Origin of the sequence: Komagataeibacter medellinensis NBRC 3288 (assembly GCF_000182745.2) — a bacterium.
Taxonomy (GTDB): Bacteria; Pseudomonadota; Alphaproteobacteria; order Acetobacterales; family Acetobacteraceae; genus Komagataeibacter; species Komagataeibacter medellinensis.
Genome location: NC_016027.1, coordinates 2,455,001 through 2,685,686, shown reverse-complemented (window position 1 = coordinate 2,685,686; position 230,686 = coordinate 2,455,001). Strand labels below are relative to the sequence as shown.

At 58.8% G+C, this 230,686-nt stretch carries 206 protein-coding genes, 1 tRNA gene, 2 rRNA genes and 6 pseudogenes (2 of these 215 cut by a window edge); 66 read left to right on the top strand and 149 right to left on the bottom strand.

What is annotated here, in order from left to right:
• From rodA to GLX_RS12575, 5 genes are all read right to left on the bottom strand, one after another.
• Positions 1–518, bottom strand: the start of a protein-coding gene (gene rodA / locus GLX_RS12595) for a rod shape-determining protein RodA (protein ID WP_041247869.1). Its footprint begins 640 nt before the window's first position; only the first 518 of its 1,158 coding nucleotides appear in the window; it begins with the start codon at positions 516–518; its stop codon lies off the left edge, out of view.
• A 50-nt stretch (positions 519–568) separates the two neighbouring features.
• Positions 569–2,488, bottom strand: a complete 1,920-nt coding sequence (gene mrdA, locus GLX_RS12590) for a penicillin-binding protein 2 (RefSeq protein WP_014106340.1) — start codon at positions 2,486–2,488, stop codon at positions 569–571.
• Positions 2,489–2,524: 36 nt separating this feature from the next.
• Positions 2,525–3,091, bottom strand: a complete 567-nt coding sequence (locus GLX_RS12585) for a rod shape-determining protein MreD (RefSeq protein WP_014106339.1) — start codon at positions 3,089–3,091, stop codon at positions 2,525–2,527.
• Positions 3,088–4,005: a rod shape-determining protein MreC gene (gene mreC, locus GLX_RS12580; protein ID WP_014106338.1), complete on the bottom strand. Its 918-nt coding sequence runs from the start codon at positions 4,003–4,005 to the stop codon at positions 3,088–3,090. The genes GLX_RS12585 and mreC overlap by 4 nt, the downstream gene beginning before the upstream one ends.
• A 143-nt stretch (positions 4,006–4,148) precedes the next feature.
• Positions 4,149–5,195, bottom strand: coding sequence for a rod shape-determining protein (locus GLX_RS12575; RefSeq protein ID WP_041247415.1), 1,047 nt, complete (start codon positions 5,193–5,195; stop codon positions 4,149–4,151).
• Positions 5,196–5,499: 304 nt separating this feature from the next.
• Between GLX_RS12575 and GLX_RS12570 the strand changes: the two genes are divergently transcribed.
• Positions 5,500–6,033, top strand: coding sequence for a hypothetical protein (locus GLX_RS12570; RefSeq protein WP_041247414.1), 534 nt, complete (start codon positions 5,500–5,502; stop codon positions 6,031–6,033).
• 223 nt (positions 6,034–6,256) lie between these two features.
• Here the strand turns inward: GLX_RS12570 and GLX_RS12565 are convergent, their stop codons facing one another.
• Positions 6,257–7,831, bottom strand: coding sequence for a 2-isopropylmalate synthase (locus GLX_RS12565; protein ID WP_014106335.1), 1,575 nt, complete (start codon positions 7,829–7,831; stop codon positions 6,257–6,259).
• A 312-nt stretch (positions 7,832–8,143) separates the two neighbouring features.
• A complete protein-coding gene (locus GLX_RS12560; RefSeq protein ID WP_041247868.1) occupies positions 8,144–9,067 on the bottom strand; it encodes an N-acetylmuramoyl-L-alanine amidase family protein in 924 nt (307 codons plus the stop codon).
• Positions 9,068–9,180: 113 nt separating this feature from the next.
• Here GLX_RS12560 and GLX_RS18495 point away from each other — a divergent pair, with 113 nt between their 5' ends.
• Both GLX_RS18495 and GLX_RS12550 read left to right on the top strand, forming a co-directional pair.
• Positions 9,181–9,363 (top strand): hypothetical protein, encoded by a 183-nt coding sequence (locus GLX_RS18495; RefSeq protein WP_041247413.1) that lies wholly within the window; start codon positions 9,181–9,183, stop codon positions 9,361–9,363.
• A 363-nt stretch (positions 9,364–9,726) separates the two neighbouring features.
• Complete coding sequence (locus GLX_RS12550; RefSeq protein WP_014106333.1) at positions 9,727–12,663, top strand: Rne/Rng family ribonuclease; 2,937 nt, start codon at positions 9,727–9,729, stop codon at positions 12,661–12,663.
• A gap of 229 nt (positions 12,664–12,892) precedes the next feature.
• Here the strand turns inward: GLX_RS12550 and GLX_RS18215 are convergent, their stop codons facing one another.
• The 5 genes from GLX_RS18215 to GLX_RS12530 form a co-directional block, all read right to left on the bottom strand.
• A complete protein-coding gene (locus GLX_RS18215) occupies positions 12,893–13,135 on the bottom strand; it encodes a hypothetical protein (protein ID WP_158309239.1) in 243 nt (80 codons plus the stop codon).
• A gap of 251 nt (positions 13,136–13,386) precedes the next feature.
• On the bottom strand, positions 13,387–14,904 hold the full coding sequence (locus tag GLX_RS12545) for a helicase HerA domain-containing protein (protein WP_014106331.1): 1,518 nt from the start codon (positions 14,902–14,904) through the stop codon (positions 13,387–13,389).
• Entirely contained in the window at positions 14,901–16,157 is a 1,257-nt protein-coding gene (locus GLX_RS12540) for a TIGR03862 family flavoprotein (RefSeq protein ID WP_014106330.1), read from the bottom strand. Before GLX_RS12540 ends, GLX_RS12545 begins: the two co-directional genes overlap by 4 nt.
• Positions 16,158–16,161: 4 nt before the next feature.
• Positions 16,162–17,025, bottom strand: coding sequence for a serine O-acetyltransferase (gene cysE / locus GLX_RS12535; RefSeq protein ID WP_014106329.1), 864 nt, complete (start codon positions 17,023–17,025; stop codon positions 16,162–16,164).
• A gap of 59 nt (positions 17,026–17,084) precedes the next feature.
• Positions 17,085–18,317 carry a UbiH/UbiF/VisC/COQ6 family ubiquinone biosynthesis hydroxylase gene (locus GLX_RS12530; RefSeq protein ID WP_014106328.1) on the bottom strand — a complete coding sequence of 411 codons (1,233 nt, stop codon included), beginning with the start codon at positions 18,315–18,317 and terminating at the stop codon, positions 17,085–17,087.
• 204 nt (positions 18,318–18,521) lie between these two features.
• Between GLX_RS12530 and GLX_RS12525 the strand changes: the two genes are divergently transcribed.
• Positions 18,522–18,860: a P-II family nitrogen regulator gene (locus tag GLX_RS12525; RefSeq protein WP_041247412.1), complete on the top strand. Its 339-nt coding sequence runs from the start codon at positions 18,522–18,524 to the stop codon at positions 18,858–18,860.
• 41 nt (positions 18,861–18,901) lie between these two features.
• The gene (locus GLX_RS12520; protein WP_014106326.1) at positions 18,902–19,387 is read left to right on the top strand and encodes a hypothetical protein; all 486 of its coding nucleotides are present in this window, start codon (positions 18,902–18,904) and stop codon (positions 19,385–19,387) included.
• A gap of 42 nt (positions 19,388–19,429) precedes the next feature.
• Here the strand turns inward: GLX_RS12520 and GLX_RS12515 are convergent, their stop codons facing one another.
• From GLX_RS12515 to GLX_RS12505, 3 genes are read right to left on the bottom strand one after another with little or no spacing between them, the layout of a single operon-like run.
• Positions 19,430–20,383 (bottom strand): retroviral-like aspartic protease family protein, encoded by a 954-nt coding sequence (locus GLX_RS12515; protein WP_014106325.1) that lies wholly within the window; start codon positions 20,381–20,383, stop codon positions 19,430–19,432.
• Positions 20,383–21,336, bottom strand: coding sequence for a prolyl aminopeptidase (gene pip / locus GLX_RS12510; protein ID WP_014106324.1), 954 nt, complete (start codon positions 21,334–21,336; stop codon positions 20,383–20,385). The genes GLX_RS12515 and pip overlap by 1 nt, the downstream gene beginning before the upstream one ends.
• 12 nt (positions 21,337–21,348) lie before the next feature.
• Positions 21,349–22,338, bottom strand: a complete 990-nt coding sequence (locus GLX_RS12505; RefSeq protein ID WP_041247867.1) for a tyrosine recombinase XerC — start codon at positions 22,336–22,338, stop codon at positions 21,349–21,351.
• Positions 22,339–22,463: 125 nt separating this feature from the next.
• On the opposite strand from GLX_RS12505, the gene GLX_RS12500 reads away from it, so the two are divergent.
• On the top strand, positions 22,464–24,716 hold the full coding sequence (locus GLX_RS12500; RefSeq protein WP_041247411.1) for a primosomal protein N': 2,253 nt from the start codon (positions 22,464–22,466) through the stop codon (positions 24,714–24,716).
• 106 nt (positions 24,717–24,822) lie between these two features.
• Here GLX_RS12500 and GLX_RS12495 read toward each other — a convergent pair whose 3' ends face one another.
• Positions 24,823–26,508 (bottom strand): NAD(P)/FAD-dependent oxidoreductase, encoded by a 1,686-nt coding sequence (locus GLX_RS12495; RefSeq protein ID WP_041247410.1) that lies wholly within the window; start codon positions 26,506–26,508, stop codon positions 24,823–24,825.
• A gap of 152 nt (positions 26,509–26,660) precedes the next feature.
• Between GLX_RS12495 and GLX_RS12490 the strand changes: the two genes are divergently transcribed.
• From GLX_RS12490 to GLX_RS12480, 3 genes are all read left to right on the top strand, one after another.
• On the top strand, positions 26,661–27,749 hold the full coding sequence (locus GLX_RS12490; RefSeq protein ID WP_014106320.1) for a cation diffusion facilitator family transporter: 1,089 nt from the start codon (positions 26,661–26,663) through the stop codon (positions 27,747–27,749).
• A gap of 22 nt (positions 27,750–27,771) precedes the next feature.
• Complete coding sequence (locus tag GLX_RS12485) at positions 27,772–28,674, top strand: cation diffusion facilitator family transporter (RefSeq protein WP_014106319.1); 903 nt, start codon at positions 27,772–27,774, stop codon at positions 28,672–28,674.
• 199 nt (positions 28,675–28,873) lie between these two features.
• Positions 28,874–30,208, top strand: coding sequence for a chloride channel protein (locus GLX_RS12480; RefSeq protein WP_041247409.1), 1,335 nt, complete (start codon positions 28,874–28,876; stop codon positions 30,206–30,208).
• On the opposite strand, the gene GLX_RS12475 is transcribed toward GLX_RS12480, so the two are convergent.
• The 9 genes from GLX_RS12475 to GLX_RS12435 all read right to left on the bottom strand — a co-directional run bounded on the left by GLX_RS12475 (position 30,191) and on the right by GLX_RS12435 (position 39,253).
• Complete coding sequence (locus GLX_RS12475; protein WP_014106317.1) at positions 30,191–31,228, bottom strand: glycosyltransferase; 1,038 nt, start codon at positions 31,226–31,228, stop codon at positions 30,191–30,193. The genes GLX_RS12480 and GLX_RS12475 overlap by 18 nt on opposite strands.
• A 187-nt stretch (positions 31,229–31,415) precedes the next feature.
• On the bottom strand, positions 31,416–32,495 hold the full coding sequence (locus GLX_RS12470) for a WD40 repeat domain-containing protein (protein WP_014106316.1): 1,080 nt from the start codon (positions 32,493–32,495) through the stop codon (positions 31,416–31,418).
• Entirely contained in the window at positions 32,492–33,493 is a 1,002-nt protein-coding gene (locus tag GLX_RS12465; RefSeq protein WP_014106315.1) for a CobW family GTP-binding protein, read from the bottom strand. Before GLX_RS12465 ends, GLX_RS12470 begins: the two co-directional genes overlap by 4 nt.
• Positions 33,494–33,607: 114 nt before the next feature.
• On the bottom strand, positions 33,608–34,705 hold the full coding sequence (locus GLX_RS12460; protein WP_014106314.1) for a glycosyltransferase family 4 protein: 1,098 nt from the start codon (positions 34,703–34,705) through the stop codon (positions 33,608–33,610).
• A gap of 14 nt (positions 34,706–34,719) precedes the next feature.
• Positions 34,720–35,391, bottom strand: a complete 672-nt coding sequence (locus tag GLX_RS12455; protein WP_014106313.1) for a glutathione S-transferase family protein — start codon at positions 35,389–35,391, stop codon at positions 34,720–34,722.
• Positions 35,384–36,481: a tRNA 2-thiouridine(34) synthase MnmA gene (gene mnmA / locus GLX_RS12450; protein WP_014106312.1), complete on the bottom strand. Its 1,098-nt coding sequence runs from the start codon at positions 36,479–36,481 to the stop codon at positions 35,384–35,386. Before mnmA ends, GLX_RS12455 begins: the two co-directional genes overlap by 8 nt.
• A gap of 115 nt (positions 36,482–36,596) precedes the next feature.
• A complete protein-coding gene (locus GLX_RS12445) occupies positions 36,597–36,911 on the bottom strand; it encodes a ferredoxin family 2Fe-2S iron-sulfur cluster binding protein (protein WP_014106311.1) in 315 nt (104 codons plus the stop codon).
• A 30-nt stretch (positions 36,912–36,941) separates the two neighbouring features.
• Positions 36,942–38,120 carry a cysteine desulfurase family protein gene (locus tag GLX_RS12440; RefSeq protein ID WP_014106310.1) on the bottom strand — a complete coding sequence of 393 codons (1,179 nt, stop codon included), beginning with the start codon at positions 38,118–38,120 and terminating at the stop codon, positions 36,942–36,944.
• Positions 38,117–39,253, bottom strand: a complete 1,137-nt coding sequence (locus GLX_RS12435; RefSeq protein WP_014106309.1) for a cysteine desulfurase family protein — start codon at positions 39,251–39,253, stop codon at positions 38,117–38,119. The genes GLX_RS12440 and GLX_RS12435 overlap by 4 nt, the downstream gene beginning before the upstream one ends.
• 583 nt (positions 39,254–39,836) lie before the next feature.
• Between GLX_RS12435 and GLX_RS12430 the strand changes: the two genes are divergently transcribed.
• The 3 genes from GLX_RS12430 (at position 39,837) to GLX_RS12420 (ending at position 42,398) form a co-directional block, all read left to right on the top strand.
• Complete coding sequence (locus GLX_RS12430; RefSeq protein ID WP_014106308.1) at positions 39,837–40,502, top strand: alpha/beta hydrolase; 666 nt, start codon at positions 39,837–39,839, stop codon at positions 40,500–40,502.
• Positions 40,503–40,616: 114 nt separating this feature from the next.
• Positions 40,617–41,864, top strand: a complete 1,248-nt coding sequence (tyrS, locus tag GLX_RS12425; protein ID WP_014106307.1) for a tyrosine--tRNA ligase — start codon at positions 40,617–40,619, stop codon at positions 41,862–41,864.
• 12 nt (positions 41,865–41,876) lie between these two features.
• Entirely contained in the window at positions 41,877–42,398 is a 522-nt protein-coding gene (locus GLX_RS12420) for a DUF4186 domain-containing protein (RefSeq protein WP_014106306.1), read from the top strand.
• Here GLX_RS12420 and GLX_RS12415 read toward each other — a convergent pair.
• Entirely contained in the window at positions 42,367–42,699 is a 333-nt protein-coding gene (locus GLX_RS12415) for a Rieske (2Fe-2S) protein (protein WP_041247408.1), read from the bottom strand. The genes GLX_RS12420 and GLX_RS12415 overlap by 32 nt on opposite strands.
• 121 nt (positions 42,700–42,820) lie before the next feature.
• On the opposite strand from GLX_RS12415, the gene GLX_RS12410 reads away from it, so the two are divergent.
• Positions 42,821–44,068, top strand: a complete 1,248-nt coding sequence (locus tag GLX_RS12410) for an aminopeptidase (protein ID WP_014106304.1) — start codon at positions 42,821–42,823, stop codon at positions 44,066–44,068.
• Positions 44,065–44,631: a hypothetical protein gene (locus tag GLX_RS12405; protein ID WP_014106303.1), complete on the top strand. Its 567-nt coding sequence runs from the start codon at positions 44,065–44,067 to the stop codon at positions 44,629–44,631. Before GLX_RS12410 ends, GLX_RS12405 begins: the two co-directional genes overlap by 4 nt.
• A gap of 115 nt (positions 44,632–44,746) precedes the next feature.
• Here the strand turns inward: GLX_RS12405 and GLX_RS12400 are convergent, their stop codons facing one another.
• The 4 genes from GLX_RS12400 to GLX_RS12385 all read right to left on the bottom strand — a co-directional run bounded on the left by GLX_RS12400 (position 44,747) and on the right by GLX_RS12385 (position 49,668).
• Positions 44,747–45,859 carry a glycosyltransferase family 4 protein gene (locus GLX_RS12400; protein WP_014106302.1) on the bottom strand — a complete coding sequence of 371 codons (1,113 nt, stop codon included), beginning with the start codon at positions 45,857–45,859 and terminating at the stop codon, positions 44,747–44,749.
• The gene (locus GLX_RS12395; RefSeq protein ID WP_014106301.1) at positions 45,856–47,547 is read right to left on the bottom strand and encodes a heparinase II/III family protein; all 1,692 of its coding nucleotides are present in this window, start codon (positions 47,545–47,547) and stop codon (positions 45,856–45,858) included. Before GLX_RS12395 ends, GLX_RS12400 begins: the two co-directional genes overlap by 4 nt.
• A gap of 37 nt (positions 47,548–47,584) precedes the next feature.
• A complete protein-coding gene (rpe, locus tag GLX_RS12390) occupies positions 47,585–48,262 on the bottom strand; it encodes a ribulose-phosphate 3-epimerase (protein ID WP_014106300.1) in 678 nt (225 codons plus the stop codon).
• 62 nt (positions 48,263–48,324) lie between these two features.
• Positions 48,325–49,668 (bottom strand): RsmB/NOP family class I SAM-dependent RNA methyltransferase, encoded by a 1,344-nt coding sequence (locus tag GLX_RS12385; protein WP_014106299.1) that lies wholly within the window; start codon positions 49,666–49,668, stop codon positions 48,325–48,327.
• 80 nt (positions 49,669–49,748) lie between these two features.
• Between GLX_RS12385 and GLX_RS12380 the strand changes: the two genes are divergently transcribed.
• The 6 genes from GLX_RS12380 to GLX_RS12355 all read left to right on the top strand — a co-directional run bounded on the left by GLX_RS12380 (position 49,749) and on the right by GLX_RS12355 (position 56,483).
• Complete coding sequence (locus GLX_RS12380; protein ID WP_014106298.1) at positions 49,749–50,456, top strand: YggS family pyridoxal phosphate-dependent enzyme; 708 nt, start codon at positions 49,749–49,751, stop codon at positions 50,454–50,456.
• A 105-nt stretch (positions 50,457–50,561) separates the two neighbouring features.
• A complete protein-coding gene (locus tag GLX_RS12375) occupies positions 50,562–52,553 on the top strand; it encodes a potassium transporter Kup (RefSeq protein ID WP_014106297.1) in 1,992 nt (663 codons plus the stop codon).
• A gap of 23 nt (positions 52,554–52,576) precedes the next feature.
• Positions 52,577–53,749, top strand: coding sequence for a radical SAM family heme chaperone HemW (gene hemW, locus GLX_RS12370; protein WP_041247866.1), 1,173 nt, complete (start codon positions 52,577–52,579; stop codon positions 53,747–53,749).
• A 16-nt stretch (positions 53,750–53,765) separates the two neighbouring features.
• Positions 53,766–54,932, top strand: a complete 1,167-nt coding sequence (locus GLX_RS12365) for a nucleoside hydrolase (protein ID WP_014106295.1) — start codon at positions 53,766–53,768, stop codon at positions 54,930–54,932.
• Positions 54,933–54,948: 16 nt separating this feature from the next.
• A complete protein-coding gene (locus GLX_RS12360) occupies positions 54,949–55,392 on the top strand; it encodes a DUF1489 family protein (RefSeq protein ID WP_014106294.1) in 444 nt (147 codons plus the stop codon).
• Between the two features lie 56 nt (positions 55,393–55,448).
• Positions 55,449–56,483 carry a lytic transglycosylase domain-containing protein gene (locus tag GLX_RS12355; protein ID WP_014106293.1) on the top strand — a complete coding sequence of 345 codons (1,035 nt, stop codon included), beginning with the start codon at positions 55,449–55,451 and terminating at the stop codon, positions 56,481–56,483.
• Positions 56,484–56,575: 92 nt separating this feature from the next.
• On the opposite strand, the gene GLX_RS12350 is transcribed toward GLX_RS12355, so the two are convergent.
• Entirely contained in the window at positions 56,576–58,642 is a 2,067-nt protein-coding gene (locus GLX_RS12350; protein WP_231850341.1) for a glycoside hydrolase family 3 C-terminal domain-containing protein, read from the bottom strand.
• 222 nt (positions 58,643–58,864) lie between these two features.
• On the opposite strand from GLX_RS12350, the gene GLX_RS12345 reads away from it, so the two are divergent.
• The 4 genes from GLX_RS12345 to holA all read left to right on the top strand — a co-directional run bounded on the left by GLX_RS12345 (position 58,865) and on the right by holA (position 63,994).
• A complete protein-coding gene (locus tag GLX_RS12345) occupies positions 58,865–59,395 on the top strand; it encodes a DUF3576 domain-containing protein (protein ID WP_041247407.1) in 531 nt (176 codons plus the stop codon).
• 94 nt (positions 59,396–59,489) lie between these two features.
• Positions 59,490–62,123, top strand: coding sequence for a leucine--tRNA ligase (gene leuS / locus GLX_RS12340; protein WP_014106290.1), 2,634 nt, complete (start codon positions 59,490–59,492; stop codon positions 62,121–62,123).
• A gap of 3 nt (positions 62,124–62,126) precedes the next feature.
• Positions 62,127–62,975, top strand: coding sequence for an LPS assembly lipoprotein LptE (locus GLX_RS12335; RefSeq protein ID WP_014106289.1), 849 nt, complete (start codon positions 62,127–62,129; stop codon positions 62,973–62,975).
• On the top strand, positions 62,972–63,994 hold the full coding sequence (gene holA / locus GLX_RS12330; protein WP_014106288.1) for a DNA polymerase III subunit delta: 1,023 nt from the start codon (positions 62,972–62,974) through the stop codon (positions 63,992–63,994). The genes GLX_RS12335 and holA overlap by 4 nt, the downstream gene beginning before the upstream one ends.
• Positions 63,995–64,713: 719 nt before the next feature.
• Here holA and GLX_RS12325 read toward each other — a convergent pair.
• Complete coding sequence (locus GLX_RS12325) at positions 64,714–64,908, bottom strand: hypothetical protein (protein ID WP_041247406.1); 195 nt, start codon at positions 64,906–64,908, stop codon at positions 64,714–64,716.
• A gap of 609 nt (positions 64,909–65,517) precedes the next feature.
• Between GLX_RS12325 and GLX_RS12320 the strand changes: the two genes are divergently transcribed.
• Positions 65,518–66,750, top strand: coding sequence for an NAD(P)-binding domain-containing protein (locus GLX_RS12320; RefSeq protein ID WP_014106286.1), 1,233 nt, complete (start codon positions 65,518–65,520; stop codon positions 66,748–66,750).
• A 28-nt stretch (positions 66,751–66,778) separates the two neighbouring features.
• Positions 66,779–68,107 carry an ATP-grasp domain-containing protein gene (locus tag GLX_RS12315; protein WP_014106285.1) on the top strand — a complete coding sequence of 443 codons (1,329 nt, stop codon included), beginning with the start codon at positions 66,779–66,781 and terminating at the stop codon, positions 68,105–68,107.
• A 204-nt stretch (positions 68,108–68,311) separates the two neighbouring features.
• On the opposite strand, the gene pstS is transcribed toward GLX_RS12315, so the two are convergent.
• Positions 68,312–69,304, bottom strand: a complete 993-nt coding sequence (gene pstS / locus GLX_RS12310) for a phosphate ABC transporter substrate-binding protein PstS (RefSeq protein ID WP_041247405.1) — start codon at positions 69,302–69,304, stop codon at positions 68,312–68,314.
• A gap of 559 nt (positions 69,305–69,863) precedes the next feature.
• On the opposite strand from pstS, the gene GLX_RS12305 reads away from it, so the two are divergent.
• Positions 69,864–70,124: an SDR family NAD(P)-dependent oxidoreductase gene (locus tag GLX_RS12305; RefSeq protein ID WP_041247404.1), complete on the top strand. Its 261-nt coding sequence runs from the start codon at positions 69,864–69,866 to the stop codon at positions 70,122–70,124.
• Here GLX_RS12305 and GLX_RS12300 read toward each other — a convergent pair.
• Positions 70,109–71,572: a mannose-1-phosphate guanylyltransferase/mannose-6-phosphate isomerase gene (locus tag GLX_RS12300; RefSeq protein WP_014106283.1), complete on the bottom strand. Its 1,464-nt coding sequence runs from the start codon at positions 71,570–71,572 to the stop codon at positions 70,109–70,111. The genes GLX_RS12305 and GLX_RS12300 overlap by 16 nt on opposite strands.
• A 69-nt stretch (positions 71,573–71,641) precedes the next feature.
• Positions 71,642–72,235 (bottom strand): hypothetical protein, encoded by a 594-nt coding sequence (locus tag GLX_RS12295; protein ID WP_228391319.1) that lies wholly within the window; start codon positions 72,233–72,235, stop codon positions 71,642–71,644.
• A 665-nt stretch (positions 72,236–72,900) separates the two neighbouring features.
• Between GLX_RS12295 and GLX_RS12290 the strand changes: the two genes are divergently transcribed.
• The 3 genes from GLX_RS12290 to GLX_RS12280 all read left to right on the top strand — a co-directional run bounded on the left by GLX_RS12290 (position 72,901) and on the right by GLX_RS12280 (position 76,548).
• Complete coding sequence (locus tag GLX_RS12290) at positions 72,901–74,469, top strand: CgeB family protein (RefSeq protein ID WP_014106281.1); 1,569 nt, start codon at positions 72,901–72,903, stop codon at positions 74,467–74,469.
• Positions 74,466–75,269 (top strand): glycosyltransferase family 2 protein, encoded by an 804-nt coding sequence (locus GLX_RS12285; RefSeq protein ID WP_014106280.1) that lies wholly within the window; start codon positions 74,466–74,468, stop codon positions 75,267–75,269. The genes GLX_RS12290 and GLX_RS12285 overlap by 4 nt, the downstream gene beginning before the upstream one ends.
• 364 nt (positions 75,270–75,633) lie before the next feature.
• On the top strand, positions 75,634–76,548 hold the full coding sequence (locus GLX_RS12280) for a glycosyltransferase family protein (RefSeq protein ID WP_014106279.1): 915 nt from the start codon (positions 75,634–75,636) through the stop codon (positions 76,546–76,548).
• Here GLX_RS12280 and GLX_RS12275 read toward each other — a convergent pair.
• The 3 genes from GLX_RS12275 to GLX_RS12265 are packed head-to-tail and all read right to left on the bottom strand — an operon-like array spanning position 76,519 to position 77,286.
• A complete protein-coding gene (locus GLX_RS12275; protein ID WP_014106278.1) occupies positions 76,519–76,797 on the bottom strand; it encodes a hypothetical protein in 279 nt (92 codons plus the stop codon). The two genes, GLX_RS12280 and GLX_RS12275, sit on opposite strands and share 30 nt — an antisense overlap.
• Positions 76,794–76,979: a hypothetical protein gene (locus GLX_RS12270; protein ID WP_014106277.1), complete on the bottom strand. Its 186-nt coding sequence runs from the start codon at positions 76,977–76,979 to the stop codon at positions 76,794–76,796. Before GLX_RS12270 ends, GLX_RS12275 begins: the two co-directional genes overlap by 4 nt.
• Positions 76,980–77,001: 22 nt before the next feature.
• Positions 77,002–77,286 carry a hypothetical protein gene (locus tag GLX_RS12265; RefSeq protein ID WP_014106276.1) on the bottom strand — a complete coding sequence of 95 codons (285 nt, stop codon included), beginning with the start codon at positions 77,284–77,286 and terminating at the stop codon, positions 77,002–77,004.
• A 133-nt stretch (positions 77,287–77,419) separates the two neighbouring features.
• Between GLX_RS12265 and arfB the strand changes: the two genes are divergently transcribed.
• A complete protein-coding gene (gene arfB, locus GLX_RS12260; protein WP_014106275.1) occupies positions 77,420–77,827 on the top strand; it encodes an alternative ribosome rescue aminoacyl-tRNA hydrolase ArfB in 408 nt (135 codons plus the stop codon).
• Between the two features lie 130 nt (positions 77,828–77,957).
• Here the strand turns inward: arfB and GLX_RS12255 are convergent, their stop codons facing one another.
• From GLX_RS12255 to GLX_RS12245, 3 genes are read right to left on the bottom strand one after another with little or no spacing between them, the layout of a single operon-like run.
• Positions 77,958–79,457 (bottom strand): efflux transporter outer membrane subunit, encoded by a 1,500-nt coding sequence (locus tag GLX_RS12255; protein WP_014106274.1) that lies wholly within the window; start codon positions 79,455–79,457, stop codon positions 77,958–77,960.
• A gap of 5 nt (positions 79,458–79,462) precedes the next feature.
• A complete protein-coding gene (locus GLX_RS12250; RefSeq protein ID WP_014106273.1) occupies positions 79,463–82,588 on the bottom strand; it encodes an efflux RND transporter permease subunit in 3,126 nt (1,041 codons plus the stop codon).
• Positions 82,589–82,594: 6 nt separating this feature from the next.
• Complete coding sequence (locus tag GLX_RS12245) at positions 82,595–83,752, bottom strand: efflux RND transporter periplasmic adaptor subunit (RefSeq protein ID WP_014106272.1); 1,158 nt, start codon at positions 83,750–83,752, stop codon at positions 82,595–82,597.
• Positions 83,753–83,944: 192 nt separating this feature from the next.
• Between GLX_RS12245 and GLX_RS12240 the strand changes: the two genes are divergently transcribed.
• Complete coding sequence (locus tag GLX_RS12240) at positions 83,945–84,640, top strand: TetR/AcrR family transcriptional regulator (RefSeq protein ID WP_041247403.1); 696 nt, start codon at positions 83,945–83,947, stop codon at positions 84,638–84,640.
• Between the two features lie 24 nt (positions 84,641–84,664).
• Here GLX_RS12240 and GLX_RS12235 read toward each other — a convergent pair whose 3' ends face one another.
• Positions 84,665–85,018, bottom strand: coding sequence for a 5-methylcytosine restriction system specificity protein McrC (locus GLX_RS12235; RefSeq protein WP_041247402.1), 354 nt, complete (start codon positions 85,016–85,018; stop codon positions 84,665–84,667).
• Between the two features lie 317 nt (positions 85,019–85,335).
• On the opposite strand from GLX_RS12235, the gene GLX_RS12230 reads away from it, so the two are divergent.
• Positions 85,336–85,896 carry a sugar O-acetyltransferase gene (locus GLX_RS12230; protein ID WP_014106269.1) on the top strand — a complete coding sequence of 187 codons (561 nt, stop codon included), beginning with the start codon at positions 85,336–85,338 and terminating at the stop codon, positions 85,894–85,896.
• A gap of 13 nt (positions 85,897–85,909) precedes the next feature.
• Positions 85,910–86,752 carry a PhzF family phenazine biosynthesis protein gene (locus tag GLX_RS12225; RefSeq protein WP_014106268.1) on the top strand — a complete coding sequence of 281 codons (843 nt, stop codon included), beginning with the start codon at positions 85,910–85,912 and terminating at the stop codon, positions 86,750–86,752.
• A gap of 583 nt (positions 86,753–87,335) precedes the next feature.
• On the opposite strand, the gene GLX_RS19025 is transcribed toward GLX_RS12225, so the two are convergent.
• The 4 genes from GLX_RS19025 to GLX_RS12210 form a co-directional block, all read right to left on the bottom strand.
• The gene (locus GLX_RS19025; RefSeq protein WP_014106266.1) at positions 87,336–87,542 is read right to left on the bottom strand and encodes an FAD-dependent monooxygenase; all 207 of its coding nucleotides are present in this window, start codon (positions 87,540–87,542) and stop codon (positions 87,336–87,338) included.
• Between the two features lie 89 nt (positions 87,543–87,631).
• Positions 87,632–87,952: an FAD-dependent monooxygenase gene (locus GLX_RS19020; protein WP_014106265.1), complete on the bottom strand. Its 321-nt coding sequence runs from the start codon at positions 87,950–87,952 to the stop codon at positions 87,632–87,634.
• Between the two features lie 148 nt (positions 87,953–88,100).
• The gene (locus GLX_RS12215; protein ID WP_014106264.1) at positions 88,101–89,471 is read right to left on the bottom strand and encodes a hypothetical protein; all 1,371 of its coding nucleotides are present in this window, start codon (positions 89,469–89,471) and stop codon (positions 88,101–88,103) included.
• Positions 89,472–89,856: 385 nt separating this feature from the next.
• Positions 89,857–91,056: an FAD-dependent monooxygenase gene (locus tag GLX_RS12210; protein ID WP_158309238.1), complete on the bottom strand. Its 1,200-nt coding sequence runs from the start codon at positions 91,054–91,056 to the stop codon at positions 89,857–89,859.
• 187 nt (positions 91,057–91,243) lie between these two features.
• On the opposite strand from GLX_RS12210, the gene GLX_RS12205 reads away from it, so the two are divergent.
• A complete protein-coding gene (locus tag GLX_RS12205; RefSeq protein ID WP_014106262.1) occupies positions 91,244–92,068 on the top strand; it encodes an AraC family transcriptional regulator in 825 nt (274 codons plus the stop codon).
• A 126-nt stretch (positions 92,069–92,194) separates the two neighbouring features.
• On the opposite strand, the gene GLX_RS12200 is transcribed toward GLX_RS12205, so the two are convergent.
• On the bottom strand, positions 92,195–93,307 hold the full coding sequence (locus GLX_RS12200) for an FAD-dependent oxidoreductase (RefSeq protein WP_041247401.1): 1,113 nt from the start codon (positions 93,305–93,307) through the stop codon (positions 92,195–92,197).
• A gap of 56 nt (positions 93,308–93,363) precedes the next feature.
• Between GLX_RS12200 and GLX_RS12195 the strand changes: the two genes are divergently transcribed.
• On the top strand, positions 93,364–93,813 hold the full coding sequence (locus GLX_RS12195) for a MarR family winged helix-turn-helix transcriptional regulator (RefSeq protein ID WP_014106260.1): 450 nt from the start codon (positions 93,364–93,366) through the stop codon (positions 93,811–93,813).
• 8 nt (positions 93,814–93,821) lie between these two features.
• Here the strand turns inward: GLX_RS12195 and GLX_RS12190 are convergent, their stop codons facing one another.
• Together GLX_RS12190 and GLX_RS12185 are read right to left on the bottom strand one after the other, a co-directional pair.
• Positions 93,822–95,075, bottom strand: a complete 1,254-nt coding sequence (locus GLX_RS12190) for an arsenic transporter (protein ID WP_014106259.1) — start codon at positions 95,073–95,075, stop codon at positions 93,822–93,824.
• Complete coding sequence (locus GLX_RS12185; protein WP_014106258.1) at positions 95,072–96,331, bottom strand: MFS transporter; 1,260 nt, start codon at positions 96,329–96,331, stop codon at positions 95,072–95,074. The genes GLX_RS12190 and GLX_RS12185 overlap by 4 nt, the downstream gene beginning before the upstream one ends.
• 291 nt (positions 96,332–96,622) lie before the next feature.
• On the opposite strand from GLX_RS12185, the gene GLX_RS12180 reads away from it, so the two are divergent.
• A complete protein-coding gene (locus GLX_RS12180) occupies positions 96,623–97,279 on the top strand; it encodes a glutathione S-transferase family protein (RefSeq protein ID WP_014106257.1) in 657 nt (218 codons plus the stop codon).
• A gap of 18 nt (positions 97,280–97,297) precedes the next feature.
• Complete coding sequence (locus GLX_RS12175; protein WP_014104060.1) at positions 97,298–98,377, top strand: IS5 family transposase; 1,080 nt, start codon at positions 97,298–97,300, stop codon at positions 98,375–98,377.
• Positions 98,378–98,838: 461 nt separating this feature from the next.
• On the opposite strand, the gene GLX_RS12170 is transcribed toward GLX_RS12175, so the two are convergent.
• The gene (locus GLX_RS12170; protein ID WP_014106255.1) at positions 98,839–99,756 is read right to left on the bottom strand and encodes a LysR family transcriptional regulator; all 918 of its coding nucleotides are present in this window, start codon (positions 99,754–99,756) and stop codon (positions 98,839–98,841) included.
• A 103-nt stretch (positions 99,757–99,859) separates the two neighbouring features.
• On the opposite strand from GLX_RS12170, the gene GLX_RS12165 reads away from it, so the two are divergent.
• A complete protein-coding gene (locus GLX_RS12165) occupies positions 99,860–100,654 on the top strand; it encodes an NAD(P)H-dependent oxidoreductase (RefSeq protein WP_014106254.1) in 795 nt (264 codons plus the stop codon).
• An 87-nt stretch (positions 100,655–100,741) separates the two neighbouring features.
• Here GLX_RS12165 and GLX_RS12160 read toward each other — a convergent pair whose 3' ends face one another.
• Positions 100,742–101,326, bottom strand: a complete 585-nt coding sequence (locus GLX_RS12160) for a GNAT family N-acetyltransferase (protein WP_231850339.1) — start codon at positions 101,324–101,326, stop codon at positions 100,742–100,744.
• Positions 101,327–101,555: 229 nt separating this feature from the next.
• Here GLX_RS12160 and hchA point away from each other — a divergent pair, with 229 nt between their 5' ends.
• The 4 genes from hchA to GLX_RS12140 all read left to right on the top strand — a co-directional run bounded on the left by hchA (position 101,556) and on the right by GLX_RS12140 (position 104,517).
• Positions 101,556–102,425, top strand: coding sequence for a glyoxalase III HchA (gene hchA, locus GLX_RS12155; protein ID WP_014106252.1), 870 nt, complete (start codon positions 101,556–101,558; stop codon positions 102,423–102,425).
• 80 nt (positions 102,426–102,505) lie between these two features.
• Positions 102,506–103,546, top strand: a complete 1,041-nt coding sequence (locus tag GLX_RS12150; RefSeq protein WP_014106251.1) for an NADP-dependent oxidoreductase — start codon at positions 102,506–102,508, stop codon at positions 103,544–103,546.
• A gap of 31 nt (positions 103,547–103,577) precedes the next feature.
• Positions 103,578–103,766 (top strand): nuclear transport factor 2-like protein, encoded by a 189-nt coding sequence (locus tag GLX_RS12145; RefSeq protein ID WP_014106250.1) that lies wholly within the window; start codon positions 103,578–103,580, stop codon positions 103,764–103,766.
• Positions 103,767–103,797: 31 nt separating this feature from the next.
• Entirely contained in the window at positions 103,798–104,517 is a 720-nt protein-coding gene (locus GLX_RS12140; RefSeq protein ID WP_041247856.1) for a PA1136 family autoinducer-binding transcriptional regulator, read from the top strand.
• A gap of 330 nt (positions 104,518–104,847) precedes the next feature.
• On the opposite strand, the pseudogene GLX_RS12135 reads toward GLX_RS12140, so the two are convergent.
• From GLX_RS12135 to GLX_RS17490, 6 genes and pseudogenes are all read right to left on the bottom strand, one after another.
• Positions 104,848–105,633: pseudogene (locus tag GLX_RS12135) on the bottom strand (IS5/IS1182 family transposase); the annotation flags it as partial.
• Between the two features lie 59 nt (positions 105,634–105,692).
• On the bottom strand, positions 105,693–106,724 hold the full coding sequence (locus tag GLX_RS12130; RefSeq protein WP_014106246.1) for an Ldh family oxidoreductase: 1,032 nt from the start codon (positions 106,722–106,724) through the stop codon (positions 105,693–105,695).
• A 33-nt stretch (positions 106,725–106,757) separates the two neighbouring features.
• Entirely contained in the window at positions 106,758–107,996 is a 1,239-nt protein-coding gene (locus tag GLX_RS12125) for a cation:dicarboxylate symporter family transporter (RefSeq protein ID WP_014106245.1), read from the bottom strand.
• A 102-nt stretch (positions 107,997–108,098) separates the two neighbouring features.
• Complete coding sequence (locus GLX_RS12120) at positions 108,099–110,396, bottom strand: TonB-dependent receptor (protein WP_231850337.1); 2,298 nt, start codon at positions 110,394–110,396, stop codon at positions 108,099–108,101.
• 97 nt (positions 110,397–110,493) lie between these two features.
• Complete coding sequence (locus tag GLX_RS12115) at positions 110,494–111,429, bottom strand: LysR family transcriptional regulator (protein ID WP_014106243.1); 936 nt, start codon at positions 111,427–111,429, stop codon at positions 110,494–110,496.
• Positions 111,430–111,805: 376 nt separating this feature from the next.
• Positions 111,806–111,934: pseudogene (locus GLX_RS17490) on the bottom strand (IS3 family transposase); the annotation flags it as partial.
• Between the two features lie 2 nt (positions 111,935–111,936).
• On the opposite strand from GLX_RS17490, the pseudogene GLX_RS19015 reads away from it, so the two are divergent.
• Positions 111,937–112,176 (top strand): annotated as a pseudogene (locus GLX_RS19015) (recombinase family protein); the annotation flags it as partial.
• A gap of 60 nt (positions 112,177–112,236) precedes the next feature.
• Here the strand turns inward: GLX_RS19015 and vapC are convergent.
• The gene (gene vapC, locus GLX_RS12105; protein ID WP_014106242.1) at positions 112,237–112,647 is read right to left on the bottom strand and encodes a type II toxin-antitoxin system tRNA(fMet)-specific endonuclease VapC; all 411 of its coding nucleotides are present in this window, start codon (positions 112,645–112,647) and stop codon (positions 112,237–112,239) included.
• Positions 112,648–112,872: a type II toxin-antitoxin system VapB family antitoxin gene (gene vapB / locus GLX_RS12100; protein WP_010511771.1), complete on the bottom strand. Its 225-nt coding sequence runs from the start codon at positions 112,870–112,872 to the stop codon at positions 112,648–112,650.
• A 179-nt stretch (positions 112,873–113,051) separates the two neighbouring features.
• Between vapB and GLX_RS12095 the strand changes: the two genes are divergently transcribed.
• The gene (locus GLX_RS12095) at positions 113,052–113,471 is read left to right on the top strand and encodes a hypothetical protein (RefSeq protein WP_014106241.1); all 420 of its coding nucleotides are present in this window, start codon (positions 113,052–113,054) and stop codon (positions 113,469–113,471) included.
• Between the two features lie 225 nt (positions 113,472–113,696).
• Here the strand turns inward: GLX_RS12095 and GLX_RS12090 are convergent, their stop codons facing one another.
• The 3 genes from GLX_RS12090 to GLX_RS12085 form a co-directional block, all read right to left on the bottom strand.
• Positions 113,697–114,593, bottom strand: a complete 897-nt coding sequence (locus GLX_RS12090; RefSeq protein WP_014106240.1) for an NAD-dependent epimerase/dehydratase family protein — start codon at positions 114,591–114,593, stop codon at positions 113,697–113,699.
• A 49-nt stretch (positions 114,594–114,642) separates the two neighbouring features.
• Positions 114,643–115,299 (bottom strand): alpha-ketoglutarate-dependent dioxygenase AlkB family protein, encoded by a 657-nt coding sequence (locus tag GLX_RS17485; RefSeq protein WP_148268597.1) that lies wholly within the window; start codon positions 115,297–115,299, stop codon positions 114,643–114,645.
• A gap of 193 nt (positions 115,300–115,492) precedes the next feature.
• Complete coding sequence (locus GLX_RS12085) at positions 115,493–116,602, bottom strand: NADH:flavin oxidoreductase/NADH oxidase (protein WP_014106238.1); 1,110 nt, start codon at positions 116,600–116,602, stop codon at positions 115,493–115,495.
• A 195-nt stretch (positions 116,603–116,797) separates the two neighbouring features.
• Here GLX_RS12085 and GLX_RS17480 point away from each other — a divergent pair, with 195 nt between their 5' ends.
• Entirely contained in the window at positions 116,798–117,685 is an 888-nt protein-coding gene (locus GLX_RS17480) for a LysR family transcriptional regulator (protein ID WP_014106237.1), read from the top strand.
• Between the two features lie 332 nt (positions 117,686–118,017).
• On the opposite strand, the gene GLX_RS16660 is transcribed toward GLX_RS17480, so the two are convergent.
• From GLX_RS16660 to GLX_RS12060, 4 genes are all read right to left on the bottom strand, one after another.
• Positions 118,018–118,629, bottom strand: coding sequence for a TetR/AcrR family transcriptional regulator (locus GLX_RS16660; RefSeq protein ID WP_048851167.1), 612 nt, complete (start codon positions 118,627–118,629; stop codon positions 118,018–118,020).
• A gap of 272 nt (positions 118,630–118,901) precedes the next feature.
• Entirely contained in the window at positions 118,902–120,389 is a 1,488-nt protein-coding gene (locus GLX_RS12070; protein ID WP_014106235.1) for an efflux transporter outer membrane subunit, read from the bottom strand.
• Complete coding sequence (locus GLX_RS12065; protein WP_035352875.1) at positions 120,389–123,532, bottom strand: efflux RND transporter permease subunit; 3,144 nt, start codon at positions 123,530–123,532, stop codon at positions 120,389–120,391. The genes GLX_RS12070 and GLX_RS12065 overlap by 1 nt, the downstream gene beginning before the upstream one ends.
• A gap of 24 nt (positions 123,533–123,556) precedes the next feature.
• The gene (locus GLX_RS12060; protein ID WP_014106233.1) at positions 123,557–124,687 is read right to left on the bottom strand and encodes an efflux RND transporter periplasmic adaptor subunit; all 1,131 of its coding nucleotides are present in this window, start codon (positions 124,685–124,687) and stop codon (positions 123,557–123,559) included.
• A 303-nt stretch (positions 124,688–124,990) separates the two neighbouring features.
• Between GLX_RS12060 and GLX_RS12055 the strand changes: the two genes are divergently transcribed.
• Together GLX_RS12055 and wrbA are read left to right on the top strand one after the other, a co-directional pair.
• Entirely contained in the window at positions 124,991–125,608 is a 618-nt protein-coding gene (locus GLX_RS12055; protein WP_014106232.1) for a YceI family protein, read from the top strand.
• A gap of 374 nt (positions 125,609–125,982) precedes the next feature.
• Positions 125,983–126,579 (top strand): NAD(P)H:quinone oxidoreductase, encoded by a 597-nt coding sequence (gene wrbA / locus GLX_RS12050; protein ID WP_014106231.1) that lies wholly within the window; start codon positions 125,983–125,985, stop codon positions 126,577–126,579.
• Positions 126,580–126,633: 54 nt separating this feature from the next.
• On the opposite strand, the gene GLX_RS17475 is transcribed toward wrbA, so the two are convergent.
• Positions 126,634–127,554, bottom strand: a complete 921-nt coding sequence (locus tag GLX_RS17475) for a LysR family transcriptional regulator (RefSeq protein ID WP_014106230.1) — start codon at positions 127,552–127,554, stop codon at positions 126,634–126,636.
• 162 nt (positions 127,555–127,716) lie between these two features.
• On the opposite strand from GLX_RS17475, the gene GLX_RS12045 reads away from it, so the two are divergent.
• Entirely contained in the window at positions 127,717–128,418 is a 702-nt protein-coding gene (locus tag GLX_RS12045) for a pirin family protein (protein WP_014106229.1), read from the top strand.
• A gap of 229 nt (positions 128,419–128,647) precedes the next feature.
• Here the strand turns inward: GLX_RS12045 and GLX_RS12040 are convergent, their stop codons facing one another.
• From GLX_RS12040 to GLX_RS12030, 3 genes are read right to left on the bottom strand one after another with little or no spacing between them, the layout of a single operon-like run.
• Positions 128,648–130,099, bottom strand: a complete 1,452-nt coding sequence (locus tag GLX_RS12040) for an efflux transporter outer membrane subunit (RefSeq protein ID WP_041247853.1) — start codon at positions 130,097–130,099, stop codon at positions 128,648–128,650.
• Positions 130,086–131,159, bottom strand: a complete 1,074-nt coding sequence (locus GLX_RS12035) for an HlyD family secretion protein (RefSeq protein WP_014106227.1) — start codon at positions 131,157–131,159, stop codon at positions 130,086–130,088. The genes GLX_RS12040 and GLX_RS12035 overlap by 14 nt, the downstream gene beginning before the upstream one ends.
• 14 nt (positions 131,160–131,173) lie before the next feature.
• A complete protein-coding gene (locus GLX_RS12030; RefSeq protein ID WP_014106226.1) occupies positions 131,174–132,811 on the bottom strand; it encodes an MFS transporter in 1,638 nt (545 codons plus the stop codon).
• 210 nt (positions 132,812–133,021) lie between these two features.
• Between GLX_RS12030 and GLX_RS12025 the strand changes: the two genes are divergently transcribed.
• Positions 133,022–133,936: a LysR family transcriptional regulator gene (locus tag GLX_RS12025; protein WP_110096354.1), complete on the top strand. Its 915-nt coding sequence runs from the start codon at positions 133,022–133,024 to the stop codon at positions 133,934–133,936.
• 207 nt (positions 133,937–134,143) lie between these two features.
• The gene (locus GLX_RS17470; protein WP_014106224.1) at positions 134,144–135,349 is read left to right on the top strand and encodes an MFS transporter; all 1,206 of its coding nucleotides are present in this window, start codon (positions 134,144–134,146) and stop codon (positions 135,347–135,349) included.
• Positions 135,350–135,483: 134 nt separating this feature from the next.
• Here the strand turns inward: GLX_RS17470 and GLX_RS12020 are convergent, their stop codons facing one another.
• The gene (locus GLX_RS12020; protein ID WP_014106223.1) at positions 135,484–135,846 is read right to left on the bottom strand and encodes an ArsR/SmtB family transcription factor; all 363 of its coding nucleotides are present in this window, start codon (positions 135,844–135,846) and stop codon (positions 135,484–135,486) included.
• Between the two features lie 314 nt (positions 135,847–136,160).
• Here GLX_RS12020 and GLX_RS17465 point away from each other — a divergent pair, with 314 nt between their 5' ends.
• On the top strand, positions 136,161–136,748 hold the full coding sequence (locus GLX_RS17465) for a histidine phosphatase family protein (RefSeq protein ID WP_158309236.1): 588 nt from the start codon (positions 136,161–136,163) through the stop codon (positions 136,746–136,748).
• 293 nt (positions 136,749–137,041) lie between these two features.
• Here GLX_RS17465 and GLX_RS12010 read toward each other — a convergent pair.
• The 16 genes and pseudogenes from GLX_RS12010 to GLX_RS11960 form a co-directional block, all read right to left on the bottom strand.
• Positions 137,042–137,821: pseudogene (locus GLX_RS12010) on the bottom strand (transposase); the annotation flags it as partial.
• A complete protein-coding gene (locus tag GLX_RS12005; protein WP_041247852.1) occupies positions 137,817–138,812 on the bottom strand; it encodes an IS481 family transposase in 996 nt (331 codons plus the stop codon). The gene GLX_RS12005 and the pseudogene GLX_RS12010, both read right to left, overlap by 5 nt.
• Before the next feature lie 352 nt (positions 138,813–139,164).
• The gene (locus GLX_RS12000; RefSeq protein WP_025825740.1) at positions 139,165–140,193 is read right to left on the bottom strand and encodes an IS110 family RNA-guided transposase; all 1,029 of its coding nucleotides are present in this window, start codon (positions 140,191–140,193) and stop codon (positions 139,165–139,167) included.
• Between the two features lie 103 nt (positions 140,194–140,296).
• Positions 140,297–140,853 (bottom strand): annotated as a pseudogene (locus tag GLX_RS19010) (IS5 family transposase); the annotation flags it as partial.
• Between the two features lie 73 nt (positions 140,854–140,926).
• On the bottom strand, positions 140,927–142,609 hold the full coding sequence (locus tag GLX_RS11995; RefSeq protein ID WP_025825741.1) for an alpha-keto acid decarboxylase family protein: 1,683 nt from the start codon (positions 142,607–142,609) through the stop codon (positions 140,927–140,929).
• A gap of 146 nt (positions 142,610–142,755) precedes the next feature.
• On the bottom strand, positions 142,756–143,736 hold the full coding sequence (locus GLX_RS19385) for a prephenate dehydratase domain-containing protein (protein WP_014106216.1): 981 nt from the start codon (positions 143,734–143,736) through the stop codon (positions 142,756–142,758).
• A gap of 35 nt (positions 143,737–143,771) precedes the next feature.
• Entirely contained in the window at positions 143,772–144,908 is a 1,137-nt protein-coding gene (locus GLX_RS11990) for an acyl-CoA dehydrogenase family protein (protein WP_014106215.1), read from the bottom strand.
• A 17-nt stretch (positions 144,909–144,925) separates the two neighbouring features.
• Entirely contained in the window at positions 144,926–145,351 is a 426-nt protein-coding gene (locus GLX_RS11985; RefSeq protein WP_041247394.1) for an acyl-CoA thioesterase, read from the bottom strand.
• Positions 145,352–145,474: 123 nt separating this feature from the next.
• On the bottom strand, positions 145,475–145,963 hold the full coding sequence (locus GLX_RS17450; RefSeq protein WP_014106213.1) for a MaoC family dehydratase: 489 nt from the start codon (positions 145,961–145,963) through the stop codon (positions 145,475–145,477).
• 146 nt (positions 145,964–146,109) lie between these two features.
• Entirely contained in the window at positions 146,110–147,189 is a 1,080-nt protein-coding gene (locus tag GLX_RS17445) for a 2Fe-2S iron-sulfur cluster-binding protein (protein ID WP_158309235.1), read from the bottom strand.
• Positions 147,190–147,231: 42 nt separating this feature from the next.
• A complete protein-coding gene (gene paaD / locus GLX_RS19380) occupies positions 147,232–147,768 on the bottom strand; it encodes a 1,2-phenylacetyl-CoA epoxidase subunit PaaD (protein ID WP_081477903.1) in 537 nt (178 codons plus the stop codon).
• Positions 147,768–148,523 (bottom strand): 1,2-phenylacetyl-CoA epoxidase subunit PaaC, encoded by a 756-nt coding sequence (paaC, locus tag GLX_RS11980; protein ID WP_014106210.1) that lies wholly within the window; start codon positions 148,521–148,523, stop codon positions 147,768–147,770. Before paaC ends, paaD begins: the two co-directional genes overlap by 1 nt.
• 10 nt (positions 148,524–148,533) lie before the next feature.
• Complete coding sequence (gene paaB, locus GLX_RS11975; protein ID WP_014106209.1) at positions 148,534–148,809, bottom strand: 1,2-phenylacetyl-CoA epoxidase subunit PaaB; 276 nt, start codon at positions 148,807–148,809, stop codon at positions 148,534–148,536.
• On the bottom strand, positions 148,802–149,842 hold the full coding sequence (paaA, locus tag GLX_RS11970; RefSeq protein WP_014106208.1) for a 1,2-phenylacetyl-CoA epoxidase subunit PaaA: 1,041 nt from the start codon (positions 149,840–149,842) through the stop codon (positions 148,802–148,804). Before paaA ends, paaB begins: the two co-directional genes overlap by 8 nt.
• A gap of 51 nt (positions 149,843–149,893) precedes the next feature.
• Positions 149,894–151,222 (bottom strand): phenylacetate--CoA ligase family protein, encoded by a 1,329-nt coding sequence (locus GLX_RS11965; RefSeq protein WP_014106207.1) that lies wholly within the window; start codon positions 151,220–151,222, stop codon positions 149,894–149,896.
• A 16-nt stretch (positions 151,223–151,238) separates the two neighbouring features.
• Positions 151,239–152,021 (bottom strand): enoyl-CoA hydratase/isomerase family protein, encoded by a 783-nt coding sequence (locus GLX_RS11960; protein ID WP_014106206.1) that lies wholly within the window; start codon positions 152,019–152,021, stop codon positions 151,239–151,241.
• A 402-nt stretch (positions 152,022–152,423) separates the two neighbouring features.
• Here GLX_RS11960 and GLX_RS17435 point away from each other — a divergent pair, with 402 nt between their 5' ends.
• Positions 152,424–153,173, top strand: coding sequence for an MBL fold metallo-hydrolase (locus tag GLX_RS17435; protein ID WP_158309234.1), 750 nt, complete (start codon positions 152,424–152,426; stop codon positions 153,171–153,173).
• A 476-nt stretch (positions 153,174–153,649) separates the two neighbouring features.
• On the opposite strand, the gene GLX_RS17430 is transcribed toward GLX_RS17435, so the two are convergent.
• From GLX_RS17430 to GLX_RS11925, 6 genes are all read right to left on the bottom strand, one after another.
• Positions 153,650–154,255, bottom strand: a complete 606-nt coding sequence (locus GLX_RS17430) for a flavin reductase family protein (protein WP_035373518.1) — start codon at positions 154,253–154,255, stop codon at positions 153,650–153,652.
• Between the two features lie 210 nt (positions 154,256–154,465).
• Entirely contained in the window at positions 154,466–155,194 is a 729-nt protein-coding gene (locus tag GLX_RS11945) for a pirin family protein (RefSeq protein WP_014106203.1), read from the bottom strand.
• The gene (locus GLX_RS11940) at positions 155,191–156,783 is read right to left on the bottom strand and encodes an efflux transporter outer membrane subunit (RefSeq protein WP_014106202.1); all 1,593 of its coding nucleotides are present in this window, start codon (positions 156,781–156,783) and stop codon (positions 155,191–155,193) included. Before GLX_RS11940 ends, GLX_RS11945 begins: the two co-directional genes overlap by 4 nt.
• Positions 156,770–157,846 (bottom strand): HlyD family secretion protein, encoded by a 1,077-nt coding sequence (locus tag GLX_RS11935; protein ID WP_014106201.1) that lies wholly within the window; start codon positions 157,844–157,846, stop codon positions 156,770–156,772. The genes GLX_RS11940 and GLX_RS11935 overlap by 14 nt, the downstream gene beginning before the upstream one ends.
• 75 nt (positions 157,847–157,921) lie before the next feature.
• Entirely contained in the window at positions 157,922–158,950 is a 1,029-nt protein-coding gene (locus GLX_RS11930) for a ferritin-like domain-containing protein (RefSeq protein ID WP_231850446.1), read from the bottom strand.
• Positions 158,951–159,081: 131 nt separating this feature from the next.
• On the bottom strand, positions 159,082–160,731 hold the full coding sequence (locus GLX_RS11925) for an MFS transporter (protein ID WP_014106199.1): 1,650 nt from the start codon (positions 160,729–160,731) through the stop codon (positions 159,082–159,084).
• 247 nt (positions 160,732–160,978) lie between these two features.
• Here GLX_RS11925 and GLX_RS11920 point away from each other — a divergent pair, with 247 nt between their 5' ends.
• Both GLX_RS11920 and GLX_RS11915 read left to right on the top strand, forming a co-directional pair.
• Positions 160,979–161,935: a LysR family transcriptional regulator gene (locus tag GLX_RS11920; protein ID WP_025825766.1), complete on the top strand. Its 957-nt coding sequence runs from the start codon at positions 160,979–160,981 to the stop codon at positions 161,933–161,935.
• A 45-nt stretch (positions 161,936–161,980) separates the two neighbouring features.
• Positions 161,981–162,376, top strand: coding sequence for a hypothetical protein (locus GLX_RS11915; RefSeq protein ID WP_014106197.1), 396 nt, complete (start codon positions 161,981–161,983; stop codon positions 162,374–162,376).
• An 18-nt stretch (positions 162,377–162,394) separates the two neighbouring features.
• Here the strand turns inward: GLX_RS11915 and GLX_RS17425 are convergent, their stop codons facing one another.
• From GLX_RS17425 to GLX_RS11830, 18 genes and pseudogenes are all read right to left on the bottom strand, one after another.
• Positions 162,395–163,036: a FadR/GntR family transcriptional regulator gene (locus tag GLX_RS17425; RefSeq protein WP_231850336.1), complete on the bottom strand. Its 642-nt coding sequence runs from the start codon at positions 163,034–163,036 to the stop codon at positions 162,395–162,397.
• A 327-nt stretch (positions 163,037–163,363) separates the two neighbouring features.
• A complete protein-coding gene (locus GLX_RS17420; RefSeq protein ID WP_014106195.1) occupies positions 163,364–164,062 on the bottom strand; it encodes a LuxR C-terminal-related transcriptional regulator in 699 nt (232 codons plus the stop codon).
• A 269-nt stretch (positions 164,063–164,331) separates the two neighbouring features.
• Positions 164,332–166,563, bottom strand: coding sequence for a TonB-dependent siderophore receptor (locus GLX_RS17415; RefSeq protein ID WP_158309233.1), 2,232 nt, complete (start codon positions 166,561–166,563; stop codon positions 164,332–164,334).
• A 186-nt stretch (positions 166,564–166,749) separates the two neighbouring features.
• Positions 166,750–167,052 (bottom strand): annotated as a pseudogene (locus GLX_RS11895) (transposase); the annotation flags it as partial.
• A 392-nt stretch (positions 167,053–167,444) separates the two neighbouring features.
• Positions 167,445–169,187, bottom strand: a complete 1,743-nt coding sequence (locus GLX_RS11890) for a relaxase/mobilization nuclease domain-containing protein (protein ID WP_014106193.1) — start codon at positions 169,185–169,187, stop codon at positions 167,445–167,447.
• A gap of 247 nt (positions 169,188–169,434) precedes the next feature.
• Complete coding sequence (locus tag GLX_RS11880; protein WP_081477901.1) at positions 169,435–170,097, bottom strand: lytic transglycosylase domain-containing protein; 663 nt, start codon at positions 170,095–170,097, stop codon at positions 169,435–169,437.
• 476 nt (positions 170,098–170,573) lie between these two features.
• Positions 170,574–170,915 (bottom strand): DUF736 domain-containing protein, encoded by a 342-nt coding sequence (locus GLX_RS11870; RefSeq protein ID WP_014106191.1) that lies wholly within the window; start codon positions 170,913–170,915, stop codon positions 170,574–170,576.
• Between the two features lie 54 nt (positions 170,916–170,969).
• The gene (locus tag GLX_RS11865; RefSeq protein ID WP_014106190.1) at positions 170,970–171,599 is read right to left on the bottom strand and encodes a S26 family signal peptidase; all 630 of its coding nucleotides are present in this window, start codon (positions 171,597–171,599) and stop codon (positions 170,970–170,972) included.
• Positions 171,596–172,072, bottom strand: a complete 477-nt coding sequence (locus GLX_RS11860; protein WP_014106189.1) for a DUF2840 domain-containing protein — start codon at positions 172,070–172,072, stop codon at positions 171,596–171,598. The genes GLX_RS11865 and GLX_RS11860 overlap by 4 nt, the downstream gene beginning before the upstream one ends.
• Positions 172,069–172,548 carry a DNA methylase N-4/N-6 gene (locus GLX_RS11855; RefSeq protein ID WP_014106188.1) on the bottom strand — a complete coding sequence of 160 codons (480 nt, stop codon included), beginning with the start codon at positions 172,546–172,548 and terminating at the stop codon, positions 172,069–172,071. Before GLX_RS11855 ends, GLX_RS11860 begins: the two co-directional genes overlap by 4 nt.
• A 14-nt stretch (positions 172,549–172,562) precedes the next feature.
• A complete protein-coding gene (locus GLX_RS11850; RefSeq protein ID WP_048851148.1) occupies positions 172,563–173,378 on the bottom strand; it encodes a replication initiator protein A in 816 nt (271 codons plus the stop codon).
• Positions 173,379–173,386: 8 nt separating this feature from the next.
• Entirely contained in the window at positions 173,387–173,653 is a 267-nt protein-coding gene (locus tag GLX_RS17410) for a helix-turn-helix transcriptional regulator (RefSeq protein ID WP_081477936.1), read from the bottom strand.
• A 213-nt stretch (positions 173,654–173,866) separates the two neighbouring features.
• Positions 173,867–174,508 (bottom strand): DUF2285 domain-containing protein, encoded by a 642-nt coding sequence (locus GLX_RS11845; RefSeq protein ID WP_014106186.1) that lies wholly within the window; start codon positions 174,506–174,508, stop codon positions 173,867–173,869.
• On the bottom strand, positions 174,474–174,686 hold the full coding sequence (locus tag GLX_RS19375) for a transcriptional regulator domain-containing protein (RefSeq protein WP_219811425.1): 213 nt from the start codon (positions 174,684–174,686) through the stop codon (positions 174,474–174,476). Before GLX_RS19375 ends, GLX_RS11845 begins: the two co-directional genes overlap by 35 nt.
• 107 nt (positions 174,687–174,793) lie before the next feature.
• Positions 174,794–175,231: a hypothetical protein gene (locus GLX_RS11840; RefSeq protein ID WP_014106185.1), complete on the bottom strand. Its 438-nt coding sequence runs from the start codon at positions 175,229–175,231 to the stop codon at positions 174,794–174,796.
• A gap of 164 nt (positions 175,232–175,395) precedes the next feature.
• The gene (locus tag GLX_RS18640) at positions 175,396–175,542 is read right to left on the bottom strand and encodes a hypothetical protein (protein WP_014106184.1); all 147 of its coding nucleotides are present in this window, start codon (positions 175,540–175,542) and stop codon (positions 175,396–175,398) included.
• Between the two features lie 339 nt (positions 175,543–175,881).
• Entirely contained in the window at positions 175,882–176,205 is a 324-nt protein-coding gene (locus GLX_RS11835; RefSeq protein WP_014106183.1) for a DUF736 domain-containing protein, read from the bottom strand.
• Positions 176,206–176,223: 18 nt separating this feature from the next.
• A complete protein-coding gene (locus tag GLX_RS11830) occupies positions 176,224–176,439 on the bottom strand; it encodes a hypothetical protein (protein WP_041247388.1) in 216 nt (71 codons plus the stop codon).
• A gap of 736 nt (positions 176,440–177,175) precedes the next feature.
• On the opposite strand from GLX_RS11830, the gene GLX_RS11825 reads away from it, so the two are divergent.
• On the top strand, positions 177,176–178,024 hold the full coding sequence (locus tag GLX_RS11825; RefSeq protein WP_041247387.1) for a hypothetical protein: 849 nt from the start codon (positions 177,176–177,178) through the stop codon (positions 178,022–178,024).
• A 24-nt stretch (positions 178,025–178,048) separates the two neighbouring features.
• Here GLX_RS11825 and GLX_RS11820 read toward each other — a convergent pair whose 3' ends face one another.
• From GLX_RS11820 to GLX_RS11810, 3 genes are all read right to left on the bottom strand, one after another.
• The gene (locus tag GLX_RS11820) at positions 178,049–178,984 is read right to left on the bottom strand and encodes a DUF2493 domain-containing protein (protein WP_014106180.1); all 936 of its coding nucleotides are present in this window, start codon (positions 178,982–178,984) and stop codon (positions 178,049–178,051) included.
• Positions 178,985–179,299: 315 nt separating this feature from the next.
• A complete protein-coding gene (locus GLX_RS11815; protein WP_014106179.1) occupies positions 179,300–180,361 on the bottom strand; it encodes a DUF7146 domain-containing protein in 1,062 nt (353 codons plus the stop codon).
• Between the two features lie 75 nt (positions 180,362–180,436).
• The gene (locus GLX_RS11810) at positions 180,437–183,982 is read right to left on the bottom strand and encodes a strawberry notch-like NTP hydrolase domain-containing protein (protein WP_231850335.1); all 3,546 of its coding nucleotides are present in this window, start codon (positions 183,980–183,982) and stop codon (positions 180,437–180,439) included.
• Positions 183,983–184,007: 25 nt separating this feature from the next.
• Here GLX_RS11810 and GLX_RS11805 point away from each other — a divergent pair, with 25 nt between their 5' ends.
• From GLX_RS11805 to GLX_RS18195, 4 genes are all read left to right on the top strand, one after another.
• On the top strand, positions 184,008–184,289 hold the full coding sequence (locus GLX_RS11805) for an HU family DNA-binding protein (RefSeq protein ID WP_269448780.1): 282 nt from the start codon (positions 184,008–184,010) through the stop codon (positions 184,287–184,289).
• Positions 184,290–184,403: 114 nt separating this feature from the next.
• The gene (locus tag GLX_RS18485) at positions 184,404–184,835 is read left to right on the top strand and encodes a DUF6088 family protein (protein WP_025825773.1); all 432 of its coding nucleotides are present in this window, start codon (positions 184,404–184,406) and stop codon (positions 184,833–184,835) included.
• Positions 184,816–185,799 (top strand): nucleotidyl transferase AbiEii/AbiGii toxin family protein, encoded by a 984-nt coding sequence (locus tag GLX_RS16640; RefSeq protein WP_050856123.1) that lies wholly within the window; start codon positions 184,816–184,818, stop codon positions 185,797–185,799. Before GLX_RS18485 ends, GLX_RS16640 begins: the two co-directional genes overlap by 20 nt.
• Complete coding sequence (locus GLX_RS18195) at positions 185,768–186,556, top strand: hypothetical protein (protein WP_014106174.1); 789 nt, start codon at positions 185,768–185,770, stop codon at positions 186,554–186,556. The genes GLX_RS16640 and GLX_RS18195 overlap by 32 nt, the downstream gene beginning before the upstream one ends.
• 16 nt (positions 186,557–186,572) lie before the next feature.
• Here GLX_RS18195 and GLX_RS11790 read toward each other — a convergent pair whose 3' ends face one another.
• The 19 genes from GLX_RS11790 to trbB form a co-directional block, all read right to left on the bottom strand.
• Positions 186,573–187,217 (bottom strand): hypothetical protein, encoded by a 645-nt coding sequence (locus GLX_RS11790; RefSeq protein ID WP_014106173.1) that lies wholly within the window; start codon positions 187,215–187,217, stop codon positions 186,573–186,575.
• The gene (locus GLX_RS11785) at positions 187,210–187,620 is read right to left on the bottom strand and encodes a hypothetical protein (protein WP_014106172.1); all 411 of its coding nucleotides are present in this window, start codon (positions 187,618–187,620) and stop codon (positions 187,210–187,212) included. The genes GLX_RS11790 and GLX_RS11785 overlap by 8 nt, the downstream gene beginning before the upstream one ends.
• A gap of 81 nt (positions 187,621–187,701) precedes the next feature.
• Entirely contained in the window at positions 187,702–188,889 is a 1,188-nt protein-coding gene (locus GLX_RS11780) for a DUF932 domain-containing protein (RefSeq protein WP_014106171.1), read from the bottom strand.
• Between the two features lie 147 nt (positions 188,890–189,036).
• Entirely contained in the window at positions 189,037–189,399 is a 363-nt protein-coding gene (locus GLX_RS11775; RefSeq protein WP_014106170.1) for a DUF6915 family protein, read from the bottom strand.
• Positions 189,389–189,916, bottom strand: coding sequence for a DUF6878 family protein (locus GLX_RS11770; protein ID WP_014106169.1), 528 nt, complete (start codon positions 189,914–189,916; stop codon positions 189,389–189,391). The genes GLX_RS11775 and GLX_RS11770 overlap by 11 nt, the downstream gene beginning before the upstream one ends.
• Before the next feature lie 47 nt (positions 189,917–189,963).
• Positions 189,964–192,051: a ParB/RepB/Spo0J family partition protein gene (locus tag GLX_RS11765; protein WP_014106168.1), complete on the bottom strand. Its 2,088-nt coding sequence runs from the start codon at positions 192,049–192,051 to the stop codon at positions 189,964–189,966.
• 163 nt (positions 192,052–192,214) lie between these two features.
• Positions 192,215–192,814 carry a glutathione S-transferase family protein gene (locus GLX_RS11760; protein ID WP_014106167.1) on the bottom strand — a complete coding sequence of 200 codons (600 nt, stop codon included), beginning with the start codon at positions 192,812–192,814 and terminating at the stop codon, positions 192,215–192,217.
• 490 nt (positions 192,815–193,304) lie between these two features.
• Complete coding sequence (locus GLX_RS11755; protein ID WP_014106166.1) at positions 193,305–194,264, bottom strand: DMT family transporter; 960 nt, start codon at positions 194,262–194,264, stop codon at positions 193,305–193,307.
• Positions 194,261–195,154: a pyridoxamine 5'-phosphate oxidase family protein gene (locus GLX_RS11750; RefSeq protein ID WP_014106165.1), complete on the bottom strand. Its 894-nt coding sequence runs from the start codon at positions 195,152–195,154 to the stop codon at positions 194,261–194,263. The genes GLX_RS11755 and GLX_RS11750 overlap by 4 nt, the downstream gene beginning before the upstream one ends.
• A gap of 94 nt (positions 195,155–195,248) precedes the next feature.
• A complete protein-coding gene (locus tag GLX_RS11745) occupies positions 195,249–195,488 on the bottom strand; it encodes a DUF2274 domain-containing protein (protein ID WP_014106164.1) in 240 nt (79 codons plus the stop codon).
• Positions 195,481–196,704, bottom strand: a complete 1,224-nt coding sequence (locus GLX_RS11740; protein ID WP_014106163.1) for a TraB/TrbI/VirB10 family type IV secretion system protein — start codon at positions 196,702–196,704, stop codon at positions 195,481–195,483. The genes GLX_RS11745 and GLX_RS11740 overlap by 8 nt, the downstream gene beginning before the upstream one ends.
• A complete protein-coding gene (gene trbG / locus GLX_RS11735; protein WP_014106162.1) occupies positions 196,701–197,708 on the bottom strand; it encodes a P-type conjugative transfer protein TrbG in 1,008 nt (335 codons plus the stop codon). Before trbG ends, GLX_RS11740 begins: the two co-directional genes overlap by 4 nt.
• Complete coding sequence (trbF, locus tag GLX_RS11730; RefSeq protein WP_041247840.1) at positions 197,705–198,388, bottom strand: conjugal transfer protein TrbF; 684 nt, start codon at positions 198,386–198,388, stop codon at positions 197,705–197,707. The genes trbG and trbF overlap by 4 nt, the downstream gene beginning before the upstream one ends.
• Positions 198,388–199,800 (bottom strand): P-type conjugative transfer protein TrbL, encoded by a 1,413-nt coding sequence (gene trbL / locus GLX_RS11725; RefSeq protein WP_014106160.1) that lies wholly within the window; start codon positions 199,798–199,800, stop codon positions 198,388–198,390. Before trbL ends, trbF begins: the two co-directional genes overlap by 1 nt.
• A gap of 3 nt (positions 199,801–199,803) precedes the next feature.
• Positions 199,804–200,553, bottom strand: coding sequence for a P-type conjugative transfer protein TrbJ (trbJ, locus tag GLX_RS11720; protein ID WP_014106159.1), 750 nt, complete (start codon positions 200,551–200,553; stop codon positions 199,804–199,806).
• Positions 200,550–202,982 carry a conjugal transfer protein TrbE gene (trbE, locus tag GLX_RS11715; RefSeq protein ID WP_014106158.1) on the bottom strand — a complete coding sequence of 811 codons (2,433 nt, stop codon included), beginning with the start codon at positions 202,980–202,982 and terminating at the stop codon, positions 200,550–200,552. The genes trbJ and trbE overlap by 4 nt, the downstream gene beginning before the upstream one ends.
• 13 nt (positions 202,983–202,995) lie before the next feature.
• On the bottom strand, positions 202,996–203,271 hold the full coding sequence (locus GLX_RS11710) for a VirB3 family type IV secretion system protein (RefSeq protein ID WP_014106157.1): 276 nt from the start codon (positions 203,269–203,271) through the stop codon (positions 202,996–202,998).
• Entirely contained in the window at positions 203,271–203,624 is a 354-nt protein-coding gene (locus GLX_RS11705) for a TrbC/VirB2 family type IV secretion system protein (protein ID WP_014106156.1), read from the bottom strand. Before GLX_RS11705 ends, GLX_RS11710 begins: the two co-directional genes overlap by 1 nt.
• A complete protein-coding gene (gene trbB / locus GLX_RS11700) occupies positions 203,624–204,646 on the bottom strand; it encodes a P-type conjugative transfer ATPase TrbB (RefSeq protein WP_014106155.1) in 1,023 nt (340 codons plus the stop codon). The genes GLX_RS11705 and trbB overlap by 1 nt, the downstream gene beginning before the upstream one ends.
• Before the next feature lie 607 nt (positions 204,647–205,253).
• Here trbB and GLX_RS11695 point away from each other — a divergent pair.
• The gene (locus GLX_RS11695) at positions 205,254–205,931 is read left to right on the top strand and encodes a Ros/MucR family transcriptional regulator (protein WP_048851666.1); all 678 of its coding nucleotides are present in this window, start codon (positions 205,254–205,256) and stop codon (positions 205,929–205,931) included.
• Between the two features lie 28 nt (positions 205,932–205,959).
• Here GLX_RS11695 and GLX_RS11690 read toward each other — a convergent pair whose 3' ends face one another.
• The 4 genes from GLX_RS11690 to GLX_RS11675 all read right to left on the bottom strand — a co-directional run bounded on the left by GLX_RS11690 (position 205,960) and on the right by GLX_RS11675 (position 210,500).
• On the bottom strand, positions 205,960–206,412 hold the full coding sequence (locus GLX_RS11690; RefSeq protein ID WP_014106153.1) for a hypothetical protein: 453 nt from the start codon (positions 206,410–206,412) through the stop codon (positions 205,960–205,962).
• Entirely contained in the window at positions 206,409–208,430 is a 2,022-nt protein-coding gene (locus GLX_RS11685) for a conjugal transfer protein TraG (protein ID WP_014106152.1), read from the bottom strand. Before GLX_RS11685 ends, GLX_RS11690 begins: the two co-directional genes overlap by 4 nt.
• A gap of 174 nt (positions 208,431–208,604) precedes the next feature.
• Positions 208,605–209,222 carry a TetR/AcrR family transcriptional regulator gene (locus GLX_RS11680; protein ID WP_110096125.1) on the bottom strand — a complete coding sequence of 206 codons (618 nt, stop codon included), beginning with the start codon at positions 209,220–209,222 and terminating at the stop codon, positions 208,605–208,607.
• Positions 209,223–209,387: 165 nt separating this feature from the next.
• Positions 209,388–210,500 (bottom strand): iron-containing redox enzyme family protein, encoded by a 1,113-nt coding sequence (locus GLX_RS11675; RefSeq protein ID WP_014106150.1) that lies wholly within the window; start codon positions 210,498–210,500, stop codon positions 209,388–209,390.
• A 661-nt stretch (positions 210,501–211,161) separates the two neighbouring features.
• Here GLX_RS11675 and GLX_RS11665 point away from each other — a divergent pair.
• The gene (locus GLX_RS11665; protein WP_014106148.1) at positions 211,162–212,838 is read left to right on the top strand and encodes a recombinase family protein; all 1,677 of its coding nucleotides are present in this window, start codon (positions 211,162–211,164) and stop codon (positions 212,836–212,838) included.
• Between the two features lie 122 nt (positions 212,839–212,960).
• On the opposite strand, the gene GLX_RS11660 is transcribed toward GLX_RS11665, so the two are convergent.
• The 9 genes from GLX_RS11660 to GLX_RS11625 form a co-directional block, all read right to left on the bottom strand.
• Entirely contained in the window at positions 212,961–216,104 is a 3,144-nt protein-coding gene (locus GLX_RS11660) for a type I restriction endonuclease subunit R (protein ID WP_014106147.1), read from the bottom strand.
• Complete coding sequence (locus GLX_RS11655) at positions 216,101–216,787, bottom strand: abortive infection family protein (protein WP_014106146.1); 687 nt, start codon at positions 216,785–216,787, stop codon at positions 216,101–216,103. The genes GLX_RS11660 and GLX_RS11655 overlap by 4 nt, the downstream gene beginning before the upstream one ends.
• Before the next feature lies 1 nt (position 216,788).
• Positions 216,789–218,030, bottom strand: coding sequence for a restriction endonuclease subunit S (locus GLX_RS11650; protein WP_014106145.1), 1,242 nt, complete (start codon positions 218,028–218,030; stop codon positions 216,789–216,791).
• Positions 218,020–219,621, bottom strand: a complete 1,602-nt coding sequence (locus GLX_RS11645; protein ID WP_014106144.1) for a type I restriction-modification system subunit M — start codon at positions 219,619–219,621, stop codon at positions 218,020–218,022. Before GLX_RS11645 ends, GLX_RS11650 begins: the two co-directional genes overlap by 11 nt.
• Before the next feature lie 209 nt (positions 219,622–219,830).
• On the bottom strand, positions 219,831–220,247 hold the full coding sequence (locus GLX_RS11640) for a ribbon-helix-helix domain-containing protein (protein WP_014106143.1): 417 nt from the start codon (positions 220,245–220,247) through the stop codon (positions 219,831–219,833).
• Between the two features lie 162 nt (positions 220,248–220,409).
• Entirely contained in the window at positions 220,410–222,197 is a 1,788-nt protein-coding gene (locus GLX_RS11635; protein ID WP_231850334.1) for a relaxase/mobilization nuclease domain-containing protein, read from the bottom strand.
• 367 nt (positions 222,198–222,564) lie between these two features.
• Positions 222,565–222,810, bottom strand: a complete 246-nt coding sequence (locus tag GLX_RS17400) for a hypothetical protein (protein WP_081477899.1) — start codon at positions 222,808–222,810, stop codon at positions 222,565–222,567.
• Positions 222,811–223,285: 475 nt separating this feature from the next.
• Positions 223,286–223,762 carry a DUF2840 domain-containing protein gene (locus GLX_RS11630; RefSeq protein WP_014106141.1) on the bottom strand — a complete coding sequence of 159 codons (477 nt, stop codon included), beginning with the start codon at positions 223,760–223,762 and terminating at the stop codon, positions 223,286–223,288.
• A gap of 70 nt (positions 223,763–223,832) precedes the next feature.
• Positions 223,833–225,095 (bottom strand): cation:proton antiporter, encoded by a 1,263-nt coding sequence (locus GLX_RS11625; RefSeq protein WP_014106140.1) that lies wholly within the window; start codon positions 225,093–225,095, stop codon positions 223,833–223,835.
• A gap of 318 nt (positions 225,096–225,413) precedes the next feature.
• Between GLX_RS11625 and GLX_RS11620 the strand changes: the two genes are divergently transcribed.
• The 4 genes from GLX_RS11620 to GLX_RS16745 all read left to right on the top strand — a co-directional run bounded on the left by GLX_RS11620 (position 225,414) and on the right by GLX_RS16745 (position 228,145).
• Complete coding sequence (locus GLX_RS11620) at positions 225,414–225,659, top strand: hypothetical protein (protein WP_041247386.1); 246 nt, start codon at positions 225,414–225,416, stop codon at positions 225,657–225,659.
• Positions 225,660–225,731: 72 nt separating this feature from the next.
• On the top strand, positions 225,732–225,986 hold the full coding sequence (locus GLX_RS16635) for a type II toxin-antitoxin system prevent-host-death family antitoxin (protein WP_010667350.1): 255 nt from the start codon (positions 225,732–225,734) through the stop codon (positions 225,984–225,986).
• 9 nt (positions 225,987–225,995) lie between these two features.
• Entirely contained in the window at positions 225,996–226,421 is a 426-nt protein-coding gene (locus GLX_RS16630; protein WP_014106138.1) for a hypothetical protein, read from the top strand.
• A gap of 35 nt (positions 226,422–226,456) precedes the next feature.
• Positions 226,457–228,145, top strand: a complete 1,689-nt coding sequence (locus tag GLX_RS16745) for a recombinase family protein (protein ID WP_014106137.1) — start codon at positions 226,457–226,459, stop codon at positions 228,143–228,145.
• On the opposite strand, the gene GLX_RS11600 is transcribed toward GLX_RS16745, so the two are convergent.
• From GLX_RS11600 to GLX_RS11590, 3 genes are all read right to left on the bottom strand, one after another.
• A tRNA-Met gene (locus GLX_RS11600) sits at positions 228,105–228,178 on the bottom strand. The two genes, GLX_RS16745 and GLX_RS11600, sit on opposite strands and share 41 nt — an antisense overlap.
• A gap of 20 nt (positions 228,179–228,198) precedes the next feature.
• Positions 228,199–228,314, bottom strand: a 5S ribosomal RNA gene (rrf, locus tag GLX_RS11595).
• Between the two features lie 108 nt (positions 228,315–228,422).
• A 23S ribosomal RNA gene (locus GLX_RS11590) occupies positions 228,423–230,686 on the bottom strand; it runs 475 nt beyond the window's last position.

Genomic DNA, 230,686 nt, shown 5'->3' with positions numbered 1-230,686 from the left:
GCAGTGCCCAGATTGGGCTCCTTGAGCACAAGGGCCACGGGCGCCAGCACCATCAGGGCGGGCGGGACCAGCAGCAACGGGTTGCCCATGTTGCGGTAGCTGATCTTGTGGAACCACGCCGCCAGCATGAGCACCAGCGCAATCTTGGCCAGTTCGGATGGCTGGACCTGCATGCCGCCCAGCATGAGCCATCGCTCCGCCCCCTTGCCCACATGCCCCATGCGCAGCACCGCCACCAGCAGGATAAGCGAGAAGATATAGAGCGGCCACGCCATACGTACCAGGAAGGCCGGGCTCATCAACGCGATCCCCAGCATCATGACCACGCCAAAGCAGAAGCGCAGGGACTGCGGGCCGGCAAACAGGCGCGACGTGCCGCCACCTGCGGAATACAGCGCTATATACCCCACCACTGCCAGCGCGCAGATCAGGATCACATACAGCCAGTTGACCTGCCACAGCTTGGTCAGGATCTGGAAATTGGGTTCGGCGCGCAGCAGGCGCTTCTGGAATTTCATTCCATTCTCCACAACAGGCATGGACATGGCGCGACGCGCGGAGACCAGGATCAGTCCACGTCGGCCTGCGCCACTTCCTGCCCCGGCGGTTCACGGTGATTGACCGGATCCCGGCGCAGGGTATCGCTCATGATGTCGCGCGCAAGGGGGGCAGCCACATCGGCACCCGCATTGCCATGCTCGATCACCACAGCAGTGGCATAACGCGGCGCATCATAGGGCGCGTAACAGATGAACAGCGCATGGGGCCGGTATTCCCAAGGCAGGCTGGCGGAATTGAAGTGCCCGCTCTCACGCATAGCCCGCGAGACACGGCGCACCTGCGCCGAACCGGTCTTGCCCGCCATCTGCACGCCGGGAATATTCAGCCGGGCCTTGGGCGCGGTGCCGCCTTCCTCATTCACCACGGCATACATGCCTGCGCGGATATCATCGAAAAAGGACGCAGGCATGTCCATGCCCGGCGCGTGGCCCAGATCGGTCAGCCCCCCAAGCCGCCCCGCAACCGAACGGATCAGGTGCGGCTGCACATTGCGCCCTGTGGCAATGCGCGAGGCATAGGTAGCCAGTTGCAGCGGCGTGACCTGCACAAATCCCTGCCCGATGCCACTGACAATGGTGTCCCCCCCATTCCAGTGATGACCATGCGCGCGCCGCCATGTGGGGGTGGGAATAAGACCCTGGCGCACATGCGGCAGTTCAATCTCGGGCAACTTGGCCCCAAGCCCGAACAGTTCGGATGTTGCGGCAATCACGTCCATGCCGGTGCGGCGCGCCACTTCATAGAAGAACACATCGCACGAATATTTAAGACCCTGACGCAGGTTGATCGAACCGTGCCCGTAGCGCGACCAGCAGTGGAAGCGCGTGCCGCCCACGTCAATATAACCGGGGCAGCTGATCCGATCACTGGGCGAGAGCGTGCCCGCGCGCAGCGCCGCCATGGCTACGGCGGGCTTGAAAGTGGAACCGGGCGGGTACAGCCCCGATACCGCCTTGTTGATCAGCGGTGTCTGGCTGTTATTGGTCCATTCGACCCACTGCGCCTGGCTGACACCACTATCGAACAGCGCGGGATCGAAAGAGGGGTTGCTGACCATGGCCAGCACCTCGCCATTGCGGCAGTCCATCACCACGGCGCTGGCCGACTGGTCGGCAATGTGGCCGAGAACCTGCTGCTGCAGGCCGCTGTCAATGGTCAGTGTGATCTCGTCGCCCGTCAGCCCCTCATCACGGTCAAGCTCGGCCATGACGCGGCCCACGGCGTTGACCTCCATCTCGACCGACCCGACCTGTCCGCGCAGATTGTTATCCTGCGTCTGCTCAATGCCCGAGCGGCCCACGCGCATGCCCGGCAACGCCAGTTCGGCATTGTGCACCACGTCCTTTTCCGCAGGTGGGGCAACATAACCCACCACATGCGCCAGCAACGGGCCAAAAGGATAGACCCGCGTAGTGCCGACATCGATCAGCACACCCGGCAGGGAAGGCATGTTAAGCTCCAGCCGCGCCATGTCATCCCATGACAGGAAATCACGCAGCATGATCGGAATGAAGCGCCGCTTGTGGCGCAGTTCATGCTCGATGCGCGTGGTGTCGCGCGGCTCCAGCGGCACCAGCTGGGCAAAACGCTCCAGCGTGCCGGGAATGTCGCTGGTTTCCTCCGCCAGCAGCAACGCACGCCAGTTGACGCGGTTGGCCGCGACCGAAATACCGAACCGGTCGGTAATGCGTCCACGCGGGGGCGCAAAGAAGCGTTTGCTGAGGCGGTTGCTTTCCGCAAGCTTTGCATAATGGCTGCCGTTGAGAACCTGCAACCCGTACAGGCGTTCCCCCAATGCACCCAGTACTGCTCCCTGCGCCGCCATGAGCAGCAGGGCACGGCGGGTAAAGACGCCACGTGAAGGGTTCTTGCCTTCCTCGGGGCGGGACATGAGCCGGGTGCCGGATTTCTTCTTACGCAACTTCATGCACTCATCCGGCCCGGACTCACTGTTACATCCGTCTCAGGATCGATCCGTGTTATTGACGACAAAACGGTAAGTCCAGACAAACCCTGCATACAGGACAGGAAAACTGCCGAAGGACAGGACTGTCTCGAAAACAAAAGGCAGAAACTCCACAATATGCAAGGCCAGTGCGGAACATAGCGCCCATTGTAGCGCCGTAACCCCCACCATCACCACGCCAAACACAAGCCAGAGTACAAAAAAATTAACCCGTGACAGCATATAACGCCCGGACAGAGCCACACCATGCACGATCAGCATCATGAGCAGCATGACCCCGGCCGGCCCGAAGCTGAGTATATCCGCCCATAATCCCAGCACGAACACCGCAAGCGAAGGCATGGCCGCAGGCACGAATACCGACCACAGGAACACCGTGCCCATGACCAGCGCGGGCATGAGTTCCACCTGCCCCGGCAGGTTGAGCGGCGCGGACAGCACAAGGGTGGCGAAAAATACGAACAGACAGGGCACGGCACTGCGCACGCCATGGTCAATGCGGTAGCCAAGCCCAGTGCGCGGGTGGATGGTGGGACGGATGGGCGGCGGCGTGAAGTTCTTCATCCATGCAGCCCCTGGTTCACATGGGGCAGAAACTGCGTGGGCAGCGACAGCGTACCCCCAACTGGTGGGGGCAGCGGCACACGGCCCGGCGCATCGGGGGGGGCCACGCTGTCGGCATAGTCGAATATGCGCAGAATATCGACATGGTCCAATGCTGCCGCCGGCACCACCACGGGCTGGCCGGGGCGCACATAATGCACATGCCCCACCGGCAGGCCAGCGGGCAGGCTCTCGATCTCACCATTGGTCACGACACGCTCCCCCTCGATCGGCACATTATCCTGCGGATAGAAGATGATGCGCGGCAGGGGCGAGTTGTCGCCCGCCATGATGGCGGCAGCGTGGCTGGATTCAAGGGTTACCGGCAGGCGGCTGGACGAGTCGGTAATCAACAGCACACGCGCCGAGCGCCTGCCCACCTCGGTCACGCGCCCGACCAGTCCCGCGCCGTCCAGCGCAATGCCCCCCTTGCGCACCGCTGTATCGGGGTTGATCGCCAGCAGCACCGCGCGCGCGTACAGCCCACTCGTATCGCGCACCACGCGGCCACTGACGAAGGTGGGCGCGTTATCGGGAATCCAGTGCAGGTTGGCTTTCAGCGTGCCGTTTTCATCTGCCAGCGCCGCCGCCACATCATACCAGTGCCGCAGCGATTCGTTCTCGGCGCGCAGGCGGATGTTCTCGGCCTCAAGATTACGGATGTCCTGTAAGTTACCCGAAAGCCAGCGCAGCTTGGCCTGCGGCCACTCCACCAGCGCGTAGGCAGGGGCCAGCAGGTCGGCGGTCTGCATGCGCAGGCGTTCGACAAGCACGCGATCCGCCTTGCCCAGCAGGATTACGCCACAGGCTACAAGAATCAGCGCGGGCAGGACCAGCTTGCCCAGCGCCTGACGGAACTGGATGGAAACAGGCATCAGTCCGCCCCTTCAGGCGTAACGCTGTCGTCACGCCTGCCGGGTTGTCCCATACTGCCTGGTCGCCGGACCTGCATCGTCCTGCGTCTCCCCCTGGGCACGCTGCCTTCCACACGCAGCAGGCAGCGTACTTGTCCTGTCCGTCAGTACATACTTGTCAGTACATTGCGCAGACGCTTCATTTCCTCAAGCGCACGCCCCGTGCCCATCGCAACACAGGACAGCGCATCCTCACCCACCGTAACCGGCAGGCCGGTTGCTCGCCGCAGCACTTCATCCAGACGGTACAGCAGCGCGCCGCCGCCGGTCAGGACAATGCCCTTGTCCACAATATCAGCCGCCAGTTCGGGTGGCGTGTTTTCCAGCGCGGTCGTCACCGCATCCAGGATCTGGCTGACCGGTTCGGCCAGGCTTTCGGCGATCTGTGCCTGCGAGACCACGACCTCACGCGGGACACCGTTGATCAGATCACGCCCCTTGACATCACGCCACGGCCCCGGATCCTCCGGATCATCGGGGGGCATGGCGGAACCGAGGTGGATCTTGATCTGCTCAGCCGAACTTTCACCGATCAGCAGGTTATGATTGCGGCGGATGTAGGAGATGATCGCTTCATCCATCTTGTCGCCGCCCACACGCACGGAACGGGCATAGACAATCCCGCCCAGCGAGATGACCGCCACTTCCGTCGTGCCGCCGCCGATATCAACAATCATGCTACCCGAAGGCTCGGTTACCGGCAGGCCCGCACCGATGGCGGCGGCCATGGGTTCCTCGATCAGGAAAACCTTGCGCGCGCCTGCACTTTCCGCACTTTCCTGAATCGCGCGGCGCTCGACGGCGGTGGAGCCGGAGGGGACGCATACGATAATCAGCGGGCTTGCAAACATGCGCCGGTTATGCACCTTGCGGATGAAATGCTTGATCATTTCTTCCGCAACCTCGAAGTCGGCAATCACGCCATCGCGCAGCGGGCGAATGGCCGTGATGTTGCCCGGTGTGCGGCCTACCATCTGCTTGGCTTCTTCACCCACCGCGAGCACCTGCTTTTTGCCCCGCACCTCTGCCAGCGCGACAACTGAAGGTTCGTTCAGGACAATACCCCGCCCCTTCACGTAAACCAGCGTATTCGCCGTGCCAAGGTCGATCGCCATGTCAGCGGAAAGCAGACCCAGAACGCGAGCAAACATGCAGAACTCCCGACAATAACACCAGACTGGACCGTCCCACATCCCGACCGGCACCGCATGCCCTCATGACATACCTGCGTAATGTCGAAAACCGTCTGGGTAAGCCCGAGGGATTACCGGCGCAGGCAGGCAGGGGCAAGAGGCCAGATCGTTTTAATTCATTAAAATTACCAGAGCCACGAGAATTGTTACAAATTGCCCCTCTTTGGTCATGGTCAAACCATATCGCACGTATCATCTTAGCCGTATTCACCCGCCTGTGATGCCTGTCAGGCACCACAGTGCAGAAGCGGAAAAAACCTGTATGAAAACATTATTCCCCCGCGTGACCATCCGCCCGGCAGTCCTGCTGGCAGCCGGGCTTTGCCTTGGACTGAGCGCATGCGAGGACACCCGTGACCCCGGCCAGCGCGCCATTGGCGGCGGCCTGCTTGGCGCGGGCGGTGGCGCCCTTATTGGCGGACTGGCAGGCGGCGGACAGGGGGCTGCCATTGGCGCGCTGGCCGGTGCCGCAGGTGGGGCCGCGATAGGAGCCGCCACCACGCCAACACGGCGCCCACGCAGGGAGGCTCCCTCCACCATCTGCCCCGATGGCCGCGTGCTACCCCCGGGCTACACGCCACAGAGTTGCCCACAGGCGGCAGGCACCGCACGCCCGGCCTATCGCGCACAGCAGCGGGGCTATGCCCAGCCCAGCTACCCTCAACAGGGCGGCTATTATGGCCAGCAGGGCGGGTATGGACAGCAGCCCGCCGGTTATTACGGGCAGGGCGGTTACGGGCCGGCCGCCTATCCGCAGCAGGAAGGTGCCTATCCCGAAGATTACGACGGTTACTGAACACACGGCGCCCCACGGCGGGAGACCTGCCGTGGGGCGCCGGTTCATGCACTATAACAGGGTCGCACCACCTAATAGAGTTCCGATAAAGAACAACAGACGTTTCCGGGTGCTGCCTTTTTTCAGGAAGGCAGCCTTATCCAAAGCTTTTTGAAAAAAGCTTCATCAGAAACCTTCCCTCACCTGTCGCCCGTTTCGCGGACGGTCTTTTGAAAACAGCCCATCAGGTATCCAGAGCTGCGGGTTCTGCCCGATCGCGCTTGACCAGCAGCTTGTTCAGCGCATGCACATAAGCCCGCACGGCGGAAACCAGCGTGTCGGCATCCGCGCCCTGCCCGTCCACCAGCTTGCCATCTTCTTCCAGACGGACCGAAGTGCGGGCCTGCGCATCACTGCCTTCGGTCACAGCACCCACGGAATACAGTTGCAGGGTGGCATCATGGGCAACAATGGTGCGGATGGCGTTGAATGCCGCGTCAACCGGCCCCTGCCCTTCGGCATGACCTTCCTTGCGCGCACCATCGACTTCCAGCACCAAATCGGCGGTGGCGGGACGGCGGGACCCGGCCGTAACATCCAGTGACACGAAGCGGATGCGGGCATGGTCGCGCACTTCATCATCAACCAGAGCGACCAGGTCTTCGTCGTAGATGACTTTCTTGCGGTCGGCCAGGTCCTTGAAGCGGGTGAAGGCTTCGTTGAACTCGGTTTCCTCGATGTTGTCGTAGCCCATCGCCTTGAGCTTATCGCGGAAGGCCGCGCGGCCCGAATGCTTGCCCAGCACCAGCGATGTCCGGTTCCAGCCCACACTTTCCGGCGTCATGATCTCATAGGTCGCTGCATTCTTCAGGATGCCGTCCTGATGAATGCCGCTTTCATGCGCAAACGCGTTCCGGCCCACGATGGCCTTGTTGGGCTGCACGTCAAAGCCGGTAATGGTGGCCAGCATGCGTGAGGTACGCAGCAGGCGTTCGGTATGGATGCCAGTGGTGTAGGGCAGCACATCGTGGCGCGTGCGCAGCACCATGATGATTTCCTCCAGCGCCGCATTGCCCGCGCGTTCGCCAATGCCGTTGATGGTGCATTCCACCTGCCGCGCGCCCGCCTTCAGCGCCGCAACCGTATTGGCGACACCCAGCCCCAGGTCATTGTGATTGTGGGTGGAGAAGATAACACCATCCGCCCCCGGCACGCGGGTGCGCAGATCATTGAAAATGCGGGCCATATCCTCGGGGGTAGAATAGCCGACCGTGTCGGGGATGTTGATGGTCGTCGCACCCGCGCGGATGGCGGTTTCCACGCAGCGGCACAGAAAGTCGGGATCGGTCCGCGATCCGTCCTCGGCGGACCATTCCACGTCATCGGTGAACTGGCGCGCGGCGCGGTTGCCCGCCTCGATCACTTCCAGAACCGTTTCAGGCTCCATGCGCAGCTTGTACTTCATGTGCAGCGGCGAGGTAGAGATGAAGTTGTGGATGCGCCCACGCCTTGCCGGCTTGATCGCCTCGCCCGCACTGACGATGTCGTTCCTGCCGCCACTGCGCGCCAGAGCGCACACGACGGTCTCCTTCACCTTCTGCGCGATCTGGTGAACGCTGTCGAAATCCCCTTTCGATGCCACGGGAAAACCCGCTTCCATCACATCCACGCCCAGTTCTTCCAGCGCTTCGGCCATGCGCAGCTTTTCAGCCAGGTTCATGGAAAAACCGGGGGACTGTTCGCCATCACGCAGCGTGGTGTCGAAAATGATGACGCGGTTGGGATCGATACGGCCAAAGGAGGGATGGTCGATGCTCATGGTACTAACCTCGGGACCTGGGTCCTGCTGGGATGCGGGAGGCGTCACGCCTGGGTGCGCCTGTCATTTCGTGTTCGCGAACCGGCATAACCGATCCGATCAATCCCCTGGGCGCGCCGGCACGCAGCCGGCCCTGATCGCTCAGGGGCGGATAAGTCGAAGACGAAGAAGCCCGGCACCGGCACATGCGCGCGCGGCGGCGTGCGCATGTGCGCCCGATCCGATCCCCACGATGTGCGCTGTCGTTACCATGCCGGGCACAATACAGCCGCGAACCCCGATTGCAACCGCAAAAGTACGCCACCCCACCCTTCAGCCCGTGGCATGGGTGACCATACTGTCGGTTGCGAAATACCGGTCGATGGCCTGCACCATCGCACCCGCCACGACCATGCGGTGGGCCGCCTGGCGCAGGGCAGCCTCGTCCATACGGTTGGACATGAACCCCATCTCCACCAGCACGGAGGGGATATCGGCCGATTTGAGCACCACGAAGGAGGCATGGCGGGAGGGGTGCTGCAAAAGCCCGATACGCGGACGGAATGAGGAGACGATGCTGCTGGCCATATGGGCCGCGCCGTGGCGCGTTTCCTCGGTCACGAGACTGGCCAGGATTTCCTGCACTTCGGGCGAATCCGCATGCACGCGGGGGCCACCAAAGCGGTCGGCGCTGTTTTCCGTCTGAGCCAGCATGGCGGTCTGCCGATCCGACGCCTTCGCTGCCAGTGTGTACACGCTGGCGCCGCGCACGCCACGGTCCACCAGTGCATCGGCATGCATGGAGATGAACAGCGCGGCCTTGTGGCTGTGGGCAATGTCCACCCGCCCCTCAAGCGGGATGAAGCGGTCATCGGCGCGGGTCATGGCCACGCGGTAGCGGCCGCTGCCCTCAAGCTGGCGTTGCAGTTCGCTGGCCGCGGCCTCGGCCACATGCTTTTCATACGTGCCGGAAATGCCGATGGCGCCGGGGTCCTTGCCGCCATGGCCGGGGTCCAGCATGATCAGCGGCCTGGGTGGCGCCGCGCGCCCCACTATGGCCGGTGCGTGCAACACGGGGTGCGCCGCATGCGTGGCAGTGGCATGGTGGGCGGCCGCCGCGTGGGCAGGCGTGTGCACCAGCGTGCGGGCCACGCTCACACCCGGCACCCATAGGCCAAGCCCGCCTACGACCGTACGGCGGGCAAGGCTGCCCGCACGGGCGGCGGCATCATTTCCATCAGGCCGGGATGGGGGCATGGTCTTGCTTCCGGTCATAACAGTTGCGGCATACCTGCTTCCCTTACCACCATACGGGCGGCGCGTCAGCGGGATAAACACATGCACCCTTGCAGGAAGGGCCGCATTGCGTCATGCTTCCCAGCCGTGATGGACCATACCAGATCCACCTGCCACAAAAGGCAGGATTGGCCTGGCGGGATGCCCGCAGGGCATTATTTCTCCATCCGGCATGCATCATGCATGCGCGGCATACGCTTACCGGCCTGTTTTCCGGCCACGCCACGGCGTGGGAGCACATGCAGCGCATGACCTGAAGCTGCCGCGCCGGTGTTCCCCATCGACAGGAAACCGGATGGCATACAAGTCGATACGGAGGCCCCGCCCCGGCAATCGGGCCGGACGGCACCTCCCCAACCATGACCGAGGATGGATTGAACACCACGCGCTCCCCTCTGCGCACATGCGATGACACCATGCCTGACTGCGAGCGGCCACTGCGCGCCGCATCCGGTCGCCATGCATGGTCTGTCCGCCCGCGCGCCGCGCGGTGGTGTCCTTTCCGGGTCCGGTCGCGTTATTTTTAATATTTCTGTCCGTTCCACCTGCTCCCTCCTGCCGCCACATCGTGCACGCGCAGCCCGGATGCCGGAACGCGACATACCGGAGTACGCCTGTTTATGAGCAAACGCATGCTGATCGACACGACCCACGCGGAAGAAACCCGCGTGGTCGTGATGGATGGTCACCACCTTGAGGATTACGATGTCGAAGCCGCTTCCAAGAAGCAGCTCAAGGGCAACATCTACCTTGCCAAGGTCATCCGCGTGGAGCCCAGCCTCCAGGCCGCGTTCGTGGATTACGGCGGGAACCGCCACGGTTTCCTCGCCTTCAGCGAAATCCACCCCGATTACTACCAGATCCCCGTAGCCGACCGCGAAAAACTGCTGGCCCTTCAGGAAGAAGAACGCCGCGCGGAAGAAGAACGCCGCGCGCGTGACGACGAGGAAGAGGACGCGCCCGCCGCCGCCGAAGACACGGAAGAAGGCACCGAAAGTGACGAGCCCGAAACCGTGGGCGGCGAGAACGATACCGGCGACGAAGCACAGGCCCAGCGCCGTATCGCGCGCTTCCTGCGCAACTACAAGATCCAGGAAGTCATCCGCCGCCGCCAGATCCTGCTGGTGCAGGTGGTCAAGGAAGAACGTGGCAACAAGGGTGCTGCGCTGACCACATACGTCTCACTGGCGGGCCGCTACTGCGTACTGATGCCCAACTCGCTGCGTGGCGGGGGCGTTTCACGCAAGATCACGTCGGTGGCCGACCGCCGCCGCCTGCGTGACATCATTACCGAACTACAGATCCCGCGCGGCATGGCCATGATCGTGCGCACCGCCGGTGCCCAGCGCCCGCGCGCCGAAATCATGCGCGACTGCGAATACCTGCTGCGTCTGTGGGACGACATCCGCCAGCATACGCTGGAATCGGTCGCACCCGCGTTGATTTACGAGGAAGCCAGCCTGATCAAGCGCGCCATCCGCGATATCTACACGCGCGAAGTGGGCGAGATCCTGATCGATGGCGAGCCGGGCTGGAAGTCCGCGCGTGAGTTCATGCGCATGCTCATGCCGCAGAACGCGCAGAAAGTGCGGCTGTGGCAGGACCACGAGCAGACGCTGTTCTCGCACTACAAGGTGGAGGGGCTGCTGGATTCCATGCTCTCGCCTTCCGTACAGCTGAAATCGGGCGGCTATCTGGTCATCAACCAGACCGAGGCGCTGGTCGCGATCGACGTTAACTCGGGCCGCGCTACGCGTGAGCGCAATATCGAGGAAACGGCGCTGCGCACCAACCTGGAAGCAGCCGAGGAAGTCGCCCGTCAACTGCGCCTGCGTGACCTGGCCGGCCTGATCGTGATCGACTTCATCGACATGGAAAGCCGCAAGCACAACGGCATGGTCGAGCGTAAGCTCAAGGACGCGCTGCGCACCGACCGCGCGCGCATCCAGGTTGGCCAGATCTCCCATTTCGGCCTGCTGGAAATGTCACGCCAGCGCCTGCGCCCCTCCATTGCCGAGTCCGCCTTCATGCCCTGCCCGCATTGCATGGGCACCGGCATCGTGCGCGGAATCGAAAGCTCGGCACTGCATGTGCTGCGCGCGATCGAGGACGAGGGCATGCAGCGCAAGGCTGCTGAGCTTTCGGTCAAGGTTGCACCGGAAGTGGCGTTCTACATCCTCAACAACAAGCGCACCTGGCTGAGTGAAATCGAGACCCGGCACAAGATGCAGGTCGTCTTCGCACCTGACGCCGCCCTGCAGGCGCAGGACTGCACCATCGAGCGTGTCCGCCCGCAGACGGCCCGCTTCGAAGCCCCGGCGATTATCGAGCATGCCCCGGCTGAAAGCAGCCATGTGCGCGAGATCCAGATCCAGGCCGACCCCCCTGCTGCCGAAGCCACGCCTGAAGTCGCCGCCAGCACGGATGAGGACGAGGACATCGCATCGGGAACCGACCACCGCCGTCGCCGTCGCCGCCGTCGCCGCCGTGGTGGTTCCGCCACCCAGGCTGACCAGACCGCAGTGGAAGGGAACGAGGGCACAACGCAGGTCGCTCAGGCGACCGAAGCGGCCCCCGCAGTCCCCGCTCCCGAAGCCTATCGTGGCCCCACCCCGGCAGACCCGTATGGGGATGCGATCATCGACATCTTCGATGTGATCGAACAGACCACGGCCCCTGTCGAACAGGTAGCGGAAGCCGATCCTGTCGTGGTGGAAGTGGTGGAAACCCCCGATGCGCTCGTTGCGGAAGAAGCTGCAGCCAAGCCGCGCCGCTCACGCCGCCGCTCACGCCGTCGCACGCCGGCTGAAGAGAGCGTGACGGAAAGCGAAGCCGCACCTGAAGCCACCGTAGAGGCTCCCGCCCCTGCAGCAGTACCGGCAATCGACGCGGTAACGGAAACGGTAGCGGAGCCTGAAGCTGAAGCCGCCCCGGCCAAAACGGTGGAGGAAGCGCCCAAGCCGCGCCGCCGCCGTGCTACCCGCGCAACGACAACCGCACGCCGCACCAAGGCTGCGGCAGCGGAAGCTGCGCCTGTAGCCGAGACGGAAGCACCGGCAAAGGATGAGGAGGCCGCGAAGGCTGAAGCCAAGCCCACCCGCAGGCGCGCCAGCAGCAAGGCTGCGGGCACGACCACGGGCACGGCGGCTACCACGCGCCGCCGTGCCACCCGCAAGACGGCCAAGGCAGATGAACCCGCTGACGCTCCGGCGGAAACCCCTGCAGCACCTGCGGAAACCGCCGATGCCACGGCGACGGAAGAAGCCCCTAAGCGCCGCCGCGTGACGCGCCGCAAGAAGGTGGAAACCGAAGCTGCGGCAGCGGATGCGGCTGTGGAGGCAACGGAAACCGCTGGTGAAGCCGCTCCCAAGCCAGCACCCCGCAAGCGGGCTACAACCCGCAAGGCAGCCACCACGCCTGCAACCGCAACCCGTGCCCGCCGCCGCAAGAAAGCGGAAGACGCCACGGAAGCCAAGGACGGCACGACCGAAACTCCGGTAGCGGATACAGCGGAAGAAGCCGCGCCCCGCCGCCGCACCGGTTGGTGGAAACGCTGAACAGCGCAGCCATGCTAACAGGCTGAAAACAGAAAAACCTGCCTTCGCAAGAAGGCAGGTTTTTTGTTACGCGGTCCCGTCACGGCCATCAACATTCAGCCCATGAGCCAGCGCGGGCAGGCTGTCTGAAAAGACCAGACTGGTAATACCCTGAAATCATCAATATTTTTGGTGAATCTATTCCAAAAAAAGCTTTATCAGGCTGTCGGATCGGGATTTGGAATGGATATTATTCATAACTTATGAAAACATATTTCTGTTTCCTGTTTCCTGTTTCCTGTTTCCTGTTTCCTGTTTCCTGTTTCCTGTTTCCTGTTTCCTGTTTCCTGTTTCCTGTTTCCTGTTTCCTGTTTCCTGTTTCCTGTTTCCTGTTTCCTGTTTCCTGTTTCCTGTTTCCTGTTTCCTGTTTCCTGTTTCCTGTTTCCTGTTTCCTGTTTCCTGTTTCCTGTTTTAGAAATTCTATTATTTTCATAATTCAAGCAATATTATTGCGCAAAAAGTCCAAATCCGACAATCTGTTAGAAAACATCGCTTTTACGACAAAAGACAACGCCCAGAAACTGCGATCCTCCCGATTTTCATCAATGCGCCGTTTCAGGCCAACTCCTTGACACGAACAGCATGCATGACAGGACGGAGCGAGGCATCCATCCCGTATCGCTTGATTTCCACTCAAATCTTGTGCCCGCTGGCAGTGGCGAATAGATGCGTGCGGAGTAAAGGCTAGGGCAGGTTCTGGCCCGTCCGCCCATCGGGCATTGCGGGCGCGGTTTCCCAGCCGGGACCGATAATGGCAGCACTCCGGCGACCCAGCCCGTCATTACGGAGCACGATCATGTTCTGCTCCTCCAGATAGGTCAACTGGCGGCGGGCGCGGCCCAGGGAATGGGTGCCATAGGTGCGCGCGATCAGGCTGTCCGATGGGCAGGGCTGACCCTGCAGGGCGGCGCGCGCAATCAGCAGGAAGATACCCTGTATGTCCTCAGGCAGCACGACGGCCATCTGTTCGGCCTGCTGCCACTGATCCGTTTCTGCCGTCTCTACGTCCACACCAGCGCGGGCCACCGCCAGCAGGCGGCGGAAGCGCGGCATGTCCAGCGCATCGCGGCCCATGCCCTCTATGCGGCAGCGGACCAGAAAATCCTGGTACAGCACATGCACGGGGCGGAACCCCGCATCCTCGTCACGCAATATGTCGGTCAGGATCTCGAGAAAGCGCTGGCGCAGGGCCGCCGCATCCACAGGGGGGGCTTCCTCGGCTTCCATCCCGGTTTCCGCCACCGTCGCGGTATCGGCATGGGCGGCAAGCTGGGCCAGGATATCGGGCGGCGGGCTGAAGTTGCGCGGCGCGCGCGGCACCACCTCACGCTCGGGCACCGGGGTCAGGATCAGTTCACGTATTTCCTCACCCACCGCCATCGGCTCGAACGGCATCAGGGTGGGACCTGCGGAACGGCTTTCGGTCTCGACCGGGCCAATCTTCACGGCCAGCGGACGGCGCGATACGGCAGGGCCGAGGGCCACGAAATACCCACGCTCCAGATCACGGAAACTCTCAGCCTGCCTGCGCTCCATGCCCAGCAGGTCGGCTGCGCGCATCATGTCGATATCGAGGAAGGTGCGCCCCATGAGGAAGTTGGAGGCTTCGGCCGCGACATTCTTGGCCAGCTTGGCCAAGCGCTGGGTGGCGATTACGCCTGCAAGCCCGCGCTTGCGCCCACGGCACATAAGGTTGGTCATGGCGCCAAGCGAGGCCCGGCGTGCTTCATCCGAGACCTCGCCCGCTGCCGCAGGCGCAAAAAGCTGGGCTTCATCCACCACCACCAGCACGGGGTACCAGTAGTCACGCGGCACCTCGAACATGCCACCAAGGAAGGCGGCGGCGCGGCGCATCTGCACTTCCGCATCCACGCCCTCAAGGTTCAGCACGACAGAGGCGCGATGCACGCGCATCCGCTCGCCCGCAGCCTGCAGGGCGGCTTCGGTATGTTCGGCGGCATCGATCACCAGATGACCAAAACGCTCCGCCAGGCTTACAAAATCGCCTTCGGGGTCAATGATCGCCTGCTGTACCATGCGGGCCGACTGTTCAAGTAGTCGGCGCAGCAGGTGCGACTTGCCCGAACCGGAATTGCCCTGCACCAGCAGGCGGGTGGACAGCAGTTCGGCAAGGTCCATGGTTACCGGGGCATCACCCGCAACAGCCCCGCGCCGGTCCCCGATCGTGATTGTAACACTCATGGCGCTGACGGATACCGCCCGCGCTGCGAGTCCCGCAACCATTCCCATGCCCCTTCACCCGCCAGACGCCCCGTGGCCATACAGCCCTGCAGAAGGTAGCCGCCCGTCGGCGCTTCCCAGTCCAGCATCTCGCCTGCGGCAAAGACACCGGGCAGGGCACGCAGCATGAGCCGTTCGTCCAGCGCAGACCAGGCAATGCCGCCTGCAACCGATATGGCGCGGTCCAGTGCCGCTGGCGCGCGCAGCATGACCGGCACGGCCTTGACCCGCCGGGCCAGCGCCGCCGGGTCGCGTGGCAGCGGGCCATCACCGCCTTGGCGCAGCAGGGCAATGGCCTCGGGTGTAAGCCGTAGCGCCTTGCGCAGGGTATTGGACAGGCTTTCACGCGCCCGCACGCGGGCAATGCGGGTGGTAATATCCGCCACCCCCAGCGCGGGCCGCAGGTCGATATGGACAAAGGCATGGCCATCACGGGCAATCCGGTCACGAATCGTGGCCGACAGGGCATAGACCGCACCGCCTTCCAGGCCCGTTCCGGTCACGACAGCCTCTCCGCGCACGGTCTGCCCATTCGGGCCCGTCAGGGCAATGCCGCGCAGGGGCGTGCCGGCAAAACGATTTGTAAAATCCGCGCTCCAGTCAGTCATGAAGCCACAATTTGCGGGGGCAAAGGGCGCAACATCCACACCCAGTGCCAGCAGGCGCTCACGCCATGCGCCGTCCGCCCCAAGCCGCGCCCAGCTTGCGCCCCCCATGGCCAGCACGGTGGCGTTGACCCGCCAGCCTGCCTGCCCACCGGGGCCGCGCACACGTAGCCTGCCCTCCGTATCCCACCCTTCCCAGCGATGGCGGGTGAGCAGGCGCACGCCCCGCTCCGCCAGACGCGCCAGCCACGCGCGCAGCAGGGGAGAAGCCTTCATGGCGCGCGGGAATACACGCCCGCTGCTACCGGTAAAGCAGGGCTGACCCAGTCCTTCGGCCCACTGCACCATGTCGCACGGGGTAAAGGCCGCCAGCGCGCGCGCCATCATGGGCTGTGCCGTGCCATAGCGGGCGGCAAAGAGCGCGGGGGTCTCGGTATGGGTCAGATTCAGCCCACCGCGCCCGGCCATGAGCAGCTTGCGGCCCATGGTGGGCATCTGCTCCACCACGCTGACGGCACACCCCCGGTCGGACAGGATCTCGGCACAGGCCAGCCCGGCGGGGCCGCCACCAATGACCGCCACATGCGGTCTGAAAACGAATTCGGTCATACGCTCAGATAATATAGTCAATGGGTGGCAGCATCTGGTCCATGGTAAAGGCAGGAAGGCTGGAATGCCGCGTGCCCACCGGGCGCGCCGGATTACCCACCACCGTGGTGTAGGGCGAGACGGATTCAAGCACGATAGACCCCGCCCCCACCTTGGCTCCCTCGCCAATCTCGATATTGCCCAGAATCTTGGCCCCCGCCCCGATCAGCACGCCCCGGCGCACCTTGGGATGGCGGTCTCCCACGTTCTTGCCGGTACCGCCCAGCGTCACGCCCTGCAGCAGCGAGACATCATCCTCCAGCACCGAGGTCTCGCCAATCACGATTCCCGTGCCATGGTCCAGCAGGATGCGCCGACCCAGGCGGGCGGCAGGGTGAATATCCACCGCAAACAGCTCGGAGCAGCGGCTTTGCAGGTGCAGGGCAAGGTAGCCGCGCCCATTATGCCACAGCCAGTGCGCCACGCGGTAACTCTGCACCGCATGGTAGCCCTTGAAGAACAGGAACGGTGTCACGTATTCCGCCGTGGCGGGGTCTCGCTCACGAATGGCCACGAGGTCTGCCGCCGCCGCCGCCACGATATCGGGATCGGCATCGAACACTTCCGTCACCAGTTCGGCCAGCGCGTCATCCGCTACCGAACGATCACCCAGCTTGCGCCCGATCAGGGCCGCCAGTGCACCACGGAACGAGCCATGGTTGCGGATGCCGGTGGCCAGCAGGCCCTTGACCAGCGGGTCGTTGCAGCCACATGCGCCGCTGACGATTTCCTGCCACAGGTCGTGAGGGTCCACATGCCCCAGCGTGGGGGGCAGCACGGGCTGCCTGCGCGGCGGCATGGAAAGGGCAGCAGGCTGTTTTTCAGACATGACAGATCCGTTCCGGCCATCTGGCCCGGTTGGTTACGTGCGGGCAGGGCAAGTGCCGCCTACAGCCCCATGGCGTGGCGGGCAAAACTACGGCGCAGCGGTGTTATGCGGTTGACGGTGGCAAGCCCCACGTCGCGTGCCAGGCGCAGCACGGGGTTATCGTTGCCGAACAGACGCTCCAGCGCATCGGTTGCAGCCAGCATGAGCATGTTGGCAGGTCGGCAGCGCGCCTGGTAGGAGCGCAGCACATCGGGCGCGCCCACATCCCCCCCACACGCATGCACGCCCATCAGGATATCGGCCATGGCAATCACATCACGGAAGCCAAGGTTGAGCCCCTGCCCCGCTATGGGGTGGATACCATGCGCCGCATCGCCTACCAGCGCCAGCCGCGTATCGACATAACGCTGCGCGTACTGCGCGGAAAGCGGATAGACCCAGCGCTGCCCCACCGGGGTCACGGCACCCAGCCATTCATCGCCCATACGACGGCGGATTTCATGGGCAAAAGCCACCTGCGGCAGTTCCGCCAGGCGGTGGGCCACCTTCTCGCCCTCGGTCCAGACCAGGGCGGACAGGTTGGGATGCTCCGCCGTTCCCGCCATGGGCAGCTGGGCAAAGGGGCCTGCGGGCAGGAAGTGTTCCAACGCGCGCCCCTCATGCGGGCGTTCATGGGCTACGGCACAGACAATGCCACACTGGTTGTACGGCAGGCGGGTCACGGCGATGCGTGCCTGCTCGCGCAGCGGACTGCGCCGCCCTTCAGCCGCGACAACCAGGCGGGCATGGATGACCCGGCCGCTGGTGGTACGGATTTCCGCCCCTTCGGGCCTGCGGGTCACGCTGCCCTCATCAGGGGCGAAAACATGCACGCCCGGCGTTGCGTGCAGGGATGCATTCAGCGCCACGCGCAGGGCACGGGCTTCGATCATGGCGCCAAAGGGCTGGTCGGCATCATCGGGGCCGAATTCAAGGAACAGGCGCGAAGGCGGCCGCCCCGGCCTGCCATCGGTCACGCGGATCTCGCGGATCTCGCACGACTCCATGGGCAGGCGCTGCCACACGCCCGCCGCCTCCAGCAGGCGGCGCGAGCCTGCGGCAATGGCATAGGCCCGGCCATCGAAAGCCGGGTGTTCCATGGGCGGCAGGGCCGCGCGATCAATAATGGCAACCTGCATACCCGCAGCCCCAAGGCGGCAGGCCAGTGTTGCCCCCACAGGCCCGGCCCCCACAATGCAGACATCGACCCCAAGGGCCCCGGATGCTGTGGAAGATGGCGTGTTCGCGTTCATGTCGTTTCCTGTTCTGAACCCTGTCTGGGGCAAGCCCAACGGATTTACTCTCCCCGGGTAGCAACGCACAAGCGCACTTGCCGGTCAGGGAGCATGTGAAGGCGGATGACATGCCTTACCCGATCAGGGTATAGACGGAACGGTTACCCTATCCTTCACCCACGGTCAGCCGGACCGCGACAGCAAAAATGGAGACCCGGTGCGATGAAGCTTGTCACAGCCATCATCAAGCCTTTCAAGCTCGACGACGTGCGTGAGGCCCTGACCCCACTGGGGATACAGGGACTGACCGTATCCGAAGTCAAGGGCTTTGGCCGCCAGAAGGGGCAGACCGAGATCTATCGCGGTGCTGAATATCATGTCAGCTTCCTGCCCAAGATCAAGATTGAGGTTGCCGTGGCTGACGAGATGGTCGAACAGGCCGTGGAAACCATTCTGGAAGCCGCCCATACCGGCAAGATCGGTGATGGCAAGATCTTCATCTCCCCGTTGGACAGCGTCATCCGTATCCGCACGCGCGAGACGGGTGACAGCGCGCTTTAAGCCCCTTCCTTTTTCAGTCATTTCAGGATTGACCCCTTACCATGACTTCATCCTACCGTTTCAAGATCGCGGCCGTATCGGCCCTTGCCCTGACCCTGTGCGGCGGCGTGGCCCAGGCCCGCGAGACATCCAAGGCCTGCCACCAGAAATTCGCGGCCGCCCGCACCGCAGGCAGCCTGAATGGCCAGAGCTACAAGGATTTCAAGACTGCCCAGTGCGGTGATACGGCCACTGCCGCGGCCACCACCAAGCCCGCCGAAGCACCCGCGGCGGCAGTTCCGGCAGCGCCGACCGCCAAGCCCGCGGCACCGGCTGCCGCCCCCGCTACCACTGCGGCCGCCACCAACGCCACGATGCCCACCGCCATTGCCGAGAAATACAGCAAGGAATCGGCTGGCAAGGCGCGCTTGCACACCTGCCTTGACCAGTACAACGCCAACAAGGCCACCAACGCCAATGGCGGCCTGCGCTGGATCCAGGCGGGCGGCGGCTATTACAGCGTGTGCAACACGAAGCTCAAGGGCTGACCCACCACCCCGTCCGGCCCGCATGACCGTGGGCCGGACGGTTCAGCCACCCGGCCTGCGCGCGGGGCGGACAAAAGCCTGGTTCGTGGCATAGGATATCCACACCCGGTGGTGGGCGAACCAGTCCGATCCAAGCAGCATTTCAAGGTGCTCACGCAGCGGGGCCACGGTCAGCATGACATTGCGCTCCAGTTCGTGGCCGACCTGCAGGGTAGTGAAACGGTGCCAGTGATAGATATCCTGATGCCCGTCCACCCCCGCCGTAACCCCACCGGGATCGCGCGCCAGATCCGACTGGCTGATGCCAGCGCGGTGCGCAATTTCGGGTGAGATGATGCGCGAACGCGCCCCACTGTCGAGCAGGGCCGTGACCGGCCTGCCCGCAAGCTGAACTTCCAGCAAAAAGCGGTTGTCCTGCCGGCGCAGGGGCAATGTTTCATACGGCCCGTCCCACGCCGGTGGTGGCGCGCAGGCCACAGAGTCATGCCGGATATTCCACAGCGCCAGCGTGCCGCCCGCCACATCCATGTCCAGATCGAAGCGCGACAGAATATCACCCCCCAGCAGCCCCGCCACCGGGGGATGGATCATCGGCTGGCCGGGCAGTTCGCCCACCGGGACGGAACGCGCGCCGAAATCCACATCTCCCACCCGCAGGTCGGGTACGATGGCATTGGGGGTGGCCTGCGCCACGCCGCCGGTGCCGTGCACGATGGTCTCGTGGTCGGGGTCCAGGCGCAGGCGCAGGGAACCCACCATCTCGGGCGTAAGCAGGCCGCCATCGGAACCCGTATCGACCAGCGCGCTCAGACTGTGCCCCGCAATGCTGATCACGATGGAAAGGTAGCCCCCATCATCACGCAGCGGCACCTGGGCCACGCGCTCATGACTACACAGGCGTGACACCTCTTGCGCCATGGCAGGGGTTACGGACAGTACGCCCAGCGCCAGTGCGACCAGCAAGCCGCAGACCGGGCGGGCAAGCAGCCCCACCATCAGGCGAGGCGCCGGGCCATGGCGTCCGTCGCGGCCAGCAGGGCGGACTGGATGCCGGGCTCGGTCATGGCATGACCCGCCACGTCCACAAGCTGGAACTCCGCCTCCGGCCAGGCGCGGTGCAGGTCCCACGCCGTGCGCACCGGGGTTGCCACATCATAGCGCCCCTGCACGATAACGGCGGGAATATGCCGGATACGCCCTATATCACGGATCAACAGACCTTCCGCCAGCCAGCCTGCATTGACGAAATAATGGTTCTCGATACGCGAGAACGCCAGCGCGTAACGCGGGTCGGCATGGCGCATGACCGTGCCGTGGGCGGCACGCAGGGTAATGGTGCGCCCTTCCCACATGCTCCATGCAATGGCGGCCTGCATCTGCACATCGGCATCATCGCCGGTCAGACGGCGGCTGTAGGCGGCCATCAGGTCCATGCGTTCCCCCTCGGGGATGGGGGCCACGAACTGCTCCCACAGGTCAGGAAAGAGCCATGACGCGCCATCTTGATAGTACCACAGCAGTTCCGCCCGGCGCAGGGTGAAGATGCCGCGCATGACCAGCGCGCTCACGCGCTGCGGGTGCGCCTGCGCGTATGCCAGCGCCAGCGTGGACCCCCATGAGCCGCCGAATACCATCCACGACTCAGCCCCCGTCATCTCGCGCAGGCGTTCGATATCGGCCACGAGGTGCCATGTGGTGTTGTTCTCAAGCGAGGCATGCGGGGTGGAGCGCCCGCAGCCACGCTGGTCGAACAGAAGGATGCGGTAACGGGCGGGATCGAACATCTGGCGCTGGAAAGCCGAGCACCCGCCACCGGGGCCGCCGTGAAGGAACACGACGGGAATGCCCTCCGGGTTGCCGCACAGTTCCCAGTACACGCGATGCCCCTCGCCCGTATCAAGCCAGCCGTGATCGTAGGGGTCGATCGGAGGATAGGCGACCTGGGGCATGGGCGTTCCTGTTCAGTATGCTGTATCGGGCGGGGTATCGGTGGCATGGGGATGGGCGCGTGTCCAGACATCCATCAGCCGTGCCTCGTCGGCAAGGGTGTAGCGCTGGGTGGTGGACAGGCTGGCATGGCCCAGCAGGTCCTGTATCACGCGCAGGTCAGCCCCCCCTTCCATAAGGTGAGTGGCAAATGAATGCCGCAGGGCGTGCGGGGTTGCATGCTCGGGCAGTCCTGCCATGTGCCGCCATGTGCGCATGGCGCGCTGGGCAATGCCCGCCTGCAGTCGCCCGCCGCGCACGCCAACAAAAAGTGGCGCATCCGCCTGCGGCAGCGGATGCACGCCCCGCCAGCGCCTGAGTGCCACCATGACCTGTGGCAACACCGGCACCATGCGCTCACGCCCGCCCTTGCCCTGTATGCGCAGCACGCCATCGCCCTTTGTGCTGTCCCCCAGTGCCTGCGCGCGGTCAAGGTCACGCACGTCCAGTCCCAGCGCCTCGGAAATGCGCAGCCCGCAACCATACAGCAGCATAAACAGCGCGCCATCGCGTACCTGCGCCATGGGGGTATGGGCAATGTCGGCAACACCTTCGGGTACTTCGAGCGCCTGCGCTACCGGCAGGGGGCGCGGCAGAGGGCGGCGGGTGCGCGGAGTTGCCAGCAGGCCGGGGGCCGGATTATCCACCCCATGATAACGCGCAAGGTAGCGGTAGAAGGACCGCAGGGCCGAAACCCGGCGCGCACGGGTACGGGCCGCGCGGTCCTGTGTCGTGGCGCGCCTGCCCCCCAGGGCCTGTGCATGTTCATGGGCCAGCCATGCCCGCAGGTCGGCCAGCGACAGACCGGCCAGCGCGGCGAGGTTCGGCTCCGCACCCAGATGGCCGGTCACGAAAGCAAGGAAGCGATCCAGATCCCCCCTATAGGCGGTAAGCGTAAGGGGAGCAGCCCGGCGTTCGGTTTCCATCCAGTGCAGAAAGGCATCCCGCGCTCCGGTTGCCATCATGTGCTCGGCCATCGTGCGTCCTTCCCCCCTGTTTTCCTTACCCCATACCGGACTGTCAGGGCCATGTGCGCGCCATACATAACCAATGGACAAGACACGGACGATGCATGACGATAGAAAAACGCATGCCTGACCGCAATCCCACACAGTCCGACCTGCTGCCCACCCCCGCGGGGGACGGGCGCGTACGGGTCATGCTTACCCTGCCCTTTGCCGGGCCGCTGGATTACGTGCTGCCGCCACGGCTGGCGGGATCACGGCCGGGGGACATCGTAACCGTGCCGCTAGGCCGCCGCACGGAAACGGGGGTGATATGGGACGCCACATCCTGCCTGCCACCAGAGTTCACGCCGCCACCACAAAAGGACGTGCCCACCAGCCGCCTCAAACCCGTAGCAGCCCGCCTGGACCTGCCGCCGCTCCCCGCCCAGTTGCGCCAGTTCGTGGACTGGGTAGCCGCCTACACCCTCTCGCCACCGGGCATGGTGCTGGCCATGGCGCTGCGGGCCAATGCGCTGGCCCCCCTGCCCCGCCCCGCCACAGGGTGGATAACCGCCCCGACACCGCCTGCGGACCTGCGGCTGACGCCTGCGCGGCACAAAGTGCTTGATACCGCATCCGGGGGCACCCCGCTCACCACAACGGAACTGGCCCGGCGCGCGGGCGTGAGTGCCGCCGTCATTAAAGGGCTGGCGCAGGCGGGCGCGCTACAGGCAGTTGAAATCACCCCTCCGCCGCCCTTCGCCATGCCCGACCCCGCACATTGCCCGCCGGTACTGGAAGGCGCGCAGGCGACTGTCGCAACCGAACTGCGCGCACGCGTGGCCGAGGACGGTTTTTCCATCACCCTGCTGGAAGGGGTGACTGGATCGGGCAAGACCGAGATCTACATGGAAGCCATTGCCGCCTGTGTTGCCGCTGGCAGGCAGGCACTGGTACTGCTGCCCGAGATTGCCCTGTCCGCCCAGTGGACCGGTCGCTTTGACCGCCGCTTTGGCGCCCAGCCTGCCCTGTGGCATTCTGACCTGGGCGCGCGCGTGCGCAGGCTGACGTGGCGGGCGGTGGCCGATGGCACGGCGCGCGTAGTGGTGGGCGCGCGCTCTGCGCTGTTCCTGCCATTCGACCAGCTTGGCCTGATCATTGTAGATGAGGAGCACGAAACCGCCTTCAAGCAGGAAGACGGCGTAACCTACCACGCACGCGACATGGCGGTGGTGCGCGCGCGCATGAGCCGCGCGCCAGTAGTGCTGGTTTCCGCCACGCCCAGCCTTGAAAGCCTGGCCAATGTGGGGGCGGGCCGCTACCGGCACCTCAAACTGGGTGCGCGCCACGGCAATGCCAGCATGCCCGATGTGGAAACGCTGGACATGCGCGCCGACCCGCCCGGGCGCGGGCTGTTCCTCTCGCCCGTGCTGACGGACGCGATCAATGATGCGGTGGGCCGTGGCGAGCAGGCGATGCTGTTCCTCAACCGCCGCGGCTATGCGCCGCTTACGCTGTGCCGCACCTGTGGCCACCGCATGCAGTGCCCCAACTGCACCGCATGGCTGGTGGAACACCGCGCGCGCCATATCCTGACCTGCCACCATTGCGGGTATGACGAGCCCATTCCCCAGACCTGCCCCCAATGCGCCGATGCCGACAGCCTGACGCCCATCGGCCCCGGCGTGGAACGTATAACGGAGGAAGCCCGCGCCACCTTCCCCGATGCCCGCATTCTGGTCATGGCCAGTGATACACTGAGCGGCCCCGCCGCCACCGCCGCCGCAGTCGAGCGCATAGCCCGGCGCGAGATCGACCTTGTGATCGGCACGCAGATCGTGGCCAAGGGCTGGCATTTCCCGCACCTGACGCTGGTGGGAATTGTGGATGCCGACCTCGGCCTGGGGGGGGGCGACCTGCGGGCGTCGGAGCGCACGGTGCAGTTGCTCCATCAGGTTGCGGGCCGCGCGGGCCGGGCCGAGGCGCCGGGACGCGTGCTGTTACAGAGCTACGTGCCCGACCACCCGGTCATGCAGGCGCTGGTATCGGGAGACTTTGCCAGTTTCATGCAGCAGGAGGCCGAACAGCGCCGCCCCGGATTCTGGCCGCCCTATGGCAGGCTGGCTGCTGTGATCGTCAGCGCCGAGATGCCCGATGCCGCCGACATGACCGCCCGCGCCCTGGGCCAGAACGCCCCCCGGATGGACGGCGTGCAGGTGCTTGGGCCTGCGCCTGCGCCACTGGCCATCCTGCGCGGGCGGCACCGCTTCCGTCTGCTGCTGCGTGCGCGGCGCAATATTGCGGTGCAACCGATCATGCGCGAATGGCTCTCACGCGTGAAGCCAGAGCGCGGGGCGCGGATTGATGTGGATATTGACCCGGTGTCGTTCCTGTAAGGAACCGGCCGGTTCAAAAGTTTTTTGGTGAATCTTTTTCAAACAGCTGCAAAGAACGCCGCCTTTTTGAAGAAAGGCGACGCCCAAAAACTTTTATCCTTTCTGATTACTGCGCTTCCGTCGCATGTGTCATGCCACGCTGGAGCGCCTGCTCCACCTTACGCCCGGCAAGCGACAGGGCCACGGCCTCCGCAATGCGGATGCCATCAATTCCGGCGGACAGGATGCCACCGGCATAGCCCGCCCCCTCACCCGCCGGGAACAGGCCGCGCACGTTGATGCTCTGCCCATCCCCCCCGCGCGGAATGCGCAGCGGTGACGACGTGCGTGTCTCCACCCCGGTCATGACCGCATCACGCATGGAAAAACCGGCCAACCTGCGATCGAAATGGGGCAGGGCCTCGCGTATGGCATCAATGGCAAAAGCTGGCAGGCAACGCGCGAGATCGGTGGGCGTGACACCGGGGCGGTAGGACGGCACGACATCACCCAACGCGGTAGAGGGCCTGCCATCAAGGAAATCGCCCACAGTCTGGGCCGGGGCAAAATAGGCTCCCCCACCGGCCACGAACGCCTTGCGTTCCCACTCGCGCTGGAAGGCGATACCCGCCAGCGGGCCACCGGGATAGTCCTGTTCTGGCGTAACACCTACCACAATACCCGCATTGGCATTGCGCTCGGCACGGGAATACTGGCTCATGCCATTGGTTACCACCTGTCCTGGTTCCGATGTCGCGGCCACCACCGTACCGCCAGGGCACATACAGAAGGAATAGACCGCGCGGCCATTACTGGCATGATGCACCAGCTTGTAATCAGCCGCCCCCAGACCGGGCACGGGTTCGGGGCGGTGGTAGCGTGCGGTATTGATGACGGATTGCGGATGCTCGATCCGCACCCCGATCGAGAACGGCTTGGCCACCATGGCCACACCCGCCGCATGCAGTGCTTCAAACGTATCACGCGCGCTGTGGCCTATGGCCAGCACCACATGGTCGGTCACGATCTCCGCCCCATCGGCAAGGCGCAGGGCGGCAATGCGCTGGCTACCGGCGCCATCATCACGCATCACGAACTCGCGCACATGCGCGCCAAAACGGTATTCCCCACCAAGAGATTCGATCTCGGCGCGGATATGCTCCACCATCGAGACCAGCCGGAATGTGCCGATATGGGGACGGGAGAGATATTCGATCTCGGGGGGCGCGCCAGCGCGCACGAACTCCGCCAGCACCTTACGCCCGTAATGGCGCGGGTCACTGACCTGGCTGTACAGCTTGCCGTCGGAAAACGTGCCAGCCCCGCCTTCACCAAACTGCACGTTGCTCTCGGGTGTCAGAATGGATCTACGCCACAGGGCAAAGGTATCGACCGTGCGTTCGCGCACCACCTTGCCACGCTCCAGCACCAGCGGGCGCAGGCCCATCTGCGCCAGCACCAGGGCCACCATCAGCCCGCACGGTCCTGCGCCGATTACCACCGGGCGGGTAAAGCCGGGGCGGGCAGCGATCTGCGCGCCATCGTCCAAGACAGGATGGTAGGCGGTATCGGGGGCGGGCAGGATATCACGCGCGCCCGCATGGGTCGCCAGCACCGCCGCCTCGTCCGCCACCACGCAGTCCACCGTATAGACCAGCATGATACGGCTACGCCTGCGCGCGTCATGGCCACGGCGGAACACACTGATCTCCCCTACATCTGCTGCCGCAACACCCAGCCGTTCAACCACGGCATGGCGCAGGGCGTCCTTCGCATGGCCAAGGGGCAGGCGCAGTTCGGTCAGTCGGATCATCGGGTCATATTTCCTGTGGCAGTGGGAAGGCCATGCGGGTGGCTTATCACGGCGCATGCCCGCGCAAAACGTGCTAAGTGCTGGTGAGAGGCCATAACCTTCTGCTAGGCAGGCCGCGCTACCCTTACCTTCATGCGGATGGACACAACCCCATGGGCAAATGCCAACATGATCATTGCCTTGACAACCATGACCATACGGACGCGCATGATCCCGTACAGGCTGCCACCACGCCCACCGGGCATGATGACGGACACGACCATGCGGGACATGACCACGAAGACCACGCGGACCATGACTGCGGGCACGACCACGGCCATGGCGGGCTGTTCGGCCACCATCACGTGCACACGCCCGCATCATACGGGCGGGCATTCGCCATCGGGATCGCCCTCAACCTTGTCTACGTGATCGGGGAAGCGGCATGGGGCGTGCGCAGTCATGCGCTGTCACTGCTGGCGGATGCCGGGCACAACCTGTCCGATGTGCTGGCGCTGGGGGCTGCGTGGCTGGCCGAGGTGCTCTCGCGCCGCTCGCCCAGCACCAATTTCACCTACGGCCTGCGCCGCTCCTCCATCCTTGCCGCCCTTGGCAATGCCATCGCCCTGCTGGTCGTAACCGGCGGGATCATGTGGGAGGCTGTGCTGCGCCTCATCCACCCGCACCCGGTTGCCGGTGCGGCGGTCATGGTGGTAGCAGGCATCGGCATTGTGGTGAACGGCGCCACGGCCCTGCTGTTTGCAAGCGGGGGCAAGAAAGACCTCAACCTGCATGGCGCGTTCCTGCATATGGCGTCGGATGCGCTGATGTCGCTGGCTGTGGTGGCGGGCGGCGGTGTGATCCTGCTGACAGGTTGGCTGCGAATCGACCCCATCATCTGCCTTGTTGTCTCGCTTTCCATCATTGCGGCCACATGGTCGCTGTTGCGGGATTCACTGGACATGGCGCTGGACCGCGTGCCGCGTGGCATAGACCCCGCACAGGTTGCCGCCTTCCTGCGCACGCTGCCCGGCGTGTGCGACCTGCATGACCTGCATATCTGGCCCATCAGCACGACCGAGACGGCGCTGACCGTACATCTGGTGCGTAATGCGCGTGAAAGCGGCCAACCGGCCGAAGGGCTGCTGAACCAGGCCGCACGCGAGTTGAATGCACGTTTTGGCATCATGCACCCCACCTTCCAGATCGAAACCCTGAACGATGCCGACCACTGTGTTCTCGCCAGCGCGCATACGGTCTGAAAACAAGGATAACCTGCCCCGCATGCCTGCAAGAATCGATACCAAGATCCTGGCCGCATGGTGCAGCGTTGCGGTCAGTCTTGTTGCGCTGGGCATGAAATATGCCGCGTGGCGGGTGACCGACAGCATCGCACTGTATTCCGACGCGGTGGAGACGATCATCAACGTGGTGTCCGCCGTGGCGGGGCTGTGGGCGCTGCGGGTAGCCAGCCTGCCGCCCGACCACAACCATACCTACGGCCATTACAAGGCTGAATACCTCTCTGCCGTGGCGGAAGGGGTGCTGGTTGTCATTACCGCCATCACCATCGCGCATGAAGCCTGGGTCGGTTTCCAGCACATGCATGCACCCGAGGATTCGCTGCTGGGCATCAGCCTCAATGGCGGGGCGGGGCTGCTCAACCTCGGGTGGGGGCTGGTTCTGCTGCGACTGGGGCGGGCGCACCACTCGCCCGCGCTGGTGGCAAGCGGGCACCACGTGCTGTCCGATGTGTGGACATCGGCCGTGCTGATCGGGGGCTTTATCCTGATCCCGCTAACCGGCTGGCTGTGGCTTGACCCGCTGCTGGCCGCCATGATCTCGGTTAACGTGCTGCGTACGGGGTGGGACATGATGCGCACCTCGATTGCGGGCCTGATGGACGAGGCCCCCAATTCGGAAACGCTGACCGAAATCCGCTCCATTATCTCCCACACCGCCACCGGGGCGATGGAGGCACATGACATCCGCGCGCGCATTGTCGGCGCGATGACCTTTATCGAATTCCACCTTGTCGTGCCCGGCACCATGAGCGTAGAGGATGCCCACCATATCTGTGACCGTGTGGAGGAAGGTCTGCGCGCGGGCGTGGGGAACGCGCTGATCAACATCCATGTCGAGCCCGAACGCAAGGCCAAGCATACCGGCGTGCTGGTCCTTCCCTGACCAGCCTGCCCGCCCCCATCAAGGCCACCGTTACAGGCCGGAGCACGACGGCCATCATGAAAATGACAGGCTGGTCTGCGATAAAAACTACCCTTGTCGCGCAACCGGACTGCTACCCCCCGGTTTACCTGCCAGTGCTGTTGCTGAAAGTTCCCTGCCGGTCATGCGAACCGACTTAACCGAGATCCGCCGGCGGCACATGCGCCACCTGCGCCGCTCCGCCCGCATCACCACCGAGCAATGGAGGCGCAAGCTGGCATGCTGGGCGGCGGCCGTTATGGTGGGCGTGGTAGCCGTAGGCTTTGCCATGGCAGCCGATGGTGCCGCCATGTTACGCAACCATATCGTTGCCATCAGCCCGTGGATCATGCTGGGCCTTACCCCTGCGGGGCTGGCACTTTCCACGTGGCTGACGCGTACATGGTTCCGCGGTGCCCAGGGCAGCGGCATACCGCAGACCATCGCCACCCTGCACCTTGAAAACTTCGGCATCATCGACCGGCTGCTCTCGCTGCGGGTGGCAGCGGGCAAGATCGTGCTGACCACGCTGGGACTGGTGGCGGGCGGCTCTATCGGGCGCGAGGGGCCAAGCGTGCAGATCGGGGCTGCAATCATGCATGCCTGCGGGCGGTGGCTCAACCTGTCCACCGTCAGCATGCGGCGCGGACTGATCCTTGCGGGTGGCGCATCCGGCGTGTCGGCGGCGTTCAACACCCCACTGGCCGGGATCGTGTTTGCCATTGAGGAACTCAGCCATTCCTTTGAACAGCGCACCAGCGGCACCATGCTGACCGGCGTGATCCTGTCGGGTGTGACAGCCATCGCGCTGGTAGGAAACTATAGCTATTTCGGACATACGGACGTGGTGGTGCCCATTGGCATAAGCTGGATCGCGGTGCCGACCTGCGGCATTCTGGGCGGGATTGGCGGGGGGGTGTTTTCAGCCATCCTCATCCGGGCAACACGCGGCCTGCCCGGTGGGCTGGGGCGGTTTGCGCGCGGCAGGCCGGTGGCGTTCGCGGCCACCTGCGGGCTGCTGCTGGCCATAATCGGCATTGCATCGAACGGCATTACCTACGGCACGGGCTACGAACAGGCGCATGAAATCATTGAAGGCAAGACGCACTACCCTGCGTCCTTCTTCATCCTGAAGTTCATCGCCACCATCATTTCCTACTGTTCGGGCATTCCGGGCGGGCTGTTTGCGCCCTCACTGGCCATTGGCGCGGGTTTTGGCGGGTGGGTGGCACAGTTCCTGCCGCATACCACGCCGGGTGCCGTGGTGCTGCTGGGTACGGTGGCCTATTTCTCCGCCGTGGTGCAATCGCCGCTTACGGCTTCGGTCATCGTGATGGAAATGTGCGATAACCAGCAGGTCACGCTGGCGCTGCTGGCCACGTCGTTCCTGGCCTATGGCGTCTCGCGCATGATCTGTTCACAGCCGCTTTATGCCGCTCTGGCCGAAGCGTTCCTTGATGGCATGGCAACCGCCCCCAAACCGCCCGCAACGCCCCCGCTACCCGCCGCGCGCTGACAGCACCCGGTCGTACAGCGCCAGCCACTGGCGGGTTACGGCCTGCGGGGTAAACCCCGCATCATAATCCCGCCTGCCGCCAGCCACGATGCGGGCGGCAAGGGCCGGGTCATCAAGCACCCGCCGCAGGGCCGCCGCAAGTGCGTGAGCATCCTCAACGGGTACCAGCATGCCGTTCTCGCCATCACGCACATGGGCACGCGGGCCAGCCGCGGCACACGCCACCAGCGGCACATCCATCGACCATGCATCCAGAATAACGGTGCCAAACGGCTCGTAACGTGAAGGCAGCACGCAGATGTCGGCGGCGGCCAGTAGCGCCCCCCGGTCCGTGCGCCAGCCCAGGAAATGCACCCGCGCGCTCACACCCAGCCGTGCTGCCTGTGCTTCCAGCTCTGCCCTCAGCTCCCCTTCGCCTGCCAGCCAGACATGGCAGTCCGGCAGGACGGGCAATGCATCGAGGAGCGTTTCCAGCCCCTTGGCCGGATGCAGGCGCGAGAGCACCAGCAGCACGCGGGCATCGGGCGGTGTATCAAGCGATTGCCGACTGACTGGTGGCGCGGGGGTTACGGAGGAAAAGGTGGGGATATAGGCCACCCTGCCCGCCGGTGCGCCGCGCGCGCGCATGGACTGCGCCATATCCGGCGTGCAGCCAACAAACCAGTCACAATGCGCGAACGGACGCAGGTCCTTGTAATTGCCAAACCAGCCGATCACCGGCACGCCGGTATGCGCGGGCACCAGTTCGGCCGCGCGACGCAGCCAGCAGTGAATCAGATCGGGCTGCATGCGCGTAATCACCTGGCGCAGCCTGTGGCGGGCCAGCGCGCGAAGGGGAAAGCGTAGCGGCGTGGTCTCCACCGTCATGCCCTGCCCCCGCATTTCCGCCAGTCGGGGGGAGGCAGGATGCAGCACAGCGCATTGCGTAAGCCCCGCTGCCTGCAGGCCCAGCATGGCATCCGTTGCATAAAGCTCCGCCCCGCCATTACCGCGTGCCGCCATGACATGGAGTACCCGCATGGCACCGTTCTCCTTCTGCCCGTGGCAGAACGCCTTTAGAAACTGTGTGAAAACAGCGTATTGATAACAATAACAGGATTTTCTGGATGTCGCCTTCTTTCACAAAGGCGACATGCCCTGAAGTTTTCAGGGAAAAGTCTCACCAAAAACTTCCATGTGATTGCACGATATTTTCCACGCAGGCGTTTCAGGCCGTCTCCTGGCGTGCCGAGAGATCGACCACGGCGGCACGGCCATCTTCCGTGCCGAAAGCAAGGCCGCACCCGTCGGGACTGAAGGCCAGCGCCGTGACGGCACCGCCCCCCCCCATACAGACCGGCAGGATACGCTGTGCCGCCGTATCGGCCATGAGCACCGAGCCATCGGCAAAGCCTGCCGCCACGATGTCATGCACCGGGTGGCAGGCCACACGGGTACACATCACGCCGGGGATGCCACCGGCTTCTGCCGGGGGCTTGCCCATCGGGCCGCCACCAAAGAACGGCCACATGACAATCGTGTCCGCCCCACTGGTCACCAGCCACTTGCCGTTACGCGTGAACGCCATGGACTGCACCTTGGACGGGTAGCCACTCATGCGCATGTTATGTCCATCCGACAGCCGCCAACCATGCAGTTCCGATTCCTGCATGGACGTGACCAGCGCCTCGCCGGCAGGGTGGATGGCAATACCGATATGACTGCCCTTCCATTCCAGCGGGCGCACGGTATCCACCTTTGCCTGCACGAACCACATTGATGCGCCATTGTAATGCGAAGCCGCGATGCGTTTGCCCTTGGCATCAAACACGATGCCACTGACGGTGGAAGGATGCTCCAGCACCTTGAGTGTCGCGTGTCCACCCGCATCACGCAGTTCGACCTGCTTGCCTGATGCGAACGCGATCACGCCGCCCCTGCCCCTATCGTCGCACCAGGTGGTGACGTGCTCGATCCAGCGACGGCCCTGTACCAGGTCACTTACGCTACCATCGGCCATAATCCGGCGCAGGGCATTGTCATCACCGCCGGTCAGGAAGCCGGTGGTTGCTGCATCGGGTGCGATACTCAGGATCGCGCCATCATGCACGGTCGTGACATTCCACGCATCCGAGCGGTCCCAGTCAGGCCGGTCGGCCACCACAATGTCGCCTTCCGCCGTGACAAAGGCGACCTGCTGGCTATCGCGCGCAATGGCGCAGCCGGTTACGTGGCCGTCAAGCTGGCGGATGGCCCCACGGCGTTCAAGCAGGGTGGGGACCATGGTGTCGTTTACTGTATCGCTCATTTCGCACGGCAGCTTTCAAAACCACGACGCAACTGCGGGCGGTTGAGGTTGCGGCCAATGAACACAAGGCGCGAGACACGCGGCTCGCCTTCCTTCCATGGCCCGATGAAGCCGCCATCGGCCATCATGTGCACGGCCTGGAAAGCGAAGCGCTGGTCCTCGCCCGCATAATTGAGGATGCCCTTGGCACGCAGGATATCGGCCCCCTGCTCTTGCAGTACGGCACCGATCCATGCCTGGAACTTGGCGGCATCCAGCGGTTCTTCCACTTCATAGGACAGGGATGTCACATCGGCTTCATGCTTGTGGCTGGTGTCTTCAAGGAAATGTGGCGCGTGTTCAAGCGCGCGCTGCAGGTCGAAGCCGCCCTGGTCCAGCACATCGGACAGCGGCACGTCACCACGCTGCGCGCGGTGGATGCGGCCCACGGCATTGATGGAGCGGATACGCTTTTCAATCGCCTCAAGCCCGGCTTCATCGACAAGATCGGTCTTGTTGAGGATGATGACATCGGCAAAAGCAATCTGGTTGACCGCCTCGGGGCTTTCATCAAGCGTCTGGATGACGTTGTAGGCATCCACCACCGTAACCACGGCATCAAGCCGGGTCTTGCCGCGTACGTCCTCGTCCACAAAAAAGGTCTGGGCCACGGGGGCGGGGTCGGCCAGGCCGGTTGTCTCGACAATAATGCCATCGAACTTCGCGCGGCGCTTCATCAGGTTGCCAAGGATGCGGATCAGGTCGCCGCGCACGGTGCAGCAGATGCAGCCGTTGTTCATTTCGAACACTTCCTCGTCGGCATCCACCACAAGGTCGTTGTCCACACCAAGTTCACCGAACTCGTTCACCACCACCGCGTATTTACGGCCGTGCTGGACGGTCAGGATATGGTTAAGCAACGTAGTCTTGCCAGCACCCAGAAAGCCCGTCAGCACCGTAACCGGCACAAGGGCGTTCTGGGCGGCGGCATCGGGTGCTGCCTGGGCGATATCGGACATGTGGCTTCCTGTCTTTCACTAGCGTGTGGCACGGTACGGGCGGCGTAAGCCTTGTTCCAACCAGATATAGGGCCATGGCGCTGCCTGTCCCATACCCATCGGTGCAGAAAAATGTCAGCCCGGCGCGCGGTGCAGGCAGGCTGCACGCAGGGCACTGCGGCAGGCACGGGCATGGGCTACGCTGAAACGCGCGGCCTGGCCGCGCCCGCGCGCGGCAAGGCTGCCGCGGGCATCGGGGTCCGCCATCAGTCGCCCCACCACGCGCGCCAGGCCGGATGCGGGGTCTGGCGGGCACAGCAGACCGCCCTCCCCCACCACTTCGGGCAGGCCACCATGAGGAGATGCCACAAGGGCGGCGCCTGCCGCCATGGCTTCAAGCGCGGTCATGCCGAAGGGTTCGGGCCAGCGGCTGGGTACCACCACGATGGCCGCCCGCCCCATGGCGGCCAGCACATCCGCATGTGGCCTGTAGCCCGCCATGTCCACCCCGGCCGCACGGGCATGTGGCAGCAGGCCGGTCACGAAGGGTGTAGGCGGCGCATCAGAACGGAAACGGTCGGCCCCGATCATGCAAAAGCGCCAGCCCGGATGCACCGGGGCCAGTTGAGCGCAGGCTGCGACGAACAGGTCCGCCCCCTTATCTGCCACCACGCGGCCCGCAAACAGCACACAGGGGTCACGCTGCGCCATGGGCACGACATGTTCGGGCAGCACCACGCCATTGGGCGAGACGCCAACCCGTTCCCCGCATGCAGCGGGCAACCCTTCCAGGAACCGCGCGCGCAACCAGCCCGACACACAGGCCACATCCATTATGCCCAGCAAGTCGCGCCGCAGGGCGGGCGTATCGGCTCCGCGCATACCCCGCGGGTCGTTGTGCAGCACCAGCAGCACGCGCTGGCCGGGACGGTGGCGGGCAATGTACCGGGCGGTATCGGGGCGGTTATGCACCTCCACTACAGCAGGCGCGATATGGGCCACGGCACGCAGGCATGCCGCAGCATAGCGCACGCTGCGGCTGCCCGGTGGCCACAGGCCGGGCTGGATCGCGTGGTATTCATGACCGGGCAGCAGGGCGGGGCCTGCCAGCGGCGGTCCCACGATCACATCCTGCGTACCTGCAAGAGTTGCCACCTGCAGGCCAATCGCACCAACCGCGCCGTGACTGAACCCTTCACGCGCGGGCAGCACCACCGCCACGCGCCACGGCATGGATGCGGGCTGGCTCAGGCGATGTCCTCAAAACGCGACAGCCGCCAGTCCGCTGGCTCCTGCGCCGCCTGTTCATACCACTGCGCCACCAGCGGATGGGCCCGCACGGCGGCCATGTAGGCCTGAGACTGCGGCGAGGGCGGCGTAATACCATAGGACAGCAGACGCGAGACGATAGGCGCAAACATGGCATCCGCCATGCCAAACCGCGCGCCGAACAGGAAATCCCCCCCCTTGCCGAAATCCAGCCGCGCTTCAGTCCAGATGGCATCGATGCGGGTGATGTCGGCATCGATATCGGGTGTGGTGCCTCCTGCCAGCGCGCGGTTGTCGCGCCCGGTATTCATGGGCATGGCCTGGCGCAGGGCGCGGAAGCCCGCATGCATCTCGGACGCAATGCTGCGGGCATAGGCGCGGGCACGGGCATCAGCAGGCCACAGGCCAGGGACGTGCTCGGCGCAGTATTCGCACAGGGCAAGGCTTTCCCACACCGCAATGCCGTTATGCTCCAGATAGGGCACCTTGCCATTGGGCGAGAGGGTGGCGATGGCCGTCGTCTGCCCGTTATCGGCCAGCGGAATCATCTGTTCACGCACATCCAGGCCCGCCAGCCTGACCGCAAGCCAGCCCCGCAACGACCATGAGGAATATCGCCGCGTACCGATCACCAACATGCCATCACTCATCGGACACGCCCTTCCCCTCACTGTCGGGCCGGCGGATGAAACCACCGCCCAGCACCCTGCTGCCATCATACAGGACACAGGCCTGCCCCGGCGCGGGCACGGCCCCTTCATCCAGTTCCACCCGCGCGCCGCCTGACACCTGCCATACGGTGGCAGGCCGCACGGCTTCACGCGCGCGGATCTGGACCACGCAGCGCAGGCCATCCGGCCCCGGCGGGGAGATAAGCCAGTTCATGTCGCGCAGCATGAGGGTACGCGTGACCGCCTGCGCGCGCGGGCCGATCACAACCCGCCTGCTGGCGGGCTGGATACCCACCACCATCTGGCGTGCGCCATCACGCATGGCCGCATTGCCCAGCCGCTTGCTCTGGCCCACGGTGTAGCGCGTCACCCCTTCATGCTGGCCCAGCACATGACCGGCCTGGTCCACGATTTCACCCGCACCCGTCACATCGGGGCGCAGTTTTTCCACCAGCCCGGCATAAGAGCCATCGGTCACGAAGCACAGGTCCTGGCTATCGGGCTTGGTGGCCACGCTCAACCCAAAGCGTTCGGCTTCTGCCCGCACGGCAGCCTTGTCGGGCATGTCACCCAGCGGGAAGCGCAGGAAATCAAGCTGGTCGCGCGTGGTGGCAAACAGGAACCACGACTGGTCACGCCCGGCATCGACGGGGCGGTGCATCTCGGGGCCATCGGGACCTTCAACGCGGCGCACGTAATGCCCGGTGGCCATGGCATCGACTCCAAGGTCACGCGCCATGCCAAGCAGGTCGGTAAACTTCACGCCCTGGTTGCAGGCCACGCAGGGCACCGGTGTCTCGCCCGCCGCATAGGCATCGGCAAAGGTCGAGATCACGCTGTCCTTGAAACGGCTTTCGGCATCAATCACATAATGCGGGATGCCTAGCCGGTCGGCCACGCGGCGGGCATCGTGTATGTCACGCCCCGCGCAGCAGGCACCTTTTTTGGTGCTTTCGCGTGAATCATAGAGCTGGAGGGTGGCGCCGATCACCTCGTGCCCCTCGTCCACCAGACGGGCGGCAACGACGGAACTGTCCACCCCGCCGGACATGGCCACAAGAATGCGCATGGCTTGATTCCACTTCCCTACAGACAGGCGATGCCCGCAGGACTATCCGCCCCCGGGCATCGCGCGTCAAACATCATATTGCGCGCCATACCGCGCGCAGTTGCAGCATTACCGGTCAGGACGTACGCGGCAGGCGCACCACGAGGCCGTCCAGTGCGTCGGTCATCACGATCTGGCAGCCCAGGCGTGATGTCTTTTCCAGCCCGAAGGCAAGGTCGAGCATATCTTCCTCGTCCTCGGTGGGGGAGGACAGCTTCGGTGCCCATTCGGGGTCCACCACCACATGGCAGGTCGCGCAAGCCAGAGAACCCTCGCACGCGCCTTCAAGGTCGATCCCGTTCTTGTGAGCGATTTCCAGGACCGACAGGCCCAGCGGGGCCGCGACTTCGCGGCGGCTGCCGTCACGCTCAATAAATGTTATATGCGCCATCTTTCCATCCTGCCTGTGCTGTTGGCCCACTCAGGGCAAAACACTGCCTTGCGCGCGGCACCGTGCCACAGCCTGGCACAAGATCTCCGCCGCGCGATCCACATCGGCGGCTGAGGTATAGCGTCCGACGGCCAGACGCAAGCCTTCCGCCGCTGCAATCCCGTCCAGCCCCATGGCGGTCAGTACATAGGACGGCACCACTTCGGCCGAGGAACACGCCGACCCGGCGGACAGGCACAGCTGTGGCACCGCCGCCAGCAGGTCCACCGCCCGCACGCCTGCAAAGCGCAGGTTGAGGTTGCCCGCAAGCCGCCCTTCCATACGCCCGTGTACCTGCACGCCCGCGCAGCCCGCCTGTAATGCCACCAGCATCCGGTTACGCAGGGCCGCGATCCGTGTCCGCTCCGCCGCCCCTTCCGCCTGCGCCAGACGGCACGCAGCACCAAAGCCGATAATCAGAGGGGCTGGCAGCGTGCCTGAACGCAGGCCACGTTCCTGCCCGCCACCCGAAAACAGCGGGGCCAGCCGCACCCGTGGCCTGCGGCGCACGAACAGCGCACCCACGCCCTTTGGCCCATACAGCTTGTGAGCGGAAACGGATGCAAGATCCAGGTCCCATGCACGCACGTCCACATCCACCTTGCCCGCCGCCTGCGCCAGGTCACTGTGCAGCAGTGCGCCGGCACGGCGGACAATCGGTGCAAAGGCCGCAATATCGTGCAGCACGCCGGTTTCGTTATTGGCGCCCATGATGCTGACCAGCAGGGTGGGCACTTCCAGTGCGCGGGCCAGCACGTCCGGGTCCAGCGTACCATCGGGGCGGACGGGCAGGATGACCGGTTCGCAGCCTTCATGTGCAAGGTCGCGCACCGATTCCAGCACGCATTTATGTTCAGTTGCCAGCGTAATGACCCGCCTGCGCGCATCACCGCGCGCCAGCAGGTGGCGGACCGCGCCCTTGATGGCAAGGTTGTTGGCTTCCGTAGCCCCCGAAGTCAACACGATCTCTCGCGCTTCCGCCCCCAGCAGGGCGGCTACTTCGGCGCGGGCCTGTTCCACGGCTTCGTGCACTGCCCGCCCGGCTGCGTGGTCAAGGCTGTGGGGGTTGGCAAAACTTTGGGTAAACCACGGCAGCATGCCCTCCATCACACGCGGGTCACACGGCGTGGTGGCCTGGTAGTCGAGATAGATCAGGTCTTCTTCCTTCATGCCCCCACCCCGCTGGCAGCGGGCAGACGGGCCGCCATGGCCGTATAGGCGGCGATAAACCCCTCCACATCCGCCTCGGCCACCGACCATGGCAGGGAGACACGGATGGCGCAGCCCGCTTCTGCCCCCAGCCCCATGGCTTCAAGCACATGCGAACGCGTGACCTTGCCCGATGAACAGGCCGAACCGGCCGACACGCCATATCCGGCCATATCCAGTGCGATCAACTGTGTTTGGGCCTGCCTGCCGGGCAGCAGCAGGCAGGTTGTATTGGCGAGCCGGGAACTGGCCGCACCACACACCACAGCACCCACCGTTCGTGCCGCGCGCTCGATCCCGTCGCGCAGGGCGCCAAGACGGGTGGCCTGATGCGGAATTTCCGCTACTGCCACACGGGCGGCGGCAGCCATGCCTGCAATGGCGGGAAGGGCCGGGGTACCACCTCGCCGACCCTGCTCCTGTCCGCCGCCAGCCAGCATGGGCACCAGCGCGCGAAAGCGCTCCCCGGCCAGCAGCACGGCCCCCGCGCCTTTCGGGCCGCCGAATTTATGGCCTGAAACCGCAATGCTGTCGGCCCCCAGCGCCGCCATATCAAAACTGATCCGGCCCGCCGCCTGTACCGCATCGACATGCAGCAGCGCACCATGGGCGTGGCACAGGTCCGCGATTTCGCGCACGGGATTGATGACCCCGGTCTCGTTATTAGCCAGCATGATACAGACCAGTGCCGGGGCCGCACCCGGCACTGCCAGCAGGCGCTCCAGCATCATGCGGTCGATCACGCCATCAGACATGACGGAAACGATCTCCGCAGCAGCAGCACGGCGCACGGCATCGTGCTCGGTCGCGCCCACCAGAATACGCCTGCCCTGCGCCTGCCCGGTCATGGCCAGCACGTTGGCCTCCGTGCCGCCGGAAGTGAAAATGCAGTTATCGGGTTGCACGCCAAAAGTAGTGGCCATGTCCTCCCGCGCGGTTTCAAGCAATGCACGCGCCGCCCGTCCCGCACGGTGCACGGATGACGGATTGCCCACCACCTCCGCCGCTGCCGCCATGGCGGCAAGAGCCTGCGGGCGGAGCGGCTCGGTGGCATTGGCGTCAAGGTATGTAAAGCGGTCGCGTGCGGTACTCATGCTGTCCAGCCATATGGGTTGCGCCAAGTCATTTTGCGACGTGGATTACGATTTATCTGGCATTTTGGGAATCCATACAGTTATAAGTCAGCGCAACATAATATTTATTGCAACGTGTTATGGAGAATGGACGCACCGTTTTCATACCGCTGCCCCAGTATCGCCCATCCCGCCCGCAGAGGATGGCAAGGAGAGCGAACCAACACGACAGCCCCCTGCTGGCATGGCAACCGCCTGCCACCAACGCTCGGGCAGTATACCCATCCACACCATGCCTGCCCCCCGCGCAGGGCACGCCTGCTGAAGATGCACTGCTATCTTGTAGCCGTAATGCCCATTATCAGGCGGCTGGGTATGGGTTTACTTTCGGCCTGGGGCACCAGGCCGGATCAATTCTGTCTTTTGTGCAGCACTGACCGGATGAATACAGGACCGTTTCCTGCACCCGGCGCGCCGTGCACAAAAAACAGTGTTTCCTCCGCCTGCCGACCTGACGGGGCATCGCCGGTCAGGCAGGCTGTTACAGTAACCGTTCCCGATGCAATGCCTGGAATGCACGGGGAGATGCAAATGCGGGATACCTATGCCTGAGGTCATGTTTGCCGGCCCTGATGGCCGCCTGGAAGGTCGATACCACCACTCAAGCGCGCCCAACGCGCCGCTTGCCCTGGTGCTCCATCCCCACCCGCTGCATGGCGGAACCATGAACAACCGCATCACCTACGCGATGTACCGCGCATTCGAGAAGATGGGCTTTTCGGTCATGCGCTACAATTCGCGCGGGGTCGGCCGCTCGCAGGGGCGTTATGACGGGGGCATTGGCGAGATTTCCGATGCCGCCGCCGCCCTTGACTGGATGCAGATGATCAACCCCAACGCCAGCGGGCTGTGGATTGCCGGCTATTCCTTTGGTGCGTTCGTGGGCATGCAACTGCTCATGCGCCGGCCCGAGATCACGGGCTGGATCAGTGTTGCGCCGCCCGCCAATTACTACGATTTCGGCTTCCTTGCCCCGTGTCCGTGCGGCGGACTGATGATTGCGGGTGAGAATGATGAACTCGTGCCCGAACCCGCCATCCGCAAGCTGGTGGACAAGCTCAACACCCAGAAAGGCGTAAGCGTGGACTACCGCATCTTCAAAGGTGCCGACCATGTGTTTGCCGACCAGGCCGACCAGGTGGCCGAGGCGCTGGAAGACCATGTGAGCACGGTCATGAACCGCACCACGCTGGCGCTGGCGGCGGACTGATTTCCCGGCCTGCTGGCCGTGGGCTGTTCCCTGTGGCGCCGTGAACATGCTAGAGGCTGATCCGCGCCGGGGGGCGACCCGGCCAGCCAGGCCCATCACAGCGCGGAACAGATCATGCCCAAGAGTGAATTCCTCCGGGAGGCCGAAGCACGCGGCTTCATATTCCAGTGCACCGACATGGAAGCACTTGATGCCGCCATGCAGGCCGGACCGGTCGGGGGCTATATCGGGTTTGATCCAACGGCAGACAGCCTGCATGTGGGCAGCCTGATCCAGATCATGCTGCTGCGACTCATGCACCGCCATGGCCACCGCCCGGTTGCCCTGATGGGTGGCGGCACGGCAAAGATCGGTGACCCGTCCTTCCGCGAGGAAGCCCGCAGGCTGATGACAGCCGAGACCATCGCCACCAACCTGCGCGGGGTGGAAGGCTGCCTGCGACAGTTCCTGCCACTGGGTGATGGCCCGGTAGACCCACTGCTGGCCAACAATGCCGACTGGCTGGACAAACTCTCCTACATCGACCTGCTGCGCGATGTGGGCGTCCATTTTTCCGTCAACCGCATGCTCTCCTTCGACTCGGTGCGCTCGCGGCTTGAGCGTGAACAGGGACTGACGTTCCTGGAGTTCAATTACTCCATCCTCCAGTCTTACGATTTCCGTGAACTCAACCTCCGCCATGGCGTAACCCTTCAGATGGGGGGATCGGACCAGTGGGGCAACATCGTATCGGGCATCGACCTTGTGCGCCGGATGAACGGCGCGCAGGTTTTCGGCCTGACAACGCCGCTGCTCACCACCAGTTCCGGCGCCAAGATGGGCAAGACGGCACAGGGCGCGGTCTGGCTTTCGGCGGCAAGGCTGCCGGTATTCGATTACTGGCAGTTCTGGCGCAATGTGGAGGATGCGGATGTGGGCCGCTTCCTCAAGCTGTTTACCGACCTTCCCATTGCGGAATGCGAACGGCTGGCAGCCCTTGGTGGTGCCGAGATCAACGAGGCGAAAAAGGTTCTGGCGACCGAAGCCACGGCCCTATGCCACGGCCGCGCCGCCGCACAGGAAGCAGCGGACGCCGCGCGTCGCACATTTGAGGAAGGGGCCGTGACCGCCGCCGCCCTGCCCACGGTAACCGTGCCTGCTGCCCTGCTGGCCGAAGGTGTGCCTGCCTTCCGCCTGTTTGTCGAAGCCGGTTTTGCCGCCAGCAATGGTGAGGCCCGCCGCCTGATCCGGGGCGGGGGTGCCCGGGTAAATGATGTGGTGGTGGGTGATGAGGCGCAGGTAATCTCGGGCGCGGACCTGATTGATGGCGCGGTCAAGCTCTCCTCGGGCCGCAAGCGCCACATTCTGGTCCAGCCACGCTGAACGGGCGGGCGCATGTCTTCCCGGCGCGCAGGCACAAGGGCGGTACCTGCCGGGCAGGCGGATCTGTTCGCCGCCCCGCAGGCCCCTGCCGCGCCCACACCAAAGCCCGTCCCACCGGCAGCCCCGACCCTGCCACCCCTGCCTGCTGTTGCGCCCGAACTGTGGGAACGACTGGGGTATTCGCGCTTTCGTGCCCGCTTCCACCTTGGCATGAAGGAGCGCGCCTATCTGGACCAGCGCGGCCTGCCCGAAGTCATGGCGCATGCGGCGGATTTCGTGGCGACACGTCTGGCCCCGGCCCAGCCTGACAAGGATGGCCGACAGACGCCATGGCGCGGCCACCCGGTCTTTATCGCCCAGCATGCCACCGGTACCTGCTGCCGGGGCTGCGTTGCCCAATGGCATGCCATGCCTGCGGGCCAGAAGCTGGATGTGCACCAGCAGGCTTACATCCTTGCAGTGATACAGGAATGGCTCCGGCGCGAGGACAGACGGCCCGCACCTATACCCGCGCCCAGACCTGCCCCCCGCTGACCCAGCATTCATAGGCGCGCGGCGCAGGCCCCGCCGCTTCGGTCCGACCACCAGGGGCCTGCGCGCACCCATCGGGGCCAAATGTCCACATATGCAGTGGGCAGACAATCCGCCCATACAGCACATAACCGGCGGAAAGCCGGGCATTGCCATGCGGGCAGCGGTCATCGATCACGCCGGGACGATCCTCCTCCACCATCCACACCACCAGCGCGCGACCATCGCACAGCACACGCTGCGGGGCTTCGCGCGCGGCTTCCAGCGTGCACAGGGCGCGGGAACCCGAAGGCACCTGTTTCATTGACTGCATGCTCCCGCCGGTTTTCGGTTATCATCTTACCTAAAGGGAGCGTGTCGTCTATCCTGCACCCACCCCGCGGGCATGCGGCACATGACCCGCTTCTTACAGGATATGATGACGCATGGCTCTTTCCCCCCAGCATGAACATCTTCTGGACCGCCTGGCTGAAGTGGCCGTGCGTGTTGGCGTGAACATCGCCCATGGCCAGCAACTTCTCATTACGGCACCGCTTGATGCCGTGCCACTGGTACGCCGGATCACGGAACATGCCTACAGGGCCGGGGCATCGCTAGTTACGCCTTTCTATGCCGATGACATAACAACCCTGGCACGCTTCCACCACGCCGCCGACGACACACTCGATACCGCCGCCGACTGGCTGCACGACGGCATGGCCACCGCCTACCGCAAGGGCGCGGCCCGCATGGCAATTACCGGCGGCAACCCTGTGCTTTTGGCCAATGAAGACCCCGAGCGCGTCTCCCGCGTGGCACGCGCGGCATCACGCGCGGGGCGCCCGGCCATGGAACTGATCACGCGCTTTGCCATCAACTGGAACATCGTGGCCTTCGCCACCCCGGCCTGGGCGGCACAGGTCTTTCCCGACCTGCCCGAAAAGGAAGCGGTTTCGCGCCTGTGGGATGCGATCTTCCAGGCATCGCGCGTGATGGTGGATGACCCGGTGGCGGAATGGGAAGCCCACAACGCCCGCCTGCACAGACGGGCGACGTGGCTCAATGACCGCCGCTTTGCCGCCCTGCACTTTAGCGGCCCCGATACCGACCTGACCGTGGGCCTGGCCGATGGCCATGCCTGGGCAGGCGGTGCGGAACCTGCGGGCAACGGCATTGTATGCAACCCGAACATTCCCACCGAGGAAGTGTTCACCACCCCGCACGCCCGCAAGGTCAGCGGCACGGTGCGCGCGACCAAGCCGCTGTTCCACCAAGGCACGCTGATTGACGATATTGCCGTGCGCTTTGAGGACGGCCGTATTGTTGAAGCCCGCGCAAGCCAAGGGCAGGCGGTGCTCGAGCGCATCCTTGATACCGATGATGGCGCGCGCAGGTTGGGTGAGGTCGCGCTTGTACCCGCGTCCTCCCCCATTTCCGAAAGCGGGATCCTGTTCCGCAACACCCTGTTTGACGAGAACGCGGCCAGCCACATCGCGCTGGGTCAGTCCTATGCCAAGTGCATGCTTGATACCGACACCCTGACCGAGGCGCATCTGGCCCAGCAGGGTGCGAACAGCAGCTTCATCCATATTGACTGGATGATCGGGTCCAGCAAGATCGACGTGGACGCCATCAACCATGATGGCACCCGCGAACCCCTGATGCGACAGGGTGAATGGAGTAACCAGCCATGACCGCTTCCCCCTTCCGCAAGGCGCTTGTCGCCACCACCTGCGCGCTGGCGCTCACCTGCCTGCCCGCCTACCTGACCCCGGTGCAGGCACAGCAACCCGCTGCACAGCAGCAGGCCCCCAGCGCTGCCCAGCAGGCCGCCATACAACACGACATGCAGACAGTGGCGCAGTACAAGCTGCCAAAGGATTTCTTTTCGCGCATGACACCGGTGATCGAGCAGATCCGCGAGTCGCGGATTTCCCCGCCCGAAACGCCCAACATGTCGCTTGAAGATACCATCAAGCGCACGGAAGCCATGCCGCAACTCCAGCCGATCCTGCAGAAATATGGCATGACGGCACGGGAATTCGTGATGGGCATCACCACCTTTGGCATGACCACCGCCGTAATGCAGCACCCCGCGCAGGACAGCCGCTCCATGCCCACGCTCAACCCCGATAACGTCAAACTGATCAAGTCACATGAAGCCCAGACCCAGGCATTGATCAAGGCCATGGGGGGCGAAGGCAGCCAGCCCGAGGAACAGCCTGAAAATCAGCCGCAGGCCACGCCGCGCCGCTAGGGCACGCGCGTTAGAAATAGAAAAGAATGGACGTTTTTGGGTGCTGCCTTTTTAAAAAAGGCAGCATTCTTTTGAATGCTTTTGAACAAAGCTTCACCAAAAACTTCTTTCTATTTCATTTCGTTAGCAAAGATACCGTGCGGGCCATGACAGCAGCCTGCGTATAACATGCCAGCGCACGCGCACGCCCCGCCGTGCCCATGCGCTGACGCAGAGCATCATCCACCACCAGCGCCCTCAGTGCTGCCGCCAGTTGCGGCACGTCGGCCGGGGGGGCCAGCAGGCCGGTTTCCCCCGCCACCACCTGCTCACGCGGGCCAGAAATATCGGTGGAGACCACCGGCAGGCCGCACAGCATGGCCTCGATCACGCTCATTGGCAGGCCCTCGAAATGACTGGGCAGCACAAAAATATCCGCTGCCGTCATGATAGCCGCCACGTCCTCACGGTAGCCCAGAAAGACCAGCCTTGGCCCGAGTGCCGCACGGGCGGCAGCAAAACAGGGTTCCAGATCCTCCCCCCGGTCGCTGGGCAGGCGCTCGCCTACAATCCACAATACGGCATTGCCCGGCAACGCCCGCATGGCCGCCAGCAGTTCGGGATAGCCCTTGCTACGCACAAGACGGGAGACTGCCAGGATGACAACCTGCCCCGCCCCCACACCTAATTGCGCGCGCAGGCGGATTCGGGCGGCCGGGTCGGGATGAAAAATGGCAGGGTCACGCCCGTTACCAATACCGGTGGCACAGCGGTGGATACCCAGCCTGCGGGCATCACGCGATTCTTCCTCCGATACGGTCAGGTAAATATCCGTCACCTTGCCCGCCAGCCATTCCAACACAAGGGACGCCATGCGCCGCAGGCGCGATCCCGGCTGGTTAAACAGGAAACCATGGCAGGTATAGGCCACGCGCGGCACCCCGCACCGCCAGGCGGCAAACCGCCCCAGCAGGCCGCTGATGGGCATATGGGCATGCACAAGGTCGGGCTTTTCCTCCCGGATCAGGCGCACGAGCGCCCGCCACGCCCGCCACTGCGCCACGGGCGAAAGGGTGCGCGACATGGGAACGGCCACCACCCGCAGGCCATCGGCACACATGGCATCAAGCAGCGGGCCTTCGGCGCAGGCCCCTGTCACATCGTGCCCCCGTTCGCGCAGGGCCTGCATGAGCGGGAAGAGGAACTGCCGCATCGAGAAATCGACATTGGTGATTTCAAGGACCTTCATGCCAACAGTAGCAGCTTTTCACGCCTGAAGGCCCAGCGCACCACCTGCCGCACCCGCCCCGGCGACACCAGAGCAGTCCCTGATGCCCCAGAGGGCGGCCCCCCGGCTTCCTCCGATGGCGGGGCGTCGCCTGCTGCCCGCGCTGCCGGGTCCACCCGCACCACAAGCTGCAACGTGCGGCATGGACTTGGGCCACCATGGTACACGCTTTCCTCCAGGTCCACCACGCCGCCCATGGCACGAAAGCGCCAGTGCTGTTCACCCGCTTCCAGCAGGATCGACCCATCCTGCGCATCAACGGCGTTGACGGATGGATGCAAATGCAGCCGCAGGACAAAGGCCAGTTCGCGCTCGCCCTCCAGCACGTCTTCGCCGCGCAGGATCTCGCCATCGCCACCAAGGTAGAGCCTGCGGTAATAAGTCGCCCCCGCAGAGGCATGATACCCATCATGCGAGAGATTGAGCCAGTGCGCGCCCTCAGCCACCGCATGCTCCACGCCCACATGAGCGGGCCTGCGGCGCAGGGTCCCGTCCGCACCGAATTCGGAGGAGGACATCTCCTCCACCACCACAACGGAATGGGCCGCCGTCTGCCGCAGGGCCTCTTTCCACGCAGGCAGCACGCCCCCGCCACAGTTAACGATCAGGCGCTGACGCGCACATGAGAATTCAAACGACAGCGTACCCGCATGGGCATTGCGGTCATGGCCGTGAGGAGCCGGCACCCCCACATCCACAAGCAGCAGCGAGCGCCCGGCCTGCGCACGCACAAACCCGCCATCGGGCATGCTGCTGGCCACCACCCGCGTGCGCGTGGCCTGGGAGAGCACCATCTCCACCAGGGCCGCACTGCGTTCATGGCTGCCATTGAACAGTGCAAGCCCCCCGTCACCATGGCGCATGGCGCGCAGCACCGGGCTCATCTTGTCCAGCGCCAGGGCAACCGAATGGGGCAGCGCATGCTGGACCGCCTGCATCATGGCGCGCATTTCCGCCAGTTCACGTAAGGCGCGCAACTGCACCTCGGGACTACGCTCGACATGCCAGCCGTCTGGCAGGACCTGGTGTTCCACCACGGTATCGATATAGCGGCGGTACCGGGCCAGGAAGCCGGTATATTCCGGCATGGCTACCGCCACCGCAAGCAGGCCCTTCAGGGCGGCAAGAGCATGCCAGTCATGCCGTTCGGGCGGCATAAGCGCTGCAATCGTACGCCCTTCCACCAGAATGCGGGCCATCAGGCGCTGGCGGAAGGCATCGCTGGCGGAGGCAGCAAAGAAATCATAATGCCCCAGCCACGCGGCCACACGCGCGCCGATCACCCCACATTCCAGCGCCAGCGGGTTCTGGGAGGGGTGGTGCAGCCAGTCATCAACCAGCGCGCGCGCCTTGAGTCGCGCCGCATCGGTGCCCACCGCGCGCAGGTCGCGCAGCCAGCGGAAACCGAGCAGACCTTCACGGAAAACCGGTTCGAATTCCGGCGCATCCCACATGCCTGGGCCAACAGGGTGGGTATAACCCGCCCATGTCAGACTGCCACGGACAAGCCTGGCCCCGACCACCGGATCCCCCGGCCACAGGTCGCGCACATTATGGACAGGCGATGGCGGCAGCCGCCTGCCATGGCCAAACACGGGCAGCCGCGCAAGGGACAGACGCGCCCCACGTGTCAGGCGCTTCAGCGGCATGACACTTCACCCCTGCACTCTATCGGGGGGCGGTCTCTCACGCCGGGATATGCACCCCGGACCGTAAATCCCTTATGGCTGCACCGTAATCATCCTGCCCATAGACAGATGTGCCCGCAATCAGCACATCGGCACCCGCAGCCACTGCAAGCGGCGCGGTCTGGGCAGTGATGCCGCCATCGACCCCGATGCGGATGTCACGACCCGTAGCATCGGCCATACGGCGCAGGGTCTTGATCTTGGCAAGCTGGCTGGTCAGGAATTTCTGGCCGCCAAAGCCGGGGTTGACCGTCATGACAAGGATCATGTCCACCAGATCCAGCACTTCGCTCACCGCCTCAGGCGGGGTGGCGGGGCAAATGGCGATGCCGGGCTTTACCCCATGGTCGCGCACATGCTGCAACGAGCGGTGCGTATGCGGCCCGGCCTCCACATGCAGGTGGATATGGTCCGCGCCTGCCTTTGCAAAGGCTTCGATATACGGGTCCACCGGCGCGATCATGAGATGCACGTCAAACGCCAGCTTCGACCTGGGTCGCAGCGCCTTGATGAGTTGCGGCCCCATGGACAGGTTGGGCACGAAATGCCCGTCCATGACATCAAGGTGCAGCCAGTCGGCGCCGCCGCGTTCAACGGCGGCGACTTCATCCGCCGCACATGAGAAATCCGCAGCCAGCAGGCTCGGTGCGATGAGGGGGGGCTTGAGAGCAGCCATGCCTGTTTTTTAACAGCAATCCATGATGTGCGCCAATATTTCCTGCGTCTTTTCCTCCTCTTTCAGGCGCGGCGGAAACGGGCGGCGAAAAACCCGTCCATGCCCCCCTGTGCGGCCAGCATGCCGGGGTGGGTGCGTAGCCACCCCTCCGGCGTGCGGGCCTGCGGCAGGAAGGCCAGTTCCTCTGGCGTGAAAGGATCGGCAATTAGGCCCATCGCTTCTGCGGCGCGGGCGCGCTGCTCGCCTTCCTCGGGCTGGAGCGAGCACACGGCATAGACCAGCCGCCCGCCGGGGCGCAGCATATCACGCGCGGCGGCCAGCAGCCGGTCCTGTCCTTCCACCATGGTGGCGATGTCACGTGGGCGCTTGATCCACATGGCATCGGGGTGGCGACGGATGGTGCCGGTAGCCGAACACGGCGCATCGAGCAGGATCGCATCCAGCGGCGTTTCAGGCCGCCATCCGGCAGCATCGGCATGGATCACATGTACGCCATCCAGTCCCAGCCGGGTCAGATTGGCGCGCAGGCGCTCGATCCGCCTGCCCTCACGCTCGATGGCAAACACATCCGCCCCGGCACAGGCCAGTTGGGCGGTCTTGCCGCCCGGTGCCGCACATAAGTCGGCTACGCGTTCACCCGCTTTCACGTCCAGCAGGCGCGCGGGCAGGGTGGCCGCCATGTCCTGCACCCACCATGCGCCTTCGGCAAAGCCGGGCAGTTCGGCAACCTTTGCCGTGCCTGCCGCAAAACGCACACTGCCGCCGGGCATCAGTTCACCACCCGGGGGGGATTCGGCCCCGGGGCGAATGGTCAGGTCAAGGGGCGGCTCGTGGCCAAGGGCCATGGCAATGGGCCGCGCCAGCGCCCCCCAGGACTGCCACAGCCACGCCGGCACATCGAGCCGTGGCTGGTCCAGTCCTTCCAGCGCCTGCGTACCACCCGCCGCGACACGGCGCAGCACGGCATTGACCAGCCCGGCAAACGGCACCAGCCCCCGCCTGCGCGCAAGGGCGACGGAGGTAGCGACGGCCGCATGCGGCGGCGTGTCAAGAAACAGGAGTTGCGCCACGCCAATCAGTAGCACCACACGCACCGGTTCTGGCGGTTCGCGCTTGAGGAAGGGTGCCAGCACTTCGTTCGCCGTGCCCATGTGGCGCAGCACGGTGGCGGCCAGCCTGTGGGCGGCGGCACGGTCACGCGGTTCGGCCGTGCGGGCGGCGGCGGAATGTTCAAGCGATGTATCGAGCATGCGCCGGTGGGCGATCACCCCTTCCACGATATCAAAGGCGATATCGCGCGTGGGGTCCGGGGCGGCCTTCGACCCCTGCCGGTCCGGGCGGCCCGTTGCGGGGCGGCCAGTTCCGGGCCTGCGGCCCATGGGGGGGGATGATGGGGGAGACTTCATATAATCCTGACCTGAAAGCTGCGACACCCACGGGCACACGGGGGCTTGACCGGGGAGGTATTCATGCCAAGCCTAGAGCCATGTCAACATCATCCTCCATAGCACAGGCCCTGACGGGCATCCGCACCCGTATTTCAGCCAGCGCGCAGGCGGCGGGCAGGCAGGCCTCCAGCGTGGGACTGGTGGCCGTATCCAAGTTCCACCCGCAGGCCAGCGTCATCAAAGCACTGGAAGCGGGGCAACGCCTCTTCGGCGAGAACCGGGTGCAGGAGGCAGCCGCCAAATTCCCCGGCCTGCGCGCAAGCTGGCCCGACCTGCGGCTGCATATCATCGGCGGGTTGCAGACCAACAAGGCGCTGGAAGCCGTACGCATTGCCGACATGATCGAAAGCCTTGACCGCCCCGCCCTGTCCGATGCCCTTGCACGCGCTGCCGACAGGGCGGGCCGCATGCCGGGTCTGCTGGTGCAGGTCAATACCGGCGACGAGAGCCAGAAATCCGGCGTAAGGCTGGAAGATGCCGATGCTTTCATCACCGCAAGCCTGGAACGCTTTGGCCCCGGCATCGTGCGCGGCCTGATGTGCATCCCGCCCCACGATCAGGACCCGACGCCGCATTTCCACACGCTTGCCACCATGGCACGCAGGCATGGGCTGGATGTCGTATCGATGGGCATGTCAGCCGATTTCGAGCGCGCGATTGCCTGTGGCGCAACGCTGGTGCGCGTGGGCAGCGCCATTTTTGGCGCGCGCCCCGCCGCGACGCAAGGCGGGGCGAATGGCACCTGAGCGGATACGGGCCTTGCTGCGCATGGGGCTAGGCGGTAATGCGGAACTATCCGGCCGCGACGAGATGCCGGTTTTCAGTCTTCATTGCCGCGGAGCCGTCACGACATGACGCAACCCACGGGGCCTGATGCCCCCGGACTTTCGACGACCCCGAATGGCGGTGCCCATGCCGCACCGGCCACCGGCACACCGCCCAAGATTACCGAATACGGGGCGGACCAGCACGAACACGCGGCCAACCCCGTGGGCTTCGCCGCCCTGCTGGGCGTGCTGGGTGTGGTGTTTGGCGATATTGGCACAAGCCCGATCTACGCCCTGCGCTCGACCATCATGGTGGTCTCGCAGCACCACCGGATCGCACCGTGGGAAGTGCTGGGGGTGCTCAGCCTGATCATCTGGTCGCTACTGCTGATCGTGACGGTCAAATACGTCATCCTGATCATGCGCGCCGACCATAATGGCGAGGGTGGGATCATCTCGCTCATGTCGCTGGCCCAGCGCGTCGCCCCCAGCAACCGCATGCGCATTGCCCTGGGCATGGTGGGAATCGGGGGGGCATGCCTGTTCTTCGGCGATGGCATGATCACGCCCGCCATTTCCGTGCTGTCAGCCGTGGAGGGGCTGGAGGTCAGTTTCCCCGCCGCGCGCGACCTGGTCATTCCCATTGCCCTATTGGTACTGGTGGGCCTGTTCTCGGTGCAGAGCTACGGCACGGGCAAGGTAGGCACCATATTCGGGCCGATCATGCTGGTCTGGTTCAGCCTGCTGGGTATACTGGGGGGCCTGCAGATCCTGCACCATCCCGCCGTGCTGCTGGCCATATCGCCTACCTATGCGGTGCAGTTCATCATCTATCACGGCTGGCTTTCATTCATTGCGCTGGGTTCGGTCGTGCTGTCGGTCACGGGGGCGGAGGCGCTTTATGCCGATATGGGGCATTTCGGCCGCCAGCCCATCCGCTATGCGTGGCTGTTCTGCGTGCTGCCCTGCCTGGCCCTGAACTACCTGGGCCAGGGCGCGCTGATCATTTCAGACCCCAAGGCGCTGGAAAACCCGTTCTTCCTGCTCGGCCCGCACTGGCTGCAGGTACCGATGATCATCCTGTCCACCTTTGCCACGGTCATTGCCAGCCAGGCGGGCATCTCTGGCGGGTTCTCGCTGTGCCGCCAGATCATCCAGCTGGGCTACCTGCCGCGCATGCGCGTGACCCACACCAATGCAGAAGAAGAAGGTCAGATTTACCTGCCCGAGTTCAACCGCTTCCTGATGGTGGGGGCACTACTGCTGGTGCTGGCCTTCCGCAGTTCGGATGCGCTGGCCTCGGCCTACGGCATTGCGGTGACGGGCACGTTCATGTGCACCTGTGTGCTGGCCATGGTGGTGTTCCGCAGGCTGTACCACTGGTCGCGGCCGGCAGCCATTGTAACCTTTGGCGGGTTCTTCCTGCTGGATACGACGTTCTTTGCCTCCAACGCGCTCAAGATCCCGCAGGGCGGCTGGGTGCCGGTGCTGCTGGGTATCGTGCTTACCCTGATGATGACGACGTGGAAGAAGGGCCGCCAGCTGATCATGAACCGGCAGAAGCAGGACAGTATGCCGATGAACTCGTTCCTGGCCCGCCTGCCGCAGTCACGCATCATCCGCGTGCCGGGCACGGCGGTGTACATGACGGGCAACCCCGATTTCGTGCCCGCCTGCCTGCTGCACAACCTCAAGCACAACAAGGTCCTGCATGACCACGTGCTGTTCGTGACCGTGCAGACACTGGACCAGCCCGAAGCCGACCACGGCCACCGCGTGGCACTGCAGGAACTCGCACCTGACATCTACCGCATCATCCTGCGCTACGGCTTTATGGAAATGCCCAACCTGCCCCGCGCGCTGGAAGACCTGAAGGCCAACGGCCTCGATTTCGATGCATTGCAGGCCTCCTACTTCACCAGCCGGGAACTGCTGGTGCGCTCGTCCGTGCCCAAACTGTCGCGGTGGCGGATGTCGCTGTTCCTGTTCATGGCGCGCAATGCCACACCGGCAACCGAGTTCTTCCGTATCCCGCCCGACCGCGTTGTGGAACTGGGTGTACGGCTGGGGATCTGACCCGCATGAACCCCGATATGGGCATGGCGGAACCGCTGGCGCTGTACGTGCACTGGCCGTTCTGCCTGTCCAAATGCCCGTACTGCGATTTCAACAGCCATGTGCGCGACGTGGTCCCGCGCATGCGCTTTGGCGCGGCATTGCGGCGCGAACTGGCGTTCGAGGCCGGGCGCATGGGTGACGGCCCGATGGAGCGGCCGCGGATCGGCTCGATCTTCTTTGGTGGCGGCACCCCCTCCCTCATGGCGCCGGAAACCGTGGCGGGGTTGATAGAAGACGCCCGCACCCTGTTCGGCCTGACGGACAACGTGGAAATTACACTGGAGGCCAACCCCACCAGCGTGGAAACCGGCCTGCTGCGCGCCTTCCGCGATGCCGGGGTCAACCGCATTTCGGTCGGTGTGCAGAGCCTTGATGCCGAAGCCCTGCGCTTTCTGGGCCGCGAACACGACGCGCAACAGGCCATCACCGCGCTGGAGACGGCACGCGGGCTGTTCGACCGCATCTCGTTCGACCTGATCTATGCCCGGCCGGAGCAGGATGCGCGCGCCTGGCGGGCCGAGCTTGAGGCGGCCCTTGCGCTGGTATCCGATCACCTCTCGCTCTACCAGTTAACCATTGAACCCGGCACCCGCTTCGAAGGCCTGTACCGCCAGGGCCGTTTCCGCCTGCCCGATAGCGATGACGCCGCCCGGCTGTATGGACTGACCGCCGAAGTGGCAGATCGACACGGCCTGCTGGGCTACGAAATTTCAAACTACGCCCGCCCCGGTGCCGAAAGCCGCCATAACCTGACCTACTGGCGTTATGGCGACTATCTGGGCATTGGCCCCGGCGCCCATGGGCGACTGACCTGTAATGGGGTAACCGCCGCCACCCGCCGCCACCGGGCACCCGAGCCATGGGCCGAACGCGTGGAACGCACCGGCACCGGCGCCCACCCCGATGAACCGCTGGACAACCGCGACCGCGCGCGCGAGATGCTGCTGATGGGCCTGCGGCTGGCGGAAGGCATTTCGCTGCCCCGCTTTGCCCGGCGCACCGGCATGTCCATTACGGATGCAACCGACCCGGCCATGATGGAAGCGGCGGTGGAAGAGGGGTACGTGGTGCATGATACTGCCCGCCAGAACCTGCGCGCCACGGCGGAAGGCCGCCTGCGACTGGAAAGCCTGCTCGCCGCACTGGTGCTTTAGGAATTTAGGCAATACCATGGCGCAACAATATCCAGACCAAGGAGCATGCTGCGTGTTTTCATCCGTCCTTTCGCTGTCAAAGCGGCTTGCAGCCTGTGCGGCAGCCGTGACACTGGTGGCTACCACCGCCCACGCAGCCCCCGCTCCCACCTCCGACACGTCCGGGCCGGAACTGGTGATCGAGGACAACGATTTCCTTGGTCCGGGCGGCTCAGACCAGCTTTCCATCATCCCGCTGCTGTTCAACCCGCATGTGCGCGTACTGGGCTTTACGGTGGTCAGCGGCGATGGATGGGAGAATTCAGAATCGGCTCATCTGCGCCGCCTGCTTGAAATTATTGGCCGTACGGATGTGCCGGTGGCCGATGGCGCGGTCTACCCGCTGGTCAATACCCGCGCCGAGATGCGCCTGCATGAAATGCAGTTTGGCACCATACCGTGGAAGGGTGCGTGGGGTGGCATGGGCTCGATCGACAAGGCGACCGACACCCAGCCCGCCAGCATCGGCCCGATGAAGGAAGGCACCCCCCATACCGCGCCAATAGCCCAGAGTGCCGCACAGTTCCTGATCGAGCAGGTGCATGCCCACCCGCACCAGGTCACGATCCTGGCGGCCGGGCCGCTGACCAATCTGGCGCTTGCCATCCGTCAGGACCCGACCTTTGCCCAGACGGCGAAGCAGCTCATCTTCATGGGGGGCATGCTCGATACCAGCATGATGTCAGTTACCGGCAATGCCGACTTCGCCTCCGACTTCAACATGATCTTCGATCCCGAAGGCGCCCACATCACGCTGACCGCGCCATGGAAGGCGATCACGGTGGTGGGCAGCGTGTCGAACGACCTGATGCTGTCACGCGAATATCTGGCAAGGCTGACCAGCAAGAAAACCGCGCTGACCAGTTATATCGGCGCCTATTACGAGCCACTGCCCATGTGGGATGAAATGACGGCGGCAATTGCGGCCGACCCTACGCTGATCACATCGGCCGTGGACGCACATCTGGATATTGATACCAGTCGTGGCCCGCATTACGGCCACGCCTTTGTAGTACCCGATGCGCTGGTTCCCCATGGCAGCCCGATGCAGCGCATGCATATCGTGCGCAGTATTGACGCCCAGCGCTTCCGGGACACTTTTGCACAGGAAGCTCAAAGCGACCTTCCCGCCCACGGGCAGTAAGCGGACCCGCGCGCCCATGCTTCATATGGTCAAACTGGCGGTCGGCATCGGGTCCATCGAGGATCTGGTCCGCCGCCAGTCCCACCAGACCCCGCCGGTCGATGACCTGGATGGCACGGACACCGCTGGCCTGCCGTGGTTCCGCACGCGCATGTACCCCCGCCGGGCAGCGGAGATATGCGAGGGGGGGTCGATCTACCGCGTGATTGGCGGGCGCATCCTGTGCCGCCAGCGCATTACCGCCATACGCCCCGACACGCGTGAGGATGGAACCGCCTGCGCACTGGTGGTCATGGCGCCCGAAATCATTCCCGTAAGCCCCCGGGCCATGCGCCCGTTCCAGGGCTGGCGCTACCTCCGCCCCGAGGATGCCCCCCCTGACCTGCGGACCAGCAGCCATAGTGGCGATGTACTGCCCAAGGCCCTGCGCAACGAACTGGCGGAACTGTGCCTGATCTGAACAAACGACCAAGCCTGCCCACACGCGCGGATATCACGCGGTTTTTCATACTGGGAATGATGGGGCTGGGACTTGCCGCCTGCGCCAGTTCCGGCGGCATGAGCAATGGCGGGGCACACTACCAGCGCTATTACCAGGGCAAGGCCGCTTACCGCCCGCCGGGCCCCGCAAACGACCCGTGGCAGCCCTATATTGCCGATGCCTCCGCCCGCTTTGGCGTACCGCAGCCGTGGATCCGCGCGGTGATACAGAAGGAATCGGGCGGGAACGAATATATTGACGGCCACCTGACCCGTTCCGCCAGCGGGGCGATCGGGCTGATGCAGCTCATGCCGCCCACCTATGCCGAGATGCGGCAGCGCAACCACCTTGGCGCCGACCCGTATGACCCGCACAACAACATTCTGGCGGGCACCGCCTATATCCGTATCCTGTACGGGATGTATGGCGCGCCGGGATTCCTGGCCGCCTACAACGCAGGCACCGTGCGTGTGAACGATTACCTTGAAAACGGCCGCCCCCTGCCCAGCCAGACCGTGCGCTACCTGCGCATCATCACGCCCAACTTGGGCAATGAGGTCGCACTCAGTGGGCCGCTGGCGGTTTATGGCTCTTCCAGCCAGCGTGTCAGCGCCACCCCGCCGCCATTGGGCACGGGGGGCACCACAATCCAGCCGGGTCATACCTACGTCCAGTACGCAACCCTCAACCCGCCCGCCCCCTTACAGCGCCGCACCGCCTGCGTGCAGGATGAAAATGCCGCCTATGACCCCACCGGCACCACCTGCCGCACCGAGACACGCACCACCGCCCCCCCTGCTACCAGCGCCGGGGCAGGTTACGGGGCATGGATGGTGCAGGTGGGCGCCTTCTCAGCCGAGGGACAGGCCCGATTTGCCAATTCCATGGCGCGGCAGGGGGATTTCGCGGCCCTGCAGGGTGCGCGCAGCATGGTCATTCCGGTCAGCAGGCCCACGGGCGTGATCTATCGCGCGCGCCTTGCCGGCCTGTCGCAGGTTGCGGCAACCCGCGCATGCGCGACCCTTGCATCACAGGGGCTGCCCTGCACGGTCATACGGCCCGGCCAGTAAGGTGTCGGCACGGCGGCCAAGCCGCAACATGCCTGCCCCCTGCTTTGCAATAGTATTTGGGGTGAAAAGGAAAAAATTCCGGGAACAGGCCCTCAGTCCGCCGCAGTGCCGGGGGACGGGGCCGTGTCCAGAACGGCGGGCACATGCAGGGCAGGCAGGTGCACCCCCGCATGCCGCACCAGCATGACCGATGAGAACCCGAGTGAAAGCGTATAATCCCCCGTCGCCACCGCCCAGTTGCCGCCAGCCACATTCCATTGCGCCAGCAGGCGCAGGCTGACCGGCAGGCTCACCCGCACCGTATGCCCTGGTGCCACCATGATACTGCGCCACGCGGCAAGCCTGGGCGGGGCCACCTGAGCGGGGGACGGGTCGACATAAAGCTGCGGCACGGCACGCACCGGGGCCCCATCAGGATTGGTTATGGAAAAACTGGCATTGAGATGCATGCCTTCACGCACCACATGCAGGTCGCTCAATGTCAGGTGCCCGCGTGCCGACAGGCCGTAGCCAAAGGGAAACAGCGGCACCACATGTGCCCGTGCGAAGGCACGGTAATCTGCATCCACCATCCCCGGCGGGTAGAAGCCGCCAGTCAGCGTTACGGGCAGATGGCCGGAAAAATCCTGCTGCCCGGACAGCAGCGCCGCCAGCGGGCGGGCATGCCCGTCACGCCACGCCCAGGCCTGCACCACGCTATCCACCATATCAAGCCAGGGCATGGTCCGGTCGGGGTCATCATGGGTCAGCACCACGGCAACATGTCCCCCCAGATCCGCTAGGGTGGAGATCATCCGGTTATCCTCATCACTGTCGCTGAGCACCAGCGTGCGCGCGGCCTGCGCCGTGGCTGGCGGCAGGGTGCCCGGCGCGCCTGTGCCCTGTGCCGCCACCGTAACCGTTACGTCCAGCCCCGCGTGGCGCAGTTCATCGGCCAGCAAGGCCGCCGCATGGCGCATGGGCGCGCGCACCAGCAGCAGTACCGGACCAAGGGCGGGATTGAAGGGCAGGACCCGGTTTTCATTCTGGAGCAGGACGGTACCCTCCGCCTCCACATCCCCCACCAGCGTATCGGTTCCGGGCGGGATGACAGCCGTTGCCCTGGCTGAGGTATAAGACGGCGGATGGTCAAGGCTGCCAGCCATGTAGAAGGATGCCAGGATATGCGTGCCCATGGCCTGCAACTGGGCGGGCCTGACGCTGCCGTCTTTCAGCGCCTGCCGCAGGGGAGCGCCAAACATGTCATGACCGTCCTCGCGCGCCGAGACCTGCTCCATGTCCACGCCTGCGGCCAATGCCGCAGGAACGGCGCCGGCATCACCGTCCTGTGCCAGGCCAAGGCCACCAGGTACCGCCATGACCATACCGGGAAAATGCCAGGCATCATGCACCATCGCCTCCAGTCCCGTTACCGTCTGGCAGGCCGCCATGCCGCCACAGAGCACAGCGCCACCATGGGCAATCTCCAGCGCCATGGCCAGCCCCAGCAGGCTGCCATCGGCCAGATGGGCAGCGGGAACGGGGGCCGCGCGTTCGGGCAGGGCGCCATCGTCGCGGACCTGCTCCTCCTTCATGACCGAGCCGAACACGGGCAGCACATGCCCCGACAGCAGGCCCATGCCAATCATGCCGGCCATGGTGCCCGCCAGTACCTGGTCCTCACCCGCCTGCAGGCGGTTTGATGGCAGCAGGTCGATCCCCCCTACCCGGACAACGGCGCGCCCCTGCACCCATTCGGCATGGGCGCGTGCCACCCCCACCCGGCGGGCCAGGTCAGGGTCCCATGTCGCCGCCAGCGCCAGCCAGGGCAGCATGGGATGGGGACCATCATCGGCGGAGCGGGCCGCACCGGAAAAATCGGGCATGCGCAACGCGGGCAGGCCAAGCCGGGCCACGCCCGGCCACGCCAGCATGCCCCCCCCTGCCTGCACGCCAGCACTGCCTCCCCCTATGGGGCGGGCCTGCAGCACGGCCTGCTGCTCGGCTGGCTGCATGCGGGCCGCCATGTCGGCGGCATGGGCGGCGATGCCCACACTCCCCCCTGCCACCGCCCGGGCCGGTACAGGCGCAAGGGACCATGCCAGCACCCCCATGCACAGGACCGCCAGTAAACAGGAAACAGGCAGGCCGGGCCGGGGTTCCACGTATTTCATCATCATCCATTGCTGTGCGCGCGGCGTGTATTTTTGCGCCCTAATGCCCGGATTGTCACGCAAGGCACGGTAAAGTGCCCGTGCGACTTGGCGGGACAGGCATCGCACGATATGAAGATACGGAGAACGAGACAGGCTAGGACGCACCCTGCCCGGCACCACCGGCAGTTCAGGCGCATGGCCGGATTACCACCTGCGGGGGCCATCCCCGGCGTCCATAGAGGCATCATGACCCTTCGCCCGCCCAATCCAGCCCCCTCCGCCGTGCCCCAGCGCCGCCCCCTACCGCCGCGTGCAGCCCTTGCCCTTATGGCTGCCAGCCTGCTGGCCGGCTGCGGCAGCGCGCCGCAGCATGACAGGAGCGGGCTGGCCATTCCGCAGAATCGCCTGCTTAAGGAAGACCGGGGCGCTAATGGTGGCTCGACGCCGCTGGAAAGCAACGGGGTCAATGCCTTCCTGTGGCGCGGCGCGCTCGATACACTGTCCTTCATGCCCTTTGCTTCGGCCGACGCCGTGGCGGGCGTGATCCTGACGGACTGGTACACCCCCCCCGCCACCAAGGACGAGCGCTTCAAGATCACCTGCTTCATCCTTTCGCGCAGCCTGCGTTCGGATGCGTTGCGGGTCTCGGTCTTCCGCCAGGCCTATGAGGACAACCAGTGGGTGGACACCCCCGTGGCCGCCAATACGGTATCCGACATCACGGCCCGTATCCTGACGCGCGCACGACAGCTGCGCACCGATAGCGGCCAGCACTAAGGCCCCTGCCACCCTACCCTTTCCCGCCGGGTGGCGCCTGCCACCCCCGCCCGCAGGCACGCGCCGCCTGCCCCGCACACCGAACCAGAAGCAGATGACCGAAACCAGCACACCACCGGACAGCGCCCTCCCCGCCTATGACTTCAGCACGGCAGAACCGCTGTGGCAGGAACGCTGGGCCGCCTCGGGCATCTTCAATGTTCCCGATGTCCCTCCCGCCGACCGGCCGAAATACTATGTGCTGGAAATGTTCCCCTACCCGTCGGGGCAGTTGCACATGGGTCATGTGCGCAATTACACGCTGGGTGACGTGGTGGCGCGCTACAAGCGTGCGCGCGGCTTCAGCGTACTGCACCCGATGGGGTGGGATGCGTTTGGCCTACCGGCGGAAAACGCGGCGCGCGAACGCGGCGTGCATCCGGGCCAGTGGACGATGGACAACATCGCTGCCATGCGCGCTACACTCAAGCGGCTGGGCTTTTCATTTAACTGGGACCGCGAGATCGCAACCTGCCTGCCAGAATATTATGGCCAGCAGCAGAAGCTGTTCCTCGACATGCTCAGGGACGGGCTGGTCGAGCGGCGCGAAAGCTGGGTCAACTGGGACCCCGTGGACAACACCGTGCTGGCGAACGAGCAGGTGGTCGATGGGCGCGGCTGGCGGTCGGGTGCGCTGATCGAACAGAAAAAGCTGTCGCAGTGGTTCCTTAAAATCACGAAATTCGCCCCGCAACTGCTTGATGGCCTGTCCAACCTACCGCGCTGGCCTGAACGCGTGCGCACCATGCAGGAACGCTGGATCGGCCGCTCCGAAGGGGCGAAGGTGCGTTTCGGTCTGCATGAGCCGCCTGCCGGTTTCGATACCGATCTTGATTCGGTCGCGGTGTTCACCACCCGCCCCGACACATTGTTCGGCATGTCCTTCCTTGCCATTGCAGCCGATCACCCGCTGGCGGCCAAGGTTGCCGCCAAAAACGCGGCGGCAGGGGAATTCATTGCCGAATGCCAGCGCCTGGGCACATCGGAAGAAGCGATTGAAACGGCGGAAAAACGTGGGTTCGATACCGGCCTGCGGGTCAGCCATCCGTTCATGTCCGACAAGTCCTTCCCGGTCTGGATCGCGAATTTTGTGCTGATGGATTACGGCACAGGTGCCGTGTTCGGCTGTCCGTGCGGCGACCAGCGCGACCTTGATTTCGCACGCAAATACAACCTGCCCGTTACCCCCGTCATCCTGCCGCCGGGAGCGGATGCGGCAACTTTCACCATGACCGACAAGGCATGTGACGGGCATGGCACGCTATTCAATTCCGGCTTCCTTGACGGGCTTGATACCCAGGCCGCAAAGAAAGAAGCGATTACCCGGCTGGAAGGCATGGGCATTGGTCAAGGCGTGGTCAACTGGCGGCTGCGTGACTGGGGCATCTCGCGCCAGCGCTACTGGGGCTGCCCCATTCCCGTCATTCACTGCACTGATTGCGGCGCGCAGCCCGTGCCCGATGACCAGCTACCCGTAAAGCTGCCCGAGGACGTGACATTCGACCGCCCCGGCAACCCGCTGGCCCACCACCCAACATGGAAGCACGTGGCCTGCCCCAACTGTGGCAAACCTGCCGAGCGTGAAACCGATACCTGCGACACCTTCGTGGACAGTTCATGGTATTTCGCCCGCTTTACCGCGCCGCACGCGGCAACGCCCACAGTGCCGGCCGCAGCTGATGGCTGGCTGCCGGTGGACCAGTATATCGGCGGGATCGAGCATGCGATCCTGCACCTGCTCTATGCCCGCTTCTTTACCCGCGCGATGCACGAAACCGGGCACCTGCATGTGGATGAGCCGTTTGACGGCCTGTTCACCCAAGGCATGGTCAACCACGAAAGCTACCGCGACGCCGAAGGCAGCTGGCTGTACCCTGAGGAAGTCGAGCGCCGGGGTGACAGCGCCGTGCGCCGCGACAATGGCCAGCCCGTTACCATCGGGCGCGTGGAAAAGATGTCCAAGTCCAAGCGCAACACGGTGGCACCTGTCGCCATTATCGAGCGCTTCGGGGCGGATACGGCGCGGTGGTTCGTGCTGTCCGACAGCCCGCCGGAACGTGATATGGAATGGACGGAATCCGGCGTGGCGGCTGCCGCCCGCTTCCTGCAGCGCGTGTTCCGTATTGTCCGCACGGTGGCGGAACAGGTGCCAGCAGGCACGGCATGCCCCACAACACTATCACGCAGCGCGGATGCGCTGCGCCGCGCCACCCACCGCACCATTGTGGCGGTGACCGATGCGCTGGAAAGCTTCAGCGCCAACGTGGCGGTGGCCCGCCTGCACGAACTGACCTCCGCCATGGCCGATGCCGAAAAAGCGGCGGCGGAAGATGGCATGGCCTTTGCCCGACGCGAGGCTGCCACCATCATCGCGCTGCTGGTCGCCCCCATGGTTCCGCATCAGGCAGAAGCGATGATGGCGCTGCTGGAACCGGGCAGCCAGCCTGTGGTGGAGCGCGCATGGCCTACCGCTACTGACGAACTGCTCAAGGCCAGTGAACTGACCATTGCGGTGCAGATCATGGGCAAGCTGCGCGGCACCATCGCGGTCGCCCCCGATCTGCCGGCGGATCAGGTCATTGCCATGGCCGAAGCCGAACCAAACGTGGCCCGCCTGCTGGAAGGTGCCCGGATTGTAAAGCGCATCCATGTGCCCGGCCGGATTGTCAATTTCGTGGTGGCGAAATAGGCCATGGCGCATCCCGTCCGTCTGACCACCCTGTTGTGCGGCCTGCTTGCGCTGGCGGGGTGTGGCTTTTCGCCCATGTACAAGACGACGGGAACCCATATCGGCGCTGATGGCAAACCCACCGTATCGAACGTGCTGGCCGAACTGAAGCAGGTTTACGTCCCGATCATTCCCGAACGGTACGGACAACAGCTGCGGCAGTTCCTGCAGCAGGATCTGGGCGGGGCAGGGCCGGAAAATCCGACCCGTTACGCGCTCCAGATCAAGAGCTACATCATGAACGAGGCGGTGGACATCCACGCCGACAACACCTCCGGCCGCACGCGCACCACCGCCTTTGCCCACTGGCAACTCTTTACGCTGGGTGAGAGCCCGCAACTTCTGGCAGGCGGCGATGCTTCGGTTGTGGATGGGGTGAACAACACCTACGAGCAGTATTTTGCCCTGACACTGAACCTGGAGACGGTACGCAGCCGCGTGGCCAAAAACCTGGCCGAACAGGTTACACAACAGGTGGCGGTCTGGTTCCGCACCCATTCCAAGCCCGCGCTGAACGGGTCGGTCGCAGGCCAGGACCAGCCGCGCTATACCGACCCCAATGCCATGGTCAATCCCAACAACGAACTTCCCGCCCAGATGCCCGGCGCGGATGGGCTGCCCGCCATGGCCACGGGCCGGACGGATTCACAGCTTAACGAACAGAATAACGAGGGCGGGGATACGGCAACGCAGGGCAGCCCCATGGAGAACATCCCCGCCTCCTCATCGCGCTACGTCCAGCCGGATGCGCAGCGCAACAATACAACGGATGACATGTCCGGCATCAACATTGGCGGGCATGGCAGCCAGTGAAGGTCAGCCCGCGCAATATCGCCACCACGCTACAAGCGCCGGGCAGGCTGCGGGTCATCGTGCTGCATGGTGATGATGTCGGCCTGATCCGCGAACGGGCCACCACAGCCGCGAAAGCCATCTGCCCCGACCTGCATGACCCCTTTCGTGTGGCCATGCTGGGGCGTGCGGACCATGCCCGGCTGGAAGAAGAAATGACCGCCCTGTCGCTAAGTGGTGGGCGGCGCGTAATCTGGCTGCGCGAGGGAGCCGATGACAGCCTGCTCGAACCGTTGAAGCGCAGCCTGGCGCAACCATCCGATGCATTGGTGATCATGGAAGCACCGGGGCTAGAAGCTCGCTCCAAACTGCGTGGCTTTGTGGAAAAAGACGCACACTGCGCCCTGATCGGCTGCTACCCCGAAGAAGGCCGTGCGCTGGAAGGGGCGATCCGCCAGATGCTGGCCGCACAGGAAGTGGGCATAGACCCCGATGCGCTGGGCTGGATGGTCGAACGTGCCGGCCCTGATCGCGCTGCCACCCGCAGCGAAGTGGAAAAACTGGCCCTGTTTGCCGGCACTGGCGGCCGACTGGGGCTGGAAGATGTACGGGCCTGTGTGGGGGATGCCGCCGGTGTTTCGATGGAGGATGCAGCCTTCGCCGCCATGGCGGGCCAACGCAGGGAAGCCGATGCGGCGGCCGAGCGCGCGCTGACGGTTGATGGCAGCCGCCCCACCGACATGACCCGCGCCCTTCTGTCTCACATCCACCGCCTGCGCCGGGTTCGGCTGGCAATGGATGGGGGCATGAGCCGGGCCGATGCCATGCAGCAGTTGCGACCGCCGGTCTTCTTCAAGCGCACGGACAGCTTTGGCCAGGCGCTGACAGTGTGGTCCGCGCCCGCCCTGTTGCGCGCGGCACAGGAAACGCAGGCCCTGGAACTGGCCTGCAAACAGACCGGTAGCCCCGATATCGTGCTGACCCTGCGCCATGTTGCCCGCCTGTGCAGTCTGGCGCAGCAGGCACGTAGGCGCCGCTAGCTGTTCAAAATCGTTCCACGGACTGTAAACACCCTTGCCGCACGGCATACGCTCGGTTACAAGACCCAAGTGTGTCCGCGTAGCTCAGCCGGATAGAGCACAGGATTCCTGGTTTTAATTGGGCGTCATGACGGGAAACCACATGGCGGATCTGCTCAAATTCGGGGAACGCTCTGGCAGTTCGCTGCCGTGCCAATCCCGAGCCAAGACCGGCTTCTGCCGGTAAGGTGTAGAGACTGGATGGGCAGCACCTGTCGACCGCACACGGTCCATGGTGAAGGGACAGTCCAGACCACGAACGCCATGTGCAACATGGCGGCGGTGAAAGCCGAAGTGGTATGAATCCTGGGGCCGTGGGTTCGAATCCCGCCGCGGACACCAACATACACTCCAAAACAGTTCCAGTCGCTCTTTCTGGGCATGGCTTTCCACCGCCATCTGTCATGCCGCGTATCCCGGCAGCGCCACCCGATCCGGCCTGTCGGGGGATAGCAGTGGCATTGTGCGGTGCTCCCTGACCTTGCCCTTCCCTTGCCCCCCTGCCCGATGCCATAGCTGTGTCGGATGGGAAAAGGATTTTTTGGCAAATCTTTCCCCCAGAAAGGGTCAAGGAAACGCCGCGATCCATCAACCTGTTACCTTGAGATAATCTCTTATGAAACAGGGCTGGCGCGCCTGAAATACGGAATCGCATCCAGCAGAGCCGCCGTATAGGGAGACTAAGGATTTTGGAAAATCCTTTCATACTCTCCTTCTTCTACAATCGTCCCATGCAGGATATCACCAACCTGATCATAGATACACCATATCGGCAGCCCCATGGCGCGAACCGTGCGGATAAAATCCGAATTCATCACGCGCAGCAGGAAGCCGCGCATCATACGGATCAGGGGCGACAGCACGAACAGGGACATGGCTACGGCCCCATTCCGAGAAGATGTCAGTATGTGACACTAAAAGTAAAATAACAAAATTATTAATAAAGTTTATTATAATGATGTATTTATTTATGTAAAAATTACCTGAAACTTTGATAAAATATGATATTTATCTTTAAAAGACTTCGCTATATGTATTAATTATTAAATTATTAAAGTATTTTTTAAATCTATTCTATATCTTTTATCATGTGTTCATACATCTCTATGCCATATGCGGCAATAGAATCAACTTTGTGCACGTGTAATGCAAATAGGAAAAAGTTCCCTAAAAAATAAAATTTATAAATAAATCCCAAATTTCAACCAGGAATCAACGATAATTGGCAGAAAGTGTGGGATTTTTATCTACCCCCCCGTCTTTCTGCTTTACTGATTTTTTTCTGATTGTTGTTCATCAAAAGGTAAATGTATGGTTAACTTGTGGCGAAACAGAACAGCGCCACTCCTACCGTTCCCTTACCCACAAAAGGGTCTAAGGTAATTATGTGTATAGAAACACTCAATCATAAATAAAAAAATGTGTTATTTTTTTATTTATTAAAATATTTATGGTATTTGGGCATACAGGATGATGGATCTGTGATGTATATCGACATAGCCATTATCGGAGCAGGGCCTTACGGTCTTTCGCTGGCGGCACATCTGAACAAACAAGGGACAAATTTTCGCATTTTTGGTCATCCCATGGGGTTCTGGCGTGATCATGTGCCCAGGATGCTGCGCCTCAAGGCCGAAGGCTTTGCTCTTGACCTGTTTGACCCCGATCGCAGATCCACGTTGGAACGCTTCTGCAGGGAACGTGGCTACCCGTATGCTTCCATCGGCAAGCCCATTCCCAATAATATCTTCATTGAATATGGCGAAGCCTTCCAGAAAACCCATGTTCCCCAGCTTGAACCCTTTCTGGTCAAGCACCTTTCCCAAATGCGTGACGGGTTCATGCTAACCCTGGACACGGGCGAGAATGTCTTTGCCCGTAATGTCGTCATGGCCATTGGTATCCAGCATTTCCCCTGCATACCGCCTGCCGCCCGGAACCTTCCGCCCGAACGTTTCAGCCATACGTTCAACGAGACTGCCTTCGACCAGTTTGCAGGCAAGCGGGTCGCGGTGATCGGTGCCGGGGCCTCAGCGGTGGATACGGCAAGTTTCCTGCATGAGGCGGGAGCGGAAACCTTTATCTGCACACGTCGACCCAAAATATGGATCAATAACCCGCCTGAACCCATCAAGGGGCTGAAGCTACTGGCCCGGCGCGTGAAAAAACCGTTATCAGGGCTGGGAACGGGCTGGCGCTCGCGCATGGCATGCGACCTACCCGATATATTCCATATGCTTCCTGCCAAGCTGCGGCTGCGCATAACCCGCGGCCATCTCGGGCCCGCCGCCAGTTGGGTTACGGGGCAGGTCGTGCGGGAGAAGGTGCCGATCTGGCTTAACCTCGACCTTCAGAAAGCGCACATGCATGGCCAGCAGGTCCATCTTGAATTTCAGGATATCAAAGTAGACCGCCGATGCACGGTAGAGGTCGACCACGTATTTTTTGGCACTGGCGTGCAAGTAGCCCCCGAACGCATCCCCTTTATGGACCCTGCGCTGGCACACGCCATCCGCAAGGATGACAACATGCCCCGGCTATCCCACAACTTTGAATCGAGCGTTCCCGGGCTTTACTTCATCGGCCCGCTGGCTGCAGGCAGTTTCGGGCCCATGCTCCGCTTTGCCTGGGGCGCGCGCTTTGCCGCACGGCGGCTGTCGGCCCGGTTCAGGCGCCAATCCGTACAATTGCCCATATCACAAGCCGCTTCCGCGTAGCCAAAACCGAACTGAAAAGTCCAAAACCATGAAAAATGATTTTACAGTTCTTATCATCACCTCCGTGTGGTGGTCAGCCATTACCCGCGCGGCGCTGGAATTTCTGGAAAGTGCCGTTACAGTCCATGCCTTGTGTCCACCCGGCCATTCGCTTCGGTGCCTGAAGGGGATCAGGACCTTCCAGAACTATCCGTATCTCTCCACAACCGCCGTATTGTCGGATGCCATTGTGCGGATAAGGCCGGATCTGATCATTCCTGCCGATGACCGCGCGGTGGGGGCGCTGCATCAGGTATACAGGGAAGCTGACCCCAAGACCCCGGCTGGGAGGCTCTGCCGCGACATCATCACCCGCTCGCTGGGCCAGTCGGACTATTTTGCCTATACACAGACACGGCTCAGGCTGATCGATATGCTGCGGGCTCGCGATATTCCGACACCTGCCGCCATCAATCTGAATGACGTGAACGACCTGAAACGGTGGTGTGCGAGCACGCCGGGGCCATGGGTACTCAAGCGCGACCGGAGTTGGGGAGGATCGGGCGTCGTGATTGCCGATACCCTTCAGGAAGCGGAAAACGGTTTCCGCCGTCTGTCGCAACCGGTCCGGATGGCCTGTGCGCTCCGGGTACTCCTGGCTGATCGTGATATCTATTCCTTTATGGAAGCCACGACACGGCAGTCCATGCCCGTCATCGCCCAAGCCTATATACCGGGCAAGCCCGCCAATATCATGGTGGCATGCTGGGAGGGCAAGGTGATTGGCATGCTGGGGGTAGATGTCGTCTCCTATCAGGGCCGTACGGGTGCTGCCACCGTAATAGAGATTACCCAGTCCGCCGATATGGAGCGCGCCGCGCAGGTTACATGCGCGACATTGAACCTGTCGGGTTTTTTCGGGCTGGATTTTGTCCGGTGCGCAAAAACCGGTACGTATCATTTCATTGAAATGAACCCCCGCCTGACCCAGATCGGCCATCTGTACCATGGCGGCACGACATTGATCCACCGCCTGCTCAACCATATATGCGGCAGCCGGCAGCCAGCATGTACCCCTGCCATGGAAGCAGAGGGACGCCGTATGATTGCCCTGTTCCCGCAGATCTTGCGCGCCGATGCCAGCACCCTGCGCCATGGTGCCGCCTGGATTGATATTCCCTGGCGTCATCCTGAACTGGTGGAAGAACTACTGCGTCGCCCATGGCCGCGCCGTGGCTCCGTAGCACGGCTGGAGGAACGGCTCAGGCCCAACATGCCCTATGGCAAGTCAGTGGACCGGGGCGAAGCGCTAGGCAAGCTCTCTGCCTTGCTCCAAGGGGGCATGATTACGGATATGCCACCCATGGCCGCATTATGAACCCGGTCGTGCACGGGATGCCCAGCGTGAAGGGAATAAAAACTGGCGTTTATAAATGTTACTTTTTTCAAAGAGACAGCATTCCCTGAACCTGTTGAAACAGGCTTAACCAAACATCTTTATGATTTATGCGATGTTCAGAAAACAGAAAGGCTGCCCAGATATCTGGACAGCCCTGTAACATCGTTAGTGGCAGGGAATGACTTACTTCGCGCCATCCCACTGCTTCAGAATATCGGTTTTGACGCTTGCCGGCACCGGCACGTAATCAAGACGATAGGCTGCGGCATCACCGCTCTTGAGTGCGTAGCCGAAGAACTTGCGTACATCCGCGCCATGGGCGGTCTTGCCGGTGGGCACCGGAACCAGCACATAGGTGGGGGACATAATCGGCCATGCCCCTACGCCGGCGGTATCAAGCAGGTCAACTGCAAAGTGGGAAGCGTCTTTCCAGTCCGCTGCTGCCGCAGCACTGTTGAAGCTGTCCATGTCGGGCGATACAAAAACACCGCTATGATTCTTGAGTTTGACAGTCACCATGTGTGCATTGGCGGCAAAGGCATACTCAACATAGCCGATTGCGCCCTCGGTGTTCCGCACGGAAGCGGCCACGCCATCATTACCACGCGCGCCAATACCGCCGGGCCATGCAATGGAGGCACCCGTGCCCTGCCCTTCGCGCCATTCAGGCGATACGTGAGCCAGATAGCCGGTAAAAACAGCCGTCGTGCCCGAACCATCAGCGCGATGTACCGTTGCGATCGCGGTATCGGGCAGCTTCAGGCCGGGGTTCAGGGCAGCAATCCTGGGGTTGTTCCACTGGTCGATCTCGCCACGGTAAATGGCGGCCAGCGTGGGACCATCAAGCTGGAGTTTGTTGGCGGCAATACCAGGCAGGTTGATGACCGGCACGATCCCACCCATTACGGTCGGGAACTGGAACAGATGGGCGGCTTCCAGCTTCTGGCGCTCCATGGGCACATCAGATGCACCGAAATCAACCGTGCCAGCCAGGATCTGGTTCTGGCCCGCACTGGAGCCTACCGTCTGGTAATTGAGGTTAACGCCAGTCGCACTCCGCGCGTCTGCCCCCCAGGCTCCGTAAATGGGTGCAGCAAAGCTGGAACCGGCACCTGTAATATCCGCAGCATGCGCCATGACCGGCAGGGCGGTTGCCAACAGGGCACATGTAAGCATTCGGGCAGGAAAGTACATAATACTCATGTTCTCCGACATGAAGAAGACAGACGCGTCTGACCGTGAAGCCGACAGGACGGACAATAAAAAATTACTCATGCAAAATAAAATGATATATCCATGACAGTTTTATGAAGGAAATATGAATGCAGATATTCCCCGTTTTCCGGCTGTTTTACCACCTGTCCGTCGCCACATCATAAACATACGCCAGACTCACTACCCGGCAGTTATTAAATGGCAAATGGCAATCTGTTCTGCCTTCTCCATCACGAGTTCATACCATTGGGCAAGAATACGCCCAGTTTCCAGCTCTTCCTGTTTAAACCCGTTCCTCTGGGTGCTACGGGCCGTATGCCCCGACATATGGCAGGAATTGACACAGGATTACGTAATCCAAATCACTCCACGCACAAGTATACAATCCTGAATTGCGGCATCTCAGGAATTTTTATTACAAATTATATAAATAGTTACTTATGTACAATATTATCTACCATGGCATGCCGGAAATGGCAGAAATCATGTATACCGGATCATCCAGAACCGAGGCTGAGACATGCGATTACTCAATAAGGTGGCAATCGTTACCGGCGCCTCTTCCGGTATCGGCCCCGCAACCGCACTTCTGTTCGCACAGGAAGGTAGTGCGATTGTTGCGGTTAATGTTACGGAAGATGGCGCGCATGAGCGCGCCACAAGACGCGGCGCCTCATTCGTACTCCCATCACCAGACCCGACACACACGGATGCCATGGGAAAGTGGCATCCGGCAGCAGGGCTGGCAGCGGGAGCGCAGACTGATCAGGAACGGCTGTAAATATCTTCCAGCCTTACGATATCATCTTCACCCAGATAAGGACCGGACTGGACCTCGATCAACGTCAGGGGAATGCGACCGGGATTTTCAAGACGGTGGACGGTACCCAGTGGCAGATAGACACTCTCGTTCTCGCGCACCAGGATTATTTCCTCATCACGAGTGACATGTGCTGTGCCTTCCACCACAACCCAGTGCTCGGCGCGATGGAAATGCTTCTGTAGCGAAAGCTTTTCCCCCGGGTCCACCACGATGCGCTTGACCTGGAAGCGGCTGCCCTTGATCAGGGTCTCGTAAAAGCCCCACGGGCGGTAGCAGCGTGTATGGGCCGTTGCTTCCTTGCGCCCGGCTTTCTTGAGTTGGGCCACGATGGCTTTCACATCCTGCGCGTGCTGGCGATGCGTGACCAGCACCGCGTCATCCTTGACCACGACCAGCAGGTCTTCCACACCCGTCACGGCGGTCAGCACGCCGTCACTGCGCACGTAGCTGCCCGATGTGTTGTGCATGAACACATCCCCGATGCTGACATTGCCCGCATCATCCTTGGGACTGAGCTCCCACAACGCATCCCAACTGCCGACATCAGACCAGCCGAAATCACCTGGGATGACGGTCATGAGGCTGGTCCGTTCCGCCACGGCATAGTCGATCGAAATATCGGGGCATGCTGCAAAGGCGGTTGCATCCAGCCGCTCGAAATCAATGTCGGAGCGCCTCCTGTCCATGGCTTCGCGCACGGCGGCAACGATGGCGGGCTCGAATTTTTCCATCTCGGCCAACATGGTGCGGGCCGTAAAGACGAACATGCCCGAATTCCACAGAAAACGCCCGGATTCAAACATGGAGGCGGCCTTGTCCGCATCCGGTTTTTCAACAAATTTGGCAACGGAGAAAGCCCCGTCATACCCGTCCAGCGCCGCACCTTTTTCAATGTAACCGTAGCCGGTTTCCGCCCGGGTTGGCGTCATGCCAAAGGTCACGATACGGCCCGCACGCGCAATCTGTGCCGCCAGCGCCAGGGCAGGGCCGACATTCTGCGGCTTCTGCATCGCGGCATCGGCCGCCATGACCCACAGCACGGCATCGGGGTCGGTCTCAGCCGCCAGCACGGCGGCAGCCGTGATGGCGGGCGCCGAATTACGCCCCACCGGCTCCAGCAGGATATGCGCCCCCGTCACCCCCACTTCCTTGAGTTGTTCGGCCATGATGAAGCGGTGCTCGTTGTTACACACCACGATCGGCGCGCTGAACCCCGCGCCATGACTGCGCAGCGCGGTTTCCTGCACCATCGTATGCTTCGAGACCAGCGGCCAGAACTGCTTGGGGTAGGAACTGCGCGAGACGGGCCACAACCGGCTGCCACTACCGCCGGACAGGATAACCGGAACCACGAGAGAGGAGACCGGCTCCTGTTGCCGCGCCGCCTGCGTAATGGTCGTGCCCATCCATGACTCCTTAAAAAACGCCGTCAGCTTCGTGCCACGGCATGAATGAAACCTGTTTTACCGTCTGTACTAATGCATCTTCTGCGCCGCCTGCCGCAACATCTCGAGCGAGTCACGGAGTTGTATCGCCTTTTCGTAGTCTTCTATCTGCTGGTGATAGGCAGCGAACAGAATGGCATCGACACGGATGACCAGCTTGCGCAACCGCCAGAACTGTTCGGTATCGATGATCAGCGTGCGCGACATATCCTGCAACGCGCCAACCTGCACATACTTCCTGTTATGGATGGGGTCATCATGCAGTTCCTCAACAAAGATCGGGATGAAGCATAACGGGTCAGCGCAGGCCTCGGGCACGTAGGGGCGTATTTCATGCCCGTCATAGACCTTGACGCGGCTGACATCGAACTTGCGGTATTCCTGCACAAGCCATGCCATCTGTGAAGGCGGAGCAACACGTGTGAAATCCGCACGCGTGATATCCAGAAAGACGCGCCGGTTCCTGATGATCGTCTCGTCATATTCAGCAAGCTGGCGGGCATAGGCCGCTTCTTCCTGCGAATGCTTCATAAGCGTATTATGGCGGGCAAATCTGGCATCACTATGGTCGCTCCAGCGCAGGTAGCCCGCCATGGCCGCCAGCAGGGCCAACAGAAGCGGCATCGCAATACAGAACCAGCGGTGCCGCCTGACAAACCCCGGCACATCTGCGTGCCCGTAAATCTGTGCCGGATACATGCGCCGCCCCCTCTGTACGCGCCACTGCGCGCATCATCTCCATCCATGAACAGGAATGCCCCAGCGTAGCGGCAGTTCCCCACCCCGTACACACGACCGTTCCATCCCCCAGCCTAACAGAGGCACCATGGTTCCGCCATGCATGTCCCGTTCACGCGGTTTCGTGTGGGCCAGCAAGCCCTGCGGATGGTGCCTTCCAGCAGACCGTCTGTCAGGGAGGCGGGATATGATGTGCGGCCACCTGCCACATGGTGGGCTATGGCATGCTACCCGCTATCAATTCCATATACATTAGGATTGATAATATCTTATTCCTGAAGTGAAAAATCCACGCGCTGCGTGCACCGGCAGCATGGATCATGTCTTTCGGAAGACTACCCGAGCACGCAGGCCCATAATGCGGCACCAGCGAGGGCAATTATGACCATCCGGTACAGCATACGCCCTGCATGCCGCACGGAGCCGAGACTTTCCTCAGAAATAAATGGCAGAAATAATCAATTATTAATTGATCTGCCTTAGCCGGAAAGCAGTGCGGAGCATGAAGGCATGACTCCGCAACGCACCAAGCTCCAGCCAAGGTAACGATATTGTCCGCGGATCTGCTCCTGACCCTGACCCCAGCCGAACAACAGGACCTCAACCTCATCAGGGAATCCGGTCAGTTCGATGCGGAATTCTATCTTGCCACCAATCAGGACATTGCAGGGTCCGGCTATGAGCCGCTGGTCCATTACGTCAAATACGGCTTTCGCGAAGGTCGTCGCCCCAACCGTAATTTCCGCCCTGCCCTGTATGTGACGCAGCACCCCGATGCGGCGGCAGAGAACCGCAACCCCTTCATCCATTTCCTGCAGGCCCATGGCGGCTGCCATGTCGCCCATCACGGCCTGCTGACACGCTTCCGGCTGGAAGACCTGAGCCTTGGGGTCCGAACACTGGAACAACTGCCGTTCTTTGAACCCGCCGATTATCATGACCTGAACCGCGACGTAACCAGCAGTACGACCGACCTTGCGGAACATGCACTACTGTATGGCGTGCCGGAAGGACGGCGCATCTTCAAGGCGCTGCGCGTATCCGAAACGCTGGGCACCCTGTGTATCGGCACTGACCCCGATGAGGCGGCCCATACGGCCCCCGATGGCCCGGTGCCTGACAGTATCGGCATTTTCTACAATTCGGGCGGTAACGTCTTCATCCATGAAATTGCAGCCGACCTTCAGCGTACCCTGACTGACGCGGGGCTGAACTGCGCCCTTCTGGATGAAAACACCGACCCTGAACTGCGCCCTGAACTGTGCATATTCGTTGCCCCGCATGAGTTCTTCCATATCGGACGCGGGCAGGTCTGGGCTACGGGCAGCATCATTCAGGATGCCATCATGTTCAACACCGAACAGCCACAGACCCTGTGGTTCGAACGCGGCATCCCCTTCCTGCTCATGTCCGCTGGCGTGATCGATATCTGTCACCAGATGGCCAGGAGCTTCCGCCAGGCCGGCATGCCCGCCATCCATTTCACGCCCAATATCGACGGCACGCGCAGCTACCTGCAAAAGGCGGACATGGATCATCCCATGGTGCGTGTCCTGCCGCCAGCCTGCCGCAAGCAACCCGACCCGCTGACACCCTTTACCCGGCGGCAACTGGACGTAAGTTTCTTTGGCGGTAGTTCTCCCCACCGCGAAAAGTTCTTCGCCCGCAATGCCGGTTTCTTAGCGCAGTACCGCAATTACTTTTATTATCGGAAATTCACGACACCGATTGACAGCAGTCCGCGTGACCGACTGCTCTCTCGCTTGGCCACCCATGTTGCGGGGCATTCGCGCATTGCACTGAACATCCACCGCGATGAATACGGTTTTTTTGAATGGCACCGCATTGTAAAGGGCGCGATGGCCAATGGCAGCGTGGTCGTGTCCGAACCATGCCTGCCACACCCGGTTTTTCAGCCCAATGTTCATTTTCTGGAAGAAACCGGTCGCCACATCCCCAACCTGATCGAATGGCTGTTGCACACGCCCGATGGCAAAGCCAGGGCGGAGGAAATCCGTACCGCCGCGCTAAACCTGATTGGCACCCCCGCCCATAATCGCGCCCGTTGCGCGCAGATTCGCGGGTTCATCTCGTATGTATGGAGCACGCCAGAAGCATGAGCCTCAATGCCCCGTGGATGGCCACCGGCCAGACCGTCTGCACGTTCAAAAGCCGCCGCAGGCAGCCTGCGGACCTGATCAGTATCTGTCTGACCAATTACAATTATGGCCGCTACATCATCGCAGCGCTCGACTCCCTGGCCGCCCAGACCCATGCGGCCCTTGATTTAGTAGTCGTGGACGACCAGTCCACACAAGATGAATCCGTAGCCCTGATCGCCGCCTGGATGGAGGCCAACCATAAACGGTTCTGGCGCGCCACCCTGATCGTACATGCACGTAACCAGGGCCCCTCCGCCGCGCGGAACACTGCATTCCACCATGCTGTGGGGACGTTCGTATTCGTGATGGACGCAGACAATATAATCTACCCCCGCGCCCTTGGCCGCCTGCATGAAGCCGCGCGCGATGGCGGGTTTGACGCCACGTACAGCCAGATCGAGTTCTTCGGGCGCGAGCAGCACATCGGTTCGGCCGACATATGGGACCCAACCCAGATGGCGCGCGAGAATTATGTGGATGTCATGGCTCTCATCCGTCGGCAGGCATGGATGGATGTCGATGGCTACAGCCATATCGATGAAGGGTGGGAGGATTATGATTTCTGGCTGAAATTCATGGATCACGGACTGGAAGCAGGCTACGTGCCCGAGATCCTGTGCCGCTATCGTGTGCATGGCAATTCCCGCACCACGAACGATGCCTGGGCCGCCCATGAAAGCCTGCGCGCCATCATGGCCTTCCGACACCCCGAACTAACCGCCCGCGCCCGTGCTGCCACATCGGTCGTCAAGACCTAGCAGCCTGTCGGGTTGGGCATTTCCAGGGCCTGTTAGATCTTGAAATTCTTCCTATATTATAGGGATGGAAGAAGGAGACGGAACAGGCCCTAGCCCTTCCCAACCCGACAGGCTGCTAAAAGCATTTTCAGGAGCAAGCCAGTGAAATGGTCCGCAAACGCCTGAAAGTTTTTGGTGAAGCTTTTTTCAAAAAGCTTCAGAGACCATCACCCTTTTAAAAAGAGGTGGCACTTGGGAATTTTATTGTTTTCAACAATACGTTAATTTAAAATATTCTCTTAATCAGAGCATATTTCCGCAAGTCATGCCTGCCTCTATAATGGCAGGCATGACAGTACTCCCTTTCCCTACTACGCCAGAATGCATGGACCGCCGAATTATCGTGACCGGTTGCGACAGCGCGTATTTCGTACTGGTGGCGGAACTCATCGCCTCCGTCCGCGCGCACATGGCCACCCCCATCGCGGTGATCGACTGCGGCATGACGGCACAGCAGGTGGCCAGCCTGCACCAGCAGGGGATACGGGTCCTAGCCCCCTATATTCCCGATTATACGCCACAGCATATCCTGCGTCGCCGCCCCAGTCTGGGCATCAACATATGCAAGCTGTGGCTGGACCGGATGCTGCCGGACTGCGACCTGATCCTGTGGCTGGATGCCGATACATGGGTGCAGGATGGTATGGCGATCGAACGCCTGTTTGCGGCCGCGAACAGTGGCACGCTGGCCATCGTGCCCGAAATCGGGGCCAAACGCGCCGACTTGCTAGGCGTACGCTGGATCTGCCCTGGATGGATGCAGATCCGGTCATTCCTGTATAAAAATGCGACCCGCGCGCGCCTGTCCTTTGCCATACGCCGGCGCATTGGTGCAAAGCCGCTGCTCAATGCCGGCGTATTCTGCCTGCACCGCAAGGCCACGATCTGGCCGGTGCTACGGCGCTGGCAGGAAATGATCCTGCCCCGCCGTAACACCGCCTTCACACAGGACCAGCTATGCATGGCGCTGGCGGTTTATATCGACGGCCTGCCCGTAACATTCCTCGACAACAGCCACAATTACCTAGGCCCCTGGCTGCTGGATGAGACCACAGGTCAACTTGCCAACCTGTTTTTTCCCCATCCGCCAGTCGGCATTGTGCACATGGCCTCGCAAAAAGCGATGCGTGCGGCGCTGGAAAACACCATGCCCGTGCCTACGGTGCAAGGCGGGCAGGCGACGGTCAACCTGCGTTATGGCGCCATGCGCCTACGCCGGGCTGCCGCTACTGCCCCCTGATGGCGCCGTGACCTTCCCGGCACGGGCAGCCTGCACCTTTTCGGCCGCAGCGGTCAGTTGCTGGGCGAGATTAAGGGCAAGCTCGGGGGGCAGTACGGTTACAACCCGCCTGTCACCCTTGGGCATGTGCTCGGGCGCCGTCGCCATGAACAGGTCCATGACCACAATGGAATCCTGCACCGCTTCTGCCCCGCAGCTTACGGTAGGGTAAACCATGGCTCGGCCGGTTGCATCACGCTCCGCCGTCATGGCCGCGATATCCCGCCCAGTCCCCTGCCGCCACGTGGCGGGGGGCGTGGCGGTTCACGCCGCAGTTCTAGGTTCAGGTCCTGTATGGTCCTGCGCGCGATCGCCAGTTCGTCACGCAAGCGGGCAAGTTCTGTCTTGAGCGCCGCAATTTCAGCCCGCAACGCGGGAGGGTGATCAGCCATCTGCAACACATTCCTTACGTTATCAGGAGCTTTTGGCCGTAGCCGCGAAACGTGCGCGCACCTGCTCGAACAATGTGCGGGCCGCCATATCCTTGGGGTCGGTATGCTCCATGTGGTGGCGCATACGGGCTGCGATCTCATCAGCATGCAGCACCTTTGCCTCCACCAGCATCTGCATGAGGTCCATGACCACAAGCTGCTGGGCCGCGATCATCCTGACCACAGGCATGACCTTGGCCTGCGCCGCATCGCCTGCCGCCTGCGCAAGTGCCTGGCGCAACTGGTCGGTTATTGCCTGTTCGTTCATGATTGCGCTACTCCGCTCCTGTCGTCATGTAGCATACATGGTGATGGCAAACCGCCGACACAGCAATGCCGCCCGTGCAGGGCGGCCCATGAGCCTGCGCCATATCTCGCCCGTTCCAGGACCGTAAACCGCCATGCCGCCGCCCGTCATTCCCGATGATGAATTACATGTGACCTATATCCTGGCCTCCGGTCCCGGGGGGCAGAACGTCAACAAGGTGGCAACGGCGGCCCAACTGCGCTTTGACGTACGCAATTCTCCTTCTCTACCACCACGCACCAAGCACAGACTGACCGAGGTAGCGGGCAGCCGGATGACGGGCGATGGCGTGATCGTGCTGACCGCGCGCCGCTTCCGCAGCCAGACCCGTAACCGCGAGGATGCGGTTGCCCGCCTGCACGAGATGATCGGGGAGGCCAGCACGGTACAGGCCTATCGCGTACCCACCCGCCCCTCACGCAGCCAGCGCCGCAAGCGGCTGGACAACAAGCAGCACCGCAGCCGCATCAAGCAGGGGCGCAGCGGCCGCTTTACGGACTGAGGGCGCGTATGCCTGAGAAAAATAACAGACGTTTTTGGGTGCCGCCTTTTTTCACAAAGGCGACATTCCTTGAAGCGTTTTGGATAATCCCCAATAGACCCTGAAAAAGCTTCACCAAAAACTTCTTGCATTACCCCTTACGGACCGCAGCCTTCTGCCCCTTGGGCGCAGGGGGCGGCGGTGTGTGCTCGGTCCAGCCACCGCCCAGCGCGCGATAGAGCGTCACAAGGTTCTGGTAGCGCGAGACGGCAATCGTGATCTGCCACTGCTGCGCCTGAAGGTAATTACGCTGCGAGACCAGCGAGGTCAGGTACGAATCTGTCCCGGCCCTGTAGCGCATCATTGCCAGGCGATAGGCATCTCCGGTCGTTGAGACATATGTATTCATCTGTCCCGTCTCGTCACGGTAAGTGTCACGCGCGGCCAGCGCATCCGCCACTTCGCGGAAGGCAGACTGCACGGTCTTTTCATACGCTGCGGCCTTGGAGGCCCGCATGGCGCGCGAAGCCTTCAGGTTGCCGCTGTTCTGTCCCCAGTTGAGCAGGGGCACCTGCAACTGGGGCGACACGCCCCATGTCGTGGCGGCCGAGGTGAACAGTTTGTGCGGCTGCAGGCTGCTGATCCCGTCCGATGCCGTAAGGGTTATGCGCGGGTAGAAGGCCGCCTTGGCGGCCCCGATATCCGCATTGGCCGCCAGCAGGTCATGCTCGGCAGACATGATGTCGGGCCGGTGTTCCAGCACATCGGCTGGCAAACCCGGCGGCAGGTCCTGCATGATGGTCTGTTCCCCCAGCGGGCGGGCGGGGGGCAGGTTATCAGGTATCGGTTCACCGATCAGCAGCGTGATCAGGTTTTCATCCTGCGCCACATGCCGGCGCGATTCATCGCGAAAGGCGCCACTCTGCGCCACCTGTGTCTCGGTCTGGCGCACGGTCATCTCATCCGTCTCGCCATGGGTGAAACGGGCCTTGACCATATCCAGCGTGGCCTGCTGCGACGCCATGGTCTGATCGGACAGATGCAACTGCGCCTGATCCCCCAGCCACGAAATATAGGCCGTGGCCACCTGTGAGATGATGCTGATCAGCATGGCACGCGCATTCTCACGCTGCATCAGCGCATGCTCGGCTGCCTCACGCGACAGGCTGCGGATACGGCCGAACAGATCAATTTCGTAAGACGAAACGCCAATACCCATCTGGTAGTACTTAAACAGGGGCGGGCTACCGGTATCCAGACCTGGCGCAAAGCTCAGACCAGCCGCGCCGGAAGGTGCCTGGAACATCGCCTGTCCACCGCCACTGATGGCGGGAAACAGACCGGCATGCTGGATATCGAATTGCCCCTGCGCACGGCGTATATCAGCCGCTGCCTGCCGCAGGTCACGGTTTTCACGTATGGCAATGGCAATCAGCGCCTTGAGCCGTGGGTCGGTAAAGAACTCCGCCCAGCCCAGATCCGCCGCCAGCGGATTTTCCACCACGGGTTGCCCGGTATTGGCATAGGCGGGCCATGCCTTGGCCAGTGGCGGCGCGGGGCGCTTGTAATGCGGGATCATGGTACAACCCGCCAGCAGCAGGCCCGCCATGCCAGCAGTCCCTGCGCGCCTGAGTATGGAGAGAACAGTCATCTGGATTACTCTCCCTTTGTCCGTTCGGACAGGCGCTTTACCCGGAACAGGCGCAGGACAACGACAAAAAACAGTGGCACGAAATACACGGCCAGCAGGGTTGCCGTAACCATGCCCCCCACCACAGCGGTGCCAATGGCCACACGCGCGGCGGAACCGGCCCCCGTGGCGATGGCCAGCGGGAACACACCCACCACGAAAGCAATGGAGGTCATGAGGATGGGCCGCAGGCGCTCGCGCCCGGCTTCCAGCACCGATTCCTCCAGTGTGGCGCCATTCTCGAAAAACGCCTTGGCGAATTCCACGATCAGGATGGCATTCTTCACCGCCAGCCCCACCGTGGTCAGCAGGCCAACCTGAAAATAGACATCATTGGCAAGGCCCCGCCCCAAGGTTGCGACAATCGCCCCCAGCACGCCTAGCGGGATGACCAGCAGCACGGCAAACGGAATGGCCCAGCTTTCGTACAGTGCGGCCAGACAGAACAGGATGACAATGAGCGCCAGCGCATAAAGCGGGCCGGTGGAGGCGCCTGATGCCATCTGCTCATACGACAGGCCGGTCCACTCATACCCAACGCCCGGCGGCAGCTTGGCCAGCACATCCTTGATGGCGGCAATCGAGTCACCCGAACTGTAACCGGCGGCAGGCTGACCAAGAATTTCAAAGGCGTTCAGGCCGTTATAGTCCTCCACCTTCTGCGGTCCCATGATCCACTGCCCGGATACAAAGGCATTGAACGGAACCATCGCGCCGGTTGCGTTGCGGATGTACCATTTGTTCAGGTCATCAGGGATCATGCGCGCATCGGGTTCGCCCTGGATATAGACCTGCTTCACACGGTCATCCCGCAGGAACTGGTTGACATAGATCGACCCCAGCGCCCCTTCGATGGTGGTGTTGATATCGGCAATGGTGAGGCCCAGCGCATTGGCTTTCTCACGGTCGATATCCAGATGGTACTGCGCTGCGTCCTCCATGCCGTTAGGGCGCACGGCGGTCAGACGATGGTCCTTGGCCGCAAGACCCAGCACCATGTTGCGCGCTTCCAGCATCCTGGCATGACCAAGGTGGCCACGGTCTTCCAGTTCCACATCAAACCCGGTGGCGTTGCCCAGTTCCAGTACGGCAGGCGGGTTGATGGCAAATATCTGGGCGGCCGGATTCATCCAGAAATGCATCATGATGCGCATGGCAATCGCAGCCGATGTCTGTGATGCGGCGGGGCGGTCATCCCAGTCCTTGAGCCGGATGAAGAAAGCGCCAGCACTCTGCCCCTGGCCTGCAAAGTTGAATCCGTTCATGGAATAAACGGATTCAACATTCCTGCCTTCGGTCTTGAGGATATAGTCCGCAACCATGTGGTTGACCGCCGCCGTCTGCTCCAGGGTGGAACTGGGTGGCATGGTGATCTGGCCAAAGATCAGGCCCTGGTCCTCATCGGGCAGGAAGCCCGTGGGCAGGCGCATAAACAGGAAGCCCACCCCGACCGTAATCACAACGAACGCCAGCATGGACACGCCGGCATGGCCCAGCACGCGGTTCACACCATTCTGGTAGCCATTGGTCAACCGGCTGAAGTGGCGGTTGAACCAGCCCGCGGCACCCGTTGTCTTTTCATGCGTGCCAGGCTTGAGCATGGTGGCGCACAGGGCCGGTGTCATGACCATGGCCACCAGAACCGAAAGCCACATGGCCGCGACAATGGTGATGGAGAACTGCCGGTAAATCACCCCCGTGGACCCGCCAAACGCGGCCATGGGCAGGAACACTGCGGTAAGCACCAGAACGATGCCAACCAGCGCGCCCGAGATCTCATCCATGGACTGGCGGGCCGCTTCGGGGGGGGAGAGTTTCTTCTCCGTCATCACGCGCTCGACATTCTCGACCACCACGATGGCGTCATCCACCAGAAGGCCCACCGCCAGCACCATGGCCAGCATGGTCAGCGTATTGATGGAAAAGCCAAGGGCGGCAAGGATGCCAAACGTACCCAGCAGCACCACCGGCACCGCGATGGTGGGGATCAGGGTGGCGCGGAAGTTCTGCAGGAAGACCAGCATCACCAGGAACACCAGCACGATCGCTTCCGCCAGCGTGATGACCACTTCCTTGATCGACAGGACGATGAACGGCTCGGTATCCAGCGGATAGACGGTCTTGAGCCCGGGCGGGAAGAACTGTTCGAGTTCCTTTATCTGCTCGCGCACCGCAGTTTCGGTCTGGAGCTGGTTGGCCCCCGGTGCAAGCTTCAGGGCCATGCCCGAAGCCGGCATATTGTTGTAGAAGGAATGGGTATTGTAGGTCTGCGGTCCCAGTTCCACGCGCGCCACATCGCGTATGCGCACCTGCGAGCCATCCTGCTGCACCTTGAGCAGGATCTTGCCGAACTCCTCGGGCGAATGCAGGCGGGTCGGGCCGATGATGGTCGCATCCAGCCGCGCGCCCTTGGTGGCGGGCACACCACCCAGTTCACCCGATGAAACCTGGATGTTCTGCGTCTGGATCGCGGTCTGCACGTCGCCAACCGTCAGGGCGTATTTGTACAGCTTTGAAGGGTCGAGCCAGATCCGCATAGCGTATTCCGCGCCGAACAGCGTGTGGTCCCCCACGCCGGTCACACGGCTGAGCGGATCGGAAATGTTAGAAGCCACATAATCCGCGATATCAGCGCCCGTCATGCTGTTATCGGTCGAGATGAAGGCAATGACCATCATGAAGTTCTTGACGGCCTTGGTAATGCTCAGCCCCTGCGCCGTAACTTCCTGCGGCAGCTTGGGCTGGGCCAGTTGCAGCTTGTTCTGCACCTGCACCTGCGCGATGTCGGGGTTGGTCCCCTGCGCGAAGGTCAGGTCGATTTCCATCTGTCCCGAGGCATAGGACTGGGACGAAATATATTCCAGATGATCGAGGCCGAACATCTGCTGCAGGATCGGGCGCACGACCGTATCGTTCACCGTATCGGCGGACGCACCGGGATAGGTGACCGTTATGGCAATCTGTGGCGGCGCGATGGAGGGATACTGCGCAATGGGCAGCCTGAAGATGGAGACTCCGCCCACAAGCATGATGATCAGCCCGATCACCCACGCAAAGACAGGCCGGTCAATGAAGAAGCGCGACAATGACATGAGGCGTTATCCTGCCTTGGCCGGGACGGCCGCATCTGTGGCGGCAGCATCGGTGGGGGTCACCGTATCGCCGGCATGAATTTTCTGTATGCCCTGCACCACCACGCGCTCGCCGCTTTTCAGGCCAGCGGTCACAAGCCAGTTCGTGCCGATAGCCTGCCCCACCACGACCGGGCGCAGGCTAACCTTGTTGTCGGCATCCACCACCCACACCTGCGGATCCCCGTGAGAATTGCGCAGCACGCCTTCCTGCGGCACCAGCAGGGCGGCGGGGTCAATACCTTCCGCCAACTGGGCACGGACATACATGCCCGGCAGCAACAGGCGCTCGGGGTTGGGCATGACCGCACGCACCACCACGGTAGCGGTTGTTTCATCCACATTGACTTCGGAAAATTCCATGCGACCGGAATGCTCGTAGGTCGTACCATCCTCCAGCGCGATGGTAATGCTGGCCGCGTTGTCGCCCACGCGCGTCAGCCGCCCCTGCGCCAGTTCACGCTTGAAGCGCAGCAGTTCGGTCGCGGGCAGGTTCACGTCCACATAAATCGGATCGAGCCGGGTTACGATCGCCACGTTATTGGTCTGGCTGGCGGTAACCAGCGCGCCCACGGTCAGGATCGAACGACCGATCCGCCCGGTAATGGGCGCATTCATGTGCGTATAGCCCAGATCGACCATCGCCCGTTCAAGCTGGCCCTTGGCGGCCTGGATATCGCCCTGCGCCCCACGCTCGGCGGCAAGGGCGTCGTCATATTCCTGTTGACTTACGGCATGCGCCTTGAGCAGCGGCCCGTAGCGGTTCAGCTTGGCACGGGCTGTTACCTCATTGGCCTGGGCATGCAGAAGCTGACCCTGCGCCGTATCCACAGCAGCCTGATAGATGCCGGGATCAATCTGGTACAGCTGTTGGCCAGCCTGTACATCCGTGCCTTCCTGGAACAGGCGCTTCTGGATCACTCCACTGACCTGCGGTCGCACCTGTGCGATTTCAAACGCCTCGGTCCGGCCGGGCAGTTGGGTCGTAATCTGTACCGGCTGCGCCTGGAGGGTAACCACCCTGACCGGCTGGGGCGGCAGCTTGGGGGCGGCTGCATGCCGCTGGCAGGCCGCAAGAGACAGTATCAGTGCCGCCGGGGCTACGATACGGGAGTAATGCATCATGGTCACCAACCGGCCTGTTCGCCGCTATGTAGAATATGTTTCCGGGCAACGTCCATGTCGTGTGCCACACATGGCTGCCACAGGAACGCCAAATAACGAAACCATTTGGTTTTCAATGAATAGAAAACTATATCGTCTCCATAAGACGGTCAAGCTGGGCTTCCGTGTAAAATCGGTCGGAGCATGTTACGAATGAGTAAGAATGGACATGAAGTGCAACTGCCTTCCCCTGACGGATGCGACAGTCGCAGGCGTGGTCCAGGCCGACCGCCGGAAATGGAAGAATGCGAACGGCGCGAGCGGATACTCGACGCGGCCAGCACGGTGCTGCAGGAATGTGGCTACCATGCCGCATCCATGGACAAGGTGGCGCAGCATTCCGCCATGTCCAAGCGCACGCTGTACCAGATGTTCAATTCCAAGCAGGACCTGTTCCACACACTGGTCAGCAGCCGGCTGTTCAATGTTACGGCCCCGTTCTGCCATGACATAACAGACCCCGCGAACGAACTGACAAACCTGCTGCTGGCGCTGGGCGGGATCATCCTGCGCCCCGACCGGATAAGCCTGATCCGCGCGCTGATCACGGAATCGCAGGAATCGGCTGACATCCGCCAGATCCTGACCAGCCTGCGCTGTGGCGGCCGGGATAATGTCCTGACCAACTGGCTGTCGTGCTACATGCGGCGGGAAGGGTACAAGGTGGAAGATGTTGCGATGTATGGCAACATGCTTTTCGGCATGACGATTGGCGACCTGATGCTGCAGAACCTGGCCTGTGCATCGGAGCCATCATGGATCGACCGCATGATCCGCCCGCGCTTCGAGTGCGCGGTACGAATTTTCCTTGCGGGGCTGGAGAATGGATGCCGCGCACCGGCAGCGTGACCGGCGGCGCGTACCAGATTGCGGTTACCGATTATCGGCGCTGGCTTCCCGCCCGCAGGTCAGCACCCGGCACAGAGTGCGCGCAGCCGGTCCGGCAGGCCGGTGATGTTGGCCATGTCTACTGTTCACATCCAGTTGGTCGGGCCGTTGGGGGATATAATACACCGCCGCCTCCAGCCCCGCATGGTGCGGGTAGAGCAGCATGAGCCGCCGACAGTCATAGATCCGTGCATGAGCCATCATCTGGTAGACATCGCTCTGGCTGACATCCTGTTTGGGGTCATCCATCCGGCGGGTCAGGCGTTTCCATTTGGTATCGATAGCCTGCACGATCATACCGCCGCGCATGACCAGGATATCGGGAAGGGTCTGGAACACTCCCTTTTATCAGACGTGTACAGGCCAGGCCGCCTGCCCCCCGGTGTGGTGACACGCAGCCCCGTAGTGCAACCGCCAGCTTGCAGGCAATGTATTTTTTTAAACAGGCCGTTCATCCAGAACAGCAGGGCTTGCCGATCGTATCATCATCTGCGTGTCGGGGCCCGTCATGTGCATGTTCACGGTAACGGAGGTTATGATCTGCCACCATACACGGTAGGCCCGATGTGTTGCACGCCGGAGCGCAAAGGCATTACGGTGCGTTTTTCTGACTGGCGATTGACTCCGCCACTCAACAAGACGGTGCATGGCCTGACATGATACCCTACCGAAGCGAGAAACAGAAAATGCTGGCTGGCGATCTGTATTCCGCCAGCGACCCCGAACTGCAACACGATATGGCGCAATGTGCTCAATGGCTTGTCCGGTACAATAACCTGAATGGGTCCCTGCCTGAACGACTGGGCGCAGTTGGAGAGAACGCCTGTATCCGGCCACCTTTCCATTGTGATTATGGTTATAATATCTTTCTGGGGGACAATGTGTTCCTCAATTTCAACTGCATCGTGCTTGATGTTGTACCCATCAGAATCGGGGATGGCGCGCAGATTGGCCCCGGCGTCCAGATCCTGAGCGCTGATCACCCCCGAGACGCTGCATTACGCCAGAAAATGCTGGAATTCGGCCGCCCCATTACTATCGGTAGAAATGTCTGGATCGGCGGCGGTGCCATCATTCTGCCCGGTATCACGATCGGGGATAATGCCATTATCGGGGCTGGCAGCGTCGTCACGCATGATGTGGCTGCTGACGCAACCGTGGCAGGCAATCCGGCACGACCTTTGCACACTGGTTTACATTCTCGGCAGATTACTTAACGGGCAAGCAACCATGGCTGAATTGCAGTTTCAGCAGATTGACGTATTTTCTTCAGAACCGACCAAAGGCAATCCGGTTGCCGTGGTGATCGGTGCAGATACCCTGACCACCGAACAGATGTCCGCTTTTGCCAACTGGACAAACCTGAGTGAAACAACATTTCTACTCCGCCCAACCACGCTGGAGGCAGACTACAGGGTCCGTATTTTTACACCGCAGACCGAACTGCCATTTGCAGGCCACCCTACCCTGGGCAGTTGTCACGCCTGGCTGGCCGCAGGTGGCCAGCCACGTAGGCATATGATCATACAAGAATGTGGTCTGGGTCTTGTGCCGGTACGCTCCCATAACGGCTACCTTGCTTTTGCTGCTCCCCCGTTGCAGCGGTCTGGATTGGTGGAACCGGACCTGCTGCACCGTGTTGCAGCAGGGCTAAAGATTGCACCCTCGTCCATTCGGGCAGCGGCATGGACTGACAATGGACCGGGGTGGCTATCCATTATGCTTGGGTCGCGAAAAGAGGTCCTGGCGCTCGAACCGGATTACGCAGCCCTGTCCGATCTGAGTATTGGTGTCATAGGTCCATGGGATGCCATACAGGATGGAAAACAGGTCCAGTTCGAGGTGCGCGCCTTTGCCATGGGTTGCGGGGTGAACGAAGACCCCGTGACGGGAAGCCTGAACGCCGGGCTGGCACAGTGGCTCATAGGCCGTGGGCTGGCACCTGAGCATTACATTGCCAGTCAGGGCACCCGGCTCGGTCGGGCCGGACGCGTGCATGTCGATCTGGAAAACGGAAAAATCTGGATTGGAGGCATAACGACGACCCTGGTTACAGGCATGCTTCGGTTATGAGGCACCCCCTTCAGAAAATTAACCTTTTTACAAAAGCCATCTGTTTTGAAAGAGATGGTTTGAAAGTCACAGGTCAAAGCCGCATGACCAAGGGAAGTTCACATATGCCTTGAAGACGGTTGTTATCTGTCAGGTTCATGACCGAATATCATCAAAGTGTTATAATCCGTTTTAGCAAGATTCCGGATTGGGATCTGAAATGGATATTATTCATAACTTATGAAACCATATTTCTGTTCTTTATATCGGGAACTCTATTATTTTCATAATTCAAGAAATGTTGTTGCGTAAAAAAAATCCCGATCTGATAGTCTGTTAGGGCCATATCAATTATGGTCCAGTTTCCACTTTTTGCAGCAGCCGCGCCGTAGCCATCGGGACGCACCAGCCAGATCCCGTTTTTATCCGGGGAGAGCAGCACATTTCGGGCATCAGCAAGGATGCATGACCTGCGATCATGACCCGTGCTTCTGCCACGCGACACGACTGCGTTCGATACTGTAGCTGCCCAGCAGTCCTGGTCTGGCTTCCTACCGCTCGACAAGTGCCAGTTTCCGGGCGAGATTGAAGACATCCTGCATGTTCATGCTCTGACCGGATGCCAGAAAATCGCTGACTCATCTGGCGGGGCCGCAAGTTCCGCTATATGCACATCAACGAGGATAAACTCCGCGTGCAGTGCGTCTTCCTCGAATGTCAGACCCATTCTGGTGCAAGCAATGGAATGCGTACCATCGCAACCGATGAGCCACGCGGCTTCCAGCATCTCGATCCTGCCGCCCGTATGCATGAAACACCGTCATCCCTGTCAACACAATCAGTCAGTTTGAACCCGCGTTCGACCGTTATACCAAAAGCCTTGAGATGTTCTGCCAGCAGTCATTCGGTTTGCGATTGTAGAAGCATCAGCAGATAATTGAAGGAAAAGGCGATCGCTCCAAACGGGACCCGGGCAAGTGTCCTGTTGCCCGCGTAAAGACGGACAGCGCTTACCCGTAGCCCGGTGGCGATAAACGCATCCGCATAGCCCGATGCATCAAGCAGTTCCAACGTCCGGGACCAGATAGCCAAAACGCAGGACTGGGTGGTGCAGGTCGGCAACCTGTCGATCATTCTGACACAAGGACCATACCGGGCCAGTTCAGCGGCCATGATCAGCCTGACTGGCCCCACACCGGTAACGAGAACGGGCCTCGACATGGTTTTTATCCGAATACCCGGCCATATAGACAGGTATCACCACGTTAACGGTGAGGTGCCGTTTTTTGACACCACATTCTACAGATGATGTCCGCTTGCAGCGCCGCATAAGTTAATCCAGAGCGTTCAGAAGGTGGGTGCAAGCAGCCTATTTCCGGAGCGTGGTGATTCCAAGTTCGTGCCACATCCATCCGAAATCGTAAGTAGCGCCCGCATCGTCATTTTTCAGGGCACGGGCTGTCGTGTTTTCAATATCCTTCAGCCAGGTGGCTACCTTTTTACGTCCTGAAGCCGTCCGAACAGCCTCACGCGGCGTCATATTTCCCAGAGATGGAACCGGCTCATCAAGCGTCTGCCGGTAATGGCGCTCCAGCATCTGCCCGATGATCCGCGCTTCCTCTTCAGGCAGGATCTGCAGGTCTGGCGATGCAGCCCGTCCACCATGCTCCCGCTCCTCTATTGCCTGCACCGGTGTCATGATCTGCGTCAGGGGCGCGCCCACGAGCGTGCCCAGAACGGCCTGCAGCATGGCACGCCCACGTTCGGCACGGTTTTCCGAATTCACCTGCAACCGTAACTGCCGCCCCTTGAGTTCCAGGGTGCCCAATACGATCGCACCATCGTCCATCTCGGTGCGCAGGAACCGTCCGTTTTTATCCCGTTCGGACAATGGCACAGGATCACTCTCCCCCTCCTTCAGCCAGTTCCAGAACGACCGGCTCTCTGGGCGCAGGGCCACCACGCCCTCAAGCGCATCCGCCACCTTCTTCTGCGTCACGCCCTTCGCCAGCGGGAAACATACTTCATGGAAGACCAGATCCTCGCCATCGCCATTGAACAGCGCCGGACCCTCCATCTGCCGGGCCATGTCTTCCAGCGTCCGAAACAGCCAGGTTAGCGTGAACATCGGCGCAAGTTCCCGCAGGGTTTCCGTATCCACTTTCGGGAATTCCGCCTTGCCGCGTTTTTTCCGTAGCGCCTTGTAAAGGTTTGCGGCCAGATCCTCACAGGCGTCCCGTGAATAGGCGAGCAGTCCGCCTGCCAGAATGGTCTTTCCATCGGACGGCACAAGGCGCGCTGCAATCCGGTCCCACTGTCTGAGCGTCCGGGTGGCGGTGCCTTCATGCACGAGAACAGGCTCGCCCCTCCGCAGCAGGTCACGCGCCATGAAGCTCTGGCCGGGTCTGATGTCCGAGACTTCATACAGGCTCATGACCGAAGCCCTGAGCGCACGCATATAGGCGCTGTTGCGCGGCCCTTCCTTCCAGCCCCGGCGTTTCAGATAGACATCAACGATATTCCGGTCGTTATCCCAGTCCTGCCCCAGAAAATCCTCAAAGGCACAGCCCCACAGCGTCATGGCGACGTCGGGGCCGATCATCTCCGCCAGATCTCCGAACGTGATGTCACCCGCTTCCAGCGCCGGCCCGATGTGATCGCCGAGCACTTCCGCGAAATAGTCCTGCCAGTCATCCTGACCGAGATATCCGATCAGTCCCGTGAGTTCGTCTGCGGCCATGATGCTTTCCTGCTACTCCAGTTATGGACAGCAAAAGAGGAGACTGTCCTGACTCGACAAGCTAGGATCATACCCTGAAACAAGCAACGCGATGCCCCCGCCCGGCTTTCACGCATATAATATTCGACAAAAATGCGCCGGACTACCTTACTTCCTGCCAGCCTGGTGAAATGGATGGATCATAATAATTCGCGGCGCCTGCACTTGGCGCTCGCTGGACGTATGCCCGATGAGGCGTATCATGGGTCCACTCCGCCATCGCTGCCGGGGTTAACCCCGGCAGCGATGGCGGTCAGAAACAACAAGAAACTGGCGACAGAGCAACGACCGGACGATAACTTATTCAACCCGTAAATCTGTCCGAACGAATGGGAGCACCTCACCCTCACGCATAATTCGGAAATACAAAGTCTTCTGTGATTTTCTTCTCCCGTTTCTCTGCGCCCAGTCTGAGACGTTTCTGAACATGATGACTTGCAAGGATTTTCTGGACCATATGCGTCAGTGAAATCGCTATTCGGCTTCGAGGATGAATAAGACGCACGAGAACGGGATTCATCCGGTTCTGCGAGGCATGCACATAAGGACGAACAAGAGCTTCATACATGTTGAAAGCCTCTGCGTAATGTGCACCCCGCTTGATTTCACCAGCAAGCACATAAGCGCCGACCAGAGCCAGAGCCGTTCCTTCACCCGTGAAGGCAGTTGGACAGTAGGCCGCATCGCCCAACAGTACAAAGCGCCCATGCGACCAGCGGGATACTTTGACCTGACTCATCGGTCCGAAATAAAAGTCACGAACCGTCTCCAGTTCCATACTGATACGGTCCGCGATTGTTCCCCGCCCCTTCAGGGCATCACGCAGCATTTTTTTTGCATCATCCTGATTATCCCACGTGATATCGTGTTTTTTTCGGAGAAAAGTGACAAGAACAGTCGTCTCTCCTTCGTTGCCCGGCCGCAATGTTATGAATGTTCCATCGACACCATTAACACTATAAGCCCATTGATCGTCTTCCGGGCGTTTGCTAATTTTGAAAAACGACATGTAGGCACCAAGATAACGAAAACTGGTTTCGCTTGGCAGGATCATGTTTCTGGTCGCTGAACTGATCCCCTCGGCACAGATGACAAATTCAAACTCTTCGACACTATCATTGTTGAACGTCACCGACATGCTGCCGTTTTTCTCTTCAAGGTCTTTGACGAATGTTTCAAAACGATAGTCACATGTTTGGGCAGTGGCTTCGAACAGGATCTGCGCGAAATCGCCGCGCATAATTTCAAAATCGTTTGTCAAAGTGGCAAATGCCCCTTTGGGGAACGCAGCAACCAGTTTTCCTGCGGCATCAACGTATTTCTGCCCCTGTTCCAGGGTGTTTTTGGCTTCGATACGCTCGACAAGCCTCATCATCCTGATGACCTGTTGCCCCGCTCCTTTAATATCCACATTCTGGCCACCATCACGTAGGGTGCGCGCCCTCTCGGCAACAACAACCTCGTAGCCATATTGGTGCAGCCAGTAAGCACATACGGGACCAGCAATACCAGCGCCACAAATCAAGATTTTCTTTCGAGCCTTCACGGTGTCTCTTTCCATCATCATGCTGCAATAGGGCACAGGAACCGCATGGGAGACCCGGCCTTCCCCTGATGACGGTCTGTGATCGCTCCATAAAATTATCATTCTGTTTCGTCTGGCGTCATTACGAACTCCAGCCAGATTATTATTCGATCTTGCCAGATGGGTGCGTCACAGCAACAATAGCATCATGCCAATATTGTCCGACCGATCAACAGAACAGGACTGGATAGAACCAGATGAGGTTCCGCGCCGTATTGTGGCTTACGGGTATGCGTTCGAGCATCTGGATAAGATCGAGCTGGAATTTCACTGCCACGTTAAAAGCCAGATCATGATGGTTCAAAGCGGCGCATTAAGCTGCGAAGTAGAGGGAGGATTTTGGATCGTCCCGCCGCACAGTGCCATCTGGATCCCCGGTGGTGCGCGCCATACCGTTTATGCAAGTGGAGTGCTCAAAGGGTATAACGCCTTCATTGATCCGGCGGCCAGTCCGGCGGCCCTGCACTCGTGCAGGGCAATCGCGATAACACCACTGTTGCGCGAACTTCTTGCCCGGACCGCAGCCTTGCCACTTTTTTACGAAACAACCGACGCGATTACCCGTATGCAGGATGTACTGCTTGATGAACTTGCTGCAGCGGCCGTCGAGAATCTCCATCTTCCTATGCCTCGTGATATGCGAGTGCGGAAAATTGTTGATCGTATGATAGAAGTACCTTCTGAGCAGGCCCCCATGACTGTCTGGGCCAGTCAGGCTGGATTGAGTACACGCACCCTATCCCGCCTGATCCTCAGGGAGACCGGCATGAGTTTCAGTCGCTGGCGTCAGCAACTCTGCGTCATGCTGGCAATAAAATGGCTGGCGACCGGCATGACGATCCAACAGGTCGCCAATGCTCTGGGTTACGAAAGTGTTCCCAGTTTCGTAACCATGTTTCGCAATGTTCTCGGTGCACCACCTGGGCGATATATGGCTGAACGGTATTCCAAAACTGGCCCGATAGAGAATTAGAACATACTCAATCGGTAGTTTAATTCTTTCACACCCAAGTCGCGCACAGACCTTTACGTTACCTTATTACCCAATCCGATTGATGCTGCCAAAAGCGCGAGCTTATACGATAGTTTTCAGATCTTTTTACGCATGCACGCGAGCGCGATAGTGCTCCAGGACGTGTTCTACCCCTGCAGAGGAGAAAACGCTTCTCAAGTCCTGTGCTGCCCCCTCGGCTGCCACAGTCGCACGTGCACACATGGCGCATTCATACCGACTGACTGGGGACCAGTCATCGGCCGAAGTCAGAGCATCCGCCAGTTCCACGGCATCAGCCAGCGCAAGATTAACCCCTTCGCCCGAGAACGGAGACATGAGATGCGCGGCATCACCCAGCAGGGTCAGGCCGGCCTGACTTTTCCAGGAATGACCGATGGGCAGGGCATAAAGCGGTCTTACACCGATAAAATCTCCCGTTTCAATCACGTCCTGCAATTCCGGCGCCCATCCGGCAAAAACATCCCGCAATGCCAGCCGCACGTTTTTGCCGGACCAGCTTCCCCACTCTTTGGCCAAACTTTCTGTCAGCCTGATGCCCGCGTATCCGCGAATATGGCCATCACCGTTTCGCTGCGTAATCAGTGCACGGTTGTCACCGACCGCAAGCATTTTGCCGTTACCGGTCAGTTTACTGACGCGAGGATGACGGCTCACATCGAACCCCAACTCAACCAGCGTAACCCCTTCATAAAGCGGCACGGCATCGCTTAGCAGGGAGCGAACACCGGACCATGCGCCATCCGCACCTATGACAGTATCAAACCGTTCGGACCACCCGTCGCCACCCACCACGAAGCCGCTCTCTTCAGGAGCAATTCGGGTTATTCGCCGCCCCCAGCGCACAGTTCCGGGCATGAGGGAGTTCAGCAGGATCTGACGCAGCACGGATCGATCGATTTCTGGCCGGTTGTCCGCAGGCTCATTACGATCAAACAGAAGCACGCCTGCGGCATTGTAAAGGCGATCTCCCTGATCTTCCGGGCGGGCTACCGCCATAAATGCTTCTCGTAAACCCGCATGCTCCATCGCATACTGGCCGGTCTCATCATGCATATCGAGAGAGCCTCCCTGAGGGCGCTCCTCTGCATGCCGGTCCCGTTCCAGAACTACAGGGCATTTCCCCTGACGTTGCAGGAGACGGGCAAGCATCAAACCACCCGGACCACCCCCTATAATTGCAATCCGTTGCGTTGCCATGTCTTTGCATCCCATTTATATAGGAGCCTATATATAAAAACATAGGAACCTATTCAATGGAAAACTCTGACGACTGGGACCCTCTTCGTCATCCCGGTCATTATTTCAGTCGGATCGCCCGCGGCCTGACCCGGATAGGCGACGTACGGTTACGGCATCTGGGATTTGCAACCGCGCAACTGCCGGTTCTGACGGCCCTTAAGGATGGAACAGAGTTATCGCAGAAGGAACTGGCGAAATGGGCCAAGGTTGAGCAACCAACCATGGCCCAGATGCTGTCCCGTATGGAACGGGACGGGCTGGTACAACGTGTGCCAGACCCCGAGGACAAACGCTCAAGCCTGATTTCATTGACAGACGCGACACTGGAAAAACTTCCGGAAGGACGCGCAATCCTCCGTCAGGGAAATTCGGAAATGACAAGAGGTCTGACCGAAGATGAGATTGAGACGCTCATATCCCTGCTCAGACATGTGCTTGAAAATGTTGATTCCATGGAACCATAACCGAAATCTCATCCCATCAAAAATCGCGCGCCGAAGGCGCTCAACAGCGCCACAGGCATGGCAACGGCACCTATCTTGAGAAATTGCAAAAACCCGACATCCTGGCCGCCCCGACGGATCACCTGAAGCCACAGTATTGTGGCCAGTGATCCCGTGACCGACAGATTAGGGCCAAGATCCACGCCAATCAGAAGATTATCGACAACGAGACGTGGCGGATGCGCCTGTGCCACTGCTTCGCTCGCGATCAACCCGGCTGGCAGATTATTCATGAGGTTTGAGACAAAGGCCAGCAGGGAGCCGGAACCGAAAGCCGCTATCATAGGATCAGACTGGGCTGCACGCCGAAGCATCCGTGCGATATCTCCGATCAGTCCGGTACAGTTGATAGCTTCCACCAGAACGAACAACCCTGCCACGAGGGGCAGAACGCCCCACGAAATCTCCCGCACCAATGTTAGTGGTGAGCGTCGTGCCTGCGCGGATACTCCCAAAGCCGTTGCCACACCCGCCAGCGCGGTCGGCAGCCCGAGGGGAAGATCAAAAGCGGAAATCGTCACGAGCAGGACTGCCGTCAGCACGATTCCAGCGAGAGAAGCTCTTCCAGCCACACTCAGGCGCATCTGCTCAACCTGAGATGTACACTCCTGTCTGAGATGTTTACGCTCAACCAGACGGAGAACCAGATAGGTTGTCACGATGGCCATCATGGATGGCAGCGCGAAAGATGCCATCCATGATCCCAGAGCCGGGAGAGTGCCGTTGTAAAGAACCAGATTGGCCGGATTGGAAACCGGCAGGACGAAGCTGGCGGCATTGGCAATAAGCGCACAGGCAAACAGCAAGGGGAGTGGATCTGCTTTCGCTCTGGTAGCCACTGCAAGCACTGCAGGTGTCAGTACAACAGCCGTCGCATCATTGGACATGAATGTCGTCACGACGACACCAGCCAGATAGACCAGCGTGAACAGCCTGGTCGTTGAGCCTGCGGCATGATTGACTGCCCACGTCGCAATCCAGTCGAACAGACCGTTCACCCGTGCTGTCTCACTCAGCAGCATCATGCCGATCAGGAACAGGTAGACATCGCCCCCTTTCAGTATCCCTGATCCTGCCATGGAAACGGGGATCAGACCCGTCACGACAAGAAGCCCTGCTCCACTTACTGCCCACACCCACTCGGGAACCCGAAACGGCCGGATAATGACTCCGGCCGTTGTCAATGCTGCGATCGCCCAGATCGCCTCATGATGAAACATCATGCGGGTGCACGGTCCGCGGAACGCATGACTGACGCTGAAGAAACCCACAGTCCCAACGACAGAAGTGCAAAACAGCCGAGAGTGTAAAATGCGGTTGAATAACCGAGACCCTCGGCAAGCCAGCCTCCCAGCGCCGGTGAGAGACTTGCCCCGATACCTTGTGCCGTCATGACCACACCTTGTCCCATATTGACCCGTCCTGTGCCGTTCAGAAGCCACGCCACCAGACCGGGCACGGCAACGCTTTGAAGTCCCGCACCTATACCGTCCAGAAACTGCACAGGCCACACGCCCCAATACTCGATGAACGTGCCTGCAATCACGCCACGAAGCGGCAGAGCGGCAAACGAAATCAGCAGTACGATCCAATATCCACGGCGCGCTACAAAACGCATGGCCAGAAGGCTGACGCCGATCATCACAGCCTGGGCCACCACCACAGTCATCGCCGTAAACATTGCGGGGTTACCCTTTCCCGCACTGACGACAGCCATACCGTAAAGCGGCAGCATCGCAGCATTGCCGAGATGAAAGAAACAGAGACAGGCTGCGAGGATCAGAAGCGGTTTGTGCCGAAGAAACGCCCTTATCCCTTCCGCCTTACCAACAGCATGGCTGTCTCCGTATTCCAGCCCCCGCGCTGCTTGATGGTCGATGGATTTCTCAGGAATCAGGAGCACGGCAGCGATAGCCAGCAGACCAAATGTGACTTCAAGAAAGAAAATCGCGGACAGGCCAAACTGCCATCCAAGCCACCCGGACAAAGCGGCTCCTACCATATTGCCAGCATGGTTCCATGCCTGATTCCGGCCAATCTGCGCGTTGAAACCCTTCTGGTGAACGATACCAAGCGTCATTCCCGCCATCAGGGGGCCAATCCCCGCCCCGGCCAGCGCCGTGGCAAGCTGGCTGATAGTCACGACAAAGACTGATTGTGAACTCAGTAACAGAAGCGAGGCTGAAATGGTGCATAACGCCGCGACAATGACAAACAGGCGCTTTTTCGTCGTCTGATCAATAAGTGCGCCGGCAGGAATGGTAGCCAGCATGCCGACAATACCACCAGCCGTCATGACAGAACCGATCGGTCCGGTCTGCCATCCATGACGCTGGAGAAACACTCCCAGGAAAGGACCAATCCCCGCCTGGACGTCAGCCATGAAAAAATTCAGGGCACATAATGAAAACAATGCGCGGTTTGACGGAATGCCTTGCGGCCCCTCTATTTTCAAGCCAGCCATAAAAGTATGCATCATCGGGCTATTTTCTCCAGATCGGATAGCCTAACTACATAGGAAGCAACAAGTTATAAGAACCCATTAAAAATACACAGCCATGCGATCCATCAAGATGCGACAGCAATGGGACATTACGTGAGCACAAACCGCTGCTCAGACAGATCAGAAAACGCGAAGGTCATCGCCGCGCCAAGCTGTACATCGTTTTATCCCGCTTCCCCTTTCCAGCACGGCGACAAAGCGTGCGCTTACGGGCAGAATCCTTTATACAGCTCAGACGTAGTCATCACGCATGGCGAAGAAGCATTCATGAAACTCTACAATCTCGAACTCTCTGGCAATTGTTATAAGGTGCGCCTCCTGGCGGCCTTGGCTCGAATTCCTCTGGAAAACGTGCCTGTAGACTTCGCGGCAGGCGAGCAGCGCACCGCGGGGTTCACAGCCCTGAATCCATTCCAGGAAGTGCCTGTTCTGGTCGACGGGGAAACCGTTCTGCGCGATTCTCAGGCGATCCTCGTCTATCTGGGCGGCCAACTCGCGGACAGAACATGGTGGCCGCAAGAACCAGCAGCCCAGGCCGAAATCGTGCAATGGCTTTCCATCGCCGCGAATGAGGTGCGTGACGGTCCAAACACGGCCCGCCTGATCCGGAAATTCGGCTATGATCGTTCAATGGAAAGCGTGCTTCTCGTCACGCAGCGGCTTTTGCCCCTGTTGGACCAGCATCTGAGCGTCCATGACTGGTTCGCGCTTAACCGGCTGACCATCGCGGACTGCGCACTGTTTCCCTACCTTGCACTGTCCCATGAAGGCGGGATCGACCTCACCCCTTTTGGCGCGCTGACACGCTGGGTCGATCGTGTTCGGGCGCTACCGGGATTCGTGCCGATGCCCGGCATTGACAGATGGAGGGTTCGAAAAACCCCTGGTTCTGGCCCTCTGTGTGTGATTCCCTCTCTTCTGTGATGATTGAGGGAATGGCTCATGAAGCAGCCGGGCTTCTTTGATGTGGACGAGCGACTAGCCCGTTTGAGTGGCCTTGGCGATCAGCTCGAAGCGTTTTCTCGGACTGTGGATTTTGAGGTGTTCCGTCCTGATCTGGACAGGGCTCTGGCCTATGCGGACGGAAGTAAAGGTGGCCGTCCCCCGTTTGATCCGGTGCTGATGTTCAAGATCCTGGTGATCCAGACGCTGAACAATCTCTCCGACGAGCGAACGGAGTATCTGATCAACGACCGGCTGTCCTTCATGCGCTTCCTCGGCCTGGCGTTATCGGACCGGGTGCCTGACGCCAAAACGGTCTGGCTGTTCCGTGAACGGCTGACCGAGGCTGGCGCCATCCAGAAGCTGTTCGAGCGCTTTGACGCCACCCTGCGAAACGCCGGGTATCTGCCGATGTCCGGCCAGATCCTGGATGCCACGCTGGTGGCGGCGCCAAAGCAGCGCAATACCAACGCGGAGAAAGTTGATCTTCGGGAAGGCCGCATTCCGCAGGACTGGCAGGACAAGCCTGCCAAGTTGTCCCACAAGGATCGCCATGCGCGATGGACACTGAAGTTCACGAAGGCAAAGCGGCAGGAGGACGGGACGCTCCCGTCCACGGACCTCGCCATCCCGTTCTTTGGCTACAAATCGCATATTTCCATCGATCGAAAGTTTCGACTGATCCGGAAATGGAAAGCGACGGATGCCGCCGCCAGTGATGGTGCCAGGCTGCGCGAGGGCTTGCTCGATAAAACCAATACGGCCTCAAGCGTTTGGGCCGACACCGCGTATCGCTCGAAAGCCAATGAGGACTTCATGGACAAAGAGGGTTTCGTCTCGAAGGTTCACAGGAAAAAGCCGCATCTCAAGCCCATGCCTCGCCATATCCAGCGCTCTAACGCAGGGAAGTCCGTCATCCGATCCCGCGTCGAGCATGTCTTTGCCGATCAGAAATCGCAGACGGGATTGTTCGTCCGGACCGTGGGCATTACCCGGGCCACCATGAGGATTGGCTTGGCCAATATCGTCTACAACATGCGCCGCTTCCTCTTCCTCGAGAGGTTGAACGCGGCCGCGTAGCTATCCCATTGGCGACAGCGTCCGATCTGCTCAAGACGCAGATCAAAAGTCACCCCAAGAACCGTCAATCAGCACGACAAAAGCCTGAAATCAGGAACCACGCGCGCCAATCAACGGTTCTTCGATCCCTCCACGTGATGGGAACAACGCCCTCGCTTTCGGCCTGATCGGTGCATTCTGGGAAGCCGATTACGGATTGCTCCCGTGCCGCTCGACAGAAGATTTCCTGGCCTGCGTACGTCAGGACGTCTGCACACTTGTGCTGTCCTACACGCTTCAGCCACTAACACGCGGCACATACCGTCTCACGACCGAGACAAGTGTTTTCTGCCCTACGTCCGCGACGCGACGGCGTTTTGCGCCCTATTGGTACCTCATCCGCCCCGTCAGCGGACTGATCCGCAGGCGCATGTTAGCCTTCATCCGCAAACAGGCCGAAAGCTGCATCAAATCCGGGGCTATCACCGGCTGATACCAGCGATCCGGCTGAGTCCATCGGCGAGAAAATCCACGCAGAAGCGGACCCGGGTCAGGTTTGTCCGCTCTGGCGCGATCAGCATACTCAGCGGCACGGACGACAGCGTATAGTCCGGTAACACATGCTCAAGACGACCATCCCGCAAGCAGTCCTCCACCAGCCAGCGATGAGCCGGTCCGTAGCCTCGACCGGCAAGAAACGCATCGCGCGCCGCCAGACCATGATCCACAATCAATCGACCATGAAATGGCAAGACATGATTTCTGCCGCTCGTGCTCCGCAAAACCAGCCGGTCCGAGCCATGCACACGGGACATCCGTACGCCCTCAAGCTGACGCAGGTCCTCGGGGCGCCGCACCGGACCGTTGCGACGCAGCCATTCAGGCGATGCGACCAACATGCGCTGGCTCTCGCCAAGGGAGCGCAGTTTCATCGCGCAATCACTCAGGGGGCCAAGACGGATGGCGATATCGACACCGTCACGCACCAGATCAATACGCTCGTCCGTCAGACCGAATTCCACCCTGATGCCTGAGTTTTCGTCCTGAAAAGCATAAACGAGACGACTGACGTGCAGAACGCCTAATGCACCGGTAGAGGAAATACGCACCGTTCCGGCCGTTGCCTGCCGTGTGTCGCGCATTTCCTGGCTTGCCTGCTCAACGAGGGAAAGAATCTGCACACACTGCGTATAATATCGCGCCCCTTCGTCTGTTAACGCGGTACGGCGCGTGGTGCGTGTCAGTAACGAGACACCCAGAGCCTCTTCGAGTTCACGCAGATGCCGCGTTACTGTCGATTGTCCGACACCGGTTTCCCGTGCGACAGCGGCCAGATTGCCGCGCTCGGCAATGCGCACAAAGGTTCGCATCCGTTCCAACGAGACCAGAGACTGTTCCATTTTTCGGCACTGTGCCTTCCGCTATCGCCATATGGGAGAAGAATATCCTATCGCCTAGTCTTACCGGGAAACGACTCTTTTTTACCAAGACAAGGCTCCGCGCATGAATATCCTGATCGTATTCGCCCATCCCGAACGACACTCCCTCAATGGTACCCTTCTCGATACCGCAGTCACCGAACTGCAATCGCAGGGGCACGAGGTCAAAGTCTCTGATCTTTATAGCATGCACTGGAAAGCGGCCGTCGACCGCAGCGACTTCCCGGATCTGCCTGCCGGTGAGCGCCTGAAAGTGGCATCTGCATCTTCCCGAGAATTCGCAGTAAACGGCCTGACGGAGGACGTGAAGGCAGAGCAGGAGAAACTTCGCTGGGCCGATACCGTGATTCTCCAGTTTCCACTCTGGTGGTTCACCATGCCCGCGATCCTCAAAGGCTGGGTCGATCGCGTCTATGCCTGTGGCTTTGCGTATGGTGTCGGAGAACACAGCGATCGCCGCTGGGGTGATCGCTATGGCGAAGGCATGATGGCGGGCAAGCGCGCCATGCTGGTCGTTACCGCCGGAGGTTGGCCGGAGCATTACTCCGAGCGTGGGATCAACGGCCAGATTGATGATCTGCTGTTCCCCATCAATCACGGCATCCTGTTCTATCCCGGCTTCACAGTACTACCGCCTTTCGTCGCTTACAGGGTAGACCGATTGGATGATGCACGTTTCGGAATTGTGTCCGAGCAACTTCGCGAGCGTATGCGCACGCTCGCAACGACAACGCCGATCCCATACCGGAAGCAAAACGGCGGCGACTACCAGATCCCGTCGATGGAACTGAAGCCCGGTCTGGAAACACCCGGTGCCATTCGTTTCGCTCTCCATGTCGCGAAACCGGAGCCCTCATAACAAGAAAAGAGGGAACACGGGCACTTTGGCCGAAAGCATGAAAACGGAATGTCTGGCATTATCACAGCCACCATGACGTTTTGAATTTCAAACTCGTGCTTTCAGAGTGCCCCATTCGCGTCGCAGGATCGCATACTGCATGGTATTTTCGTAAACTGGCTGACCTTGCTGATCTTTCATGAAAGAGATGAACTCCATGAATGTTCCTTCCAGGCGCATGCCCAGTTTTTGACAAAGACGCTGCGACGGCTGATTGGTGTCTTCAACATAGGCATAAAGGCGACGTGCGTGTCGTTCGTCGAACAGGTAGGCAAACAGAGCGTGCGCGGCCTCGAACGCGTATCCCTGCCCGGCGAAACGGGGGTTGAAATTCCATCCAACCGAAATGGCGTCTTCTTCTGACATAGCAAAGAGATCGCCAATCAGTTCATCATTCTTCTTGAGACAGACAGCAACGTATTGGTCATCAGCGCTGCGTTTCTTTGCTTCAGTTAAAGCAGAATCTTCGTCAGACAGTCTGAGTGAAAAGAAACAACTGGATTGCGGATCATGCAGATAGGCATACAGAGCTGAGCTATCCTCCTCACGAAAACGCCGAAGAATAAGCCGGTCCGTTTTTATATTCAGCATTTCATTCGCTTTTTCTCGACTGCGCGCCTGTCGATCACGCATTCTGATAATACGCTCAGTCCGAAGAAGATACCATCAATCATAATCGTTGTTTTTCATGTTCCTGACAGGCTTTTCCTGATCATGGCATATTGAGGGATTTCCCTTATTTTTCCCTGCACATAATCCCCTATGATCCAATTTGCACCACGTCGCCCTGCCCGATTACGGACATCAATAGGCTTCACCGCCAATCGATATGGGCGGCTGGTTTATCAACAGGAGAAGATCCATGAGCGATGAACAACTGAGCCGCGCTCCGGTTCCCGACCGCGCGGAAGACGATGCCTTCTTTCCGTCGGCATATTCCCTGACCAAATATACGTCCTCGAAAACGGATTTCGACGGGACAACTTACCCGAAGCCCTATACGGGCGGGAAGTGGAAGATCCTGATGATCGGCTCGCAGGAGCGCTATCTGATGATGAAGGGTGGCGAATTTTTCTCGACCGGCAATCACCCGGTGGAAATGCTGCTGCCGATGTATCATCTTGACGCGGCCGGGTTTGAAATCGAAGTCGCGACCATTTCTGGCGATCCGGTGAAGCTCGAGTGGTGGGCCTTCCCACACGAGGACGAAGCCGTCAGGGCGACCTACAAGAAATACGAAAAGCAGCTCAAACAGCCCAAGAAGCTAGCGGATGTAATCGGTGAGGGTTTCACGGCCGAAACACCTTACCTTGGCGTCTTCATCCCCGGTGGCCACGGCGTGCTCAACGGCGTTCCGTTCAGCAAGGACGTCGGCGACATCCTTCACTGGGCACAAGCCAACGAGCGCTTCACGATCTCGCTCTGCCATGGACCAGCTAGCCTGCTGGCCACGGTGGTCGATGGCGGCAAGTTCGCTTATGAAGGCTATGAAATGTGCGTGTTCCCCGACAGTCTGGACACTGGAGCCAACATCGAGATCGGCTACATTCCCGGACCAATGGCGTGGCTGGTGGGTGAAAACCTGCGCAAGTACAACGTCAAGATCCTCAACACGGGGATTACCGGACAGGTCCACCGTGATCGTCTGCTTCTGACAGGTGACAGTCCGCTGGCGTCGAATAATCTTGGCAAGCTTGCGGCCGAAACACTTCTCAAAGCTGTCAATGCATAACATCAAGGGGAAAGGTTCAGGCGGTTATTTGCCGCCAGATCGCCCGCAATCGCCTGAGCCTCCGCTTCCCCGGATGCCCAATGGGCCATACTTCCCAAGTATATCCTGAGCAGAAAGCAAAACGCATGTCGCATGCCTGGACTCTCGTATCCCGCCCGAAAGGCGCTCCGACCATGAAGAGCTTTGCGCTGCGGGACATACCCGACCAGCCATTGAAAGATGGTGAGATCAGGGTCTCGAACAGCTTTTTCTCGGTCGATCCCTACATGCGCCCCCGCATGGACGAGGGAGACAGCTATATCGCGCCATTCAAACTGAACGAACCCATGACGGGGGCCGCCGTCGGACGCGTGGTTGAAACGCGGTCGGAGTGTTTCAAGGTTGGCGACCGGGTCAGTCATTTTCTGGGCTGGCGGGATAGCGCCACTCTCAAGGCTGAGGATGCGCTTCCGCTGCCGGACGGAGACCTGAAGGACGAATATTTCCTTGATACTCTCGGCACTATCGGCATGACAGCTTATTTTGGGCTGTTCGACATCGCTGAAGCCAGACCGGGTGATGTGGTATTCGTGTCGGCGGCTGCGGGTGCTGTCGGATCTCTGGTAGTCCAGATCGCCAAGCTGCGTGGCATGACGGTCATCGGATCAGCGGGGGGTATTGAGAAATGCGACTTCGTGCGCTCTCTAGGCGCCGATCATGTCATCGATTACAAATCTCCCGGTCCGTTCGAAGACAAGCTACGCGCGACGGCACCAGACGGTCTGGATGTCTATTTCGACAATGTCGGTGGCGAACAGCTCGATGCGGCGATGGGCGTGGCGAAACGCAATGCCCGATTTGCGATCTGCGGCATGATCGGCATGTACAATTCCGACGCACCGATCGGATTTGCCAACCTGTTTGCCATCATCTCCAAACGCCTTCAGATCCGGGGATTCATCAACAGTGATTTCATGTCCCGTCGCAGTGAGTGCATGGCGCAGATGGGATACTGGGTGTCCAAGGGACTGATCCAGAGCCGCTATACAATTTTTAACAGCCTCGATAACGGACCGGAAGCGTTCTTCTCACTCTTCAGTGGTGGTAACACCGGCAAGGCGCTGGTGCGTCTGGACGCGTAACGTCAGGACTTTGACAGGTAAGAAACCCGACATGTCTCTCTCGAAAACCGTAGAAACATTCTTCGAATCCTACCGTCGCAAGGATATCGACGCCATGCTCGGGTGTTTTTCGGATCATGGCATGATCAACTATATTCCTGCCGGGCTCGATGGGCCTGCACGCGACAAGGGCGTGGCCATCTGGTCAGGGCTGATGGCGGTTCGGGAGGAAATGGGATGACGACCAGAATATGCTGCTGTGGAATCCGAACATGACGGGTTCGATCGCCGAGGCGGCGTTTGCCGTCGCGACCATGATCCTGCGGACGAAGACGCAGGCTACCGTCGAGGACGCCATCCGGTCGTTCGGGCAGGAGCTCGGTTATGACCGTTTCGTGCTGTTCGCGGCGTCCTCGGCACGCGAGGAGGTTGTTGATCGTATCTACTGGGTCGAGGGGGACTGGTTTGGTGACGGCAAGCACGTCGATGCCACAAGCTATGTCCGGCGCTGCCCGGTGACGCATCATATGCTTGAGACCCATGAGCCGTTCTTCTGGACCAAGACAACCGGAGCATCCGGCGAATACTACCGAATAGTCGATACGCCGCAGGGAGCAGGTATCCACGGCATCCAGATCCCCATCTTCGGACCGCTGGGCCTTGAAGGTGCCATGAGCCTTGGGGGGACGCAGATCGACGCGTCCGTCACGGCGCGCCTTGCCCTATCTCTGGCCGCTGGCGCCGCCTTTGCAACGGTACGCAGGCTGCTTGACGGCCCGAGCGAGAAGATTGCCATTCGGCTCTCGGAGAGAGAACGCGAAGTGCTGTCCTGGACGGCGGCGGGACGGCGGCAGGTCGATATTGCCGCGATCCTTGGGCTTTCGGAGCGCACGGTCGAAAATCATCTGCGTCGTATCCGCAAGCGGCTTGGTGCATCGACGACCGCCCAGGCCATCCGCACCGCCATACAGAATGGCGACATCGAAAGCTGAAAAATATCAATCCAGAATTCATGAACTGGATAAAGAAGGATCACGACATAACACAATCAAAAATCTGTCTGGTCACGGGAGCATCGAAGGGCCTTGGCCTCGCAACAGTCAGGCAAGCGCTTTCAAGGACTTTCAGGTCGCTGCGATCTCACGAGACGCGCAGCGTCTTCAATCCAAGATGGAGGGATCGAAGAACCGTTGATTGATGTATCCGACCTATGATTTCAGGCTTTTTTCGTTCTGACTGACGGTCCCCGGGGTGACTTTCGATGTGTGCTTTGCGCAGACCGGGCGCTGTCGCCATTGGGAATGACTACGCTGTGGCATTCCCCTCTCGGGAAAGAGGAAACAGCGCATGGTGTAGACGATATTGGCCTGCCCGATCTTCATGGTGACCCAGGTCATACCCACGGTCCAGACGAACAGACCCATCTGCGATTTCTGAGCGGCAAAAACAGGCTCGATGCGGGATCGGATCACCGGCTTCTCCGCGCTGGACCGCTGGATATGCCGGGGCATGGGCCAGAGATGCGGCTTTTTTCCGTGGACCTTCGAGACGAAACCCTCTTTGTCCATGAAGTCTTCATTGGCTTTCGAGCGATACGCGATGTTGGCCCGGACACTTAAGGCCGTATTGGTTTTGTCCAACAGATCCTCGCGCAGCCTGGTGCCATCACTGGCGGCGGCATCCATCGCTTTCCATTTCCAGATCAGCCGACACTTTCGATTGATGGAAACATGCGATCTGTAGTCAAAGAACGAGATAGCGAAGCCCGTGGACGGTCCTCCTGCCGCGTTGCCTTCATGAACTCCAGCGTCCAGCGGACGTGCCTGTCCTTGTGGGCCAGCCTTGCCGACCTGTCTTCCCAGCCTTCGGGGATCCGGCCTTTCCGAAGAGCGGCTTTCTCCCCATGGGTATTGCGCTGCTTTGGCGCCGCCACCGGCATGCCATCCAGGATCTGGCCTGACATCGACAGATAACCGGCGTTCCGCAGGATAGCGTCAAAGCGCTCGAACAGCTTCCGGATCAGGACAGAACACCTCAAAATCCATAGTCCGGGAAAACGCTTTGAACTGATCGCCCTGCCCGCTTAACCGGGCAGGGTGCCCGTCAATATCAAAGAAACCCGCCTGCTATGCCGCGTAAACCGCCAAAATCTAGTTTAGGCAAAACCTTACAGTTTCAGGAAGTCACGCGTATCTGGATCAACGGGAATACCTGTACGTTTGCGCTCTTCCATCGTTGTCCATTCCCGGTCACCGGGTGCCATCACGCTCTCCCCGGCTATGGTGGAGGGGGTAGCACGCAGCATAGTCAGATAGTCCTTCAACGCCCTGTCAAACCCTTCACGTCCTACAAAGCGCGCGGGATCCAGTACGATGCAGAAATGGCCAACATTGCGCGGCGTGGCAAAATCGGACGTATCCGTCATCTGGATCATGCGGGGATCGATCATCGCGCCTGTCAACACCGCGGACAGAATGCTGACCATGCCAGCCAGCCCGGCACCCTTGAAGCCATAGCTTTCTCCCCCAAGCGGCAACAGCATTGATGCCTGCATGGCATCCTGCGTCATGTGACCTTCGGCATCTGCCGCAACATCGGCAGGCAGGGGGAGTCCGAGCGAACGGTATAGACGCACACGGTTGAATGGGATGGATGACGTTGCCATATCTAGCAGCCAAGGCATCTGGCCCTCAACCGGGGCCGCCATGGCAATGGGGTTTGTACCGTGGAATGCGTGAGTGCCTCTGAATAGTGTTACGTTGGCATCGGAATTACTGGTCATGATTCCTACCATGCCCGCTTCCGCTGCCTTGAGGGCATAGGCGCCCGCCGCTCCGCAATGCGATGAACGGCTCACCCCCACAGCACCTATACCGGTCTGCGTCGCCATTTCAATGGCCAGTTGCATGGCGTGGTAGCAGGCGTAATGACCCAGTCCATCATCCGCATCCAGCAGCGCTGTCGCAGGGGCGGTGCGATGCTCCTTCGGCGCAGGCGTCCCGTTCAGTCTTCCTGCGCGCAACATGGCTGCGTAATGCGTGACCAGACGTACGCCGTGACTGTCCACCCCAATGCGGGAGGCATAAAGCAGGGCCTGCGTCGTGGCTTCAGCGGTTTCTATCGAGGCACCAGCCTCAAGCAGAGCATTTCGGGTTCTGGCTTCCAGAATATCGGCGCTGGCATAAAAAATTTTGCTCATATCACTCTTTCCTGCAAAGGCTGTAATGATGGCTCAGTCCTGCGCCAGAACCCGTGCCATTTTTTTGCGGTCCAGCCGTCCTTCCCACGCGCCTATGACAATCGGCGCCACGCAGTTGCCAGCCAGATTACCCACCGCACGCGCAATGCCGATAAACCAGTCCACCGCCAGCAGCATGACCAGACTGGCTACGGGAATGGACGGAATGGCAGCAAGGGTGGCCGCAAGCACCACAATGGCAATGCCCGGCACACCATGCGCGCCTTTTGATGTGAAAAGGGCGGTGGTCAGCATGATGACCATCTGCCATGCCGAAAGATGTGTGCCGGTCGCCTGCGCCAGAAAGACGACGGCAAGGCCAAGATAGATGGACAGCGCATCAAGGTTGAAGGAATAACCCGCCGGCACTACCAGCCCTACAACCTGCGGATCGACCCCCATGCGCCTGAGTTTTTCCATTACGCTCGGCAGCACGGCATCTGATGTGGTGGTGGTGAAGACAATGGCCAGTTCCTCACGGAAATAGCGCAGGAAACGCCATGGATTCACACCAGAAAGTCGCAGGCATCCCCCTAGTGCGATGATGATGAACAGTGCGATGACCACGAAATACAGTCCCACGAACGCGGCAAGGTGCATGATGGCGTTCATGCCATAATGCGCGGTCGTGGTTGCCATGGCCCCGAAAACACCCAGAGGAGCCAGGGCGATGATCAGTCGCATCATACGCGCAAACAGCACCGCAAGCGCGTCAACCAGTCTGACCAATGGCGCACCTGCCTCCCCGATCAGGCTGAGGCAGCAGCCGAACAGGATGGCGAAGAACAGGATCTGCAGCACATTGGCCTGCGCGAATGCATCGGTAGGCGAATGGGGAATGAGCGAGAGAATGAAAGCGGTAATGCCGCCTTCATGCAGCAGGTGGGCATTCTGCGCGTAGGAAGCGACCATCTGCGCATCCTCGAGCGTTGGCGTAAACACGATCGCGCGCCCCGGTTGTACCAGCATGCCGATCCCGACCGCCATGACCAGCGCAAACGTGGTCATGACCTCGAAATACACCAATGCCTTGATCCCCATGCGCCCGACAGTGCGCAGCGAACCTGCCCCCACGATACCCATAACGACAATGCAGAACAGAAGCGGACCTACCGCCATAACGATCAGGCGCAGGAAGATGTCCGTCGTCCAGTGTGTCTGCATGGCAAGAGCAGGGTCGATCAGCCCCAGACCCAGTCCCAGCACACTGGCGATGACAACCTGCATGAACATACCCGGCAACCGATAGCGACGGGCGGCGGGGGAAGACGTATTCAGGTCGCTCAAGCCATTATCCTTGCAACATATGGATGCGTTTACAGTCCTGTCAGGCGTTTAATAGGTATAGTTCAGGCGTGCACCCACGAAGCGGGGCATGCCGGGAATGACACCATAAAAGGTAGCCTGCGTGCCACCTGACAACCAGTAGTGACGATCGGCCAGGTTCTGTGCATAAACGGTAGCCGACCAGTGCTGCTTGGGTGATGCGAAGGTCAGGAAGCTGTTGACCAGGAAGTAGGCGGGGGCACGGTAGATGCCGCTATCACCGATATGCTGAGGCTGGGTCTGCGCGCCACGATAGCTATAATCGACATCGAACGTCATCTGGTAGTCACGCAACACATGCCATGAATAGGTTGCCGCCCCGCTCAGAGTCAGGTTGGCCAACCCCATGGAGTAATTGTCGTAATTGGTATTAATGGCCGACCATACGCCTGTCTGTGTAAACTGGTTGGTGGTAGCCGTACGGTTAAGGGACTGGAACTGGCTGTAGACACCATGCTGGTAGCCGAAATTCTGCGTCAGCGACAGACCATGGATGGGATGGGCCTCAACATCGAATTCCGCGCCATAGATATAAGAACGCGGTGCGTTCACATAACCAGACAGCGCGCCGAACGGCGGCACGAGCACGGTGCTGACAATCTGCTGGTCACGATAGTCATAATAGAAACCGGCCCCGTTGAAGCGCAATTTGTTCTTGAAGAAGGTTGTCTTGAACCCACCTTCATAAGTGATGACCTGTTCGGGCTTGAACGGTTTGATCTGCGAGGCCAGTTCGGTAATGTTGGCGCTAAACCCGCCCGGCTTGAAGCCGCGGCTGAACATGGCATAGCCCATGATGTTGGGTCTGAACTGGTACTGCAGGCCCACATGGCCCGAGAACTCATTAGCCAGGGCCCCCGCATCACCAAAATTGGTGGGCGTGCCTTCAATCGCACCGGTATTGAGGTTGTAATTCGTGCTGGTAACGTTGCGGATATGCCGGTCATCGGATTCATGGGTAATCGAGCCGATCAGGCGCAGCTTGGGCAGTATGCGATAGGACAATTCCACGTACTGGTTAAAAGTCTGCATGCCTTCGGTATAGGATGTCTTGTTCAGCGGCGTGGTACCGGGACGATCTGATGAATCATACCAGAAGTTCTGCGCCTGTTCGGTGCGGCTGTAATACATGCCTGCCGTCCAGTGGAAACGTGCTGCGGGATTAATGGATTCAAGCTTTACTTCCTGCGAGAACACATTGCTCTGATTGTTGCGGAACATGTTGCCGTAGGATAAGACAGAATCCGTCTGATTGGACAGTTCATGTTCGTCAACGGATTCATAGGCGCTGAGCGTGGTCAGACGCCCCCATGTGAAATCCTTGGTAAAGCGAATGTTGGCCCCCCAGAACATGTTGTCTTCACGGGGCTTGGTGTTGCTGCCGTCGATGCCGATGATTTTTGCAAAACGTGGGTCAAGGCCCCAACTGGTCTGCATGAGATCGGAATTGATCGGCACGCCGTAGCTATTGTACAGGTTGTGGCCTGATGCGGCTTCCGACTGATCAGTTGTCCAGTGGCCCCCGATATCAAGATGCGTGTTATCATCAATGTTCCAGCGCAGTTTCGCGCGTAGGGCACCGAGATTGGCATTGCCAAACCTTTCGCCCGAAGCGCTGTGCTGGTAGCCGCCCCCCGTCATGGACTGCCCCGAGATACGGAATAGAACGGAGCGTGAAATAGGACCGGATATAAAGCCCGTTACGCGGTTCCGATCATAGCTGGCAATATCTTCCGTAATGCCGGCATGGAACTGCTCGGTCGGATCGGCGGTATGGAAATTGATCTCGCCGCCCGTTGTCATTTGTCCATGAGTATAGCCACCCGGCCCAGGGTTGACGGAGATGCTGTCCATGTCAAACAGCATGCCCGATGTCATGATGCTGATGGGATAAGCTACTCCATCCACATAGGGCATGACCGATGGCGTGTTGTTCTGTGTAAAGTCCATCAACCCGACACCGCGCAGGGCAAAGTTGAGCCCGGCACTGCCAAAGGAAGGCTGTATGGTCAGATTCGGGGCGACGCGTACGATATCGGTCATCTGGCGCACGTTACGGTTCACCAGTTCCTGGTGGTCGATATGCGTTGCTGAATCCGCTACGTGCTGCTGACGCATGAAATGCATTTTCTGCGAGGAAACCTTGATCGATTCCGGTGCCGCTGGCGACAGGCGGACCGGAGCATGAACAGCAGAATGTGCCGGAGTAGTCGCAAGCGGTACGCGATGCGCCACCTTGGTCGGTGTAGTAAGTGTCGCAGCCAGGGACATGACGGGAGAGACCAGCACGACAAAGGACGTATGCAAGAATAGCCGTCGACGCCAGGATGCGGAAAAGCTTGGTACCATCTTTATATCCTTGTTATTATTAAGTATTTACTTAATGAATGGAAGTATAAAAAATCTAAATTGCCGTTACTTTACGCGCCTCGGACCCGCAAGGGGATGTGCCAGCAATGATGCGGCTTCCCGGGGGAGCAAGTCCTTCGATGTTCTCGATAATCAGGTCGGCCAGGTCGCGGCTAGCGCCTTCAAGCTGCTCCGTCGCGCCAACCATAACAAAATCAACATCAGGCAGAGGAGGAAGATCCGCACTGGCGGGAACGGGCACGATTTCCTGACTGACCAGCAAACCCGATTGGGCGAACACGCCGTAACCGGACCGGACGGCTGCCACGAGCGCCCCGAGGTTCGAACTCATGAAAGAGGCACGCCATGCCCGGCCGACCTTATTCATGGCAGCAATAGCCGCTACACGAGTAATGCTGTTGCCCGAAAACAGGACCAGAGGCACGGCCCCTTCGACCAACGTGTCAAAATTGCCGCCCCCCAGCCATTGCAGCCGCTCACGCCATAACGGTATGCCACGTTCGTCGCCCTCCTTGCGCTTGGTGCAGATCAGGTCGAGCGCACCGGCATCAAGCAGGTTATAAAGTTCCCGGCTAAGGCCGACGGTCAGCCGCACCTCGACATGGGGGTACAGGCGGCGAAAGCGCTTGAGCATTTCAGGAAAACGGGAGACTACCATATCTTCTGCAATGCCCAAACGCAGTTCCACGCGCAGGGTACCACTGCGGAAGTAATCCATGGCCATTCCCTGCGCGTGGATGATGTTCTGGGCAAAACTCACCATCTGCATGCCTTGCGGTGTCAGTTCCACCTGCTTAGTGGTGCGATGCAGTAACGACGCGCCAACTGCCTGCTCCAGCCGGTTGATATGTTGGCTGATGGTCGATTGCGTAACACCCCGCATCTGCGCGGCGGACGTAAAATGCAACGTTTCGGAAACGGCGAGAAACGACCGTAGCAGAATAACATCAAGTTCCTGATTATCGCTCATAGAAATAAGATATACTCAGTAATTTCTATAGCAAATCATAAATTTATCGAAACGGATTGATGGGTTCCCTTGTTATATCAAAATCACAAATGATAATTATTTCTTTAAAATAACGTAATATCAATATGTTACATTATTAATTTCTTACCATGTGCTCAGGTCATGGCCATGAAAAAACGTGGGTACGTTTACAGAAAAGCAACATGACATGATCTCCGTTCACTTTTCATCACGAACATTTCTTATTGATTATGATATGTGATGATGAAGTGTGTTTCTCACACTGGACTTGTAACGGTTTTGTAGCGGTCAGGAAGTGATTAGCCCCCCTTGCTTTGAACGCGAGGAGGCTGATGCTGCGCAGGTATGAATGGCGTCAGCGTGGATTGTAGAACCCATTGATATACTGGAAGATGGCGGCCGTAGCCTCGCGACGGGTTGACCAGTTCTGTCTCCAGAGCCGTTCCGCCTTCAGACTTTTGAAAACTGTTTCGACAGCAGCATTGTAAATCGTTGATCGAGGCGATCATCCTGACGCCATCCGACAAGGGCCTCCAGATCGACGTCCGAAGCGACCTTACCTGCATCCTGACGGTCGCTTCGGGCAGCGGACAAACAAAAACCCCAGTCCGTTTCGGGACTGGGGTTCATGACGCGTTCGCATCGCAAGTTCAGATGGTTGCGGGGGCCTGCAACCAAAGAAAACTGCTACTTGTCAGCGGGTTCGTGGAGAGGCTCGCTGCATGACATAGTTGATTGATAAATAATCGTTTTTATCGATATTCTGTCTCGCCGCACCTTTCCCGGTCAGACCGTGTCAGTCAGCCAGTCCTCGGTTCGAAGACCCTCCACCCGCTGAAATTCCCGCAGATTGCCGGTCACAACAATCAGCCCTCTGCTCCGGGCATGCCCGGCAATCATGAGATCATACGGACCTATGATACGGCCATTCCGTTCAAGTTCGGCCCGAATGTCTGCCGTATGGGCGGCTGCTTCACTGTCGAATGGCAGGACCGCCAGCCTTGCCGCGAAGCGCTCGACTTCACGCCTTGTGCGCACGGGATCGGACGAGCGTTCTGCGCCATAAAGCAGCTCATACAGAACCACGTCCGAGATGCAGAGTTCCTCCGCACAGCTGTTGAACCTTGGACGCAGCCCTTGTGGTCGATCCCGCAATACCCGGATACAGAGGTTCGTATCCAGCAGATAACGCAGCATTCAGAGCGCCTCACGTTCCTGCATGGCCGGCTGGTTCCGCTCCCCCAGATCCACGCCGGGAGCCGCAAAGAAATCATCCCACGCTGCGTCAGCGGGGGCGATGATGCGTCGTGAACCTTCGGACACAATGACGACGTCACGCACCTGCTCCCCGAAGGCGACCATCTTCGGCAGGCGCACTGCCTGCGAGCGGTTGGATAGAAAGAGTGTCGTACGGGTCAGCATCGGCTATTTCTCCCCATGGATATATATTATGTATATCCCATTTGGACGTTGATGTCCCGTATTTTTAGGGCTCTACGCACCGAATGCATACAAGCGGGCCGGATGATACAGTAGATCTTCCGTCCGCCCCATGATGGGACCGCTCTCCTCTCTCCCTGAAAGACAAAAAGACAGCATTCATGACAGACAGGCCACGAACACGAAGTGACGCTTTCGCCCGCGCAGAAGAACGGGGTCGCCACCTGACAGCCACCATTCTGTCAGGGCCGGACATGCTGACGGGAGAGATTTTTGCCCATCGTCTTGGCCTGACTGTCTCAGACCTGCATGATCTGGAACAGGCCCATGCTGTCCTCGTTCTGCCAGAATCCTCACCACGAGAAGCGCGCTATCCGGCCTGGCAGATCGACGCGACGGGACAGCCCTTCCCTGTCCCGCCCGCACTTTTCGATACGCTGGGCGACAGCGGATGGACCATTTACCGCTTCCTGATGCAATCTCATCCTGAACTTGCGGGTCAGACAGCCCTGGAAGCGCTTCGCGATGGCAGGGTGCACTGGTCGTCAGGCTTGCCCACAGCATTGCGGAAGGAACCTTAGCCTGCCCCCCCTTGCCGGTCGGACCTCTTCACTTTCACCACTCCCACACCCTGGGGGCCCGCAACGTGAAGCATACTGGCGCTACTGCCCTCGTCACTCTTAATGCCTTGAGGCTGCTACGGATTCGCAACCATGACCTTGACGAGTAAGATAGCTCTGACGCCAGCTTCCTGACTCGTATATGACGGAGTGGTAAAGCCGAAATTCAGATGTACCCTCTTTCTCTTACGGATTTTCTGCTGAAATATTATTTAGAATCCATGTGTGAATATCTGCACTGTTCGGCTTCCATCCCCATGCCCGCGAGTAGAGGCTGCGCACCCGACTGTTAGACGCCAGGGAATACAGAGCCCTCTGACGCCCCCAGCGTTTTATGGCGGCCTCAACCGTCATGGAGGTTGCCTCACCAAGCCTCAATGCATTGGCAATAGACTGCGCCATATCCCGAAAGGATGCCTCTCCACTCTCAACAAATACAAATGTTGCCGGCGGAGCCTGTTCAAGCGCTAGGAAATACAGGTCCACGACATCTGCTATATGGACTGTCGACCAGCGGTTAAGACCTTTGCCAATATAGCGGGCGCAGCCATTCTCCCGCGCGTAGTCTACCAGAAGGGGAAGCTGGACACTATGAGCCGTCGGCCCCAGAGCCTTTCCATAGATCAGTGAATTACACAGAATGATTGACCGTATTCCAGGTGTTGTCAGGATCGCGTGATCGAGAGCAACTCGCGGAGCTTTTTCTGCCACAGGCAGCGGCATATGGCGCTCGTCGAAAATAGCCTCGCTCGCTTCACCTTCAGCATGATCAGCGACCAGACTGCTGCCACTCGTATGCAAGAAGGCTTTACCGGAACCTGAAAGCGCCGCGAGAAAGGTATCAACTGCATCCCGCTCATCACTGCTTGCCGCATTAACGACCACATCTGCTCTTTGGGCTTCTTCTATGAGAAGATCACGATCCGCCAACGTTCCTTGAACAGGCACCATGCCCAACGCTGCACAGGCCGCCGCTTTCTCGGCGGAGCGAACCAGCCCTCGTACGTCGTGTCCCCTGCGAACAGCTTCAGCAGCAAAGGAGCCGCCAATATAACCACTGGCCCCCGTAACAAACAGCCTCATCTTACCTCTTCCCATAAAAAATAGCAGTCAGCAACGTCACTCTTATTGATCACGGATCCGTCCCTGATTGTTCTTTGTGGGTGACCGACTTCAGAGAGCGGCCTGATACTGGATCAATCTGTCGGAACGTGAGGCTTATTCTGGCCCCTGTCACCGCACTTGTTCTGGGGACAGCATGTTGCCAGTACCTCTGCGTCATGCCACTCATGATAAGCAAGCTGCCATGCTCAAGAATAATGTCACACCTGCTGCGATGATCGTCCCACCGTCTCAACGAAAACTTTCTCTCTGCACCGAGGCTGATCAAAGCAATCGTTGGTTCAGTTCCCAGTCCCTCTTCGTTATCGCTATGCCAGCCTATGCTGTCTGCGCCGTTCCGATAGAGATTGGCCAGCATAGAGTTAAAGGGAGCTTTCGCCAGCTCTGAAACACGTTGCCGGAGCTGCTTGAGCACAGGGCTCCAAGGCTCTGGGTGAAGATTATGCGCCAGCGTGGTATATGTATGAACGATATCCCCATGCCAGCCACTCAAACGAGGCTGATCTATTACAGTATCATGAAGCCGGACTTTGTGCTGCTCCCAGACCAGCTCTGAACTCAGTCTCTTCATCAACAGATCGGGAGACAGTCCAAGAGATGGACGAGGATCATAGACGACCGTTCCTCCATTCAATTTGAGATGTCTTATTTCGCCGAATAGATCCACATAGCCTCCAGATCAGCCTTTTTGTAAGACTGCAATCGCTCTTCTACCCTCTCATAATCAGCCAACGGCCCACACGCTCCATACGGCAACTGCCTGTTCCTTTGAAAAAGAAACAGGCAGCACGACCCGATCTAAAATGCGTTTGGGCTCAACCTTGCGGGTAGCCAGACGGTATCAGATAACGTCTGGCACCTCAGAACTGGCCAAGACTATAGCGTTCAAGCCAACGGGCATAAGGAGCAGGCAAAACCCAGGCGGGTCGATCCGCGCGCAAGGCCTTTGCGGCTGCGTAGGGCCAGTGCGGATTAGCAAGAAGGGCGCGCCCAACTGAGACAAGATCCAACCTGTGTTCCGCAGCGGCCTGCTCTGCCACAGCAGGCACTTCAAACCCCCATGCTGACGTCACCGGAAGACCCACTTCTTCACGGACACGCCCAGCAATAGGCGCCATGAAGCCGGGGCCCCACGGAATATTCACTTCAGGAATGGTGAACCCAATACTCACGCTGAGCAGATCCAGTCCTTCGGTCTTGAAGCGCTTCACCAGTTCCATGGACTCAGCAAAAGTCTGTTCGTCACGACCATCGAACTCAATAACTCCGAAGCGGACCGTCAAAGGCAAATGTTCCGGCCACACTTTTCTGACTGCCGCGAGAGTTTCGACCAGAAAACGACTGCGGTTTTCCAAGCTTCCACCATAGGCGTCGGTTCGCTGATTGCTATGCTCAGAAAAGAAACTCTGCGCCAGATAACCATGAGCAAAATGGAGTTCAATCCACTCGAAGCCAGCCTCAAGAGCACGTCGCGCCGCATCAACAAAATTCTGCTGCACACGCTTTATATCTTCAAGAGTCATGGCTTTAGGCGTCCGGGGCAGATGCTTACCAAAAGCGATGGCAGAAGGCGCGATCGTCTGCCAGGCACGGGGGTCATTTTCAGGAATATGGTCATCTCCCTCCCATGGACGGTTGGCATTCGCCTTACGTCCGGCATGCGCAATCTGAATACCAGGAACGGCGCCAGCGTCCTTGATGGCCTTGACAACAGGAACAAAAGCCTGTGCCTGCTCATCATTCCACAGACCGGCACACTTTGGGGTAATGCGACCTTCCGGAGCGACGGCTGTCGCTTCGACAACGACCAGCCCAGCCCCACCCCGAGCCAAGGCACCATAGTGAATATGGTGCCAGTCATTCACGACCCCATCCGTGGCCATATACTGGCACATCGGGGGAATGGCGATACGATTACGCAGTGCAATGTCCTTGAGGGTAAACGGCTTGAACAGAGAGGGAGAGGCCATGATTAACTCCACTTTTTATAGCAAAACTGAATGCCCGGTATCCCATCGACAGATTGAAGTCGCTTTGAGGAATATATCTATCCGGCATCATTCATCTTGCTGGTTCAGAATAATACGTGTTTCTTCTACCCCTTGTCATGCTTGCGATAAATGGGACAATTATCCGAACATAACGGAACAAAGCGCAATCATACCATGACACATTTTGGAGCCCTGGAAGCCTTCGTGCAAGCGGCAGAAACAAGCAGTTTCAAGGAAGCCGGTCGACGGATTGGCCTCTCCTCATCAGCGATTGGCCGAACAATAGCCAAGCTCGAGCAGGAACTAGGTGCTCGTCTTTTTCACCGTTCCACACGCGCCATCAGTTTGACGGCTGAAGGAGAAAAATTTCTCTTTCATTGCTATCGCATTTTTGCAGAGTTTGATGCAGCCAGAGAAGAATTAAGCGCAGTCACCGCAGAACCCAAAGGACGATTACGCATCGGTTTCCCTAATCTGGGTACTGAATTGATGCCACATATTGTTGCTTTTCAGAAACGCTACCCAGAAATCGAACTGGATCTCGATTTCAGTGACCGGTTGGTCAATCTGGTAGAGGAAGGGTTTGATGCTGTCATGCGGATTGGTTCTGTTGATGATTCGCGTCTCATGATGCGCAGACTTAGCGGATTTCATCATAGACTTGTCGCAGCACCAGACTACGCTTCCCTCCGGGGCCTGCCAGTCAGCCCTGATGATCTCCAGACACATCTCTGCCTGAGATATCGTTATCCCAGCAGCGGAAAACTGGCCCCATGGCCATTTCTGACTAATGGTGAACTAATCAGTCCGGACCTGCCCACATCTTCGGTTTCCAACAATATAAACTCATTGCTAAGTATGGTAGAAAACGGACTTGGTATCGCCCTGCTTCCAGACTTCATGGTGCATGAAAAGATAAAGGCAAAGCAGCTCATCCCCGTTCTGGACGAATATATTCATGACAGAAGAGACGTCGGCATCCTGTGGCCGTCCAATAGACAGTCATTACCCAAAATCCGAGCTTTTGTTGACTTTATGGCGGGTCGCCTTGGGTCAGCATAATCCTATGCCTGAATGTGATGCTCAAGATACTCGACTAATTCAAGATGCTACGTTTTTCAACTTAATTCACTCTGCGAACCACAACAGACAATTTAAACAGGCCGAAAATACCCAGATCATGTCCCATGGATGCGCCCAATTTGCAGTCCGGAGCCCTCGTGTAGCGGCTACGAGCCATTATAGGCCCAAGGCACACTGAGTATTGCTCCTCCTCAAGAGACTGGTGCACCAGCAGAGAATATGCCGGTGCACATTCTTCTAATACGTCAAACGTGCAAATAGATCACGCCATAAAGACACATTCTGAAATTCCAGGAGCGAGCGTAACTTTACTAAACGACATATCCCCTCTGAAGAAGCGCGGATCGAATAAATTCAAGCTGGTATCTGACGCGTTGTTCATGCTCTTTCGCTGAAAGAGATCGGAATATTTCGGTATAAACAGCGCCGAAAAACATACAGTCGAGAATAGTTCTGGCATCATTTCGGACTTTATCCCCCGAAATATCGGGCTCGGCAGCTTGTTTTATGATATCAGAAACTGTTTTGAGGACAAATCCCTCAAATTTCTTTTCAAAATCCCAACCGTCAATCCCCTCACAAATTTTAATACATAGCCCATCATCTTTTGGAAGAGCGTGATCACGGTTATGCTTATAAATAAACAGAAATATCGTGGCTATTTTTTCAAAAAGATCTTTTTTTGTGTCAATCTCTTTTTTTATTTTTTTGGCGAAGGAAGAAAAAACCTGATCACCAACGGCATCTATAATTTCATTTTTTCCTTTGAAAAAATTATAAATGTGTGCGGGTGACATACCTGCCGCTTCCGCAATATCGGACATGGTTGTCTTTGACTGCCCGTAACGCTCAAACAATAAGCGTGCCTGCTCAACAATCTGCGTCCTAACAGCTTCATCACGCTCATTTTTGTTCTTCAACATCAAGGATGGTCCCATCGTTAGCTCAATCACCAGCCATTTAGATTATTAAAATCCATTTGCAAGCACAGATTACATCAATTTCAATATCCAATGGCAGAGTTGATGATCAGACATTCGTAATTTGATCCCAACGCGCCCTCAAGAAAAACAAGACTTGGACTCACAACATTTTATCCGCTCCAAGCCTCTTCGCATGATGAAGCCAAACATTCTGAACCCCATAGAAATGTCGGCACAGCAAGCCATCCTATAATGCTGTCTGTCAGACAAGCTTATAGAATATGCTCACCGATACGGAATGGGCGCTTTGGCGTCTCATTCTCCCAGCCACCCCCTAATACCTTATAGAGCGTAACAGCGTTTGAACGCTGACCGAGATGGATAGAAATCCCTTCCGTCACGGCGTTGAGATAAGTTCTCTGGGCAACAAGTGTTTGCAGATAACTGTCTGACCCCATTTCAAAACGCGCACGAGAAAGCCGGTATTGCCGCTGTGAAGCCGAAACAAAACAATCCTGCGCCGTCGTTTCCCGAACATAAGTCTCTCTGGCAGCAAGCGCGTCTGCTACTTCTCTAAAACCTGTCTGGATTGATTTTTCGTAGCGGGCAATCTCCATACGCTTGTTTGCTTTCGATTGTTTGAGTTGGGCCGTCAATCGACCTTCGTCAAAAATCGGAAGTGTGATCTGCGGGGCGACATCCCATGCCCCCATTCCGGATCGGAAAAGGCGTTTGATGCCACTACTTGCTGTACCATTTGACGCAGTAATCTGGATCTTCGGAAAGAACTCAGCCCGAGCCTCCCCAATATCGTCATTTGCGGCCAGAAGCGTATGCTCTGCGGCAAGAATATCCGGACGCCTACTGATGAGATCAGACGGGAGACCTTCTGGAACATCCGGAAAGTCCACTATGTCAGCAAGAGCTTTCTTTCCTTCCAGTGCATTTTTCTGAGCGTCCGTCAGAGGCCTTCCTACCAGAAGTTCCAGCTGATTGAGGGCCTGAGCCCGCTGACGGTCATAGATCTCCAGTTGCTTTTCAGCTTCACGCAGCGCCTCCTCTGCCTCCGCCACATCAAGGTCGCTCGACGAACCGCTTTTACGCGCTTCAAGGACGAGATCGTAACTTTTCTGCCAGCTTTTCAGAATATCTGATGTGAGTTGATATCCTTCATTGTTGGCCACCCAGTTAAGAACTGTCGTAGCGACGCTTGCTTTGAGCGTAATATTCACGCTCTCACGCGTATAGACGTCACTCATGTAATGATCAAATGCCGACCGGGAAGCACTCCTGATGCGCCCCCATAGATCAATCTCATAAGAGGAAACGCCGAAACCGACACCATACTGCCTTTGGTAAATAGACCCCTGAGAAGCTGGTGTATGGGGAAACCGCATGGTTCGAGCAGCATATTTCTGGATATTTCCTGATGCATTCCCCGTCAATGACGGAAACAGACTCGCATTTTCAATATCAAACTGCGCACCAGCTGTTTCGATCTGCTGAATGGCAACACGATAGTCACGGTTGTTCTCCAGCGCTTCTGCAATAAGAGATTGAAGAAGTGGATCACGATAAAAGTCGCGCCATGCAGCATCGGATTTCACGGCATCTGACGAGACGCCTTTGGTATTACGATAGGCAGACCCATTCGGCCAAGTCTTGCCAACCGGGCTGGCTGGCCGTTCGTAATGCGGAATCATGGTACATCCTCCAAGAAGCAGGAAGACCAGTGATGAAAAGGAAAGCTGCCTCGACATCAGTGCGCCCCCCCTTCTTCCGCTGTGCTGACGGGAGGCTTATCTGGAGCATTGCGCTGAACCCGGAACAGGGTCAGAACCGAAACAAAGAATTTAGGCACGAACAACACAGCCAGCACTGTCGCACCAGTCATACCACCGACAACCGCTGTGCCGATGGCAATATGCGCAGCCGAACCTGCCCCTGTGGCGAGTGCCAGCGGCAGAGTACCAACAATGAAGGCAAAAGATGTCATCAGGATGGGACGCAGACGTTCTTTTGCCGCGATCAAAGCTGCATCAGCCAATGTTGCACCCGCATCATAGTGCATCTTCGCGAACTCCACGATAAGAATTGCATTTTTGGTGGCCAGACCGACTGTTGTAAGCAGGCCGACTTGGAAATAGATATCGTTTGCCAGACCGCGCAGGAAAGTAGCGAGTGCAGCACCAAGAATTCCGAGTGGAATCACGAGCATGACAGCAACAGGAATTGACCAGCTCTCATAAAGTCCTGCCAGACAGAGGATAACGACAATCAATGAAACAGCATAAAGTTTCCCGGATTGCCCTGCACTCTGCTGCTGTTCATAGGAGATAGAAGACCACTCGTGCGATAGCCCTACCGGCAGCTTTGCCGCATAATCTTCCATGATCTTCATTGCCTCGCTACTGCTTATGCCTGCCGCTGGCGCACCCAGAATTTCGAAAGCGGGAACACCATTGTAGACATCCTGCTTCTGGGCCCCAATTTCCCACTTTGGATCGGTAAAAGCAGTGAGCGGCACCATCTGGCCCTGTGTATTGCGTACAAACCATTTCTCTAGGTCGCGGGGCTGCAACCTCGAATCCATCTCCCCCTGAAGAAAGACTTTTTTGGCACGGCCACTCATATTGAATTGGTTGATATAGGCAGAACCGAAGGCGCTCCCGATCGTATCATTGATATCGCTATTGGAAACCGAATAAGCATTGGCGCGCTCCCTCAGAACGTTCAAATGCCATTGTGGTGCGTCATCCAGTCCATTCAGACGGACAGCAACAAGCCTCGGATCTTTCCGCGCCATGGCAATGAGCTGGTCCTTGGCCTGAGAAAACTGCTCGTAGGGAATTCCCCCTGGATTGGTCAGCTCAAAATCAAAACCACTGGCATTGCCGAGTTCAATGACGGGTGGAGGAAGAAACGCAACAACCTGGGCTACCCCATACGTCGCAAAATGCCCGTTAATATCAGACGCTATGTCCTGCGCTGTACGAACGGCACCCGTACGCTCATCAATATGCTTGAGCTTGACTGCGATAAAACCTGCACTTTGACTGCGTCCGCCAAAATGGAAGCCAAACACCGTCAGGACATTTTCTACAGCACCTTTATCGTGTGCCTGGACATATTCACGAATATCTTTCTGCACACGTTCCGTGACATGCGCCGAACTGTTGAGCGGCGATTGAACCTGCACGAAGACGACTTCCTGATCTTCATCAGGCAAGAAACCTTCAGAAAGCTTAAAAAAGCATAGCACAGCGGCAACGCTCAGAAACAAATACCCCCCCCATGCAAGCGGTGTCGCATTCAGACGCACCACGATACGACCATAATACTCAAGCAACGCGTCGAATGACCGGTTAAACCAGCCGAATGGACCCTTCGTCGCCTGACCGTGGGATGGACGCAAAATAGTGGCACACAACGCCGGCGTGAACGTAATGGCGGTAATGACCGAAAGCGTCATGGCCGCAATGATGGTGATGGAGAACTGGCGGTAAATGATGCCTGCAGAGCCACCGAAGAACGCCATGGGCAGGAAAACCACTGACAGCACCATTGTGATGCCAAACAGCGCACCTGTAATTTCCTTCATTGATCGGCTTGTCGCGTCGGCGGGTGAAAGATTTTCTTCCGCCATCAGACGTTCGACGTTCTCAACCACAACGATTGCGTCGTCCACCAGCAGACCAATTGCCAGTACCAGCGCCAGCATTGTCAGGGTGTTGAGCATGAAGCCCGACGCCTGAATTACGGCGAAAGTTCCAAGCAACACGACGGGCACGGCAATGGTGGGAATCAGAGTGGCACGAAAATTCTGCAGGAACACATACATCACCACGACCACAAGACCGATCGCAATAACCAGTGTCTCTACAACCTCGTGCATGGACTCCATGACGAACGGCGCTGTGTCATAAGCATAAACAACGTGCACGCCTGCGGGAAAGGACGACGCAGCACGATCAAACAGCGCCTTTACGGTGGAGACTGTCTGAATCTGGTTGGCACCAGGCGCGAGATTGAGGGCAAGACCGGCAGCAGGGTGCCCATCTACGAGACCCTTTGGCTGGAAACTTTGTGCCCCTAGTTCCACACGCGCAACATCACGCAGACGAACCTGTGTGCCGTCCGGGTTGACCTTCAAAAGGATATTCTGGAAATCCTCCGGTGTGGTCAGACGCTGCGGCCCCAAAATGACGGCGTCAAGCACCTGTTCATCCGGGCTTGGCAGCGCGCCAATCTCACCGGATGAAACCTGAAAGTTCTGATTTGTAACCGCGTTGCGAACATCCGTTACAGTCATCCCGTAGCTGGTCAGTTTCTCCGGTTTGACCCATATGCGCATTGCATATTCTGAACCGAAGAAGGTGTAGTCACCAATACCCGTGACCCGCGTAACCGGTTCCTGAAGATGGTTAGCGACAAAATCCCCCAGAGCATAGGAATCGAGCCGGTTATCCTCACTTACCAACATGGCGATCAGAGTAAAACTCTTGGTTGCCTTGGTAATTTTCACGCCCTGGGCAACCACATCTGGCGGCAGGAGTGCCTGCGCCACTGTCATGCGGTTTTGCACCTGCACCTGGGCGATATTTGGATCCGTGCCCTGAATAAAGGTCAGCACCACCTGCGCTGTGCCATCCTGCTGCGCAGACGATGAGATATATTCCAGCCCATCAAGACCATACATCTGCTCTTCAATGGGCTGCACAACAGTTTTCAACACTGTTTCAGCGGAGGCACCTGGATAAGTAACACTGACGGTAACTGGTGGAGGTGCGATACTGGGATATTGGCCAATAGGTAGGGTCATGAGCGCAATAACGCCCAGAAGCGAGATTAGAAGAGCAACGACCCAGGCAAAAATTGGCCTTCGGATAAAGAAATCTGACATCACATAAAACTCCGCAACTGTCCGTCAGGCCGGTTCGTTAAGAAGATGTATCGAATCGCCGGGCTGCAAGGTTTGGAGTTTTTCAGTAATGATACGATCACCGTCAGAAACACCATCAGTAATCACCCATGAATTACCGCTATCCTGAATAATTTTTACTTTCCTTAGGACAGCCTTACCGTCAGATCCGGCAATCAGGACATAAGGGTCGGCGTGCAGGTCTCGCAGCACAACGTTCTGTGGGACAAGAAAAGCTTTTCGCCGACCATAATGCAGAGTTGCATGCACAAACATGCCCGGAAGCAACATTGCATCCGGATTCTGGAATGTTGTTCGCAGCGTGGTCATTCCGGTTCCCGGATCGACCATTACTTCGAGAAGATCAATTCGGCCTGGTGACGTATAAGGGCGTCCCGTATCGAGGACGACATCGACCTGGCCAGCCCCAGTCGAAGTATGGTCACGCTTCTCATTCATCAGGGATTCGCGCAGGCGCGACACCGCCTCACCTGTAACGGTCAGATCGACATAAATCGGGTCCAACTGCGTGACCGTCGCCAGAGGTGTGGTCTGATTTGCCGTCACCAATGCGCCTTCCGTAACGAGCGTGCGGCTGATACGCCCGGAAATTGGGGAATAAACACGCGAATAATCAAGATTAACCTGAGCGGACATGATCTCCGCTTTCGCGCTCGCAATATCCGCCGCTGCCTGAGCCGCAGAGGAGACGGCATCGTCATAGTCCTGATGACTGACGGCGTTAATCCCGGACAAATGGGTGAACCGTGCTTTTCGTGCGTCTGCTGCAACGCGTTCCGCCTCTCCATGAGCCAGATCAGCCTTTGCCTGCGCTAGGGCAGCTTCATAGGGAACCGGATAAATTTGATAGAGCTGCTGGCCCGTCTTGACATCAGTCCCCTCAACAAACAGGCGCTTTTCAAGAACACCGCTGACCTGCGGCCGGATTTCGGCCTGTCGATAAGCTGCGGCGCGTCCGGGAACATATCCTGTCAGATCTACGGACTGCTCGTGCGCCCGCATGACATGGACATCCGTCACTGAAGGAGCATTCGCGTCCGCGTTTTTCTTGCCACACGAAGGCAGAAGAAGAAGGAGACCTGCGATGCAGGCATTAGAAAACGTGCGCGATGTCACGAGCCATGGTCCTTTCAGTCAGCGTTTAACTATTTTATTGAACATTGAATATTATGTTTTTCGTTCACTGCCAAGCGTCATCTTTCAGGCCCTCCCACCTGGCAGACCCCGCAGATGCAGTCCAAGACTGGACGCCTCTCACAATAGAGAAAATTTTGAAACCATATGTTTCCAACGTTTGCATTTATTTATTGAAAATACAGCTGTAATAAATTTGATATGTTGAACAGGCGTCGAATTGATAGCCTCCTAGAACAATCTAAGACTACACCGGGTATTAATCGTCTATTTGGAGTTATACTTATGAAATACGGTCTTTCTTTTGTTTCCGCTGCAGCCATGGCAATCGGGCTTCTGGCAGGTAACCCCGCGTCCGCGCAGGTTGTCACCAACGCAGCCCAGTCTCAATCTGGCACCTATAACGTTGAACCGGGCCACACACAGGTTGGCTTCTCCGTGCTGCATTTTGGCTTTACAAATTATCAGGGCGTATTCTCCAATGTGTCCGGCACATTGACACTGGATGCGCAACACCCAGCCGCCTCCAAGCTGTCTGTTACCATCCCTGTAGACTCCGTACAGACCACCAGCGCCAAGCTTAATGATGAACTCAAGAGCGATCAGTGGTTCGACGCTGCCAAATTCCCCAATGCCACGTTTGAGTCCACGTCAGTTCATCTGACTGGCCGCAACGATGCCATCGTAACAGGGAACCTAACCCTCCATGGCGTGACAAAGCCTGAAACACTGAAGGTTCACTTCATCGGTGCTGGCGTGAACGCACTGGACAAAAAATATACCACTGGTTTTGAAGCCACAGGCACCATCAAGCGCAGTGACTTCGGTGTGAAGATGTATGTGCCTTACGTGTCTGACGATGTGACTCTGCGCATTGCTGGCGCATTCGAAAAGCAGGACTAACGCTTGCAGCCACCTCTGCACGCAGTTGGTCCAAACAGTTAGAATACCCCAGTTGTGATCATCCTTCAGTGAATGATTACAACTGGGGATATCAGCCCTGACTGCGCGAGATGTTGCAACTGCGCAGGCATTCTCGCTCGCGTGGCGTGACTGAGCTGCTTGCAAAAAGACATTTACGGATCATTGGTCGTTCTCAAAATCTGTCCTGATATCGACATTACGAACAACAATAGGGTTCTCAGATCCTTACATGCTAAATCCAGAAACAGAATGTTTCCAACTTTAGGATGTTTGATAATCGTACAGGAGTTATCATCATGGGGTTTCTGAACTCCTTAAAGACATTGTTTTCATCACCTGAGAAAGACGTAAAAATGCCAAAAGTTCTCGTTCTCTATTACTCATCTTACGGTCACATCGAAACGATGGCCAACGCAATTGCAGAAGGGGTCCGTGAAGCAGGCCTTGAAGCCGATGTAAAAAGAGTACCTGAATTGGTGCCTGAGGATGTTGCGAAATCGCATCACTTTAAGACGGAGCAAAGCGCTCCCATCGCGACCACGGATGATCTGGTTAATTATGATGCCATTATCATAGGAGCTCCGACGCGGTTTGGCCGCCTCCCTGCTCAGATGGCAAACTTCTGGGACCAGACAGGCGGTCTGTGGCTCAAGGGCACACTGATTGGCAAGGTTGGTGCGGTCTTCACCTCCACGGCTTCCCAGCATGGTGGTCAGGAAACAACCCTGTACTCTCTGATGTCCAACCTTTTGCACCACGGTATGGTTATCAGCGGCCTTCCTTACAGCTTCCAGGGTCAGCTTAAAGTTGACGAAGTCACTGGCGGCTCACCTTATGGCGTCACGACGATTGCTGCAGGTGACGGATCACGTCAGCCAAGCAGCAATGAACTCGATGGGGCGAAATTTCTCGGTCAGCATGTGGCCGGCATTACTAAAAAACTAGCCTGATTATCAAAGCCTTCCCGATACTCTTCTTCAGGAAGGCTCTTTGTCCGGTTCAGGCTACCTCTCGGTTTTTACCCATGGTGGATGCTCAAAAGCCTTTATCAGATAATCTATCAAGGCTTTGACACGGTTAGGTCGCATCGGGCTTGGAGGGGTAATCAGGTATAGACTTATGACAGGCCCTTCCCATTCTGGAAGAATTCGTTCCAGTCTTGCTTCCTGCAATCCATCTGAAACCATAAATTCGGGAAATAATCCGTAGCCTAGCCCCTCCTCTAAAGAGGGCAGGAACGCTTCAGCATTGTCCGCACGGAACCTAGACGTTTGTGGCAGGACAAATTCTTTACCTGAATTCTTCTTTCGGAGACGAATCATTCCTGGAGCAGCGGTATTCGTATAAACGAAGCTTTTACAGTCCTCCAGATCTCGTGGATGTTCAGGTCGGCCGACAGTATTCAGCCATGCCGATGATGCCACCAGAAAGAGACCAACATCGCATAATCTTCGTGCGCGCAAAGAGGAATCAGCAAGAGCGGAGATACGTAACGCGATATCATATCCGTCAGCCACCACATCTACAATTGCATCGCTGAAACTGATATTCAGATCAATCTCAGGATAGCGCCGCATAAATTCCGGCAAGACGGGGGCAAGATGGCGGATACCAAATGTCACTGGTGCGGTAATGCGAATACGGCCAGAAGGGCGTTGCATATCACCACGAGCTTCTGCTTCAGCAGCTTCAGCTTCGGTAACAATACGATTGGCATAGCCAAGAAGGGCCCTCCCGGTCTCAGTAAGGGAAATGTGACGAGAATTCCGATTGAACAGCGCAATACCTAACGTCTGTTCAAGACGACTGACCGCCTTTGAGACAGTCGGCTTGGAGAGCTGTATTTCTTCTGCCGCACGCGCAAAAGAACCAAGTTCCGCCACTTTTGCGAAAATAGCCCATGCTTCAAAATCCGGCAGTCTCATACAACTCCCCCCTTGGCTGATCGTCCAGTTATATCTCGACATACTCATTGCGCCAAGAAAGAGAAACCGTATCTTTCCACTATTGCCATTTACGACAGTAACGCCGGGCGGCTATTTTTTGACACCATCCACATATCGTCACCTCCATCTGGAAAAACCATCATGATCGAAGTTCGTCCTTACTCACAGCTAGGGCACGCCAATCATGGCTGGCTAGATACACGGCACCATTTCTCGTTTGCCAACTACTATAATCCTAGCCGGATGAATTGGGGTGCTCTCCGCGTCTGGAACGATGACGCTATTGCGCCGGGGTCCGGTTTCGGCATGCATCCCCATGAGAATATGGAAATCATAACCTATGTCCGGGAAGGCGCCATCACCCACCAGGACAACCTGGGCAATAAGGGACGTACCATCGCAGGTGACGTTCAGGTTATGTCTGCTGGTACCGGAATCAAGCATAGCGAGTATAATCTTGAGGATGTCACAACCCGGATATTCCAGATATGGATCATACCGACCCGATCCGGATATGCACCGTCGTGGGGAACCCGGGTGTTTCCGAAAACCGATCGTGCTGGCAAGTTTATCATACTCGCATCCGGTTACGAAAACGACGGTGATGCTCTTCCAATTCGCACAGATGCACGCGTCTTGGGAGCAACATTAATAAGAGAAGAGAATACCGATTACCATCTTGGCATAGAAAGGCTGGCGTATCTGGTCGTTGCCCGCGGCACCGTGGAAATTGAAGGTCAGATGATCAGAGAGGGTGATGGTGCTGCCATCTCAGAGAAAGATACCCTCACAATCCTTGCACATCAAGATTCTGAAATAGTGCTTGTTGATACAAGGCTATAAAAAAAAGAGTACGGGGAGGGTTCGAAAACCCTCCTCTCAGCTTTATTAATTTTCCTCAACCCATTAATATCATCATGAGTGAAAAAAGAAGCTTAAGGTCTTTCTTACTCTTCATTTACCTAAAACAACAAAATAGATTCAAAATATTTTATCATAAACATGGAATAAGTCCGCGATTTACTTGGTTATTCTCTTACAGTAGCAGCACTGATGCTGCCACGTGTGATGTTCACTGCAAAGGAAAAGTCCCCTCCCAGCCTCCCCCCAGCGCCCGATAAAGCTGGGCAACAGAGGTCGATACACTCGCTTCCGACTGAATAAGCTGATTTTCGGCAGCCAGAAGCTGGGATTGCAAGGTCAGGACATTAAGAAAATCAGCAGCTCCCGCCGCATACTGTCTCTGGGCTGTATTTACTGCGGCATTATCGTGCGCCACGGCCTGACGTAATTCATCACGTTGCTGCTGGGCTGCACTAAAACTGGCCAGCGCATCGTCAATCTCATGCCAGGCATTCAGGGTTGTCCGCTGATACGTGATGAAAGCTTCCTGTTGCTGGGCTTTTCGCAGCATCAACTGCCCTCGGAGCCTGCCTCCTTCAAAAAGGGGCACCGTCATTGTCGGTCCAAACCCATATTGACGCGAAGCCCAATTCCCCAACTTGCTGAAATACATCGCCTGCATGTCCAATGTTCCCGACAGGGTCACGCGCGGCAGAAAATCTGCGATTGCCACACCAATATTTGCTGTTGCAACATGTAGTTTTGCAGCTGCCATCCGGATATCAGGACGCCGATCAGCCAGTTCCGAAGGGACACCGATATCGATAACCGAAGGCACTGAAGGAATGGGATGCGGCGCCTCAAGTAATGCCGTTAATGCTCCTGGTTCACGTGCGATCAAAAAACTCAGAGCATTGATAAGATGAACCTGCTGATTACGTAATACCGGTAGCCGTGCATTAAAGGTGTGATAAAGTGCCTCGGAGTCATCTACATCAAGCGTGGTCGTAACCCCTTTTGTGAATCGAAGAGTCGTCAACTCCACGCTCCGTCGCGCAACTGCGAGATTCTGACGTATAATTGCCATTTCGGCCTGCACTGCACGCAATTCAATATAGTCTCTGGCAGCTTCAGCCATGAGTGAGACGATGACATCACGACGCATTTCGTCGGTAACATCCATCGCAGCCCGCGCACTCTCCACAGAGCGCCTGACATGCCCCCATAGATCGACCTCCCATGAAGCACTCAGTCCATAAGTCGGGAGATTGAACGCTGGCGTGGGATGAGTCATGCCGATTGGGGTACCAAGCACCGACCTTACGCCATTGGCGCTGATCTGATTGCGTTGATAGTAGGCATTTCCATTAAGGGAGGGAAACTGTGCAGCTCCTGCTATCTTTCGTTCTGCCTGACTTTGAGCGTATCGGAAACTTGCTGCCCGCAAATCGAGGTTTTTTGCCGCAACCTGTCGTTCAAGATCATCTAAAATAGGATCGTGATACACTTCCCACCATTGGGGATTGATCCTTTTCATATCCGCCTTGCTGGAAGATGCAGGCAGACTTTCATGCCATCTATCTCCAGAAGGCATCCGTGGATCATGAAAATCGGGCCCAACGGTGCAGGCACTCACCATTAGTCCCAACAGCGCAAAACCCAGTCGCTTAACGCCATTCATAGCGATCATCCGATGCATGAGGGCCGTCAGCTTTCGTCTCTGTATCGATTCTCACTTCAACCGACATGCCAACACTCACTCGCGCAGCAAGAGGCTGGCCCGGATCAAACACAATGCGGACCGGGAGACGCTGCACCACCTTGGTAAAGTTCCCCGTCGCGTTGTCTGGCTGGATCGGAGAAAATGCGACCCCGGTCGCGCGCGCCACGCTATCAACATGAGCCCGCAGGTGATGCCCCGGAAAAGTATCAACCCAGACTGTAGCCCGTTGCCCGGGCATTACGTGAGTTAATTGTGTTTCCTGAAAATTGGCGACCACAAAAGCATCCTGAACGGGAATAACGCCCAGGAGCGCAGTACCAACATGAACATAGGCCCCCACACGAACACCGCGCGCGCCAACCACGCCATCAATTGGTGCCGTTATCGTGCAGTATGACAGGTTGAGTTCAGCCTGCTTTTCTTCCCCTTGCGCACGCTGTAATGCCGCTCTGGCACGCTCAAGTTGCGCTTGAATGACAGGAACCTGCTGCTCCGCCGCTGAAGCCTCTGCCTCATCACGAGCAAGAAGCGCAAGAGTCTGTTTTGCCTGTGTTGCTGTACGTTGACGTTGCTCAACAGTTCCTGCTCCACCTGCAGACAAATCGCGATAACGCGCCTCATCCAGCCTAGCAAAGGCAAGAGCAGCCTTATCAGACTCAACCGACGCGTGCGCCGCGGCGATAAGAGGTTGCTGCCGTTTGAGGGTCGCGCTCAAATTATCAATATCCGACTGAGCGGATGCCACATTAGCCCGGGCTATCCTGAGGGAAGCCTGAAAGTCCCAGTCCTGAATGTGAGCCAGCGTCTCGCCTGCTTTCACGTGCTGGTTATCCTGTGCCTCAACTTGATCGATCCGACCTGAGACCTTAGGTGCGACAAGTGTGAAATAAGCATGGATATAAGCGTCATTTGTCGTAACACTTCCCTGATGCTCCATTACCAATCGGTCCACGGCGAAAGCCGTGACACCAAGACCCGCTATGACAGCGGCAAGACTTAAGAAACGCCGGGTCGGCACATGAAATCTCCGGTTTAGGATTGACGAGAGAGCGGTGCCGCTGCGCGCGGCGGATACACCCTGCTGGGCAGAACAAGATTGAGGCCGATAAGAAGCGTGCAAACGCCAATCATCACGACATAGATATCGGCACAGGCAAGAATGAGCGATTGCATCCCGACCTCGCGATGAAAGAGGGACATAGCGGCCGAGTTCACGCTGCCTGGGTCAACAAGGTGAGGATCGAACAGGCTCTGGCGTACAGCATCGAAAGGAGGAAGAGAAAACTGTATATGGCCCATGTGATCCAGCAACATGGAGGAATGGTATTGCTCCCGGCGCCGGAACAATGCGTCAAGAAGTCCATCTGCGACAGCGCTCGCCATACCCTTGGTCATGTTGACCATACCGGAGATGAAGGGCCCATCGGTAGGTCCGAGCCCCATGGTCGCAAGCATCAGAACCGGAATGATGACCATAGGCTGCGCGAATACAGTCAGCAGCGCGATGGGATAAAAATTATCGCGGACCCAGTCTGCACATATCCAGGTTCCCAGCCAGTATGAAAGACCCATCAGACCCAGACCGGCCATAAGAACATGTCGACAGTCGATCCGGCGGATATTGCATATGGCTGCCACCAGCGGGAGCGCGAGCAACTGGGGAATCGCTATCAGCAGAGAGAAAGGCGTCGTCTGAATTGGACGATAGGATTTTACCGCAGTCAGATAATGCGATGGAACAGAAACCGTTACCACACTCAACACCAGAACCCCGAAAAGCGTAAGCAAGGCATCCGCTATATTGCGTTGTTTGAGCAACTGGATACGAAAAAATGGAAGCGAATGATGCCACTCATTGACGATGAAGACTGCAAAAAGAAACACACCCACACACGTCAGATGGGTGATGACAGGAGAGCGGAACCAATCAAGCCGATCCCCCTGCTGCAACGCGATGACAAGACAACATATGCCGGGCAGACCGGTCATCAACCCGAACCAGTCAAACCGCCTGAATCGCTCCAGTCTCATCGGATCCTGTGGTAGCCCCCAGGCCACGCAGATAATCGTTACGACACACAGAGGAACGATCTGCCAGAACAGGAACTGCCAGCCAACATACTCAAACCAGAACCCTGTCAGAGGTGTCGCCAGATTGGGACCAAATGTTGCGGTCAGGGCGTAGGCTCCAAGCCCATAGATCTTGATAGGAGGGGGAAGAAAGCGGAGCGCTACAGTCATCAGCATGGGGGGAAGTGCCCCACTGGCAAACCCCTGCACACAGCGCAAGATCAGCAGACACGCGAGATCGGGCATAAAAGGGGCAAGCGCCCCCAATATACCGACAGTTGCCGTCATGGCTATTGTCAGGCGGCGAACAGAAAACGTAACAGCAAACCAAGGAGCAAAAGCCATTGCAGAAATATTGCAGGCTTCAAACAGAGCAATAACCCACGTCCCCTCATCATGGCCGATGCCCATCTGGCCACGAATATCATTCAGGCCGATTTCCGTTACATGCTCGTTAAAGCCCGCGAGTAGAACAGCTAGCAAAACCCCCAGCAGACCAACCAACAACCGCCCATTGAGTGCCGGTACCACAGGCAACGTCAGCGGAGAAGGATGCAGCCTACTATCGGTTGGCACGGCAGTTTGTGCCGATGAGGTCATCTTACGTCCATAGTTGAGGCTGATAGAAAATATAAAAGATAATGCTCACAAGCCTACCCCACTGGGAAGCGCCAGAACCTGCAATTCAGCATTTCATATTCTGTAACGTATAGCATTTACATTTGATATTCTGATAGCCTTGAAACTGCTATTTTAATTAAGTATCGCCCCACCAGTGAGCAAAACAAACAAGACATGGAGCATGGTTCAGTGAAGCAGGATTACGACCTCAACCTGTTGTATGTTCTTGCCCTTCTCCTTGAAGAACAGAGCGTTATCGGCGTAGCACGGCGAATGAAGGTCAGTAGTGCGACAATCAGCCGTTTTCTTGCGCGTATCCGCGAGGCATTTTCCGATCCAATCCTGGTCCTGTCAGGGCGCAGAATGGTTCTCACCCCGAGAGCTATGGAGCTTCAGGCGCAGGTCGCCACTGTTCTGGCGAGCGCACGGGCGCTCTCCAGGCAGGAAGAGGTAGATTTCACGAAACTCACTCCTTCCTTTACGATCCGGGCGAATGACGTGGTGACAAGCGTTTTCTCAGGTCCGCTCATGCAGGAACTGACGCGGACATGCCCAGGATGCCACTTACGCTTTGCCCCCGAAAGTGAGGGACACGATAGCGAGGCCCTTCGCAAGGGCACCGTGGACCTTTTCATAGGAGCTACCCGTGAACTTCAGCAGGATATCCGACGGCAGAAACTTTTTTCTACAAAGTTTCGAGGTGTCGTCCGTAATGGTCACCCGATTCTTGACGGTGAAATCACACCCGAAGCATTTACACGTTACAATCATGTCGTGGTTTCCCGTAAAGGGCGCCGCAGGGGACCGATAGATGTCGCTCTGGACCAGGGGTATGGCCTGGAACGCAATATCGCTCTGGTCATGCCGTCACACTACGCGGCATTACATGGAATTACGCATACAGATCTGATTTTTTCCATGCCTGATATTGTAGAAAGTGGCTTATCCATCGCCGCTGTTGGACTCATCGCGTTCGAGATACCCGTGATGGTGGAACCGCTGGAGGTTTTTCAGGCATGGCACCCTCGCCTCGACACCGATCCCGTGCATCGTTGGTTACGCACCGCCATCACAAATGTTGTCCGTCGTCGTCTGGAAAGGTGAATAAGCCTGAGCGGGACCGTAATCATAACCGAACGACTGCAAACAACAGAAACACTCTGACAGATTGACACATCCCTTAACGACATGTAGGGACGATTTCAGACGGCAAGCCCATGTTACGGTCGCCGCGTAAGCGTTAACGTCAACCAACGCATTCTTGTCGTCATGTTCTGAAACCAAGGAAGATGGCGTGTATAGGATGTTGACGTGCCAACTCCCTTTTCGGCCCCCCGCCCTTCGACCGTAGGCTTTTCAAGCCTGTATCTCGGCATCATTCTTATCGGTGCCAACCTCCGTGCGCCTATCACAAGTCTGGGTCCCGTACTTCCGGCTATTCAGAATGAGCTTCATCTCAGCGGCACGACGGCCGGACTACTGAATTCTCTGCCGTTACTGATCTTTGCCCTCCTGTCCCTTGTGGCCCCAGCTGTAGGACGACTACATGGTCTCGAACGCATTCTTGGCGTATCGGTCATGGCCATTCTGGTTGGCACAGTCACGCGATCTCTGGATCTGCCTGGTTCAATCTGGTTTGGCACTCTCCTCCTCAGTGCTGGGATCGCTTTTGGGAATGTTCTCCTCCCGGGTTTGGTGAAACGCGATTTTCCGACACGCGCCGCAGGCCTTATCGGTCTCTATGCTGCCTCAATGGCAGCAATGGCAGGTTTGTCTGCCGGGATAGCTGAGCCGATTGCACGCATCCCTGGGTTAAGCTGGCGCTGGGCAATCGGAATATGGGCCCTCCTCTCATTTGGCGCGCTTCTCATGTGGCTGCCGCAGTTTCGCACACGACAACATTACCTTTCCTCAGCCGCCACAAACGACCAGACATTCACCTCCCCATGGCGTCATCCGATCGGCTGGCAGGTATCCCTCTTTTTCGCTTTTCATTCTCTGGTATTTTACTCACTTGTCGACTGGTTTGCATCCTATGCAGCCAGTCGTGGCATACCCCTCTCTTCCGCCGGTCTCATGTTGCTCGTTTTTCAGGTGGTTGCTGTTGCGACAAACCTCGGCTGTGCGCCCCTGCTTCAGAGGTTGAACGATCAGCGATTACTGGGTTTCATCTGCGGGCTTTTACTTTTGGCAGGGACAAGCGGCTTAGTACTTATGCCCAGCCTTTCTTTAGTGTGGCTCATTTGTGCCGGCCTCGGTGCCGGTGTTGCGATGGTCACAAGCCTGTCCCTATTCGGCCTCCGAACACATAATCATCATCAAGCTGCAGTCCTTTCAGGAATGGCACAATTCATTGGTTATGTGGGAGCTGCTGCCGGACCATTGCTGATCGGCGTGCTTCATGACGCGACCGGCAATTGGAGTGCCTCCCTATGGCTACTGGTTGCATCAAGCATGCTGGCTATGATCTTTGCGACACTAGCCGGTCGAGCGCGAACAATTGGTAAATCATGTTAGTAAATGGCTACAATATATAGACGCCCTCCTCTTCTATGCGCACACGATGCAACAACACAGGTTCGAAATACCCCTTCCCTGTTATGCACGGGTCCATAGCAACGCTCCGATGATATAATGCGTCGGACCGAATATCATATCTCGACCTTCTGCCCTTCCCCATTATATGCAACGATCATGTTGTGAGTCAGTGCATCAATGGTGAGCGGGGCCAAGATAGAATCCAGAAGCCCCGGGAAACGATAGTCCAGATCGTCTCGTCGCAAAGACAGCCGGTATTCCCGTCCCATCTGGCGCTGCCAGACAACGCCGCTATCTCGCAGGATACGCCAATGATGACTCATGGTGGATTTTGGAATATGTGACAGCACGCTACAGCTGGGATATCCGTCACCTTGAGCAATAGTCCATACAGCCGCCAGTCGCAGTGGATTTGCAAATGCCATCAGTACACTCTCAAGCCGGATATCGTCGCGTTTGGGATGATTGGTGTGCATACCCTATTCTTATGCAGCCCTGAAATTTAAGTCAATTACGTGATTTTCTGTATCCTATGAAAATATTCAACAGAATTACTTGCGGATAAACAACACATTCTGCTCGAATGCCATCATGCCTGCTCAAATTCCCAAACCTGGACTATCCTTCTTTCTAACGAGACTGTCACATTTGTATTTATTTGTCCCCCCAAGAACAACTTGAAAGGTAATATTCTGCATTAGATAAGGAGCTCCATCTCTCCGTACAAATCTGCAACCAAAACATCAAAATCAATTTTATTATGATACACATAGTGAAACAGGAGTTCGTTATGGAAAATCTTCAGCCATTTGTTTTTCTTCGTCATGGTGAAACAGACTGGAACAAGTCAGGTTTACTGCAGGGTAGGAGTAACATTCCTCTAAATGATACCGGACGACAGCAAGCATACCAGGCAGCACAAAAACTCAAGAATTTATCGGTAACCAGGGTGTTGGTCAGCCCACTACAACGAGCCATTGAGACAGCAAGACTAGCATTTCCCGACCGACTTGAAATGATTGAAATAGAAGAAAATCTGACTGAATGCGATTTCGGCAAACTCGATGGAAAATCGATCAAAAATGTTATGATTGAGCACGGAATAAATGAAAAACAACAACTTGTAAAAATCATTTCGAAATATGGGGAATCCTGGGAAGAAATACAAAAAAGATGTAATTCTTTTTTCACCAAAATGGAGAGAATACAGGACAATAAATCCAGAATTGTCTTGGTTGGACATGACGTCGTATTCCAAGAAATCTCCGAAAAATTGACCGGCCTCTGGCTTAATAGCCAACATGGACAGCCAAATTATTTCAATAAAAGCATTGATGGATGGAAAATCACGGAATTCAACGAATCTTTTCCCGCATAAACCACCGCTGTGAATCCGTATTTTATAGCCAGTTTTTCGTCAGTTGCCATAAAATGACTACCAGCACTTACGGAACGATACTCTTCTTTCATCATCACCCGATCCGCCTCATTCTCTTATATTGAAGAGATAAAGAGGCTAAAATCGTGCTCTTTTGAATGTGGAGGGTTCGAAGAACCCTTATTTGGCAAGGTTGGCTCGTATTTTTCGAGTTTTGGCGTACTGATTGATGGTTTCTGCGATGGCATCAGATCTGCGTTTTGAGCAGAGAGAAGGCTTCCTGCTCTGGATTGCTATGCTGTGGCACTGATCCGTTCCAGAAAGAGGAACCGTCGCATATTGTAGACGATATTGGCCAGCCCGATCCTCATGGTGGCCCGTATGATGCCAGCAGTTCGGATGAATAGTCCGGTCTGTGACTTCTGATCGGCAAAAACGTGCTCGACACGCGAGCGTATCACTGACTTTCCAGCATTTGATTTCTGGATGTGCAGGGGCATAGGCTTGAGATGCGGCTTTTTGCGATGAACCTTTGAGACAAAGCCCTGCTTTTCCATGAAGTCCTCATTGGCTTTTGAGCGATACGCCGTGTCAGCCCACACAGTTGAGGCCGTATTGGTTTTATCCAGTAGCCCCTCTCTCAATCGCGCGCCATCACTGGCGGCGGCATCCATCGTCTTCCATTTCCGGATGAACCGAAACTTCCGGTCGATGGAGACGTGGGATTTGTATCCAAAGAACGGGATAGCGAGATCCGTTGCGGGGATCGTTCCGTCATCCTGCCGTTTTGCTTTCGTGAACTTCAGCGTCCAGCGCGCACGACGATCCTTGTGCGACAGCTTTGCCGGCTTGTCCTGCCAATCTTCGGGAATACGTCCTGCCCGGAGATCTGCCTTCTCGGCATTCGTATTGCGCTGCTTTGGAGCAGCCACCAGCGTTGCGTCCAGGATCTGGCCCGACATTGGCAAATATCCGGCGTTGCGCAGGGTCGCGTCAAAGCGGTCAAACAGTCTTTCAATCGCACCCGCCTGGGTCAGGCGTTCACGGAACAGCCAGACCGTTTTGGCGTTAGGTGTCAGGTTGTGAGACGTCATTGGCGTAATCAAGGATTTCGTCGACCTGTTTCATGATGTCACGACCAGCCGGTTTGATATAGTCTTGATTACGTGACGCGGGATGTTTTTCAAGCCATGAGATGATGCATTGGGCGGGAGCGATGCCGCCCAGAACACGCTGCGGGCGATGATTGTAGGCGAAACAGAAGCCTCTGAGCAGAATTTCCAGATCTTCATGGTTTGAGACACAGACGTGCAGTACTTCTGTAGCGACACGGCCATTGAAGCGTTCCACCATTCCATTGGTCTGAGGGGAGTAAGCCTTGGTCCGGCGTCGGTCGATTCCCATGTCATGACAGGCTTTTTCGAAGGCGTCCGCTGTAAAGCAGGAGCCACGATCGGTCAGGATATGGGTGATCCGGAAAGGAAAGGCCGATTTGACGGCATTGAGGAAATCAACGGAATTATCCGCATTTTCCGCGTCATAAACAGCCAGGTGCACTGAACGGGAACAGCGATCGATGGCGACATACAGAAAACGTTTCCGCCGGTCCCCATCTGCTGTCTGTAATTTTGGCAGATGTTTCACATCGATATGGACATAACCGGGATCGTAATCGCGGAACTTTCCCTGTCCCCGAACTGGTCCGGCCTTTGGAACAGGAGGCAGCCTGTTCAATCCGGCGTCTTTCAGTATCCGCCAGATATTGTCCCGGTTCAGATGCGGCAGGAAATGCCGTAAGACAAAGGTCAGATCATCCAGACCAAAACCGGTAGAACGCCGAAGCTGACAGACAATGGCGCGCTCCTCCTCCGAGGCTTTCCAGGCCAGCCTCCAGGGACGGCTGCTGCGGTCCTGACAGGCGTCCGAACCACGCCTGCGCCACTTGCGGACTGTTTCATCGCTGATCCCGTAGCGTCTGGCGAGCACGGATGTCGGTTCTGACGAACGAGCTATCTCAGCCCGGACAGCCGGTGTCGTGCGTGCCTGTGGGTGGATCTGAAGGATCATTCGGTCTCCCTGCAAACGGAAGAAAACAACGAAGCATAACGCGGTATCGCCCACGCTACATCATCCCAATGACGTCTTCTGTGGTTGCCGTCCGTAGTGCAAGAAGTATCTGACCTTTTGAACGAGTGATCGACTGCGGTCTTCTGTCAGGCCTTTGAACGCGGCGCTTTCAGAAGCCGCTGGCCGATATGGTGATCTGCGGATCAGGTCCAAATCTCACAAACGTGCTCAAGGGCACCAAGACGTCAGTTGGTTTTCCCGATCCGGATCGGCTCGATCATGCGCCCATATGGGTCGTCGCCTTCTCACACCCCCTTACCGATTCCGCCCGCGCGCAGTTGAGGTCATCTCATGCTGCGGCGGACGGAACCGGATCCCGATAATTCTCCTGCTTCGTCAGCATGGCCCAGATTGTCCGCGCCATCTTGTTCGCCAGGGCAATCGCCACAAGCATACGGGGTTTGCGGGCCAGCATCCGTGCCAGCCAGGTGCCGGGCAGCGGCGGCTTGCGGCTCGCCCAGTTCACGCGCGTCATGGCGCCGATGATCAGCAAACGTCGGATATCGGCCTGACCGGCCTTCGAAACCCGGCCCAGCCGCTCCTTGCCGCCGGACGAAAACTGCCGGGGGACAAGGCCGAGCCATGCCGCGAAATCGCGGCCACTACGGAAGCTCTCCATAGAAGGGGCAAAGGCCTCAACGGCCAGTGCGGTCAACGGTCCGACACCAGGCATCGTTTCCAAACGCTGCGCCACACCGCTTTCTTCCGAAAGCCCGGCCATGGCGCGGGTCTTTTCCATGATCCGAGCTGAATGCTCATCAATCTGCTCCAGAAGATCGCGGCACTCCTTCCGGACGATCGTCGGGAGCGACACGCTCTCATCTTCGATGAATTCCTCCATGCGTTTGAGATGAGCAATGCCCTTTGGCACGATCAGGCCGAACTCATAAAGCGTCGCGCGCAGTGCATTGACGAGTTCGGTCCGTTGATGGACCAGCCGGTCGCGGCAGCGGAACAGAACAGCACGCGCCTGCTGCTCCTCGCTCTTCGGCACCACGAAACGCATCTCCGGCTGGCGGGCCGCGATCACGATCGCTTCCGCGTCGGCGGCGTCATTCTTCTGGCGCTTGACGAACGGGCGGACATATTGCGGTGCGATCAGTTTCACCTCGTGCCCCACGTTCATCAGTTCCCGCGCCCAGTAATGGGCGCTGCCACACGCCTCCATCACTACAAGTGCCGGCGGTTGGCTCGCCATAAACTGCAGAAACTGCGGGCGACGGACCTTCTTGCGGAACAGCAATTCGCCCGTCAGCGATGCCGCGTGAATCTGGAAGACTGTCTTTGCCAGATCCACCCCAATCATTGTATCCGTCATCTGCCGTCCTCTCTTCCGTGGTTGCGTTACCAACCACCACGTTGGCACACTGCGATGCCGTTCGGGGAGGACGGCAACCATCCCATCTCACAACCTGACAAGTAATCCCGCGCTGTACCAGCCGATCGATCAACATGTCCGCGTCATACGCCTTGTCAGCAAGGAAAGCATCCGGGTTGATGTTTTCCACAAGCGGTTCCGCCTGGGTGATATCGACATCCTACCCCGGTGTGATGCCCAGTTCCACCGGATTGCCCAGAGCGTCGCAGGCGGCATGGATCTTTGTCGTCAACCCGCCTCGTGATCGTCCGATGGCCTCATCCGTAGCCCTTTTTTGAGAGCTCCGGCATTATGCTGATGCGCCCGGACAATTGTGCTGTCGATCATCATGTATTCGCTGTCGTGATCAGCACCCAGATAACGAAATATCCGTTCAATGACACTGCTTTAACACCAGCGGCGCAGACGCCGGTGCACGTTTTTCCAGTCGCCGAGACGGGCAGGAAGGTCGCGCCATGGAATGCCCGCGCGGTAGCGATACAGGACCGCCTCCATTAACAGACGGTTGTCCGCCGCAGTGTCGCCGACATAGCCTTCTCGAACGGGAAGAAGATCCTTTATCCGCTGCCACTGGTTATCGCGTAAACTATAGCGCCGCATCTGTCTGTCTCCACCATAAAACGGAAAACAGTCAGTACACGCAGACACAAAGTACAACCCCGACGTGCCTCACTCATGACTTAACTGACGACATGCCGTAGGACGTAGGGTAGTCATAGTCTCGAGCCATCTTGCCAAATTCGCTGAGACCAGGTGGTCCGTCAAGTGGATCAAACGAGACTTCGATTAGAAGCAATCTATCACCGTTTGATGGATTCTGAAGAACTTTCTGGAGACCCGATATATCGCCGACCTTTATAAATTTGCCACACTCTTTTCCGCCGAAACCGTGTAGCAGGTCTTCATAGCTCCACGCGGCTATATCATTAAAATGTGCGTTTGGTCCAAGGATCATTCGTTCTATCGTATAACCTCTATTATTGATGAGGAAGATAATTGGCGCCGCACCTCGCCTCAGCATGGTGGAAATTTCTTGCCCAGTAAGTTGAAATGCTCCATCCCCAATGAAGAGCAACTGGCGTCTATGCGGTGCAGCAAGTAGCGTGCCGAGTAGCGCGGGACATGTATAGCCAATCGCTCCCCATATAGGTTGGGAAACAATGCTACATCCTTCTGGTAATTTAAGAGCATTCACGCCCGCAAGCGACGTGCCGTTATCCGCAATAATTATATCGTGTGGCTCAATAAACGCTTCGATTTGGCTCCAGAAGTAATGCTGCCCCCAGACTATGTTGACCTGTGGTTTGATCGAAACCGACTGCGAAGAATTGGTAGACCTTGGGTGCCGATCAGTATCCCATTTGAGCCATGTAGAAACTAATTCTGTGATTTCGACATTCTCAAAGGACTGTTTGAAAGAGACAACTTGTGTCGCTTCAATATTGACCCACGCGTCCGCCCGAATACGTTGCGAGAACCACGCAGACGTTGAATCCACGAAACGGACACCGATGCCTATGACGAGATCCGATTGACCGATGAGTTCGAACAACCCGTTACGTGATTTTTGCCCGAAATATACCCCCAAATAGAGGGAACTATCCTCGGGACAAGTCCCTTTTGCTGTCGGCATAACGGCATAGGGCAAGCTCCATTTTTCGATGATCCGGAGAATGTCAGAAACTACCCCATAACGGTCCGCAAGGGCATCAATTAAAATGACGGGGGAGTGAGCACGCTCTAAGCGATGGACGAAAAAATTTATGACATTTGAAAGTATTGTTTTATCAGAACTTGGAAAACAATAATTCGGCGTGGGAGTGTTTCGCTCGCTAGGTGCGTCAACTATATCGGATGGAAGTTGTGCATAAACTGGAAGCTTCATAGTCCATGCGACTTTGATGAGTCGTAGCAATTCGGTTCCAGCGTTTTGGGCGGTGAGAGTACTCTGGGCTGAGGTAAATTGCTCGAACGCCTTAAGAACGTTTGTATAGTTGCCATCCGCGAGGGTGTGATGAAGGAGGGCTCCGGATCTAGACGCGTACTCCGGAGGTGCGCCTGAGAGAACAAGGACCGGCACATTCTCCGCATAAGCACCAGCAATGGCACTAAGGAGGCCTAGATCACCAACGCCATAGGTTACCGTGACCACAGCAAAGCCACTGATTCGGGCGTCTCCATCTGCCGCGTAACAGGCATTAAGTTCGTTGCATGTTCCGATAAATTCAATACGGCCATCACTTTCGAGAAGCTCAAGAAAGCGAAGATTATAGTCACCGGGCACCCCATAGATACGTTTGATTCCGGCCTCGACAAATATATCTATGAGTGTGTTTCCGATTGATTGCGCGGGCATGTCTGTTTCCTTTTTTATCCTCGATCGCGAGATATCAGAGCGCCCATTACGTGACCCTCCGCGGGAACGCGTGTTAAAAATCGACATCAATATAATAAATTGTATTTTATTATATTGTATTTCTGGTTACAAATTCAGCCCAAAAATTATTGAAGAACCCTTGAGTATATAACTATATATGAATTGTCTTTTGGTATATTCCCCAAAAAATGGTCTCTTAAGAAATTACTCTGGAAACCAAATGCGCGATAAAGGCGGTCGACATTGGTGGCAGCCACTGGGATATGACCTAGATAACGACCTTCCGTTCGAACTGAACAGCCATGAATTAGTGTCTCATTTGTGGACCCATCTTCGTTTTTCAAGAAGATCTCGAGTGCCCTGCCCGAACGGCAAGTGAAACTTATTTGCGATCGTAACCTCTCACGTTCGTTTGCCCTCTCTCCCTCAGGCGCAACCCTTGAAAGCAGCACATTCGGCGAGACCGGGCAGCAGATCTGAGATGTCCTTTGAAATTTATTATCTGTCGCCGCCGTGTCATTTTGTCTTTGAATCAACAGAAAGGTAGTTTCATTGTCCACATCGTTGGCAATATCGTGTGCAACCAGCGAGAGATTGTAACGATCTGCAAGGTTAGGCGAGCCTATGGCCGCCAACTCTCGAGATCTCGTTCTCGAGACTAATGCGGCGCCCGCCGCAGTACTATGTGACACCTGCGCTCCAATGAGCATGCGCCGCTGCCAATGGCTAGACTGCCTCAACGCGGCAGAATGGGACACGACGCGACGAATCGTAGATAGTGTCGCTCCTTCACGTGCAAGTAACGCGAGGCTAATGCGGTGGACATACGCGCCAACGGCGATCACTCCGCTGTCCAGAAGCGCGCTCCATCCTGCGATTATTTGTCCTGCAATTGTGTTATAAATTGGGATTAGCCCGTAATCGACGTTCTGAGTGACAACTGCGTCAATCACATCCCCGAATGTCCGTCGTGGTTCGGGACGCACGCGCGAACTGATTGAACTGCATACTTCATGCGAGAACGATCCTGAAGGACCGAGATGGGCTATTGAGCCCCCGTCGCTCTGCAGAAACTCGTTAAGCCTGTCGTCAACGAATTGTGGCATACTTTGCCTCCCAAAACGCCAAAAAGCGCCGGAGTTTAATCGTTCGTAGTTTTCTTCTTCAGCCGTAGAATCTGATTCATGATGTTCTTCCGGTGCATCTCCTCAGTACCCCCCACACTGGCGAAGCCGAGCGCGTCCTGGAGCACTGAGGAAACGGGTCCTATATGATAGCCGAGGCTACCATACAGCTTCATCAATTCGAGCCCGTTGCTAATGACGTCGTCTGCACCAACGACCTTTGCTATGGAGCAATCGAGCAGCGACTGAGGGTGTTCCGAAAATAGTCGCCCGAGAGCACCAAGTGCTGTCCATCGGGATCTCTCGATCCGCGTAATGATGTCGGTCAGACGTCGTTGGATGTGCTGGTGCTCAATGATGGGCGAGCCAAAACTCACCCTCGTTTCTGCATACTCTATTGCGGATGTGAGGAAAGGACGTAGTAAATTAGAGGCGACTAAACCATAATAAACCCTGCCTAAGGTAACTATATCGATGAGCTGGCGCAGTCCCCGGTCTACGTTACCGAGAATTTGCTCGGGAGAAACATACACGTCGTCCAAAGCAATCGGACCGGTGGGGAGATTTTTATTGCCTAACTTGAGATCATAATTTCCTGTCACTAAACCCGGAGTTCCGCGGTCGAGGAAGACGAGACTTACTGCTCCCGTTTCTTGCTTGCATACGATTAGGAAAAAATCAGCGACAGGCGCATGCGCAATATTAAATTTCGATCCATTCAGCTTATAACCGTTCCCGAATGGCGTTAGTAGTGTGTGAACATCTCGAACATCGGTTCCTGTGGTTGGTTCAGCGATACCTGTTGCGCTAAGCTTACCGGTCCGGACAGCCTCAAGGTATTTTTCCCGTTGCGCGTCGGAGCCCCACCTGTCGAGCCCCCGCACAATACCTGCCTGAGCGATTATGGACAAAAGTAAACCAGAGGATCCGATTGCTGACGAAAGTCCATCTAGCGCCGCAGTAAATTGCCACCAGCAGCTATTGTCTGCTTTTCTACCTTCAGGGCAGATCAACTCCCAGAGCCCTTCTTCGCGCAGGGCATCCCACCCGTCTTGATCAAATTGATGGGGGGCTATACCGTCCCTTGTCCTAAGCTTGATGCCCAGACGTTTGTAACGGTCGTAGATTGACTGTCCGTTCCCTTGCCACTCCATGACGCTTCCCTTTCACGTCACACCGTTAACTCGACCGCATCTTGGAAAGCGTTAACTTCGTCTCGAAATTCCGCACTTACGGGGACAGTTGTGTTTCGGTCATAATCGAACATGACATGTTTGGAATAAGTACGGGCGATGACAGGGCGTTCATCCGTATCTTTATAAAAGATGTGCTCCATTTCGAAACTTTTGTTCCCGAAGCCCGTGACCTTGCTTTCGATGATAAGGACATCCCCGAAGAATGCCGGAGCTACGTATTCACAAGATGTCTTAACCATGATCTGCGGTAGTTTTTCGGAGCGGGGAAGGCCGAGTAGTGCGAACATGTATTCAAGATAAGCATGCTGAAGATAATCATAGTACACAGGACTGCTAACATGCCCCATTGAGTCCGTATCCCTATAACGGACGGGAATTCTTGTCTGGAAGGATGTAGCCATTGTTTTTCTCCGAAGTGCCCAGAAAAGACGCCAGAATCGACTAGGATGGCACTTATAGTATGGCAGTTTCACAAACCACGTGATTCCGATCTACTGTTAATATTACCAGTATTTCGAGGAAGACTAATCAGAGGACCCTGCGTTGCAGCCTGACGCAAATTCGTCGCTAACGTAGGTAAGCATATTCATTGACATAACTTCAGCATTTTCCTCGTTGAGAGCAGTGACCTCCCATGTAACAACACCTCCCGAGGGGAGCCCTTTACGACGCGCCTTCTGTTCTGTGCCAACGCATCTCATTTTTGCACGCAATGTGTTACCTGGAACGACAGGCTTGAGAAAGCGTAGTCTATCAATTCCATAATTTACGACGACGCTCCCCTGACGCGGCAAACTAATTAGTCCCGAAATGATGGCCAATATTAAGTATCCGTGGGCGATACGTCCATTGAACACGGTTTTTTTAGAGGCCATCTCATCTGTATGCAGGTAGAAATAATCTCCAGAAATACCAGAAAACATCACGATATCGGTTTCGGTAAGTGTGCGGCCATGAGTGGTGAATTCCACAAGTTGCGAGATTTCTGAGAAGGGTATTTCGAAGGGATGCATTGGAGACTCCTCGCAAGATATAAGATGGAGGGTTCGAAAAACCCTCTTTTGAGTCGATTATGAAATCATAACTCATTGATATTGTTGCGGACAAAAAGCCTTAAATAGGGGTTTTTCGAACCCGCCAGATAAATGTTTCTCTAACTTCATGCTAACGATTGACGGATTCCCAGTGCATCATCACACGAGACAGTGCAGGAAGCAGTAGGGCGGTATTGGCATGCCAGCACAACGTCCACTCCTTGGTGCGTGGTATGATAATCTTCCTCCGAATGTGTCACCACCGCACGACATGTTTTACAAACACCGGTCCTACATGAATGCGGCAGAACCACCCCCGCACGAAGGGCTGCCTGTAGCAGTGTCTCACCATTAGGGTCCACTGGGACGATATACTGGATGCCTCCATGCAGGACCGTTACGACAACCTCGCTTCCCGACTCTGCTCGGCTAGCATCTTTTTCGTCCTTGACCGTGAGCGTTGAACCACCAAATCCTTCAGTGCGGACTGCCGAAGCAGGGATGCCCGCAGCAAGGAGTTCCGTTTCGAACGGACTGTGGAGCGCGGGAGGGCAACAGGTCACCGCAATGTCGGGCAACGCTTCCGGATGCACACAAGCCTTTACTAGCGCTTGAATTGCAGGCTCGGTAATTCGCCCCTGGCGGATATCTTTTCCATCGTCATAGCCGGTACGCGTAAATCGGTTCAAAATGGAGAAACGGCTGTTATAAATATCCTTCAATGAACAGAGTGCATCCAGAAACATCACGGTCTGTGGCGAGCGATTAATGTAGAGTAGAGTAATATTTGCATATGGGTTACTTTTAAATACCGATTTCATTAAGCTCATTGCAGGAGTAATGCCGCTCCCCGCACAGATTGCTAATACCTCTCTCGCGTTTTGTATTTCATAGTCAGTTGCGAGAACATTGCCCAGTAAGTTAGACACCTCGAGTTTGTATCCAGATCTAATTTCTTCGACGAGGGAAGTAGATACCCCTGCCCGTCCGCTTGCACGAATACCAAAGGTCACCTTGTCGTCACCTATGCCACTTGCGACCGAATAGGATCTCCCTTGCGTCGAATTTGCCCCCAATTTACGAATAGTAACGAAATGACCTGGGCGTACCGCATTCATCGAAAACGGTAGATGCTGTGGGTCGAGAGAAAATTGAATCGAATTTTCCGCTTCTCTTACCGCCTCCTGGACGATCGTGGTTGTCATTCGCGTCATCACTACTGCTCCTATCAAGATCCAACGGCATTCTTATCTGCAACGAAAGACCGCCTGCGGTTCACCGCACACCTCACACCGAGCCATTTGAAGACAGGGGGAGGCTCCAAAGGACGAAGTTATGATAAGATTATCGCTCCCGCATGCGGGACACTTTGGTGCTAGTGATTGCTCCCTTGGATGTTTTTGTGCCGGAACGGTGCTTGGGGATGATATGTGAATACCCTCCGCCCGAAGTTTCTCTGCCCCAGCCTCACTGATGTCCGATGGAGACCATCCGGGAGAAAGCACTCTATGAACTACTGCTGAGGGTATACCAGCCGAATTTAAGGCACGAATGATGGATTCTTCTATATAACGTAAGGCGGGACAGCCAAGATAACTCGGTTTGAGGCCGACATGCACTGATCCCATTTCGTTAATCGTTACGTCGGCAATCATGCCCAGTTCGACAACAGAAACGACTTGAAGTTCGGGATCGCGAACATCTGAAAGTATCTGCCAAACTCTCTCGGCAGATTGCGCCGAGCTCCAATGGCTAGACTTAAATTCGTGCGTTACACCGGTCATCACCAGATTCCTCCAGGAAATTCCCGATAAACCGACTGGGTTTCTGAAATCAGGCGCCCAAGGTGTTCTGTATGATAGCCGTCGTATCCACACCTGTACCTGTCAGGCAGAGAGGGCAAGGCAAGGCCAACCTCACGCAACAAATCAGTTGCACGATGATGCCACGAACACCGAGTTTGTGATTGTAGGTGATCTGTGACATCAAACTCTTCTGAGAACAAGGATAGTTCTCTTGTGTGGGGCCAGACGATATCTAAAGCGGATTGGATCCGTTGTTTCGCAATGGCCGTGCCAACGGACAAACGGCGTATCCAGTTGTGAGCATGGTCGACGTGGTACTGGATTTCCACAATGGCCTTTTCTGAAAATGAATAGAACTTCTCATCGGCAATCTTGTTGCGTTGAAACATATTTTGCAGAAACGAGGAAAAAATTAGATTCCTCAATACCAGATCAGCAAAAGAATATTGCGGAAGCTCAATAAACCGAAAATTTCGATATTGTCGGGCATCGCGCTTAAAAACCAGCGTATCTGGCGTCTCGGGAAGTTCTACTCGGTTGATCGTCTCTTGGTATAGATACCTTGCATAGCTGAGTGTGTCCAAAGCAATATTCGAGATTGCCATTTCCTCTTCCAGAGATGGTGCTTGCCCACACCATTGACAAAGACGCTGGGTTTGAATGAAACAACTGTCGGCCAGTGTCAGTGTAAACGCAGCGCTCTTCGGCAACTGATTTTTTTTGTCTTCAAGCACAGCCGTTCTCCTAGATATCTTCGACGCCCTCGGGGAGAGAGTAATATCCAGCGTAACGTTCGGGATGCTCGTCAGCCGAGGCGAAATAAACGTCCCGGATGTCAGGATCTAGCGCATGGATATTTTTCGACTTTACGACCCAAATCGCGATAGCCTCCTGACGACGCGTATAGAGATCTCTTGCGGCCTGAAGAGCTAATTCTGGGTCGGCTGCGCGGACACTGCCACAATGGCGAAAATCGATTCCATTTTTTGGGCGGATAAACACTTCCCATAATTCAGGCATGGTTCGGATCTCCTGCCGCATAATTACCCTGCTGCGCCTCGTATTTCTCTGCGGCATCCATTACCCACTCATTATCGTCACGCGCGCGTCGTATATTTTCCAGTCGATCCTGGTTACACATTCCCCTGCCGCCAATGACTTCGTAGAACTCCTCCCAATCTGGTTGGGTAAATACGTAATTTCCGGAAACGGGACACCATTTCAGACTCGGATCCGGTATTGTGACGCCGATGATCCGAGATTGTTTTGCAATCGTGTTGACGAATTCCTGCCGAAGCGTGTCATTCGTCTTAATTTTTATCCCCCATTTCATCGACTGCGCACTGTTATTACTGTCTGTGTCTGGTGGTCCGAACATCATAAGAGAAGGAGCCCACCAACGGTTTATAGAATCCTGGATCATGGATCGTTGGGCGTCAGTTCCCTCGGCAAACATCCGATAGAGAGCTTCGAATCCCTGACGTTGGTGAAAGGATTCCTCGCGGCATATTCTGATCATCGCACGCGCATATGGGCCATACGACGTTTCACAGAGAGTGACTTGATTAAGAATAGCTGCCCCGTCTACAAGCCACCCGATTGTACCAACGTCTGCCCACGTCAACGAAGGGTAATTAAACACGGAGCTATACTTAGCACGCCCGTCAATAAGCGCGTCGGTTAGGTCCTTTCGCTTTGCCCCGAGGGTTTCTGCTACGGAATAGAGATAAAGCCCGTGCCCGGCCTCATCCTGCACCTTCGCGATTAATATTTGCTTTCGCTCAAGTGACGGTGCAGAAATTAGCCAATTTGCTTCGGGTAACATTCCCACTATCTCTGAATGGGCGTGTTGACTCACTTGCCTTATTAAGGTCTTACGGTATGCATCTGGCATCCAGTGACTTGCTTCCACTCTCCCGCCGTGTGCGACATAAGCGTCGAACACGTCCTCCTTGCTCTGAATTTGGATGTCGGACACATTGGCCATTGAGGGCTCGTCGAGAGGTGACATAACTGATTTATTCGGCAAGTTAGAAAGTTGATTAATAGTCATGACAGAATTCCCTCATGTAGCGATGCGGGTCTCAATCGAAAGCTGAGCACACTAGATTTTTCCCATGCGGCTATCGAAAATACGCTTGACCTTAGAGCCGCCGAGATTTGCGAGAATGCCAGGCGCGCAGATCTTTACTTTCGAGCTTACTCCGGTTTTCATCTGTACGAGTTTTGTAAGCCTATCAGCAATGTCATTCGTAGAAGTTGCAGAAGCAAGAGGGTAGGATGACTCACAGTGAAGCTCCATTTCATCAAGGTGCATTGGCCGCGATAGATGTATCTGGTAGTCAGTACCTAACTCTGGAAACTGGCAGATAATTTCTTCTATGGTACTCGGAAAGATATTCAGCCCCCTGACGATAAACATGTCGTCCGCACGCCCCGAAATGCGATCGATCCTTTGAAACGTAGACCAAGTTGGCGGCAATAGACGGGTGAGATCGCCTGTTCGATACCGCACAATTGGTAGGGCTTCCTTCGTTAAGCAGGTAATTACCAATTCACCGAGTTCGCCCGATGGAACCGGACGCAAAGTTTTCGGATCGATGATTTCAGCCAGAAAATGGTCTTCCCATAGTGTCAGCCCATCCAAGGTTTCTCCGTTTTCACAGGCGACCCCTGGGCCCATTATTTCAGATAGACCATAAATATTTACGGGTGTGATATTATATGGGAAGTCGGTAATTATCCGGTTACGAAAGTTTTCCGACCATTGCTCCGCTCCTAGCACTGCCACCTTCAGTGAACATTGTTCTTTCGTGATTCCACGAGCAGCCATCGCGGTTAGAAGCACGCGAAGATAGCTTGGTGTGCAGAGTATGACCTTTGGTCCCAAATCTAGAATTAAATCAACCTGACGGTCTGTATTGCCAGTTGATGCAGGCACTACTACGCACCCAGCAGCTTCGGCCCCGTAATGTGCGCCAAGCCCGCCTGTGAATAGCCCATAATTGAAAGCGATTTGAACAGTATCACCTCGGCGCGCGCCGGCAACCGTCAACGATCTCGCCATCAGGTTGGCCCACGTGGACAAGTCCTCAGCGGTATAGCCTACGACAGTTGGCTTTCCAGTTGTGCCTGATGAGGCATGGATGCGTGTTAGCTGACTTTGCGGTACAGCGAATAGTCCAAATGGATAGGTCGCACGAAAGGCGTCCTTCGTAAGAAGAGGTAGTTTAGTAAGATCCTCAATATCGCGAATGTCTTGCGGCCCTATGCCGTGTTCTTGAAACATCCCTCGATAATAGGGGACTCGTTCGTAGGCCCACGACACAATATTGCGAAGTCGTCGTGACTGGTGATCGAGAAGCTCATCGCGTGAGACATGCAGCAGGCGTTGCTCGTCGCGCTGGCTGACGGAAGGAGAGTCAACGTTCATGGTAGCCTCCGGCCCACTACGAATGTTTTTTCTTTGGTTTGTTTACGAACGCATCTATAGCCTGGCATGTTGCAGTAGACTGCTGTCGTATTTTCTGGCCGACGGCTTCTTTTAGAATAGCCGCTTCAAGGTCACCGTTATAAGATCCGTCAATTAGTTTGCGCGTTGCTGCAAGAGCTTGGTTATCTACTAATGAGAGCTTCTCCGCCAGAGTAATAGCAAAACCGTCGACCTCGTTATCATCGCGGACTTTCCAGGCCATCCCAGCTTCTGCTGCTTCGTGCGCGGACAGGGGCTGACCGGTAAGCGCCATACCAAGCGCTCGGACCCTTCCAATGGCTCGGGTCAGAAAATATGTCAGTCCACCATCAGGGATTAGGTGAAGACGCGAAAATGGAAGGCTGATCTGACATGTATCCCCAAGTAATACGATGTCGCACGCAAGCATAACTCCTACTGCTGAGCCAACAACCATGCCACGGGCCGCACATATGGTTGCTCCGTTAAATTTGTTCAGGACAGAAATTAGTGGCAGATAGTCTTCAATAACGACAAGCCCAAAGTCTCTGGTATCATGCCCTTCAACCATACCGAGGTCGTGAAGATCATGACCTGACGAAAAACACGTTTCTTCTCCACAAAGAATAAGGACTTTGATATCGGGCGATCCTGACAATACTTCTATTTTTTCAGCAAGCTCGTGCAGAAGCCGACTGGTGAAACTGTTACGTCGGGCACCTCGCGTGATGCGTATGCGCGCAACGCCAGCATGTGGGTTATCGATCGACCAATCTGCCATGGCAAAGTACTCCACGTATCGTACGTTTCGCTCGTTATGGAGGCGCTGAGAAAGGGTTCGGCAGCACTATAGCATTAATGCTGACGCTGCCTCCTTCCGCGCCCATCGTTAACGAGGATGCCACATGGATGGACAAAAAAAATACTGTAATTTCTTACGGTTTTTTTGTTGAAATTTTATGTATAGGTTGGTGTCGCAACGTAGTTGCATGAATAATAATGTGTAGCTTTTCGGCATAGGGGATGATGCCCGTACCTCGGAAAGCAGTTTCTTGGACGTTAATTGATATTTATGTGCTACGGAGCATCATGTATCATGTCAAATAGAAATGCATGGAAAGTCTATGAGCCTCCTCCGCCGAAGGGTGAGCCACTGTGTGTTACGACAGGAATACGGCGCATCGTGACCACGGACTGCGGTCCTATGACTTATCATGGAACTAACACGTGGCTTATTCAGACCGAGACAGGTACAATTGTAATTGATCCAGGAAGCGATCATCCCGGACATATCAATTCAATACTTAATGCGACAGGAGGGAATATTGAGTATATTTTGATTACCCATTGGCATGCCGATCATTACGGAGGCGCACGGGAGCTTCAGGAACAGACGGGAGCTCCGGTTGCTGTTCACAAGAACAGTCTTGCAAATGAACAGTTGGAGATAATTCGGCTGGAAGACGGAGACGTCATTGGGGGCCTTCAAGCCATAGGCACTCCGGGTCATACACTAGATCATATCTGTTTTGCTACGCAAAATGGCGTTCTTTTTACCGGTGATCATATAATGGGGTGGTCGACATCCGTTGTACCTCCGGCTCCTGAGGGAAATCTTAGGCTATATATGGAGAGCCTAAAACTTGTGCTGTCACGTAAAGACGCCCTTTTGCTTCCGGCGCATGGGCCACCGCTTCATGAACCGCAGTTGGTCGTTAGAGCACTATTGTGCCGTCGTATTGAGCGTCTAGACGAAATCCGGGCGTTATTAACCAAGAGGCCTTTAACGCTCGATGCACTCGCGCTGCGTGCCTACAGACTAGCTGACAAGCATAAACACGAGGCCGTCCGCCTCACACTGTTGTCACATCTTGAGGAATTGGCTCGACTGAACATTGCGAGGTGTGTGGAGGAAGCTTGGTATTTAAATTAGAGCCTGTCAGACGTGGATGGTGTTAGAAATCCCTAGGTGTTTGCCTTCGGATCTGTGATTGCTTACCTCCTATTCAGAAATTACAGACGGTACGGTCTGTTCGAAAAATAGGCGTCACCTATGGTACCATGAGGCCGAGGGTGCGTAATATCGCCTAAAGTATGCGCCGTTTCCTCTTCCTGGACCGAGTCTTGCGCTGCCGCATAGCAAGCGGGGGCACAAATACCGCTCTGTTCCCAACACAGAGCAAGGACCACAGTGGCAAGAACCAGTATCCAACGGTCGTGCCACATGAAGTCAGGGCGATTATGCTTCAATCAGGTGAGCATCGCGCGAGTAAAGACGTCCGTAAGCTGGCGACAGAACACCTTTTTGAAGTCAGATATAAAATCAGTCAGTTACGAGATTTGGAACGATATCTTTATGTTCTGATATTCTAATGCCGGGGTGACAATAAACCTCACTGCGCGATCCCTTCAGGATCTTATGACACGGGCCATACGACCCAATTCAGATCCGACACCGTGATAAGTCTTGTAACTGAATATAAGAGGATCCCATTTTACCGGATCAATCTGACCAGACGTTTCATCAAGGATCCCGACCGCAGCATGCATCGCGACGGCTTTTGCGATGATAACGGAGAACCCTTCTGGATTATCCGAAACGTCGGTCACTGTATTCACGACGGCCTCAATCTGGATCGGACACTCGGCAACGCGTGACGGACCCCCTTCGGTTGATGTGAGCCGCGTCAGCCCTGCAGCCTCAAACTTGTCCCGACAATAAGAGAAGTGTGTTGCTTTATGGTCAGGAACGGGATTTTTCCCTGTAAACACTGCAATACGCTCAATTGATTCCCACATATCTGCAGAAGGAAGGTTTACCGTCAGTCGAGGCCGATGACGTAAATTTTCCATAGCCTGAGACGCACATCCTAAGCCAAGCACTACGAAGTCCCTGAGGGACCAGGATGACGACATGGGCGTCAGATTTTCCGAGCCGTCGCTGTTCTGCGTACAGACCAAGGCGACCGGCGTACCGTAATACATGCTTCGATGAGGGATACGAGTTGTCTTCATTATTCTGTACTCCCGAAAATATAGATCCATAAGCGGGGTCAGTTGTTCGGGACGTGCTGACCGAAGTTACCGGAACTTCACGAACCGATGAGTCTGTATATATAGCGCCCCACGTTGGTAGTCCTACCCCAAAATTCCCCTATCTTTATGAATCAACTTGTTTCTGAACGAACTATCACTTTAACGTGTCCCATGAAAACACTCAGGTCTTCAGGCCGTATCAATCAACAGGATGGTGGGATTGGTCTCGCCCTGAAGTCTTACCTCTATTTCGTTATAAATTGCCGCACCCGCCCCGCTACTGATAGGCTGATCATTGATCTTTATCGTGCCCGAAAGCACGATGAGGTAAAGCAGCCGTCCCGCTCCTGTGGTGTAGTGCGTCGTAACTCCCGACTGCAGGATCATACCCATGATCCGCGCAGACGCACGAAGCGGAACTGGTTCGTCTGCTTGTCCGCTATCGGTGTCTTCTGGTGAATCCTCGGCGAAGCCGCTCGCCAGAATGGCGAGCGCATTTTGCCCATGCCGAACCGGACGGTGATGAACCACACTCTCCGGCACCCCGCCCTCTTCGTCCGGCAGCAGCCATACCTGCACGAACGAAGAGTCCGGACTGGCGGCCCACCATTTCGCCTCCTGAATTCCCTGCCCTGCACTGAGCAAATGGATATCGCCCTCTTGAAGCTGATGCGGTGCCTGACCGCCAACTTCGGCAAAAAAATTGCCTTTGAGAACAATTGTGACAATATCTCGCGCTTCCTCTTCTCCCAGCCGGAATTCGGCAAACGGCTCGAAGACAGCGGTATTGATTGCACGAATCTGCCCCCAGTGGACGTGAGCTGGATTGCGGTATTCCGCGAAAGAGAAATGACAGCGAATGACCACGCCAGGTTGCGTGACCGTCCCCATATCCCTGGCGGCACGAAGTATGATCATGATTTCCCCTTTGCCGCTGATGACGAGCCTGCCGCATAACGGCGCCCCTCAACCGGGAACCGCCGCTCCCATCCCCCACCGAGCGCACGGTAGAGACGAGCCGCCGAGGTGGAGACGTTGGTTGTGGCCTGCACAAGCTGGTTCTGGGTCGCCAGAAGCGCATTCTGCAAGGTCAGGACGTTCAGGAAGTCGGACGATCCTTGCACATACTGGGCCTGAGCCGTTTGCACGGCGATCTGGTTTTCCTTGACGGCTTCAGCGAGACGATCCCTCTGGTTCTGCGCCGCCGAGAGATCAGCCATGGCGTCGTCGATTTCCTGCCAGGCTTTCAGGACTGTGCGCTGAAGCATGACAGCGGCCTCCCTCTGCTGCGCCTTGCGCAGGCGGAGCTGCCCCGTCAGTCGGCCACCTTCGAAGATCGGTAGTGTCGCTGTCGGTCCGAACCCGTACTGTCGCGATGCCCATGACCCCAGCCCGCTGAACTGGAGCGCCTGCACATCCAGACTTCCCGACAGCGTGACACGTGGGAAGAAGTCGGCGATGGCCACACCGATATTGGCCGTCGCGGCGTGCAAACGCTCCTCAGCCATACGGATGTCCGGCCGCCGTTCGGCCAGCTCGGACGGCAGGCCAACCGGCACAGACACTGGCACGGGCGGAACCGGCGCAGGTTTACCAAGCTGCGCCGTGAGAGCACCCGGCTCGCGTGCAACCAGAAAACTCAGCGCGTTGATCAGATGCACTTCCTGGCTTTTCAGAACGGGAAGACGGGATTCAAAACTGTACAGTTGGCCCGTGGAATCTGCGACATCCAGGCGGGTCGCCGCCCCTTGAGTAAAACGTAAAGTCGTTAGTTGCACGCTATGGCGCGCGATCCCTATGTTATTTTCGACAATCCCGATCTGGGCCTGCACCCCCCGCAGTTCGAGGTAGTCCTGCGCGGTTTCCGCCATGAGCGATACCAGCACGTCGCGCCGCATATCCTCGGTCGCGCGCATGGCCGCTGTCGCAGCCTCGACCTGTCGGCGGACATGACCCCAGAAATCCACTTCCCACGAGGCATTCATACCATATTGCGGCAGGTTGAAGGATGAAGCGCCTGCGGCCCCCGGAAGGCGTGTGGGACCGAATCCCTGCGTTCCACTCGCGATTGACCCTGCACCCTGCTCTTCCATGGTGCCAAGCAGACCCAGCACACCATTGGGACTGGCCCGCTCCCGCGCATAGGAGGCATTGGCTTCAGCGTGCGGGAACTGGGCAGCGCTCGCAATCCTGCGCTCCGCCATGCTCTCGGCGAAGCGATAGGCTGCTGCACGCAGGTCAAGATTGGCTCCCGCCACCTGCTGTTCAAGTGCGGTCAGGACGGGATCATTATAGATGTTCCACCATTCCGGATCGAGCGGCGCCTGTACCGGATGACTTTCAGCGGACACGACACTCTGATGCCAGGATGTTGGCGAGGCCGGTGATGATTTATGGTAATCAGGTCCGACCGTGCATCCTGCTATGGGTAGGCCGAGAGCCAGCCATGCGGCCAAGCGAGAACGTAATAGACGCACGGTGGCGATCGTCGTCTTACTGCCAGACATAGCGCGCGTCCCTGGCCTTGCTGCCTTCCGGCGTTGAGGACGTATCGATGCGGACCTCGACGGACATGCCCACCCGCACACGAGCAGCCAGGGGCTGACCGGGATCAAAGGTTACACGAACCGGCAGACGCTGGACGACCTTGGTAAAGTTCCCGGTGGCATTGTCCGGCTGGATGGGGGCAAACGCGACACCGGTCGCAGGCGGTATGCTGTCCACATGGGCGCGGAGCGGATGACCAGGGAACGTATCCACCCATACCGTGGCTTTCTGTCCCGGCAACACATGAGTCAGCTGCGTCTCCTGAAAATGCGCCACAACAAAGGCATCCTGCACGGGCACGACGGCCATGAGCGCGGTCCCGGCATGAACGTAATTGCCGACGCGTACGCCACGCACACCTACGACACCATCGATGGGCGCAGGAATCGTGCAGTAGGACAGATCCAGTTCCGCCTGACGCAATTCTCCCTCTGCCCGGACGAGACTTCCTTTTGCCCGGTCAAGTTGTGCGGTCAGGACGGCCTCCTGGTCTTTCGCGGCCTGGACACCAGCCTCATCCCTCGCCAACGTCGCGACGATCTGCCGCGTCCCGGATGCTGTCCGCTGGCGCTGCTCGACCGTGCCAGCACCTCCTGCGGACAGATTCCGGTAACGCGCTTCATCCTGACGGGCGAATTCGAGGGCTGCCTCGTCGGCCTGCACTGTTGCGGCGGCTGCCGCGATGACTGCGTTCTGTCTGTTCAGTTCAGCCTGCAGATTGGCGATATCTGCTCGCGCGACCGCGACGTTCCCCTGCGCAACTTTCAGTGCGGCGCGGTAATCATCGTCCTCGATATGGGCGAGTTCTTCACCCGTATGGACCCGCTCGTTGTCCCGTGCTTGCACCTGATCGATACGACCCGAAACCTTCGGGGCAACCAGCGTGGAGTAAGCCGTAACGTAAGCATCGTTGGTTTCGACATGAACACCGTCACCGAGAATGAGGCGGTCCGCGAACCAGGCGGTGGCGCCAAGACCGACGACGCCTGCGCCGATCAGCATAAGATTTCGTGTACGTGACATTTCAGCTCCAGAAATCCTCGGCAGCGTACTTGAACCGGTGCGTCAGCGAGGCAGGCAGGATGTTGGAAAGCGGGGTCACATCGTCCACGCGTAAAGAACGAGAAGACCCGCAAAGCATATGCCACCGATCTTCTCGACCAGGTTTGGTCGTGATGCGGCGACTGTGGGAGGCTTTGAACGGGGAAGAACGTAGCGAAGGCATCGGGAGAGGCCCTGCATCATCCGGGGTCGGCGCAATCTCACGTCATACCCAGCAAACCGTCGGTTGTTTTCGACGAGGCAGATGCCCAGAAGCTCCCGCAGGCTGAGGTCGATGCTGGACACGTCTTTTGCTCCCGATACGGTGAAATTCGCGTCCTGCTCGCGCACATTTCCGTCGGCATCCATACTTCTGACCATGCCGATCCGCTCCCATGCGAGGAACAGCCAGACACCGACCACACGGGCCTCGAACCATGGGCGCTTCCACAGCGGCACCGTGGCGCGATGCCACGCCAGCCAGTTGGCGAACAGGAGAATATGGCGACATTCTTCCTGCATGACCGGCTCGAACGTCTCGACCAGTTCGGCGGGAAAGAACCCGGAGCGCTTTGCCAGTTCGAACAGTCCGAAAGCAAAGAAGCTGTCTACGCACTCGGAAAAACCTGTGACCATATAGGCCCATTCCGTGTCACGCGGGGTGATGTACGGCGGCTCCTTGGCCATCGGTATCCCATAGGCCTCCACCAGCCGGGAGAGGACTTCCTTATGGCGATTTTCCTCCCACGCATTCCGGGCGATGGCATTCTTCATGTCAGGGTCGGCAATCGTCGCAGCGTAGGCCGCCATCCTGAGACGCGCCTTGCCTTCGGTTTCAACCGCGATGCCCCAGATCGGCAGAGATGTGATGCGTCGCAATGTATCAGGATCAAGCCGGGGCCAGTCGATGACGGAAGGCCGGTACGGATTGAACGTATCGCGGAACATGCGCGACACCGCCCGCTTATGAGCAAGACTACCCGGCCTCAAGGGGCCCGGTTCGCTACTCTGCCAGTGCCGGCTACGATAATCTGCATCGGCGAGCGCCTTGCTCCCGGCCTGCCCAATATCGCCAGCCTGGGGCATGTTCCCATAAATCCGCTCAAGATCAGTCCTGAATACTTCGATACTTTCATTGGGTGATAGGATGTTTTTAAACTCAGGAGTAGAGCGTGACACGGGATGCATCCTGTCTGACATGGTTTCGATCCTATGGCTTATTTGGCCGGGGTGCTGACTGACGGCGCTCGTGGCGGATAAACCCGCTGGGGCAGGACCAAATTGAGGACAATGAAAGCGGCGCAGAGCCCGATCATCACGTAATAAATGTCCGCGCAGGCCAGTACGAGGGATTGTTCGGCGACCTTGCCGTGGAGAAGAACCTGCGTATTCCACGTCAGGCGATCAGGATCGGCGATGTGGGGGGCCAGCAGCGTACTCGTGGGATCGCCCATCCCGTCAAGGGCATTCTGGTTATAACCGTAGATATCCAGCAACATGGTGGAGTGGTATTGCTCCCGCCGGCGCAGAAGCGCCGCGATGACTCCAGCCGCAATCGCATTGGCAAATCCCTTGGTCATGTTAAACATGCCCGAGATGAAGGGGCCGTCCGCTGGTCCCAGCCCCATGGTGGCCAGCATCAGGATCGAAATGACCATCATCGGCTGGCTGACGACCTGCATCAGCTGGACAATATAGAAATTCTCACGCACCCAGTCTGAATCGATCCATGTCCCCAGCCAGTAGGATGCCCCCTGTATGGCCAGCCCGGCCATGAGGACGATCCGGCAATCAACTTTGCGAATATTACAGAGCGCAGACACCAGTGGCAGCGCGACCAGTTGGGGAACTGCCAAAATCAGCGCGATGGGCGCAGTCTGGATGGGCCGGTATCCCCTCACCTCTTCAAGGTAAACCGAGGGGATCTCTATGGTGACAACACAAAGAACGAGGACGGCCGCCAGGGTCAGCAGGGAGTCCGAGACATTTCTCTGTTTGAGCAACTGAATCCGGAAGAACGGCAGTGGATGGAACCATTCATTGATAATGAAAAGGATAAACAGAAAGCCACCACCACAGAACAGATGTGTAATAAGCGGTGAGCGGAACCAGTCGAGCCGGTCACCCTGTTCGAGAGCAATGACCAGCGAGCAGATCGCAGGCAGACCGGTCAACAGTCCCCTCCAGTCGAACTGCCTGAAGCGCTCCAGCCGCAGCGGATCCTGCGGGAGCCCCCATGCCACACAGATCATCGAAATCACGCAGAGCGGAACGATCTGCCAGAATAGGAACTGCCAGCCCACATATTCGAACCAGAAGCCGGCCAGTGGCACGCCGAGATTGGGACCGAACGTCGCCGTCAGCGCATAGGCGCCAAGACCATAAACCTTGATGTTGGGTGGGAGGAAGCGCAGCGCCACCGTCATGAGCATGGGAGGCAGGCAGCCACAGGCGAACCCCTGCAGGGTACGCAGAATCAGAAGAGCGCCAAGGTTCGGCATGAAAGGAGCCGCGAGCCCAAGCACCCCAACCATTCCTGTCATGACGATAGTCAGACGTCGTATAGAGAACGTCACGGAACACCATGGCGCAAAGGCCATCGCTGAAATATTGAAGGCCTCGAACAGGGCAATAATCCATGTTCCCTCGTCGTGCCCGATATGGAGTTGCCCCTTGATATCGGCCAGTGCCATTTCGGTTGTATGCTCGTTGAAACCGGCCAGCAGCACGGCCAGCAACACACCGATCAGACCGGTGGCGAGACGAAGGCCGAACGCCGGACCTTTAGGAGGCGGTGGAGGTGGCGACGGCGCAGCAGGTATCGGTGCAGCCACCGCTTCCGCAAGGGGAAGGTCGATCCGGGTCAAACGACGCCTCTTTTAGTTGCAATAGGGATGTCTGCGGCGACTGTGATCGCAAAGACCGGGATCGGGAACACTCAAATATGAAAACATGACTCTCATCAACCGTAACGGTGAGAACGCATAAAATTATTGCAGCATCCTCATGCTTCTGGCAGGGTCACTTGTTACGAACATCCTATGTTCCTATCTATTCGGATACTACCAAGCAGATGGGTATGATCCGCCTTCAGTGCGCGGGAGGACTTTATTGATGACGCGTGGCTACGACCTGAACCTGTTACACGCCATGAATGTGCTGATTGAGGAATCGAGCGTTACGGGTGCCGCCCAGCGTCTTCAGGTCAGCGCGGCGACAATCAGCCGCACCCTGTCCAAGATCAGGGCAACCTTCGATGATCCGATCCTTGTACAGATGGGCCGCAACATGGTGCCTACCCCGCGCGCACTCCAGATGCAGCCGCGCATCAGCCGTATCCTCGCGGGCATGCATGACCTGATGCGCAGAGACGAGGAACTGGATTTTACGGGCATAAAACCTATCTTCACGATCCGGGCCGCAGATGTCGTCGTGGGACCATTCGCGACGAAGCTGCTTCAGACCCTGCGGGGAGACTGTCCAGATGCTGCCGTTGTTTTTGCCAGTGAAACCGACGGAGACGATAGCGATGCTCTGCGGCGTGGTGCGATCGACCTGTATATCGGTGCAACCGAAAACCTCCGTCCAGAAATTATGCGACAGACACTATTCGAAAGCCGGTTTCATGCGGTCGTGCGCGCAGGCCATCCGATCCTGCTTGGTGAGATCACGCCCCAGTCCCTGGTTCAATACGACCACATCAGTGTGTCACGTCGCAGCCGGCGACATGGTCCCATTGATGACGCGCTGCAGGAAGAATTCGGCCTCAGCCGGAACGTGGCCCTTCTCGTCCCTTCGTATTACACCGCGATGCAAGGCCTGCACCGGACTGATCTGATCCTCCCGGTGCCCGATGTCGCGATGGAGCGCGACACACTGGACCGTCTTGGGTTGTACGCTTTTCCCCTTCCGCTCAAGCTCACACCCGTCAACGTCTTCCAGGCATGGCATCCCCGCCACGATTCAGATGTGGTGCATCGATGGCTGCGCCGCACAGTTCTCACTGTGACGAATGGATGGCGCAACCGCTCACATGAGACGGCCCCGGGAGGAGACGTCTTCGTTCATTAAAAAAGGTCCGATGATCTCCTCTTTAACATCTTATGGAGAATAGGCATGACTACTTCTGACGCTTCGAAAATATTCGATACAACCGGTTTTCCACTGGTCTGTCTGAATCCGGACAAAGTAGTCCCGGGTTACGCGGCAAGCTGGAAAGGCGAGATGACCGCCCTTCTGGAGCGCGACACCCCGTTTGCCCTGATTTACCCACCTGCTCCAGAAGAGGATCACGATGACAGAAAGGAGCGAGGACTCTGGCTTAAGACAAACCGCGAGCCCCTTTCCAGATTATGCAGGGTCATGATCCTGATTGAGCCCGATGCGACACGACGTTCGGCTCTGGAAGAGATGTTTCCGGGCGCGGAACGCGCATTCGGTGTTCCTCAGATGGCCACCGCGTCGAAGGCAGAAGCCGAAATCCTTGCCCACCATGTTCTGGCCAGCAGGTAGATGACCGTGGCGCGCGGCTCAGTCCCTGTTCCCGGTATGATCGGAAAGGGCCTGCACGAGCGGTCGGACGACCGCGCTTGCCGCACGAGCTGCGCGCGTGCCATCTCCCTGCTCGATTGCCCGGAATATCCGTTCATGGGCGGCGTATCCGGGTTCAGGCAGCCCATGCTCTTCCATGACGGCACGCCCTGCCTGACGCGCTGCAACAAGAAAGTATCGATAAAGTTCAACCAGGGCTTCATTATGGGTCGCTTCGGCGACCGCCAGATGAAATGCCGTATCCGCTTTGAGAAACCGATCAAGATCACCGCCCGCAGCCCACTCTCCGCGCACCTTGAGCGTTTTCTCCAGCTTCCGAATATCCCTGGCGGTCCGATGTCCTGCAGCCAGTCGGGCCGCTTCCGTTTCCAGAATGACACGCAGTTCAAAATGATCCCGGAGACTGGATCGCGTGACACGCCGCATAACTGCGGCAGGGTCAAGTTCAAAGCGGACATAAGTTCCGTCCCCCTGCCGGACTTCCAGCACGTCAGCATGGGACAGAACACGAATAGCCTCCCTCACCGTATTCCGCCCAACCTGCAACATCTCCGCAAGTTCAGTCTCTTTTGGGATACGCTCTCCGACGGGCCAGGCCCCGCTTTCGATTTTTTCCCGCATGGCATCAATCGCGCAATCGACGAGGGAACGACGGGGAAGTTGGGAAAGTAAGGTTGATTGGGACATAGGATGATTTCTAACTCAAATGCCGTCCTTTTGCTACGGCGATTTGATCTCACTTGTCGGCCACTTACGAAAAATCTAAGAAGAAAGTCACCTTTTGCGGCCCGTATAGCGACGTTCAGCTTTTATCTTTCTACAATACGTCAATGAGCATGGAGCTCATTAGTTTATTACTCAACCAATAATAAAAATCCATACCAACCACATACTACAAATATCTATATTCGTAATATGTGTTTCGTTTCGTAATTATCAAATTTTATGTTACAGAATAATTCCAAAACACACAGCTTTAAATATTGCATGCGTCTTATTGCTTGCATCAAGTTTGGAAATAAGATTTGCGACGTGAAAATTAATGGTCCGCTCGGTAACACCGAGAATCTGTGCTGCTTCGGAAGCGGTTTTGCCCTCTGCTGTCCAACGTAGGACTCTCTGTTCTGTTCGAGTAAGCCGCGGCATCTCGAGACCCCGCTGCTGCTCGGTCGTCGTAACGATAATCTGAGCATGCATGCCATGAAAAACTGATAAAATCCGCCGTGCCGCTGAATCCGTCACATCCAGTTCAATATTTGACTTACTCCAGAGCAGAAAATAGGCAGCAATCCCCGATATTACCCGTAACGGAATATATTTAATTTCTTTCAGACTCGCTATTCGGCCTTCGTATGTATGTCCTTTTTTATTTCTTACTTTAATGGCACTGTATACATTTCGAAAGCCATTTTGTTGGCTTTTAAAAAGCGGTTCGGGCGACATGGGCGAATGTGAAGCAAAATAGTCGAGTGTTTGCTCGTCCCCGTTCGTCACCGTTACAGAACGAGGAAATATTTCTGGCACACAACCTGAGGCATGATACAAGTAGCCATTGAAACCAATCGATTGAATAAAATCATCAATCACGCGTGACTCGTAAATGTTACGGTCAGAGATAGATTTAGGCATGAGATCGATCGGCCGCATGACTACTGTTCTCCATTGCTTTTAAAACATTTTAGCTCGTCATTTCGTGGTTTTAGGAAGACCCGCTCCAAGTGTTCGAATCTAATGTGAACTCTCAGTTCATATAACAAACCGTCAATGACAATTCAGTTCGTACTGTTCTGTCTGTTTGTTTGTTGGATAGCCTATCATCCCATCTATTCGGAGTCTTGTCTTTTCTCGCCCCGGTGCTGATGAAACAGACGCATGTCGGATACGGAAGTATCAGAGGTCATAGTCGGGTAGTAAAATCACCACCGAAACGCAATACTGGTCTTGAATGTCCTTCGGTTTCCGTAAAAACATCCTCCCGCCGAGAAGCATGATGACACATATTTCCGGTCGAACAGGTTGGTGCCGTTGAACATCAGGGTCCATCCATGGAGGCTGGGTGACAGGTGGGAGAGATCATAGCGCAGTGTCGTGTCGAATAGCACTACGCCGGGAACCGTAAAACTGTTGGTTTCATCGCCCGCACTTGAACCCACGTATCGGACGCCCCCACTGACGTTGATGCCCTGTAGATGTCCCCAGGTGACGGCATAGTTCGCCCAAAGTGACGCCATATGTCTGGGCACGGCATAAAGGCGCTTTCCGATCAAACTTGTATCCGGATCATGTGTAACAGTCGGATCCGTGTAGCTGTAGGACGCAATCAGTCCTAGATTGTCCGTGAGCGCCGCATGGGCTTCAAATTCGACGCCCCAGGACCGCACGCCACCGCGCTGGACGGAGTAGTAGGGATGAGCCGGGTCCGTGGTGCTGACGTGTCGTTCATTGATGTCGTAAGCAGCGATCGTCAGGAAACTGCTATAACCGACAGGCTGATATTTGATGCCGCCTTCAACCTGACTGGCCCGGGTCGGCTGGAATGCTTTCCCCTCATAATCGACGCCCACGACCGGCTGGAACGACGTCGAATAACTCACGTAGGGTGATAATCCGTTTTCAAAAAGATAGACAAGTCCGGCACGTCCGGTAAACGCTGAATCATGTTGGGTGCTTGTCGTATCGGAAAGCCGATCGAACGTCCTTATGGTAAGCCAGTCATGACGGCCTCCCAGAAGCAGGGACCAGTGACCGAGCCTGATCTGGTCCTGTATGTATCCCCCGATACGTTGTGAGTCCTGTCTTGTGCTCTGGGCCAAGGAAGGAGGCACGATGCTGGCATCATAGACGGGCGCGCTATAGTCAAGTGCCGAGACTAGCCCGTAAGCGGACTGCTGCATTGAGGATTCCGAGCGGTCATAGGTTACGCCAGCAAGAATACGGTGCTGGAGTGGTCCTGATGTCACATGCCCTTCCACACGTGTGTCAGCCACCACACCGTTGAGATCAGCACGTGACCAAGACGAGTAACGATTGAGATTTCCATTAGTGTCGTAGGGATTGGAGAAATTGACTGCAAGTCCCTTGAAACTCGTATTCAAATATTCGTAGCGAACGGTTTGCTGTAGGTTCCATCCCTGAAGAAAGTGATATTTTACCCGGTATTCCGGCATGATCTGTGTTCGGTTGTAGCCATCGTAGTTTGACTGGCTCGGATTGAATTTCGTGGAGATGCGCCCGTGCGGGCCAGGCAGAACACTCCCCTTTGCAGGGATCCAGCCTGCAAAGTTATTGTCCGGATCACGTTGGACATTCAGTACGAAATCAACGCTTACTCGTGGCGTAGCTTTCCACGTCAGCGTGGGTGTGAGAGCCAGTCGCTGCTCTTTTGCGTCCCGCATCTGCGTATCGACCCGTCGGCCCAGGCCGCTGATCCGATAGAGGAGTGTCTGATCGCCTGTGAGGGCACCGCCGACATCGAATGTGCCCTGTATCCTGTTGCGACTGCCGCTTTCGACCGCAATCTGTCGAGGGGCTGAAAGAGACGGAAGTTTGCTGTCAAGGTTGATGATGCCCCCGGGGCTGGCGTCTCCGTACATCACGGAAGCTGGGCCGCGCAGCACTTCCACCCGATCAAGAGTTGAAGGATCTACCGTTGGAATGGCCCATCCTTGACCCTGTTGTAACTGTATGCCGTCCAGAAATCCCACGTAATTGGCCGACGTTGCAAAACCACCGAACCCACGCATAAATGTTGTATCGAATATCGTGTCACTACGTGGCTCGGAATAAACTCCTGCCGTGTAGCGCAATGCCTGCGCGACGTTTTGGGTAACCTGATCATCCATCTGTTGTCGCGTGACGACGGAAATGGACTGCGGAATTTCACGGAGTGGGGTGTCCGTCTTGGTGGCGGCACTGCTGTCGAAAGCAACATATCCTTTCGCCTTGTGCTGATACTGCGCACGCACCTCGATGGTTTCTGTTTTCGGTTTTCTGTCGTGAGTTTTCTCTTCAGTGGCTTGGCCAATACAGGGTAGAGCCACACCGCATCCAAGCAGAATGCAGAAAAATGGATTGCGTCGGTCATAAAAAATATTACCAGAACGGCGCTTATGGCTCGTGTGATGGCATTCGCATATCAATTGGGTCATTGAAAATTTGTCCAACGAATTAGGTTGGATCAAACGTAAATGCGAAGCGGTCGCAGAGTCAATACATGGGATGTTTGGATGTAAGTATGTTTGGCCTTGTCTTGCCATTCGGCTACTCAGGTTCCCAGCGTGATCACGCCTCTCGAGCACACAACCAAAGAAAACTGCTACTAGAGCACGTCCACCTTATTCTGATTCATACCCTGCGGCGGTGAAGAAGTTGGCACATTCGTCACGGGAGAAAGCATCCAAGACTGATCCGGCGGCGTCCTGCGGGGCTAAGATGGTTCTTACTGCCTTGCTCCGCAAAAGGGCCTTGAACTTGGCGAACTCCATTTCGATCGGGTTGGAATCGCGACTACAAAGAGGCAGGAACTTCATCTGTGCGGCCGCTCGCTTGATGGCCTTTCGCGCGCCCGGAATCGTATGAGCGGGTAGATTGTCCAACACGCCGACATCGTCCGGGCTCAGCGTCGGCACGAGAACATGGCCGACATAGGCCTGATGAACTCATCTCGTAAAAGTTGAGAGCTTTTTCAGATCAGATTGCCTGCCTTTCGTATGCAGCAGGGTTGATGACGTCGAGCGACGAACGGCGCCGGACAGGATTATAGAAGCTGTCGATGTAACAACCGATAGTGGTCTCGGCATCCTGTCAGGCTAGTAAGATCGCCCGCCAAACAAGTTCCGATTTCAAGGTTTTGAAGAAGGTCTCGACGATGGCATTATCATAACAATAGCCCCTGCCGGACATAGAGATAAACCCTCCATGTTTCAAAAACTCACTCTGATAATCGATTGAACAATATTGTCTGTCACAGTCAGTCCTCCTTCTTGGCCGCCAGAGGATATGAACCAGATGAATCGGATTATGATAAAGCTTACATCGCTATTCCAGCGTCCCGTCGTTGCGAAAATTCCCATGCGATAGATGCGTTATTCTGAGCGACACCAGAGACCGCCTTACCGATCTGTTTTTCAATGGACAGTGTCCACGGAACAAGCTGAAACCCTAGCCCGTTGTCGATCACTGCGTACCTTCCGGATGCGAGAGCCAGGCGCTGTCGATAGACACCAGCCACGTTGTCGCCGGCATCAACCAAGTCGAACGTCTTTCCCTCTCGCCGCGCGAACTTCTCGCCAACGGCCCTCAATTCCCGGTCGCGGAGCGTAGTGAGCAAGCCACGCTCAAACCTCACGCGCGCGTCGTCCCGATGGGCGAGCCCGTCGCGCTCCAGATGATCAACACGCTGGCGCATCGCGTCACGCACCTCTGCCCCGAAGCCGCCACCCAGTGCAGGCGACTCCTTCGCGACTGCCTGCCGGTCCAGCCATGTGGCTCCTTGGGCCTCGATCTGCTGTTCCAGCGTGAAGTCCGACCGCACAGCCAGCACCACGCGCCCTCGCCCTTTTGCGTCCTCGAACCGGCGCAGTTCGACGATTGCTCCCATGGAAGCATCCGTTGTCGCCTCCAGGCTAGGGAGGTGAACGTGATGCGTACGCCCATCGATCCCATCCACCACCGCGAAAGCTGTCCCCTTCAACTCGTCATCGAGCCCGCGCCCGACCAGTTTGCCTATGACGGGATGGTCGGTTTTCTCGCCGGCCAGCACCCACGAGCATTGCGGGCGCTCGACGCCTTGCTCGGCGAGGCCGCGGTGGATCCGTTTGATGATGTCGTTGCGCTGCCCCATCTCGCGCAGCGTCGCCTCTGCGTGTTCCTCCAGCGCCCAGCGGCCCGGCTCGATCTGCTGCGCCAGCCCCAATCCTTCCAAACGCCGGAGACGACCCACCTTGAGCACCTCGAACGTATCGGGCCGGCGATCGGGCGTGGGACGCATGTCGATGATTCCATGCTCACTTGCGTCGCGCTGAAGCTGCCGATCGAGTTGTGTCCAGCGATCCGCCTCGACCTGACGCTCGACTGTACGCCGGATTTCAATGTCGTTGCGTATCCCGAGCTCGCGCGTCACGAGTTCCTGCGCACGGCCACGCATGCCTTCACGGATGTAATCGCGCGAGATCACCAGGTCCTCGCCGTCCTGCGCCTTGCCGCGCACGATGACATGGACATGGGGATGTTCGGTGTTCCAGTGATCAACGGCCGCCCAGTCGAGCTTCGTGCCGAGATCATGCTCAGCTTGCATCATAAGATCACGCGTGAAGCGCTTCAGGTCCGCCAATTCCACCGCATCATCCGGCGAGACGATGAAACGGAAATGGTGACGATCATCGGCGCAGCGCTCTGCGAAGCCTTTGGGATCAACCTCCTCCTGCTCCGGGCCGAACAGCTTTGCCTTTTCGCCGTCCTTCGTAACGCCCTCGCGGCGCAGATAACGCAGATGCGGGGTCAGCGGCGCGGCGCGTGGGCCATGCTTCACCACGCGGGCCTTGATCACCACCCCACGCGAGCGGCTGGTGAGGAAGCGGTTGGCATGCGCACTCGCGACACGCCCACGCCCGAAGGTCGAGCGGCCACTTCCGCCCGTTCCCTGACGTCCTCGGCCCATGCCTCCGGCACGCTGGGTCGCGGCCAAGGCCTGCGCGATGAAGGGACGTGCCCGCTGGGTGCCTGGAGAACGAATGCGGCCGGGCCGAACCCGGAAATCGTCGTCATTCGTCATGGAATGAGCTGCGATGTGCGCGAAACGGCGGTAAACCGCCAGAAAGTGGAGGCCGCAGGCTTCCAAGTTCCGCGCACCTCGCAGAGGGCGCCGAAAATCTGCAGAAATCCGCCACAAAACCACCCCCAACCGTGCCGCACCTCGCGGCTTTTATCCTGCCTATACGCTACCCCCTTCCCCAGTGCCCCCACCAGCCCTTCCAAACCCGGACCAGGCCGCACGTCGAGGGCGAGCATGACCGAGTGGCTCATGGTTCTTCCCTCCACTCGGCAGCGACGAAGAGTCCTGCTGGCGTGGGCGGAGCCAGACTGTCGCCGACCGCAGCCGTATCGCTCGCGACGGGATGGGCAGGCCCGGCGAAAAGACCGCCGATGGCTATAGGAGACGAGATACCCGGCAGCGGACCAAGAAGCGCCGGAGCCGTGTCGTCCCCTATCCGCCGCATGACGGAGGCAACATAAGTCTGGGTTTCATCGGGAAGCGGACGACCCGTCGCCAGATGGTCGTCATAACGTCCCGGGCCAGCGTTGTACGCGGCGAGAAACCCGGCATCACCGTACCGATCGTGCAGCCAGCGCAGATAGGCAGCACCGGCGACGATGTTGTCATGTGGGTCGAACGGATCGGCGCCGAGATTGAGTGTATGGCGCAGGTCACGCCACGTGCCGGGCATGATCTGCATCAGCCCCATTGCGCCCGCCGAGGATACGGCATGCCGATCACCGTCACTCTCGATGCGTAGCACGGCACGGATCCATGACGGCGGAATGGCAGCCTGCGAGGCGGCATCCCGCACCAGCGCGTCGATATCCTGTGCGTGCCCCGAACCGGGCGTGAGCGTGAGCGTGAGCGCGAGCCCGAACCGGGCGACCGCCAGCACACGCCTTCGACAGACAGCTGCCCCCCTCATCAGAAATCCTCCGGTATGAGCATGTCGAGCGACGGATCGTCCGGACGGGCACCGAGCATTTCGAAGGCCCAGTGACACACGGCCTCGGGCTTCGCGCCGGTCAATTCCCGACGGAGCGTAATGCTCTCCTGAACCCAGTCCCTCATGACCAGACGAGGGCTGACGACGGGACGACGCGCCGCCTTGATGATGACCGGCTCCCACGCGTAAGCGACCGGGGACGTTGCGCCTGAAGGCGGTGAAGCCCTTCACCCATGCCATCCAGCGCGCGCCCGTGGCCTCGACCAGTGGTGCCAATACCGCGATCGACGCCGGTGTCGCGGCAGTATGCAGGACCCAGCCGTCGTAGGTCGCGTCGAGATGCCGCACGAGGACCGCATGATCGACCTCCCCCGCGTAGTCCGGCTGTCCGCGATAGAGATGGGCGCAGTTGATATAAGGGGGATCGGCATAGCCGAGCCGGAGACGGGCGAGTGTCATTCCCGGCCTCCCTGGCGCTTTGTGGCGCGTGTCCAGACAAGGTTCCAGACGCGGCCGCCGCGACCGGCCTGAAACAGGGTGGCGCGGATCGGCTGGGCGAGCGAGGGATCGTCCAGCAGCACCGAGACGTATTCCCCGGCGCGTTCCCCGGTGCGGGTCCAGCCGGCCCCGATCTCCGGCGCTTCGGCACTGTCACCGAGATGGATGCGATAGTCGGGCGCGTTCTCCGCGTCTGCATTCACGGCACTTACGAAAGTCAGTTCCGCGTCGAGGGCGAGCGTGCGTAGGCGCCCGGCAAAGCCATTCGCCGTACGCGTGAAGAAACCGATCTGACTCATGGGTTGAAAACTTTCCTGTCGAGAAATGAGATGATGGAGGACAGCGTCATGGCGTCACTCCAGCGGAGGCCAGGCGCTCTTCACGGGAGCGGGACGCACCATCATCGTGGGTGGTCGTCGACCCGGATCCGTCAAATCCGGACGGGGTTCGAAACGCAGGAGCGGCGGTTCGGCGTCACCTGTGCGGAGATAGACGGGCGTGGCGCGACCGATTACCGTGTCGGTCGACAAGACACCGAAATAGCGCCCGTCGAGACTGGTCGGGACCGCCGGGTTCATGACAAAGACCTGTCCCGGGCCGAGACGGATGCAGCCACGCCAGACGGGCAACGGACGCCCCCGATGATCGATGGGTTTGGCGTCACCCGCCGCTTTGCCGTCGATGGTGACGTGCGCGCCGAGGCGGCAGACGGTCTGACCGGCTAGTGCTGCCACCGGCTTGAGCAGCGGCACGCCGAAGGGCAGATAGCCACGCGTGGCCAGCAACGTCGCGTCGCGCTCGGGCAGATGCAGCGCCACGATATCGCCGACGCGCAACGCCGGCGTGGGCGTGACCCGATAGAGGCCCACCGGCACGCTGGCTGTGGCGTTCCACACCCAGCGCGGACTGGGCGAGACACCGGTCGTCGCGAGAGTCGTGAGAGTGGCGAAATACGTGGTGAAGAGCCAGGCGCGGCGGGTCATGACGCAGCCCTCCGCCAGAGCCACGCCTCGTGGCGGGCACGGCCATAGGGCGGCGCGGGTCGGCTGGCCCGCAGCCGCGCATCGAGATCGCGCCAGTAGTCCGGACAGACGGCTCGGGGATCGAGCCCGTGTCGTTCGATGCGAGTGATGATGTCGAGCACCGCCCGGACCGGAGCATCACCGGTCTGGCGCAGCAGCCTGTCGGCAGCGCCGGTGATCCATGGCAGGACCGCGCATGGTTCGCCCGGCGGCATGGCTCGCACGATGTCGATGGACACCGTGACGGCGCCCGTGTCGCTGGCAAGCCAGCGCATCAGGGCGAACACATCGCCTGCGGCGAAACTTACGCGACGCCTGTGGCGGTCAATTCTGACGCTGGTCTCGGGGCAGCCGAACCGCAGCCACTGCTCGATGCGGGTCTCGATCCAGACCAGATCGAGCTGCGCGCCGGGGGAAAAGCGAAGATCGTTCATGACGGTTCTCCGATGGGAAAGGGAAGAATGGCGGCAAGGCGATCGCGGGCGCGTCGGGCCATCTCCGGATCGATCTCGCAGCCGACATAGCGGCGTCCGGCCAGCCGGCAGGCGACGCCGGCGGCGCCGGACCCGGCGAACCAGTCGCCCACGAGGCCGTCGGGCGGGCAGATCACCCGCACCAGCAGGCCGAGGAGTGCCACAAGCTTTTCAGTGGGATGGATGGCCCGGCCATGAGCATTGCGGAAGCGCTGCACGGAGCGGGCGAGACGCGGGCCGCCGTCGAGACTGCGGTAGGTCGAAGACGGGATCGCGCCGGTATGCGGGGGACGCTGCTTGCGACGCACGACCCATGCCCGGGCGTCACCCTGAGGCATGGAGAGGACCGAACGCCATGGACCATGCATTGAGTCGCGCGCGGTATGCATGTTCAAAGAGTCTTTATTTAGACTCTTTAGAGAGAGGCGATTTGTCATTATTTTCCAGTTCCTTATCCATGATTTTCGCATGTGATAGGCGTGGATTCGACGGTCGATAGGCGTGTCCGCTCAAAATTATCGACAGGGATACCCACAGGTTTATCCACAGAGAGGCCGCCGATTGGTCGAAAGCGCACGTGCTCCGGCCTGTTCAGGTCGGACAGTTCAATGCGATAACCGGGCAGAGTGTTGCTACGGGCCACACGTCGAAGGAGGGCCACGAATGCGACAAGCGTCTGGGTGATCCCTGTCTTGCGGTGCAGATGAGCCACCTCGAAAGCCCAGCCGTCGCGTTGCTGCCCCGCATGCCGTCGTGCGATCAGGTAGAGCAGGCGTTCGAAACCGCTGGTAAGGGTGAAATAGGCCGGGTCGAGCGCAAGCACGGCCCGGGGCGTAAGAACCGCCTCGCACAACCAGGCTGCGAGACGGATGTGAACGACACCGGCGGAGATCCGCCAGTCTTCGATCCACGGAGCGCCGGTCTGCTCATCGGTCCATTCGGACGCGCTGATGACGACGTTGGTCCGGCTAAGCCGTTCAAGGCCGTCTGGCAGACGCTCATAATATCCGCCCGACACGTCACGACCGGGAAATCGGAGGATTTCATATCGTGTTGCCTGCAGGACCGATGGGATCGGCGCGCCGCAACGCTGCGCAGCAATCATCGTTGATGTCGCCCAGATCAGGATGTCCGCATCCCAGATGGTCGCAAGCGCCATCGGGGACGAAACGAGGATGTTTTGGCTTCCCTGCCTGAAGCGCAGCGGGGCGCGGCGGCGTCCCTTCCCCAGTGCGAAGAACGCATTGGACATGAGCAGGCGCGGCATGCAGGGAGTCATGACCGCCCCCTTCCGCGCCGCGCAACACCAGCACGCATGAGAATGTAGTTTTTCGAGAAAATCGACTTTGAAATGCCATTCTCGACCCACGCTTTCAGGTCACCGATCGTGTAGGTGACGCGATTACCCAGCTTATAGAAGACGGGACCACCGCCAATTGTGCGGTATCGCTCGAGTGTCCTTGGTGAAATGCCAAGCCATTCAGCGGCCTGTGGGGTTCGCAGATGCCGGGCCGGTCTCGGCTGGGGTCTTTTTCGGACCATGACTGTTCTCCACTGAAACAGGACGTGGCGTAACGCCGCGTACTGGGGCGGAGACTGGCGAAAAAAGACGTAGGGGGTGGTGGACGAAAACAGGGGGTGTCCCAAGGAATCGTCCACCCCCCGAGCACCGAAGATGCACTACGTTCCAGACGTCAGGCGACCTTGCGCAGGACAGAACATTTTTTGATATCTGATGGAGGAATCTCGATGTTTTTAGCTGGTTTCTCTCGACGCCGGTGGCGGAAACGGGCGGCGGCCGTATTGCAGCAGGGCGAGATATTCTCCAGCAGCAAGTTGTTCACCAAGGGTCAGCAGGCGCTCGACGCGCGCACGTTGGTGAACGTCCTTCCAGATGGAACCGCTCAGGGTCTTCACTCCCGGATCCGTCAGTGCCGCGATGTCACGAGCCGTGGCCCCGGCCTGTTTGGCGGTGAGAGCCTGAAGCGCGTGGGCAAGCCGCCTGACCCTGTAACGTGTGGGCCGAAAGGTGTTGGGCAATGGACCTGCCGTCCGACCATACAGACGCTCGATGAAGCGACGCAAATGATGCAGGCGAACCCAGCAGGATTCATCAAGGGGAATCACGACGGCTGCCCGTTCGTGGCAATCATCGGAAATCCACAGCCGGAGTGGTCCACTCCGGTCCCCTACGATGACATGGAGGCCATCATCCGCGACAACCGCATTGGTCTGCGGCGCCAGGATCAGCGGTGCAAAACGTCCGGCCGCATAGATTTCAGGAGCGCGTATCAGCGCGATGATGGCGGAGAGTGCCTCCGGTGCCCAAAGCGCGGGGACGGACCACGCTGGGATCGAAGGATCAACAGGGAAATCGGAGCCCCCACTGACGTGCAAAAAGGTGCAGATTTCGCTGACGGACTACCTCGTCAGCGTCGTCGTATCTGGCAAGCGTTCGATAGCCACGGACATAATCCTGATTCAGGAAGAGAAACTCTTGTGCGAAATCAGGAAGGTCGAGCGTGAGCGCCCTGTCAAGAAATCCGGAAGTATGCCAGTCAGGTCGCGTCTGCATCGTCGGCCAATCTCCTGCCATTACAGTGACGCGTCAGCCGCGGGTCATCACGAGCGGCATATGGTCAGCGCACGGCGTCCGTCGAAAGAAATAACGTGAGGCACGCGCTAATCGTGCCGATAAAGGAACGTTCCGTTGCCTTGACGGGCTTCGGGGGCCAGGCGAGCAAAGGAGGCCGTCCCAACCATTGCTGCACCGATCACTCCCAGAATAGCTTGCCAGACCGGCGAGGGACTGCCGAGTTGCGCGAGGCCAGCCGTGGCCGAGTATCCGGCAATAGAAGCCGGGAGACAGAAGGCAAGCACCACGGCAAGTCGGATGTCTGGACGTTGGATCGACGCGAGCGCGACACGAAACAGCCACAGCACGAAAATGCCTGCGACAATTCCGAAGAAGACGGCTGCAAAACCGGCCCCCATACGATATGTCCAGAAGAAGACGATCAGTCCGGCCATCGTGGGCACGGCCATTGAGACAAGAGTAAAGAAGACCCAACAGAGCAGTCCGATCCCCACGACCCACGAGATGAGCCCGATGACAATCATGTCCACCTCCGGAAAATAGTACGGGACATTATAATACGTACTGTTCGGTATTGTTTCCAGAAAAAAAGACATGTCTGATAGCAGGGATTGCAGATATCTCCCGTTAATGAGGCGGCCGCAAAGATCCCCCGCCTGATGCGCGGGAGATCAACGTCGCGCCGGGCTCATTCCTCCGAGCGGCGGCGCGTTGTCGCGACCCGGACCAGCGCCTCTTTGAGTTCGCGCTCGATCTGTCGGCGCTCGCATTTGCTGAGATGAAAGCTGGTGAGTTCGGCCCGCAGCATCTGGATGTGGTCATGTAGCGTGGTCATCGTCCTGCTCCTTTCGTTTCTCGAAGACAAGACGGACGGCTCATGCGCACGGAAGCCGGGTCAATGATCGCCGGAGGCGACCGCGAAGCGGCACGCGGGGGAGCCGATTTTGTTCGGTGTGCCCGAAGGGTGCGCCGGGCAAAATTGGGGGGACCGCGTGTCTTGAGGCGGTTTCCGTGCGCATGGTACAATGGGAAGGCTGAGGGAAAGCCTCGTGTTCCTCCTGCGTCTCACGTCGGGCGACCAGCGCTGCCGCCCGCACCCCGAAAGAGCACGTGGGAAAATGAAAGCCCGGAAGGCCCCGCCCGGGGAGACCGGGCGGGGTTGGTGGTGGGGAGCTTACTCCCCGTTCCGGCTGCGGGGCCGGGTCCAGATGAGGGTGTAGCCTTCCCCTTCCTCGTCGGTGAACAGGTTGGCGAAGATCGGGGCGGCGAAGGAAGGATCGTCCAGCTTCAGGCTCAGATAGGTGCGGCCTTCGTTGGAGCGGCGGGTCCATGCGGCGCCGAGTTCAACCCGCCCGAGGTAGACGCGGTAGTTGGGGGCGTTGTCGTTGGCCCGGTTGGTTTCCGCCACCAGGCGGACGTTGCGGGCCTGCAGGGCCAGGGTGATGATTTCGCCTTCGAAGCCTTCGCCCACCTTCTTGAAGGAACCGATGTTAGCCATTGTCGTATCTCCATGCTGTTATCGGGCCGCGACCACCGTGGCCTCGATGGCGATCGACCAGCCGGAGGCGAGCGGCAGAGCACCCTTCAGGGCCGCAGCGCAGCGGAGGACGGCAGGGCCGGAACTTTCTTGTTTCGCGAGGAATGACGGCGCAGCCGTCAGGGGAAGAAAGTTCTGGAACGCCGTTGCGGCCAGCCGATCGAGGCGCAGCCGGTCTTCGGCTAGATCAGCCATCCGACAGAGGCCATGGTGTGCGGGCCCGCCAGCCCCATGGAGATATGATGCCGGCATGACCGGTCCGTCAGGTGGGGAACGTGCGACACAGGAGGATATCGCGCTCGCCCGGTGCGACCGTCTTCCCTGCTGGTGACGTGGACTAGGGTCAGACACCCGCCCCCGACTGCCGCGTCCCTGCTGCGAACGGTTCGGGCCGCATCCTATAGCCCCCCCGTTCCAACGAAGGCTGGCCAGCGGGTTGCCCGCTGGACGATCCCTCCTTCGCCGCTGCTGTTTCGACCTGTTCACTGATGAGGAAGGGGGCCATCGCCCCCCTCATCCATCGTCCCCGCAGCCGAAACGGGGAAAAGAGGTCCCGCCCTGCAACCGTTCTCCTCCGGGCGGGGCTTTCCGGGGCGCGGTTACCCGCGCTTTCCTCAACCGGGAGTGCAGGTAATGGGGAGCCCGACGGATGGTTCTGACCGATCGGTGATACGTGAAAAATCGGGAACAGTGATCATCGCTATTTTAACCTCCCTCGCTACCTGCCCCCTTATGAAGGGGGCTCCTCTCCCCGCATTAAGTCATCGGCGCTAAAGCCAATGATGCCATAGCGCCGTTTTGCCAGGCATAGATTGGGCATATCTTACGAGCGACAATCTACACCCTCGAAATTACATACATACCGGTTGTTATTTATAAGGAAATCATCATGATGATCTTTCTCATAAATTTCCAATCATAAGGAGCATCAATGACGGGGGACGCACCCACTTTGACCAATGTTACGGTCAAGGAGAAAAAACCACGATGTACTATTCGATGTGTGATCGCGGTCGCTATAATGGGACTGTTCGGCTTTATTCTTGGCATTCAGGGCGTGATGTGGTCACAAAGCCAGGAACGCTATCAGGACGCACTCATCATGAAGCGGGCAGACGGTATTCATTTTGATGGTGCTGTTACGCACGAGAGCATGAACAAGCTCCTTAATGCCATCAATACGTCCGAGACAGCCGAGCCGACAGTCTGGCTTGAGAGTGGCGGTGGTGATGTGGATGCGGCTCTTTATTTCGCGCTGATGGTTGCCAATCGTCCAGTTCGGACCGCTGTGGGACAAAATGGATACTGTGCATCTTCGTGCGTTATCTTGTTTTTAAGCGGCCGAACGCGTTATGCGGACCCGACGGCGAGTTTAGCACTCCACGCGGCTTATTGCTTTGGGACGCTCGCAGATCTTGAGTGTCTGGCGGAAAAAACCTTTGCTCCGGACGCGGATAGTTATGAGCGTTTCATGGCCCAAAGAGACCCGAAATGGTACCGAAAAGCCGTCGCTGATAAGGCTTTTGATTATCCACCGGAGCGTCTTTTTTGCTACAATTTTCCGAGCGGAGCGGAAAACACGCCTTATAGCCAGAATGAGAGCGATAAGACCCGCGCAAATTGTGCTCTGGCCAGAGCTCTCTATTTTAACGCAGCCATGCAGCCCGAATACAGACAGCATGCACAGAGTCCCATCGGAATGTTCCAACGCCTTGCAATGATCGGCCGCTGGTTTTTTGGTCAGGCTGGCAAGACCGCGCGGCATGAATATCCACAATAGTCACCCCTGAGAGACAGCTGGCGCTCACGCGCCAGCCTCCCTGCGAAACCGCCAGACCGGGATACCCATCTGTTTGGCCTTGTCGGCCAGATTGTCCTGAATGCCCGAGCCCGGGAACACCATGACCCCGACGGGCAGCACTTTCAGCAGTGCGTCGTTCCGCCGGAACGGGGCGGCCTTCCCGTGCCGGTTCCAGTCGGGCTTGAAGGCAATCTGCGCGACATCACGATGATCGGCCCAGCGGGAAGCAATGAATTCCGCACCCTTCGGTGAGCCGCCGTGCAGCAGCACCATATCGGGATGCTTCTCGCGCACCTTGTCGAGACGATTCCATATCAGGTGATGGTCCTCGTAATCGAGCCCGCCAGTCACTGCGATCTTGGGGCCGGCCGGCACCAGCAGGTCGGTCTCGACCTTGCGGCGCGCATTGAGGAAATCACGGCTGTCGATCATGGAGGCCGTCAGGGTGCTGCGGCTGACCAGCGAGCCGGAGCGCGGCCGCCAGGGTGACATCGTCAGGCGCTCGAACTGGTCGCAGGCAAGATCGCGGAAAATCTCGTAAGCGTTGCGTCGTTCCAGCAGGGTCAGCCCCTCGGCGATGAGGCGCTCCAGTTCCACCGAGCGGATCTCACTGCCATCCTGTTCCTGCTGGCTGCGTTTCTGCGCCTGCTCGTTGCGGTCAAGATCACGCTCCACCTGCCCGACCATGCGATGGAAGACGTTGACCGTGGACCAGAGCAGCGGTTCGAGATCGGGTTCCAGCCGAGTTTCGGTCAGCGTGGCTGACAGGGCATCGAAGATGTCAGCGACTGCGCCCTCGATCTGGCTGGCGTCGGGCAAGGGTCTCGGGTCCGGCTCATCCTCGAAGGGACGATGGCCGTAAAGCTGGAGTTCCGCCAGCAGATGAGCGGTGGAAGAGGTGGCGTGTGCGGGTTCGAAATCGTCCTGTGTGCGGGTCATGGGTCTGTCCTCCGGTTCTGGCCGCGCCCCTCGCGGCCTTTCCGGGGGCGGATAGCGGCAGACGAAGGCCGGGCCGGAACCGCGCGCTCGCGCGCGGCTGGAACGCAGTGGAGGATGGCAGGGAGACGGCTATTTTGCTTCGCGATGCAAAGCGCGGCACGCGCGGCGGAAAATAGCCGGCTCCGCCATTGAAGGCCCGGCCTGGCTGACGCCCGCTCCCCTTCCAGAAAGGCCGCGGGCGCGCCTCATCCGGAAACGGGACAGCCCCGCACGGCAGGGAAAGAAGATGCCCCTCACCCCCCTTCCCGGCCCGCCTCAGTGCGCGACGGGATGCAGAAACCGCGCCACGTCCTGCGGGGCAAGCTGGGGATGCAGGATCGCCCGCATCGCCCCACGCCCGAGATAGCGGAGATCATCGTTGAAATCTGCCAGACGCGGTGACAGCACGAGGCACTCGATCCCGGCCTCCTGTGTCCGGGCCTGCAGGGTCGTCACCGCATGGTCTCCGGCCGGGTCGTCATCGCGCAGCACGTAGAGGCGGCGCAGCGTAGGCGGAAACGCTGTGGCGGCGAGATGCGCCGAGGAAAGGCAGGCGGTCAGTGGCAGATCGGGCATGACCTCATGGAGCGAGAGCACCGTCTCGATCCCCTCGCCTGCGGCCAGAACGTCGGACACCGCGCCAAAGCGCACGGCATGACCGAGCAGGTCACCCATCGCACGACGGGGGACGACGACCGGCGCCTTGCCCTTTCCGCCCCGCGCCAACCAGGTGCGATGGACTCCGGTAACGCGACCTTTGAGGTCGGTCACGGCGGCGATCAGCGCGGGCCATGTCTCGGTCGGACTGTCGGCATCGGCGCGGTAGTAGCAGTCAGGATGGAAACGCAGCGCGGCCAATCCTGAGCGATTGGTCAGATCGCGGCTTCGCAGATAGGCGTCTGCAATGCCCGACAGAGATCGGCTGGCATCCCACAGACGGCGCGCAGCGTCCGTGCTGGTGCCACCCGTCTCGTGGCGCTGCAATGGAGCGGTCCGCAGACGTTCCTCCGCACGGTCTGCTTCAGGATGCGGTAACGCCAGAAAGTTGCGTGCCTCGTCAGCGACGTCACGGAAATCAAGCAAACCCAGAGTCTCACGGATCAGATCGAGCAGATCGCCGAATTCACCCGTGCCGGCATCGGTCCAGCGACCAGCCGCGCCCCGCCCTTCCGAGGGACCATGCAGGCGCACATAGAGCGACCGTCCCGGTGTATTGCGCACGTCGCCGACCAGCCAGTAATTGCCATGCCGCCGTCCGGCAGAGAGGTATTGACGGCACACCGCCTCCGCCTGTTCGGAGAGGCGACGTGAAAGATCCCGCGCATCATGATCCGCCATCATGCCGCCTCCCTTTCCGTCACGCGTTCGATCGGCCATGTCTCGAACAGTCGTTCGAGAACCTTATCCCCGACCTCATCGACCGGCACGAAAAACCGTAATGACCACGAGATGATTTCCGAAAACAGGCCATAGGCCCGCAACCGTTCCCGCATCCCTTCGGTAAAACCGGTCAGTTCGATACGCATGCGCCCCATAACCCGGACCCGCCGCACCTGCATCCGTTCGGCCAGCTGGAGGACCGTTCCACCGTCCAGCAGTGCAGCGCGCGCGTCCTGCCCGGACAGCGACAGACTGCCAGTCGCCCCGGCACTCGTGGCCCACGCCACGGGCACGCGCCGGCCAAGCACGCGCTCGGGCAATGGTGGAAAGAAAACGCTTTTCCGCCTTCACGTCCGTGGCGATCGGTCGGAACAGGGGCGGCTGCGCCTGGTTGGTCCGGTTGGTACGCCCCAGGCCCTGAATGGCAGCATCGGCCTTCCAGCCGGGCTCCAGCAGATAGTGTACGCGCAGACGGCGGTTCGCAGCCGAAAGTTCGGCATGATAGGACCGGCCAGTACCTCCTGCATCCGAGAAGACCAGAATGCGCTTGGCATCATCCATGAATGCCTGTGTCTCGATCAGGCTGGCCGCTGCTGGCCTGCTTTCCACGGCAAGCCGGTCCCCCTTGCGCACCACGCGGCGCGAGCGGCCAGTCACCTCGGCGACAGAGTCCGTGCCAAAATGCTGGATGATCTGGTCGAGTGCGCCGGGCAGTGCCGGGAGTGCGGCAAGCTGTTCGATCATCGCATCACGCCGGGCCACGGTCTCGCGGCTCAGGACAGGCTTGCCGTCATGAAACACTGGCCGCGAATACACATGGTCAGACCCATCGCTATAGGGCTCATAAAGCTGAACCGGGAAGGAATGTTCCAGATACCCAAGGACATACTCCCGCGGGGTCACGTCGATCCGCAGATCATTCCAGTCTTCCGGCGAGATCTCCGCCAGCCTGCGTTCGGTCAGCGCTTCGCCTGTGGAGACAAGCTGGATGACGGCGGAGTGGCCTTCGGCCAGATCGCGCTCGATCGAGCGGATCAGGGTCACGGTCTTCATGGCCGTGATCAGATGGTTGAAAAAGCGCTGCTTGGTGCTTTCGAAGGCAGACCGTGCTGCCGCCTTGGCCTGACGATTCAGCGTACCGTCCGTGCCGGTAATATTGGCGGCCTGCATGGCGGCGTCGAGATTGTTATGAATGACCATGAACGCACGTGCGAAAGCATCATAAATGCGGATCTGCTCCGGCGTGAGCTGATGCTCGACCAGTTCATATTCCACGCCGTCGTATGAGAGCGAGCGGGCGGCATAGAGGCCCATGGCCTTGAGATCGCGCGCCAGCACCTCCATGGCCGCCACACCGCCCGCCTCGATGGCGGCGATGAAATCGGCCCGCGTCACAAAGGGAAAATCCTCTCCGCCCCAGAGGCCCAGACGCTGGGCATAGGCCAGATTGTGGACCGACGTAGCACCCGTGGCGGAGACATAGACCACCCGCGCGTCCGGCAGGACATGTTGCAGACGCAGCCCCGCACGGCCCTGCAAGGAAGCTTCCTGATCGCCCCGCTCTCCTTTACCGCCGGCGGCGTTCTGCATGGAATGCGCTTCATCGAAGATGATGACCCCGTCGAAATCAGCGCCCAGCCACTCGACGATCTGCTGGACGCGGGAGGCTTTCGCGCCGCGTTCTTCCGTGCGGAGTGTGGCATAGGTCGTGAACAGAATGCCCTCGGTCAGACGGATGGCGTTACCCTGCGGAAAGCGGGACTGGGGCGTGACCAGCAGCCGCTCCATCCCCAGCGCCGACCAGTCGCGCTGCGCGTCTTCGAGAAGCTTGTCGGATTTCGACACCCAGACAGCGCGCCTGCGGCCGTTGAGCCAGTTGTCGAGAATGATACCCGCGACCTGGCGGCCCTTTCCGGTGCCGGTGCCGTCGCCGAGAAACCAGCCACGACGGAAGCGGACGCCGTCGGGGTCATCCTCACCGACACGAGCGAGAACATCCCATGTCTGATCGGCTTTCCATCGACCTGCCAGATAGCGATCATGGGCCTCGCCGGCATAGATGACGGATTCCAGCTGTGCGTCAGAGAGCAGGCCGTCACGGATGACGGCATCAGGGAGGGTTGGCTTGTGGGAAGGCCCGGGCGGGCGCACCGAGGCCATGGCGGCTGACTGGACCAGTTTGGTGGGGTGTGGCCGCGCACCGGGAATTGCGATGGTCTGGAGGCGATAATCCTCATAGAGCGCGTCAGACAGACGTGTCGTCGCGGTTCCGTCTCCGTCCGGCGGCAGGATCTCGTAGGACAGGAACGCACCCTGCATCTCCGAGACCGTCCTTTGGCGGGATGCGACGGCTGCCTTGCGCCCGAGATAGCCCCGCACGGTGCGAGGCGAGGAGAGAGCAGCAGAGCGTGACACTGCCGACGACTGGTGCGCCTGTGGCTGACGGGACGGCAGATCACCGGTGATCCAGCCCAGCAGCGTCGGAAAATCGGTAGCCGTGCCACGGGCCGCGACAAAATGCGAGGGTTCGGAAGCGGGTATGCGGTCGAACACCAGGACCCGCGTTTCGACAGCCGTTCCATGTTGCCGGTACAGATGCCCTGCCACGCCGGCCGAAAACACCAGACGTGCCTTGGCCTGCAGAGTGGTGAAGCCATCGGTCCATCGCGGGTTGTCGGGGCAGAAGGACGCACCGGTCAGGGCGACAAGCCGCCCACCGGTCTTCAGTCGGTCGAGTGCGGAGGCGATATGCCGGAACGTCGTGTCAGGCGCCCGCCCCGCCACATGGACCGTCGCAGAAAAGGGCGGGTTCATGATGACGACATCCGGCTGAGCGCTCTCGGGCAGATAATCGTGGATCTGGGCGGCGTCATGCCGGAACAGGCGGGCTGCCGGAAACAGCGCGGTCAGCAGGTCGGAACGGCCCGGTGCGTATTCATTGAGGGTCAGGGCCGCACCCGCCAGTTCGGCGAAGACGGCCAGAAGACCGGTTCCTGCGGAGGGCTCCAGCACATGCTCGCCGCGCCCGATATCTGCCGCACGAGCAAGGCAGAAAGCCAGCGGCAACGGCGTCGAGAACTGTTGCCAGGTCTGGCTGTCGTCCGAGCGGCGCGTCTGCGAGGGGAGAAGGGACGCCAGACGCGTGATACGGGCCAGCAGATCCACGTCGTCGGATGCGCTGGTCATAAGGGCCGGTCCGTAGCGGCGCAGAAACAGGACGGACGCGGCCTCGGCGGCGTCATAGGCCATCTTCCAGTCCCATGCGCCCGTTGCATCAGCCGCGTTGAAGGCGGTTTCCATGGCGTGACGCAGTCGGCTGGCGTCGAGCGTCTCCCCGCGTTCGAGGTGGGACAAAAGCAACCCCGCGGCGGCAAAACCCCGCAGGTCGGGAGTTGGTGTGACAGGGCAATCCATAACGGTGGTCTCCGGGAGGGAAGGAGGAACGGTCCCGGCACGCCTCTCTCCCGCGCCGGAACCACCCGGCCCAAAACAGCCCTCTCCCTCCCCGCCCCATCCAACGGGGACAGCATGGGGCTTGAAGCCGCCACAATCTCCCCGTAACGGTTCTGTGAGGCTCACGCCTGAACCATTCGTACAGAAGGCATTGCGCATGAAGATTTCAGAACTGGTCGACCAGATCGCCGAGACGACCGACGCCAGCAAGACCGATACCCGCAAGGTGCTCGACGCCCTCGTGGAAGCGATGACCGCTGCCGCCAAAAAGGGCGAGGAGATCTCGCTGCCCGATTTTGGCAAGTTCAAGGTGAAGGACGTGCCGGCCCGCGAGGGACGCAATCCGGCGACCGGCGACAAGATCCAGATCGCGGCGTCGCGCAAGCTGTCGTTCACACCTGCCAAAGCCCTGAAAGACGCGCTGAACGGCTGAAAACACTCCCTCCCCGGTGGTCCCGTCAAACAGGAGGATGTCCTATTTTTGTGGATCGGAATGTCCTGTTTCTGTTACTGTGCAGGACCATCAGGGAGGTCCATTGAGGTCATCATGACCCAGCTACGTCGCACCAGAACGCTGAAAGAGCGGCTGAAGACACGCATTCGCCGCGCGCGCGGCGACGTCTTCGTGCCGCGTGACTTCGCCGATCTCGGCGAATATAACAGTGTCAAAAGAGCCCTTCGACAGCTCATTGTCGAAGGCGAGATCGCGCGTCTGGGCTACGGGGTCTATGCCCGCGTAAAAACGAACGGCCTGACTGGTCGGCCGATGCTTGCCGTCCGCGGCGGCTTCGATGGAGCCGTGCGTCAGACTCTCAGCAAACTGAAGGTCGACTGGCGGGAGTCCGATACGGTCCGACAATACAATAACGGGCGCACGACACAGGTTCAGGCCAATCCGGTCTTCGAAGTCCAGAGCCGGTTCAACCGGAAGCTGCGCTATCGAAATCTTGAGGCGCGGTTTGAAAAGCCTTACGCCTGATCTGCTCGCCGAAGTTGCCGATGCGCTTGACCTGTCATCCGCAGCTCTCGTGGAAAAGGACTATCGCGTTGTAGAGGTGCTGGCAGCACTTCAGGATGCGGACCTCCCTCAAGGGATAAGTCTGGTTTTTGCTGGCGGCACATGCCTAGCTCGCGCCCATCGACTGGTTGCCCGGATGTCCGAAGACGTGGATTTGAAGGTCGCCATAACGCCGCTGCCGTCGAGCAAGAGTGCGGCTCGGAAGATTCTGGGCACGCTGAAGGACACCATCAGTAAAATCGCGATGGACCTCGGTTTTCCCGAACCCGTCATTTCCGCCAAAAACGAAAACCACTATATCCGTGCCGAACTGAGCTATGCGGACAGTACGGGCGAAGATGTCGAACTGCGCCCGCACCTTCTCGTCGAACTGACATATGCGCCTGCGGCTCTCCCGACCGTCGAAAGATCGGTACGGTCTTTCGTAAGCGAGGCGACGGATGCCGAACCGGAAATACAGCAGATCACCTGCATTTCCGTGGACGAGACCGCAGCCGAAAAATTCGTGGCCCTGACCCGTCGGACAGCAGGTTATCTGGAAGGACGGAAAACAGACGCTTATGACCGCTTCCTCATCAGGCACGTCTACGACCTGCATTGCATCCTGCCCCATCTCAATCTGCCTCGTGTCTCGACACTTGCCAGACAGATCATGGTCAGTGACGCAGAGCAGTTTAAGAAGTGGTTCCCTGCGTATGGCGCAGACCCAGAGGCAGGCACCGAACAGGCGTTAGCTTATCTTATGACGAATTCAGAATGTCGTGATTCCTTCGATCGGTTTCAGGCATCCATGGTTTACGGCGAACATTTCACCTACGACACGGCAATGGCGTCAGTACAGAGCCTGTATGCCGCCATTAAAGAAACCGAAAATCATGTAGATGAAAAGAACGATGTCGAACCAAATAAAAAACGACCGAAATAAAGACAACGACCATAAAGATTATCACTTTTCCAAAGGAAAAACCGGCAGGATCGTCCGTTGGCTGCTCCGCATTGGCAAGCGGCCCGAAACCGTTGATGAAACTGTCACCGCACCCGCCGTCCTCACACTCATGGCATTCCTCTGGGCTGACAAACATCCGGATTGCGGCCAGCTTCCGATATGGGTCTATGTCGCCTCCGTAGCTTCTGCCGGAACCTGGTACGGTCTCGTCAGAGGAGGTCCTGAATTTATCAGGCCCTTCTTCAGGGGTATCTTGACTGGCGGACTGACCACGATGACGCTCTACCTTTGTCTGCCACATATTGCGCAGCCTCAGGAATGGTCTTCCATATCAGGCAACATGATCATAATTGGCATGGATCTGTTTTTCTTTGCCCATGCGCTTTCGGCTATCGCGCGCGAGTTCTTATTAACGACAGAAAATCAGTGGGAACAAGGACGTATACGACGCCAAGAAATATTTGCCAGAGGCATTAATTTTAATGCATGGTCCAACACATATTCCTCATTCTCGGGATTTATGAGGTACCTTGGCTCTCAGTTCTATTTATTCTTGCGCTTACTGACAACATCAAAATCTTTGGAGGGGTTTCCTCCTTTGCTATGCGCTTTTATTCTCTTTCTGCGCACAGCTCTTTGCGGTTCTGTGGTCGGATATTTTTCGACTAAAATATCCGGGATACATTTTTGGCACATGCTCTCCAGTCTCGCGCATTTATTGTCTCCACGTACCTAGGTTGCGCCTTTGCCAATCATGAAAACCGGTCTCCTCCTACGGTAAACGTATATTCGTTGGCGCGAATGGCAGCATCAATCGCCTCATCTGAGGTTTGATAATCCCATTCGCGTTCAAGAGAACGATACAACCACCGTGCCAGATCACGTAGGACGTTAATAATCCCCTGCTCAGTGTCAGCCGACATGTCCTGACCCGATCGGCTGCCACGACTGACGTCGATACGCATCGTATATTCATGGTAATAGAGGCCGCGTTGCGTGATCCGCGCGGTAATCTGATAGAAATTTCGCCTCTGGATCTCCAATAGCTGGTCTGCGATGGCATGAAGTGCCTCGTCCTGCGGCGCGTACTGACGGATTTCATGGGACGCACGTCGGGCATATTTATAGACACCCTCGAACGAAGCGCCGTCCCCCTGACTGGAGAACCCCCGGAAATAGATACAGGGATCGCTTACGCCGGATGCGCCTGCCGGGTGCCGTGATGCCATCGCGACGTCTACCCCGATTATAGTGCATATCCTCAAAAAATCCTCATAAACGCTATCCCACCAGGGAAAGCCGTCCAGAGTGTTGCGATACCAGCAGCGGGCTCTCTCACGGGCCGCGTCGGACAGTTCATCAATCTGATAAACCGGAACGGAGATGATCTCAGGCATCGGGATCATCTCCCTCAAGGGCGCTCGCCAGCCATTCGTTGGTGCTGGTCCAGCCAACGGACTTTCGCGCGCCAAGATCGATAAGGTGCGCCCCTCCCCCGAAAGCTTCCAGACGGGGTCGGGAACATGTGTTAGCGTATTCGAAACCCCATAAGCCCGAGAGATGGAACTCTGCCGCGCATCTCAGGACGAACGCGATGACACATTCAGGGTCTCCGCTGATGTCGTCATGGATCCACAATTCCGAGCTGCATTCGCCCGACAAGGAAAGCGTGAAACCGTCGGTAACCCGGAATCCATCACTATCCTCCGGCTCGTTTGTATATAATTCGAGCGCGCGCGTCGCGTTTTCATACGTTCCGACATCCAGGACACACGAGAAATGGGTGAAATAGTCGGCCATCGGGAAACCTCCCAAAAAAGAAAAAGCCCGGAACGGATCCGGGCTTTCGCGAGAAACGGGACAAAACGATCTGGTGCGGTGTCAGACGCGCTCCATGAGTTTGCGTGCCTTGCCTTCAAGGTCGAGGCGCGTGTCCTGGTTGCTCTTCGTCCGCGCGAACGCCGTGATGCCCTGAACGAAATCGAACACGCTTTCCGGTGGGCGGCCTTCCTCATGCAGCACGGTTTCAATGATTTTTGCGGTTTCCGGCTTCGAGAAACCCTGACGCCGAAGGAACCGTTCACGATCCTCCTCGTCACGCGCGACAACCTGCCTGCGTGATTCCTGGATCCCGGAAATGAATGACGCAGCACTCGCATTTGCAAAATTACGCAGTGCGGGCGTCGCCTGATGGACAAAGCGGTTTGCGGCGAACTTGCTATGCCGGATCGTGATCTGCTGGAGGTTTTCCTGCCCCCAGATCAGGCGATTCTGGCACACCCCGCGAAGGTAAAAGGAGGCAATCCCGAGACTTTTGCTGCCGACTTCCGAGTTCCAGGCGTAAAATCCCCTGAAAAACAGATCAGGTTCACCGTTGGGCAGACGTCCCGCCTCAATCGGATGCGTATCGTCAACAAGAAACAGGAAAACATCCCTGTCTGAGGCGTAAAGTGTTGTGGTTTCCTTCGTGATATCGACATGCGGATTATGCGTCATCGTCGCCCAGTCGATGACACCCGGAACCTTCCAATTCGTGTCGCCTGTCCCGTTTCCAGCGATTTTGCGCACGGCGCCGACAAGTTCATGGTCCCAGATGCGGCCATAATCCGGGCCGGTGACGGCGCGTAGTTCCACACGACCATCACCCGTTTCCAGTGTCTTGACCAGTTCGGCCCGATGGGACAGCAGTCCGTGCTGCAGGTTGATGGCGGCGAGCGGAGCCGGAAGATTGCGCAGGTAAGACGATGGCGCGCTGACCAGACTGCACAACTGCCCGAAGGACCAGTGGGTCGGTGCAACGGGCGCGCTCTGGCCCGGCACCGAGAGGGTCAGCCTTTCGGCATTGTCGCGCGTGGCCTCGACGCGAATGGCGCGGCTCTCCACGGTGCGTGCGGTAGCCCGTTCCGCACGGTTCAGGGTCGTAGCGTGCAGGTCGGCGAGAGACAGATAGCGTTCATCGTCAGGACGGGAAAACCATTCGGACGATACACGGTGATCCACCCGACCACGGGAAGGATCGATGCGGAACCCAGTGGCGGAACGGGTCGAAGGAAGAACGGTCGTGGTCATGGAAACTCTCCTCTTGCGCCGGATATTCGGCACAAGAGGCGAAGCCGCCCTCTCCCTCTTTCAGGGCCGGTCCCGCATGAAAAATGCGGCTTCCGAAGGCCGGAAGCCGCATCACGACGACAATACGCGACACTGTTCTGCCGCAGGCTATTTTTCTCGATCCGCGCCTTCCATTGTCCGGTGAAGAGGTTGCGCCCGCCCCATCCAGGGCTGGGGTCGAATTTCCTTCAGCCAGTCGACGAAGCTCGGGATAAATCCGAAGTCTTCGCGCATATGCTGTTCGCCGATCAGACGCACCGGTACGGACCGCCCTGTCGAGAGCGTCAGGGTCACGCCAAACAGCCTTTCGGCGAGGAAAATGCCCTCAGCATGATGTCGGAGCGCACGATGACGGAAGTCTGCGGAAATAAGCTTCGATTCATCGAAAAAATTGTGGAGCGGCAGGAAATCCTCCACCGTCCCGCCCCATTGGCGGACAGACGAAAGAGCATGATGGTAGCTATGCGCCATAATCTGCTTCCTCCGTCCAACGATGTTCGTAATACTCAGTGGACATATAACGTTCGTTGAATTCGAGCGTGACAGTCCGCTGATCCACATCGAACACGATATCGCCATAGGCGCCATCGTTGTTTTCCCAGCCACCATGAGTCTGCGAGAGCGCATCGTAGCACACGTTTTCCAGAGCATCACGCAGCGGTCGGCGCTCTGGCGCCCCCTCGCTGTTCGGCCAAGACGTCGTTATCATGGTGATTTCCGCATCGAGCACGTCAGCCCTGGCTTCCGGGGTAACGGCAATGTCTTCGATCTGGCCGCTGTCCCCTTCTCCGTTGAAGGAAACTCTGACGTCAGTAACGGCACGAAGGGAGAGCGTCTTGAAAACGATCCGGCGGTTCTGCGCGGATGCCTGTCTTTGCGCGGCCTCATGACGCTGCCAGCGGAGGGCATAATCGATGGGGCTGATCTCGTTATTTTCCGGCATGATAATCTCCATAGGATTACGTGATGGATCGAGACGTGCGGCCATGACCTTCCAGATGGAAGGATCATGGCCTTTGACAGTTTGTGGACAGGTTATTCCGCAGCGATTTCGGCGCTCAGGAACTCTGGAAGAGTGACGTTTTCCGGCATTTCATCAGCAGTCGCCTCCTGGACAGAGACATCCGGAAGACCGGCGCGCAAAGCTTCGGGCAACCAGCCTGTCCCCTCGAGCAGCCGTTCGGCCTCGCGCGCCATGTCGGCCTTCTTGAGATGGGCGATCATCTCTGCCGCCTGCTCGCCCCGCGCTTCACGCACCGCGTCGAGAATATGCGGCTTGGTGACGCGTCCCAGGTAATTTTCGACTGTCGGCTGCCATCCTGCTTCCACCGGGTCGAGCCGCAGGGCGGACGCCAGCCGGTCGCTTCGGGCCAGACGCCGCTCAATGGTTCGCGGCGAGACCGCCGCATGCGGGTTTGTCTTCTCGAACAGCGCATTAACCCCGAATGACAGACAATGCGCCAGAAGAGCCAGGCGGCTGGTTTCATCCAGACGATCCAGCCAGACCCACAATGCGTCCTCATCCTGCGGCAAATCCTGCTTCCATCCTTCATGCCGTGCGCGGACGTCATGCGCCGGCATGCTGGTCGCCAGATCAGCCGATTGTAACGGCAGGCCGACGGAACGAACGCCCGCCTCGAGGCAGGCGCCCGATCGGTCGTCGCGAAACAGGTTCAGGCAGAGTGTATGGAGAAACTCGGTCAGCGCCACGTGAGGATTGCTGGCCAGCGCATCCCGAAGGGCGAGCGTGCGCCATGCCGTCAGTTCGGAGAGCAACCGGTCCGGGATGGGGCGGCGGACGTCTTCTTCGTCTTCAGCGTCATCGGGCAGGTCGGGCTCTTCCGCCCCGGCGGTCGCATAATCGTCGTTTTCGTCATGCGCAGCGCTGGCTTCCACGGCCTGCGCAGAAGTGTGCGTGTCCGGTGAGCTTTCATCTTCCATATCTTCCGGATGGGCGAAACCGCGTTCAATCAGGAGGGTGCCGTCGCTATCGAGGCTGACGAAGGCCCCCGCGCGAACGACATCACCGGGATCGAAGATTGCGGGACGGGTTTCAAGGGTCTCGATCGCCTGTTCGATCTCGCCGAGACGGCTGTCCACCTCATCGGGCAGTTCATCCGCCTGGGCGTATTCCGCCTCGATCGCCTCCTGTTCGGTGCGGAGCACTTCAAGACGTGTCGTTTCCTCCTCCGAGAGGGGAACCGGCGTATTGTCGATCTCGACAAGGTGACGCGTATGCCCCCAGGGGAAAGACAGATCGGTTTCGACCCACTTCCATCCTTCGGCTCGGACCTGCTCGGCTGCCGCGTGCAGTTTTTCCATGACCAGCCGGTCAAGAACAGCCGGGTCCTGAAGCCATCCACCATCGTCGGCTTCGAAGAGGTCACGCATCACGTGGCCACCTGCCGCGACATAGGCATCGAGCCCGACGAAGCGGGCGCGCGCGTCCGACGCCCGCACGGTCTTCTCGGTCAGCATGCGTCGGATGACATAGGGCTCGCGGTTATGGCTCTGGGCAATGATCTCCCAGACCTGCTCCTGACGGGCGGTATCGTCGCTGATGGAAAAGGCCATCAGCTGCTCCAGCCGCATGCCGTCCTGCTCATAAACCTCAAGCAGGTTTTCAGAGACCGTCACCAGGCGCAGACGCTGTTTGACGACGGAGACCGGAACGAAGAACGCGGCTGCGATTTCCTCTTCGGACATGCCTTTTTCCAGCATGTCGCGGAACGTCCGGAACTGGTCCAGCGGATGCAGGGCCACGCGCTGGACGTTTTCGGCCAGAGAGTCGTCCTCGGCGAGAATGGCTGATCCGGCCTCGCGCACGACGCAGGGCACCGGTGCCGTCTTGTTGAGTTTCTTCTGTTTGACCAGCAACTCAAGTGCGCGGAAACGACGGCCGCCTGCGGGAACTTCGAACAGGCCGGTTTCGATACCTTCGTCGTCAAGAACAGCACGGACATTCAGGCTTTGCAGCAACCCGCGGCGTTCGATGTCGCGGGCCAGTTCCTCGATCGAGAGCCCCGATTTCACACGCCGGACGTTGAATTGTGACAGAACCAGTTTATGGAAGGGAATATCCCGGGACGAACTCAGGCTGATTTTCTGGATGGCGGTAGCCATGGCGAAAACTCCATGACAGGCGGAGCGAAGACTCTCTCCCCTCCTTTCAACCTGTCACGGAATTTCCAACTTCACTCTTCCTCTCCGTGCTCCCTCACCGGAAAAGCCGGAGCTATGGTGACCAGAAGCAGAAAAAATTACTTTCACCGGCCGATATATCTGCTTACTGATCGACCGGTATGTAGCCAGGCAATGCTTCAACATCGCTGATCCAGCGACGTAATGACGGGTAGGGCTCCAGTGAAATTTCGCCCTGTGGGGCCAGCGCTAGGTAGGGATAGGCCGCGCAATCAGCAATGGTCGGACGTTCGGTCGCCAACCATTTGTGGCCCGAAAGATAATCGTCGATGATCTTCAGGGTCCGTTCACTCGCTTTGGCCGCATCATCATACCGAAGCGGGTAGCCGAACAGCTTGACCAGTCGTGCGTCTGCGGGACCATGCTGGATCTCATTCACGGCGACTGAGAGCCACTGGGCCACTTTGGCGCGTCCGACAGGATCGGACGGAAGCCAGTCGTGCTTGCCATAGGTTTCCGCCAGATAGACGAGGATGGCCTGAGAGTCCCAGATAACGGTTTCGCCATCCTGGAACACGGGCACCTGCTGCCACGGATTGAGTGCTGTGAATTCTGCTGTTTTTTGAGCTCCGGCGGCGAGGTCGACATTCCTGATCTCAAGTTCGATGCCGACCAGGGCTGCGAACAGCCGGACCTTGTAGCAGTTTCCTGAAGGTGGACAGTTATAGAGTATCGGTAGTGTCATGACCGGTCGTTCCTTTGTAACTCTGCCTGTGCAAGGTGATGCATCTTCATCACTTGCGGTTTGAAGTCAAAACGAAAACCATAAACGACGCTCTGATTGACCGGTTCGTACAATATTGCCTGCCCGCACTTCCCCGCGCCGATCCCTGGCGTCGGGCGGTTGGAAAGGTGTTTTGCGCTGGGCGTATTCACCTCCTGCCTATTTCCCAGTGACAAACAGCCGAAGCCATTCACCACGGGACCATAGGTCCGGGTGTTCTATTTGGCAGGCCACCCGACATAGGAGGCCGCCCAGTGCAAAAAGCGTTTCCACACGCCAATGCGGAACCTACCCAAATCCGGGCGTCAAGAAAAGCGAATTGAAAACAATCAATGGAAATTCCGTGACTTGAAATTGAGGGGGGCGAGATCGCGCCTCAGCTGATCATCCTTGCTAGCGCGATTTCCCAACCGAACATGCAACGGTACTGGTCACTACAACCATCGGTCCCTCAGACAGGATGCGAGATATTGTTGTCCTGGATTGGTGGTTTGTGTTTCTGCGGGAGGGAAGAACACACCAGCCCCACAGCGATCGCTGCAATTCCCGAGAAATGCCAGAGATACAGGCGCTCGTGTAGAAACGGGATTGAAAGCATCACTCCGAACGCCGGGATCAGATGGATGCTCAGGCCTGCGCGTTCCGCACCAAAAAACCTGACAGCGCGCATATAGAGTAAATAGGCCAGAACGGACGGAAAGATGCCCACATACAATGCAGCAGAAACGAGCGAAATTGACCAATGGGCAGCCGTCGCAGCCGTCGGAGCGATGAACCAGAGCGGAACCAGAACGGTCACGCCGATCGTGACATGAGCACCCAGCACGCCCAGCCGGTCGAGGTCTGCGGGCAGGCGGCGGATCCAGAGCGTGTAGAACGCGAAGCAAACCATGGCCGCGAGAACAATCCCGTCTCCCGGAACGAATGAGAGTGCGCGCCACTGTGACCATTGACCATGCAGAACCAGCGTAAACACGCCCAGCAGCGAGAGGATCAGGCCAGCGCCCTGTGCGACTATCAGTCTCTGTCGGTAAAAGACCGCACCGAAAAAAACGATCAGGACCGGAATCAGGGCGTTCATCAGGAGAGCGTTGCTCGCCGTGGTCGTCCGGACACCGACATACACCAGGGCGTTGAACCCGACGATCCCGGTAAGCGCCGTACCAAGCATGAGCCAGCGATACTGCCAGTACAGTGCTGCGTCACGGCGCATGGTCGGGACAACAAACGGCAAGAGGCAGGCAAAGGCAATGACCCAGCGTACCATCAGCAAAGTCAGAGGCGCGGTCAGATCGCGCACCGCGCGACTCACGATGAAATTTCCGGCCCAAAATAGAGGTGGCAGAGCAAGTGACGCGCAGGCGAGCACACGCTCGACGACATACGAGCGACGGACGCGGCTTGCCGTCATGCGTTATGGCTCGGCGATACGGCCATGATTTCAGGCCCCTCCGTCCAGTCCAGCGGAAGAGCCGCCCTACGCCGGATCACCTCACAAATACGCACATCGAAGGAACGTCCACCATTACTCCATGAGGCGGTTGCCTCACCCGTCAGATGCAAAAGATCGCCGCTCTTGAAATTGATGAAGAGAAGACCGGCTCGTGGGTTCTGCAAGAAGTTCCCGAATGTATTAAAATAGCGGTTACCGGAATAATCCGGGACAGTCAGCACGTCGCCCTCGACCTGGACAAACCCGGCCGGGCCGCCGCGATGCGAGACATCCATGCCACCATGGGCACTAGATGGTGCGTAGGACGCGACGAAGAATGTGGCAGCACTCGTGATGAGGTCACGTGCCTCCTCATCGAGTGTGACTAATCTTTCCACGTTCCCGGGTATACGATGCACCGGTCTGCTTTCACGGATGCGGATATATTTTGGGCAATTACCAAAGCTTTGTTGAACGCACACCCGGATGCTGTCCGCGTCGCTGGACAGGATGACACCATTGGCGCGGTTGCGTCGTCGTGTCGGGAACTCGATGCCGAGGACAGCAAAAGGACGTCCCGGGGCGATCGCTTCCACCGCAGGATCACCGACCATCGGGTGCCAGGCAAGCCGGAGGACGGTGTCGTCCGGGCTGGACAGAAAGCCTGGCAGTCCGGTGGCAATGGTGGCCGCCGGCCATCCATCGGGGGAAAGCGCCCCCAGCACGACGTAAGGCAGCGATGCAAAGAAAGTGCGATGCTGCTCCGTCATGTAGGGGCGGATGAAGGCGCTCGAAGGTGCGGCAACGCCAGCCAGTGCCTGCGCACGCCGTTCGCCTTCGTGAAATGCGGTTGCCGCCTCGTCCCTCATTGTGATCCCCCACGCCGGGAATGAACGAGGCGATCATGGCATGTCTTGCCCGAACGTTACAATACGGAACAGTCCGTTCATTCAAATCCGGTTCTCACTGCTTTTCGCTCTGTTCCTTCCGTTTCTTGAGAAACACCCGATCCCGTTCGATGAAACGCGCGACCATGATCGGAACCAGACGTGCGGGGTTTTTACCAAGATTGGCGTCCCCGCCATTTTCCTCTGAAAGAAAGCGGGCATAGAGGAGAAGGTCACGGTGAATTTCCGCAGGAAACGCAATCGTCATCCGGACCGGACGATTGTCGGGTATTGCGGTAATGCGAAGCTTATCCATTCTGACGGTCTCCTTTCGGAACATAGGGTTTGAGAATCAGGTCGCGCCCCAGCAGAAGCGTGAACGGAAGGCCGGGGCGATCCGTGAGGGTCGGCTGAATATCGAGTGAGCGATCGACCAGCCGGTAGCCCACCTGAGAGAACCCGTTGCTGGCGCCGCTGCGGATAGCCTGAGCCAGATTGTTCTCACTCTGGCTCGTTCCGGCTTCGGACCCTACGCTGAGGAGCGTGGTCACCAGGGCCGCTTTGAACAACTGGCCCCAGTGGTTGTTCACCTCATCGGACAGGCCGGACTGGCCGATCGCGTCCGCACCCGGCAGCTTCTCCAGCACGAGGCTCTCGCCGTCCGGGAAAATCAGCCGGGTCCAGATGATCTGGGTGCGCTGCTGCCCGAAGGAGATGCCGCTGTTATAGGCGCCAAACAGCGTACTGCCCTGCGGGATCAGGAGATAGCGCCCGGTCGGGCTGTCATAGACGTTCTGCGTGACATGACCGACGATCTGGCCAGGCAGATCGGAACTGATTTTCGTATTCAGCGCCCCGGCAATCACTGTTCCCGCCTGCACTATATAAGGCGAAGCGAGCGGCATGATCCGGTCAGGACTGATGATCTGCCGATCGGGCTGGCCCGCGAGGAAGGCACGGTTTCCAGCCTGTGCTCCTGAATCCGGAGTTCCCTGTGTCTGACCGGACGACGCTGTGGCTACCGTCTGAATCGGCTGCCCGTCATGCTGGTCGCGGGTCTCGACAGCGGCAAAAAGCTTGCTGCCAATAGCGGCATCAATCTCCTGCTGTGCCCGGCGCGCGTCTTCATTGCCGATGGCGTTGGTGGGAACTGATTTGCCCTGCTGCTGCGCGTGCAGGATCGGTCGTCCCAAATCACCGGGCAGCGCTGGTCCCAGTTTCGGCACACCCGCATAATCTTTCGGCAGGTTGTCCAGACCTGCCGCCGATGGAGGTGACGCATTCTCAGAACCGGCTGGCGTCGCTGGTGGTCGATGGCTGGCTTCCAGAGCATAGCCAAGGGCGAACGCCACGGCGATGACGCCGGTTCCCCCGAGTGACCAGATCACGGTCCGCGACAGGCGCACGACGCGCGGCCGCTCGGCACGCAGGCGCAGATCGGGTGGCGCTGAGGTTCCCCCACTGGACGGAGCATTCTGGTCAGGACGTGGAGCCGTGTCCGGTCCTGCCCCCTCCTCTTTGTCGTCGCTCATGACGGCCGCCCGTCCGTGCGGACGATGCGCACGCGCTGCTCGCTGGTCTTGTCGCCGAGGCGCAGTTCGGCTGCGGCGAACAGCCGGTCGACGATCATCCAGTTCTGACGGACGCGATAATTGACCAGCGCCGGATTGCCGTCCGGTCCCAGCACGAAGAGGGGCGGCAGATCCCCCTGCCCGATCCCGCTCGGGAACGCGATATAGACCTTACGTCCGTCGTCAAAGGCGCGCGTAGGCAGCCACGGTGGGACACCCCCTTTCGCGGGCTGGATGGCATAGCGAAAATGCAGATCGTCGAGATCCAGCCCGGTCTCCACGGGCGCTTCTTCCGCTGCCGCCTCATCCTGCCGGTGCAGCGCGATCAGATCGTCTTCGGGATAGTCCCACGACACGGACGCCATATAGGTCGCGGGGGTCGAGCGCAGTTCCGCCAGATAGGTCCGGCGATCGGTGTTGACGATCAGATTGGTCGTAAGATCGGGGCGGGTCGGCTTGATCAGGATGTGAACACGTTTGGCTGCCCCAGAGCCGCTTGACGTGTCTCCGATCACCCACCGGACCGTGTCACCGGCGGCAACCGGCCCGCTGCCGACCAGCTTCTCGCCGGGCTGGAGCATGATGTCGGTGATGTCGCCGGGAGAGGCATAGACCTGATAGAGCGCACCGGGGCTGTAGGGATAGACCTGAACGGCATTGATAAATCCCGCCCGCGTCGGCTGGATCCGCGCGGCCAGATTGGCCTGGACGACGCGCACGGTCGGGTCGGCGACGTCGGGAGCGACATGCCGCGTCCGCAGACCGCGGGGCGGCAGCGGCTTCAATTGTCCCGGCAAAGGCAGAGGTCGGGCGACTTCGACCACCTGCACCGGTTTGGGCGGATCTGCCAGGCGTGTCGCCCGCACTGCGTCATCATAGTGGATAGCGGGCGGATGATACTGTCCGGCGCAGGCAGACAGGGTGAGCAGCGCCAGCGGCAGGGTGCGCAAGACCATACGGATCATTGTCCGAGTTCCTTCGACCAGTTGATGGCGGTGACAAAAATGCCGAGCGGATTTTTCCGCAGGCGATCGGCTGTGCGCGGGGTTACGATCATGACCGTGAGAATGGCGGTCCAGCGTTCAGTGCCGGTGAACGCCCCGTCGCGGTAATGCCGCTCGGTCCAGGCGACGCGGAAGCTGCCGGGCGAGGCCCGGATGACCGACGACACATCGACCTCGACCTGTTCGTGTCCGATCCGCGAGAATGGATCGTTGAGGCGGGCATAGTCATTGAGCGCCTGTGCGCCGGAAATCATGGTGAAGTCATAGGCCCGGAGCCAGTTCTGCCGCACGACGACGGGGTCGGCGGACAGGCTGCGCACATCTTCAATGAAGCGTGCCAGATACCACGACACCTGAGGATCAGTCGGGACATAGGCCGCTGTCGCAGGACCGATCACCTGCGCCTGGCCAAGCTTGTCGACCTGCACGACCCAGGGCACGATGGTGCCTCGGGCAGACTGCCAGACCAGGCCGACCCCAAGTGCTGCCGAGAGGAACAGACTGCCGAAGGCCATCAGCCGCCAGTTCCGGGCCTGGACCCGTGCGGAGCCGATCCGCTCGTCCCAGATTTGGGCTGCCTGCTGATAGGGTGTCACGGGCTCGGGCGTGATCCCGTAACGTGTGGTGGAGCGACGGAACATCATTGTTTCTCCGAAAGATCGATGGATGCGGATCCGCCGCCGCCATCGGCGGAGCGGATGACATGGGCCGCCTCGGCCGCGTGGGTCGCGGCATTGCGGCGCTTCATTTTCTTCGCCCAGCGGGGTGGTTTGCCATCGGGACCGGAGCCGCCCCGTTCCCCACTGCTCCCGCTGCCTGATGGACCGCCGGAATTACCGCTGGCAGCATTGGTGCTGTCAGAGGACCCGGCCCCGCCGGTGAAGCGTCCTCCTGTCGCGGTGAAGGCACTTCGCGCCCCGGCGCCGTAACTTTGTTTCATGGAGGCAGCAGCACCCGACGCCTTGCTCTTTGCTGCGTTCATGGCCGCGGCACCCGGCGCACGGGCGACACCACCGAGCCCCGCGGCCATGCGCGCGCCGGCGCTGCCACCGGCGGCGCTCATGGCACCCATGGAATAAGCGCTCGACGCGGCCCCCGCTGCGGCGGCTCCCCCACGCGCTGCGGCCGCTGTCGCGGCCAGAGCGGCGCCACCGCCGGACGCGATGGCAGCCGGTGCGGCGACCGCGGCCGCCCCCATGGCGCCGACGGCCATACCGGTGCCTACGGCGGCGCCCGCACCAAGCTGCGGCGCACCCGAGATCAGACCGTTGGCGAGGGAGCCGCCGAAGATCGCAAGTCCGACAATGCAGAGTGACGCCAGCACGACCGACAGCGCCTGACCGATCGTGGGCGCGCTATTTCCGTAGGAGGTCGTGAACTGTTTGAAGAGAACAGAGGCAATGGCGGAAATGACGGCCAGCACCATGATCTTCACACCGGAGGAGACGACATTCCCCAGCACCTTCTCGGCCAGGAACGCCGTCCGGTTGAACAGGGCGAACGGGATGAGCACGAAGCCGGCGAGACTGGTGAGCTTGAACTCGACGATCGCGACAAAGAGCTGCACCGCAAGAATGAAAAAAGCCGCGAGCACAATGACCCAGCACAAAAGCAGCACGAGGATCTGCACGATGCTGGCAATTGCGCCAAAGGAGAACGCCAGTTTGCTGGCCGCATCAAGCAGCGGTTGTGCTGCGGACAGGCCGGTCGCGGCCAGACGACCGGGATGCATGAAATCGGAAAGTGCCAGTGTGCCGCCGCCCGCTTTAAGACCGAGCACGGCGAAGCTGTTGAACACAATGCTCGAAAGATGGCTGAAATGATCGATGACGAAGGCAAAAAAGCCGACATAGAGTGTCTTCTTGACCAGACGCTGGACGATGTCCTCATCCACCGCCCAGGCCCAGAACAGGCCCGCCAGCAGAACATCGAGCACGGACAGCGATCCGGCGAGGGACACGACGCTGCCCTGTAGCAGTCCAAACCCGGAATCGATGGTTGTCTCGAAAGTATTCAGAAAACCGTCGATGATCCCGACATTGCTCGTGTCCATCAATCAGTCTCCCGAACCCGGAACAGAGACCGCCTCGGGCACATAGGCGTCATACTGCGCGAAATGCTGGTATTGTGCCTCGGCTCCCGCTTCGTTCGCAGCCTGGCGGGCACGCTCGAGTTCCGCAGCCCGGCCATTGGCGGCCAGTTCCGCCTGGATATCGGAGAGCTGCCGGGACTGAAGCGCCAGCAACTGGTTGCCCGCCTGTGCCGCCTGCAACGCGCCCGTGGAGTTCTGGCTGGCTGATACCAGTTGCGTCATGGCGGAACTGTCCGTGGGGATATTGCCAACCACGCGGGCCTGAAGCTTCAGAGCATCTTCGAACCCGCCAACGGAGTTCTGCCATCGTGTCTGCGCCTGGCTGAACAGGGTGCTGTCTGACATGCCCGAAGAGATGGACGTGTACGCCTGCTGATACTGCTGCTCGACGGACTGGACGCTGTAGGCGATGTTCTGTGCCTGTGCGAGGAGCGCCGTAGTCTGGGAAATCGTCGATTGAAGGGTCGACAATGTTGAAAGGGGCAGCGTCGCCAGATTGCGTCCCTGATTGACCAGCATTTGCGCCTGGTTGGCGAGCGATGTGATCTGGTTGTCGATCTGCTGGAGTTCACGTGCCGCAATCAGGATGCTCTGGACGTGGTTGGCCCCGTCATACACCGCCCATTGGGCATGGGCTGGCCGGAGCGAAGCAAAGGAGACCAAGCCAAGGCCAAGAGCGACGACACATCCGGAGTGGAAAAGTTTTTCCGTCATGGTACACCTCCGTCCCGCAGAAGGTCCGCCGCCCACATGACGCCACGCACCTCGAACCATGCGGGGAGAAAGCCGTCCCGCCCGTATTCCGCCAGCACCTGGTCGATCAGCCGGTGGTCGTCCTTGCCGGACGCAGCGCACAATGCGAGTGCGACCGGCCCAAGCCCCAGTTCGAAGAGCCGATTTCCTCGTTGGGTCTGGCAGTAATATTCCCGCTTCGAGGCCGCGCGCGCGATGATGGCGATCTGCCGGTCATTCAGGCCGAAATCCCGATAGAGCGCCATGATCTGGGGCTCAATGGCGCGCTCGTTGGGCAGGAAGATCCGGGTCGGGCAGCTTTCCACCACGGCAGGCGCGATCGGACTGTTGGCGATGTCGGACAGGGATTGCGTGGCAAAGATGACGCTGGCGTTCTTTTTACGCAGCGTTTTCAACCATTCGCGAAGCTGGCCGGAGAAGTTTCCATCATCCAGAACCAGCCAGCCCTCGTCGATCACAAGCAGGGTGGGTCTTCCGTCGAGACGTCCTTCGATGCGATGGAACAGGTAAGACAGCACGGATGACGCGGCCCCGGAGCCGATCAGACCTTCCGTCTCGAAGACCACGACATCAGCATCTCCCAGACGTTCGGTGTCAGCGTCGAGCAGGCGGCCATACGGGCCACCGAGACAGTAGGGCGCCAGTGCCTGCTTCAGCGCGTTGGACTGGAGCAGGGCGACCACTCCTAACAGGGTCCGCTCATGCACGGGTGAGGACGCCAGGGAATTGAGGGCCGACCAGAGATAGGCTTTGACGTCTGGCGTCACCACCACGCCCTCGTCAACAAGGATCTGCCCCAGCCATTCACTGGCCCATTTCCGCTCGCCGGGATCATCGATCCGGGCCAGCGGCTGGAGTGAGACGGTCGTAGTCTCCCCGTCACCATCGGACACTCCGCCACCGAGGTCGTGCCAGTCCCCGCCCATGCCCAGCGTCGCGGCCCGCATGGAACCGCCGAAATCGAAGGCAAAAATCTGCGACCCCACGTAACGCCGGAACTGAAGCACCATCAGGGCCAGCAGCACCGACTTCCCCGCCCCGGTCGGTCCTGCGATCAGCGTGTGGCCAACGTCGCTGGCATGCAGGGAAAACCGGAACGGCGTAGCCCCGGCAGTCTTGCCATAAAACAGCGGTGGCGCTTTGAAATGGACATCCCGTTCCGGGCCGGCCCAGACGGCAGACAGCGGGATCATGTGGGCGAGGTTCAGCGTCGAGACCGGGGGTTGACGGACATTGGCGTAGACATGACCCGGCAGAGATCCCAGCCAGGCTTCCACCGCGTTAAGGCTTTCCGTAATGCAGGTGAAATCCCGGCCCTGGATGATTTTCTCCACCAGACGCAGCTTCTCGGCCGCGATGGAGGCGGAGCCGTCCCACACCGTGACCGTGGCCGTGATATAGGCCTGGCCCACATCGTCCGCGCCGAGGGATTGCAGGGCCAGGTCAGCATCCGCCGCCTTGTTGGCGGCGTCGTTGTCGACCAGAACGGATGCCTCGTTGGTCATCACTTCCCGGACAATGGCTGCGATGCTCTTGCGTTTTGCGAACCACTGCCGCCGGATCTTCGTCAGCACCTTCGTGGCGTCCGTCTTGTCCAGCAGGATCGCACGCGTCGACCAGCGATAGGGCATCGCCAGCCGGTTCAGGTCATCCAGGATTCCGGGGAAGGTGCGGCTGGGGAAGCCCGTTATGGTCAGGGTTTTCAGGAAGGCATCGCCCAGCTTTGGCTCCAGACCACCCGACAGAGGCTGGTCCACCAGCAAGGCGTCAAGGTGCATCGGAATCTCGGGCACCCGGATCCGCTGGTTCCGTGTCGAGATCGTGGAATGCAGATAGGTCAGGGTCTCGCCGTCGCTCAGCCAGGCCGCCTCCGGCATGAACCCATCCAGTAGAGCCAGAAGCCGATCACTGCGATCGACGAAGGCGTTCAGGATACTGTGCGGGTCGGGCCCGTCGCGCTCCCTGCCCTCATAGAGAAAGCGTGAAGCCCGGTCGGACGATTCCGCAGGCGGCAGCCAGACCAGCGTGAGAAAATACCGGCTCTCGAAATGCGCACCCTCGTCCTCGAACTGCTCCCGACGCTCCAGATCGACCATCTGGCTGGCCGCATCGGGGAAGTCACTCTCGGGATACACTGTCGCCGGCACGCGCTGCGCTTCCACGAACACGGCCCAGCCGGAACCCAGACGGCGCAACGCATTGTTCAGGCGTCCGGTCACACCCACCAGTTCGGCGGGCGTCGCGCTGTCCAGATCGGGACCACGTATCTTTGCGGTGCGCTGGAAGGAACCGTCCTTGTTCAGGACAATACCTTTTTCGATAAGCGCGGCCCACGGCAGGTAATCCGAGAGAAGTGCCGCACGATTGCGGTATTCACCAAGGGACATCATTGCGCTGCCCTCCCTACGCCCGGAGCCAGGCGGGATAGCGGAGATGCCGCCGCCCCACCTCGACGAACAGCGGATCGCGTTTCGCTCCCCAGACCGCGAGCGTGTGCCCGATGATCCAGAACACGGCCCCGACCAACCACAGGCGCAAACCCAGAGAAATCGCGGCCCCGAGTGTCCCGTTGGCGATCGCCAGCGTACGGGGTGCGCCGCCCAGCAGGATCGGATCGGTCAGGGAGCGGTGGACCGGGACATGAAAACCCGGCACCGCATCGTCATCATATCCGGCCATCAGATCAGTGCTCCCCCGGAGAAGGAGAAGAAGGACAGGAAGAAGCTGGACGCCGCAAAAGCGATGGACAGTCCAAAGACGATCTGGATCAGGCGACGAAAGCCTCCCGAAGTTTCGCCGAAGGCCAGGGTCAGGCCGGTTACGGTGATGATGATCACCGAGACGATGCGCGCCACCGGTCCCTGGATGGATTCCAGGATCTGGTTAAGCGGTTCCTCCCAGGGCATTCCGGAACCGGACGCCCAGGCGGAAGACGTGGCGGCAAACAATGCGATGCCCGTCATGCTGGTCAGGCGTGACAGGCGACCGGAGGGGACGCGCATCATCATGCGCGCGGACAGGGTCTGCGACATCAGAGTGTGTCCTTGATGCTGGAAAGGTTGGGAGAATGTGCCCGCCCGTCTTCATCGGAGGGAGCATCGAACGACGACAGGCGGTAATGGCCTATGACCGGATCCAGCCCGTCCACCGTTGCGAGTTCGGACAGCCGGCGGGCATGACCGCGTCCGGACAGCACCGCGATTACGTCGATGGTTTCCGCGATCATGGCGCGTGGCACCGTGACAACGGCTTCCTGGATCAGCTGCTCCAGACGATACAGGGCCGCCAGCACCGATCCGGCATGGAGTGTGCCGATGCCGCCGGGATGACCGGTACCCCACGCCTTGAGAAGGTCGAGCGCCTCGGGGCCACGCACCTCACCGATGGGAATACGGTCGGGGCGCAGGCGGAGACCGGACCGAACGAGATCCGAAAGGGAAATCACACCTTCCCGGGTCCGCAGGGTTATGAGATTGGGCGCCGTGCATTGCAGTTCGCGCGTGTCCTCGATCAGGACCACGCGATCCCCGGTTTTCGCCACCTCAGCCAGCAGGGCGTTGACCAGCGTCGTCTTGCCCGTGCTGGTCCCGCCCGCGACCAGAATGTTCTTCCGCTCGGCGACAGCGCGGCGTAGAAACGCCGCCTGACCCGCAGTCATAATTCCGGCATCGACATAATCGTCGAGAGTGAACACGGCCACGGCGGGCTTGCGGATCGCAAAGCTCGGGGCCGTCACCACAGGCGGCAGCAATCCCTCGAAACGCTCGCCGGTCGGCAGTTCCGCTGACACACGGGGTGCCCCTTCATGGACTTCCGCCCCGACATGATGCGCGACCAGCCGCACGATCCGCTCGGCATCGGCGGGTGAGATCCTGTCGCCCGTGTCGGACAGTCCGTCCGACAGACGGTCAACCCACAGCCGTCCGTCAGGATTGAGCATCACCTCGACGACCGCCGGGTCGGCAAGCTGTCCTGTGATCGCTCCTCCCATGGCAGTGCGCAGCATGGAAAAACCACGCGCCACTGCGTCGTTCGTCGTCGCATGGATGTGCATTGGAGACCCCGTTGTCGAGCACGGCCCGGCCGTTCCGGACCGCAACGGGGACAAATAGAGGAGGCACGCGTTGCCGGATCGCAACAAGAAAATCGACGATCATCGTACCGGGGCGTGTGTGGGCGTATACAAACTGGTGGAGGCGTAGGACGTTAAATTTCTAACGTATTATCAGTATGTTAAGTCGTCAGCCTTGACGCCATTCCGGACGGAAACAGGAGCGAGTTGAAAGGGCTATAATATGGCTGAGCCGGTGATTCATGTCACCGAAAGAGAACCTTCGTCAGCAACAGCGAGAAACGTTGCCAAACAACCCAGGACACGCCGACAAATGGTATAGACGCAATACTTATAGTCGTCTGAATCAGGTTTTTACCAATTAATGTGATGAATTACACGAACGCAATTGGACTGATCACGCTGACCACCCCGAAAGCCGCCGCAATCACAGTGATTTCGGCACAAGACGCACCGGGGTTATGCACCATCTAAAAGTTGCCCTGGAGGCACGACGCGTGCTTGAATCGGCGGAACGTAACTCTTCTGGTAGAATGCTGGCTTTCCGAAGCTTGTAACGATTCACATCCTGTTATTGAGGACTACCCTATTGAGCAGCGACAAGGACATCATTCTCGGTCGTCTGAATGCGACGGCCCAGATCGTGGCGGCCCATCTCGCGACAACGAAAGTGGAGACCGAACAGCTCCCGGAACTCGTGCGTCGGCTCTATGCATCGTTTTCTGAAGAGCAGCCAGTGTCGGGCACTATCGGACTCATGGCATCCGAAACAGTCAGTGACGCTCCCCAGGGTCCGAAACAAACCGAACAGTCCATATCCATTGACAGAGCAGCGGAAATCACGCCTGCGCCAATTGCTCGGGCAGTCGAGAAAAAACAGCAACCCGCAGTTCCGATCAAGGAATCCGTATTCCCCGATTACATCATCTGCCTGGAAGACGGCAAACATCTGAAATCGCTCAAGCGTCATCTGACCGCTGCTTTCGGCATGACGATCGAAGACTACAAGACCAAATGGGGACTGCCCGATGAATATCCGACCGTCGCACCGAATTATACGGAAATGCGACGTCAGGTAGCGCAGAAGATTGGCCTTGGAAAACGTGCCTCCCGAAGCGACGAGGTCGGGGAGGAAACCATTGCGCCTGTCCCCCCGTCCGGGGAGAAACAGGCGCCTTCCAGGCGAAATGCGGCCAGGACCGGGAGAAAAGAACCGTCGGCCAGAAAGGGGGATGAACATCGACTGGCCAACGCATTCTCTCGCTGATCTGACCGGGCGTGTCGGACGTGGTTCCTCACTCCGCCCCGCCCACAGTCTGGTCACCCTCGTTTGGCTCGCGTGCGAAATCTGTCCGGAACCGCTTGTCGCTGGCCAGTCTCCTGCCCAGCATCTCGACGAACCGGTCGTAGCGCTCCGCCCCCTGGGCACGCGCCGCGGCCGCCATGCTGTCTGAGAGCGCCGGCATACTGGTGAACCAGAGCCGGATGAACAGTGCGAGGGTCTCGACCGAGATCGACAGGTCACGTTCGATCCGCGCCTGTCGGCGATCAAGTCGTTGCACGGCGGCTTCGAGCGACGCTTTGGGGTCACCACCCGCGCCTTCCGGGTCAAGCCAAGCGGCGATGGCGGCTTCGGCCAGCAGAGAGTCCGACATCGACCGTCGGGCGGCCTGGGTCCGCAACCCCTTCCACAGATGCGGTTCCAGATAGACCGAAAGCCGCTTCTTCTTCTGACGCGCGCCGCTCATGACATTCCCAGATCATTGCCAGGATCGAGGGCGGCCTGACGTGCTTTGCGGGCGAGATCCGCCGTCAGCACGGCGTGGAGGTCTTCCTCTTCCATCGGATCGCGTTCACGCTCGCGCATGGGCGCTTCATGCGCGGGATCGCTGTCATCCTGCGGCGGCAGCTCTGGGTCCTCCGACACATCCATTTCCGGCTGCCGGCGCGCCTCGGTGCCGACGGGATCTTCTTCCTCACCCGCGTCTTTGACCGCGTCCTCGGGCGTGTCGGGTTTCACTTCCGGCTTTGACGGCTGGGGGCGCCTGGTCCAGTCGTCAGGCGCAACCGGCAGGCCACGCGTGCCCGTCTCAGGTGCAGGCAGGAGCCGCTCCCGAAACCGGGCGTCGCGGAAATACTGGGCTTTCTTGGCCCGAATGGGCGACATACCCGAAAGCAGGACCAGTTCGTCGCTCGCCGGCAGTTCCTGAACCTCGCCGACGGTCAGAAGCGGGCGGGCACTCTCCTGACGGGACACCATGAGGTGCCCCAGCCAAGGTGACAGCCGATGGCCCGCATAGTTCTTCTGCGAGCGGATTTCGGTTGCAGTGCCAAGCGCATCGGACACACGTTTGGCCGTGCGCTCATCGTTGGTCGCGAAACTGACGCGGACATGGCAGTTGTCGATGATCGAGTTGTTCTGCCCATAGGCTTTTTCAATCTGGTTGAGCGACTGCGCGATTAGAAACGCTTTGATGCGATAACCGGCCATGAAGGCCAGTGCGCTTTCGAAGAAATCCAGTCGACCGAGCGCAGGAAACTCGTCGAGCATCAGCAAAAGCCGCTGCCGGTCCCCTGCCCCGGACAGATCCTCGGTCAGCCTGCGCCCGATCTGGTTGAGCATCAGCCGGATCAACGGCTTGGTGCGGCTGATATCCGAAGGCGGGACAACGAAGTATAACGTCGTCGGTCGGGCCGGATTGACGAGATCGCCAATCCGCCAGGTGCTGCGGCTCGTCACGTCGGCGACAACAGGGTCACGATACAGGCCAAGGAACGACATGGCGGTACTCAACACGCCAGAGCGCTCGTTGGGAGATTTGTTGAGCAATTCGCGCGCGGCCGACGCCACCACCGGGTGGACGCCGCGCTCCCCAAGATGGCGCGTGCCCATCATGACGACGAGGGTAGCCGCGATCGAGCGTTTCGGATCGGACAGCAGGCCGGCGACACCGCGCAGTGACTTGTCTGATTCGGCATAAAGAACGTGAAGGATTGCCCCCACGAGCAGGGAATGCGAGGTTTTCTCCCAGTGATTGCGTCGTTCCAGTGAACCTTCAGGATCGACCAGAACGTCGGCGACGTTCTGGGCATCGCGCACTTCCCACTCGCCGAGACGGATTTCCAGCAGGGGATTATAGGCGCAGGATGCCGGGTTGGTCGGATCGAACAGGATCAGCCTGCCGAAGCGACCCCGGAACCCGGCTGTAATGGACCAGTTCTCACCCTTGATATCGTGAACGATGGCCGACCCCGGCCAGGTCAGTAGCGTGGGAATCACCAGCCCCACGCCTTTGCCGGAACGCGTCGGCGCGAAACACAGCACATGCTCCGGGCCGTCGTGGCGGATATAGTCGCGCTCCCACCGCCCCAGCACCACGCCATCCTGCCCGAGAAGTCCGGCCTGCTCGATATCGCCGCGTTCGGCCCATCGGGCCGAACCGTAGGTCGCGGTGCGTTTGTGCTCGCGTGCTCGCCTGACGGACAGGACCACAGCGGTCAGGAAAGCCAGTACCCCGCCAGACCCGGCAATCCACCCGCCTTCGACGAAAATGTGTGGCGCATAGGCATCGAACTCATACCACCACCACGGAAACAGAAAAGGCGCATAAACGGGCCAGCGTCCGGCGATCACAGTCCATGGCGGACCGAGTTCCGGTTGGAATGCCAGGCGCCAGGCGACCCACTGCGTCGCAGCCCACCACGCCATAAGGACAATCAGGAAACAGAGGCAGAGCTGCCCCCACAGGATACGAGAACCAGACATCAATTCCTCCCGGACATGGAGGAACTTTGCATGGCGACACGCCCGTCAGTTCAAGACTTTTCCTGGTGAACTAACGGCACAGGCGTGTGTTGGCGTAAACAAACTGGCGCGGGCGTAAGCTTCAATTCCGACCGTCTTCTGGCTTCGGACAGACACGGACAGACACGGACAGAGTCAGCTTTTTCTGGATGGAAGGTCACGCATTTCATCGTCCAGCAGGCGTTCTGCAGCAATCCACGCCTGATCTGCGGCATCCTTCTCGTCCAAGACATTCGCTGAGACAACCGCTCCATCAAGCAGGTAGATCATGAAGTGGGCAAGTTGCTCGGATCGCTCTTCCAGAACGCCGTTCGCCTCCAGAAGCGCCCGGATGGCGTTGCGCAGGCTGCGCTTTTGCAGCCGCGAAATCTCGGCGATCGCATCCTGCTTTCCCTTGTATTCCTCAGTTGCCCTAGAGAACACACATCCTGCAAAATCGGGCTGACGAAACCAGGACGTATGCCAGTCAAACACGGCGCGCAGGCGCGCTCTCGGCTCCTTATGAGCGCTCACGGCCTCAATGAGCGAGGCCTCCAGCGTTTCGATATGGCCTTCCAGGAAGTCGGTCACCAGCCCCTCTTTGTTGCCAAAGTGGTAGTAAATTGCCGTTTTCGCGACCTGCGCGGTGTCGGCGATGTCATCGACACTGACCTGGTGGAAACCCGAGCGAGCAAAGAGAGAGCGCGCTGTCGTCAGGAGAGTAGCCCTACTATCCGGACCATTCCGCTTTCTGCGGAGTTTTTGCTGTGGCACGTCTATGACCTCACAGGAGTTCGCATCAATCCGTCTCACTCATAATCGGAACGTTTTGTGCGTCAACAAGTTCGAGGCACAGATCAAGCCACAGCAACTCCCATTCCACAAGTTAATAAAGCGATATAAGATGTACCGGTCTGTCCTATAGTTGACGTTACCCGATTAGTTCACTCCCGCCAGAGCCACTGAGGGAACGGGTTTGGCCCCTTTCATATCGGCAAGTTGCCAGTCCCAGTAGGCCTTACTGGAATTCAGGCGCATTGCGGCACCCTCGAGCACAGATTGCGCTTCACCTGGATAGCGCCGGAGAACAGGCACGATGACATTGTCGATCCAGCCATCGCCATGCAGGGCATCGACCTCGACATGCTCACTGTAGTAATCCAGAATCGATGGTTGGTCGTTGCCAATACCGACGCGACGGCATCCGGAGAGCAATTTGGCGTATTGCTCGGGGTCGGAGAGTTCCGTAATCGCCAGTGCGCCGATGGACCGGAAGTACTGTCGCCGGTTAAAGGCGAAATAGAGCAAGAGATTATAGCCTGAAAGCCCTTCCCATCCCAGGGCATCGACAAACTGCTCCGGAGTGTCTTCGATCTGCAGGTAATCCAGCAGATCGCGATAGAGCCGCACATGCGTCCTGGCAGGATTGCCCTGCCCCATCTCGTCCCAGAAATTATGAGCGACTTCCATCCGGACATCTTCGTCGATTCCGACCAAAGACAGCACGATCAGGTCATAAAAACGCATGTTAAGCGCGTAATCGGTCGTGAAATACTTGATGATCTGCGGCCGGGACGCATCGGTCTTCATGAAATCGAACACCGCATGGTTGTACCCGCAATGGGTCTTCCAGAGGGATTTAATGGCGTCGCCAATTGCCTCGGGCTCGACGTTGGCCGGAATGGGTCCCGCCTGACCTAATTCCCACTCCATCCACGAAGCCTCGATCGCGCGGCGGGCTCGCAGCAGTTCGATGCTGTACTGGTTGTCAGTAAGGCCCGGGTGTGGTCTGGAGAGATGCAGACCATACAGGTCGTGCAGGACCCGATGAACGGTCCTCCGTGCGGCGAGGTCGCTCTCCGCGAACGCCATATCACAGCACCGCTGCGCAAGCGCCTCCAACTGACCCGAGGCTCCGCGAGAGGCAAGGAACGTATCCGCATTGTCGTTGGAAAGTGCATCGTTTACCAGACGGCGCAGCGCCTGCGGCGTGTCGTGAGCGATGTTGATCTCCGGTCGCGCAAAAGCAGCGCCGCCAGCATGTGTCAGCATAAAGCAGTTCCTTGCAATGTGTGTACAATCTGGAAACAGCTCGCGACCTGTAGATTGCAGAGTGACGAAACGGTCCGTTTTTAGTCAAGAAAAAAGACCATACTGACGCGTAATTGTCATAACCACAGAAGCGGGAACAACGAACCTACAGCAGACACAATGCTTATGCGTATTGATAAGCTGCATAGTATGTTGTTTTTAGGACGTTTTACAACCAATCCGCGATCGGAGGCAGCAGAGAATTGGGACTATTTCGAATCGAACTGACTGTTCTGTCCGTGATCCAATAAGTGAGAAATCTCACAAGAACGTGAATATTCTGGCCGTAAAACTCTACGCCCCGCCCGACACGAACACGCCCAGACCCACCACTATACTCCATAACATATTGTTTTCTTGAGTTTTTATGTTTGCGATCGGTCTGATCAGAGGCACGATGGCACCCATCTGAGCGTCAAGAAAAGGCAGGACGATGCGCGCAAAAGACGCTACACTGTCGGCATCCCCCCGCGTCATTCTCGACCCTGCGAGTCATGAGGACGGTAGCGGTGAGGGTCTGCGGGCGCTGATACGAGCCCTCGCCCGGCAGGCGGCGCGGGATTACGTTGAACATGAAAACGGACCGATCCGTACACGATCGCAGGAATGATAGGAGGTCCTTATGAAGGTCGCGCTCTACGCCCGTTATTCTTCCGACAACCAGCGCGATGCCTCCATTGAGGATCAACTGAGGCTGTGCCGCGAGTATGCGGCCCGTCAGGACTGGAACGTCGTCGACAGCTATAGTGACAGAGCCGTCTCTGGTGCCTCCCTGCTTCGTCCTGGCATTCAGGAACTGATGCAGGACGCGCAACGTGGGAAGTTTTCGATCATTCTCGCCGAAGCCATGGACCGTCTTTCACGCGACCAGGAAGATATCGCCGGGCTGTTCAAGAGAATGAAGTTTGCCGGGGTGCGGATCATCACGCTTTCGGAGGGCGACGTCACCCAACTCCACGTCGGCCTGAAGGGCACCATGAATGCCCTCTTTCTGCAGGATCTGGCGGATAAAACGCGGCGTGGCCTACGGGGACGCGTCGAATCCGGCAAGTCCGGCGGCGGTCTGTGCTATGGATACGATGTCGTACGAAAATTCGATGCTGCCGGGGAAGCTGTACGCGGAGAGCGGACGATCAATGTCGGCGAAGCCGCGATCGTGCGGCGCATATTCCGTGAATATGCGGACGGCAAGGCGCCAAGGGCGATCGCGCTCGATCTCAATGCCGAAGGAATCGTCGGACCGTTGGGTGGCGCCTGGGGGCCTTCTACCATCCACGGGAACCGTGACCGCGGCACCGGCATCCTCAACAACGAGCTTTATATCGGCCGGCTGATCTGGAACCGCCTTCGCTATCTGAAGGATCCGGAAACTGGAAAACGCGTCTCGCGCCTGAATCCAGAAAGTGAATGGATCCTGCAGGAGGTTCCCGAACTTCGAATTGTCGAGCCTGACCTGTGGGAAGCTGCCAAGGTTCGTCAGGCAACAACAACGTGGTCGCAAAAGACACGTGGTGATGGTGTCCATCCTCTGAACAGCCTCAAGCGCCCTCGTCACCTCTTCACTGCGATGACACGTTGCGGCTGCTGTGGCGGTGGCTTTTCAATGATCTCGAAAACTCTGCTCGGCTGTTCGACGGCGCGCAACAAGGGCACATGCGACAATCGCATGACCATTCGCCGCGACGTGCTCGAGAAGTCTGTGCTTAACGGGCTACGGACGCGCCTCATGGACCCTGCGCTGTTCAAGGAGTTCTGTGATGAATTCACCCGGGAAGTGAACCGCGTGAGAATGGAGCGAGGCGCAGATCTCGCCGCGATGCGTGCCGAGTTGCCGCGGGTGGATCGTGAGCTTGATAAGGCGATCCAGGCCATTCTCGACGGCGTACCCGGCGTCAAGTTGAAGGACAAGATCGGAAGGCTGGAGGCCCGCAAGGAAGAACTGACGGCTCTGCTTGCCGATGCACCCCCGCCGCCGCCTCTCCTGCATCCGAACATGGCTGTAATCTACAAGGAACGCATCGAGGCCCTGTACGAAAACCTTCAGAAGGAGGACGCGAGTCTTGAGGCGGTCGAGAGACTGCGCGCTCTGGTCTCACGGATCAAACTGATTCCGCAGGATGGCGAGCTTGCTATCTTCCTCGAAGGAGACCTCGCGGCTATCCTGAACTTCTCCTCCAACAAAAAAAGCGCCGCAGTCCATCCGGACCATGGCGTTCTTCAGTCGTTCATTGAACAGGATTCATTGGTTGCGGGGGCAGGATCTAACCGATACCGACACTCGCTAGAAATCGCCATCTGATATTTACGATTTATGCAACAACGAGTTCTGATTTTTACTTGCACCGTTCGCAAAAAAACCGAAAGGCCATTAGTCTGCGTTAAAATTTAGTCCTATTTTATCTTTATCATTTGACAGACCGCCTATCGCCAACTTCCCGCAATCAATTCAGCTTGCTTGATGACCAGATCCACCGCCGCCCGCTGCAAGTCGGGCGGATAACCATAACGGGCAAGTAGCTTGCGAACCTCGATCCGCATCTTAGCCCGTACGCTCTCCTTGCGCGTCCAGTCGATCGAAACCGAAGAGCGAATAGTAGCCGTGAGAATCTGTGCCAAAGTGCGCAATGCATCGTGCGCCATCAGATCACGAGCCGATCCATTTTCGGCGAGCGCATCATAGAAGGCGAGCTCTTCTTCGGAAAGAGCAAGTTCCTCTCCTCGGCTCTTTGCTGCACTCAACTCTTTGGCGAGCGCAATCAATTCTTCGATAACTTGCAGACTGTCAACCGCTCGATTATGATAACGACGTAGCGTCTCATCGAGGCGGTCGGTGAGCTTCCGTGCTTCGACCAGATTGGAACTGGTCCGCGCCTTAATCTCCCCTTCCAGTAGCCGACGAAGCGTTTCAACCGCTAAACTCGGTTGACGACTGGAGCGCGCCTCGGCGAGGAACTCGTCGGACAAGATAGAAAGGTCTGGCCTCTCCAGACCAGCAGACTGGAAGACGTCAAGTATGCCATCTGACATGACAGCTCGCGAAAGGAGTTGTCGAATGTCGCGCTCAATGTCGAAACGGCTGCGGACACCGCCTTTGGTGTATTTGACGAGATTTGTCCGAATCGCGGCCATGATCGCAATCTCGTCACGTCGCACGGCTACTCGTTCGTCACCGGCACTGATCGCATAAGCGATCTCCATTTCAAGACTGGTCTCGACGAAACGGTCACGCTGCTGCGTGGACAGCAAATGTTCCAGACACTGCTTCAGAACTGTGAGACGCTCGCCAGGAGAGGCATTAAAGAAACGCCTCCAGGCAACCCCCTCCAGTAAAGTTTCTGCACTTTCAAGTCGCAAAAGAGTTTGACGGACAGCCTCGTCCAGATCGGGCCTCACCTGATCACGGTCACGTTCTGTGTATTGCGCAAGCGCCTCGCGCAACTCGGTTCCGACTCCAAGATAATCGACCACTAATCCACCTGGCTTATCGCCCCAGACCCGATTCACACGCGCAATCGCCTGCATAAGTCCGTGCCCACGCATAGGCTTGTCGATATAGAGGGTATGAAGCGACGGTGCGTCGAATCCCGTCAACCACATATCCCGCACGATAACGAGGTCGAAGCCCGATGTGGGATTCTTAAATCGTTCAGCGAGTTCTTCGCGCTGCCTCTTGCTTCTTAGGTGCGGTTGCAACAGTTCTGGGTCGGTATTCCCCTTACCGGTGATAACTACCTTGAGCATTCCGGTGGCGTCATCGCGAGGGTCCGCAGACACCCAGTCCGGGCGAAGCACCGCAATCCGATTGTACAACTCTACGGCTACACGCCGACTGATCGTGACAATCATGCCCTTGCCGCCACCTAGCGCTTCGCGACGCGCTTCAAAATGGGCGACAATATCGCGTGCGACTTCATGAATTCGGTCAGGTGCACCGACTACCTCTTCGAAGCGACCTAACTTCCCCTTCTCGTGCTCAACCGCTGCTTCGTCACCCTCAGACAACTCCTCCGCCAGCGCGTCCAACTCCTCACGTTCATTTTCGCTGAGTTCCAACCGTAGTTTGGCGAGCCGCGCAGTGTAATGAATAGGCACTGTTGCCTTGTCGGTCACAGCTTGGGTCATATCGTAAGTATCGATCACGTCGCCAAACACAGCCTGCGTGTTGCGATCCTTCTCCTCGATAGGAGTGCCGGTGAAACCGACGAAAGTCGCATTTGGGAGCGCCTGACGGAGATACTCGGCGAACCCGACCGTCTCGCGCACGCCGTTCCGGTCCACCACGAAACGCTTGCGAAGGCCATATTGCGACCGGTGCGCCTCGTCGGCGATGACGATGACATTCCGGCGGTCCGTCAACAGGGGGTGACCGTCCTCGTCTCCTCGGAACTTTTGAATGCCCGTGAAAACTAGGCCGCCGATGTCGACAGCAAGAAGCTGGCGCATTTCGGCGGCGCTATTCGCCTGACGAGGCGTCCCGCGCAGCGCCGAAATATGGTGATTGAAGATACCGAAAAGCTGATCGTCCAGATCGTTGCGATCAGTCACAATCACCACGGTCGGATTACGCAGCGGCTTAGCAAGCTGAAGTTGACGCACGAAAAACAGCATGGTGAGCGATTTGCCCGAGCCCTGCGTGTGCCAAATCACGCCGCCGCGCCGTCCACCGCCCTCAGCCGCAGCGTGCTCGGTCGATACCAACGCCTTCCGGACGGCATGAAACTGATGATAGCCGGCAAGCTTCTTCGATTTCACCACACCGTCGACCACCTCGAAGGCCACGAAATCGACTATGAAGTCGAGAAAGCGCTCGGGCGCGAACACGCCACGGATCAGCACTTCCAGTTCAGGCCGACTCCCGTCATCAAGCGTATCGCCTTCAATCGTGCGCCATGGGCCGAACCGGTCCAGCCCAGCCGTGAGCGAGCCAATGCGTGCGTCCAGACCATCGCTGATGACGAGCACCTGGTTGGTGCGGAGTAGCTCGGGGGCTTTCGCCTTGTAATTCTGAAGCTGGTGCCAAGCGCTCTCTAGCGTCGCATGTTCATGCACCGGACTCTTCAGTTCCAGCACTGCCAACGGCAGTCCGTTGACGAAAGCCGTGACGTCGGGGCGGATGATCTCGCGCTCGCCCTGCACGACAAACTGGTTGGCGACGAGCCAGCGATTGGCGGACAGATTCTGACGGTCGAACAAGCGCAAGCCAACCGTCCGCGTCTCGCCATTCTCGACGATCTCGACAGGCACGCCGGACGCGAGCATCGTGTGAAATGCTCGGTTATTCTCCTTGAGTTCCTGACTTGGCACACTGAGCACGGCCTGAACCGCCGTATCAACCATGGCGGCCGTCGCATCAGGATTGAGCGTTGCCAGGGCGCTCCTGAGTTCCGGCTCCAGCACGCACTGACGATAATCGCGCCGTGCGCCGATCGGTCCGTCAGGCGCAAGATGGTCGCCTGGCAGCGTGCGCCAACCGACCAGATCGAACCACGACAACGCCGCCAGTTCTACCGCTTCCTCACGGACGGAATGTGACGCGCCTGAACCGGGACGTGGGAGGTCTGTCACGCGGCAGCCTCGGCATCTTCGGCAGCCGACGACTCGGCGTTCCACTCGGTACGCAACGCTTCGTATTGTGTTGGATCAAGCGCGAACAGCACCCGACTCGCCCAATATTCGCCCTCACCGATCGTCAGACTCCCCCATTCGTCGTCCAACGCGTCGTTCCATGCGGGGTAGTCTTCAAATCTCTCGGTTATTGGTTCGGAGGGTGCTGGCGCGCGGCTCCACGCAATCTCGAACAAAAAAGCAACAAGCGTATCGCATAACCCGCCGAGCATAGCTGCATGATGACGCTGGAGCGTGCTCCAGTCGAGTGAGCCGCCGTGCCGCATTCCCGGGATATTGCTAAGTTCCGCCAAGGCGCTGATCGTGCCGTTGAGACTACCAAGGAGCTTGCGAATAGCTGCGTCGACCCGATGCGAATCCGGATGGCCGTCAAGCGCGAAATCCAGCGCCTGGATGATACGTTTGTTCTGGGCAGGAAAGTCCTCTCCAGCGAGCGAAGAAAGACCCAGATGCGGCGCAATAGAGTGAAATGTGGCCTCAAAAAGCGCGCGAACACGTTCCAGGCAGCGGTCCGGTTCGCCGATAATCGCGCTTTCCAAAGCTTCTACATGGACTCTGAGTCGGCTCGCCCGGTCCGGATGACTGTCAATCAAAGCGCGAAGAAGCTGGAGAGTATAAGCCATCTCAGGCGGCCACTACCGTCTGTTCGGCATCGCGGATACGCAGTTCGCCGAAGATCAGCTTGGGAAGAAGCGTATCACGGAGGGTGGCGAGAGCACGGGACTGTTCAGCGACGACTTTCATCTTCCCTAGTAAGGGCGTGACCGCAGCCTCGTAAATGGCAGCGAGCGCATGTGGCGGCCTGTTAGTGCTAACACTTGCAAAAGTCGACCGCGTAATTGTGTCAAATACCGATCCATGAGTCTGTGTCCGCAAGGCCTCCAGTGACGACTGAATTAGAAAATAAATAAAAAACGGCCCATAATTGTCTTTTGCAATCGCAGCATAACATGATTGGTTTATTGCCATCGGTCGACCAACCAACGCTATTTTTCCCACGGTACCGCGAGCAGTGACGATCGTAGCGTTCTCTGGCAGTAGAGTCGCGGCACAGTTCGCCAGACCGGCCTGAGTGAGCATTCGTTTAGTATCATGCACATAAATCCCCGACACGGGCGTATCAACCACGGAAAACCATGGGACGTCGCCGTCCCAGTAATCGGCCACCGAGGTCTTCGGCGTCCCCCCCCCCTCCAGATCGAAGAAATCGAGCAGTGTTGCTGCATTCCATCCCTCCGGCAAACCGTCTTTGCCTAGCTGGTCGGGGAACAAGACAGCAACGCCGTCGGGAAGCTTGGCAGGGCGGCCTTCGGCCTTAGCTCGTACTGGACCAAAATCGACGAACCAACTCTTGAACAATGCCTGCGCCATCGCTTCCAGTGTCTTCGCCACTTGACGGTTCAGCTTGATTTTATCGTCCAACACTCCGAGTATATCTACGATTCTATTTTGTATTATTTGACTCGGAACAGGGATTTCAATCCTATTTAGATTACTTTGAGTAAGCTTCGGCATAACCGCACCAGTTAGGTACGACGATATATCTGTGCATTGAAGTGCATAGTTAATGAAACGCGTGCTCGCATTACCATTGCCGGTAACGACGTGGGCATGGTTATTAACCCAGAAGCGTCCCGACGCCATAAATGCAACGGGCGTTTGGCGAGTGCGCAGATTTTCTCCGTCTTCTGCAATTAAAAGATACTCTCCATCAAAAATATAATCGTTGACATAGTCTACAATACCGGAGGCTCCATAATAAGGATATAACCCTAGCCTCCGGTCTGCCTCCTTTATCGGTACTCGTCTAGCATCGTAATTAATAGTCAATTCACTCAGCGGGAAGAACGGCCAGTTACCAACCATAACCCACCCCTGCCAACGCACTACGAATGCGCTCGTCGAGTTTAGCTCCCTCAGCCATTTGCTCTCGCAGCGTTGCAGTCAGTCGCTGCATCTTGGCGTCAAACGTCTCATCTTCCTCGTCCGCAGCCACCGTTCCGACATAGCGGCCTGGAGTCAGCACATAGCACTTCCCAGCAATCTCGGCAGTAGTCGCCATGCTTGAAAAACCCGGCTCATCGACATACCGGCCGCCCTTCTCACGCCAAGCGTGATAAGTGTCTGCCACCTTAGCGATGTCGGCTTCGCTCAGCACCTTCAGCGTGCGGGACTGCATTGTGCCGAGGCCGCGAGCATCAATGAACAGTGTCTCGCGCCGACGATCACGCAGTGTCTTGTCTTTCACCAGCCCATTAGACTTGTCGCGCGCCAGAAACCAGAGGCAGACCGGGATCTGGGTGGTGGAAAAAAGCTGCCCCGGCAGACTGACGATGCAGTCCACTAGGTCCGCTTCGATGATCGCGCGGCGGATGTCGCCTTCGCCGGATTGCTGGCTGGAAAGAGAGCCATTCGCCAGCACGAAACCCGCCACGCCATGCGGCGCCAGATGGCGGATAAAGAGTTGCACCCAAGCGAAGTTTGCGTTGCCCGCTGGCGGCACGCCATAAGGCCAGCTCTGACCCGTACGCGCCCGCTCTCCGCCCCAGTCGCTGTCGTTAAACGGTGGGTTGGCAAGCACAAAGTCAGCTTTCAGTCCAGGATGCAAATCCTCAAGGAAGCTATCCGCCCATTTCGGTCCGAGGTCCGCCTCAATGCCCCGAATGGCAAGGTTCATCTTGGCGAGCCGCCAAGTGGTTGGATTGGACTCTTGCCCAAAGATCGACAACTCGCGTTTTGCCTTCACGGGATCAACATACTGTGTTGAATGCGCCTCCACGAAGCGTTCCGACTGCACGAACATGCCACCCGAACCGCAGCATGGGTCGTAGACGCGCCCTTTGAACGGTTGGATCATTTCCACTAGCAATCGCACGATGCAACCGGCGGTATAAAACTGGCCGCCACGCTTACCCTCAGCGATGGCAAATTGGCCAAGAAAATACTCATACACGCGCCCCAGCATGTCCTGCCCGTGGTGCGCATCTTTGAATGCCAGATCGGAAAAGAGCTTGACGACCTCGCCGAGCCGAATCTGATCAAGTTCCGGCCGTGCATAATTTTTGGTCAACACGCCCTTTAACGAGGGGTTTTCAGTCTCTAGCGCGATCATGGCGCGGTCGATCAGCGAGCCGATGCTGGGGTCGACACTGGTGGCGTTCTCCTTCAAGAACGTCCAGCGTGCTTCCGCAGGCACCCAAAACACGTTGTCACCGAGATAAAGATCACGTTCTTCAACAAGATCGCGCTCTTCCGGATCGGCCTCCGCTTGGGCGCGCCGTTCGTCAAAGCGGTCGGAAATGTACTTTAAAAAAATGAGCCCGAGCGCGACATGCTTGTACTCCGCTGCGTCCATGTTGCCGCGGAGCTTATCCGCTGCTGCCCAGAGTGTCGCCTCGATTGCGGGCTTGCTCGAAGTTCGTGCAGCTACGCCTGAACCCTTTGGCCTTCTGGACACCTAAGAAATTCTCCCGCTCACACTCAAAAAATAGCATTGTAACAGGAGCGTGGCTCAAGGCAAGCTCGGCTTTCAAGTAGCATAATATTTGAAGGAGAGTTCCCAGCTTATTTGAACAATCGCGCAGGTCAACACACTGATGCCTACTGGATCGTCGCTATCTGATCGGTGCGGTTAACAATTCTGATCGACATCCTTACTAAGCCGCCTTACTTGTGTCCTGTAACATCCCGCACCCGCTCGTTGAGGAATCGGTGCCCCTTCGCCAGCCGCCGGACGAGCACGTCATTGAACCGGGCATACATCTCCGCGCCCCGCTCCTTCGCGGCCTCGTTCTCGTTCGCCGGAATGGGAAGCTGACGCATCATCCAGGCATGGGTATAGAGCGCGAATGCCTCGCCCAGCACGGCGACCGCTTCGTCCACATCGTCGATCCGCCGCCCGAGCCGGTCCAGACGCTTCGACAGCGCCGCATCCCGGCGTGCATCGTCCTCGCCGGAGACCAGCGACAGCACCGCCGCCTCGATCACCGCCGATTTCGACACCTTCCGGCGCTCCGCCAACGCCTCGACCTGCTTCAGCAGGCCGGGCTCGAAATACACGTTCATCCGCTGTCGTCTGGTCATCACCGTGTTCCCGGATTGAAGGTCCGATGACAGAGTGCGCTGAAATTTTCCCGGCGCAAGTCCTTGTTGGATCGGCATAGTACAGGAGCGTAGCCAGGCGTAAAATTGGCGGTTCCTGTCGATTTTTGTCTATCTTCCGAAACGACTCGTGGTGCTTTCCCGCTACAGGCCGAGTCCCCTGCCCCGGCCCAGTTCCCAGGAGATGCCGCCATGCTCGTCCATGGAGATTGCCATCTCCTTCTGGCGCTGTCTGCCGATCTCCGGACGCCAGGGCACCAGCGAGAATTCATGTCCGCTCTCCATTACCGCGAAACGCCCGCTGGCCAGATCGACCGGGCCTTTCAGCGTGCCCTGGATGGTCTCGAACCGGTCAAGCGGACGCCATAACTTCCCCCGCTTCTCGGCCATGGCCTGCCCGACCCGTTCCACTTCCCGCCCTTCCAGCGTCGCCAGCAGGTTCTTGCGATAGCGGACCATGCCCTCCGGAGTGAGGCTGGCGTCCCCACGGTCGATCAGGGCTTTTTGCCGTCTGGCCAGGGCGTCACCGACCTCGCCCCCGAAGCCTGCCTCCACCCGGTCGCCGTCCCGGCTAGTCCCGGCCACCAGACGCCGGTCGAGCCAGGTCGCGCCATCGGAGCCGATCTGCGCCTCAAGATCGAAGGCCGACAGCAGCCGCACCGTCGCCTTCGGCGCACGGGCGGCGTCATAAGCGATGGAGCGTTGCTGGAAGTCTTCCGGGATACGCCAGCGGTCGGCCTCCAGCCGCTCCACGATCCCCGCCCTCCGCAGAGCCTCCAGACGGCGAACATACCCCTTGATCAGGTCTTCCGGCGTGCCTTTGACGCTCCAGCGGTCGAGTTGCATCCGCTCCAGATGGGCGGAAGGGCGATAGATCCCGTCCTCGGTATGGGCGAGGATCGCCCGGTCTGACGGGCGCGGCTTGTCGGGGACCGGAGCGGCGGCGATCTCCACGATCGCGCCAGCGGGGATGTCCTCCATCTGGGCGGGATCGAAACCCCGCAGATGATGCGCCCGTCCGTCGATCCCATCGACCACCAGCGACAGTTTCTCCCCGAGTTCGTCCGTCAGGTGCCGGTCGATCAGTCGCCCGATCACGGGCTTCTCGGGGGGCTCGCCATGGAAGAGGAAATGCGCGGGATCTCGTGTCGGCGCATTGCCCTTGTCGCGCGCCTTCAGGGCGCGGTGCATCTGCCGGGTGATGTCGTCCCGTTCGCCCAAATTCCGCAGACGCTCTTCCAGCCGCTCGTCGAGCGTCCACCGCCCCGGCGCTGTCTGGTTCGCCAGCCCCATGCGCTCCAGCTTCGCAAGGCGCGACAGGCGCAGCCGCCGGTCCACCAGATCCGAGGCTGGCGTCTCGATACCGGAGCGCATGTCGAGGCTACCATCCCGCGCCTGCGCCAGCAGGGCACGGTCGATGCGGGTGAAGCGGTCGCGGTCGATCTCGTTTTCCAGTTTCTGGCGCAACTCGATCTCGGACACGGGACCGAGTTCCAGCGTCACGAATTCGGAGGCGCGTTCGCGGAGGCCGTGGGTGATGTAGCTGCCATCGATGACAAGGTCTTTGCCCTGGTCGTCGCGGCCATTGACCACGACATGGACATGGGGATGCGCGGTGTTGAAATGGTTCACCGCCACCCAGTCCAGCCGCGTACCGAGATCGGCTTCCATCTGCGTCATCAGGTCGCGCGTGAAGTCCGTCAGATCATCCATCCGGTCGGCATCTTCCGGTGAGACGATGAACCTGAACTGATGCCGGTCCTCCGCGCCACGTTCGAGGAAGGCTTTCACATCGGCGCGGTCGGTCTCCGCGCCATAGAGGACACCCCGCTCGCCGTCGCGGGAAGTCCCGTCGCGCTGGATGTAGCGCAGGTGGGCGGCGGACCCGCCTCCCTTCCCGGCCTGACGCACCACCCTCGCCTTCACCGTCACACGCCGAGAACCAGGAATCTGATGACGCCAGCCGGCAATCCCACGCGCCCGGACGAAGGACGCGCCACGCCCGCGCCCCACGCCACGGTAAGACACGGAACGCGACGCGCTCCCCGCACGCGAGATCGCACCCAACCCGGAAGATGAGCGGCGGCCATTGCCGCCGCCTGACCCGCCGCCTCCCCTCTTTCCGGGGGACAGGGATTGCCGACGAACCTGTGTACGAACCGCAGCCAGAAAGTCCGTGCGACCACGCGCCGCACCGCCCTTCGAGCGGATGCGTCCCGGTCGGGGACGGAACGCGGTGTCGTCATCCTGCGCCATGGCCAGACCTCGCGAAAACCGGGCTTTTCGGGGAACAGTGCCGTCAGAAAGGGCGGGAAACCCTCACTCCTGAAAAATGACGGCTCAGACCATAGAAATCCAGAGTGCCACTTAAACTTTCCCTAACCCCATGTGCAGACAGAGCAAACCGCAGGTCAGGACCGGCAGGAGTGCCGGTTCCTTTAATCTTGCCCTCACGTTTTTTCTTCTTTCCGGCCTCTGAATTCGGCTTTTCCGAATCTGATGCCCCCTTGCCAACCTGACCGGAATGACTGGCAAAACCTGCCACGAAGCGCCTCGCGCCACCACGCGAACTGGACGACGAAACGCTGCCGCGACCTATCTTCGGTGCATCTTATGACGTGCCGAACACACGTCAAAATCATGCGTCGGACGTGATCGGAAGCGACATCCGAACATCATCGGGAACTGTCAAAGTGATGACGCTCACGGTGACGATGACCAATCGGTCAACCTGCGCTCGTTGTGCATCCAGACGGGCCATCCACCCCCTGCGTATGGTGTTCCGGATGCGGGAAAACGCGTGTCACTGAACGTCGGATCGTTCGTCGAATGGGTGTTCGAAGGAGCGCCAAAGGCGACCCGAAATAGACGCGGCGGCACAGCCGACGCCTTCCGCTCGCGGCGCGAAGCGCCGCGTTGTCCCGGCACAAAACGAACGCGACAGGAGGATGGAAAAGCTGACCGGAAAGAGAAGGGAAAGGCAGGGGCAAACGTCGGTAAGCTAGACGCGGGAAGCACACTCAATGCAACGCGCGACGACGCAGCCATGCCCGATGCCGTGCTTTGGTATAGGGATCGGGCTGCTGCCGTGCCTCCAGCCGATGGTGCAGGTGACGCCAGTAATCGGGACTGACCTCTGTCGGGTCGATGTCCAGCGCCTCGATCGCGTCGATCGCTCCCAGTACACGCTGGACGCGCGGCCATGAAGTCTGGTGCAGCAACACCTCGCCGCCCGGCCGCACGCATGGGACAGTCTGGTAGTCTTCGCCGGAGCCGACCGTGCGCACGATGTCGATGTGCGATTCAACCGTGCCATACCCGTTGGCAGCCCAGCGGACGAAGGCGAACACACTGCCGGGCGCGAAGCTTAGCATGCGCCGCTGACGGTCGAGGATCGTGTCCGCGACCGGCCGCCCGAAGCGCAGCCAGCGTTCCACCTGCTTCTCGATCCACGTCAGTTCAACCGTCGTGATCAGGACGGACGGATCGTCGGGCATCACGTCTGTTTCCTCTTCACGGTCGGCTCATCAGACGACACGAATGCCGATGGAAGAATGGAGGAACCCGTTATTGAGGTTGAGATGGAGATGCCGGATAAAGCCGGCGGGCGACCCGTTCCATGGTCAATCCCTGCACGATGATGGTGAACACCACCACACCGTAACAGACGGGCAGCAACAGATCACGCAGTTCTCCGGGCGGTAGACCAAGCGCCAGTGAGACCGAAATACCACCTCGCAGCCCGCCCCAGGTCAGGACGCCGAGAACGCGGCCCCGTTCCCATTGACGAAGATGGACCGGAAGGGTCGAGAACAGCACGCTCAAAGCCCGCACGGCAATGGACAGGGGGATTACGGCAAGTGTCGCCAGAACCGTAAACAGATGCGGCGTGATCTCAAGGATTTCAAAGCCGATCAGCATGAACAGCAGGACGTTCAGGACCTCGTCAATGAGTGACCATGCGACGTCGAGTTCCTTGCGCGACGCTTCATCAAAAATGGAATGGCTGTAACGTGTTCCGAAACAAAGACCGGCGACAACGACCGCGATCGCGCCTGACATGCCAAGCTGGTTGGCGATGCTGAAAGTTCCGGTCGCAAGAGCCAGCGACGTCAGCAGGTCGATATGCGGATCCCGCTGCGCCTTGAGCACACGGAGCGCGATCCATCCCGTGAGCGCTCCGAGAAAACCGCCACCGAGCGCCTCGCGGCAGAAGCTCAGGGCAATTCCGGACGCGGCCACTCCCTGACTGTCTCCGGTCGCCAATCCGATCGTTACACCGAAAATGACAACGCCCACGCCATCATTGAACAGGCTTTCTCCCGCAAAAACAGCCTGAAGCGGTCCCGGTAGTCCCAGACGTTTCAGCATTCCCACGACCGAAACCGGGTCGGTGGGCGCGAGGATGGCACCCAGCACGATGCACCATGCGAAGGGAACGGTATGGCCTAGCAGCGGGAAGACAGACCATGCCGCGATCGCCAGAAAGGCGACGGCCAGCACGGTCCCCAGGACAGAGAGGGCGGTGACGGAGGCAAGCTTTGCGCGCAGATGCCCGACATTGACCTGCATGGCGCCGGCAAAAAGCAGCAGCGACAGCGCGCCATTCAGAAGTGCCGCAGGCAGATTGATGGCGCCGAGTACAGATCGCGGAAGGGCCTGAAGATCATAGGCCGGAATCAGCGGATTCAGGACCATCACCAGAAGCGATGTCAGCAACGAGAAGACAAGCACACCAATCGTGACCGGAACGCGGAACGTATGGTGATTAAGAATGCTGAAGCCTGCCGAGAGGCTCAGCAGCAGGGCAAGGAGGCTGATCGTATCCATGCCCCTCCGCTGGCCGCTCAGGCGCTTTACGTCAAGAAAAACCGGGACATGGTCCATTAGCGGGAGGGCTTGACGGTTTGATGAATGGCAGAAGCCGCAGTCACCCAATCAGCGAGTCGTAACCTCAAACCAACCATTCACCAACTTGTGATTTCCCGTTTTATGTACAAAACACCGCCAAATGTACGCCTGACTACGCCCCAGTACGCAGCAGCAGATACACGCCGACAATCCATTGGAATGGCTATATTTTTTCGGTTGCGCGGCAATTTTCAGCGCGTGATCCTGCTGCCCTCTCCAGACGGAAAGGGCAGGACGATGACGGACGAAAACCGCATATCGAACGCCGGACCGAATTCTCCGGCCAACGATAACGAACCCACGGACAATATCCAGTCCGCTCTTCCCAATCCGGCCATGAAGGCGCGAACGGACGCACTGATCCTCGTCCTGGCGCGCCTGCTGGGACGGCAGATCGCCCGCGAGGAATTCGAGCGGCGGCTGGGCCAGATCGCCAACGACAACGATCCCGCCAGCAGGGCCAGGCCGGAACAGGAGGAATGAGATTATCCTTGAGAAAGAGGTATTATACGTATAATTTGGGCATCACCACTCCATCAGCAGGATGCCCCGCTCATGCCCACCGTCGGCGCCCTCGAATTCCAGCGCAAATTCGGCGAATTCCAGCATCAGGCCCAGCGTGAGCCGGTTGAGATCACCCGGCACGGCCGCCGTGAATATGTGCTGATGTCCGCCGATCATTATGACTGGCTCCGCGCGGCGGCCCAGCGAAGCCACCGGATGGAGGATGTGTCCGACGTGGTGCTGGCTGCTGTGGAGCGCGCCGAGATGGACCCCGAACATGCGCATCTCGACGAGTTGCTGAAATAAGGGCCGTCGGTGTCGTTTCCCGAACCGAAGCCGGGCCTCGTGATCCGTTACGATTATCTGTGGACGCATGAGACCGCGCGAGGACAGGATCAGGGCAAGGATCGTCCCGCCTGCCTCGTTGCGGCCAGCGACAGCGTGCTGCGGCCCCGCTACGTCGTGCTTCTGCCAATCACGCATACGCCGCCTTCCGGCGATACGGTCGGGATCGAGATACCACCGAAGGTCAAGGCAGCGATCGGACTGGATGACGTGCCAAGCTGGGTGATTGTCTCGGAGCACAACGTCGATGAATGGCCGAGCGGCGGTGTATCGCCGGTCCCCGGCAAGGCGGGTGTTTTCGCCTACGGTTTTATTCCGCCGGGCCTGTTCAGCCAGATTAAGGCGGAGTTTGTCGCCCTCGCCCGACAGAAGAAAAGTGCTGCCGTGCGTCGCTGACTGTGGAAAACTGGCAAGGATAAGGAAGTAAGGTCATGACCCGTGTCGCGCTCTATGCCCGCTATTCCTCGGACAACCAGCGGGCGGCCTCGATCGAGGACCAGTTCCGTCTCTGTGAAGAGCGCGCCACGCGCGAGGGGTGGCAGGTGGTGGAGTACTACCGCGACGCGGCCATCTCCGGGGCCAGCATGATCCTGCGTCCCGGCATCCAGACCCTGCTCCGCGATGCTCAGGCCGGGCAGTTCGATGTCGTGCTGGCCGAGGCGCTGGACCGCGTGTCCCGCGACCAGGCCGACGTCGCCACCCTGTTCAAGCGCCTGCAATTCGCGGGGGTGACCATCGTCACCCTGGCGGAAGGTGAGATCAGTGAGCTTCACGTCGGCCTCAAAGGCACCATGAACGCCCTGTTCCTCAAGGACTTGGCGATGAAGACCCATCGCGGCCTGCGTGGCCGGGTCGAGGCGGGCAAATCCGGCGGCGGGATCTGCTACGGCTATCGCGTCGTGCATCAGATGGACGGACGGGGCGAACTGATCCGGGGCGACCGCGAGATCGACGACGCACAGGCGGAAATCGTCCGCCGCATCTTCCGGGAATTCGCTTCCGGGCGCAGCGCGCTTTCCATCGCCAGCCGTCTGAACGACGAAGGTATCCCCGGCCCCAAGGGCGGTAAGTGGAACAACACCACCCTGCGGGGCAATGCCCTGCGTGGCACCGGTATTGTAAACAACGAACTTTACATCGGACGGCTGGTCTGGAACCGCCTGCGCTATCTGAAAGACCCGCAGACGGGCAAGCGTGTGTCCCGACTGAATCCACAATCGGAGTGGATCGTCACCGAAGTTCCGAATCTACGGATCATGGACGATGATCTCTGGCAGGCGGTACGCGACCGGCAGGCGCTGATCGCGGAGAAGAGCGTGAACATCAGCGCGGGTATCCGCGCCTCGATCAACAAGCTGAATGGCCAGCGCCGCCCGAAATCCCTGCTCTCGGGTCTGGTGTTCTGTGGCGTGTGCGGCGGCCCCTGCTCGATCCGGGGCGGCGACCGCTTCGCATGCTCCACCCACATGGACAACCGCTCCTGCACCAACAGGACCACGATCCGCCGCCCGGAACTGGAAGACCGGGTGCTGTCGGGTCTCAAGGACCGTCTGATGACGCCGGAAGCGGCGGCGGAGGCCATGCGCGCCTATGTGGAGGAAACCAATCGCACCAACCATGAGCGCCGCGCCAGCACAGCCGGCTGGCAGACGGAACTGACCAGGCTGCGCAAGGGGCTGAAACAGATGCTCCAGGTCATCGAGGATGGCGGTTACACACGTGGCATGGTCGAGCGGATGCGCGAAATGGAGGCCCGTGAGGATGAACTGGTCGCCCTGCTCGTCGCCCAGCCCCAGGACGTACCGGACATTCATCCCAATGTCGCAGGCATCTTCAAGCACAAGGTCGAGCGGCTGGCCGAGACGCTGAACCATCCCGAGGACCGGCAGGAAGCCTCAGAGGCCATCCGCGCGCTGATCGAGAAGATCGTGCTTCATCCCGGCAAGGGTCGGGGCGAGATGCACGTCACGCTCCATGGCGAACTTGGAAAACTGCTGGATTTCGCGGCCTCACGTGGCCAGGGAGCCGCAAACGCGAACACTCCCGGAGCGATGCTCACGGGAGTGTCGGTATCGGGTATTGCGGGGGCAGGATTTGAACCTGCGGCCTTCAGGTTATGAGCCTGACGAGCTACCGGGCTGCTCCACCCCGCGATTGTAGGGGAGACTGGAAGACCTGGCGGCGACCGACTTTCCCGTGCCTTAAGGCACAGTATCATGGGCGCTGGGGCATTTCACGGCCGAGTTCGGGATGGGATCGGGTGGATCATTCCCCGCCATTGCCACCAGGTCATCTAGTCTCCCCGGTATGGGGAGGGATGTGGATGGGTTGGTGTTTTTGTTAGGTGTTGAGAGTGGATGACTGCTGTGCATGTGTGTTGCCCTTTATGGGGGCTATGGAATGAGCCTATTGGGCGATTAGGACCAGTTAGCTGCACGCATTACTGCGCTTCCACACCTGGCCTATTGACGTGATGGTCTATCACGGCCCTTGGGGAGACCTTGTTTTGAGGTGGGTTTCCCGCTTAGATGCTTTCAGCGGTTATCCCGTCCACACTTAGCTACCCGGCTGTGCCGCTGGCGCGACAACCGGTGCACCAGAGGTATGTTCATCCCGGTCCTCTCGTACTAGGGACAAATCCTCTCAAGTCTCCAACACCCACGGCAGATAGGGACCGAACTGTCTCACGACGTTCTAAACCCAGCTCACGTACCACTTTAATCGGCGAACAGCCGAACCCTTGGGACCTGCTCCAGCCCCAGGATGTGATGAGCCGACATCGAGGTGCCAAACCTCCCCGTCGATGTGGACTCTTGGGGGAGATCAGCCTGTTATCCCTAGAGTACCTTTTATCCGTTGAGCGATGGCCCTTCCACGCGGGACCACCGGATCACTATGGCCGACTTTCGTCTCTGATCGAGCTGTCACTCTCACAGTCAGGCGGGCTTATGCCATTGCACTCGACAGCCGGTTTCCGACCGGCCTGAGCCCACCATCGCGCGCCTCCGTTACACTTTGGGAGGCGACCGCCCCAGTCAAACTGCCCACCATGCAGGGTCCCGGACCTGGCTAACAGGCCTCGGTTAGACATCAGAAACAGTCAGGGTGGTATTTCAAGGATGGCTCCACCGGAACTGGCGCCCCGGTTTCAAAGCCTCCCACCTATCCTACACAGAATGTCTCTGATGCCACTGCAAAGCTGCAGTAAAGGTTCATAGGGTCTTTCCGTCTGACCGCGGGTACCCCGCATCTTCACGGGGAATTCAATTTCGCTGAGCCGATGCTGGAGACAGCGGGGAAGTCGTTACGCCATTCGTGCAGGTCGGAACTTACCCGACAAGGAATTTCGCTACCTTAGGACCGTTATAGTTACGGCCGCCGTTTACCGGGGCTTCAATTCAGTGCTTGCACACCTCCTCTTAACCTTCCGGCACCGGGCAGGCGTCAGGCCGTATACGTCGTCTCTCGACTTCGCACAGCCCTGTGTTTTTACTAAACAGTCGCTACCCCCTGGTCTGTGCCACCCGCCGATGGTTGCCCACTGACGGGTCTTGCTTATCCCGAAGTTACGCAAGTAATTTGCCTAGTTCCTTCAGCATCGTTCTCTCAAGCGCCTTGGTATTCTCTACCAGTCCACCTGTGTCGGTTTCGGGTACGGTCTATATGCCAGAGCTATTTCCTGGAATACGCCAAAAGCCGGATCAATCCGATAAGACCCGACAACATATTGTATTCGTCACTTCTGGCAGGCCCGGGAATATTTGCCCGGTTTCCATCGACTACGGCTTTCGCCCTCGCCTTAGGGGCCGGCTCACCCTGCGCGGATTAACCTTGCGCAGGAACCCTTGGACTTTCGGCGACAGTGTTTCTCGCACTGTTTGTCGCTACTCATGTCAGCATTCGCACTTCCGATATCTCCAGAGAGGGTCACCCCGTCTCCTTCACAGACCTACGGAACGCTCCGCTACCGCGCATTCATAGAATGCACCCACAGCTTCGGCACGTGGCTTGAGCCCCGTTACATTTTCGGCGCAGGGTTTCTAATAGACCAGTGAGCTATTACGCTTTCTTTAAAGGATGGCTGCTTCTAAGCCAACCTCCTGGTTGTTTTGGAATCCCCACATCCTTTCCCACTTAGCCACGATTTGGGGGCCTTAGCTGGTGGTCTGGGCTGTTTCCCTCTCGACAATGGACCTTAGCACCCACTGTCTGTCTGCCTGGCTCATACTTCCGGGTATTCGGAGTTTGGTTAGGTTTGGTAAGGCTTTGGGCCCCCCTAGCCCATCCAGTGCTCTACCCCCCGGGGTAATACCAGACGGTCTACCTCAATAGATTTCGCGGAGAACCAGCTATTTCCGAGTTTGATTGGCCTTTCACCCCTAGCCACAGCTCATCCCCGACTTTTTCAACAGGCGTGGGTTCGGCCCTCCAGTGCGTGTTACCGCACCTTCAGCCTGGCCATGGCTAGATCACTCGGTTTCGGGTCTTCTGCCAGCAACTCGTCGCCCTATTCAGACTCGCTTTCGCTACGCCTACACCTAACGGCTTAAGCTTGCTGCAAACAGAAACTCGCTGACCCATTATACAAAAGGTACGCCGTCACCCCATAAGAGGCTCCGACTGCTTGTAGGCATTCGGTTTCAGGTCTCTTTCACTCCCCT

Excerpts from the sequence above, each read along its gene's own strand:
- mrdA (WP_014106340.1), bottom strand. The coding sequence starts at position 2,488 with ATGAAGTTGCGTAAGAAGAAATCCGGCACCCGGCTCATGTCCCGCCCC.
- GLX_RS12585 (WP_014106339.1), bottom strand. The coding sequence starts at position 3,091 with ATGAAGAACTTCACGCCGCCGCCCATCCGTCCCACCATCCACCCGCGC.
- mreC (WP_014106338.1), bottom strand. The coding sequence starts at position 4,005 with ATGCCTGTTTCCATCCAGTTCCGTCAGGCGCTGGGCAAGCTGGTCCTG.
- GLX_RS12575 (WP_041247415.1), bottom strand. The coding sequence starts at position 5,195 with ATGTTTGCTCGCGTTCTGGGTCTGCTTTCCGCTGACATGGCGATCGAC.
- GLX_RS12570 (WP_041247414.1), top strand. The coding sequence starts at position 5,500 with ATGAAAACATTATTCCCCCGCGTGACCATCCGCCCGGCAGTCCTGCTG.
- GLX_RS12565 (WP_014106335.1), bottom strand. The coding sequence starts at position 7,831 with ATGAGCATCGACCATCCCTCCTTTGGCCGTATCGATCCCAACCGCGTC.
- GLX_RS12560 (WP_041247868.1), bottom strand. The coding sequence starts at position 9,067 with ATGCCCCCATCCCGGCCTGATGGAAATGATGCCGCCGCCCGTGCGGGC.
- GLX_RS18495 (WP_041247413.1), top strand. The coding sequence starts at position 9,181 with ATGCTTCCCAGCCGTGATGGACCATACCAGATCCACCTGCCACAAAAG.
- GLX_RS12550 (WP_014106333.1), top strand. The coding sequence starts at position 9,727 with ATGAGCAAACGCATGCTGATCGACACGACCCACGCGGAAGAAACCCGC.
- GLX_RS18215 (WP_158309239.1), bottom strand. The coding sequence starts at position 13,135 with ATGAAAATAATAGAATTTCTAAAACAGGAAACAGGAAACAGGAAACAG.
- GLX_RS12545 (WP_014106331.1), bottom strand. The coding sequence starts at position 14,904 with ATGAGTGTTACAATCACGATCGGGGACCGGCGCGGGGCTGTTGCGGGT.
- GLX_RS12540 (WP_014106330.1), bottom strand. The coding sequence starts at position 16,157 with ATGACCGAATTCGTTTTCAGACCGCATGTGGCGGTCATTGGTGGCGGC.
- cysE (WP_014106329.1), bottom strand. The coding sequence starts at position 17,025 with ATGTCTGAAAAACAGCCTGCTGCCCTTTCCATGCCGCCGCGCAGGCAG.
- GLX_RS12530 (WP_014106328.1), bottom strand. The coding sequence starts at position 18,317 with ATGAACGCGAACACGCCATCTTCCACAGCATCCGGGGCCCTTGGGGTC.
- GLX_RS12525 (WP_041247412.1), top strand. The coding sequence starts at position 18,522 with ATGAAGCTTGTCACAGCCATCATCAAGCCTTTCAAGCTCGACGACGTG.
- GLX_RS12520 (WP_014106326.1), top strand. The coding sequence starts at position 18,902 with ATGACTTCATCCTACCGTTTCAAGATCGCGGCCGTATCGGCCCTTGCC.
- GLX_RS12515 (WP_014106325.1), bottom strand. The coding sequence starts at position 20,383 with ATGGTGGGGCTGCTTGCCCGCCCGGTCTGCGGCTTGCTGGTCGCACTG.
- pip (WP_014106324.1), bottom strand. The coding sequence starts at position 21,336 with ATGCCCCAGGTCGCCTATCCTCCGATCGACCCCTACGATCACGGCTGG.
- GLX_RS12505 (WP_041247867.1), bottom strand. The coding sequence starts at position 22,338 with ATGATGGCAACCGGAGCGCGGGATGCCTTTCTGCACTGGATGGAAACC.
- GLX_RS12500 (WP_041247411.1), top strand. The coding sequence starts at position 22,464 with ATGCCTGACCGCAATCCCACACAGTCCGACCTGCTGCCCACCCCCGCG.
- GLX_RS12495 (WP_041247410.1), bottom strand. The coding sequence starts at position 26,508 with ATGATCCGACTGACCGAACTGCGCCTGCCCCTTGGCCATGCGAAGGAC.
- GLX_RS12490 (WP_014106320.1), top strand. The coding sequence starts at position 26,661 with ATGGGCAAATGCCAACATGATCATTGCCTTGACAACCATGACCATACG.
- GLX_RS12485 (WP_014106319.1), top strand. The coding sequence starts at position 27,772 with ATGCCTGCAAGAATCGATACCAAGATCCTGGCCGCATGGTGCAGCGTT.
- GLX_RS12480 (WP_041247409.1), top strand. The coding sequence starts at position 28,874 with ATGCGCCACCTGCGCCGCTCCGCCCGCATCACCACCGAGCAATGGAGG.
- GLX_RS12475 (WP_014106317.1), bottom strand. The coding sequence starts at position 31,228 with ATGCGGGTACTCCATGTCATGGCGGCACGCGGTAATGGCGGGGCGGAG.
- GLX_RS12470 (WP_014106316.1), bottom strand. The coding sequence starts at position 32,495 with ATGAGCGATACAGTAAACGACACCATGGTCCCCACCCTGCTTGAACGC.
- GLX_RS12465 (WP_014106315.1), bottom strand. The coding sequence starts at position 33,493 with ATGTCCGATATCGCCCAGGCAGCACCCGATGCCGCCGCCCAGAACGCC.
- GLX_RS12460 (WP_014106314.1), bottom strand. The coding sequence starts at position 34,705 with ATGCCGTGGCGCGTGGCGGTGGTGCTGCCCGCGCGTGAAGGGTTCAGT.
- GLX_RS12455 (WP_014106313.1), bottom strand. The coding sequence starts at position 35,391 with ATGAGTGATGGCATGTTGGTGATCGGTACGCGGCGATATTCCTCATGG.
- mnmA (WP_014106312.1), bottom strand. The coding sequence starts at position 36,481 with ATGCGCATTCTTGTGGCCATGTCCGGCGGGGTGGACAGTTCCGTCGTT.
- GLX_RS12445 (WP_014106311.1), bottom strand. The coding sequence starts at position 36,911 with ATGGCGCATATAACATTTATTGAGCGTGACGGCAGCCGCCGCGAAGTC.
- GLX_RS12440 (WP_014106310.1), bottom strand. The coding sequence starts at position 38,120 with ATGAAGGAAGAAGACCTGATCTATCTCGACTACCAGGCCACCACGCCG.
- GLX_RS12435 (WP_014106309.1), bottom strand. The coding sequence starts at position 39,253 with ATGAGTACCGCACGCGACCGCTTTACATACCTTGACGCCAATGCCACC.
- GLX_RS12430 (WP_014106308.1), top strand. The coding sequence starts at position 39,837 with ATGCCTGAGGTCATGTTTGCCGGCCCTGATGGCCGCCTGGAAGGTCGA.
- tyrS (WP_014106307.1), top strand. The coding sequence starts at position 40,617 with ATGCCCAAGAGTGAATTCCTCCGGGAGGCCGAAGCACGCGGCTTCATA.
- GLX_RS12420 (WP_014106306.1), top strand. The coding sequence starts at position 41,877 with ATGTCTTCCCGGCGCGCAGGCACAAGGGCGGTACCTGCCGGGCAGGCG.
- GLX_RS12415 (WP_041247408.1), bottom strand. The coding sequence starts at position 42,699 with ATGAAACAGGTGCCTTCGGGTTCCCGCGCCCTGTGCACGCTGGAAGCC.
- GLX_RS12410 (WP_014106304.1), top strand. The coding sequence starts at position 42,821 with ATGGCTCTTTCCCCCCAGCATGAACATCTTCTGGACCGCCTGGCTGAA.
- GLX_RS12405 (WP_014106303.1), top strand. The coding sequence starts at position 44,065 with ATGACCGCTTCCCCCTTCCGCAAGGCGCTTGTCGCCACCACCTGCGCG.
- GLX_RS12400 (WP_014106302.1), bottom strand. The coding sequence starts at position 45,859 with ATGAAGGTCCTTGAAATCACCAATGTCGATTTCTCGATGCGGCAGTTC.
- GLX_RS12395 (WP_014106301.1), bottom strand. The coding sequence starts at position 47,547 with ATGCCGCTGAAGCGCCTGACACGTGGGGCGCGTCTGTCCCTTGCGCGG.
- rpe (WP_014106300.1), bottom strand. The coding sequence starts at position 48,262 with ATGGCTGCTCTCAAGCCCCCCCTCATCGCACCGAGCCTGCTGGCTGCG.
- GLX_RS12385 (WP_014106299.1), bottom strand. The coding sequence starts at position 49,668 with ATGAAGTCTCCCCCATCATCCCCCCCCATGGGCCGCAGGCCCGGAACT.
- GLX_RS12380 (WP_014106298.1), top strand. The coding sequence starts at position 49,749 with ATGTCAACATCATCCTCCATAGCACAGGCCCTGACGGGCATCCGCACC.
- GLX_RS12375 (WP_014106297.1), top strand. The coding sequence starts at position 50,562 with ATGACGCAACCCACGGGGCCTGATGCCCCCGGACTTTCGACGACCCCG.
- hemW (WP_041247866.1), top strand. The coding sequence starts at position 52,577 with ATGGCGGAACCGCTGGCGCTGTACGTGCACTGGCCGTTCTGCCTGTCC.
- GLX_RS12365 (WP_014106295.1), top strand. The coding sequence starts at position 53,766 with ATGGCGCAACAATATCCAGACCAAGGAGCATGCTGCGTGTTTTCATCC.
- GLX_RS12360 (WP_014106294.1), top strand. The coding sequence starts at position 54,949 with ATGCTTCATATGGTCAAACTGGCGGTCGGCATCGGGTCCATCGAGGAT.
- GLX_RS12355 (WP_014106293.1), top strand. The coding sequence starts at position 55,449 with ATGATGGGGCTGGGACTTGCCGCCTGCGCCAGTTCCGGCGGCATGAGC.
- GLX_RS12350 (WP_231850341.1), bottom strand. The coding sequence starts at position 58,642 with ATGATGATGAAATACGTGGAACCCCGGCCCGGCCTGCCTGTTTCCTGT.
- GLX_RS12345 (WP_041247407.1), top strand. The coding sequence starts at position 58,865 with ATGACCCTTCGCCCGCCCAATCCAGCCCCCTCCGCCGTGCCCCAGCGC.
- leuS (WP_014106290.1), top strand. The coding sequence starts at position 59,490 with ATGACCGAAACCAGCACACCACCGGACAGCGCCCTCCCCGCCTATGAC.
- GLX_RS12335 (WP_014106289.1), top strand. The coding sequence starts at position 62,127 with ATGGCGCATCCCGTCCGTCTGACCACCCTGTTGTGCGGCCTGCTTGCG.
- GLX_RS12325 (WP_041247406.1), bottom strand. The coding sequence starts at position 64,908 with ATGTCCCTGTTCGTGCTGTCGCCCCTGATCCGTATGATGCGCGGCTTC.
- GLX_RS12320 (WP_014106286.1), top strand. The coding sequence starts at position 65,518 with ATGTATATCGACATAGCCATTATCGGAGCAGGGCCTTACGGTCTTTCG.
- GLX_RS12315 (WP_014106285.1), top strand. The coding sequence starts at position 66,779 with ATGAAAAATGATTTTACAGTTCTTATCATCACCTCCGTGTGGTGGTCA.
- pstS (WP_041247405.1), bottom strand. The coding sequence starts at position 69,304 with ATGCTTACATGTGCCCTGTTGGCAACCGCCCTGCCGGTCATGGCGCAT.
- GLX_RS12305 (WP_041247404.1), top strand. The coding sequence starts at position 69,864 with ATGCGATTACTCAATAAGGTGGCAATCGTTACCGGCGCCTCTTCCGGT.
- GLX_RS12300 (WP_014106283.1), bottom strand. The coding sequence starts at position 71,572 with ATGGGCACGACCATTACGCAGGCGGCGCGGCAACAGGAGCCGGTCTCC.
- GLX_RS12295 (WP_228391319.1), bottom strand. The coding sequence starts at position 72,235 with ATGCCGCTTCTGTTGGCCCTGCTGGCGGCCATGGCGGGCTACCTGCGC.
- GLX_RS12285 (WP_014106280.1), top strand. The coding sequence starts at position 74,466 with ATGAGCCTCAATGCCCCGTGGATGGCCACCGGCCAGACCGTCTGCACG.
- GLX_RS12280 (WP_014106279.1), top strand. The coding sequence starts at position 75,634 with ATGGACCGCCGAATTATCGTGACCGGTTGCGACAGCGCGTATTTCGTA.
- GLX_RS12275 (WP_014106278.1), bottom strand. The coding sequence starts at position 76,797 with ATGACGGCGGAGCGTGATGCAACCGGCCGAGCCATGGTTTACCCTACC.
- GLX_RS12270 (WP_014106277.1), bottom strand. The coding sequence starts at position 76,979 with ATGGCTGATCACCCTCCCGCGTTGCGGGCTGAAATTGCGGCGCTCAAG.
- GLX_RS12265 (WP_014106276.1), bottom strand. The coding sequence starts at position 77,286 with ATGAACGAACAGGCAATAACCGACCAGTTGCGCCAGGCACTTGCGCAG.
- arfB (WP_014106275.1), top strand. The coding sequence starts at position 77,420 with ATGCCGCCGCCCGTCATTCCCGATGATGAATTACATGTGACCTATATC.
- GLX_RS12255 (WP_014106274.1), bottom strand. The coding sequence starts at position 79,457 with ATGACTGTTCTCTCCATACTCAGGCGCGCAGGGACTGCTGGCATGGCG.
- GLX_RS12250 (WP_014106273.1), bottom strand. The coding sequence starts at position 82,588 with ATGTCATTGTCGCGCTTCTTCATTGACCGGCCTGTCTTTGCGTGGGTG.
- GLX_RS12245 (WP_014106272.1), bottom strand. The coding sequence starts at position 83,752 with ATGATGCATTACTCCCGTATCGTAGCCCCGGCGGCACTGATACTGTCT.
- GLX_RS12240 (WP_041247403.1), top strand. The coding sequence starts at position 83,945 with ATGAGTAAGAATGGACATGAAGTGCAACTGCCTTCCCCTGACGGATGC.
- GLX_RS12230 (WP_014106269.1), top strand. The coding sequence starts at position 85,336 with ATGATACCCTACCGAAGCGAGAAACAGAAAATGCTGGCTGGCGATCTG.
- GLX_RS12225 (WP_014106268.1), top strand. The coding sequence starts at position 85,910 with ATGGCTGAATTGCAGTTTCAGCAGATTGACGTATTTTCTTCAGAACCG.
- GLX_RS19025 (WP_014106266.1), bottom strand. The coding sequence starts at position 87,542 with ATGCATACGGGCGGCAGGATCGAGATGCTGGAAGCCGCGTGGCTCATC.
- GLX_RS19020 (WP_014106265.1), bottom strand. The coding sequence starts at position 87,952 with ATGTCGAGGCCCGTTCTCGTTACCGGTGTGGGGCCAGTCAGGCTGATC.
- GLX_RS12215 (WP_014106264.1), bottom strand. The coding sequence starts at position 89,471 with ATGGCCGCAGACGAACTCACGGGACTGATCGGATATCTCGGTCAGGAT.
- GLX_RS12205 (WP_014106262.1), top strand. The coding sequence starts at position 91,244 with ATGCCAATATTGTCCGACCGATCAACAGAACAGGACTGGATAGAACCA.
- GLX_RS12200 (WP_041247401.1), bottom strand. The coding sequence starts at position 93,307 with ATGGCAACGCAACGGATTGCAATTATAGGGGGTGGTCCGGGTGGTTTG.
- GLX_RS12195 (WP_014106260.1), top strand. The coding sequence starts at position 93,364 with ATGGAAAACTCTGACGACTGGGACCCTCTTCGTCATCCCGGTCATTAT.
- GLX_RS12190 (WP_014106259.1), bottom strand. The coding sequence starts at position 95,075 with ATGATGTTTCATCATGAGGCGATCTGGGCGATCGCAGCATTGACAACG.
- GLX_RS12185 (WP_014106258.1), bottom strand. The coding sequence starts at position 96,331 with ATGATGCATACTTTTATGGCTGGCTTGAAAATAGAGGGGCCGCAAGGC.
- GLX_RS12180 (WP_014106257.1), top strand. The coding sequence starts at position 96,623 with ATGAAACTCTACAATCTCGAACTCTCTGGCAATTGTTATAAGGTGCGC.
- GLX_RS12175 (WP_014104060.1), top strand. The coding sequence starts at position 97,298 with ATGAAGCAGCCGGGCTTCTTTGATGTGGACGAGCGACTAGCCCGTTTG.
- GLX_RS12170 (WP_014106255.1), bottom strand. The coding sequence starts at position 99,756 with ATGGAACAGTCTCTGGTCTCGTTGGAACGGATGCGAACCTTTGTGCGC.
- GLX_RS12165 (WP_014106254.1), top strand. The coding sequence starts at position 99,860 with ATGAATATCCTGATCGTATTCGCCCATCCCGAACGACACTCCCTCAAT.
- GLX_RS12160 (WP_231850339.1), bottom strand. The coding sequence starts at position 101,326 with ATGCGTGATCGACAGGCGCGCAGTCGAGAAAAAGCGAATGAAATGCTG.
- hchA (WP_014106252.1), top strand. The coding sequence starts at position 101,556 with ATGAGCGATGAACAACTGAGCCGCGCTCCGGTTCCCGACCGCGCGGAA.
- GLX_RS12150 (WP_014106251.1), top strand. The coding sequence starts at position 102,506 with ATGGGCCATACTTCCCAAGTATATCCTGAGCAGAAAGCAAAACGCATG.
- GLX_RS12145 (WP_014106250.1), top strand. The coding sequence starts at position 103,578 with ATGTCTCTCTCGAAAACCGTAGAAACATTCTTCGAATCCTACCGTCGC.
- GLX_RS12140 (WP_041247856.1), top strand. The coding sequence starts at position 103,798 with ATGACGGGTTCGATCGCCGAGGCGGCGTTTGCCGTCGCGACCATGATC.
- GLX_RS12130 (WP_014106246.1), bottom strand. The coding sequence starts at position 106,724 with ATGAGCAAAATTTTTTATGCCAGCGCCGATATTCTGGAAGCCAGAACC.
- GLX_RS12125 (WP_014106245.1), bottom strand. The coding sequence starts at position 107,996 with ATGTTCATGCAGGTTGTCATCGCCAGTGTGCTGGGACTGGGTCTGGGG.
- GLX_RS12115 (WP_014106243.1), bottom strand. The coding sequence starts at position 111,429 with ATGAGCGATAATCAGGAACTTGATGTTATTCTGCTACGGTCGTTTCTC.
- vapC (WP_014106242.1), bottom strand. The coding sequence starts at position 112,647 with ATGCTGCGTTATCTGCTGGATACGAACCTCTGTATCCGGGTATTGCGG.
- vapB (WP_010511771.1), bottom strand. The coding sequence starts at position 112,872 with ATGCTGACCCGTACGACACTCTTTCTATCCAACCGCTCGCAGGCAGTG.
- GLX_RS12095 (WP_014106241.1), top strand. The coding sequence starts at position 113,052 with ATGACAGACAGGCCACGAACACGAAGTGACGCTTTCGCCCGCGCAGAA.
- GLX_RS12090 (WP_014106240.1), bottom strand. The coding sequence starts at position 114,593 with ATGAGGCTGTTTGTTACGGGGGCCAGTGGTTATATTGGCGGCTCCTTT.
- GLX_RS12085 (WP_014106238.1), bottom strand. The coding sequence starts at position 116,602 with ATGGCCTCTCCCTCTCTGTTCAAGCCGTTTACCCTCAAGGACATTGCA.
- GLX_RS17480 (WP_014106237.1), top strand. The coding sequence starts at position 116,798 with ATGACACATTTTGGAGCCCTGGAAGCCTTCGTGCAAGCGGCAGAAACA.
- GLX_RS16660 (WP_048851167.1), bottom strand. The coding sequence starts at position 118,629 with ATGTTGAAGAACAAAAATGAGCGTGATGAAGCTGTTAGGACGCAGATT.
- GLX_RS12070 (WP_014106235.1), bottom strand. The coding sequence starts at position 120,389 with ATGTCGAGGCAGCTTTCCTTTTCATCACTGGTCTTCCTGCTTCTTGGA.
- GLX_RS12065 (WP_035352875.1), bottom strand. The coding sequence starts at position 123,532 with ATGTCAGATTTCTTTATCCGAAGGCCAATTTTTGCCTGGGTCGTTGCT.
- GLX_RS12055 (WP_014106232.1), top strand. The coding sequence starts at position 124,991 with ATGAAATACGGTCTTTCTTTTGTTTCCGCTGCAGCCATGGCAATCGGG.
- wrbA (WP_014106231.1), top strand. The coding sequence starts at position 125,983 with ATGCCAAAAGTTCTCGTTCTCTATTACTCATCTTACGGTCACATCGAA.
- GLX_RS17475 (WP_014106230.1), bottom strand. The coding sequence starts at position 127,554 with ATGAGACTGCCGGATTTTGAAGCATGGGCTATTTTCGCAAAAGTGGCG.
- GLX_RS12045 (WP_014106229.1), top strand. The coding sequence starts at position 127,717 with ATGATCGAAGTTCGTCCTTACTCACAGCTAGGGCACGCCAATCATGGC.
- GLX_RS12040 (WP_041247853.1), bottom strand. The coding sequence starts at position 130,099 with ATGAATGGCGTTAAGCGACTGGGTTTTGCGCTGTTGGGACTAATGGTG.
- GLX_RS12030 (WP_014106226.1), bottom strand. The coding sequence starts at position 132,811 with ATGACCTCATCGGCACAAACTGCCGTGCCAACCGATAGTAGGCTGCAT.
- GLX_RS12020 (WP_014106223.1), bottom strand. The coding sequence starts at position 135,846 with ATGCACACCAATCATCCCAAACGCGACGATATCCGGCTTGAGAGTGTA.
- GLX_RS17465 (WP_158309236.1), top strand. The coding sequence starts at position 136,161 with ATGGAAAATCTTCAGCCATTTGTTTTTCTTCGTCATGGTGAAACAGAC.
- GLX_RS12000 (WP_025825740.1), bottom strand. The coding sequence starts at position 140,193 with ATGACGGATACAATGATTGGGGTGGATCTGGCAAAGACAGTCTTCCAG.
- GLX_RS11995 (WP_025825741.1), bottom strand. The coding sequence starts at position 142,609 with ATGCCCGCGCAATCAATCGGAAACACACTCATAGATATATTTGTCGAG.
- GLX_RS19385 (WP_014106216.1), bottom strand. The coding sequence starts at position 143,736 with ATGCCACAATTCGTTGACGACAGGCTTAACGAGTTTCTGCAGAGCGAC.
- GLX_RS11990 (WP_014106215.1), bottom strand. The coding sequence starts at position 144,908 with ATGGAGTGGCAAGGGAACGGACAGTCAATCTACGACCGTTACAAACGT.
- GLX_RS11985 (WP_041247394.1), bottom strand. The coding sequence starts at position 145,351 with ATGGCTACATCCTTCCAGACAAGAATTCCCGTCCGTTATAGGGATACG.
- GLX_RS17450 (WP_014106213.1), bottom strand. The coding sequence starts at position 145,963 with ATGCATCCCTTCGAAATACCCTTCTCAGAAATCTCGCAACTTGTGGAA.
- GLX_RS17445 (WP_158309235.1), bottom strand. The coding sequence starts at position 147,189 with ATGACAACCACGATCGTCCAGGAGGCGGTAAGAGAAGCGGAAAATTCG.
- paaD (WP_081477903.1), bottom strand. The coding sequence starts at position 147,768 with ATGACCGGTGTAACGCACGAATTTAAGTCTAGCCATTGGAGCTCGGCG.
- paaB (WP_014106209.1), bottom strand. The coding sequence starts at position 148,809 with ATGCCTGAATTATGGGAAGTGTTTATCCGCCCAAAAAATGGAATCGAT.
- paaA (WP_014106208.1), bottom strand. The coding sequence starts at position 149,842 with ATGACTATTAATCAACTTTCTAACTTGCCGAATAAATCAGTTATGTCA.
- GLX_RS11965 (WP_014106207.1), bottom strand. The coding sequence starts at position 151,222 with ATGAACGTTGACTCTCCTTCCGTCAGCCAGCGCGACGAGCAACGCCTG.
- GLX_RS11960 (WP_014106206.1), bottom strand. The coding sequence starts at position 152,021 with ATGGCAGATTGGTCGATCGATAACCCACATGCTGGCGTTGCGCGCATA.
- GLX_RS17430 (WP_035373518.1), bottom strand. The coding sequence starts at position 154,255 with ATGAAGACAACTCGTATCCCTCATCGAAGCATGTATTACGGTACGCCG.
- GLX_RS11945 (WP_014106203.1), bottom strand. The coding sequence starts at position 155,194 with ATGATCATACTTCGTGCCGCCAGGGATATGGGGACGGTCACGCAACCT.
- GLX_RS11940 (WP_014106202.1), bottom strand. The coding sequence starts at position 156,783 with ATGTCTGGCAGTAAGACGACGATCGCCACCGTGCGTCTATTACGTTCT.
- GLX_RS11935 (WP_014106201.1), bottom strand. The coding sequence starts at position 157,846 with ATGTCACGTACACGAAATCTTATGCTGATCGGCGCAGGCGTCGTCGGT.
- GLX_RS11930 (WP_231850446.1), bottom strand. The coding sequence starts at position 158,950 with ATGCCCCAGGCTGGCGATATTGGGCAGGCCGGGAGCAAGGCGCTCGCC.
- GLX_RS11920 (WP_025825766.1), top strand. The coding sequence starts at position 160,979 with ATGACGCGTGGCTACGACCTGAACCTGTTACACGCCATGAATGTGCTG.
- GLX_RS11915 (WP_014106197.1), top strand. The coding sequence starts at position 161,981 with ATGACTACTTCTGACGCTTCGAAAATATTCGATACAACCGGTTTTCCA.
- GLX_RS17425 (WP_231850336.1), bottom strand. The coding sequence starts at position 163,036 with ATGCGGGAAAAAATCGAAAGCGGGGCCTGGCCCGTCGGAGAGCGTATC.
- GLX_RS17420 (WP_014106195.1), bottom strand. The coding sequence starts at position 164,062 with ATGCGGCCGATCGATCTCATGCCTAAATCTATCTCTGACCGTAACATT.
- GLX_RS17415 (WP_158309233.1), bottom strand. The coding sequence starts at position 166,563 with ATGACCCAATTGATATGCGAATGCCATCACACGAGCCATAAGCGCCGT.
- GLX_RS11890 (WP_014106193.1), bottom strand. The coding sequence starts at position 169,187 with ATGACGAATGACGACGATTTCCGGGTTCGGCCCGGCCGCATTCGTTCT.
- GLX_RS11880 (WP_081477901.1), bottom strand. The coding sequence starts at position 170,097 with ATGAGGGGGGCAGCTGTCTGTCGAAGGCGTGTGCTGGCGGTCGCCCGG.
- GLX_RS11870 (WP_014106191.1), bottom strand. The coding sequence starts at position 170,915 with ATGAGTCAGATCGGTTTCTTCACGCGTACGGCGAATGGCTTTGCCGGG.
- GLX_RS11865 (WP_014106190.1), bottom strand. The coding sequence starts at position 171,599 with ATGACCCGCCGCGCCTGGCTCTTCACCACGTATTTCGCCACTCTCACG.
- GLX_RS11860 (WP_014106189.1), bottom strand. The coding sequence starts at position 172,072 with ATGAACGATCTTCGCTTTTCCCCCGGCGCGCAGCTCGATCTGGTCTGG.
- GLX_RS11855 (WP_014106188.1), bottom strand. The coding sequence starts at position 172,548 with ATGACAAATCGCCTCTCTCTAAAGAGTCTAAATAAAGACTCTTTGAAC.
- GLX_RS11850 (WP_048851148.1), bottom strand. The coding sequence starts at position 173,378 with ATGCCGCGCCTGCTCATGTCCAATGCGTTCTTCGCACTGGGGAAGGGA.
- GLX_RS17410 (WP_081477936.1), bottom strand. The coding sequence starts at position 173,653 with ATGGTCCGAAAAAGACCCCAGCCGAGACCGGCCCGGCATCTGCGAACC.
- GLX_RS19375 (WP_219811425.1), bottom strand. The coding sequence starts at position 174,686 with ATGCAGACGCGACCTGACTGGCATACTTCCGGATTTCTTGACAGGGCG.
- GLX_RS11840 (WP_014106185.1), bottom strand. The coding sequence starts at position 175,231 with ATGATTGTCATCGGGCTCATCTCGTGGGTCGTGGGGATCGGACTGCTC.
- GLX_RS18640 (WP_014106184.1), bottom strand. The coding sequence starts at position 175,542 with ATGACCACGCTACATGACCACATCCAGATGCTGCGGGCCGAACTCACC.
- GLX_RS11835 (WP_014106183.1), bottom strand. The coding sequence starts at position 176,205 with ATGGCTAACATCGGTTCCTTCAAGAAGGTGGGCGAAGGCTTCGAAGGC.
- GLX_RS11830 (WP_041247388.1), bottom strand. The coding sequence starts at position 176,439 with ATGGCTGATCTAGCCGAAGACCGGCTGCGCCTCGATCGGCTGGCCGCA.
- GLX_RS11825 (WP_041247387.1), top strand. The coding sequence starts at position 177,176 with ATGACGGGGGACGCACCCACTTTGACCAATGTTACGGTCAAGGAGAAA.
- GLX_RS11820 (WP_014106180.1), bottom strand. The coding sequence starts at position 178,984 with ATGACCCGCACACAGGACGATTTCGAACCCGCACACGCCACCTCTTCC.
- GLX_RS11815 (WP_014106179.1), bottom strand. The coding sequence starts at position 180,361 with ATGGCGGATCATGATGCGCGGGATCTTTCACGTCGCCTCTCCGAACAG.
- GLX_RS18485 (WP_025825773.1), top strand. The coding sequence starts at position 184,404 with ATGACCCAGCTACGTCGCACCAGAACGCTGAAAGAGCGGCTGAAGACA.
- GLX_RS18195 (WP_014106174.1), top strand. The coding sequence starts at position 185,768 with ATGTCGAACCAAATAAAAAACGACCGAAATAAAGACAACGACCATAAA.
- GLX_RS11790 (WP_014106173.1), bottom strand. The coding sequence starts at position 187,217 with ATGCCTGAGATCATCTCCGTTCCGGTTTATCAGATTGATGAACTGTCC.
- GLX_RS11785 (WP_014106172.1), bottom strand. The coding sequence starts at position 187,620 with ATGGCCGACTATTTCACCCATTTCTCGTGTGTCCTGGATGTCGGAACG.
- GLX_RS11780 (WP_014106171.1), bottom strand. The coding sequence starts at position 188,889 with ATGACCACGACCGTTCTTCCTTCGACCCGTTCCGCCACTGGGTTCCGC.
- GLX_RS11775 (WP_014106170.1), bottom strand. The coding sequence starts at position 189,399 with ATGGCGCATAGCTACCATCATGCTCTTTCGTCTGTCCGCCAATGGGGC.
- GLX_RS11770 (WP_014106169.1), bottom strand. The coding sequence starts at position 189,916 with ATGGCCGCACGTCTCGATCCATCACGTAATCCTATGGAGATTATCATG.
- GLX_RS11765 (WP_014106168.1), bottom strand. The coding sequence starts at position 192,051 with ATGGCTACCGCCATCCAGAAAATCAGCCTGAGTTCGTCCCGGGATATT.
- GLX_RS11760 (WP_014106167.1), bottom strand. The coding sequence starts at position 192,814 with ATGACACTACCGATACTCTATAACTGTCCACCTTCAGGAAACTGCTAC.
- GLX_RS11755 (WP_014106166.1), bottom strand. The coding sequence starts at position 194,264 with ATGACGGCAAGCCGCGTCCGTCGCTCGTATGTCGTCGAGCGTGTGCTC.
- GLX_RS11750 (WP_014106165.1), bottom strand. The coding sequence starts at position 195,154 with ATGAGGGACGAGGCGGCAACCGCATTTCACGAAGGCGAACGGCGTGCG.
- GLX_RS11745 (WP_014106164.1), bottom strand. The coding sequence starts at position 195,488 with ATGGATAAGCTTCGCATTACCGCAATACCCGACAATCGTCCGGTCCGG.
- GLX_RS11740 (WP_014106163.1), bottom strand. The coding sequence starts at position 196,704 with ATGAGCGACGACAAAGAGGAGGGGGCAGGACCGGACACGGCTCCACGT.
- trbG (WP_014106162.1), bottom strand. The coding sequence starts at position 197,708 with ATGATCCGTATGGTCTTGCGCACCCTGCCGCTGGCGCTGCTCACCCTG.
- trbF (WP_041247840.1), bottom strand. The coding sequence starts at position 198,388 with ATGTTCCGTCGCTCCACCACACGTTACGGGATCACGCCCGAGCCCGTG.
- trbL (WP_014106160.1), bottom strand. The coding sequence starts at position 199,800 with ATGGACACGAGCAATGTCGGGATCATCGACGGTTTTCTGAATACTTTC.
- trbJ (WP_014106159.1), bottom strand. The coding sequence starts at position 200,553 with ATGACGGAAAAACTTTTCCACTCCGGATGTGTCGTCGCTCTTGGCCTT.
- trbE (WP_014106158.1), bottom strand. The coding sequence starts at position 202,982 with ATGATGTCCCTTGGTGAATACCGCAATCGTGCGGCACTTCTCTCGGAT.
- GLX_RS11710 (WP_014106157.1), bottom strand. The coding sequence starts at position 203,271 with ATGGCCGGATATGATGACGATGCGGTGCCGGGTTTTCATGTCCCGGTC.
- GLX_RS11705 (WP_014106156.1), bottom strand. The coding sequence starts at position 203,624 with ATGTCGCAGACCCTGTCCGCGCGCATGATGATGCGCGTCCCCTCCGGT.
- trbB (WP_014106155.1), bottom strand. The coding sequence starts at position 204,646 with ATGCACATCCATGCGACGACGAACGACGCAGTGGCGCGTGGTTTTTCC.
- GLX_RS11690 (WP_014106153.1), bottom strand. The coding sequence starts at position 206,412 with ATGAGCGGCGCGCGTCAGAAGAAGAAGCGGCTTTCGGTCTATCTGGAA.
- GLX_RS11685 (WP_014106152.1), bottom strand. The coding sequence starts at position 208,430 with ATGTCTGGTTCTCGTATCCTGTGGGGGCAGCTCTGCCTCTGTTTCCTG.
- GLX_RS11675 (WP_014106150.1), bottom strand. The coding sequence starts at position 210,500 with ATGCTGACACATGCTGGCGGCGCTGCTTTTGCGCGACCGGAGATCAAC.
- GLX_RS11665 (WP_014106148.1), top strand. The coding sequence starts at position 211,162 with ATGAAGGTCGCGCTCTACGCCCGTTATTCTTCCGACAACCAGCGCGAT.
- GLX_RS11655 (WP_014106146.1), bottom strand. The coding sequence starts at position 216,787 with ATGGCTTATACTCTCCAGCTTCTTCGCGCTTTGATTGACAGTCATCCG.
- GLX_RS11650 (WP_014106145.1), bottom strand. The coding sequence starts at position 218,030 with ATGGTTGGTAACTGGCCGTTCTTCCCGCTGAGTGAATTGACTATTAAT.
- GLX_RS11640 (WP_014106143.1), bottom strand. The coding sequence starts at position 220,247 with ATGACCAGACGACAGCGGATGAACGTGTATTTCGAGCCCGGCCTGCTG.
- GLX_RS11630 (WP_014106141.1), bottom strand. The coding sequence starts at position 223,762 with ATGCCCGACGATCCGTCCGTCCTGATCACGACGGTTGAACTGACGTGG.
- GLX_RS11625 (WP_014106140.1), bottom strand. The coding sequence starts at position 225,095 with ATGGATACGATCAGCCTCCTTGCCCTGCTGCTGAGCCTCTCGGCAGGC.
- GLX_RS11620 (WP_041247386.1), top strand. The coding sequence starts at position 225,414 with ATGACGGACGAAAACCGCATATCGAACGCCGGACCGAATTCTCCGGCC.
- GLX_RS16635 (WP_010667350.1), top strand. The coding sequence starts at position 225,732 with ATGCCCACCGTCGGCGCCCTCGAATTCCAGCGCAAATTCGGCGAATTC.
- GLX_RS16745 (WP_014106137.1), top strand. The coding sequence starts at position 226,457 with ATGACCCGTGTCGCGCTCTATGCCCGCTATTCCTCGGACAACCAGCGG.